Source organism: Pseudomonas sp. GW821-FHT02A11 (assembly GCF_059421985.1).
The window spans coordinates 1-196,665 of record NZ_JBWKWB010000010.1 but is presented as its reverse complement, the minus strand read 5'-3'; the positions used below and the strand labels follow the sequence as shown (position 1 = coordinate 196,665).

General features: G+C 60.6%; 168 protein-coding genes, 4 tRNA genes and 4 pseudogenes. 89 read left to right on the top strand and 87 right to left on the bottom strand.

Annotation, left to right across the window (positions count from 1 at the left end; genetic code table 11):
* Positions 1-564 precede the first annotated feature (564 nt).
* Complete coding sequence (locus AC07V9_RS16705; protein WP_495016771.1) at positions 565-2,424, top strand: ABC transporter ATP-binding protein; 1,860 nt, start codon at positions 565-567, stop codon at positions 2,422-2,424.
* A gap of 329 nt (positions 2,425-2,753) precedes the next feature.
* On the opposite strand, the gene AC07V9_RS16700 is transcribed toward AC07V9_RS16705, so the two are convergent.
* On the bottom strand, positions 2,754-3,047 hold the full coding sequence (locus tag AC07V9_RS16700) for a LysR family transcriptional regulator (RefSeq protein WP_495016770.1): 294 nt from the start codon (positions 3,045-3,047) through the stop codon (positions 2,754-2,756).
* Positions 3,047-4,522, bottom strand: a complete 1,476-nt coding sequence (locus AC07V9_RS16695; RefSeq protein WP_495016769.1) for an efflux transporter outer membrane subunit — start codon at positions 4,520-4,522, stop codon at positions 3,047-3,049. The genes AC07V9_RS16700 and AC07V9_RS16695 overlap by 1 nt, the downstream gene beginning before the upstream one ends.
* 227 nt (positions 4,523-4,749) lie before the next feature.
* Between AC07V9_RS16695 and AC07V9_RS16690 the strand changes: the two genes are divergently transcribed.
* From AC07V9_RS16690 to AC07V9_RS16670, 5 genes are all read left to right on the top strand, one after another.
* Positions 4,750-5,844, top strand: coding sequence for an efflux RND transporter periplasmic adaptor subunit (locus AC07V9_RS16690; RefSeq protein WP_495016768.1), 1,095 nt, complete (start codon positions 4,750-4,752; stop codon positions 5,842-5,844).
* A complete protein-coding gene (locus AC07V9_RS16685; protein ID WP_495016767.1) occupies positions 5,841-8,957 on the top strand; it encodes an efflux RND transporter permease subunit in 3,117 nt (1,038 codons plus the stop codon). Before AC07V9_RS16690 ends, AC07V9_RS16685 begins: the two co-directional genes overlap by 4 nt.
* A gap of 140 nt (positions 8,958-9,097) precedes the next feature.
* Positions 9,098-9,736: a TetR/AcrR family transcriptional regulator gene (locus AC07V9_RS16680; protein WP_495016766.1), complete on the top strand. Its 639-nt coding sequence runs from the start codon at positions 9,098-9,100 to the stop codon at positions 9,734-9,736.
* A 108-nt stretch (positions 9,737-9,844) separates the two neighbouring features.
* On the top strand, positions 9,845-11,221 hold the full coding sequence (locus AC07V9_RS16675) for a pyridoxal-phosphate dependent enzyme (protein ID WP_495016765.1): 1,377 nt from the start codon (positions 9,845-9,847) through the stop codon (positions 11,219-11,221).
* Positions 11,218-12,396 (top strand): cystathionine gamma-synthase, encoded by a 1,179-nt coding sequence (locus tag AC07V9_RS16670; protein ID WP_495016764.1) that lies wholly within the window; start codon positions 11,218-11,220, stop codon positions 12,394-12,396. The genes AC07V9_RS16675 and AC07V9_RS16670 overlap by 4 nt, the downstream gene beginning before the upstream one ends.
* Positions 12,397-12,818: 422 nt before the next feature.
* Here AC07V9_RS16670 and AC07V9_RS16665 read toward each other — a convergent pair whose 3' ends face one another.
* The 3 genes from AC07V9_RS16665 to AC07V9_RS16655 form a co-directional block, all read right to left on the bottom strand.
* Entirely contained in the window at positions 12,819-13,367 is a 549-nt protein-coding gene (locus AC07V9_RS16665) for a cupin domain-containing protein (protein WP_495016763.1), read from the bottom strand.
* 157 nt (positions 13,368-13,524) lie between these two features.
* Positions 13,525-14,505: a D-erythronate dehydrogenase gene (denD, locus tag AC07V9_RS16660; RefSeq protein ID WP_495016762.1), complete on the bottom strand. Its 981-nt coding sequence runs from the start codon at positions 14,503-14,505 to the stop codon at positions 13,525-13,527.
* A gap of 16 nt (positions 14,506-14,521) precedes the next feature.
* Entirely contained in the window at positions 14,522-15,832 is a 1,311-nt protein-coding gene (locus tag AC07V9_RS16655; protein WP_495016761.1) for an MFS transporter, read from the bottom strand.
* Between the two features lie 164 nt (positions 15,833-15,996).
* Between AC07V9_RS16655 and AC07V9_RS16650 the strand changes: the two genes are divergently transcribed.
* The 4 genes and pseudogenes from AC07V9_RS16650 to AC07V9_RS16635 all read left to right on the top strand — a co-directional run.
* Entirely contained in the window at positions 15,997-16,773 is a 777-nt protein-coding gene (locus tag AC07V9_RS16650) for a FadR/GntR family transcriptional regulator (RefSeq protein WP_495016760.1), read from the top strand.
* 294 nt (positions 16,774-17,067) lie between these two features.
* Positions 17,068-17,349: pseudogene (locus tag AC07V9_RS16645) on the top strand (PAS domain-containing protein); the annotation flags it as partial.
* A gap of 252 nt (positions 17,350-17,601) precedes the next feature.
* On the top strand, positions 17,602-18,633 hold the full coding sequence (locus AC07V9_RS16640) for a methyl-accepting chemotaxis protein (protein WP_495016780.1): 1,032 nt from the start codon (positions 17,602-17,604) through the stop codon (positions 18,631-18,633).
* An 18-nt stretch (positions 18,634-18,651) separates the two neighbouring features.
* A pseudogene (locus AC07V9_RS16635) lies at positions 18,652-19,158 on the top strand (DUF3313 domain-containing protein); the annotation flags it as partial.
* 4 nt (positions 19,159-19,162) lie between these two features.
* Here the strand turns inward: AC07V9_RS16635 and AC07V9_RS16630 are convergent.
* The 5 genes from AC07V9_RS16630 to AC07V9_RS16610 form a co-directional block, all read right to left on the bottom strand.
* On the bottom strand, positions 19,163-21,097 hold the full coding sequence (locus AC07V9_RS16630; protein ID WP_495016759.1) for a hybrid sensor histidine kinase/response regulator: 1,935 nt from the start codon (positions 21,095-21,097) through the stop codon (positions 19,163-19,165).
* An 81-nt stretch (positions 21,098-21,178) separates the two neighbouring features.
* Complete coding sequence (locus AC07V9_RS16625) at positions 21,179-21,547, bottom strand: response regulator (protein ID WP_495016758.1); 369 nt, start codon at positions 21,545-21,547, stop codon at positions 21,179-21,181.
* Between the two features lie 51 nt (positions 21,548-21,598).
* Positions 21,599-23,020: an ATPase domain-containing protein gene (locus tag AC07V9_RS16620; protein ID WP_495016757.1), complete on the bottom strand. Its 1,422-nt coding sequence runs from the start codon at positions 23,018-23,020 to the stop codon at positions 21,599-21,601.
* Between the two features lie 139 nt (positions 23,021-23,159).
* Positions 23,160-23,336 (bottom strand): hypothetical protein, encoded by a 177-nt coding sequence (locus AC07V9_RS16615; protein ID WP_495016756.1) that lies wholly within the window; start codon positions 23,334-23,336, stop codon positions 23,160-23,162.
* 252 nt (positions 23,337-23,588) lie between these two features.
* Entirely contained in the window at positions 23,589-24,839 is a 1,251-nt protein-coding gene (locus AC07V9_RS16610) for a 2-aminoadipate transaminase (protein WP_495016755.1), read from the bottom strand.
* A gap of 726 nt (positions 24,840-25,565) precedes the next feature.
* Here AC07V9_RS16610 and arnB point away from each other — a divergent pair.
* Genes arnB through AC07V9_RS16570 form a run of 8 tightly spaced genes read left to right on the top strand, consistent with a single transcriptional unit; the run spans position 25,566 to position 34,417 of the window.
* A complete protein-coding gene (gene arnB, locus AC07V9_RS16605; protein WP_495016754.1) occupies positions 25,566-26,726 on the top strand; it encodes a UDP-4-amino-4-deoxy-L-arabinose aminotransferase in 1,161 nt (386 codons plus the stop codon).
* Positions 26,723-27,730 carry an undecaprenyl-phosphate 4-deoxy-4-formamido-L-arabinose transferase gene (arnC, locus tag AC07V9_RS16600; RefSeq protein WP_495016753.1) on the top strand — a complete coding sequence of 336 codons (1,008 nt, stop codon included), beginning with the start codon at positions 26,723-26,725 and terminating at the stop codon, positions 27,728-27,730. Before arnB ends, arnC begins: the two co-directional genes overlap by 4 nt.
* A complete protein-coding gene (arnA, locus tag AC07V9_RS16595) occupies positions 27,727-29,718 on the top strand; it encodes a bifunctional UDP-4-amino-4-deoxy-L-arabinose formyltransferase/UDP-glucuronic acid oxidase ArnA (RefSeq protein ID WP_495016752.1) in 1,992 nt (663 codons plus the stop codon). The genes arnC and arnA overlap by 4 nt, the downstream gene beginning before the upstream one ends.
* Positions 29,718-30,602, top strand: coding sequence for a 4-deoxy-4-formamido-L-arabinose-phosphoundecaprenol deformylase (arnD, locus tag AC07V9_RS16590; protein ID WP_495016779.1), 885 nt, complete (start codon positions 29,718-29,720; stop codon positions 30,600-30,602). Before arnA ends, arnD begins: the two co-directional genes overlap by 1 nt.
* Positions 30,599-32,245 (top strand): lipid IV(A) 4-amino-4-deoxy-L-arabinosyltransferase, encoded by a 1,647-nt coding sequence (arnT, locus tag AC07V9_RS16585; RefSeq protein ID WP_495016751.1) that lies wholly within the window; start codon positions 30,599-30,601, stop codon positions 32,243-32,245. Before arnD ends, arnT begins: the two co-directional genes overlap by 4 nt.
* Entirely contained in the window at positions 32,242-32,586 is a 345-nt protein-coding gene (gene arnE, locus AC07V9_RS16580; protein WP_495016750.1) for a 4-amino-4-deoxy-L-arabinose-phosphoundecaprenol flippase subunit ArnE, read from the top strand. Before arnT ends, arnE begins: the two co-directional genes overlap by 4 nt.
* Positions 32,583-33,026 carry a 4-amino-4-deoxy-L-arabinose-phosphoundecaprenol flippase subunit ArnF gene (gene arnF / locus AC07V9_RS16575; RefSeq protein ID WP_495016749.1) on the top strand — a complete coding sequence of 148 codons (444 nt, stop codon included), beginning with the start codon at positions 32,583-32,585 and terminating at the stop codon, positions 33,024-33,026. The genes arnE and arnF overlap by 4 nt, the downstream gene beginning before the upstream one ends.
* On the top strand, positions 33,023-34,417 hold the full coding sequence (locus AC07V9_RS16570) for a UDP-glucose dehydrogenase family protein (protein ID WP_495016748.1): 1,395 nt from the start codon (positions 33,023-33,025) through the stop codon (positions 34,415-34,417). The genes arnF and AC07V9_RS16570 overlap by 4 nt, the downstream gene beginning before the upstream one ends.
* Positions 34,418-35,298: 881 nt before the next feature.
* Here the strand turns inward: AC07V9_RS16570 and AC07V9_RS16565 are convergent.
* The 3 genes from AC07V9_RS16565 to AC07V9_RS16555 form a co-directional block, all read right to left on the bottom strand.
* Complete coding sequence (locus tag AC07V9_RS16565; RefSeq protein ID WP_495016747.1) at positions 35,299-36,924, bottom strand: ArnT family glycosyltransferase; 1,626 nt, start codon at positions 36,922-36,924, stop codon at positions 35,299-35,301.
* 160 nt (positions 36,925-37,084) lie between these two features.
* A complete protein-coding gene (locus tag AC07V9_RS16560; RefSeq protein WP_495016746.1) occupies positions 37,085-38,374 on the bottom strand; it encodes a sensor histidine kinase in 1,290 nt (429 codons plus the stop codon).
* A 108-nt stretch (positions 38,375-38,482) separates the two neighbouring features.
* The gene (locus AC07V9_RS16555; RefSeq protein ID WP_495016745.1) at positions 38,483-39,718 is read right to left on the bottom strand and encodes an MFS transporter; all 1,236 of its coding nucleotides are present in this window, start codon (positions 39,716-39,718) and stop codon (positions 38,483-38,485) included.
* Between the two features lie 189 nt (positions 39,719-39,907).
* Between AC07V9_RS16555 and AC07V9_RS16550 the strand changes: the two genes are divergently transcribed.
* Together AC07V9_RS16550 and AC07V9_RS16545 are read left to right on the top strand one after the other, a co-directional pair.
* Positions 39,908-40,822: a LysR family transcriptional regulator gene (locus AC07V9_RS16550; RefSeq protein WP_495016744.1), complete on the top strand. Its 915-nt coding sequence runs from the start codon at positions 39,908-39,910 to the stop codon at positions 40,820-40,822.
* A 267-nt stretch (positions 40,823-41,089) separates the two neighbouring features.
* Complete coding sequence (locus AC07V9_RS16545) at positions 41,090-42,217, top strand: alkene reductase (protein WP_495016743.1); 1,128 nt, start codon at positions 41,090-41,092, stop codon at positions 42,215-42,217.
* Between the two features lie 207 nt (positions 42,218-42,424).
* Here AC07V9_RS16545 and AC07V9_RS16540 read toward each other — a convergent pair whose 3' ends face one another.
* Positions 42,425-43,201 (bottom strand): alpha/beta hydrolase, encoded by a 777-nt coding sequence (locus AC07V9_RS16540; RefSeq protein ID WP_495016742.1) that lies wholly within the window; start codon positions 43,199-43,201, stop codon positions 42,425-42,427.
* A gap of 333 nt (positions 43,202-43,534) precedes the next feature.
* Here AC07V9_RS16540 and AC07V9_RS16535 point away from each other — a divergent pair, with 333 nt between their 5' ends.
* From AC07V9_RS16535 to AC07V9_RS16525, 3 genes are all read left to right on the top strand, one after another.
* Complete coding sequence (locus tag AC07V9_RS16535; RefSeq protein ID WP_495016741.1) at positions 43,535-43,807, top strand: DUF2790 domain-containing protein; 273 nt, start codon at positions 43,535-43,537, stop codon at positions 43,805-43,807.
* A gap of 191 nt (positions 43,808-43,998) precedes the next feature.
* On the top strand, positions 43,999-44,271 hold the full coding sequence (locus AC07V9_RS16530; RefSeq protein ID WP_495016740.1) for a DUF2790 domain-containing protein: 273 nt from the start codon (positions 43,999-44,001) through the stop codon (positions 44,269-44,271).
* A 118-nt stretch (positions 44,272-44,389) separates the two neighbouring features.
* Complete coding sequence (locus tag AC07V9_RS16525) at positions 44,390-45,157, top strand: 2-keto-4-pentenoate hydratase (RefSeq protein WP_495016739.1); 768 nt, start codon at positions 44,390-44,392, stop codon at positions 45,155-45,157.
* Positions 45,158-45,340: 183 nt separating this feature from the next.
* Here AC07V9_RS16525 and AC07V9_RS16520 read toward each other — a convergent pair whose 3' ends face one another.
* Complete coding sequence (locus AC07V9_RS16520; protein ID WP_495016738.1) at positions 45,341-46,249, bottom strand: LysR family transcriptional regulator; 909 nt, start codon at positions 46,247-46,249, stop codon at positions 45,341-45,343.
* A gap of 129 nt (positions 46,250-46,378) precedes the next feature.
* Between AC07V9_RS16520 and gcl the strand changes: the two genes are divergently transcribed.
* The 3 genes from gcl (at position 46,379) to AC07V9_RS16505 (ending at position 50,053) form a co-directional block, all read left to right on the top strand.
* Positions 46,379-48,154, top strand: coding sequence for a glyoxylate carboligase (gene gcl / locus AC07V9_RS16515; RefSeq protein WP_495016737.1), 1,776 nt, complete (start codon positions 46,379-46,381; stop codon positions 48,152-48,154).
* Positions 48,155-48,203: 49 nt separating this feature from the next.
* The gene (gene hyi / locus AC07V9_RS16510; protein ID WP_495016736.1) at positions 48,204-48,986 is read left to right on the top strand and encodes a hydroxypyruvate isomerase; all 783 of its coding nucleotides are present in this window, start codon (positions 48,204-48,206) and stop codon (positions 48,984-48,986) included.
* A 164-nt stretch (positions 48,987-49,150) separates the two neighbouring features.
* The gene (locus tag AC07V9_RS16505) at positions 49,151-50,053 is read left to right on the top strand and encodes a 2-hydroxy-3-oxopropionate reductase (protein WP_495016735.1); all 903 of its coding nucleotides are present in this window, start codon (positions 49,151-49,153) and stop codon (positions 50,051-50,053) included.
* A gap of 74 nt (positions 50,054-50,127) precedes the next feature.
* Here the strand turns inward: AC07V9_RS16505 and AC07V9_RS16500 are convergent, their stop codons facing one another.
* Complete coding sequence (locus AC07V9_RS16500) at positions 50,128-51,450, bottom strand: OprD family porin (protein ID WP_495016734.1); 1,323 nt, start codon at positions 51,448-51,450, stop codon at positions 50,128-50,130.
* 775 nt (positions 51,451-52,225) lie between these two features.
* Here AC07V9_RS16500 and AC07V9_RS16495 point away from each other — a divergent pair.
* The 8 genes from AC07V9_RS16495 to AC07V9_RS16460 all read left to right on the top strand — a co-directional run bounded on the left by AC07V9_RS16495 (position 52,226) and on the right by AC07V9_RS16460 (position 57,718).
* Complete coding sequence (locus AC07V9_RS16495; protein ID WP_495016733.1) at positions 52,226-52,777, top strand: tetratricopeptide repeat protein; 552 nt, start codon at positions 52,226-52,228, stop codon at positions 52,775-52,777.
* A gap of 79 nt (positions 52,778-52,856) precedes the next feature.
* Entirely contained in the window at positions 52,857-53,354 is a 498-nt protein-coding gene (locus tag AC07V9_RS16490) for an RNA polymerase sigma factor (protein WP_495016778.1), read from the top strand.
* On the top strand, positions 53,351-54,136 hold the full coding sequence (locus tag AC07V9_RS16485; protein ID WP_495016732.1) for an anti-sigma factor family protein: 786 nt from the start codon (positions 53,351-53,353) through the stop codon (positions 54,134-54,136). Before AC07V9_RS16490 ends, AC07V9_RS16485 begins: the two co-directional genes overlap by 4 nt.
* Before the next feature lie 149 nt (positions 54,137-54,285).
* Positions 54,286-54,672, top strand: a complete 387-nt coding sequence (gene copC, locus AC07V9_RS16480; protein ID WP_495016731.1) for a copper homeostasis periplasmic binding protein CopC — start codon at positions 54,286-54,288, stop codon at positions 54,670-54,672.
* 4 nt (positions 54,673-54,676) lie between these two features.
* Entirely contained in the window at positions 54,677-55,546 is an 870-nt protein-coding gene (gene copD / locus AC07V9_RS16475; protein WP_495016730.1) for a copper homeostasis membrane protein CopD, read from the top strand.
* Between the two features lie 78 nt (positions 55,547-55,624).
* Positions 55,625-56,710 carry a bifunctional DNA-binding transcriptional regulator/O6-methylguanine-DNA methyltransferase Ada gene (gene ada, locus AC07V9_RS16470; RefSeq protein ID WP_495016729.1) on the top strand — a complete coding sequence of 362 codons (1,086 nt, stop codon included), beginning with the start codon at positions 55,625-55,627 and terminating at the stop codon, positions 56,708-56,710.
* Positions 56,711-56,807: 97 nt separating this feature from the next.
* Entirely contained in the window at positions 56,808-57,254 is a 447-nt protein-coding gene (locus AC07V9_RS16465) for an Xre family toxin-antitoxin system antitoxin (protein ID WP_495016728.1), read from the top strand.
* Entirely contained in the window at positions 57,254-57,718 is a 465-nt protein-coding gene (locus AC07V9_RS16460) for an RES family NAD+ phosphorylase (protein WP_495016727.1), read from the top strand. Before AC07V9_RS16465 ends, AC07V9_RS16460 begins: the two co-directional genes overlap by 1 nt.
* Here AC07V9_RS16460 and acuI read toward each other — a convergent pair.
* Positions 57,715-58,698 carry an acrylyl-CoA reductase (NADPH) gene (acuI, locus tag AC07V9_RS16455; protein ID WP_495016726.1) on the bottom strand — a complete coding sequence of 328 codons (984 nt, stop codon included), beginning with the start codon at positions 58,696-58,698 and terminating at the stop codon, positions 57,715-57,717. The two genes, AC07V9_RS16460 and acuI, sit on opposite strands and share 4 nt — an antisense overlap.
* A gap of 47 nt (positions 58,699-58,745) precedes the next feature.
* Entirely contained in the window at positions 58,746-59,384 is a 639-nt protein-coding gene (acuR, locus tag AC07V9_RS16450; protein ID WP_495016725.1) for an acrylate utilization transcriptional regulator AcuR, read from the bottom strand.
* A gap of 143 nt (positions 59,385-59,527) precedes the next feature.
* On the opposite strand from acuR, the gene AC07V9_RS16445 reads away from it, so the two are divergent.
* From AC07V9_RS16445 to AC07V9_RS16410, 8 genes are all read left to right on the top strand, one after another.
* Entirely contained in the window at positions 59,528-60,610 is a 1,083-nt protein-coding gene (locus tag AC07V9_RS16445; protein ID WP_495016724.1) for an NAD(P)H-dependent flavin oxidoreductase, read from the top strand.
* 132 nt (positions 60,611-60,742) lie between these two features.
* Entirely contained in the window at positions 60,743-61,501 is a 759-nt protein-coding gene (gene modA, locus AC07V9_RS16440) for a molybdate ABC transporter substrate-binding protein (protein ID WP_495016777.1), read from the top strand.
* The gene (gene modB / locus AC07V9_RS16435) at positions 61,502-62,182 is read left to right on the top strand and encodes a molybdate ABC transporter permease subunit (RefSeq protein ID WP_495016723.1); all 681 of its coding nucleotides are present in this window, start codon (positions 61,502-61,504) and stop codon (positions 62,180-62,182) included.
* Between the two features lie 9 nt (positions 62,183-62,191).
* Positions 62,192-63,277, top strand: a complete 1,086-nt coding sequence (gene modC / locus AC07V9_RS16430; protein WP_495016776.1) for a molybdenum ABC transporter ATP-binding protein — start codon at positions 62,192-62,194, stop codon at positions 63,275-63,277.
* An 88-nt stretch (positions 63,278-63,365) separates the two neighbouring features.
* Positions 63,366-64,424 carry a DNA topoisomerase IB gene (locus AC07V9_RS16425; RefSeq protein ID WP_495016722.1) on the top strand — a complete coding sequence of 353 codons (1,059 nt, stop codon included), beginning with the start codon at positions 63,366-63,368 and terminating at the stop codon, positions 64,422-64,424.
* The gene (locus AC07V9_RS16420) at positions 64,421-64,594 is read left to right on the top strand and encodes a hypothetical protein (RefSeq protein WP_495016721.1); all 174 of its coding nucleotides are present in this window, start codon (positions 64,421-64,423) and stop codon (positions 64,592-64,594) included. The genes AC07V9_RS16425 and AC07V9_RS16420 overlap by 4 nt, the downstream gene beginning before the upstream one ends.
* Before the next feature lie 36 nt (positions 64,595-64,630).
* Positions 64,631-67,201, top strand: coding sequence for an excinuclease ABC subunit UvrA (locus AC07V9_RS16415; protein ID WP_495016720.1), 2,571 nt, complete (start codon positions 64,631-64,633; stop codon positions 67,199-67,201).
* Between the two features lie 2 nt (positions 67,202-67,203).
* Positions 67,204-67,410, top strand: coding sequence for a DUF6434 domain-containing protein (locus tag AC07V9_RS16410; protein WP_495016719.1), 207 nt, complete (start codon positions 67,204-67,206; stop codon positions 67,408-67,410).
* Between the two features lie 182 nt (positions 67,411-67,592).
* On the opposite strand, the gene AC07V9_RS16405 is transcribed toward AC07V9_RS16410, so the two are convergent.
* The 3 genes from AC07V9_RS16405 to AC07V9_RS16395 form a co-directional block, all read right to left on the bottom strand.
* Positions 67,593-67,679, bottom strand: a tRNA-Leu gene (locus AC07V9_RS16405).
* Between the two features lie 181 nt (positions 67,680-67,860).
* A tRNA-Cys gene (locus AC07V9_RS16400) sits at positions 67,861-67,934 on the bottom strand.
* Positions 67,935-67,979: 45 nt separating this feature from the next.
* Positions 67,980-68,055, bottom strand: a tRNA-Gly gene (locus AC07V9_RS16395).
* 242 nt (positions 68,056-68,297) lie between these two features.
* Here AC07V9_RS16395 and AC07V9_RS16390 point away from each other — a divergent pair.
* A complete protein-coding gene (locus tag AC07V9_RS16390) occupies positions 68,298-71,174 on the top strand; it encodes an RHS repeat domain-containing protein (RefSeq protein ID WP_495016718.1) in 2,877 nt (958 codons plus the stop codon).
* Between the two features lie 120 nt (positions 71,175-71,294).
* Here the strand turns inward: AC07V9_RS16390 and pgsA are convergent, their stop codons facing one another.
* The 4 genes from pgsA to AC07V9_RS16370 form a co-directional block, all read right to left on the bottom strand.
* Positions 71,295-71,870 (bottom strand): CDP-diacylglycerol--glycerol-3-phosphate 3-phosphatidyltransferase, encoded by a 576-nt coding sequence (gene pgsA / locus AC07V9_RS16385; protein WP_495016717.1) that lies wholly within the window; start codon positions 71,868-71,870, stop codon positions 71,295-71,297.
* 32 nt (positions 71,871-71,902) lie between these two features.
* Positions 71,903-73,726 carry an excinuclease ABC subunit UvrC gene (uvrC, locus tag AC07V9_RS16380; protein ID WP_495016775.1) on the bottom strand — a complete coding sequence of 608 codons (1,824 nt, stop codon included), beginning with the start codon at positions 73,724-73,726 and terminating at the stop codon, positions 71,903-71,905.
* Between the two features lies 1 nt (position 73,727).
* A complete protein-coding gene (gene gacA / locus AC07V9_RS16375) occupies positions 73,728-74,372 on the bottom strand; it encodes a response regulator transcription factor GacA (RefSeq protein WP_341958204.1) in 645 nt (214 codons plus the stop codon).
* Positions 74,373-74,559: 187 nt separating this feature from the next.
* A complete protein-coding gene (locus AC07V9_RS16370) occupies positions 74,560-74,925 on the bottom strand; it encodes a helix-turn-helix domain-containing protein (RefSeq protein ID WP_495016716.1) in 366 nt (121 codons plus the stop codon).
* A gap of 82 nt (positions 74,926-75,007) precedes the next feature.
* Here AC07V9_RS16370 and AC07V9_RS16365 point away from each other — a divergent pair, with 82 nt between their 5' ends.
* Positions 75,008-75,235 (top strand): DNA-binding protein, encoded by a 228-nt coding sequence (locus AC07V9_RS16365; RefSeq protein ID WP_495016715.1) that lies wholly within the window; start codon positions 75,008-75,010, stop codon positions 75,233-75,235.
* 111 nt (positions 75,236-75,346) lie between these two features.
* Here the strand turns inward: AC07V9_RS16365 and AC07V9_RS16360 are convergent, their stop codons facing one another.
* Positions 75,347-75,793, bottom strand: a complete 447-nt coding sequence (locus tag AC07V9_RS16360) for a GNAT family N-acetyltransferase (protein ID WP_495016714.1) — start codon at positions 75,791-75,793, stop codon at positions 75,347-75,349.
* A 607-nt stretch (positions 75,794-76,400) separates the two neighbouring features.
* Between AC07V9_RS16360 and AC07V9_RS16355 the strand changes: the two genes are divergently transcribed.
* The 10 genes from AC07V9_RS16355 (at position 76,401) to AC07V9_RS16310 (ending at position 88,856) form a co-directional block, all read left to right on the top strand.
* Complete coding sequence (locus tag AC07V9_RS16355) at positions 76,401-77,486, top strand: 3-deoxy-7-phosphoheptulonate synthase (protein ID WP_495016713.1); 1,086 nt, start codon at positions 76,401-76,403, stop codon at positions 77,484-77,486.
* 289 nt (positions 77,487-77,775) lie between these two features.
* Positions 77,776-78,660 (top strand): esterase/lipase family protein, encoded by an 885-nt coding sequence (locus AC07V9_RS16350; RefSeq protein ID WP_495016712.1) that lies wholly within the window; start codon positions 77,776-77,778, stop codon positions 78,658-78,660.
* A gap of 109 nt (positions 78,661-78,769) precedes the next feature.
* Complete coding sequence (locus AC07V9_RS16345) at positions 78,770-79,051, top strand: peptidylprolyl isomerase (RefSeq protein WP_495016711.1); 282 nt, start codon at positions 78,770-78,772, stop codon at positions 79,049-79,051.
* A 339-nt stretch (positions 79,052-79,390) separates the two neighbouring features.
* Positions 79,391-81,259 (top strand): extracellular solute-binding protein, encoded by a 1,869-nt coding sequence (locus AC07V9_RS16340; RefSeq protein ID WP_495016710.1) that lies wholly within the window; start codon positions 79,391-79,393, stop codon positions 81,257-81,259.
* Positions 81,259-82,323 (top strand): microcin C ABC transporter permease YejB, encoded by a 1,065-nt coding sequence (locus AC07V9_RS16335; RefSeq protein WP_495016709.1) that lies wholly within the window; start codon positions 81,259-81,261, stop codon positions 82,321-82,323. Before AC07V9_RS16340 ends, AC07V9_RS16335 begins: the two co-directional genes overlap by 1 nt.
* Positions 82,323-83,345, top strand: a complete 1,023-nt coding sequence (locus tag AC07V9_RS16330; protein ID WP_495016708.1) for an ABC transporter permease — start codon at positions 82,323-82,325, stop codon at positions 83,343-83,345. The genes AC07V9_RS16335 and AC07V9_RS16330 overlap by 1 nt, the downstream gene beginning before the upstream one ends.
* A gap of 1 nt (position 83,346) precedes the next feature.
* A complete protein-coding gene (locus tag AC07V9_RS16325) occupies positions 83,347-84,930 on the top strand; it encodes an ABC transporter ATP-binding protein (RefSeq protein WP_495016707.1) in 1,584 nt (527 codons plus the stop codon).
* Between the two features lie 61 nt (positions 84,931-84,991).
* On the top strand, positions 84,992-86,410 hold the full coding sequence (locus tag AC07V9_RS16320; protein ID WP_495016706.1) for a sigma-54 interaction domain-containing protein: 1,419 nt from the start codon (positions 84,992-84,994) through the stop codon (positions 86,408-86,410).
* A 273-nt stretch (positions 86,411-86,683) separates the two neighbouring features.
* A complete protein-coding gene (locus AC07V9_RS16315) occupies positions 86,684-88,075 on the top strand; it encodes a GntP family permease (protein ID WP_495016705.1) in 1,392 nt (463 codons plus the stop codon).
* Between the two features lie 10 nt (positions 88,076-88,085).
* Positions 88,086-88,856 (top strand): 3-hydroxybutyrate dehydrogenase, encoded by a 771-nt coding sequence (locus AC07V9_RS16310; protein WP_495016704.1) that lies wholly within the window; start codon positions 88,086-88,088, stop codon positions 88,854-88,856.
* Positions 88,857-89,000: 144 nt separating this feature from the next.
* Here the strand turns inward: AC07V9_RS16310 and AC07V9_RS16305 are convergent, their stop codons facing one another.
* Positions 89,001-90,167 (bottom strand): PilT/PilU family type 4a pilus ATPase, encoded by a 1,167-nt coding sequence (locus AC07V9_RS16305; RefSeq protein ID WP_495016703.1) that lies wholly within the window; start codon positions 90,165-90,167, stop codon positions 89,001-89,003.
* 182 nt (positions 90,168-90,349) lie between these two features.
* On the opposite strand from AC07V9_RS16305, the gene AC07V9_RS16300 reads away from it, so the two are divergent.
* Entirely contained in the window at positions 90,350-90,625 is a 276-nt protein-coding gene (locus tag AC07V9_RS16300; RefSeq protein WP_495016702.1) for a peptidylprolyl isomerase, read from the top strand.
* A 4-nt stretch (positions 90,626-90,629) separates the two neighbouring features.
* Here the strand turns inward: AC07V9_RS16300 and kdgK are convergent, their stop codons facing one another.
* From kdgK to AC07V9_RS16260, 8 genes are all read right to left on the bottom strand, one after another.
* On the bottom strand, positions 90,630-91,571 hold the full coding sequence (gene kdgK / locus AC07V9_RS16295; protein WP_495016701.1) for a 2-dehydro-3-deoxygluconokinase: 942 nt from the start codon (positions 91,569-91,571) through the stop codon (positions 90,630-90,632).
* A 12-nt stretch (positions 91,572-91,583) separates the two neighbouring features.
* Positions 91,584-92,807 carry an amino acid deaminase gene (locus tag AC07V9_RS16290; protein WP_495016700.1) on the bottom strand — a complete coding sequence of 408 codons (1,224 nt, stop codon included), beginning with the start codon at positions 92,805-92,807 and terminating at the stop codon, positions 91,584-91,586.
* A gap of 50 nt (positions 92,808-92,857) precedes the next feature.
* Positions 92,858-93,622 carry an IclR family transcriptional regulator gene (locus tag AC07V9_RS16285; protein WP_495016699.1) on the bottom strand — a complete coding sequence of 255 codons (765 nt, stop codon included), beginning with the start codon at positions 93,620-93,622 and terminating at the stop codon, positions 92,858-92,860.
* A 232-nt stretch (positions 93,623-93,854) separates the two neighbouring features.
* Entirely contained in the window at positions 93,855-94,244 is a 390-nt protein-coding gene (locus tag AC07V9_RS16280) for a RidA family protein (protein ID WP_495016698.1), read from the bottom strand.
* A 24-nt stretch (positions 94,245-94,268) separates the two neighbouring features.
* On the bottom strand, positions 94,269-95,060 hold the full coding sequence (locus tag AC07V9_RS16275) for an amino acid ABC transporter ATP-binding protein (protein WP_495016697.1): 792 nt from the start codon (positions 95,058-95,060) through the stop codon (positions 94,269-94,271).
* The gene (locus AC07V9_RS16270; RefSeq protein WP_495016696.1) at positions 95,057-95,719 is read right to left on the bottom strand and encodes an amino acid ABC transporter permease; all 663 of its coding nucleotides are present in this window, start codon (positions 95,717-95,719) and stop codon (positions 95,057-95,059) included. Before AC07V9_RS16270 ends, AC07V9_RS16275 begins: the two co-directional genes overlap by 4 nt.
* Positions 95,720-95,728: 9 nt before the next feature.
* The gene (locus tag AC07V9_RS16265; RefSeq protein WP_495016695.1) at positions 95,729-96,391 is read right to left on the bottom strand and encodes an amino acid ABC transporter permease; all 663 of its coding nucleotides are present in this window, start codon (positions 96,389-96,391) and stop codon (positions 95,729-95,731) included.
* A 64-nt stretch (positions 96,392-96,455) separates the two neighbouring features.
* The gene (locus AC07V9_RS16260) at positions 96,456-97,304 is read right to left on the bottom strand and encodes a transporter substrate-binding protein (RefSeq protein WP_495016694.1); all 849 of its coding nucleotides are present in this window, start codon (positions 97,302-97,304) and stop codon (positions 96,456-96,458) included.
* A 353-nt stretch (positions 97,305-97,657) separates the two neighbouring features.
* On the opposite strand from AC07V9_RS16260, the gene AC07V9_RS16255 reads away from it, so the two are divergent.
* Positions 97,658-97,999 carry a hypothetical protein gene (locus AC07V9_RS16255; RefSeq protein WP_495016693.1) on the top strand — a complete coding sequence of 114 codons (342 nt, stop codon included), beginning with the start codon at positions 97,658-97,660 and terminating at the stop codon, positions 97,997-97,999.
* A 189-nt stretch (positions 98,000-98,188) separates the two neighbouring features.
* Positions 98,189-98,557: an NUDIX hydrolase gene (locus tag AC07V9_RS16250; protein ID WP_495016692.1), complete on the top strand. Its 369-nt coding sequence runs from the start codon at positions 98,189-98,191 to the stop codon at positions 98,555-98,557.
* A 46-nt stretch (positions 98,558-98,603) separates the two neighbouring features.
* Here the strand turns inward: AC07V9_RS16250 and AC07V9_RS16245 are convergent, their stop codons facing one another.
* The 4 genes from AC07V9_RS16245 to AC07V9_RS16230 all read right to left on the bottom strand — a co-directional run bounded on the left by AC07V9_RS16245 (position 98,604) and on the right by AC07V9_RS16230 (position 101,413).
* Positions 98,604-99,149, bottom strand: a complete 546-nt coding sequence (locus AC07V9_RS16245) for a 5-oxoprolinase subunit B family protein (protein ID WP_495016691.1) — start codon at positions 99,147-99,149, stop codon at positions 98,604-98,606.
* Between the two features lie 163 nt (positions 99,150-99,312).
* Positions 99,313-99,738 carry a VOC family protein gene (locus AC07V9_RS16240; protein ID WP_495016690.1) on the bottom strand — a complete coding sequence of 142 codons (426 nt, stop codon included), beginning with the start codon at positions 99,736-99,738 and terminating at the stop codon, positions 99,313-99,315.
* A gap of 194 nt (positions 99,739-99,932) precedes the next feature.
* On the bottom strand, positions 99,933-100,838 hold the full coding sequence (locus AC07V9_RS16235) for a LysR family transcriptional regulator (protein WP_495016689.1): 906 nt from the start codon (positions 100,836-100,838) through the stop codon (positions 99,933-99,935).
* Positions 100,839-100,984: 146 nt separating this feature from the next.
* Positions 100,985-101,413, bottom strand: a complete 429-nt coding sequence (locus AC07V9_RS16230; RefSeq protein ID WP_495016688.1) for a LexA family protein — start codon at positions 101,411-101,413, stop codon at positions 100,985-100,987.
* A 143-nt stretch (positions 101,414-101,556) separates the two neighbouring features.
* Between AC07V9_RS16230 and AC07V9_RS16225 the strand changes: the two are divergent.
* Both AC07V9_RS16225 and AC07V9_RS16220 read left to right on the top strand, forming a co-directional pair.
* Positions 101,557-101,728: pseudogene (locus AC07V9_RS16225) on the top strand (site-specific integrase); the annotation flags it as partial.
* Between the two features lie 65 nt (positions 101,729-101,793).
* Positions 101,794-103,380: an ABC-F family ATPase gene (locus AC07V9_RS16220; RefSeq protein ID WP_495016687.1), complete on the top strand. Its 1,587-nt coding sequence runs from the start codon at positions 101,794-101,796 to the stop codon at positions 103,378-103,380.
* 76 nt (positions 103,381-103,456) lie between these two features.
* Here the strand turns inward: AC07V9_RS16220 and AC07V9_RS16215 are convergent, their stop codons facing one another.
* From AC07V9_RS16215 to AC07V9_RS16200, 4 genes are all read right to left on the bottom strand, one after another.
* On the bottom strand, positions 103,457-103,762 hold the full coding sequence (locus tag AC07V9_RS16215; protein ID WP_495016686.1) for a DUF1883 domain-containing protein: 306 nt from the start codon (positions 103,760-103,762) through the stop codon (positions 103,457-103,459).
* A 97-nt stretch (positions 103,763-103,859) separates the two neighbouring features.
* The gene (locus AC07V9_RS16210) at positions 103,860-104,546 is read right to left on the bottom strand and encodes an RES family NAD+ phosphorylase (protein WP_495016685.1); all 687 of its coding nucleotides are present in this window, start codon (positions 104,544-104,546) and stop codon (positions 103,860-103,862) included.
* Positions 104,546-104,950: an antitoxin Xre-like helix-turn-helix domain-containing protein gene (locus AC07V9_RS16205; protein ID WP_495016684.1), complete on the bottom strand. Its 405-nt coding sequence runs from the start codon at positions 104,948-104,950 to the stop codon at positions 104,546-104,548. The genes AC07V9_RS16210 and AC07V9_RS16205 overlap by 1 nt, the downstream gene beginning before the upstream one ends.
* A gap of 72 nt (positions 104,951-105,022) precedes the next feature.
* Positions 105,023-105,748, bottom strand: a complete 726-nt coding sequence (locus tag AC07V9_RS16200) for a GntR family transcriptional regulator (protein WP_495016683.1) — start codon at positions 105,746-105,748, stop codon at positions 105,023-105,025.
* 156 nt (positions 105,749-105,904) lie between these two features.
* On the opposite strand from AC07V9_RS16200, the gene AC07V9_RS16195 reads away from it, so the two are divergent.
* Together AC07V9_RS16195 and AC07V9_RS16190 are read left to right on the top strand one after the other, a co-directional pair.
* A complete protein-coding gene (locus AC07V9_RS16195) occupies positions 105,905-107,116 on the top strand; it encodes a pyridoxal-phosphate-dependent aminotransferase family protein (protein ID WP_495016682.1) in 1,212 nt (403 codons plus the stop codon).
* A gap of 106 nt (positions 107,117-107,222) precedes the next feature.
* Complete coding sequence (locus AC07V9_RS16190; RefSeq protein WP_495016681.1) at positions 107,223-108,521, top strand: MFS transporter; 1,299 nt, start codon at positions 107,223-107,225, stop codon at positions 108,519-108,521.
* Between the two features lie 47 nt (positions 108,522-108,568).
* On the opposite strand, the gene AC07V9_RS16185 is transcribed toward AC07V9_RS16190, so the two are convergent.
* On the bottom strand, positions 108,569-109,282 hold the full coding sequence (locus AC07V9_RS16185; protein ID WP_495016680.1) for a CerR family C-terminal domain-containing protein: 714 nt from the start codon (positions 109,280-109,282) through the stop codon (positions 108,569-108,571).
* Positions 109,283-109,380: 98 nt separating this feature from the next.
* On the opposite strand from AC07V9_RS16185, the gene AC07V9_RS16180 reads away from it, so the two are divergent.
* From AC07V9_RS16180 to AC07V9_RS16170, 3 genes are read left to right on the top strand one after another with little or no spacing between them, the layout of a single operon-like run.
* A complete protein-coding gene (locus AC07V9_RS16180) occupies positions 109,381-110,514 on the top strand; it encodes an HlyD family secretion protein (RefSeq protein ID WP_495016679.1) in 1,134 nt (377 codons plus the stop codon).
* Positions 110,507-112,087, top strand: coding sequence for a DHA2 family efflux MFS transporter permease subunit (locus AC07V9_RS16175; RefSeq protein WP_495016678.1), 1,581 nt, complete (start codon positions 110,507-110,509; stop codon positions 112,085-112,087). Before AC07V9_RS16180 ends, AC07V9_RS16175 begins: the two co-directional genes overlap by 8 nt.
* The gene (locus AC07V9_RS16170) at positions 112,084-113,505 is read left to right on the top strand and encodes an efflux transporter outer membrane subunit (RefSeq protein WP_495016677.1); all 1,422 of its coding nucleotides are present in this window, start codon (positions 112,084-112,086) and stop codon (positions 113,503-113,505) included. The genes AC07V9_RS16175 and AC07V9_RS16170 overlap by 4 nt, the downstream gene beginning before the upstream one ends.
* 10 nt (positions 113,506-113,515) lie before the next feature.
* Here AC07V9_RS16170 and AC07V9_RS16165 read toward each other — a convergent pair whose 3' ends face one another.
* From AC07V9_RS16165 to AC07V9_RS16145, 5 genes are all read right to left on the bottom strand, one after another.
* A complete protein-coding gene (locus AC07V9_RS16165) occupies positions 113,516-113,842 on the bottom strand; it encodes a hypothetical protein (protein WP_495016676.1) in 327 nt (108 codons plus the stop codon).
* Positions 113,843-114,209: 367 nt separating this feature from the next.
* The gene (locus tag AC07V9_RS16160; RefSeq protein ID WP_495016675.1) at positions 114,210-114,443 is read right to left on the bottom strand and encodes a DUF2790 domain-containing protein; all 234 of its coding nucleotides are present in this window, start codon (positions 114,441-114,443) and stop codon (positions 114,210-114,212) included.
* Between the two features lie 296 nt (positions 114,444-114,739).
* The gene (locus AC07V9_RS16155; protein WP_495016674.1) at positions 114,740-115,018 is read right to left on the bottom strand and encodes a DUF2790 domain-containing protein; all 279 of its coding nucleotides are present in this window, start codon (positions 115,016-115,018) and stop codon (positions 114,740-114,742) included.
* Positions 115,019-115,199: 181 nt separating this feature from the next.
* Complete coding sequence (locus AC07V9_RS16150; protein WP_495016774.1) at positions 115,200-115,421, bottom strand: hypothetical protein; 222 nt, start codon at positions 115,419-115,421, stop codon at positions 115,200-115,202.
* A 174-nt stretch (positions 115,422-115,595) separates the two neighbouring features.
* A complete protein-coding gene (locus tag AC07V9_RS16145; RefSeq protein WP_495016673.1) occupies positions 115,596-116,417 on the bottom strand; it encodes an NADPH-dependent oxidoreductase in 822 nt (273 codons plus the stop codon).
* 244 nt (positions 116,418-116,661) lie between these two features.
* On the opposite strand from AC07V9_RS16145, the gene AC07V9_RS16140 reads away from it, so the two are divergent.
* From AC07V9_RS16140 to AC07V9_RS16130, 3 genes are all read left to right on the top strand, one after another.
* Positions 116,662-117,087: an Rrf2 family transcriptional regulator gene (locus AC07V9_RS16140; protein ID WP_495016672.1), complete on the top strand. Its 426-nt coding sequence runs from the start codon at positions 116,662-116,664 to the stop codon at positions 117,085-117,087.
* Between the two features lie 150 nt (positions 117,088-117,237).
* Positions 117,238-117,984 (top strand): glucose 1-dehydrogenase, encoded by a 747-nt coding sequence (locus tag AC07V9_RS16135; protein WP_495016671.1) that lies wholly within the window; start codon positions 117,238-117,240, stop codon positions 117,982-117,984.
* A 211-nt stretch (positions 117,985-118,195) separates the two neighbouring features.
* A complete protein-coding gene (locus AC07V9_RS16130; RefSeq protein WP_495016670.1) occupies positions 118,196-118,513 on the top strand; it encodes a hypothetical protein in 318 nt (105 codons plus the stop codon).
* A gap of 90 nt (positions 118,514-118,603) precedes the next feature.
* Here AC07V9_RS16130 and AC07V9_RS16125 read toward each other — a convergent pair.
* Both AC07V9_RS16125 and AC07V9_RS16120 read right to left on the bottom strand, forming a co-directional pair.
* Positions 118,604-118,679 (bottom strand) — tRNA-Asn (locus tag AC07V9_RS16125).
* Between the two features lie 245 nt (positions 118,680-118,924).
* On the bottom strand, positions 118,925-120,316 hold the full coding sequence (locus AC07V9_RS16120; protein WP_495016669.1) for an aldehyde dehydrogenase family protein: 1,392 nt from the start codon (positions 120,314-120,316) through the stop codon (positions 118,925-118,927).
* A 151-nt stretch (positions 120,317-120,467) separates the two neighbouring features.
* Between AC07V9_RS16120 and ptrR the strand changes: the two genes are divergently transcribed.
* Positions 120,468-121,385, top strand: a complete 918-nt coding sequence (gene ptrR / locus AC07V9_RS16115) for a putrescine utilization regulator PtrR (protein ID WP_495016668.1) — start codon at positions 120,468-120,470, stop codon at positions 121,383-121,385.
* On the opposite strand, the gene AC07V9_RS16110 is transcribed toward ptrR, so the two are convergent.
* The gene (locus AC07V9_RS16110; protein ID WP_495016667.1) at positions 121,355-122,056 is read right to left on the bottom strand and encodes a dihydrofolate reductase family protein; all 702 of its coding nucleotides are present in this window, start codon (positions 122,054-122,056) and stop codon (positions 121,355-121,357) included. The two genes, ptrR and AC07V9_RS16110, sit on opposite strands and share 31 nt — an antisense overlap.
* A 72-nt stretch (positions 122,057-122,128) precedes the next feature.
* A complete protein-coding gene (locus AC07V9_RS16105; protein ID WP_495016666.1) occupies positions 122,129-122,542 on the bottom strand; it encodes a RidA family protein in 414 nt (137 codons plus the stop codon).
* A 142-nt stretch (positions 122,543-122,684) separates the two neighbouring features.
* Between AC07V9_RS16105 and thpR the strand changes: the two genes are divergently transcribed.
* A complete protein-coding gene (thpR, locus tag AC07V9_RS16100) occupies positions 122,685-123,233 on the top strand; it encodes an RNA 2',3'-cyclic phosphodiesterase (RefSeq protein ID WP_495016665.1) in 549 nt (182 codons plus the stop codon).
* A gap of 104 nt (positions 123,234-123,337) precedes the next feature.
* Here thpR and AC07V9_RS16095 read toward each other — a convergent pair whose 3' ends face one another.
* The 10 genes and pseudogenes from AC07V9_RS16095 to AC07V9_RS16050 all read right to left on the bottom strand — a co-directional run bounded on the left by AC07V9_RS16095 (position 123,338) and on the right by AC07V9_RS16050 (position 149,591).
* On the bottom strand, positions 123,338-124,036 hold the full coding sequence (locus tag AC07V9_RS16095) for a lipoprotein (RefSeq protein ID WP_495016664.1): 699 nt from the start codon (positions 124,034-124,036) through the stop codon (positions 123,338-123,340).
* Positions 124,037-124,391: 355 nt separating this feature from the next.
* Positions 124,392-124,931 carry a hypothetical protein gene (locus AC07V9_RS16090; protein ID WP_495016663.1) on the bottom strand — a complete coding sequence of 180 codons (540 nt, stop codon included), beginning with the start codon at positions 124,929-124,931 and terminating at the stop codon, positions 124,392-124,394.
* Positions 124,932-125,648: 717 nt separating this feature from the next.
* On the bottom strand, positions 125,649-128,564 hold the full coding sequence (locus AC07V9_RS16085) for a DUF637 domain-containing protein (RefSeq protein WP_495016662.1): 2,916 nt from the start codon (positions 128,562-128,564) through the stop codon (positions 125,649-125,651).
* Between the two features lie 575 nt (positions 128,565-129,139).
* Positions 129,140-129,487 carry an immunity 8 family protein gene (locus AC07V9_RS16080; protein WP_495016661.1) on the bottom strand — a complete coding sequence of 116 codons (348 nt, stop codon included), beginning with the start codon at positions 129,485-129,487 and terminating at the stop codon, positions 129,140-129,142.
* An 8-nt stretch (positions 129,488-129,495) separates the two neighbouring features.
* Positions 129,496-132,576 (bottom strand): annotated as a pseudogene (locus AC07V9_RS16075) (DUF637 domain-containing protein); the annotation flags it as partial.
* A gap of 77 nt (positions 132,577-132,653) precedes the next feature.
* Complete coding sequence (locus AC07V9_RS16070; RefSeq protein WP_495016660.1) at positions 132,654-133,019, bottom strand: hypothetical protein; 366 nt, start codon at positions 133,017-133,019, stop codon at positions 132,654-132,656.
* A gap of 8 nt (positions 133,020-133,027) precedes the next feature.
* Entirely contained in the window at positions 133,028-135,826 is a 2,799-nt protein-coding gene (locus AC07V9_RS16065; RefSeq protein ID WP_495016659.1) for a DUF637 domain-containing protein, read from the bottom strand.
* A gap of 257 nt (positions 135,827-136,083) precedes the next feature.
* Positions 136,084-136,671, bottom strand: coding sequence for a hypothetical protein (locus AC07V9_RS16060; protein ID WP_495016658.1), 588 nt, complete (start codon positions 136,669-136,671; stop codon positions 136,084-136,086).
* The gene (locus AC07V9_RS16055; protein ID WP_495016657.1) at positions 136,668-147,869 is read right to left on the bottom strand and encodes a two-partner secretion domain-containing protein; all 11,202 of its coding nucleotides are present in this window, start codon (positions 147,867-147,869) and stop codon (positions 136,668-136,670) included. Before AC07V9_RS16055 ends, AC07V9_RS16060 begins: the two co-directional genes overlap by 4 nt.
* A 21-nt stretch (positions 147,870-147,890) precedes the next feature.
* Positions 147,891-149,591, bottom strand: coding sequence for a ShlB/FhaC/HecB family hemolysin secretion/activation protein (locus AC07V9_RS16050; protein ID WP_495016656.1), 1,701 nt, complete (start codon positions 149,589-149,591; stop codon positions 147,891-147,893).
* A gap of 264 nt (positions 149,592-149,855) precedes the next feature.
* Between AC07V9_RS16050 and AC07V9_RS16045 the strand changes: the two genes are divergently transcribed.
* Positions 149,856-150,614, top strand: coding sequence for a hypothetical protein (locus tag AC07V9_RS16045; protein ID WP_495016655.1), 759 nt, complete (start codon positions 149,856-149,858; stop codon positions 150,612-150,614).
* Positions 150,615-151,239: 625 nt separating this feature from the next.
* Here AC07V9_RS16045 and AC07V9_RS16040 read toward each other — a convergent pair.
* The 4 genes from AC07V9_RS16040 to AC07V9_RS16025 form a co-directional block, all read right to left on the bottom strand.
* Positions 151,240-152,715 (bottom strand): type III effector, encoded by a 1,476-nt coding sequence (locus AC07V9_RS16040; RefSeq protein WP_495016654.1) that lies wholly within the window; start codon positions 152,713-152,715, stop codon positions 151,240-151,242.
* 78 nt (positions 152,716-152,793) lie between these two features.
* Complete coding sequence (locus AC07V9_RS16035; RefSeq protein WP_495016653.1) at positions 152,794-153,759, bottom strand: transglycosylase SLT domain-containing protein; 966 nt, start codon at positions 153,757-153,759, stop codon at positions 152,794-152,796.
* 34 nt (positions 153,760-153,793) lie between these two features.
* Positions 153,794-156,139, bottom strand: coding sequence for a type III effector HrpK domain-containing protein (locus AC07V9_RS16030; RefSeq protein ID WP_495016652.1), 2,346 nt, complete (start codon positions 156,137-156,139; stop codon positions 153,794-153,796).
* Between the two features lie 582 nt (positions 156,140-156,721).
* Complete coding sequence (locus AC07V9_RS16025; protein ID WP_495016651.1) at positions 156,722-157,276, bottom strand: RNA polymerase sigma factor; 555 nt, start codon at positions 157,274-157,276, stop codon at positions 156,722-156,724.
* A 244-nt stretch (positions 157,277-157,520) separates the two neighbouring features.
* Between AC07V9_RS16025 and sctW the strand changes: the two genes are divergently transcribed.
* The 12 genes from sctW to sctU all read left to right on the top strand — a co-directional run bounded on the left by sctW (position 157,521) and on the right by sctU (position 168,353).
* The gene (gene sctW / locus AC07V9_RS16020; protein WP_495016650.1) at positions 157,521-158,642 is read left to right on the top strand and encodes a type III secretion system gatekeeper subunit SctW; all 1,122 of its coding nucleotides are present in this window, start codon (positions 157,521-157,523) and stop codon (positions 158,640-158,642) included.
* A complete protein-coding gene (sctV, locus tag AC07V9_RS16015) occupies positions 158,642-160,735 on the top strand; it encodes a type III secretion system export apparatus subunit SctV (RefSeq protein ID WP_495016649.1) in 2,094 nt (697 codons plus the stop codon). The genes sctW and sctV overlap by 1 nt, the downstream gene beginning before the upstream one ends.
* Before the next feature lie 18 nt (positions 160,736-160,753).
* Positions 160,754-161,725, top strand: coding sequence for a type III secretion system inner membrane ring subunit SctD (gene sctD / locus AC07V9_RS16010; RefSeq protein WP_495016648.1), 972 nt, complete (start codon positions 160,754-160,756; stop codon positions 161,723-161,725).
* Complete coding sequence (locus AC07V9_RS16005; protein ID WP_495016647.1) at positions 161,722-163,071, top strand: FliI/YscN family ATPase; 1,350 nt, start codon at positions 161,722-161,724, stop codon at positions 163,069-163,071. Before sctD ends, AC07V9_RS16005 begins: the two co-directional genes overlap by 4 nt.
* 331 nt (positions 163,072-163,402) lie before the next feature.
* Positions 163,403-163,849, top strand: a complete 447-nt coding sequence (locus AC07V9_RS16000) for a type III secretion protein (RefSeq protein ID WP_495016646.1) — start codon at positions 163,403-163,405, stop codon at positions 163,847-163,849.
* A gap of 6 nt (positions 163,850-163,855) precedes the next feature.
* Positions 163,856-164,407 (top strand): type III secretion system HrpP C-terminal domain-containing protein, encoded by a 552-nt coding sequence (locus tag AC07V9_RS15995; RefSeq protein WP_495016645.1) that lies wholly within the window; start codon positions 163,856-163,858, stop codon positions 164,405-164,407.
* The gene (locus tag AC07V9_RS15990) at positions 164,404-165,138 is read left to right on the top strand and encodes a type III secretion system protein (protein ID WP_495016644.1); all 735 of its coding nucleotides are present in this window, start codon (positions 164,404-164,406) and stop codon (positions 165,136-165,138) included. Before AC07V9_RS15995 ends, AC07V9_RS15990 begins: the two co-directional genes overlap by 4 nt.
* A complete protein-coding gene (locus AC07V9_RS15985; protein ID WP_495016643.1) occupies positions 165,128-165,541 on the top strand; it encodes a FliM/FliN family flagellar motor switch protein in 414 nt (137 codons plus the stop codon). Before AC07V9_RS15990 ends, AC07V9_RS15985 begins: the two co-directional genes overlap by 11 nt.
* A complete protein-coding gene (gene sctR, locus AC07V9_RS15980; RefSeq protein ID WP_495016642.1) occupies positions 165,538-166,191 on the top strand; it encodes a type III secretion system export apparatus subunit SctR in 654 nt (217 codons plus the stop codon). Before AC07V9_RS15985 ends, sctR begins: the two co-directional genes overlap by 4 nt.
* Positions 166,192-166,198: 7 nt before the next feature.
* Positions 166,199-166,465: a type III secretion system export apparatus subunit SctS gene (gene sctS / locus AC07V9_RS15975; RefSeq protein ID WP_495016641.1), complete on the top strand. Its 267-nt coding sequence runs from the start codon at positions 166,199-166,201 to the stop codon at positions 166,463-166,465.
* On the top strand, positions 166,466-167,260 hold the full coding sequence (gene sctT / locus AC07V9_RS15970; RefSeq protein WP_495016640.1) for a type III secretion system export apparatus subunit SctT: 795 nt from the start codon (positions 166,466-166,468) through the stop codon (positions 167,258-167,260).
* A 16-nt stretch (positions 167,261-167,276) separates the two neighbouring features.
* Complete coding sequence (gene sctU, locus AC07V9_RS15965) at positions 167,277-168,353, top strand: type III secretion system export apparatus subunit SctU (RefSeq protein ID WP_495016639.1); 1,077 nt, start codon at positions 167,277-167,279, stop codon at positions 168,351-168,353.
* 182 nt (positions 168,354-168,535) lie between these two features.
* Here the strand turns inward: sctU and AC07V9_RS15960 are convergent, their stop codons facing one another.
* Together AC07V9_RS15960 and AC07V9_RS15955 are read right to left on the bottom strand one after the other, a co-directional pair.
* Positions 168,536-169,471, bottom strand: a complete 936-nt coding sequence (locus AC07V9_RS15960) for a LysR family transcriptional regulator (protein WP_495016638.1) — start codon at positions 169,469-169,471, stop codon at positions 168,536-168,538.
* Between the two features lie 156 nt (positions 169,472-169,627).
* The gene (locus tag AC07V9_RS15955; RefSeq protein ID WP_495016637.1) at positions 169,628-170,140 is read right to left on the bottom strand and encodes a helix-turn-helix domain-containing protein; all 513 of its coding nucleotides are present in this window, start codon (positions 170,138-170,140) and stop codon (positions 169,628-169,630) included.
* Positions 170,141-170,409: 269 nt separating this feature from the next.
* Between AC07V9_RS15955 and AC07V9_RS15950 the strand changes: the two genes are divergently transcribed.
* Complete coding sequence (locus AC07V9_RS15950) at positions 170,410-171,039, top strand: phosphohydrolase (RefSeq protein WP_495016636.1); 630 nt, start codon at positions 170,410-170,412, stop codon at positions 171,037-171,039.
* Here the strand turns inward: AC07V9_RS15950 and AC07V9_RS15945 are convergent.
* The 3 genes from AC07V9_RS15945 to AC07V9_RS15935 all read right to left on the bottom strand — a co-directional run bounded on the left by AC07V9_RS15945 (position 171,017) and on the right by AC07V9_RS15935 (position 175,646).
* Entirely contained in the window at positions 171,017-173,299 is a 2,283-nt protein-coding gene (locus tag AC07V9_RS15945; protein WP_495016635.1) for an ATP-binding protein, read from the bottom strand. The genes AC07V9_RS15950 and AC07V9_RS15945 overlap by 23 nt on opposite strands.
* A gap of 211 nt (positions 173,300-173,510) precedes the next feature.
* Positions 173,511-174,128, bottom strand: coding sequence for a response regulator transcription factor (locus AC07V9_RS15940; protein WP_495016634.1), 618 nt, complete (start codon positions 174,126-174,128; stop codon positions 173,511-173,513).
* Positions 174,129-174,143: 15 nt separating this feature from the next.
* Entirely contained in the window at positions 174,144-175,646 is a 1,503-nt protein-coding gene (locus tag AC07V9_RS15935) for an ATP-binding protein (protein ID WP_495016633.1), read from the bottom strand.
* A 428-nt stretch (positions 175,647-176,074) separates the two neighbouring features.
* On the opposite strand from AC07V9_RS15935, the gene AC07V9_RS15930 reads away from it, so the two are divergent.
* Complete coding sequence (locus tag AC07V9_RS15930) at positions 176,075-177,283, top strand: MFS transporter (protein ID WP_495016632.1); 1,209 nt, start codon at positions 176,075-176,077, stop codon at positions 177,281-177,283.
* Between the two features lie 5 nt (positions 177,284-177,288).
* Here the strand turns inward: AC07V9_RS15930 and AC07V9_RS15925 are convergent, their stop codons facing one another.
* Entirely contained in the window at positions 177,289-178,161 is an 873-nt protein-coding gene (locus AC07V9_RS15925) for an AraC family transcriptional regulator (RefSeq protein ID WP_495016631.1), read from the bottom strand.
* 231 nt (positions 178,162-178,392) lie between these two features.
* Positions 178,393-179,385: an MBL fold metallo-hydrolase gene (locus AC07V9_RS15920; RefSeq protein WP_495016630.1), complete on the bottom strand. Its 993-nt coding sequence runs from the start codon at positions 179,383-179,385 to the stop codon at positions 178,393-178,395.
* A 200-nt stretch (positions 179,386-179,585) separates the two neighbouring features.
* On the opposite strand from AC07V9_RS15920, the gene AC07V9_RS15915 reads away from it, so the two are divergent.
* Positions 179,586-181,016, top strand: a complete 1,431-nt coding sequence (locus tag AC07V9_RS15915; RefSeq protein WP_495016629.1) for a mechanosensitive ion channel domain-containing protein — start codon at positions 179,586-179,588, stop codon at positions 181,014-181,016.
* A gap of 54 nt (positions 181,017-181,070) precedes the next feature.
* Here AC07V9_RS15915 and AC07V9_RS15910 read toward each other — a convergent pair whose 3' ends face one another.
* A complete protein-coding gene (locus AC07V9_RS15910) occupies positions 181,071-181,751 on the bottom strand; it encodes a GntR family transcriptional regulator (RefSeq protein WP_495016628.1) in 681 nt (226 codons plus the stop codon).
* 440 nt (positions 181,752-182,191) lie between these two features.
* Here AC07V9_RS15910 and AC07V9_RS15905 point away from each other — a divergent pair, with 440 nt between their 5' ends.
* Positions 182,192-182,974 (top strand): substrate-binding periplasmic protein, encoded by a 783-nt coding sequence (locus AC07V9_RS15905; protein WP_495016773.1) that lies wholly within the window; start codon positions 182,192-182,194, stop codon positions 182,972-182,974.
* Positions 182,975-183,157: 183 nt separating this feature from the next.
* Here AC07V9_RS15905 and AC07V9_RS15900 read toward each other — a convergent pair whose 3' ends face one another.
* The 4 genes from AC07V9_RS15900 to AC07V9_RS15885 form a co-directional block, all read right to left on the bottom strand.
* Complete coding sequence (locus AC07V9_RS15900; protein ID WP_495016627.1) at positions 183,158-183,436, bottom strand: LysR family transcriptional regulator; 279 nt, start codon at positions 183,434-183,436, stop codon at positions 183,158-183,160.
* Between the two features lies 1 nt (position 183,437).
* The gene (locus AC07V9_RS15895) at positions 183,438-183,749 is read right to left on the bottom strand and encodes an antibiotic biosynthesis monooxygenase (RefSeq protein WP_495016626.1); all 312 of its coding nucleotides are present in this window, start codon (positions 183,747-183,749) and stop codon (positions 183,438-183,440) included.
* 261 nt (positions 183,750-184,010) lie between these two features.
* Positions 184,011-184,418 (bottom strand): SRPBCC family protein, encoded by a 408-nt coding sequence (locus AC07V9_RS15890; RefSeq protein WP_495016625.1) that lies wholly within the window; start codon positions 184,416-184,418, stop codon positions 184,011-184,013.
* A 27-nt stretch (positions 184,419-184,445) separates the two neighbouring features.
* A complete protein-coding gene (locus AC07V9_RS15885; RefSeq protein ID WP_495016624.1) occupies positions 184,446-185,243 on the bottom strand; it encodes an SDR family NAD(P)-dependent oxidoreductase in 798 nt (265 codons plus the stop codon).
* Positions 185,244-185,596: 353 nt separating this feature from the next.
* Here AC07V9_RS15885 and AC07V9_RS15880 point away from each other — a divergent pair, with 353 nt between their 5' ends.
* Entirely contained in the window at positions 185,597-186,460 is an 864-nt protein-coding gene (locus AC07V9_RS15880; RefSeq protein ID WP_495016623.1) for a hypothetical protein, read from the top strand.
* Positions 186,461-186,645: 185 nt separating this feature from the next.
* Here the strand turns inward: AC07V9_RS15880 and ycaC are convergent, their stop codons facing one another.
* The 8 genes from ycaC to AC07V9_RS15840 all read right to left on the bottom strand — a co-directional run bounded on the left by ycaC (position 186,646) and on the right by AC07V9_RS15840 (position 195,087).
* Positions 186,646-187,266 carry an isochorismate family cysteine hydrolase YcaC gene (gene ycaC / locus AC07V9_RS15875; protein WP_495016622.1) on the bottom strand — a complete coding sequence of 207 codons (621 nt, stop codon included), beginning with the start codon at positions 187,264-187,266 and terminating at the stop codon, positions 186,646-186,648.
* 123 nt (positions 187,267-187,389) lie between these two features.
* A complete protein-coding gene (locus AC07V9_RS15870) occupies positions 187,390-189,228 on the bottom strand; it encodes an amidohydrolase (RefSeq protein WP_495016772.1) in 1,839 nt (612 codons plus the stop codon).
* A 148-nt stretch (positions 189,229-189,376) separates the two neighbouring features.
* Entirely contained in the window at positions 189,377-190,009 is a 633-nt protein-coding gene (locus AC07V9_RS15865; RefSeq protein ID WP_495016621.1) for an antibiotic biosynthesis monooxygenase, read from the bottom strand.
* The gene (locus tag AC07V9_RS15860; RefSeq protein WP_495016620.1) at positions 190,002-190,418 is read right to left on the bottom strand and encodes a DoxX family protein; all 417 of its coding nucleotides are present in this window, start codon (positions 190,416-190,418) and stop codon (positions 190,002-190,004) included. The genes AC07V9_RS15865 and AC07V9_RS15860 overlap by 8 nt, the downstream gene beginning before the upstream one ends.
* Before the next feature lie 203 nt (positions 190,419-190,621).
* A complete protein-coding gene (locus tag AC07V9_RS15855) occupies positions 190,622-191,275 on the bottom strand; it encodes a hypothetical protein (RefSeq protein ID WP_495016619.1) in 654 nt (217 codons plus the stop codon).
* A gap of 83 nt (positions 191,276-191,358) precedes the next feature.
* Positions 191,359-191,865 carry a GNAT family N-acetyltransferase gene (locus tag AC07V9_RS15850; RefSeq protein WP_495016618.1) on the bottom strand — a complete coding sequence of 169 codons (507 nt, stop codon included), beginning with the start codon at positions 191,863-191,865 and terminating at the stop codon, positions 191,359-191,361.
* 543 nt (positions 191,866-192,408) lie between these two features.
* Positions 192,409-193,683, bottom strand: coding sequence for a glucarate dehydratase family protein (locus tag AC07V9_RS15845; RefSeq protein WP_495016617.1), 1,275 nt, complete (start codon positions 193,681-193,683; stop codon positions 192,409-192,411).
* A gap of 18 nt (positions 193,684-193,701) precedes the next feature.
* Entirely contained in the window at positions 193,702-195,087 is a 1,386-nt protein-coding gene (locus tag AC07V9_RS15840) for an MFS transporter (RefSeq protein ID WP_495016616.1), read from the bottom strand.
* Between the two features lie 88 nt (positions 195,088-195,175).
* Between AC07V9_RS15840 and AC07V9_RS15835 the strand changes: the two genes are divergently transcribed.
* Complete coding sequence (locus tag AC07V9_RS15835; protein WP_495016615.1) at positions 195,176-196,075, top strand: LysR family transcriptional regulator; 900 nt, start codon at positions 195,176-195,178, stop codon at positions 196,073-196,075.
* A gap of 39 nt (positions 196,076-196,114) precedes the next feature.
* The gene (locus AC07V9_RS15830) at positions 196,115-196,516 is read left to right on the top strand and encodes a hypothetical protein (RefSeq protein ID WP_495016614.1); all 402 of its coding nucleotides are present in this window, start codon (positions 196,115-196,117) and stop codon (positions 196,514-196,516) included.
* The last annotated feature ends 149 nt before the right edge of the window (positions 196,517-196,665 follow it).

Below are 196,665 nucleotides of genomic sequence, written 5' to 3'. Positions count from 1 at the left end.
ATACTGCAATCGGGTTTTGAGAAAACCCTATAAACTTGGCTCAGCAATCGTTGGTTAAACCATGATTTCTCGTGGAGAAACATGCGATGCTGATAATCAGTTGACTTCAGTCTTACAGCGCAAGCACCCACACGAATTGCTTGATTCAGTTGTTAAAGAGCGGTCGGTCAAGAGCGTTTCGTCTCAACCGAGGCGCGCATTCTACAGCAGCGCCTCATCTTGTCAAGCGGTTATTTTCAGAAGTTTTCAAAATTTCTTGATCAACTTCAACCACTTGCGCTTCGTTCGATGTTTCATCTCACGTCAGCGGGAGGCGAATTCTACAGCGATTCAAATACGCGTCAAGCATTCATACCAAAAAAGTTTGAAATTTCTTTTAGCTATTCAGGCACTTGTATTGTCTTTGCTTATATAAGCGCGATTCGCCGCAAGTGATGACAGGATATCCCGATCCGAATCCCGCGCTTTCTATATAGATGAAGAAAACGCCTGGATGATCGCAACGCCCTCAAAGCGCTCGTTCGATGGCAGAATCCGCTGATATTGATTGCTTAGGTGAACCCCATGCTTCGTGCATTTGAACGATGGCTCGACCCCTTCCCTCCTGATGAAGTGCCTCCGCCGCCTGAAGGGCTGGGGCGTTTTCTGTGGGCCTGTACCCGGGGTGCCCGCGGTTACGTTCTTGCGTTGGCGCTGCTGAGCGCCGGCGTATCGATTTACGAAGCCTGGCTGTTTTCATTCCTGGGCGAAGTCGTGGACCTGCTTTCAACTTGGAAAGCAGGTGGCGAAGCCGCCGCTCAGGAAAGCCGTGTGCTGTGGGGTATCGCCATCGTGCTGCTCACCAGTGTCGGTCTGGTCGCGTTACGCACCATGGTCCAGCACCAGGTGTTGGCGATCAACCTCCCGCTGCGCCTGCGCTGGGACTTCCACCGTCTGATGCTGCGCCAGAGCCTGTCATTCTTCTCCGATGAATTCTCCGGCCGTGTCACTACCAAGGTGATGCAAACCGCGCTTGCTGTGCGCGAGGTGCTGTTCACGGTGATCGAAATCGCGCCCGGCATCGGCGTGTATTTCATCGCGATCATCGCCTTGGCCGGTGGCTTTGCCCTGAAGCTGATGCTGCCTTTCATTGCCTGGATCGCCTTGTTCGGCCTCGCGATGTGGTATTTCGTGCCGCGCCTGGGGAAAGTCGGACAGGAACAGGCCAATGCGCGGTCATCCATGACCGGGCGCATTTCCGACGCCTACACCAACATCACCACCGTGAAGCTGTTCTCTCACTCCAAACGTGAAGCACACTTCGCGCGCGCGGCGATGGAGGACTTCAAGCAAACTGGCTTTCGCCAAATGCGCCTGGTCAGTCAGTTCGAGATCGTCAATCAGGCCCTGGTGGTTGCGCTGATCATGGCCGCGGGCGGTTACGCGCTGTGGCTGTGGCATCAGGATCAGGTCGGCGCGGGCGCAGTGGCAGCGATCACCGCCATGGCGCTACGGATCAACGGCATGTCCCACTGGATCATGTGGCAGATGACTTCGCTGTTCGAGAACATCGGCACCGTGCAGGACGGCATGGAAACCCTGACCAAGGGCGCCAAGGTGCAGGATGCCCCGGACGCAAGTGTGCTGGTGACATCCGGCGGCGCGGTGACCTTCGACAACGTGAACTTCAATTACGGTGGCGAGCGTCAAGTGCTCGACAGCCTTAGCCTGTCTATCCGCGCTGGCGAGAAGATTGGCCTGGTGGGTCGCTCAGGCGCGGGAAAATCGACGCTCATCAATCTGCTGCTGCGTTTTTATGACGTCGACAGCGGCGAGATCCGCATCGATGGGCAGAACATCGCCAAGGTCACCCAGGACAGTCTGCGCAGCGCCATTGGCATGGTGACGCAAGATACCTCGCTGCTGCACCGCTCGATTCGCGACAACATCGCCTATGGTCGGCCCGACGCGACCGATGAGCAAATCCGCAGCGCCGCCGTCAACGCCCAGGCCGATGACTTCATTCGCCAACTCAGCGACAAACAAGGTCACACCGGCTACGACACCCTCGTCGGCGAGCGCGGCATCAAGCTGTCAGGCGGGCAACGGCAACGGGTCGCGATTGCGCGGGTGATGCTGAAAAACGCGCCGATCCTGCTGCTGGATGAAGCCACCAGCGCGCTGGATTCGGAAGTCGAAGTGGCGATTCAGGAAAGCCTCGATGACATGATGCAGGGCAAGACCGTTATCGCCATTGCCCACCGACTGTCCACGATCGCCGCCATGGATCGGCTGATCGTCATGGACAACGGCCGCATCATAGAACAGGGCACCCACAATGAGTTGCTGGAAAAGAACGGCACCTACGCACGACTCTGGCAACATCAGAGCGGTGGCTTCCTGGGTGAGGATCAGGGAGTGGCCGAAGCGATCGAGCAGGCCTGACCTGCGATGATCGGGCAGACTGTCCGCTTGCCCCATTCCCGTTGTGCACCAAAGCTCAGCCCTGTCCATCGACCGCCTTTTGTGGTGGTCGATGCTGTTCCCGCCGTCGATTGTGCATCCGTGAATGCAGTTCTCTACGCAGGCAAGCCGTTCAGCCAGGAGTCGGTGACGCGTTATGCCATTGCCCGATGTTCGCGCATCGCCCCTGCGTACCTGACGGCGGGAGCCGCGGCAGCTGTTCACGCGGTACGTGATCGGCATACCAAGGTTCTTGCTTTACGTGCTGCGCTACCGGGCGCCGGCCAAGGGTGAATGAGCAAAGGCGCGGATCATCGGCCGACCAGTGTCTTTTGCACCAGTGCCAGCGCCGGGAGGATATCCTCGGCGATCTGCATCGCTTTGGGCGTCGGGTGCATGGTGCGGTAGCCGCGGATGAACAGCGGGTCGTTGAAATGCCGCCGCAGCTTGGCCAGTGCGCCGCTCACCGCAGGCTGACCCACCGACAGGCAGCGGGCGGCGCGACTGACGTTGCACTCGCGCAACAGCACGGCAAAGGTCAGCAGCAGGTTCAGATCGAGCTCGCACAGCAACCCTTCTCTCAACCTGACCGCCGGACCGGTCATCAGAGCGCGGTCCTGGCCACGACGGACTGCGGCGCGTTCCAGCCCCCGCCCAGGGACTTGAAGCACGCCACTGCAGCCACTGACGCCGCAGACTGCGCCAAGAGCTTTTGCTCCTGCGCCTGCTGCAAACGGTCATCGGCGTCGAGCACTTCGATGAAGCTCACGCTGCCCTGCTGAAAGGCGGCAAACGCGGCTTGCCGGGCTTCAGTGAGTGAACGCACGCCGTCTTCCAGCACGGCGCTCTGTTGTTCGCTCTGTACCAGTTGGGTCATGGCGTTCTCGACATCGGCGGTGGCCTGCAACAGCGTCTGCTGGAAGGCGGCCAGGGCTTCAGTGTCGCGGCCCTTGGCGAATTCGACCTCAGCCCTGACCCGGCCAAAATCGAACAGGCGCCAACGCAAGCCGAGCACACCCTGCACCAGATTCGAATCGCCAGACAACAGGTTGCCGCTGACATTGGTGGCCGAGCCGAGCAAGGCCCCGAGGGAGAATTTGGGGTAGTACTCGGACACGGCTTCGCCGATACGCGCGTTGGATGCCGCCAGCGTGCGCTCGGCGGCAATCACGTCCGGACGACGGCGGAGCATGTCGGTACGCCCGCCTGCCGTGTCGATCCCCGGTGCTGAAGGGATTGGCGCGCGCGTGGCCAGTTCTTCGTGCAGGGTGCCGGGCATCACCCCGCTCAGCAGTTCCAGCGAATTCATCGCGCTTTCAATCGCGCTGCGCAGTGGCGGCAGCTGTGCCGAGACCGTCGACAGCACGCCCTCTGCCTGGTTGAGCTGCAAACGGGCGACCACGCCATTGGCGTACTGCAACTGCAGCAGCTTGACCAGATCGGCTTGGGTTTTCTCGCGCTTTTGCACCACGTCGAGCCGGGCCTGCAGGGCGCGCAGCTGGATGTAGCCGCTGGCCGTGGACGAGGTGACGATCAAGCGCACCGCCGCCTGTTGCGCGACGGCAGCCTGTTGACTGGCATCGGCGGCTTCGAGCCCCCGGCGCAGTCCGCCAAAGATATCGGCCTCCCAACTCACGCCCGCACCGAGCTGATACAGGCTGCTGGTGCGATCAAAGCCCGGCGATGCGCTGGCCAGACGTCCGCTCGGGTCCTGCAGGGACTGGCGGATGCGCGAAGCCTGAGCATTCAATTCACCCGACGGGAGCAAAGCCGAATGCGCGCCAAGCGTCAGGGCGCTGGCCTGATCGACCCGGGCCACCGCCTGTTTGAGGTCAAGGTTCTGCTCCAGCGCGCGAGTGACCAGGGTTTCGAGCTCCTTGTCACCAAACCCGGCCCACCAGGCGCTCATGTCGACAGCGGACAATGTTGTGGTGCGCTGCGCAAGCGTCGGCTGGTTACGAAAGGCAGCGGGGACGGGCAGTTGCGGGGCCTGGTAATCAGGGCCCACAGCGCATCCGGCCAGAAACAGAGCCGGGAGCAGGCGCGCATACCAGTGAATCGAGTGGGCGGAAGGTGTCATGGAAAAGTCCTGTGATCGCGTGGGGCAATTATTTCCACGGGCAGGATTATGTCAACATATTCCTAATACCGTCACACCGCCTTTTAGACTCAGCACCCGTGCAAGCCGCATTTACCCTAACAAATAGACATTAACAATGAAGGCACCGGGAAATATTATTGAGTAACGTATTTACAATACCGTAAACATATCAAAATAATGCGCGCCTGAAATTCTTGGAGCTCGTCATGTCTCTTCGCCCTGCTGCACTCATCCCCTTAACGGTCGGCGCGTTGTTACTCGCAGGCTGCGGCCACCCACCAGACGCCGACCCCAGGCTGGTCGATCCGGTGGTGGAGGTCGCCACCGTGCGCCCTGACCTCTCCACCACCCAGACCTTCAGCGGTGTGGTGGCCGCGCGGGTGCAGAGCGACTTAGGCTTTCGCGTATCAGGCAAGGTCATTCAACGCCTGGTGGACGTCGGCCAGCGGGTGCATAAAGGTCAGCCGCTGATGCGCATCGACCCGATCGACCTGAACTTGGCAATCGCCAACCAGAAAGGCGCCGTGGCGGCCGCCAAAGCGAAGTGGGTTCAGGCCCAGGCCGACGAAGCGCGGCTGCGCAATCTGGTGGCCGCCGGCGCGATTTCGGCGATGGCTTACGATCAGGCGGTGTCCGCTCTCAACAGCGCCAAGGCTCAGATGGATGCAGCACAGGCTCAGGCGGATGTCGCCAGCAATGCCAGCCAGTACGCCGAGTTGAAAGCAGACGTCGACGGCTTGGTGGTCAACACCGATGCCGAACCGGGCCAGGTCGTGGCGGCCGGGCAAACCGTGGTGCAACTGGCCAAGGACGGTGCGCGGGAGGCCGCCGTGGAGTTGCCGGAAACCCTGCGCCCTGCCCTCGATTCCGTTGCCCAGGCCAGCCTCTACGGGCGTGACGGCAAGACTGCTCCAGCGCACTTGCGTGAGCTGTCGCAAGCGGCCAACGCCCTGACCCGTACCTATTCGGCGCGCTTCGTACTGAGCGACGCCCTCAAGGACGCGCCACTGGGCGCCACGGTCAAAGTCACGCTACAGACCGGCGCCAACGATGAGAAGTCCGCGTTTACTGTTCCATTGGGGGCCCTGCGCAATGTGGGCGATCAATACAGCGTCTGGCGCATCGACACGGCATCAATGACCGTTCAGGCGCGTGCCGTCCAAGTGCGCAGCATCGGCGTGGAAACCGCTACCGTGGCGGGGGATCTGCAACCGGGTGACACCGTCGTCGCCCTCGGCGCGCACCTGCTCCACGACCACCAGAAAATCCGCCTGGGCAATGAACTGGCGGTGACGCCATGAGCGGCTTCAACCTCTCGGCGCTGGGTGTTCGCGAGCGTGCGGTGACGCTGTTTCTGATCATCGCCATCACCCTGGCGGGCCTGGTGGCCTTCATGAAACTGGGGCGCGCCGAAGACCCGGCGTTTACCGTCAAGGCCATGACCGTGACCGCCGTGTGGCCCGGCGCAACCGCTGAAGACATGCAGAATCTGGTGGCCGACCCTCTGGAAAAACGCCTGCAGGAGCTCAAGTGGTACGACCGGGTCGAGACCATCACCCGGCCGGGTCTGGCCCTTATGACCCTCACCCTGCTCGACACCACGCCGCCCAAACAGGTGCCCGACGAGTTCTACCAGGCACGCAAGAAGCTCTTCGACGAAACCCGCAAATTGCCCTCCGGCGTACTGGGCCCTTACGTCAACGACGAGTACTCGGACGTGTCGTTCGCCCTTTACGCGCTCAAGGCGCCGGGTCTGCCCCATCGCTACCTGACCCGCCAGGCCGAAGACGTTCGTCAGGACCTGCTGCAAGTGCCCGGCGTGAAGAAGGCCGACATCCTTGGCGAGCGCTCGGAGCGCATCTTCGTCGAATTTTCGTATGCGCGACTGGCCAATCTGGGGGTGAACGCTCAGGACATCTTCGCCCAGCTACATCAGCAGAACGCGATCACCCCGGCGGGCTCCATCGAGACCAAAGGCCCTTCGGTTTTTGTGCGTCTGGACGGCGCGCTGGATGATCTGGAGAAGATCCGCAACACCCCCGTCGCGGCCTCGCAGGGTCGCACGCTGAAGCTGGGCGACATCGCCCAGGTCAAGCGCGGTTATGAAGACCCGGCCACCTTTCTCATTCGTCACCACGGCGAAGAGGCGCTGGTGCTCAGCGTGGTCATGAAGGATGGCTGGAACGGCCTGGATCTGGGCAAGTCGCTGCAAGCCGAACAACAGAAAATCTCGCAGAACCTGCCCCAGGGCATCAGCTTCAGCAAGATCACCGACCAGGCCGTGAACATCACCGAGGCGGTGGACGAGTTCATGATCAAGTTCGTCGTCGCGCTGGTCGTGGTAATGGTCGTGAGCCTGATCAGCCTGGGCTGGCGCGTGGGGATCGTGGTGGCGGCCGCTGTGCCGTTGACCCTCGCCGCGGTGCTGATCGTGATGCTGGCGACGGGACGCGCGTTCGACCGGATTACTCTGGGCGCGCTGATTCTGGGCCTGGGCCTGCTGGTGGACGACGCAATCATCGCCATCGAAATCATGGTGGTCAAACTCGAGGAAGGCTACTCACGCATCAAGGCCGCCTCCTACGCCTGGAGCCACACGGCAGCGCCGATGCTGGCGGGCACGCTGGTCACGGTCATCGGTCTGATGCCGGTGGGGTTCGCGCAATCCACCGCCGGGGAATACGCCGGCAATATCTTCTGGATTGTCGGTTTTGCGCTGATCATTTCCTGGCTGGTGGCGGTGTTCTTCACGCCTTATCTGGGGGTTAAACTGCTGCCGGACATCCAGAAAATCGAGGGGGGCCACGAGGCGATCTACAACACCCCCAACTTCCAGCGCCTGCGTCGCCTGATCAGCGCAGCGATCCGGCACAAATACCTGGTGGCAGGGATTGTCTTTGGCCTGTTCGGGCTGGCGGTCGTGGGCATGGGCTCGGTGAAGCAGCAGTTCTTTCCCAGCTCCGACCGTCCGGAACTGCTGGTGGAAGTCCAGCTTCCCGAGGGCTCTTCCATCAATGCCACCAGCGAAGCCACCCGCAAGGTCGAGAACTGGATCACGGCCCAACCCGAAAGCCGCATCGTCACCAGCTACATCGGCCAGGGCGCGCCGCGATTCTTCCTGTCCTACAACCCGGAACTGCCCGATCCGTCGTTCGCCAAGGTCATCGTGCTGACCGACAACGAAGCCGCCCGGGATGCGCTCAAACAGCGTCTGCGCACGCAGGTTGAGCAACAGCTTGCCCCCGAAGCCCGCGTGCGCGTGACGCAACTGGTGTTTGGCCCGTACACGCGCTTTCCCGTGGAATTGCGCGTGATGGGCCCCGACACCGGCAAGCTGCGCGACATCGCCGGGCAAGTCGCCGACGTCATGCGCAGCAACCCCAACATGCGTCAGGTCAACAGTGACTGGAGCGAGCGCCAGCCCACGATACATTTCGTGCTGGACCAGGACCGCCTGAACGTCATCGGCCTGACTTCCGCCCAGGCGTCCGAGCAGCTGCAATTTCTGCTCACTGGCACCGCGGTAACTCAGGTACGCGAGGACATTCGCACCGTCGAGGTGGTCGCTCGCACTCAAGGCGAAGACCGCCTGGACCCTGCGCGCATCGAGAACATGACCCTGACCAGCAAGACCGGACAGCTGATTCCGATCCGTCAGATCGGCCATGTCGAGATTCGCGCCGAGGACCCGATTCTCAAGCGGCGCAATCGCATCCCGACCATCACCGTGCGTGGCGACATCAGCGAGCAGACCCAGCCGCCACAGGTGTCGATGGAAGTGTCCAATGCGCTGCAGCCGATCATCGCGGCGCTACCAGCGGGTTATCAGATCCAGATGGGCGGCAACATCGAGGAATCGCTTAAGGCCAACAACGCCTTGGCGCCGGTGTTTCCGGTGATGCTGCTGTTTACCCTGATCGTGATCATCATCCAGGTGCGCAGTTTCGCCGCCATGACCATGGTGATCCTCACCGCACCCCTAGGGTTAGTGGGCACGGTGCCGATTCTGCTGCTGTTCCATCAGCCGTTCGGCTTCAACGCCATTCTCGGCTTGATCGGTCTGTCCGGCATCCTGATGCGCAACACGCTGATCCTCATCGGGCAGATTCACACCAACGAGGCTGACGGGCTTGACCCCTATCACGCAGCAGTGGAGGCCACGGTGCAGCGGGCGCGACCGGTGATTCTGACGGCACTGGCGGCGGTACTGGCGTTCATTCCGCTGACGTTCTCGGTGTTCTGGGGTTCGATGGCCTACACCCTGATCGGCGGCACCGCTGCCGGGACCGCGCTGACGCTGCTGTTCTTGCCGGCGCTGTACGCCATCTGGTTCAAGATCAAACCACCTCAAGCCGGTGCTGATCACGCCCCGGTCAAACATCAAGCGGCGGCGGTCGAAGCCAGCGACGCGTGACCAGCCGGGCGCTGTCGGCATTGGCAGCGCTTTGCGGTCTGTCGCCAGCAGGTCAGACACGCAGGGGCGCGCCTTGATTTGGAGCGCCTTTCTTTTCGAGTAGAATGCCCGCCTCAGTCTCCACCCGACGTTCAGGTCCCATGCGCAACGAATCCGATTCCGACGCCATCTCTTTACCCACCTCAGGCCAGCGTGGCCCTGCCGAGCATGAGCGGCGCACGCAGATCGTCGAGGCGGCGGACAAACTGTTCCGCGAATTCGGCTATCGCAAGAGTTCGGTGGCGGACATCAGCAAGGCCATGGGCATTTCCACGGCGTATATCTATCGCTTCTTCACCTCCAAACAGGCCATCGGTGAAGCGCTGTGCGCGGCGACGCTGGAAAAGATGGATAAAGAACTGCAGCTCATCGTTCAGCTCGACCTGTCGCCGACCAAGCGCTTTCGCCTGTTCATGCAGGCGGCACTCAAGCGCAGCTATGAGCTGTTCGTGGTCGAGCGAGAAGTCAACGACATCGTACTGGCGGCCATGGAAGGCAACTGGTGCACCATCGGCGGCCACCGCGAGCAGCTGCAGGCCATGCTTGAGCAGCTCATCGTCGACGGCCGTCAGGCCGGTGAATTCGAAAAGAAGACGCCGCTGGACGAAGTGACGGACGGTCTTTGCGAAGTGATCCTGCCTTATACCAACGCCCACAGCATGAGCCACCGCTCCTGGGAAGAGCTGGAGAACGGCATGAACGCGGCGACCAATCTGGTCTTGCGCAGCCTGGCACCCTGATCTGGCGTTCTTTATTCATCTGACGATTTCAACTAACGCACCGTACGAGTGCACATTTGCTTCGCGCCGCTGTCCATCCGGTATGTATCGCGCGCGTGAGGCAATGACATGTCAGCTGATTCCCGTCCGGCCGTACTTGAACTGATCGGCAATACCCCGCTGGTGCGCGTCAGTCGCATCGACACCGGTCTGTGTACCCTCTTTCTCAAACTCGAATCCCAGAACCCCGGCGGCTCGATCAAGGACCGCATCGGCCTGGCCATGATCGACGCAGCCGAACGTGACGGCCGGCTTAAATCCGGCGGCACCATCGTCGAGGCCACGGCGGGCAACACTGGATTGGGCCTTGCGCTGGTGGGCCGCGCCAAGGGCTATCGCGTGGTGCTGGTGGTGCCCGACAAGATGTCCACCGAAAAAGTGCTGCACCTCAAGGCCATGGGCGCCGAGGTGCACATCACCCGCTCCGATGTCGGCAAGGGCCATCCGGAGTACTACCAGGACGTCGCCGCCCGGCTGGCGAGCGACATCCCTGATGCCTTCTTCGCCGACCAATTCAACAACCCGGCCAACCCGCTGGCCCACGAATGCAGCACCGCGCCGGAAATCTGGGCGCAGACCCAGCATGATCTCGATGCCATCGTGGTGGGCGTCGGCTCGGCGGGGACCCTCACGGGCCTTACGCGATTCTTCAAGCGCGTGCAGCCGGACCTTGAAATGGTCCTGGCCGATCCGGTGGGCTCGGTGGTCGCCGAATACAGCCGCAGCCGCACCCTGCCCACCCCCGGTTCCTGGGCCGTGGAAGGCATCGGCGAGGATTTCATTCCGTCCTTTACTGATCTTTCCACCGTGCGCCATGCCTACTCCATCAGCGACGAGGACAGCTTCGAACACGCCCGGCAATTGCTGCGCACCGAGGGTATTCTGGGTGGCTCCTCGACCGGCACGCTGCTGGCCGCCGCGCTGCGTTTTTGCCGCGAACAGACCACGCCCAAGCGGGTGGTGAGCTTCGTGTGCGACACCGGCACCCGCTATTTATCCAAGGTCTACAATGACCAGTGGATGACCGATCAGGGCCTGCTGCAACGCACCCAATACGGCGACCTGCGCGACCTGATCGCCCGCCGCTTCGAGGATGGCCGGGTGATCAGCGTCGCCCCGGATGACACCTTGCTCACCGCCTTCCAGCGTATGCGCCTGGCGGATGTGTCGCAGCTGCCGGTGCTGCTCGATGGCAAGCAGCTCGCCGGCGTGATCGACGAGTCCGACATTCTGATCGGCATGCACCAGGACCCTTCGCATTTCCGCACCACGGTGGCGAACGTAATGACCGACAAGCTTGAAACCCTGGGGCCGGACGCGAGCCTGACCCGGCTTCAGGAAGTGCTCGATCGCGGCCTGGTTGCCATTGTGGCCGACGCCTCGGGTTTTCATGGCCTGATCACCCGGGTCGATTTGCTCAACCATTTGCGGAGATCCCTTGCATGACTCAGCACGACAAACACTCCCCGGACCACGCATTCGCCACCCGCGTGATCCATGCCGGGCAGACGCCGGACCCGACCACTGGCGCACTGATGCCGCCCATTTATGCCAACTCTACCTACCTTCAAGACAGTCCCGGCGTGCACAAGGGCTTCGACTATGGCCGCTCGCACAACCCGACCCGATTTGCCCTGGAGCGTTGCGTGGCGGATCTTGAAGGCGGCAGCCAGGCGTTTGCCTTCGCGTCGGGTCTGGCGGCGATCTCCTCGGTGCTGGAATTGCTTGATGCGGGCTCGCGCATTCTTTCCGGCGATGACCTGTACGGCGGCACCTTTCGCCTGTTCGACAAGGTGCGCAAGCGCAGCGCCGGGCATCGTTTCAGTTTCGTCGACATGACCGACCTGTCGGCCTTCGAGGCGGGATTGCAGGACGACACGCGGATGATCTGGGTCGAAACCCCGAGCAATCCCCTGCTGCGCCTGACCGATCTCGCTGCCATCGCGCGCATCTGTCGTGATCGGGGCATCATCTGTGTGGCCGACAACACGTTTGCCAGTCCTTGGATTCAGCACCCGCTGGCCTTGGGTTTCGACATCGTCGTGCACTCGACCACCAAGTACCTCAATGGCCATTCGGACGTGATCGGCGGCATCGCCGTGGTCGGGCAGAACGCGGAACTGGCCGAACGGCTGGGCTTTCTGCAGAACTCGGTAGGCTCGATCGCCGGGCCCTTCGACGCCTTTCTCACCCTGCGCGGGGTGAAGACGCTGGCGCTGCGCATGGAGCGCCACTGCAGTAACGCGCTCGAACTGGCGCAATGGCTGGAGCGCCAGCCGCAAGTGGCGCGGGTCTACTACCCAGGCCTGCCGACCCACCCACAACACGCGCTGGCCTGTCGGCAAATGCGTGGGTTTGGCGGGATGATTTCTCTGGACCTGAACACGGACCTGGCCGGCACGCGACGTTTTTTGGAACAGGTCGAAATCTTCGCGCTGGCCGAAAGCCTTGGCGGCGTGGAAAGCCTGATCGAACACCCGGCGATCATGACCCACGCCAGCATTCCCGCAGTAAACCGCGCGAAACTGGGGATTGGCGACTCGCTGGTGCGGCTGTCGGTGGGGATAGAAGACGTGGAAGACCTGCGCGCCGATCTGGCCCAGGCGTTGAAGGCGATTTGAGACGGGTTTTTGCCATTACATCGGGTAGGGATATTGTTGCCGGATTGGTAACAGAGCTTTGCCAAAAGATGGATGGTTGAAACTTTGATAGCTTGCTAACGTTTACCCCATCAAATCCGCCGATTTGATGGATGTCCTTCAGGCCGCTAAACCGTCCGAGATAACGGGTTAGCGGCTTTTTTATTGCCTGTTATCAGCGCCTACATGCCTTTGATTCTGGCCGGATGCCGTAGGAGTCCAGCTTGCTGCGGACCGCGATCGGGCGATCTGTCGCGCAGCGGCAGCAAAACCGGCTTGCGCATTTTTTCAGGCATACCGCGTGCACCGGTTTCGCTGCCGCTGCGCGCCAGATCGCTGGCAAGCAGAGCGCCTCCGGCCTGCAGCCAGACTCAAAGGCGACAAGCGTTCATCTCGCCAATTAGTCAGAAATTCGCAGGCGTATTGGCGCTGATGATTTCTGCCTCGTCTTGGCCGATGTTGCGGAAGCTGTGGGGCAAGGTGGTGGGGAAATAATAGCCGTCGCCCGCATTGAGCACGCTGATCTGGCCGTCGACGGTCAGCTCGATGGTGCCGCGCGTCACCAGCCCGCACTCCTCGCCCTGGGCGTGAACAATCGGCTCGTCGCCCGACCCAGCGCCCGGCGCGTACTGCTCGCGCAGCATGCGCATCTGGCGGCTGGGCACTGACGCGCCGATCAGCAGCAGGCGCAAGCCATCACGTCCCAGATCCGGCTGTTCACCGGCCCTGAAGATGTAGCGTTTATCTTGAGGCGGTTGGTCGAAGGAGAAAAAATCGGCGAGGGTCATGGGAAACCCTTCGAGCAGTTTTTTCAGCGAGCTGACCGAGGGGCTCACGCGGTTCAATTCAATCAAGGAAATGGTGCCGTTGGCGACACCGCTGCGTCTGGCCAGCTCTCGCTGGGACATCTTGTAGCTTTCGCGCACTAACTTGAGTCGTGAACCCGTATCCATGACAGCCCTTTGTGAAAACCTGAGGGTATCGAGGACGCCTGCGCAGGTGCTTGATAAAGCACACATCGCGTTGACCGTCCCCCGTTTGAGTGGGGTGATTAGAGCACGTTTAAGCGCCCTGACCTATACGGCCACGCGACATAGGCCAGCGCCGGGATCAGACCGCCTGCGGCGGGTATTCGGCGATGAATTGGCCGATCACGTCAGCGAAGTCGTGATCGGCGGTAAAGCCCAGACTTTTCGCGTAACGGGCCGTGAACGCCCCTGGCCAGGAGCCGACGATTTTCTCGATCGCCGGGTTACGCTCCAGCCGAATCCGCCCGGCCACCTCGTCACCTGCCGTGCGGCGCAGGGCATCGATCATCTGCTCGACGCGGATTGACAGGCCCGGCATGTTGATCACCCGCCCGTCTTTCAATTGCTCGGGACTGAGCTCATGGCCGTGGATCAGATTGGCGATCGCCTGAGCCGGCGACATCAGCCAAAGACGGGTGTCCAGCGGCACCGGGCAGACGCTTTCCTGACCATTGAGCGGTTCACGGATGATGCCGCTGGCAAAGCTCGACGCGGCCATGTTCGGTTTGCCCGGACGCACCACAATGGTCGGCATGCGCAGGCTGCGGCCGTCGACGAAACCGCGACGGCTGTAGTCGGCCAGCAGCAGATCGTTCATCGCCTTCTGGGTGCCGTAGGAACTCTGCGGCGCCCACACCTGATGGTCTTCCACCTGCTCGGGCAACTGCCCGCCGAACACCGCCACCGAGCTGGTCATCACCCATTTCGGGCAGTTGCCGAGGTTGCGGATGCGCTCCAGCAAATTGTGAGTGGCTGCAAAGTTGATGCGCATGCCCAGCTCGAAATCCTGCTCGGCCTGGCTCGACACCACCGCCGCCAAATGAAAGATGCTGTCGGTATCGGCGCTGACCAGGGTTTCCAGCACCTTGGGGTCGGCGATGTCGCCGCAGACCACCTGCACACGCTGATCATCGATGCCCGACAGCGGTACGACGTCGAACGCGACGATGCGCTTGAGAGAACGCTGGCGGCCTTGCCGGTCGGTCAGCGAACCGCGCTGCAACAACGCTTCGATCAGGCGGCGGCCCAGAAAACCGGCCGCACCGGTCACGAGAATGTTCATGAATGACTCCTGATACTCAACGATTAACGAGTTTTGCGGGAATGCGGAAAATCAGCGCAGCCCCCAGAAACAGCGCACCCGCCATCACGTACATGCCGATGGTGGTGCTGTGGGTCAGGTCTTTGAGAAAGCCCATCAGATAGGGCGAGACAAAACCGGCGAGGTTGCCGCACGAGTTGATCAGCGCAATGCCCGCCGCCGCTGCCGTGCCGCCGAGAAACGCCGTCGGCAACGGCCAGAACAACGGCAAGGTGCTCAGCGCGCCCATGGCGCCGAGGGTCAGGCCGATCATCGAGACCGTAAAATTGTCGCTCCAGGTCGCCGAGATGATCAGACCGATGCCACCGACGATGGCCGTCAGCGCCAAGTGCCAGCGACGCTCACGCAAACGGTCGGCATTGCGCGACACCAGCAGCATGGTGGCTACCGCCGCGCCGTAGGGAATCGCCGTCAGCAGGCCGATCTGCAGTACATCGGTGACGCCGGCCTGACGCACCAGCGTCGGCAGCCAGAAGCCCACGGTGTAGAAGCCCGCGATCATGCAGAAATAAATGCCGGTGAGCAGCCAGACCCGCGGCTGGCGAAACACGTCGCGCACGCTGTGGGCTTCGTGGGACTGGTTCTCGGCGTCGATGCGCGATTGCAGCAAGGATTTTTCCGCGTTGCTCAGCCAGCCGGCATGGGAAATTCGATCACTCAGGCAGAAAATCACCAGAATGCCGATAGCAACGGACGGCAGCCCTTCGATGAAGAACAGCCATTTCCAGCCCGCCCAACCGTGGGCGCCGTCGAATACCGCCATGATCCAGCCCGACAGCGGCGCGCCGATCAACCCGGACAGCGGCACAGCGGTGGCGAACAACGCAAACATCTTTCCGCGCCGATGGGTCGGGAACCAGTACGACAGGTAAAGGATGACGCCCGGATAGAACCCGGCTTCGGCCAGCCCCAACAGGAAACGCATGATGTAGAACGACATCGGCGTGGTGACAAAGGCCATGCACGAGGAAATCACGCCCCAACTGATCATGATCCGCGCGATCCACAGCCGTGCGCCGACCTTGTGCAAGATCAGATTGCTGGGGATTTCCACCAGAAAGTACGCAATGAAGAAGATACCGGCACCCAGACCGTATACCGCCTCGGAGAAATGCAGATCATCGGACATTTGCAGCTTGGCAAAGCCAACGTTGACCCGATCCAGATAGGCCACCAGATAACACAGCAGCAACAGCGGCAAGATTCGCCAGGCGGCCTTGCGGTAGGCCGCGTCTTCAGACACATCGACAGGGCTGCCGATCACGTCTTGAGTCAGTGATTCACTCATCTCTTTCCCATCCCTTTGTTTTTGTAGTGGGCGATTTTGTCGGGGTAGAACAGTGTGCGACATAACAAGTAACATAATACGTCATACGAATTCAACGCTCAGTCGAAAGAGGACGCCTGACGCGAAATGCAGTAACGTTTGCTGATTTGAAACACGAGATTTCTATGCCTGCCTCAGACTCCTCCTCGCTGCCCAAAGCCTCGGCAAGCCTGAAAGATGCCTCCAAGGGCACCTTGGCCGATCAGGTGACGGCCGCGCTCAAAGCCCACATCGCCAGCGGCGAAGCCCTGCCCGGCTCGCGCCTGCCGACCGAACCGGTGCTGTGCGAGCGCTATGGCGTCAGCCGCACGGTGGTCCGCGAGGCCATTTCGCGGCTCAAATCTGCGGGGCTGGTGGAAGTGCGTCAGGGCAGCGGCACGGTGGTCAGCGAAGGCGCGCACATCAAGGCGTTCACCATTGAAATGGACGTGGGCGGCTCCATCGACGCCGTTCTGCGGGTGACCGAGTTGCGTCGAGGTATCGAAGGCGAGGCCGCAGCGCTGGCGGCCCAGCGGCACACCCCGCAACAACTGCAGAGCATCGAGCGCGCGCTGCACGCCATCGACCACGCCGAGGAGGAAGGCCTGGACGGCGTCGCGGAAGATCTGGCGTTTCACCTGTCGATTTCCCACGCCACGGGCAATGTGCTGTACCCGTCGCTGCATGAATTCATCGCCCAGTTCGTCAAGGAAGCGATCCGCATCACCCGTTCCAACGAAGAACGCCGCCAGGAGATGGCCCGTACCGTGCGCATCGAACACTTCGCGATCTACAACGCCATCGCTGCCAGCGACCCCGACGCTGCCCGCCATGCAGCCCTTACCCACATCAATAATGCAGTTGAGCGGCTCAAGAGCGCTGACCCCGCGTTCTGGCAAAATCCGGTGCACAGATCCTGTTGAATATCAGCGAGAGCGAGGGATGGCGACCGTTCGTCGCCAATCTCCAAATGAGAATCAGTTATAAACTGCTTTTCACAAACCTTTCACGTCTCAAGGTTCAGTCTGTACCTACTCCTTTTGATCCTCTTTAAGCCCGTCTTCCCCAGCGGGCTTTTTTCTGCCTGCGATTTGGCACCCGAGCCCCCCTGATCCTGAGACGTTCGTCCCATTACGCGACACACAGCCGTGGCCCCGTTCGTGTTGTGCTACACCTACTGGCACGCACTTCAGCAATGCCAAGGATGAAACGGTCATATGCGTTTGAACATGCCGGTTACACAGCAGGAACGTACTTTCGCCGCCAGCGAGCGCTTGATCTCCACCACCGACCTCAGCAGTCACATCACTTACTGCAACGACGCTTTCGTCGCCCTCAGCGGTTTCACCCGCGAGGAGTTGATCGGCCAGCCCCACAACCTCGTTCGTCATCCCGACATGCCGCCTTCGGTGTTCGCTCACATGTGGGAAACCATCAAGCAGGGCAAACCGTGGATGGGTGTGGTCAAGAACCGCAGCAAGAACGGTGATTTCTATTGGGTCAGCGCTTACGTCACGCCGATCTACGAGCAGGGCAAGATCTCAGGCTTCGAATCGGTGCGCTCCCTGCCCACCCGTGATCAGGTGCGTCGGGCCGAGGCGCTGTATGCGCGCTTGCGTGTCGGCAAGTCGGCGGTCTCCGCTTTCAGCACCCTTGGATATCACTTCACGCGGCAGTTGCCGTTGCTGATCGCCGCCGTGGTGCTGGGCGTATGCAACTATGTACTGTCCGATCACGCGGAGCTGGCGACGATGCTGCTGACCCTGGTTGCCCTCAGCGCCGTGTGGGAATGGCGGCAGAACCAGACCCTCAAAGCGCTGCTCGACGAGCATCCCAAAGCCTTCACGGACGCGCTGATTGCCCTGACCTACAGCGACAATCACGGCCCGCAGGCGCGACTGGACCTGGCGCTGCTCAGCGAAGAGGCGCGCCTGCAGACCGCCTTGACCCGACTGGTGGATGCCGGGGAAGGCGTGAAGCAGCGCGCCGGGCAGTCCGCCAGCCTGTCGCTGTTGCAAGCCCAGGCGCTGGACCAGCAACGCAACGAAACCGATCAGTCGGCCACCGCCATCCACCAGATGGCCGCGACCATTCAGCAAGTCACCCATAACGTACAAAGCACCGCCCATGCCGCCCAGGAGGCCGACACCTTGGCCCAGCAAGGGCGCGGGTTGGCCGACGACAGCCTGTTGGCGATCCGGCACATGGCCAATTCGGTGACCGAAATCGGCGAGGCCGTGAGTGAGCTGGCGGGGGCGACGCAATCAATCGGCAGCGTCGTCGATGTCATCAATGCGATTGCCCAACAGACCAACTTGCTGGCGCTCAACGCGGCCATCGAAGCGGCGCGGGCCGGCGAACAGGGTCGAGGGTTTGCCGTTGTGGCCGATGAAGTGCGCTCACTGGCGTCCCGCACCCAGACCTCTACCGAGCAGATACAGAACATCATCGGCGAGCTGCGCGAAGGCGCCAATCGCGCCGTGGCCACGGCCACCCGCGGTCAGTCGATGTCTCAGGAAAGCGTGGCCAGCGTCGAAGCCGTGCAGCAGGCGCTGAGCGGCATCAGCGAAGCCGTCACGCGCATCACCGGCATGAGCCAGCAAATGGCCTCGGCGTCTGAACAACAGACCCACGTGGCCGAAAGTATCAACCAGCAGATCAACCGTATCGCGCAATTGTGCGACCAGAGCGCAGGGCAGGCGCAGCAGGGTTCAAGCATCAGCCGCGAGCTGGAGCAGATGGCGCAATATCTGCACAGCCTGGCCGAGCGTTTCAATCGATAGGATCGCCTACACTTCGCCCCAGACGTGAAACTGCACGACTACACCCAAGTGTACATCGAGCTCAGCCAGTTCTACCCCAAGCCCCAGCCGACAGCGGTGATCTCGGCGCAGACCCTGCAATCGATCACCCGCTACTTCGACACCGCGCTCAAGCGTGAACTGGGCAAGGACCTGCCCCTCGCTCAAACGCCCGGGCCGGGCACGATCGTCGTGCGTCCGGCGATTACTGCGGTGTCGACCAGCGACCAGGGTTTCAAACCCTATGAAGTGCTGCCTATCGCGCTGGTGGCGGCAGCGGTGAACACGGCGGCAGGTGGGCGTGATCAGGATGTGGAAATCGCCACCGAAGCAGTGTTTCTCGATGGCGACACCCATAAGGTGCTCGCCCAGGTGGTGCGCAAAGGCAGTGGCACGCCGCTGGAAAACGCCAAGACGCAACTCACCGTGGAGGACGTCAAACCCGTGCTGGACAGCTGGGCCACGGATTTGCGTCTGAGTTACGAGAAACTCAAGGCCGGCAAATGATCCCTCAGGGCCTGACCTGCGCAATCGCCCGCGCCAGTTCGACCTGATTGAATGGCTTGGGCAAACGCGGCCAGCCGAGGCTGGCGTTGGCCTGGGTGTCGGTGAAGCCTGACGAGAGAATCAGCGCGAGCGCCGGGCGCAGCTGTGAGATGTGCTCGGCCAGCGCAGCGCCGGACATACCCGGCATCACGTAATCGGTGATGACCAGATCGAAGTTGTCGTGCTCACGAATCAGCGCCAAGGCTTGCTGGCCGTCAGCGGCGGTCTGCACCAGGTGGCCAAGGTCTTCAATCATCGCCCGTGTGCTGAGCAGCACGAGCGGGTCATCGTCGACGAACAACACCTTGAGCTGACGGGTTTTTTGGGCGCTATCGAGGTAAGCGGCGTCGGCCTCGCTAACGACGCCCTGGCCGCTGACGAGCAGGGAAATCGGCAACCACAGCTCGGCCGTGGTGCCCTTCCCCAGCTCACTCTTGAGCACCAGTTTGCCCCCCGACTGCTCCGCCAGACCGTGAATCATCGACAAGCCAAGGCCCGTGCCCTTGCCCACACCCTTGGTGGTAAAGAAAGGCTCCGTGGCACGCTGCAGCGTCGCTTCATCCATGCCGCTGCCGCTATCGGCCACCGAGATGCAGATGAAATTCTCCGGCGCCTGAGACGCCGTGCGGGAAAAAAGCGCTTCTCTGGCCGACACAACGATGTGGCCGCCGTCGGGCATCGCGTCCCGCGCGTTGATCATCAGGTTCATGATCGCCATTTCCAACTGCCCCGGATCGACGAACACCGACCGCAGCAACAGCGGAAAGCGGGTTTCGACGGTAATGTTGGAGCCCAGCGAGGTGCCCAGCAGCTCGGACATGCCACGGATCAGCGTGCCCACATCGACCGGCTGAGGGGCCAGCTCCTGACGCCGGGCGAACGCCAGCATGCGCTGGGTCAAGGAGGAGCCGCGATGAGCGGCGGCGATGGCGTTTTCCAGCAGCGACAGGGTCCGGGCATCGCCCTGAATGCGCTTTTTCACGATGCCCAGGCTGCCGAGAATCACCGTCAGCAGGTTGTTGAAGTCGTGGGCGATGCCGCCGGTGAGCTGGCCGATGGACTCCATTTTCTGCGACTGGTAGAGCGCCTCGCGGGCTTCTTTGAGCGCCGCTTGGGCCTGCACGGAGTCGGTCACGTCGCGCGTGATCTTGGCGAAACCGATGATGGCGCCGGCGCTGTTGCGAATCGGGTCGATGACCACGTGCACGAGAAACCGCGAACCGTCCTTGCGCACCCGCCAGCCCTGCCCCTCGAAACGCCCTTCGCGCTCGGCAGTGGCCAGGGAGCGTTGAGGCAAGCCGGCTTGCGCATCGGCCTGCTCGAAAAACAGGGAAAAATGCCGACCGATGACTTCGGCCGGTTCATAGCCCTTGATGCGCTGGGCGCCCGCATTCCAGGTGGTGATGATGCCCGTGGGGTCGAGCATGTACAGGGCGTAGTCGGTGACGCCCTGTACCAACAGGCTGAATTGCTGCTCGCTGGTGCGCAGTGCCTCCTCGGCCAGCTTGCGCTCGGTCAGATCGCGGGTGACTTTGGCGTAGCCGATCAGGCTGCCGTCGGCGGCATGGATCGGGTCGATGACCACCAGTGCCCACAGGCGCGTGCCGTCCTTGCGCACCCGCCAGCCCTCGCCCTCGAAACGGCCCGATGTCGCGGCGATCTGCAACGCCCGATCAGGCAAGCCGCCCAGACGGTCTTCTTCGGTGTAGAACAGCGAAAATGGCCGGCCGATGATTTCCGCCTCTTCGTATTGCTTGATCTTGCGCGCACCGGAGTTCCAGCTGCGCACAATGCCAGCGGTGTCGATCATGTAAATGGCATAGTCGACCACGGCGTCGACCAGCAACCGGTACCGGTCTTCCTGAGCAAGCAAGGCGGAGGGCGGTTTGGGTGGCTGCATGGTTGCCTCTGATCAGGGATTGTGGCTTTTGGACATTATGAAACATTGGAGAGGCAAAAGCCTGCTCGTGACTGGCAAGCGTCAGCCCACAGCAGGCCCCAATAGCGCTCTGACCCGATTGAGCACCGCCTCGATATCGAAGGGTTTGTCGAACACTTCGACAAACAGGTCAGGCCGCGCAATGCCCAGGTGGGCCTGGGCACCGCTCATCAATATCATCGGCAGATGACCCAGGGTCTTGTGCGTGCGAACCACTTCGGCCAGCTCGATGCCATTCATCCCCGGCATCATGTAATCGGTAATGATCAGCTGCGGACGCTCGCGCTCCAGAATGCTCAACGCCCGCTGACCGCTGCCTGCGGTCACGGTGAGATAGCCTTCATCCTCAAGGGCAAAGCTCAGTATGTCGGCGATCAGGTACTCGTCGTCGACGATCAGAATCGTGGTCATAGCGCCCCCAGTCGGCTTGACCCGCCATGAGCGAGGCCGCGACCGCGACCCTTACACGTGGTGGGTATCGCCAAGGGCATGGAAATGAACCTTCTTTACGTCCAGACCCTGACTGGCGATGATGACTTCCAGCAATGCGGGGTCGTAGGGATTGTCCCTGATTTTAAGAATGGACAAATGGCGTTTAAGTTCAGCCGGTTCCTGAACGAAACGCAGCACCAACAGGTTATCGACGATGCCTGAGAGATCCGGCGCTGGCGCATCGATCTCACCGCCCAAAAGACTTCTGACCTCCCAGGAGGCCACGACAGTGACATTGCGCGCACGCAACTCACCCATCAGAGCGGTGAACAGGTCAACGATCCGGGTTTTGTCGGCACCCGCGCGGGCCATCCCCCCCAGGCTGTCAATGAAGATGCGCTTGATCGCCTTCTCTTCGACAGTGCGCAGCAGCTCCAGCGCCAGTTTGTCGATCAGCTCGGTGGTGGCCGACTTCCACAGGATGGTCAGGGCGCCGGACTGCTCCATCGCCGCAAAGTCCAGTCCCAGGGCCGCAGCCTTCATTCGCAGACGCTGCGGCGATTCATAAAAACCGAAATGCAGTCCCGGCGCTTCGGGCGTCGATTGCCCGAGGAAGCTCACGCCGAACGAGGTTTTACCCGAGCCTGAAGGACCGACGAGTAAGCTCACCGAAGAGTCGACCAACCCGCCGCCGATCAGCGGATCGAGGCTCGGCAGACCGCTGGGGATCAGACAGAGACAGTCGCTGTCGCGCATCGCCGAATGGGTCACGGTGCTTTCCAGACGCGGGTAGACCACCAACCCGTCATCGGTGATTTCACACTCGTGGGCACCGGCGATGGCGCCGCTGCCACGGGTCTTGCGCATCTTGATGCGACGAATCGAGCGATTGCCAACCTGCTCTTCACCCAGTTCCAGTACGCCATCGACCATGGTGTGCTCAGGGCTGCCGTCATCGAGTTGCGAGCTGGTGAGAAAAAACACCGTGCAACCGGCAAAAGCCGCATGGCCCTGCAGTTCGGAGATAAAGCGTTTGGTGTTGATCGGCGAGTCGGCCTTGGAGCGCGCATTGAGCAAGCCGTCGAGAATCATGACCGTGGACTTCTGCCGCACGATCTCGCGACGCAACAGCTTGACCACCTCTTCCAGACCGTCGTTTTCCATGGTGTCGAAGGCGCTGACGAACTGGATCTGATCGCCGATCCTGTCCTTGTCGAAAAAGCTCAACGTCGACAGAAACTGGAACAGTCGCTCATGGGGCTCGGCCAGCAACGTAGCGAACAGCACGCGGCCGCCGTTTCGCGTGTGGTTGAAACCGATCTGGTTGGCCAGAATGGTCTTGCCCGACCCCGGCCGCCCTTGAATGATGTAAGAAGATCCGGCGACGAAGCCGCCCTTCAGCAGCTCATCCAGTCCCTGAATTCCGCTCTGAAGGCGTTTTAGCTGGTTCAAATGTGCTTCCTCCGCCAGTAGTCGTCAGCGGTGCGAACGATGCGCACGGCGAAAGCCGCATTCTTTCGCGTTTGGCGCGCCATTCCAAGAACAATCATCATTCCCGACGCAGGCTTACGACACACTTCGCGGGTCGGCCTCACCGCTGTCGAGGGACTTGGGAAGGCGCTTGCTCTTCCACGCAGCCCTCGGTTTCAGCGATGGATTGCGGGCTGCGGCGTTCAGGGTCATCAGGTTTGATAGGCGCCGACAACGGGAATTCGGGGGTGTCGTCCGGCAGATCCGCGCCAGCGTGATCAGGGGTGCGGGTGCTCATGGCTCCTGCCTCTTATTGATGGATGCAGAGGTTGGAGTGCGCAGTAAGGAGGACGTGCGTTTTTTGTGGATCAAAAGGACGTACTTGCTCGCGTTGCTTGAATCCCCCTCAATTCCTGTAGGCGCTACTGGCGCTGTGCGACAGTGGCGAATGCGGTGTGTCAGGCAAGACGCTTTCGCGGCCGTCGTAACCTCCGACTGCTCCTACAGAGAATCGGCTCAGGGTTAAAAATCTGTGTTCACTGTTGATCGTTCAGCGCAGTTGCGCCAGACAGACTTGCAAGATATCCAGCCCTTCATTGAGCACCTGGGCCTCAATCGTCAACGGCGCCAGCAACCGCACGATGTGCCGCGACTTGCCGCTGGGCATCAACAACAGCCCCCGCTCACGCGCTGCCTCCAGCAGTTGTCCCATCTGCGCAGTCGCAGGCTTGCCTTCCGGAGTCAACAGCTCAATGCCCCGCATCGCCCCCACCCCCGTCAATCGCCCCAGAAACGGCGACAGCTTCTGCGCCTGCCACTGCTCGAAACGCGCCAGAACTGTCGATGAATACTGCTCTCTCCACGCCGAGAGATTCGCATCAGTCATTACATCCAGGGTGGCCAACCCTGCGGCGCAGGCCAGTGGATTGCCCGAATAGGTCCCCCCCAGCCCGCCTTTGGGAAGGGTGTCCATCAACGCCTGGCGCCCCACTACCGCACCCAGCGGCACGCCGCCGGCGATGCTTTTGCCGAGCAACAGCAGGTCCGGCTCGATCCCCAGACGACTGAATGCAAAGCGCTCCCCGGTACGCCCGAAACCCGACTGGATCTCATCGACGATGAGCACAATGCCTTGGTCATCACACAGCTGGCGCAGAATGCGCGCGAACTCAGGGTCCAGCGCCAGAAACCCGCCCTCGCCCTGCACCGGTTCGATGATGAAACAGGCAACTTCGTCGATGTCGATCTCTACGCTGAACAAGCGATCCATCGCCTTGAGCGTCTCGGCCACCGTCACCCCGTTGTCGACACTCGGATACGGCAAATGAAACACCGGCCCCGGCAACACGCCGACCTTCTGCTTGTACGGCGCCACTTTGCCATTGAGGTTAAGCGTAGCGAGGGTGCGGCCATGGAACGCGCCATCGAAGGCGATCACCGCCGACTTGCCGGTGTGGCCGCGCACTACCTTCAAGGCGTTTTCGGCCGCTTCGGCGCCGCTGTTGGTGAGCATGCCGCTGACCGGGTAACTCACCGGGATGAACACCGCCAGACGCTCGATGAACTGTTGATAAGGCACATGGGGTGCGGCATTGAACGCGTAATGGGTCATGCGCTGGGCCTGCTCGCAGATCGCCGCGACGATCGCCGGATGACAATGCCCCAGGTTCAGCACGCCGATGCCGCCGACAAAATCGATATAACGCTTGCCGTCAACGTCCCAGACCTCGGCGTTTTTTCCGTGGGTGAGACTGACGGGGTGCACGAAGGAAATGGAATTGCTGACGGAAGGAAAAGCCATGCGCGGACGTCCTTGGGGACAGTGGGAATGGCGCCTATCTAAGCGGTGAAGCGCAGCCGCCCACAAGCGAAATAAAGGCAAGGGTTCATTCCGCCAAGGACTGATGTCGGTGATCAGGCATTTATCGACGGTATTTAAGTTGCGCTGTACGACTCAATGCTCGCCCGATGGAGATCTTGCAACCTCCCTTGCCCGTGAGCAACTTCTGTCACTTAGTTGAAAGGGAGGCTGTATCGTTTTTTTATGATTTCGAAGCTTTTCAGTTTCCGTTCAGCTTCGTGAGCGTAGGCTCGGATTCAGAAATGAAAAGCGATGTTTCGGGCAGCGTGGACACGCTCGTCCTTTATGAATAACTCGCTTACAGCCCTTTAAAAACGGACCAGAACAAAGGGTGATAAGAATAACCCTTTTCTATGACTTCTATATTTCAATTCGAAAAGACTGAGAATGCTCTTTATAAATTCGCACTCTCTCGATGAAAATCCAACGCGTCGTAAACGGATTTTTCATAAATAATCTTCTATTGTCTGAATCACCGAAGTTATAGAAGCCGTTTCGCTATAGGGATTACATGCATCAACCCACGGATGGGTAACCGGCTTCAGTTCCACTCTCTGCGCGTCAGTTGCAACGGTTTGTATATATGAACAATGAGCACTCTGTTTTTCAGAGTGAGCACGTGCGTGTCCCTGCGCCTCGATATTGCTGAACGACCGGAGGATGTACATGAGTCTGGATTTTCTTCCTTTTTCCCGCCCCAGCATGGGCGATGAAGAAGTCGCCGCGGCCACCCGCGTGCTGCGCTCGGGGTGGATCACCACAGGGCCCGAGGCCCAGCGCCTGGAGCAACAGTTCGCCGAGCGCTGCGACGCGCAACAGGCCGTCGCGCTGTCGTCGGCCACTGGCGCCCTGCACATCACCCTGCTGGCCTTGGGCATCGGCCCCGGCGATGAAGTCATCACCCCGTCGCAGACCTGGGTCTCTACTGCCAACATGATCTGCCTGCTCGGCGCCACGCCGGTGTTCGTCGACATCGACCGCGACACCCTGATGACTGACGCTGCGCGAATCGAGCGCGCCATCACGCCGCGCACCAAGGCCATCATTGCGGTGCATTACGCTGGCGCCGCTTTCGACCTCGACCCGCTCTACGCCCTGGCTGAGCGCCATGGCATCCCAGTGATCGAAGACGCAGCCCACGCCGCCGGTACCCGCTACAAGGGCCGTGCGATTGGCGCGAGAGGCACGGCGATTTTCTCGTTCCATGCGATCAAGAACATGACCTGCGCCGAGGGCGCGATGTTCGTCAGCGACGACGCACGACTGGCAGATCGCGTACGCCGGTTGAAATTCCACGGGCTGGGCGTCGACGCCTATGACCGCCTGACCCATGGCCGCAAGCCCCAGGCCGAAGTGATCGAACCGGGCTTCAAGTACAACCTGGCGGACATCAACGCCGCCATTGCCCTGGTGCAGCTCGAGCGCCTGGACGCCATCAATGCCCGTCGCACTGAACTGGCCCACCATTACCTGGAACGCCTGGCCGGCAGCCCGGTGTTGCCCTTGGCGCAGCCGCAATACGACCAGCAGCACGCCTGGCACCTGTTCATCCTGCGCATCGATGCCGAACGCTGCGGCCTTGACCGCGACGCCTTCATGAAAGCCCTGCAAGCGCAGAACATCGGCAGCGGCATTCATTTCATCGCCACTCACCTGCACAGCTATTACCGCCAGCGGTTCCCCGATGTAAGCCTGCTCAACACCGAGTGGAACTCCTCGCGCCTGTGTTCCATCCCGCTGTTTCCTGACATGACCGTGGCCGATGTCGACCGCGTGGTCAGTGCCATTGAATCGGCCACCGAAACCGGGGGGCCGGCCCGCTCATGAAACCGTACCCAATCCATCGCGTGTCGATTGTCATCCCGGTCTACAACGAAGAACAAAGCCTGCCTGAGCTTTTGCGTCGCACTCAAGCGGCCTGCGCGCAACTGAGCCTCCCGGCGGAGATCATTCTGGTGGACGACGGCAGTCGTGACGACTCCGCCGAGATCCTGCTGGAGGCCAGTCAGCGCGAGGGCAGCGCTGTGGTGGCCGTCATCCTCAACCGCAACTACGGCCAGCACGCCGCGATCATGGCCGGTTTTGGCCAGTGCAAGGGCGATCTGGTGATCACCCTCGACGCCGACCTGCAAAACCCGCCTGAGGAAATCCCCCGGCTCGTCACCCTCGCCCAGCAGGGTTACGACGTGATCGGCACCGTGCGCGGCGATCGTCAGGACTCGGCCCTGCGCCGCTGGCCGTCGAAGCTCATCAACCTGGCCGTGCAACGCTCCACCGGCGTGGCCATGACCGACTACGGCTGCATGCTGCGCGCTTACCGGCGCAGCGTCGTCGACGCCATGCTCGCCTGTACCGAACGCAGCACCTTCATCCCGATTCTGGCCAACAGTTTTGCCCGTCACACCACTGAAGTAGTGGTCGAGCATGCTGAGCGTGAGCATGGCGAATCGAAATACAGCGCGATGAAGCTGATCAACCTGATGTTTGACCTCATTACCTGCATGACCACAACGCCTTTGCGGTTGCTGAGCATCATCGGCTTGAGCATGGCGTTTCTGGGCATGGCCTTCGCCACCCTGCTGATCGTGTTGCGCTTGATCTTCGGGGCGCCCTGGGCGGGTCACGGCACCTTTGTCCTGTTCGCCGTGCTGTTCGTGTTCACCGGCGGGCAGTTCATCGGCATGGGCCTGTTGGGCGAATACCTGGGCCGCATGTACAACGACGTTCGCGCGCGTCCACGTTACTTCATCGAAAAAATCGTGCGCAGCACGCCGCCCGCGCCCCTCAGCAAAGCCGATTCCCCAGCTCTCTTGAACAAGGTTGCCCCATGAGTCTGAAAGCCGTTGTTTTTGCCTACCACGATATCGGTTGCGTCGGTATCGAAGCCTTGCTCAACGCGGGCTACGAGATCTCGGCGGTATTCACCCACGCCGATGATCCCGGGGAAAAAACCTTTTTTGGCTCAGTGGCGCAGCTCTGCGCCCGGCACGGCATCCCGGTGCATGCGCCGCAAGACGCCAACCACCCGCTGTGGATCGAGCGCATCGGCAAGCTGGCTCCGGATTTCATCTTCTCGTTCTATTACCGCCACCTGCTCAGCGAACACCTGCTGGCCTGCGCCAAGAATGGCGGTTTCAACCTGCATGGCTCGCTGCTGCCGAGCTATCGCGGTCGTGCGCCTGCCAACTGGGTACTGGTCAACGGCGAGAGCGAGACCGGCGTGACCCTGCACCGCATGGTCAAGCGTGCTGACGCTGGCGCCATCGTTGCCCAGCAACGCATCGCCATCAGCGCCACCGACACCGCCCTGACCCTGCATGGCAAACTGCGCACCGGCGCCGCCGACCTGCTCTCGGAAACCCTGCCGCTCCTGGGCAAAGGGCAATTGCCGGGTGTGGAGCAGGATGAATCGAAAGCCACTTATTTCGGCCGCCGCACCGCTGCCGATGGCCTGATCGACTGGCAGCGCCCAGCCTCGCAGTTGCACAACCTGGTGCGCGCCGTGACTCAACCCTACCCTGGCGCGTTCTGCCCGGTGGGCGAGCACAAGCTGGTCGTCTGGGCCTCGAACGTGCAGGCTGGCAACGACGGCCAACTGCCGGGCACCGTGATCAGCTGTGAACCGCTGCGCATTGCCTGCGGCGAGGATTCCCTGGTGATCACCGCCGGTCAACGCGGCGATGAAGGCCTGTATCTGAGCGGTCCGCAACTGGCGCGCGAGTTCGGCCTGGTGGAAGGTTCGCGTCTGCTGGGCGGCGACAAGCGCCGTCAGATGCGCCGTACGCGGGTGCTGATCCTCGGCGTCAACGGCTTCATCGGCAACCACCTGTCCGAGCGCCTGCTGCAGGATGACCGCTATGAAATCTTCGGCATGGACATCGGCTCCGACGCCATTGAGCGCATGCGCAGCCACCCCAATTTCAATTTCATCGAAGGCGACATCAGCATCCACACCGAGTGGATCGAATTCCACATCAAGAAATGCGACATGGTGCTGCCGCTGGTGGCCATCGCAACGCCCATCGAATACACCCGCAACCCACTGCGCGTGTTCGAGCTGGATTTCGAAGAAAACCTGAAAATCGTCCGCTACTGCGTCAAGTACAACAAGCGTGTGATTTTCCCCTCGACCTCGGAAGTCTATGGCATGTGCCAGGACCCGAGCTTCAACGAGGACACCTCGAACCTGGTGGTCGGCCCGATCAACAAGCAGCGCTGGATCTACTCGGTTTCCAAGCAGCTGCTCGATCGGGTGATCTGGGCCTATGGCCAGAACGGCCTGCAATTCACCCTGTTCCGTCCGTTCAACTGGATGGGCCCGCGCCTGGACCGGCTGGACTCGGCGCGCATCGGCAGCTCCCGGGCTATCACCCAGTTGATCCTGCACCTGGTGGAAGGTACGCCGATTCGCCTGGTCGACGGCGGCGCGCAAAAACGCTGTTTCACCGACGTGGCCGACGGCATCGAAGCCCTGGCGCGGATCATCGAAAACCGCGACGACCGCTGCAACGGTCAGATCATCAACATCGGCAACCCGGACAACGAAGCCAGCATCCGTCAACTGGGCGAAGAGCTGCTGCGTCAATTCGAAGCTCACCCGCTGCGCCACAACTTCCCGCCGTTCGCCGGTTTCCGTGAGGTCGAGAGCCAGTCGTTCTACGGCAAGGGCTATCAGGACGTCAGCCATCGTAAGCCGAGCATCGACAACGCCCGTCGCCTGATCGACTGGCAGCCGACCATTGAGTTGCGCGAAACCATCGGCAAGACGCTGGATTTCTTTCTGCGCGAAGCCATGACCGAGAAGGCGCAAGCACATTGATCCAGGCCGGCTTGCGTATTGACGTCGACACCTATCGCGGCACCCGTGACGGCGTGCCGCGTCTGCTGGACGCACTCGACGAGGCTCAGATCAAGGCCACGTTCTTTTTCAGTGTCGGGCCGGACAACATGGGGCGCCACCTGTGGCGCCTGGTGCGGCCGCAGTTCTTCTGGAAGATGCTGCGCTCCAGGGCCGCGAGCCTGTACGGCTGGGACATCCTGCTGGCCGGCACCGCCTGGCCCGGCAAGCCCATCGGTCGCGATCTGGGGCCGTTGATGCGTCGGGCGCAGGAGGCTGGCCATGAGGTCGGCCTGCACGCCTGGGATCACCACGGCTGGCAGGCCAACGCCGGGCGTTGGACACCGGCTCAGTTGACCGAGCAGATCCGCCGTGGCGTCGACACCCTCACCGATATTCTCGGCAAACCCGTCACCTGTTCCGCCGCTGCGGGCTGGCGTGCCGACGAGCAGGTGGTGCAGGCCAAGCAGGCCTTCGGCTTTCGCTACAACAGCGACTGCCGGGGCCACAGCCTGTTCCGCCCGCTGCTCGCCGACGGCCAACCCGGCACGCCGCAGATTCCCGTGGACCTGCCGACTTTTGATGAGGTGGTCGGCCCGCAACTGGACGCCAGTGCGTTCAACAATTACCTGCTGCGCCAGTTCAAGCCGACGAGGCTGAACGTCTATACCGTGCATGCCGAGGTCGAAGGCATTGTCATGGCCGAGCCGTTCCGGCAGTTGCTGCGTCAGGCGAAAACCGCTGGCGTGCAGTTCCGGCCGCTGGGCGATCTTCTGCCAGCGTTCGCGCAGACCTTGCCCCAAGGGCATCTGGTGCGCGGCGCTTTGCCTGGGCGTGAAGGCTGGCTGGGGGTGCAGCAGCCATGAGCCGCCAACAACCGATGCTGTGGCTGCTGGCGGCCTTTGTGCTGGCCTACCTGCTGCCCTTGGGTTTTCACGGTTTGTGGATTCCCGACGAAACCCGATACGCGCAGATCAGCCAGGAAATGCTGCACAGCGGCAACTGGGCCGCGCCGCATTTCATGGGTCTGCGTTATTTCGAAAAACCTGTCGGCGGTTATTGGCTGATCGCCCTGGCCCAGGCCGTGTTCGGTGAGAACCTGTTCGGCGTGCGCTTCGCCTCGGCCCTGAGCACCGGGCTGACGGTGCTGCTCACCTATCATCTGGCGGGCAAGCTGTGGCGGGACCCGCGCAAGTGCTTTGCCAGCGCCCTGCTGCTGATGAGCTTCATGTTCGTGGCAGGCCAGGCCGGTTACGCCAACCTTGATCCGCAGTTCACGTTTTGGGTGAGCCTGTCGCTGACAGCCTTCTGGTACGCCGTGCACAGCGTCGGCATAGCGCGCGTGCTGTATTGGGCGCTGTTGGGTGTAGCGTGCGCCATGGGTTTCATGACCAAGGGTTTTCTGGCGCTGGCATGGCCGGTGATCGTCGCCCTGCCCTTTATGGTCTGGCAGCGGCGCCTGCGCGAACTGATGACCTTCGGGCCCATCGCGATCATCGTCGCGGCGGTAGTCTGTCTGCCGTGGGTGCTCACCGTGCACCTGCGCGAACCGGACTTCTGGCGCTTCTTCTTCTGGCACGAGCACGTCCGTCGTTTCGCGGGCAGCAATGCCCAGCACGACGAAGCGTGGTGGTTCTATTTGCCGTTGCTGGTGGTCGCGTGCGTGCCCTGGTCGATCCTGCTGCCGGTCACGTTCAAGCAGGCCTGGCAACAGCGTCGCCTGAGTGAGAGCGGCTTTCTGCTGCTGTGGTTGCTGGTGCCGCTGGCGTTTCTCAGCATCAGCAACGGCAAGCTGCCGACCTACATCCTGCCGTGCCTGATACCCCTTGCCCTGCTGATGGGCAATGCGCTGGCCGATCGCCTGAGCAGCAGTAACGGCCTTGCCCTGCGCCTCAACGGCTGGCTCAACGCGGGGTTCGGCGTCGCGGCACTGGCGGCGCTGGTCGTCATGCAGATCAAGAATTCGGTCTACGACCAGGAACCGCAACACCTGACGCTGGCGATCGTGGTGCTGCTGGCCTGGGTGATCGTCAACGCCTTGCAGGGCTTCAAGCCCCTGCGGTTCTGGGCCACGCCGGCATTGGGCGCCTGGCTGACGATCGCCCTGACTCCAATGGCGCTGCCCAACAGCGTGGTGTTCAACAAGACCCCGGATCAGTTCGTCGCGCGCCATGAGGCAGAACTGGCCGCCACGACCCATCTGCTGAGCAATGACCTCGGTGTGGCGGCGGCGTTGTCCTGGCGCCTGAACCGCAATGACGTGGTGTTTTACGACACCCGTGGCGAGCTGGAATATGGCCTGGCTTACCCGCAGACCATCCCTCGCGAAGTGGACTGGCATCAGGTGCAAGGCTGGATGACCGAGGCCCGCCGCCAGGGTTCGGTAGGCGTGGTGATGCGCGGCGACGGCAAGGATCAGCAATACGAATTGAGCCTGTTGCCCATCGACGGCAAGCGCTATCAGGAAGGCAATCTGCTGATCCTGATCTTCGACAGGACGCCGTCATGACCGTCGTTCTCCTGCTCAGCGCCTGCCTGCTGACCTGTTTGGGGCAAATCGCACAAAAGCTCACCGTCGAGCAATGGGGCGGAGTTTTCCCAGGCCTCGGCCAGGCGCTGACCCGTGTCTGGCTGTGGGTGGCACTGGCGTGCATGGGTGGCGGCATGCTGCTGTGGCTGCTGGTGTTGCAGCGGCTGGAGGTCGGCATCGCCTACCCCATGCTGGCGCTGAATTTCGTGCTGATCACCCTGACCGGTCGTTACGTGTTCAACGAGTTGGTGGACCGTCGTCACTGGCTGGGCCTGGCGATGATCCTGATCGGCGTGATGCTGCTGGGGCGTCAGGCATGAACGTCTCGTCCTTGAGTTTTTCGACCGCCAGGCGTCGTGGCCTGACCCTCGCCCTGTGCAGCGTGGCACTGGTCAGTGCCGCACAACTGGGTATGCGCTGGAGCATGGTGCGCCTGCCGCAACCGGCGCAGTGGCTCACATCGCTGCAGGCCGGCAGCGTCGATGTCCCGGCCCTCGGCGTGGTGCTGGCCGCCATCGCCGCCTATGCCCTGTCGATGCTGTGCTGGCTGGGCGCGCTGCGTGACTTGCCGCTCAGCCGTGCCTACTCGCTGCTGAGCATCAGCTACTTGCTGGTCTATCTGCTGGCAGCGTGGCTTCCCGTGTTCAACGAAACCCTCACCGTTCCCCGAACGGTGGGCGTCACCCTGATCGTGCTCGGTGTGGTAACGATCAATTTCCGACGTGACAGCGATCACGGCGCCAAGGAGTTATCCCGATGAAAATCAGCGTCTTCGGCAGCGGTTATGTGGGCCTGGTGCAGGCCACTGTTCTGGCGGAAGTGGGCCACGATGTGGTGTGCATGGACATCGACCCGGCCAAGGTCGAGCTACTGAGCAAAGGCCATGTGACCCTTTACGAGCCAGGCCTGGAAAGCTTGGTGCGGGAGAATCTGGAGACCGGCCGCCTGCATTTCACCGGGGATGAACAGCGCGCGGTCGAACACGGCGAGGTGCTGTTCATTGCCGTGGGCACGCCCTCGCGAGGGGACGGCTCGGCGGACCTGAGCGGGTTCTTCGCCGTAGGCGAAGCCATCGCCCGCCATCGTCTGGAGCCAGTGATCATCGTCGAGAAGTCGACCGTGCCGGTGGGCAGCGGTGACGCCCTGCGCAGCCACATCGAGCATCACCTGCGTCAGTCGGCACGGCTGCTCAGATTCGATATCGTCTCCAACCCTGAATTTCTCAAGGAAGGCTCGGCGATCAAGGACTGCCGTCGCCCGGACCGCATCGTCATCGGCTGCGGCAACCCGGACGTCTTCCCGGTGATGCGCGAGCTGTACGCGCCGTTCAACCGCAACCACGACCGCATTATGTTCATGGACCTGCGTAGCGCCGAGCTGACCAAATACGCTGCCAACTGCATGCTGGCGACCAAGATCAGCTTCATCAACCAGATCGCCGAACTGGCCGAGCATCTGGGCGCGGACGTTGAATCGGTGCGTCTGGGCATCGGTGCCGATTCGCGCATCGGCTACGACTTCATCTACCCCGGCTGCGGCTATGGCGGCTCCTGCTTCGGCAAGGACATTCGCGCGCTGATCCACAGCGCGCGGGAGGCCGGGTGCTCCAACGACCTGCTCAACGTGGTCGAGGACATCAATGAGCGGCAGAAACACAAGCTGTTCGATCGGGTAAACGCGTTCTACAAGGGCGAGCTCAAGGGCAAGACTTTCGCGCTCTGGGGCCTGGCGTTCAAACCCAATACCGACGACATGCGCGATGCACCCAGCCGCGTGCTGATGGAGGCCTTGTGGGCCGCAGGCGCCACCGTGCGTGCGTTCGACCCGGAAGCGATGCAGGAAACACAGCGCTTGTACGCCGAGCAGCCGAACCTGATGCTGATGGGCACGCCAGAATCGGTGCTGCTCGGCGCCGATGCGTTGATCGTCTGTACCGAATGGCAGCAGTTCAAGGCCCCGGATTTCGACCTGATCCAGCAGCGGTTGAAAGCGCCGGTGATCTTCGACGGGCGCAACCTGTACGACACCGAGCGCATGGCCAAACGCGGCTTCCAGTACTACCCGATCGGCCGCGGCGACTCCTGCACCCTACCCATCCCCCAGCAACAATGGGCGCCGTATGAATTGTTGGCCAATCACCACGCGGTCTGACACCACGCCCGCCCTGAGCGCCATGCAATGACTTGCTGTGGGAGCGAATTCACTCGCGAGAGGCCAAGACAGCCGACAGAGATTCATCGCCTAACCCGCCGCCTCGCGAATGAATTCGCTCCCACAGGCCAACGCCAGCATCGACGGATCGAATCAGTGCCAGCAGCAATGATGGGCTAACCAACCCTCCCACAGGTCAACGCCGCCATCGGCGGACCGAATGTCAGTGCCAGCAGCAATAGTGGGTTAACCAACCCTTTCAGCGACACGCCAAGACCATTGTGGGAGCGAATTCATTCGCGAGGGGCCAGGACAGCCGATAGAGATTCGTCGCCTAACCCGCCGCCTCGTGAATGAATTCGCTCCCACAGGTCAACGCCGCCATCGGCAGATCGAATGTCAGTGCCAGCAGCAATAAAGGGCTAACCAACCCTCCCACAGGTCAACGCCGCCATCGGCGGACCGAATGTCAGTGCCAGCAGCAATAGTGGGCTAACCAACCCTTTCAGCGACACGCCAAGACCACTGTGGGAGCGAATTCATTCGCGAGAGGCCAGGACAGCCGACAGAGATTCATCGCCTAACGCCGCCTCGCGAATGAATGCGCTCCCACAGGTCAACGCCAGCATCGACGGATCGAATCAGTGCCAGCAGCAATAATGGGCTAACCAATCCTCCCACAGGTCAACGCCGCCATCGGCGGACCGAATGTCAGTGCCAGCAGCAATAGTGGGTTAACCAACCCTCTCACCGACACGCCAAGACCATTGTGGGAGCGAATTCATTCGCGAGAGGCCAGGACAGCCGAAAGAGATTCGTCGCCTAACCCGTCGCTTCGCGAATGAATGCGCTCCCATAGGTTTGTCTACACTCGTCCTTGCTCACTGCGCGGGCAAACGCAGCAGAATATAATCCTCTTTATCGAACCTGCCGCTGAGCAGCACTGGCAATTGCCACAGGCGCGTGCCTTGCAGCTTCTGAAAGTCGTTGTTGCTCATCACCACGTTGGCCGGCCCTTGAACGGCGCTGAGCTGTTCGGGGGTTTCGGTGAACAGCGGTTGCAGGTCTTCATCGACATTGACCATGAACTTGATGCCCTTGGCGTCCCTGCCCATCGAATGCAGCACCAGGGGGGCGCTGTCCGATCGGGTGACGTCGCGCACCGCTTGGGTGAAGTGCCGGGTGTCATAGAGAATCCGCTCGGTTTTTTCAAACACGCCAATGTAGCCGACCCACACCGCCAATACCGCGCACGCCGGCAGCCCATACAGGCGCAAGCGCGGGCGCATCAGCAATGGCAGAGAAACAAGCTGCAGCATGCCCAGCACCGCCAGTATCGGCCCGATGTCGCTCAGCGCTTCGGGAAACCGTGGGCGTACCGCCAGTAACCCGGCCATCAACGCTCCGGGAATCACGCAGCACAGCACCAGGATCACCCCACGCAGCCACCAGAAGCAGCGCCCGGCGCGCACCTGAAATGGGTACGCGGCGATGATCGCTGCCATGGGCAGCATGGGCAGGATGTAGCGAGCCTTCTTGGCCTGGGGAATCGACAGACCGACCATCACCGTCAGCCCCGCAAAGGCGCACAGGTACAGTAAATCCAGCGCCTGACCCTGTTGTTTGCGCGCCGCCACCGCGACCACCGCCAGCACGATCAACGCCAGCGGATAGGCCAGCGCGTAGTTGCCGAACGAGGCACTGAAATACCAGAACAACGGGTTGCCGCCTTCGCTGCCGTCCATGCGCGAGGTGACCTGCATGCGCACCACCTCGGTCAACAGCGCCTGACCGCCGCTGAGCCAGGCCAGCAGCAACAGAACCAGCACACAGATCACCAGCAACCCCAGCGCTGCCAACCCGAAGCGCCACAAGCGCGACCATTGCCGGCTCAGCAGGTAATAACTGCAAGCGATGCCGGTGGGCACCAACAGCCCGATTGGCCCGCGAATCGCGAAGCCCAGCACCAATAACGCCAACACAACCCCGAAACGCCGCGTAGAGCCGAAATGATCCGCGGCATAGACCAGATAGAACACCGCAAAACACACGGTGGCGAGCATCTGGTCCAGTGACACGGCGCGGGTCTCGACGATGAAGGTGTTGCTCATCAGCAGCAAGGCGATGCTCAGCCAGGCCCAGCGCCGGGAGTACGGTGCCAACAGGCGATACATCAGCCCAACCATCACCGCCGATGAAATGCAGGTCGGCAGCCATGCGCTGAAACTGGTCACTTCACCGAAGGGCAATGAACAGAGATAGATAAGCCAAGTGGTGAACGCCGAGTAATCCGCATAAGGCTGGCCATAGGTGGTGGGGAAAAAGCCCGGCCCATGGCGCAACATCTCCTTGGCGAACAGCACGAAGCGCGAATCGAACCCGATGATCGACAGCTGCCAACTGGCCGCCACAAACAGCAAAAAGGCCAGCCCTCCTGCGCTCCAGGCCTGCCGTCGGGCCCGTGCGGGGGTGACACCTGAGAGAAACTCGGAAGCGATCGCTGTCAATGGGGACTCCTGTTGTCTTGCTCGGCCTGATCGTTCAGCGGCTGACGAAAGCGTAGACGCGATCCCAGGCCTTGACCTGATCGACGATCACAGGCGCAAGAGACGCCACAGCGCCTTGTTCCCATTCCGGCCGTCGAGCTCAAGCCACAGGCGACAGCCTTCAAACCGGTGCTGGTGTTTGCTCGCCCAGTGCAACGCTAAAGCAGCAACCGGCCGCCTCGCGGCTGGTGAGGGTCACGGTCCAGCGCTGATTCGCACAGATTCGCTGGACCAGTGACAAGCCCAGCCCCAAACCTTCGCCACGTTGTTCATCCCCGCGCACGAACGGCTGAAACATCGCCTGCTGCTTCTCCACCGCAATGCCGATGCCGCTGTCCTGAACGCTGAACCCTTGAGCACTCAAGGTGAGTCTGATGAAGCCATTGTCGGTGTAGTGCCAGGCATTGCGCAGCAGATTACCCATCACCGAACGCAGCAGCGGGGCGTTGTACCGCCCACCGGTGTCCTCGCAGGGCTCATAAATGAAGCGCAGGCCCTTCTCCTCGATGGGCCGGCGCCACGCCTCGATCAACTCTTCGGCAATGTGCACCAGCGTGGTGGTCTGGCCCGCCGGGGCATTTCGGCCTTCGGTGCGCGCCAGTAACAGAAAGGTTTCGACCAACTGGTTCATACCCGCCGTGGCCTTGCTGATGCGCTGCACCTGAATGCGCGAACGTTCATCGAGCCGCGGGTATTCCATGAGCAGTTCGCAGGACGTGGCCAACACCATCAAGGGCGTGCGCAACTCGTGGCTGACATCGCTGGTGAAAAGTTTTTCACGGCCCAGCGCAGCGCGCAGGCGACCCAGGGTTTCATCGAAGGACTTGGCCAGTGCGCCGACCTCATCCCGTGCGTAGTCGTTGGCCAGCACCGGCGCCAGTTCAAGCAATTGATCGCGATGCCGCACCTGCCCTGCCAGACGCGATACAGGCGCCATGACCCTTGACGCCAACAGACGGCCCAGCAGAATCGCCAGCAGCACACTGAGGATGAAGCCCACCAGAACGACGCCGAACAGGATGCGCTCGCGTTTTTCAAACCCACGCTGGTCGCGCAACAGCACATAGCGCCGCCCGCCGACGGATTCGACCATCGCATAGTAGGCGCGCTGGCCTCGGAAAAACTCTTGAAAGCCCGGCTTCAGCCCTTTCAGGTCGTCGACCATGGCGACATCGGCGACGCCATCATCGGCGTAGAACAACTCGTCCTTCTCTGGCCGATGACGCCAGTCCTCAATGCGATCCTGAGTCAGCAGCCGATGCAAGTTGCCGCCCAGGCTCATGATGGTCAGTCGCTTTTCCACCACGTGCACGGTCGCAATCACGCCCACGGCAAAAACGCCGGCCACCACCGCACTCATCAGCGCGAAGACGATGACAATCCGTTGTTTCAGGCTGTGTTTGATGTCCATGGGATTCCGTGCATAGCGATTCTCAAGTCCGGGGCGATGCGCCAACCGGGCTGATTATCCGGATGCCATGTCATGGTTTTGTCAAAGAGCGGCGTCGCGAGCGAAGTTTCAGCCCCGTGCATGCCCACCCTGCGTGTTCAACGGCCGCATCACCAGCATCACCAGGGCGCACCCGGCCATCAGCACGCAGGTGACGATGAACACGATAGGCATGCCGAAATGCCCGCCCAGATAGCCCCCGGTCAGCGGCCCCAACACTTGGCCTACGTACTGGCTGGAGGTGGAATACCCCAGCATGCGCCCGGCGACCATGTCGGGTACCGAGTGGCGGATGATTGCCGCGATGCACGGCAACAGCCCGCCCAGGGCGATGCCCATCAGAAAGCGCAGCACCACCAGTTGCCATTCGTTGCTGACAAACGCCTGGGGAATCAGCAGGATCGCAGCGGCGCTGAGGCAACCCATCACCACTTTCCAGTGGCCGATACGATCGGCCAGCTTGCCGATGCGCGAGGCCGACAACACGCTGGCCAGGGCCGTTGCTGACATCACCAGCCCGGCCATCAGCGTGACGTTTTTCGTGTGCAGCTGGGTCAGGTACACGGTGATGATCGGCTCGATGGACATGACCGAGAACATCACCAGACACGCCACCACGAACAGGGTGATCACCGGTTTCTTGTCCGGGATGACGTCCCAGGGACGCACCTTCACAGGCTTGGCTTGGCCCGCGGCACGCTTGGGCCGCGGCGCCTCTTTCATGAGGAACAGCGTGGCGAGAAAGGTCAGGAATATCACCCCGCCCGCCAGAAAGAACGTGTTACGGATGCCGATCAGTGGGGGCAGCATGCCGCCGATCAACGGGCCCGTAAGGTTACCCGCCATGATCCCCGACGAGAGCATGCCCAGCGCCCAGCCGGATCGCTCCTTGGGCGTCTGGGTTGCGACCAGGATCGTCGCGCCCGAAGCGTAGCCGCCGAGCAAACCGGCCAACAGGCGCAGACCCACCAACTGGTAGATGTTTTCCGCCAGACCGATCAACGACATGGCAATGGCCATGCCCAGGCTTGCTCGAATCAGCATCAGCTTGCGACCGTAGCGGTCGCCCAATCGGCCCCACAACGGCGCAGTGAATGCGGCAGACAGAAACGTCGCGCCAAAGGCCACACCCGACCACTGCACGATGGCGGCCTGATCCGTGACGCCCAGATGCTCGACGTACAGCGGCAGAAACGGCAGCAATAACGTCATGGCAACGATGGTGCTGAAGGCGCCGAACACGCAAACCACCAGGTTGCGCTGCCAGTGCTCTTCCACGATACCTGCGGGGGCTTGGGCACTCATTTCGACTCCGTACGCTGGGAATATCCCCACACGGTAGAGGGTTGACCAACATAAATAAAATTCATGTTTTTTATGCGGTGGATTCCCGAGCGGAATAGCTCGGGGCCGATACGATCCGTGCAGCCAATTGGCGCGTCCACCGTGGCCGCCTACACTGCGCCCCACGCACTGCAAGGGTACGGAAGGTCGATGGACAAGCTGCTCGCTTTGAAGATGTTCGTGGAAACCGTCGACGCCAAGGGCTTCTCGGCAGCGGCACGCAAACTGGGGATGGCCACCTCCAGCGTGACGCGGATGATCGACTCACTGGAAGCGGAATTGGGCACCGTGCTGTTCAACCGCTCGACCCGGCAAGTGACCGTGTCCGATGCAGGCGCGGCCTACTATGTACGGGCGCGCAAGATCCTCGACGACGTCGCGGACGCCGATGCCACGGTCATGGACAGCGACGACGAACCCTCAGGCCCCCTGCGCATCTCGGTGCCCACCGCGTTCGGTCGACGCATCATCGCGCCCCGGCTGGGCCTGTTGATGCACCGCCACCCGCGCCTGGAACTGGACATCACCCTGACTGACAACATCGTCGACCTGTTCGCCGAACGGATCGACCTGTCGATCCGTCTTGGCATGCCAGCGCCCATGGACGGCGTGGTGTGCAAGACCGTCGGACAGTTTCGCCGCCGGGTCATCGCCAGCGCCCAGTACCTCAGCGAACACGGCCAGCCCGCGACACCTGCCGCACTGTCGGGCCACGACTGCCTGCGTTTTAACTTCGGCAACCCGCAACAGGCCTGGACGTTTCTGTCCATCGAAGGCGAAACCCGCGTGCCGGTGAGCGGGCGGTTCAAGAGCAACAACGCCGAGGTGCTCCGAGAACTGGCGCTGGCGGGCTGCGGCATTGCCCTGCTGCCGGACTGGTTGATCGACGATGACCTGGCCCAGGGGCGTTTGCGCGAACTGTTTGAACACAGCCCTGCGTACCCGGACAACGCCAAAGGCGAGATTTCGGCGCTGTACCTGCCCAATCACCGGGGGTCCAAACGCGTGAAGGCGTTTATCGGGTTCATGCAGGAAATGCTCGACGGCGCCCCATCGTTGGGGTGACAACCTGCAATCATTCTGTGGGAACGAATTCATTCGCGAGACTGTGCCGCAGGCGATGAAGATGGGTTGCCCTTGCCAACCTCTCGCGAATAAATTCGCTCCCGCAGGAACAGGCTTCCAGTCGCCTCCGCCATTGTTGCCTTCATTGATGGACCCGCCCCGCTGTTGCACAAAACGCGACTCAGCGTTGCGCGGCCAACCGATTCTCTGTCCCCGCCCCAAGCCCTACCGTGAAGGCCCTACACACCTTCGCGACGAGGCCCCACCATGAAACTGTTCACGCCCATCACCCTTGGCAACCTGACACTGAACCACCGCGTGGCCATGGCGCCCCTCACCCGCTCCCGCGCCGGACAACCAGGCAACGTGCCGACGGCGATGAATGTCGAGTACTACCGCCAGCGTGCCAGCGCCGCATTGATCGTCACCGAGGCCACGCAGATTTCCCAACAGGGTCAGGGCTACGCCTGGACGCCGGGCATCCACAGCGCCGAGCAGATTGCCGGCTGGAAAAAAGTCAGCGACGCCGTGCATGGCGAAGGCGGGCGGATTTTTTTGCAGCTGTGGCATGTGGGCCGCGTGTCCCACCCGGTGTTTCAACCCGGTGGCGCCCTGCCCGTCGCCCCGAGTGCACTGCCGGTGCCGGGCAAGACCTTCATCCTCGACGAACACGGCAACGGTGTCTGGGGCGATGTGCCGGTGCCTCAAGCGCTGACGCTTGAAGGGATCAAGGCGATCATCGACGACTACCGCCAGGCCGCCCGCAACGCGATACTGGCCGGAATGGACGGTGTGGAAATTCATGCGGGCAATGGCTATTTGCTGGATCAGTTCATCAACTCGGCGAGCAATCAGCGCGACGACGAATACGGCGCCTCGCTGGAAAACCGTGCCCGGCTGGTGCTGCAAGTGACCCGCGCCATCGTCGAGGAAATCGGCGCTGATCGGGTCGCCGTACGCCTGACGCCCATGGGTCGCTTCATGGGCATGGGGGACGAAACCCCTGAAGAAACCTTCAGCTACATCGTGCGCCAGCTCGACACGCTGGGCCTGGCCTACCTGCATCTGGTGGAACCGGCCATGGTCGGCACCGTGCGCGACGAGCAGTTCGACCCGCGTTGGGACGCCATCATCGAGCGCCTTCGCGGCGACTTCAAAGGGGTGCTCATGCTCGCGGGCGGCTACGACCAGCAGAGTGCCGAACTGGCCTTGCAACAGCGACGCGCCGACCTGATCGCCTTTGGTCGCCCCTTCATTGCCAACCCCGACCTGCCCGAGCGTTTGCGTGGAGGCCATACGTTGAATGCAGCCGATGGCGACCACTTTTTCGGCGGGGATGAGCGCGGGTATATCGATTACCCGGCGCTGTGCAGTGCGGCCAAGGCTTGGGTGTAAGGGTTAATCGCAGTCTCTGCGAATACCGCGGAGCCTGCAGGAGACGTCGGAGGTTACGACGGCAGCGAACGCGGTATATCAGACACAAGTGCAGTGTCAGGTACACCGCTTTCGCCACTGTCGCACAGTTCCAGAAGCTCCGCAGGTGCCGCGGTGGCTCGGTCAACTATCAGTTGATCCACCGCATCCGTCCCCTGCTCTCACCACTTACTTCCCATCCAGCGCATGGTGCGCTGCCTGCTCAATCAACGCCGCCACCTCTCTGGGATGGGACTCGTATACCGCATGACTCGCCCCGTCGATTTCGATGGTGTGGGCGTTGGCGCGCTGGGCGTACATGCGTTCCAGATCAGGGTTGATGATGCGATCGGACTTGGCCACTGCGTACCAGCTTGGCTTGGTTTTCCAGGCCGCGACGGTCGCCGGAGTGGTGAACACCGACGCCGAGGTCAACGCCTGCGCATTGGCTTCGAACTCAGCCTGGGCCTTCGGCAGATCGGCGGCGAAATCTGCGGGGTAGTACGCCGGGTCCAGGTACAGGAAGCCATCGTCGGTCTTCTTCACGGCTTTGGTCGCATTGGGGTAGCGCTTGCCGTTGGCTGCCTCGGTTTCGCCCACATCCAGCGCATGGGCGGCGATGTAGACAAGCCCGGCCACGTGGGCATCTTCACCGGCGTTGGAAATCACCGCCCCGCCGTAGCTGTGGCCCACCAGAATGGTCGGGCCGTCCTGCATCGCCAGGATGCGTTTGACTGCGGTGACGTCATCGTTGAACGAGGTCAACGGATGCGCCGCCACCGACACGTGATAGCCATCCTTGACCAGAATGTCATATACCGGCTTCCAGCCTGCGCCATTCACGAACGCACCGTGGACCAGAACGATGTTGTGGATGGGCGCTGCGGGCGCGGCCTGAGCGATGCCAGCAGTGGCCAAGGCGACTGCAGCGGCGGCGAAGACAGAGCGAAGGGTGCGGGTTTTCATGGGCAACGATCTCGAACCGAATGTAAGTACGAACGCCAGGCGCGGTCAGTGAGTGTCACCAGCCAGACGCATGCTCCACAGGTTTATTCCGATCATCGCTCAACGTATTTTTTAAGTGCTTCATGGAATAAATCCGCTTTGTCCAGTTTCAATAAAACCGGCAACAGTCTTTTACCGAAACACGATCAATCAACTTGACCCTGCATCATCGCCAATGATGACGCCTATCGACAGACAGTATTTCTTTCTCGTCCATCCATCTTCCTAGAATGACCCCATCAGCAAGCCCCGTCTCCTGATCCTCTTGTGTTACCCGATTAATTGGAGCCCATCATGAAATATGTACTGTTTGCCGCCGTGTCGATGTTCAGCCTGTTTGCCTCGGCCAACGATAGCGCCGTCAGCGCCAACACGACTTCGGCCCAGGACGCACAGTACGATTACACCCATGACCTGGACATTGCCAAGATCGTGCGCATCAGCAATGCCAACGCTGCAAGCGGCGAATGCTGCCCCCTCAAGGCTCAGATGGAATACGTCGACAGCAAGGGCATCAGCCATAAACTCGAATACACCCGTCTGGGTGATGATTGTGAGAAAGGCTGAACGTGGCATTTATCGACCGTTAACCGCGGCGTAACAATTAAACTGGCTTAACGCGTTTATCAACTATCACTTTCAACGATAAGCCGTATTTAAACCGACCATTTTCAATCAGCCAATGTCACAACTTAAAGTGTGTTCAACCTGCACGCCTGAATGCATTTTTTAATTACCGAAGTTGTTGGAGCTCTCTCATGAAATACGCACTGTTCACCGCGCTGTCTCTCTGCAGCGCCTTTGCCGCGGCCAATGACGCCGCCAACGCTGCACCCGAGTCGGTGCCGCCAGCGATGGAATACAACTACTCGCAACACTTGGACATCGCCAAGGTGATCAGCCTCACCAGCGACAGCAACCTCTCTACGGCATGCGGCCCGGTTGAATCGCACATGGTCTACGTCGACAGCAAAGGCGTGACCCATAACCTGGCGTACACCCGCCTGGGTGAAGGCTGTCAGAACGGCTGATTCGCTGCGCAGGGTTCTGCACGGTCGGCAAATGGGGTTAGAGTAGACGCGCTGGCTCCACGCCTGCGCGATCGGGTTGTGGGGCGCTTTCCATTCAATTGACTGAAGGAAGTTCCGCGTGAATCAACCGTCCCACCCAGCGAAGATTGCCCAATTGATCGTCGATGCCATGCGCACCGGTCAGAAAATCACCGAAATCCACCCTGATTACATCCCCGCCGATGCCGCCGGAGCCTACGCGCTGCAACGGGAAATCCTGCGTCTGCGTGATACCGCTGTCGGCGGCTGGAAGGTCGGTTCGAAATCCACCAGCGGCGGGCCCATCAATGGCGCCTTGCTCCCCGAAGACGGCCTGTTTGCCAGCGGCAGCCAGGTGGAAATCGTCGACTACCCGCAGCCGATGCTGGAACTGGAAATCGCCTTTCGCCTGAACCGCGATTTCGTGCCACGCGCCCAAGCCTATTCTGATGAAGAAGTGCTTGGCAGCATCGGCTTCATGGGCGCGACCATCGAGGTGGTTTCCAGCCGTTTCATGGCCTGGCCGAAGATCGACCCGTTGCTGGCTCTGGGCGACTTGCTCAACCACGGCGCGCTGATCATCGGCGATTTCGTACCCTATGACGCCAGCTTCCCATTCCTGGAACCTGCGCTGACCTTCACCTATGCCGACGAAGACATCGTGCCCGGCGACGGCGCCAATCCGGCGGGCGATCCGCGTCGGCTGCTGCCGTGGCTGGTCAATCAGCACACCCAGAACGGCCAGAGCGTGACGCCGGAACTGGTCATCACCACGGGCTCCTACACCGGTATGTACCTGACCAAGGGCCCGGGTCAGTCCTTGGGTGAGATTCGCGGGTTGCCGCCGGTTTCGGTGGAGTTGATTTGATCACTGCGTATGGTCGCTGGCCTTGGACTGTCGGTGACGCACGCTGAATGTGGGAGTGAGCGTGCTCACGAAGATGGATGATTCAACGACATAGACTTGTTGAATCTGCCGACGCTTTCGTGAGCAAGCCCACTCCCACAGATCAATTTCAAAACTCGCAATCTCCAGCGACCACAAGCCCTTTCACCCCTGCTTCCAATACCCCGGCCGGTTGTACACCTCTTTCAGGAAGGCAATGAAAAAACGCACCTTCGCCGGCAGGTAATGCTGCTGCGGATAGACGCCCTGAATGTCGTAACTGGGCAGCGCGAACTCGTCGAGCACGGTGATCAGCGCCCCGCTTTCCACCTCGTTCTGAATCTCCCAGGTCGAGCGCCAGCACAGGCCCAATCCGCGCTTGGCCCAGTCATACAAAAGCTCGCCATCGTTGCAGTAGAGGTTACCGGCAACCTTGATCGCCACTTGCCTGCCGTCGCGCTGAAAGGTCCAGCCGCGATGCTGCCCGCCCTGCAGGTTGAACGACAGGCAGTTGTGCTCGGCTAGTTCCTCAAGTGTCTGCGGCAAGCCGTGTTCGGCGAAGTACGCCGGGGAGCCGCAGACCACGCGTTTGTTGGCGTAGAGCTTGATCGCCACGTAGTTGGGGTCGAGCACCTCGCCGATGCGGATGCTCATGTCATAGCCCTCGCGCACCAGATCGACCACGTTGTCGGTGAGGTTGAACGACAGCTGCAAATCGGGAAATCGCGCCTGAAACTCCGGCGCATGGGGAGCCACGTGTTGACGCCCGAAGCCTGCCGGCGCCGAGACCACCAGGTGGCCGCGCACGCTGCTTTCGTTCTCGCTGATGCTGGCGTCCAGTTCCTCGAACGACTGCAACACCTGCTTGGCGTTTTCAAGATACGAGTCGCCTGCATCGGTCAGGGTCAGGCCACGGGTCGAGCGGTGAATCAGCTTCACCCCCAGTCGCTCCTCCAGCGCGCTCAGGCGCCGGCCCATAATCACCGGCGTCACCCCTTCGACCAGCGCCGCCGCGGCAAAACTGCCGTGGGTGGCGACCAAGACGTAGCTGCGCACCTCTGTGTAACGGTCCATCCGATACTCCTGATACCGACAGAACTGCCAAAAGCAGCCATTCACAAACACTTCAATTCAAATCACGCTGTTTACGTACAAAAAATATCGAACACGCATAAAAACCAAAAGCGTTCAGGAGACTAACAAATGACCATCATGAGAGCCATCGAAGCCGCCGTTCTGGTGATGCGTCGCGAAGGGGTTGATACCGCATTCGGTATCCCCGGCGCTGCCATCAACCCGCTGTACGCAGCGTTCAAGAAACTCGGCGGCATCGATCACGTGCTGGCCCGCCACGTCGAAGGCGCCTCACACATGGCCGAGGGCTACACCCGTGCCATCGCTGGCAACATCGGCGTGTGCATCGGCACCTCCGGCCCTGCCGGCACCGACATGATCACCGGCCTGTACTCGGCGTCCGCCGACTCGATCCCGATTCTCTGCATCACCGGGCAAGCGCCACGCGCCCGCATGCACAAGGAAGATTTCCAGGCCGTCGATATCGCCAGCATTGCCGCGCCGGTCGCCAAATGGGCCACCACGGTCATGGAACCAGGCCAGGTGCCATACGTGTTCCAGAAGGCCTTCCAGCTGATGCGCAGCGGCCGTCCGGGCCCGGTGCTGATCGACCTGCCGTTCGACGTGCAGATGGCCGAGATCGAATTCGACATCGACGCCTACGAGCCGCTGCCGGTCATCAAGCCACAGGCCAGCCGCAACCAGATCGAAAAAGCCCTGACGATGCTCAATGCGTCTGAGCGTCCGCTGATCGTCGCCGGTGGAGGCATCATCAATGCCGATGCGTCGCAGGCGCTGGTCGAGTTCGCTGAGCTGACCGGTATCCCGGTGATTCCGACCCTGATGGGCTGGGGTGCAATTCCGGACGATCACCCGCAAATGGCCGGCATGGTCGGCCTGCAGACCTCTCACCGTTACGGCAACGCGACCATGCTGGAATCGGACATGGTACTGGGCATCGGCAACCGCTGGGCCAACCGCCACACCGGCACCGTTTCGGTGTACAGCGAGGGGCGCAAGTTCATCCACGTCGACATCGAGCCGACCCAGATCGGTCGCGTTTTGACGCCGGACCTGGGCATCGTTTCCGACGCAGGCGCCGCTTTGGCGATGTTCCTGGAAGTCGCTCGCGAATGGCACACAGCCGGCAAGCTGAAAAACCGCAGCCAGTGGCTGGCCAGCTGCCAGGAACGCAAGCGCACGATGCAGCGCAAGACGCACTACGACAACGTGCCGGTCAAGCCGCAGCGTGTGTACGAAGAAATGAACCAGTACTTCGGCAAGGACACCTGCTACATCAGCACCATCGGCCTGTCGCAGATCGCCGGCGCGCAGTTTTTGCACGTGTACAAGCCGCGTCACTGGATCAACTGCGGTCAGGCAGGCCCACTGGGCTGGACCATTCCGGCCGCGCTGGGGGTGGCCAAGGCCGACCCGAGCCGTAAGGTGGTCGCGCTGTCGGGCGACTATGACTTCCAGTTCATGATCGAAGAGCTGGCCGTGGGCGCGCAGTTCAAGCTGCCGTACATCCACGTCGTGGTGAACAACTCGTACCTGGGGCTGATCCGTCAGGCGCAGCGCAACTTCGACATCGATTACTGCGTGCAGCTGGCGTTCGACAACATCAACGCCCCTGAACTGGAAGGCTACGGCGTGGACCACATCGCGGTGGCCGAGGGCCTGGGCTGCAAGGCCATTCGTGTGAGCGACCCGGCGCACATCCAGGCCGCTTTCGCCGAAGCCACCAGCCTGATGCAGCAGTACAGCGTGCCGGTCGTGGTCGAGGTCATCCTGGAGCGTGTCACCAACATCGCCATGGGCACCGAGATCAACGCGATCAACGAATTCGAATCGCTGGCCGACACCCGTGCCGACGCGCCGACCGCCATCAGCCTGCTGGACTAAATAACGGCACTGATCGACGCCACCGAATAAAGAGAAGAAGGAGCGAACCATGCCACGTCTGTGCGCCAACCTGTCCATGCTGTTCACCGAGCTGGACTTCCTGCAACGCTTCGAAGCTGCGGCCAACGCCGGGTTCAGCGGGGTCGAGTACCTGTTTCCGTACGACTTCAGCTCGGCGCAAATCAAGGCCGAACTGGATGCCAACGGCCTGACCCAGGTGCTGTTCAACCTGCCGGCCGGCGACTGGGCCAAGGGTGAGCGCGGGATTGCCTGCCACCCTGACCGGGTCGAGGAATTCTACGCCGGGGTCGACCTGGCCATTGCCTACGCCAAGGTATTGGGCAACACCCAGGTCAACTGCCTGGCAGGGATCAAGCCACAGGGTTTCGATGACGCGCTGATCGAAAAGACCTTTGTCGACAACCTCAAGTACGCGGCCGACAAGCTGCAGGCCCAGGGCATCGATCTGGTCATGGAAATGATCAACACCCTCGACATTCCGGGCTTCTACCTCAACACCACGGCCCAGGCCCTGTCGATCCGCGAGAAGGTCGGCAGCCGCAACCTGTCGCTGCAGTACGACATCTATCACATGCAGATCATGGAGGGCGACCTGGCCCGGACTCTGGAAAAGAACCTGCCGGTGATTCGCCACGTGCAACTGGCCGACAACCCCGGGCGGCATGAGCCGGGGACTGGCGAGATCAACTACGGCTTCCTGTTCGGGCACCTGGACAAGCTGGGTTATCGCGGGTGGATCGGCTGTGAGTACAAGCCGTTGACCACGACCGAAGCGGGTTTGGGCTGGCTCAAGACCCACAATTTGATCTGATGCAAAACCTGTAGGAGCGCGCTTGCCCGCGATTGCGGTGTGTCAACCGACACAGTGGTCACGGCTAAATCGAATCGCGGGTAAGCGCGCTCCTACACAAATCATTCTGCGTTGAAGCCACCATCATCGCTTGGCGCGCGTTACTGAAAGAGAGGTCACATCTCATGGCTAACATCGGTTTCATCGGTACCGGCATCATGGGCCTGCCCATGGCAGAAAACCTGCAGAAAGCAGGTCACCAACTGTTTCTGTCCAAGCACTTCGTCGCCCCGCCTGCCTCGCTGGTCGAAGGTGGCGCGACAGTTTTGAGCAACCCGCGTGAAGTGGCGCAGGAAGCTGAATTCATCATCGTCATGCTGCCCGACACCCCTCAAGTCAATGACGTGCTGTTCGGCGAAAACGGCCTGAGTGAAGGCACCGGCGCAGGCAAAGTGGTGATCGACATGAGCTCGATCTCTCCTTCAGCCACCAAGGCGTTTGCCGAGAAAATCAACGCCACCGGCGCGCAATACCTTGACGCGCCGGTGTCGGGCGGTGAAGTCGGCGCCAAGGCGGCGACGTTGAGCATCATGGTCGGCGGCAATCAGGGCACCTTTGACCGCGCCCTGCCGCTGTTCCAGACCATGGGCAAGAACATCACCCTGGTCGGCGGCAATGGCGATGGCCAGACCGCCAAGGTCGCCAACCAAATCATCGTCGCCCTGAACATTCAGGCGGTGGCCGAGGCCCTGCTGTTCGCCTCGAAAAATGGTGCGGACCCCGCCAAAGTGCGCGAAGCGTTGATGGGCGGCTTCGCCTCCTCGAAGATCCTCGAAGTGCACGGCGAGCGCATGATCAAAGGCACCTTCAACCCGGGCTTCCGCATCGCCCTGCATCAGAAGGATTTGAACCTGGCCCTGGAAGGCGCCCGGGAACTGAGCCTGAACCTGCCCAACACCGCCAACGCCCAGCAAGTGTTCAGCACCTGCGCGGCACTGGGCGGCAGCGGCTGGGACCACTCGGGCCTGATCAAAGGGCTTGAGCACATGTCCAACTTCTCGATTCGTGGCGATCACAAGCCGGACTGATCCGCGCCGAACGTTCACAAAAAAGCCCCGATTTCGTGAGAAACCGGGGCTTTTTCATGCCGAACCCTGCGTGATCAGAACACGTTGATCGGGTAATCGGCGATCAGGCGAAATTCCTTGGCGTCGCCATCCGGCTGGTCGCCATTGGCGGTGTGCCAGGCCTGACGCATGCGCAGCGACAGGTCCTTGGCCGGCCCCGACTGCACGACATACTTGGCTTCCAGGTTGGTTTCGTGATGTTTGCCGTCATCACCATAACCGCTGTAACGGGTGTTGGACGGCAGATGCGAACCGTCAATGTCGTCGCCATTGACATAACGAACCATGAAACTCAAACCCGGCACGCCATAACTTGCCATGTTCAAGTCATAACGGGCCTGCCAGGATTTTTCACCCGGACCGTTGAAGTCGGAATATTGAATCGAGTTGGCGAGGAAGATCGAGTCGCCGGTATCACCAGCCCCGTTATTGCCAAAAGCCACATAGTCGAAGGGGGTATCGCCGTGAACTTTCTGGTAGGCCAGGGTAATGGTGTGGGCGGTCAGGAAAGAATAAGCCGCCGCCAGCGACCAAGTGGTGTTATTGATGTCACCGGCCTTGGCCGCACCCGCGTCCGTGGTGCGATAGATGTTGAAGTCGAAGTTCAATGACTGAGTATCGGCCAGTGGCAAAGTATAGTTGGCATTACCGTAGTACTGGTGCCAGACATCCTTGAGGTCCGATCCATACACGCTGAACGTCAGGTTGTCGTTGACCGTGTATTTGCCACCGGCATAGTCGATGCTGCTCGCTTCGACGTTGGCATAGGCCGCCCAGATACCGTGATCGTTGTTGGTGGTGACCGGGCCGTTGCTGCCGGTGAAGTGGCCGCCATCGAGTTCCAGATTGGCGATATCGCTGCTCAGGATATTAAAGCCTGTTGCGGTCTGTGGGAACAGACGCGAGCCACCGGCGGCGAAGACCGGCGCCTGAGGCTGAAGGTTGCCGTAGCGCAGTTCGGTCTTGGAAATGCGCATCTTGATCGCGCCGCCCGCGGTACCGTACTCGTCTTGCGGGTTGCCGTGGCTGTCCACGGGCAGGTTGCCGGTGCCGGTGGTGCCGCCACCGCCGTCGAGCTTGATGCCCCAGTAGCCGTAGGCGTCGACGCCGAAACCGACCGTGCCCTGGGTGAAGCCGGAACTGAAATTACCCAGCACGCCCTGGGTCCAGTCCTTGCTGTCATCCTTGGTGTTCTTGTTGTCGCGATTGAAATAGTAGTTCTTCAGATGCACCGTCAGGCTGCTGTCTTCGACAAAGCCTTTGGCGTCGGACTGATCACTGACAACCCCTGCCGATGCCAGTTGACTCACACCCAGCGAAACCGCGAGCGTTACGAGGTTCCATTTCACAAACGTCATTATTATCCCCTGTCTCAATTAAGGCCCAACGTTCCGCAAACCCCGACATACGGGGCATCCTCCTGAGTTCAGGCGAAGTATGAAACGGTGGAATTTGCGCTATGGCAGATGGGCTAAAAACTTCAACACCGTAATAGAGAGTCACGGCAACACTACAGGCTTTCAGCCCATTTCCTTATTGTTCCAGCGAAGCGCACGGCGCCCCGCGTCGTCTGGGGTGTGCTCCCTACGACGAAAAAACTTGTAACATCTTTCCCCCGAGCAATTCATGAATGGGTCGTGATAGTCACTATCGATCTTCGTAATAGTTGAAAGGTTCCCGACGGTGTTACCTTTGTTGGCGATGAAGCACACGAATCTATGGCCTGGTGAATCCGCAGCATCAGGCGATCGAATCTTGCTCCACTTCATCATTCCTTTGGTAAGACTTTTTAGCCACCTCACGTCAGTGCGGTGGCTTTTTTTATTAAATAATTATTTATGTACGCATCATTACCCAGTTAATCAACACATTGCGGCATTTTAATATCACCGATTCAATCCGGTTATGCCGTAGCATCAGGCAAGTTCAATGCGCTCAAACTGCCTGCCCACACGCGCTCCATCGCTCCGTAAAAAACTTCACTCTCTACCGAATAATACTTGCTGCTGAGGTGTTCATGACTCGACGCACGGTTTCCGTCGCTGAGCGCCCGGGCATATAGCGGCGGGAATAAACCGGCCTCACGTGTTTTCGGACCTGTCCCCCTTTTCGTCGTAACGGAGCCTGATGACCATGAACAAATCCCATGAACCTGCCGTTGCACTGCGTAAACCCCTGCTGCTCGGCACCTGCATGGCGCTGGCCCTGCTCGCCGGTCAAGCGCGCGCGTCCGGCGATGAATCGGCGCCGCCTAAACCCAACTGTCCCAAAGGCCAGGTCTGGGACAGCAAGACGCGCAAATGCACGATGCAGACCAGCAAGGCGACGTCCGATGAAGACCGCACCGACTACGCCTATCGCCTGGCCAAGGACGGTCGTTATGAAGAGGCGCTGTCGCTGCTTGACACGCTGAACAATCCCGACACAGCCAAAGCGCTGAACTATCGTGGGTATGCAACGCGCAAACTGGGCCGCACGGACGAAGGCATCGGTTATTACCTCAAATCAGTGGCGCTGGACCCCAACTACGCGCAAGTGCGCGAGTACCTGGGTGAGGCCTATGTAATCAAAGGCCGTCTGGACCTGGCCCAGGAGCAACTGGTGAAGATCAAGTCGATGTGCAGCACGACGTGCGAAGAATACGAGGATCTGGCCGACGCGATTGCCGCAGCTCCCCAGACCTGAGCGCAATGCGGCGGGTGATGAGCGATGAGCGAGAGACCGGGAGGCGGTTATAGCCAGACACGCTGAGTTACGACGCGAACTGGGCCAATTGTTGCCACGTCTGTGGCGCTACGGGCTGGTGTTGTCCAGGCAAAAGCACCTGGCGGACGATCTGGTTCAGACCACATGCGTGCGCGCGCTCGAACGCGCCGATCAGTTCATCCCCGGCACTCGGCTCGATCGCTGGTTGTTGTCGATCATGCATTCGATCTGGCTCAACGAAATCCGCGCGCAGCGAGTGCGTCAGGGACAGGGCTTCGTCGATGCCGAGCAAACGTTGTCGTTCGACGGCGAGACCCTCGCGCAGGATCAAGTTTTGGCCGCTCAGGTCATCAAGCGGGTCAATGCGCTGCCTGAGGCCCAGCGCGAAACAGTCTTTCTGGCCTACGTCGAAGGCCTTTCATACAAGGAAACCGCCGAGGTCCTGCATATACCGGTTGGGACGGTAATGAGCCGGCTGGCGGCTGCACGCGTGAAGCTGGCCGAAACCGCGCCACCACACACCGTGTCAAGTCAATCGAGAGGAGAACGGCGATGACTGACAGCAACGCGCAATCGCCACCCTCAGACGAACTGCTGGTGGCCTATCTGGACGACGAACTGAACCGCGAACAGTGCCAGCAGATCGACTATCTGCTGCGCACCGAAGCGCCAGTAGCAGCACGTCTGGACCAGCTCAAGCGCGGCGACCTGCCGTTCAGAGCAGCCTTCAATTCGGTGTTGGACGAAGCGCCGACGCAGCGCCTGCAGGCCATGCTCGACGCGTTGCCACCGGCCGCTGCGCCTCCCCGGACGACCATGAGCCGCCGCGGCTTTCTCGCCACGGCGGCCAGCTTCGTGATTGCAGGCATCGCTGCCGACCGGTTGTTCATGAACTGGCAAAATGCCGAAAACGCAGGTGGCTGGCGCAGTTCGGTGGCCGAATATATGGCTTTGTATACGCCGCAGACCCTGGACAACCTTGCCGACGACGTCGCCTCCCACACCGCGCAATTGAGCTCGGTGGGCAAACAACTGGGCCTGCCGCTGTCGCCAGCGACCGTGACCCTGCAGGGTGCCGAGTTCCGCCGCGCGCAGATCCTCGACTACGAAGGCGTGCTCATCGGTCAACTGACGTATCTGGACGCGCGACATGGCCCTCTGGCGCTGTGCATCACCGCCGCGCGCGGGGGTGCTGGGAAACTCGCCAGCGAACAGCGCCTGGGCCTGAACGTGGTGTATTGGGCCAATCCGACCCACGCGTTCATGCTGATTGGCAAAAAACCCTTCGAGGACCTCGAAATCATGGCCCGTCGCGCGCAGAAAGGCTTGCCCGCGTAGTGCGGCAGTGCGGTTATTGACTGGAGTCGCGGCTGACTTTCTGGTCTAGTAGCGCTCGAATTTATCGAAATCGACACGGATCGGTTTCTGTCTCGAACGCTGCTGCAACGCTGCCGCGCAACCGTTGCCGTAAAACCAAGGTGCCCTTGATGTCTGCCCATCGCCTGAAGCTCGCCCTCTCCTGCCTGCCGCTGCTGGCCTGCCTGACCACCTCCTCTGCCTTCGCCCATGCCCATCTGGAGAGCCAGCTGCCGGCCGCCGACAGCGAAGTGACCAGCCCCAAGGAGCTGCGCCTGAATTTTTCCGAAGGCGTTGAAGAGAAGTTCACCAAGGTCGCCATCAGCCTCGACGGGCCCGGCGAAAGCACTGAGGTCATCCAGACCCAGAGCGTCACCACCGACCCTGCCGACAAAAAGGTCCTGACCGTCGTGCCTGCCGTGCCGCTGATGCCGGGCAAGTACAAGGTCGAATGGCACGCCGTGTCGGTCGACACCCACAAGAGCGAAGGCGTCTACCGCTTCAAGGTCACGCAATAACGCCATGCAGGATGGTTTGATCCTGTGCCGATTCGTGCATTTCGGCGCCGTTCTGCTGCTGTTCGGCGCAGGGCTGTTCCGTCACGTGCTGTTCACGGCTGCACTGCCCGGCTTTGAGACGACATCGACCCGCCTGCGCCTCGATCGGGCGCTGCAGTGGCTGACCGCCGTCGCCCTGTTCAGCGCCGTGGGGTGGCTCATGACGACCGCCGCCAACATGGCCGATGACTGGCGCCAGGGTTTCGACCTCTCGACCAACGCGCTGGTGCTGGGCCACACGTTTTTCGGCCATGTCTGGATCCTTCATCTGCTGCTGAACCTGTTGGCGCTCGTGTGTGCGCCGCGTCTTCCTCCGCGCTGGTTACTATTGCTCAATACCCTGTTGCTATTGACCCTGGCGCCGGCGGGTCACGGCGCGATGTTCGACGGCACTCAGGGAGCGCTGCTGATTCTGAACCAGATGCTGCACCTGACGGGCGTCGGTCTCTGGCTGGGTGGGCTGCTGGTGCTCGCGGTGCTCTTGCTGAGTACGCACACGGTTGACCTGCGCGCCGTGCTGCTGCGTTTCAGCGGCATCGGCTATGGGCTGGTGGCATTGATCATCGTCACCGGCATGATCAACGTGCGCGCGCTGAGCGGCGGCATCTGGCCTGAACCGGCGTTGGCGGGCTTCGGCCAGGTGCTTGCGGTCAAGGTCGTGATGGTGCTGTGCATGCTGGCGCTGGCCGGTGTGAATCGCAGCCTGGCCCGTGCGCCGACGTTGAATCTGGCGGTGTTGCGCTTCAGCGTTCTGCTCGAATGCCTGTTCGGCGCCGCGGCATTGGCCGCGGTTTCCCTGCTGGGTACGCTGCCGCCGATGCTGGCCGGAATTTGAACGCAAGACTCGGGGTTTCAGCCTCGGGCGCACCGATTAGTCTGTGGCCCATCACGGTATTTGCAGAGAGATCCGATCATGGCCCCGCGTAAACCTCAGCAGGTTGCACGCCGCACCGAAGACGACCCGCGCTGGTCCGCCGTGCTGGCTCGCGACCCTTCGGCAGACAGCCAGTTCGTCTACGCGGTGCGCACCACCGGCATCTACTGCCGCCCGAGCAGCGTTTCGCGCCTGCCCCGTCCGGAAAACGTGGTGTTTTTCGACACCGCCGAACAAGCCGAAGCCGCCGGTTATCGCGCCAGCAAACGCGCTTCTGCTGATCAGACGCAGCTCACCGAGCACTACACACGCGTGGTCGAGCGCGCCTGCCGCCACATCGCCGAGGCCGAACAGCCGTTGGCGCTCAACGAACTGGCTTCGCGGGCAGGCATGAGCCCCTGGCATTTCCATCGGGTGTTCAAGACCGTGACCGGCCTGACCCCCAAAGCCTGGGCCGACGAGCAGCGCGCCAGCCGCATGCGTACCCGTCTGGGTGACGCCTGCACCATCACTGAAGCGATGTACGACGCGGGTTTCAACTCCAACAGCCGATTCTATGAGTCCAGCGGCAGACTGCTGGGCATGACCCCCTCGGACTATCGCAAGGGCGGGGCCAACAGCGACATTCGATTTGCCGTTGGCGAATGCTTTCTCGGCTCGATTCTGGTCGCGCAGAGCCAGCGCGGGATCTGCGCGATCCTGCTAGGGGACGATCCCAATCAGCTGGTGCAGGACCTGCAGGACCAGTTTCACACCGCCACGCTGATCGGCGGTGACGCGCAATTCGAGCAGTTGATCGCTCAGGTGGTGGGGTTCATCGAAGCGCCGGGGCTGGGGCTGGACTTGCCGCTGGACTTGCAGGGCACGGCCTTTCAGCAACGGGTCTGGCAGGCGCTGCGCAGAATCCCGCCGGGCACCACAGTCAGCTACACCGAGATCGCCCAGCGCATTGGCGCGCCGACATCGTTTCGCGCCGTTGCCCAGGCCTGCGGCGCCAACTCGCTGGCCGTGGCCATACCTTGCCATCGGGTGGTGCGCAGCGACGGCGGCCTTTCAGGCTATCGATGGGGCGTCGAACGCAAGCGTCAGTTGCTGGCACACGAGGCGCAGGCTAAACGCTGCTGATCTCAAGCGGCAGCAAACCGGTGTAACAGCTTGGCCCTTGAGAAACCCGAACAGTGGCGTAGTTTTCGTCCCGGACACCTGACCAAGGAGCATGGACGTGCCTGCCATTTTTCAACCGTCGAGCACCACCGACCCCGCCTTCTGGCTGATCGCCGATCAACTCAACAGCCGCAGCGAAAGTGAACGTCTGACCTATATCCGCACAGGCTTCCCCCCCGGGTGGGTAAAAGCTGTGCGCAGCGCATTTCACCTTAACAACAGCCAGCTGGAATCCCTGCTCAACGCCTCGATCTCAACCCTGGAGCGACGCCTCAAGCAGCGCCGCCCGCTGGATGTGGTCGGCTCGGAAAGGCTGGACCGGGTCGCCTCACTGGCCATTCGTGCGGCTGAAGTCTTCGACGATCAGGACACCGCCCGCCATTGGATGATGACCGCCAACCGTGCATTGAACGATCAGACGCCGCTGACCCTTTGCGAAACCGAAATCGGCGCCAGCCAAGTGCGGCGCGTGCTGGCGGCGCTGCAATACGGCGGGGTGATCTGATGCTGGCCTTCAGAATCGCCAGCCCTGACGAGGTTTCGGACTTTTCCGGGCGCAGTTCAGCGCTCCACGGCGGGCGCTGGAACCTTCCTGACCAGCCTGCGCTGTATCTGGGCCTGAGCCCGGCAGGTTGCGCACTGGAGGCTATGGTCATCGCCGGGCAACTGCCGCGCCTGCGGCTCAAACTCATGCACCTTCAGCTGCCCGCCGACCCCAGCCTCTATCTTCAACCACCACTGTCAGCGCTGCCCGAAGGCTGGAACGCGCTTCCTGCCGACCGACCCAGCATGGCGTTCGGCAGCGACTGGCTGATGCGCGGCGAACAGCTGGGGCTGATCCTGCCGTCGCTGGCCATCGACCAGACCCGCTGCCTGATGATCAACCCACAACACCCGGCCAGCTGCCAGATCCAAGTGCTGCACATCACGGATTTCGCCTTCGGCCGCCCTGCCAGTTCTTTGCCTTAGCGTTGGGTATCGACCACCACGCGCCCGCGAACCTGCCCGTCCATCAAGCGGTGGGCCGTTTCAATGACCTCGCTCAGGCCGATTTCATGGGTGATCAACGCCAGTGCTGCGGGGTCGAGATCGGTCGCCAGCCGCGCCCAGGCGTCGATGCGGTCCTGGCGCGGGCGCATCACGCTGTCGATGCCCGCCAATGTCACTCCACGCAGAATGAACGGCGCCACCGAGGCCGGGAAATCCATGCCTTGGGCCAGCCCGCAGGCCGCGACGGTGCCCCAATAGCGGGTGCTGGCGCAGATGTTTGCCAGCGTGTGGCTGCCCACAGAGTCGATGGCCCCGGCCCAGCGCTCTTTGGCCAGCGGACGGCCGGGCTCGGACAGCGTGGCGCGATCGATGACGTCTGCCGCGCCCAATTGTTTGAGGTAATCGCTTTCCGAGACCCGTCCCGTGGACGCCACCACCCGGTAGCCGAGTTTGCCCAGAATCGCAATGGCAAAACTGCCGACGCCGCCATTGGCCCCAGTGACCAGCACCTCGCCTTTGTCAGGGGTGACGCCATTCTTTTCCAGCGCCATGACGGCCAGCATTGCCGTGTAACCTGCTGTGCCAATGGCCATGGCCTGCGCGGGCGTGAACGCCTTTGGCAGCGGGATCAGCCACTTGCCTTGCAACCGCGCCATCTGCGCCAGCCCGCCCCAATGGCCTTCGCCCACGCCCCAGCCGTTGAGTAGCACCGAGTCTCCGGGTTTGAAGTCCGGATCGCTGCTCTCCTGCACCGTGCCTGCGAGGTCCACGCCCGGCACCATGGGAAAGCTGCGCACGATCGGGCCCTTGTTGGTGATCGCCAGTGCGTCCTTGTAGTTGAGCGTACTATGGGAAACCCGCACCGTAACGTCGCCCGCGGGCAATTGCGCCTCGTCGATGGCCGTAAGATTGACGTGATAACCGCTGTCGTCTTTGTCGATCAAAATGCCGTTGAACATGCCTTGCCTCCGATATAGACCGATCGTCTATAAATAAAGCCGGGAAATCACTGTGGCAAGCCACGCAGAAATCCGGCGATGAATGTATTGAGGGGTGCGTCGCTTTGTACGAGTCGGGCGCGCAACACTGCGCCTTCCCAGCCGATCCAGAAATACGCCGCCAGCTCCGCGCTGTCCGTGTGAACAGGCAGTTCACCCGCGCATTTGGCGGCATCGAAACATACCCGCAGACGGCGTTGCCAGTCGAGAAAGATGGCCTCAATCGCGTCGCGAAAGCCTTCCGGAAGCACGCTGACTTCCTGGCCCATATTGCCGACCATGCAGCCACGGCGGTAACCGTAGCGGGCCATGCTGGCCTTGGAGTGCTGAACGAAACCGGCAAGGCGCTCCAGTGGCGTCAACGACTCATCGAGCAGCCAACGGTCAAGTCGACGGGCGAAGTAGCCGGCGTAGCTGGCCAGGACGTCGAGGCCGAACGCCTCTTTGCTGGCGAAATAGTGATAGAAAGAGCCCTTGGGCACGCCGACGCGCTTGAGAATGCCGTCGATGCCGGTGGCCATGAAGCCCTGCTCGGTCAGCACCTCGACGCCACAGCGAATCAGCGCCTCACGGGTGTCGAAGTCATCGGGACGGGCGATTTTCGGAGGACGCCCGGGGCGCCTCGGTTTTGCAGTGATCTCAGTCATGGGGTTGCATATTAGACTGATCGTCTATTAAATCAACCGCACTCTTGAACTTTCGCATACCTATTCGAACAAGACGGCGACGACAGCATCGAACGTCTCGCGCCCTCATCACACTGCGACTTTTGCCTCTGGAGAATCTGCCCATGATCGCCTGGCCCGACACCCGCATCCTCAAGCTGTTTGGCATCGAAGTCCCGATCCTTCTCGCGCCGATGGCTGGCGCAGCCGGCTCTGCCTTGGCCATCGCTGTGGGCAAAGCTGGCGGCTTGCCTTCCCTGCCCTGCGCCATGCTCAGCCACGAGCAGATTCGCGAAGAGGTCGCGCTGATCCGTGCCGGCACCCACGCGCCACTGAACCTGAACTTCTTCAGCCACCAGAATCCCGACGCCGATCCCGTCGCCGACAAGGCCTGGAAAGCGCTGCTCAAGCCTTATTACGAGGAACTGGGCGCGGACTTCGATGCGCCGACACCCACTTCCAACCGCGCCCCTTTTGATGAAGCCAGCTGCGCGCTGGTAGAGGAACTGAAACCCGAAGTGGTCAGCTTCCATTTCGGCCTGCCTGACGCTGATTTCGTGCAGCGAGTCAAAGCGGCGGGCGCCAAGGTCATCTCATCGGCCACCACCGTTGAAGAAGCCGTCTGGCTGGAGCAGCATGGCTGCGACGCGATCATTGCCATGGGTTATGAGGCGGGCGGTCATCGCGGCATGTTTCTCAGCGACCAGCTCTATACTCAGGTTGGCACCATGGCCCTTGTGCCGCAGATCGTCGACGCAGTGACCATTCCGGTGATCGCCGCCGGGGGCATCGCCGACAGCCGGGGCATCGCTGCGGCCTTCATGCTCGGCGCCTGCGCCGTGCAACTGGGCACTACCTACCTGTTCAGCCCTCAAGCCAAGGTGTCAAAACTGCATCAAGCCGCGCTGGCCAACGCAAAAGACAGTCAAACGGCGTTGACCAACCTGTTCACCGGCCGCCCGGCACGGGGCATCGTCAATCGCATCATGCGCGAGATCGGCCCGATCAGCGCGGCCGCCCCGGCATTTCCTACTGCCGGCGGCGCCTTAATACCACTGCGCAGCAAAGCCGAACCGCAAGGCAACGACGGCTTCATGAACCTCTGGGCCGGTCAGGCCGTGGGCATCAAACACGCACTGCCGGCTGAAGAACTGACCCGCCAGTTGGCGATTCAGACGCTGGAAAGATTAAGTGGTTACAGAAACTGACTGGCGAGGCAAAAAACAGGCTTCCTTGAGGGGATGACTCGCTATATATTTCGGTGTATAGCGTTTGGCCGCTATCTGGCCGATGTCCTTCATCACCTCATAAAAACCACACGGAGCTGTTTCATGCGCGCAATGTCCCTTCGCGTCACTTTCAAATCCCTGGCCATCGCGGTCGCCGCCCTGTCGGCCAACAGCGCATTTGCCGATGAAGTCCAGGTCGCCGTCGCGGCCAACTTCACCGCGCCGATTCAGGCCATCGCCAAGGATTTCGAGAAGGACACCGGCCACAAGCTGGTCGCCTCCTTCGGCGCCACGGGCCAGTTCTACACTCAGATCAAGAACGGCGCGCCATTCGAAGTGTTCCTAGCCGCGGACGACACCACCCCCGCCAAGCTGGAAAGCGAAGACGAGATCGTCAAAGGCTCACGCTTCACCTACGCCGTCGGCACGCTGGCCCTGTGGTCGGCCAAGGAAGGTTACGTCGATGACAAAGGCGCCGTGCTGAAGAAAAACGAATACCAGCACCTGTCCATCGCCAACCCGAAAGCCGCGCCTTACGGCCTGGCCGCCACTCAGGTGCTGGAAAAAGAAGGCCTGACCGAAGCCACCAAAGCCAAGATCGTCGAAGGCCAGAGCATCGCCCAGGCCTATCAGTTCGTGCAGACCGGCAACGCCGAGCTGGGTTTTGTCGCGCTGTCGCAAGTCTATAAAGATGGCAAGCTCACCAGCGGTTCCGCGTGGATCGTCCCGGCCAACCTGCATGAGCCGATCAAGCAAGACGCAGTGATTCTCAACAAAGGCAAGGACAACGCGGCCGCCAAGGCACTGATGGAATACCTCAAAGGGCCGAAAGCGGCTGCCGTGATCAAGTCCTACGGGTATCAGCTGTAAATGCCGCTGGGCAGTGCCGATCTTGCGGCCATCTGGCTGACGCTCAAACTGGCGTCGCTGACCACGGTGATCCTGCTGATCGTCGGCACCCCCATCGCGCTGTGGCTGGCTCGCACCCGTTCCTGGCTCAAGGGCCCGGTGGGCGCGGTGGTGGCGCTGCCGCTGGTGCTGCCGCCAACGGTGATCGGGTTTTACCTGCTGCTGTTGCTGGGGCCTAACGGCGCTGTGGGGCAGCTGACCCACAGCCTCGGGCTGGGCACGCTGACGTTCAGCTTTAGCGGGCTTGTGATCGGCTCGGTGCTGTATTCGATGCCGTTCGTGGTGCAGCCGCTGCAGAATGCCTTCGAGGCCATCGGCCCGCGGCCCCTTGAAGTCGCCGCAACGTTGCGTGCAAACCCGTGGGACACCTTCTTCTCGGTGGTGCTGCCCCTTGCCCGTCCCGGTTTCGTCACCGGTGCGATCCTGGGGTTTGCCCACACCGTGGGTGAGTTTGGCGTGGTGCTGATGATCGGCGGCAACATCCCTGAAAAAACCCGCGTGGTGTCGACGCAGATCTACAACCACGTCGAGTCCATGGAGTACGTACAAGCCCACTGGCTGGCCGGTGCCATGCTGGTGTTCTCCTTCCTGGTTCTGTTGGCGCTCTACTCCAGCGGCAAGACCAAATCGGCCTGGAGCTGACGCGTGACGATCTCAACCCTCGAAGTCCGCCTGAACGTGGACTTCCCTGAATTTGCCGTGAACGTCGACCTGTCCCTGCCGGGGCGTGGCGTCACGGCGCTGTATGGGCATTCCGGGTCCGGCAAGACCACCTGCCTGCGCTGCATCGCCGGGCTGGAAAAAGCCAGCCGCGGATTCATCTCGATCAACGGCGATGTCTGGCAGGACAGCGACAAGGGCATTTTCGTCGCGCCGCACAAGCGCTCGCTGGGCTACGTGTTTCAGGAAGCCAGCCTGTTCCCGCACCTCACCGTGCAGGGCAATCTGGAATTTGGCCTCAAGCGCATCGCCGCCAACGCGAGACAGGTCGATCTGAAACAGGCGACGACCCTGCTCGGCATCGATCATCTGCTGACTCGTCAGCCCGACAAATTATCCGGCGGCGAACGTCAGCGGGTCGGTATCGCGCGCGCCCTGCTCACGAGCCCGCGCCTGTTATTGCTCGACGAGCCGCTGGCGGCGCTGGACGCCCACCGCAAGGGCGAAATCCTGCCGTACCTGGAACGTCTGCACGACGAACTCGATATCCCCATGCTCTACGTCAGCCACTCCCAGGATGAAGTGGCGCGACTGGCCGATCACCTAGTGTTGCTCAGCGACGGCAAGGCCTCGGCCAGCGGCCCGATTGGCGAAACCCTGGCGCGGCTCGACCTGCCACTGGCCATGGGCGATGACGCGGGGGTGGTCATCGAAGGTGCGGTCATCGCTTATGACGCGGCGTACCATCTGGTCACCGTGCGCATCCCCAGGAGTGATCTGACCCTTCGCGTCGCCCATGGCGCGCTGGAAATGAGCAAGCCCCTGCGCTTCAAGGTGCCGGCGCGCGATGTCAGCCTGTCGCTGCGAGCCGACGATCAGAGCAGCATCCTCAATCGCCTTCCGGTGACGGTGGTCAGCGAAATCCCCGCCGACAACGCCGCCCACGTGCTCGTTCGCCTGGACGCCGCCGGCACGCCGTTGCTGGCGCGCATCACGCGGTACTCGCGAGATCACCTGCAATTGCATCCCGGCCAGTCACTGTGGGCGCAGATCAAATCGGTGGCGTTGCTGGTTTGAGCCGCGCCCCGCCGTTCCAATCAAATAATCGGCACCACCGTGCACCTGAACGGTCAATGCAAAGACCAGTACTCAGGATTGCCCTTTTATGTCGGACGCCCTCTCCCCCGAAGCCCTGCCCAAGGACCTGCACTACGTCGACGACAGTCAGCCGGGCTTCACGCGCAAGATCCTGCGCGGCAAGTTCGCCTATTTCGACACCGACGGCGAACGCATTCGCGACGAGGCCGAGATCAAGCGCATCAACGCGCTGGTCATCCCGCCCGCTTATAAAGATGTGTGGATCTGCGCCGATCCCAGAGGCCACCTGCAGGCCACAGGCCGCGATGCGCGCGGGCGCAAGCAGTACCGTTATCACCCGCGCTGGCGGGAGGTGCGCGATGAAAACAAGTACTCGCGCATGATCGCCTTCGGCCTGGTTTTGCCCAAAGTGCGCAAACAACTGGAAGCGCAATTGGCGGCGCCGGGCATGGGGCGGGAAAAGGTGATGGCAGCGGTGGTGTCGTTGCTCGACCAGACGCTGATCCGCATCGGCAACAGCCAGTACGCCCGGGACAATCGCTCCTACGGCCTGACCACCCTGCGCAACAAACACGTCGACGTGCATGGCAGCAAGATCCTCTTCCAGTTTCGTGGCAAAAGCGGCGTCGAGCACCAGCTAAGCGTCACCGATCGGCGCTTGGCCAACATCATCAAACGCTGCATGGAGCTGCCTGGGCAGAACCTGTTTCAGTACCTGGATGAAGACGGCCAGCGCCACACGGTCAGCTCCTCTGACATCAATCGATACCTGCACGAGCTGACCGGCGCCGACTTCACCGCCAAGGATTACCGCACCTGGGCGGGCAGCGCGATGGCCCTGGCGACCCTGCGCAAGCTGGATTGGGAGCCTGAGGCCGATGCGAAGAAACATATCGTCGCGATGGTAAAAGAAGTGGCCCGCCTGCTGGGCAACACCCCGGCGGTGTGTCGCAAATGCTATATCCACCCGGCGGTTCTGGAGGCCTTCGTCATTGGCGAACTGGCCAAACTGCCTCGCTCGCGGCAGCGCAAGGGCCTGCGTCTCGAAGAAGCAGCCCTGGCGGGATTTCTACAAGGTCTGCAGGCGGCCCAAGCCCTGCAAGCACCCACAGGAGAATCATCATGACAGCCGATCACGCTCACATTCCCGGTGAAAAGATCAACGACCCCGATGCCAGTCCAGCCGATGTCGCCGACGACCGCGAACGCACTCAGGAAACGCGCACGGAACAACCTTTGACTGGCGGCGATCACGACGACGCCGGACACACCCCGAAAGTCCCCGATGCCCAGTAAGCTCTGCTTACTGACATCGCACACCAAGGCCCGCTCATGACCTCAGCGCCACACCTGTCCGACAACGCCTACGCCCAGTCGCCCCTCTCGCTTACCGTTGCTCCGGAGCGACCGGGTTTCGTGCGCGTGCGGGGTGCTCGCGAGCACAACCTCAAGGACGTCGATGTCGACATCCCCCGCGATGCCCTGGTGGTATTTACCGGTGTATCGGGGTCGGGGAAATCGTCACTGGCGTTTTCCACGCTCTATGCCGAGGCGCAGCGCCGTTATTTCGAATCCGTGGCGCCTTATGCGCGACGCCTGATCGATCAGGTTGGCGTGCCCAATGTCGACTCCATCGAAGGTCTGCCGCCTGCGGTGGCCCTACAGCAGCAGCGCGGCACGCCCAGCACGCGCTCGTCAGTGGGCAGCGTAACGACGCTGTCGAGCCTGATTCGCATGCTCTACTCCCGCGCCGGCCACTACCCGGCCGGCCAGCCGATGCTCTACGCCGAAGACTTCTCGCCCAACCTGCCTCAGGGCGCCTGCCCCGAATGCCACGGCTTGGGCCGCGTGTATGAAGTGCCGCAGGAGCTGATGGTGCCCGACGATTCGCTGACCATCCGCCAGCGCGCCGTCGCTTCCTGGCCCTTGGCGTGGCAGGGCCAGAACCAGCGCGACATTCTGGTCACCCTGGGCTACGACGTCGACATCCCGTGGCGCGATTTGCCGAAAAAGCAGCGCGACTGGATTCTGTTCACCGAAGAACAACCCACCGTACCGGTTTACGCAGGCTTGACGCCGGAAGAAACCCGCGTCGCCCTCAAGCGCAAACTCGAACCCAGCTATCAGGGCACCTTTATCGGGGCGCGCCGGTATGTGCTGCATACCTTCACTCATTCCCAAAGCGCCCTCATGAAAAAGCGCGTCGCTCAGTTCATGCGCGGCAGCCCTTGTCCGCTGTGCGACGGCAAACGCCTCAAGCGCGAGGCGCTGTCGGTGACCTTCGCCGGGCTGGACATCGGCGAGCTGTCACAGATGCCGCTGTTGCGTCTGGCGCACGTATTGCGCCCTGTGGCTGAAGGTCATCGCGACGCAGACACTTCCATCGAGAAAACCCTCGCCGCGCAGCGCATCGCACAGGACCTGCTCGCGCGGGTCAGCACCCTGACTGACCTGGGCCTGGGCTATCTGGCCCTGGATCGGAGCACGCCTACGCTGTCCTCCGGCGAGCTGCAACGTTTGCGCCTGGCCACGCAACTGGGCTCACAGCTGTTCGGCGTGATTTACGTGCTGGACGAGCCCTCTGCTGGCCTGCACCCCGCTGACAGCGAAGCGCTGTTCGCCGCCCTGCAGCAACTCAAGGCTTCGGGCAATTCGTTGTTCGTGGTCGAGCACGACCTGGAAACCATGCGTCGCGCCGATTGGCTGGTGGACGTCGGGCCTGCTGCGGGCGAACATGGCGGCCGCGTGCTGTACAGCGGCCCGCCCCAAGGCCTGGCACAGGTAGAAGCCTCAAAAACCCGCGAGCACCTGTTCGCCGAGCACAACGAACTGCGCACTGAACGCCGTACGCTGAAAGACTGGCTGCGTCTGGAAGGCGTCACCCGCAACAACCTCGATAACCTGTCCGCAGCTTTTCCGCTGGCGTGCTTTACCTCAGTCACCGGCATTTCCGGCTCAGGCAAGTCAAGCCTTGTCAGCCAGGCGCTGCTGGAACTGGTGGGCACCGAACTGGGTAAGCCTGCACCGGCCAGTGATCAGGAAGAGCCGAGCCTGGAAGACGACGCCCCGCAGTTCACCTCAGGCCGCATCGCTGCTGGGCTGGAGTCGATCAGACGCCTGGTGCAGGTCGACCAGAAACCCATCGGCCGCACACCCCGCTCAAATCTTGCGACCTACACCGGCCTGTTCGACAACGTGCGCAAACTCTTCGCCGCCACCGAACAGGCGCAAACCGCAGGCTTTGATGCTGGTCAGTTCTCCTTCAACGTCGCCAAAGGTCGCTGCGAAAAATGTGAAGGCGAAGGCTTCGTCAGCGTCGAACTGCTGTTCATGCCCAGCATCTACGCCCCCTGCCCGACCTGCCACGGCGCCCGCTATAACCCGCAGACCCTGGCCATCCAGTGGCAAGGCCTGAACATCGCCCAAGTGCTGCAACTCACGGTCGATCAGGCCGTCGACGTGTTCGCCGAGCAGCCTGCCGTGCTGCGCTCACTGACTGTGCTGCGCGACATCGGCCTGGGATACCTGCGCCTCGGCCAACCCGCCACCGAACTGTCGGGCGGCGAAGCCCAACGCATCAAACTGGCCACCGAACTGCAACGCAACGCCCGCGGCGCGACCCTCTACGTCCTCGACGAACCCACTACCGGCCTGCACCCCAGCGACGTTGATCGTTTGCTCAAACAACTCAACACGCTCGTCGACAGCGGCCACACCGTCATCGTGGTCGAACATGAAATGCGCGTTGTGGCGCAGAGTGACTGGGTCATTGATATCGGGCCAGGGGCCGGTGATCAGGGCGGGAAAATCGTGGCCAATGGCACGCCAGAGAAAGTGGTCAACGTAAAGACGAGTCGAACTGGGCCGTTTTTGGCTAAGGTATTGGCAGACATCAAGGAATGACCATGGCCTTCGATTGGCACTCAGACCCCATCACCCGGACTACACCGCTGGACAAGCACTACCGCAACACGCAGAACGTGCGCCGGTTTCTCGTTTCGCAATGCGGCGACGCGTTCAAGTTCGACCGGCCGCTCATGGCGTGGATCAAGGGTCAGAATGCGTTGACCATGGGCGACGTTGCGGATGAGTGGCTGCGCCTGAATCGGTGAGTGACGCGATGGCTGGACCTGGGCTGCTTGTGATGACAATTGAACGACGCAGGTTGCCCACTCCATCGGAAGACGGAGGCAAGAAAATCAATAAAAAAAGTGAGCTGCGGAAGGATTTCTGGAAGCGGAAAGCCAGAAACGACTCAGGCGCTCCGGATTTCTCCGTGAGCGCCTGATCTGGATGGTGCCCCGAGCCGGAGTCGAACCGGCACATCCTTTCGGACGACGGATTTTAAGTCCGGTGTGTCTACCAATTTCACCATCAGGGCGATGTTGCGTGTCGCTCGTTTGGGCCTTCAGATAACCGGCTTACAACGTCGACAAGAGCTGGGAATATATACATCCCTACCCGGTGTAGCAAGCTTGAAACGCGTCGAAATGCAACTAAAACGGGATCAAGCACAAATAAAAAAGCTCTGTAAATCATCGATCTACAGAGCTCATTCATAGTGGAGGCCGAGGTCGGAATCGAACCGGCGTAAACGGATTTGCAATCCGCGGCATAACCATTTTGCTACTCGGCCCCAAACACCTAACGCTCCAACAACTAACGCTAAATGCATACAAACTGGAGCGGGAAACGAGACTCGAACTCGCGACCCCGACCTTGGCAAGGTCGTGCTCTACCAACTGAGCTATTCCCGCTTGGTGTGGGCGCCATTCTATAGATTCAAATGACCCCGTCAACCCCTTGATTTAAAAATACTTATTTTTCCTCGTCCGCAATCGCTGACATGACCGTGATCGCTCAAGGCGTGGGCACATCCCGCGCACGCGAAGCCCGCTAGCATGGTCCCACTGTCACTTCTGACAGTAGACGACTCAGGGGCCTGCGCGCAGGATCGCCCAAGCGCGTCACGTCGTCTCTACAGGATCTTGGCGAAGGTATGGATACTTTCAGTCACACACCCCTGCTCACGGTATTGGACAGCCGCGCGCTGGCGGTTCGAAACGTTGCTTTTCATCGCCTGCCAGATGACGACGCCACGCGAGAGGATGTTTCGGCAGTGGAGTTCGATCTTGCGGGACGCGTCATCAAGCTATGGGACGCTCGGTTGTGGGCTCGGGCTCAGGAAGACTCGCAAACCCAGCCCAACCGTACGCACCACTACAATTTGTCAGGCGTTCCACTGTTGAGTATCAGCGTCGACGAAGGCTGGGATTTATCCCTGCTGCGCGAGTCAGGGGTGGTCGAGCGAAGCTGGGAAACCAAAGGTGCCTCCTGGTCCAACGAGTATGACGCCATCCTGCGACCGATCAGCAGAGGCGAAACGGCGCCCGATAACGTCACGCGAACCATGGCTCGCTTTATTTACGCAGACAGCAGTGAGGACAGCGCCAAGCACAACCAATGCGGACAGATGATTACGCTTCATGACGGCGCGGGCCTCACCACGTCCTCGGAGTTCAGCGTATTAGGGCAATGTCTGACCGAGAGCAGGCAATTCCTGCAGGAGACTGAACTGCCGGACTGGTCCGGATCGCCTCCTACCACCCCGGAAAAAATCACCCGATCAACCTTTAACGCACTCACCCAGTTGATCACGCAGACGGATGCTTCAGGAAACCGGCAGCGTTTCGGCCATAACGTCGAAGGCTCGACCCGGCAGGCCTGGCTGACACTCAAGGAGGAAGCCGAAACGCTGATCCTCGGCGGGGTTGACTGCAACGCAATGGGCCAGACAGAACGCGAGACCCTCGGCAACGGTGTCGTCAGGACCTGGGTTTACGATCCGGTCACCCAGCGACTCGAAACGACTCGTACCTTTGCGCACGATACGCTTGCGCAGGAACTCGCATACCGCTACGACGCTGTCGGTAACGTCACCCAGATCAATGAAACCACCCAGACAACCCGTTTCTTTCGCAATCAGGAAGTCGCCCCGACCAATCTCTATCGGTACGACAGCCTGTACCAGCTGGTAGAAGCGACAGGTCGAGAATCGGTGGACAGCAGCGACAGTCACCGTCCACCCGATGCAGCAGCCCCCAATCCCGGCGACACCAGCCAGTTACTCAACTACCGGGAGACCTATCGCTACGATCAGGGCGGCAACATGCTGGAGTTGCGTCATGTGCGCGATGGCAACACATACACTCGAAGCTTCGACGTTGCCCCGAACTCAAATCGCAGCCTGCTGAAAACCGATGCAACGCCGGGATTCGACACCGCGTTCGATGGCGCGGGCAACCTGCTCGCACTTCAACCGGGCCAGGGGCTGCAATGGGGGCTGCGCAATCAACTGCAAAAGGTCGTGACCATCCCCCGCGCCAATGGCGCGGACGATGAAGAAGTCTATGTATATGACGGCAGCGACCAGCGACTGCGTAAACAGCGAACCTTTCGAACGCAAGGCACAACTCGCATTGAAAACGTTTATTACCTGCCGGGACTCGAACTTAGAACATGCGGGACAGCGGCAAAGAAGGATGAACACCTCGAAGTCATCGTCTTGCAAGCCGGTAGCAGCAACGTGCGTTGCTTGCACTGGGTCAATGGAAAACCGGAGGGTACTTCACAGAATCAGCTGCGTTACAGCCTCACCGATCATCTTGGCTCCTGCACCATGGAGTGGGACGACGATGCCAGACTGCTGAGCCATGAGGGTTACTTACCCTTCGGGGGAACGGCGTGGTGGGCGGCGCAATCTTCACTTGAAGGCTACTACAAAACGATTCGTTATTCCGGAAAAGAGCGGGATGCTTCGGGGCTTTATTATTATGGTTATCGGTATTATGCGCCGTGGTTGCAACGCTGGATTAATCCCGATCCTGGTGGCAAGACAGACGGCCTGAACCTATATCAGTTCGTCCAAAACAACCCTCTATCATTTTTCGATTTAGATGGTCGGGAAACCGTCGATGAGATCATGAACGAATTAAATGAGATCAGCCATTTGACTAATCAATCGACCCACCCCCCGTCAAATGCGAGCAGAATGGCAGCCAGAAATCTAAGAAAGCAACTGCGCCCGTTACTCGAAGAAGAAGTAGAAGTTCACCTAACTGTCATAGGAGAACTTGATCTAAGTCTGGGAAGAATGGCGCGGCAACATGACAACATTTACAGCCACTCGGCTCGTAACAAGAGCCTGGGCAAGCGCGTGGGATTAATGTCATTCTCGGCGGGAACTGGCGCAGCGGTTGGTGCTACTGTGGGTTCCTTGGCAGGGCCGGCTGGGGGATTGGCAGGTGCGGCTTTAGGGAGCGCAGCCGGTCTCGTCGTGAAATCCGCGATTATTGAGCCTATAAAGGACAAGTTCGGCATGGCGCCTCCGATCCATCTAAAAACCACCCCTTTGAATGCCGAGAACGTATGGAATAACGCAAGAAGAAAACTACTGTCCCTGGAAAAAGCCAAGGACACGGTAGACAGATACAACCCGCAAACGCCCAAGGGCATCATGAACTTAACCGCTGCCGCAGCGCGAAAAACTTTTTCGACGGTTGTAGGAAAAATTGGAGAACATGCAGTCGACTTTGTAGATATCACAGATGATTATTCCTCATCAATGGCAGGAAAAAGTCCTTACAAGATAGACCTAATGATCACGGAACTGGAAAAACATCAACAACTGCTGAAGGACAATATTACAAAGCTCAAGCCGGCGATGCTCGAGTATGAAAAATCATTCCCGAAAGGCATCGAACAGTCTCCATACGTCGTGGCCGGGCGTTTTTTCAACCATGAAAAATTGGCCTCAAAGACTACGAAGGCGATCAACCGTCTTAGCCTTCACATCACACGTCTCAAGCACTTCTAAGGTGGCCAGAACAAAAGCCAAGCCCTCAACATGGTGCTAATTGAGGGCTTATCATTGCGCGGGGCCACGTGAGCTTTTCGCCGATAGCGCTTTGGGGTCACTCAACAATCCCGCATATTCCTACGCAGATGGCTTCTGCTTCTCATCAGTGGTCGTGCGCAAATGCGGCCATGCTGCCCTGAGGTATTGCAGCATCGACCACAGGGTCAGGCCCGCCGCGATCATCAGCAACACGTAGCCCAACACAACCCAGAAGGTGAACGCGGGTGGATTGGCCAGCAGGATCACCAGCGCGAGCATCTGCGCTGCGGTCTTCCATTTGCCCAGATTGGACACCGCCACTTGAGCGCGAGCGCCCAGTTCGGCCATCCATTCGCGCAAGGCGGAAATCACGATTTCGCGACCGATGATCACCGCCGCCGGCAGCGTCAGCCAGAAATTGGCGTGGACCTGCACCAGCAATACCAGTGCCACAGCCACCATCAGTTTGTCCGCGACCGGGTCGAGAAACGCGCCAAAGGGCGTGCTCTGCTCCAGGCGGCGAGCCAGATAGCCGTCCAGCCAGTCGGTGGCGGCTGCGATGGCGAATACCGAACTGGCCGCCATGTAGCTCCAGTAATACGGCAAATAGAACAACAGAATGAAGATCGGAATCAGCAGGACACGTAATACGGTGATCAGATTAGGGATATTCATCGGCACAACTGGCTACGAGGTGAGCGGGCATTCTACTCGCTGTGCAGGCTCGCATAAATCGACTCTGCGAGCTTTTTGCTGATTCCGGGTGCCTTGGCGATTTCCTCGATGCTGGCGCGGGACAATTCTTGCAGCCCACCGAAGTGTTTCAACAGGTCACGGCGCCGTGTCGGCCCCACGCCGGCAACGCCCTCAAGGGTCGAGGTGCGGCGGGTTTTGCCGCGCCGAGCTCGGTGTCCGGTAATTGCAAAACGGTGGGCTTCGTCGCGAATTTGCTGAATCAAATGCAGTGCGGGGGAATCTCCCTTGAGCGTGAATTCGTGGGCGACATCATTCAGGTACAGGGTTTCAAAACCGGCCTTGCGGGTCGTGCCCTTGGCGACGCCCAACAGGATCAGGTCCGGCACAGCGAGTTCGTTGAGTACATCGCGAGCCATGTTCAACTGGCCTTTGCCGCCGTCCACCAGCAGGATGTCCGGGAGCTTGCCGGCGCCGTCGTTGATCTTGCCGAAACGTCGGGTCAGCGCCTGGTGCATGGCTGCGTAGTCGTCACCGGCGGTCACACCTTCGATGTTGTAGCGACGGTAATCGGACTTGATCGGCCCTTCCGGTCCGAACACCACACAAGACGCTACGGTCGCTTCGCCGCTGGAGTGGCTGATGTCGTAGCATTCAAGACGCTGCGGCGGCTCATCGAGCTTGAGCACTTCGGCCAGCGCTTCGAAGCGGGCGGCGACGTGTTGACGATTCGCCAATCGCGCCGACAGTGCCTGCTCGGCGTTGGTGACGGCCAGTTGTTGCCAGCGCGCGCGAGTGCCACGTACCCGATGGCTGATCGTGATTTCCCGCCCACGAGAGGCGTCGATGGCCTCGATCAATGCCGGGAAATCCTCGTTGACCACATTGACGATCACCTCGCCGGGCAATTCGCGCTCGCCGCCGCCCAGAAAGTATTGAGCGAGGAAGGCCGACATCACTTCGCCGACCTCCTCTTCAATCCCGACCTGCGGGAAGAAATTCTTGCTGCCCAGCACTCGCCCGCCGCGCACGCTGATCAAATGCACGCACGCACCGCCCGGGTTGACGAACGCCGCAACCACATCGACATCGCCCGTACCACCCTCCATGCTCTGCTGATCCTGCACACGCCGCAGCAGCGCGATCTGGTCACGTAACTCGGCGGCATGTTCGAAGTCCAGCGCCATCGCGGCCTTTTCCATCAGCGCATTCAACTCGTCGCTGAGGGCGTTGCTACGCCCTTCAAGGAACATCACCGAGTGACGCACGTCTTCGGCGTAGACCTCAGGCTCGACCAGGTTGACGCAGGGTGCCTTGCAACGCTTGATTTGATATTGCAGGCACGGCCGCGTGCGGTTCTTGTAGAAGCTGTCCTCGCACTGACGCACGTGAAAGGCCTTCTGCAGGATGCTCAGGCTCTCGCGAATCGCCCCGGCGCTTGGGTAGGGCCCGAAGTACCGCCCCTTGGCCTTTTTCGCGCCGCGATGAATGCTCAGGCGCGGAAACTCGCCGTCGGACAAATGCACGTAGGGGTAGGATTTGTCGTCACGCAGGAGAATGTTGTAGGGCGGGCGCGACTCCTTGATCAGGGTCTGCTCCAGCAACAACGCCTCGGTTTCGTTGGCGGTGATGGTGGTTTCGACCTGGGAGATACGCGCCACCAGCGCGCCGGTCTTGGGCGCGTGACCGGTTTTTCGGAAATAGCTGGCGAGGCGCTTCTTCAGGTTCTTGGCTTTACCCACATAAAGAAGCCGCCCCTCGGTATCGAACATGCGATACACACCGGGACGGCCACTGCAGGTGGCAAGAAAGGCGCTGGGATCAAACGGCTGGGTCATTTCAGGCGCTGGCATCGACCATGCCGTGACGCACAGCCAGCAAGGCCAGCTCGACGTCACTGCCGATCGACAGTTTCTCGAAGATACGGTAGCGGTAAGTGTTCACGGTCTTGGGTGACAGACAAAGCTTGTCGGAAATGGTCTGCACCTTCTGGCAACCGACAATCATCAGGGCAATCTGGATTTCCCGCTCGGACAAGAGATCGAACGGCGAATTGCTGGTTTGCGGCTGGAACGATTTGAGCGCCAGTTGCTGGGCAATTTGCGGGCTGATGTAACGCTGGCCGGCAAACACCAGGCGAATGGCCTGAACCATTTCCGTCAACCCTGCGCCCTTGGTCATGTAGCCCGCCGCACCGGCTTGCAGCAGGCGGGTGGGAAACGGGTCTTCTTCACACACCGTGACGGCGACGACCTTGATATCAGGATGACTGCGCAGCATTTTGCGCGTGGCTTCGAGACCGCCGATGCCTGGCATTTTAACGTCCATCAGGACCACGTCAGGCTTGAGCTCGCGGGCTTTCTTCAACGACTCCTCGCCGGAATCAGCCTGCCCTACCACCTGCAGACCGTCGATGTCAGCGAGCATGCGCGTGATACCTGTCCGAACCAGATCATGGTCATCGACAACCAGCACCCTAATCAAGCAGACACCCCACAAAAACGATTTATGACGATTGCTCGTCACCTTAGCAAAAAAGAAAGTGCAGGACCTAGCGCGAAACACTGCCTCGGCGGGCCATACCAGAGAATCCGTAAAGATGATGACAAGCTATCATTACTGACGAGGAAACTTGCAAAAAATCTTCCAACGCACGCTTGCCTAAAAGAACTCAATCTTCGTCCGTAGGATATTTCTTGTCCGCTGCGTAGGTCGCCTTGTACTCGGCGAGCGTGGTGGTCAAGCGCAGAATGGCGTCCTGATCCTCTTTAACCAGCGTGCGGTAGCTGCCCAGCACCCACTCCTCGACTTCGCTGAGGTTTTCGATCGGTGCGGGCGTGTGAGAACCGGTCAGTACGTACAGCACATCCACGCCCCTGCCCGCGACGGCGGCCAGGTAGTCCGCTTTAGGCGTGCGGTCTCCATTTTCGTATTTGCCCTGTGCGTTGGGCTCGACGCCACCGATTTCTCCAAACGCTCGTTGCGACAAACCCAAGCGCTCGCGTTCTTCCCTAAGCCGGGCTCCAATTCCACTCATTTGAATGCATAACCTTGTTGACCCCATCCTTACGAATGGTAGAATCCAGATAAATTTAAACAGACTTGAACGGTTTTGAACTATGCCCGGAATACGCACCGCAGCACAAGCCAAGGCCTGGCTGGAACAACAGGGTAAATCTGTTCAAGAGTTTGCTCGGGAAAACAGCGTCGACCCGGCCACGACTTATCAGATTCTGTCCGGTCGAAAAAAGGGCCGTCGCGGGGAGTCCCACAAGGTCGCCGTGCTGTTGGGAATGAAAATAGGCGTGATACCGCCGCAGTCGCCGAGTGATCACGACACAGAATGACTGAGTTCGGCGCAGTGCCGCACAGGATATTTCGCGAAGTTACTTACTTACACTGGCAGATCCGACCGCAGTGGCGTTAAGCGCACCATCAAATATTACGAGAACCGTCAATCAGCGCTTATCTACCGCACGTTCCATCCAGAACAATGCAGCCTCTTCCCCCACTTGGGTGTAACCGAGCCTGAGATACAACCCGACTGCCGGGTTGCTCTTGAATACCTTGAGCCTTGAGCTCGCGCATTGCCGGTCCCAGGCCATTTGCGCGACGCATGCCATGACCCAAGCACCGACACCCTCGCCCCGATACGCCTCGATCAACTGAACATCGCGAACATACAGGTAGCCCGTTTCGATGGTCAGCCCGAGAAAACCGATCACCTGCCCGCCCTTTTCAATCAGATAACTCTCCCGAGTCGGCCATTCGGCATCGAAGGCTTCGGGTTGCCACACCAGGCCGTAGCGCACGTAATAGTCGCGCATGTTGACCCGCGTCAGCTCGCGGGCGAAGTGCAGATGCTCATCCGCCGCAGGCACCAGACGCAGGGCGCGACTTCCCATGATTGATCCTCCTGATCCCTTCTCACGACACTTTATAGACACAGCCCGTTGCGGCTCAATCAAGCTGATGGAATTTTCCAATTGAATCATTGCCCACGCCTGAAGTAAGCTCGCCTTCATTCTTTGGAGACACACCATGTTGCATTCTTCCCACTCACAGCTTCAGCACCCTGCCGACGCAACGCGTCAGGTGGCGGATCTGGCTGCGTGGGAAGCAACCGCCGCAGGCTCTGTCGCTTCTTATTTTTATGGGTATTGGTTTAGCCGCTGGCGCGCCTGATACCCAAACGGCGCCCACGAATAACGGGACGCCAACCAGAGATAACTCTACCCCCGGTCGGCCTCCCGACCGGGGGTTTCGTTTTTTTGGCCTTTGTAAAACTGACTAACGCTTCGAATCGAGGACACCGCACATGAACTACAGCACCTATTACCGCAACGACATCGACTTCGCCTGGCGATTTAGCAACCTCCGTTCGGGACAGCCAGCCGCCTCCGATCGGTCACTGACAGGTGGCGAATCAACACAGCCGGCTCATACAGCCAATTGTCGAACACCCCAGTAGGTCCGCGCGGGACAACGCCCGCCGACCAGGAAGCCTTAACCATGAATTCGTCCGTCGCTGCTCAAAACCTGTCTGACCTGCCGTCCAGCCCTGTGACCTTGATCGACAGCCGCCCTGCCCCACAACGTCTGCCCAGCACGTTGGCGCTGAAAAACCAGCTGCCGCTCAATGCTGCACTGACCGCCCAGATCGCCGTCCACCGCCAGTCGGTCCGGGCCATTCTCAACGGTGAAGACTCGCGTCTGCTGGTGATCGTCGGTCCCTGCTCAATCCACGACCCCAAGTCTGCTCTCGAATACGCCGAACGCCTGGCCAGCCTGGCCACCGAGGTCAGCGATCAGATGCTGCTGGTGATGCGCGCCTACGTCGAAAAACCCCGCACCACCGTGGGCTGGAAAGGCCTCGCTTACGATCCTCACCTGGACGGCACGGACGACATGGCCGCAGGTCTGACGCTGTCCCGTCATTTGATGCGCGAGATGATCAGCCTCGGTTTACCGATCGCCACCGAGCTGCTGCAGCCCATGGCCGCGGGCTACTTCGACGACCTGCTGAGCTGGGTTGCCATCGGTGCGCGCACCACCGAATCGCAGATCCACCGAGAGATGGCCAGCGGCCTGCAAATGCCAGTGGGTTTCAAGAACGGCACCGACGGCGGGGTGTCCGTCGCCTGCGATGCGATTCGCTCGGCCGCCCATGCCCATCGCCACTTTGGCATCGATCGTCAAGGTCACCCCGCGATTATCGAAACCCAAGGCAACCCGGACACCCACATCGTGCTGCGCGGCGGTCACAGCGGGCCGAACTACGATGCGCAGAGCGTCGGCAAGGTCAACGCCAGTCTGGACAAAAACCGCATTGCCGCACGCATTATGGTCGACTGCAGCCACGCCAACAGTGGCAAGGATCCGCTGCGTCAGCCGCAGGTGTTCAACGATGTGTTGCAGCAGCGCCTGGCCGGTGATCGCACCCTGATTGGCATGATGCTGGAAAGCCACTTGTTCGAAGGCTGCCAGCCCCTGAGCGAGTCCCTGCGCTACGGGGTTTCGGTGACCGACGGCTGCCTGGGCTGGGACGGCACCGAGCGCTTGCTGCGCGAGGCGGTGGATAAACTCCGCTACCGGTAACGTCTGGACACAGGAAGCGGGCTCAGCCCATGACGCCCGCTTCCTGGACGCCTGTCACCGCAAGCAGCAGGCAGGCTTCACATTCTGGATTGAAGCTGTAGGACGCGCTGTCAGCTACCATCGGACGCATCAAATTCTCCAGACGGACCAAGGCTCAACCCCTTCTAAAACAAGCCTCATACCTCGCTCCTTCCTTTTATAACGTTCTGCTGAAAGCCCCTCCCCACCGGCAACCACGCCTGCTCGATGTGGTTAATCTCGCTCGCCTCAGTCACGGGAGAGCACCACCATGGATGACCCTCGCATCACCACCAAATACCCGATTCTGCTGGTTCATGGCCTGTTCGGGTTCGATCGCATCGCCACCTTTCCGATGTTTTACGGCATCAGCGAAGCGCTGGAGAAAGCGGGATGTCGTGTACACATCCCCACCCTGTCGGGCATCCACGACAACGAGACGCGCGGCGAGCAGTTGCTTGAGCAGATCGAACGTTTTCTCAAGCGCACGGGTTACCTAAAGGTCAATCTCATCGGCCATAGCCAGGGTGCTTTGACCTGTCGGTATGCTGCCGCCGTTCGGCCGGAGTGCGTCGCATCCGTGACGTCCGTCAGCGGCCCGAATCACGGCTCGGAAGTCGCAGACAAGGTGCGGCGCGCGTTCACGCCCGGCCAGGTGCCTGAACGCCAGGCAGCACGAATCGTGGCCGGCTTCGGCTATTTTCTGTCCCTGCTGAGTGGACATCCGGGGTTACCTCAGGATCCGCTTCGTGCGCTTGATGCCTTAACCATCGAAGGCGTTGCGCAATTCAACCGCGCCTACCCCCAAGGCCTGCCACGGGAAAGCGGTGGCGAAGGCGATGAGCGCGTCGACGGTGTGCACTACTACTCATGGAGTGGCTGCATCAAGGACTCTCTGACGAGCGAAGGGCGCAACGCCCTGGACCCGCTGCACCTGGCCTTGCGCAGCTACGCGTTGCTGTTCGAACACGAAACGGCTGAAAACGACGGCCTTGTCGGGCGTAACAGCTCGCACCTGGGCAGGGTCATCCGCTCCGACTACCCAATGGATCACGCCGACACGATCAATCAGACAGCAGGACTGGTGCGCGACGGCATAGACCCGGTCCAGCTGTACGTGGATCACGCCGCCTTGCTCGTAAGCAAGGGTCTATAGCCGATGCCACAGCAATCGCACCGCTGAGGGGGTGAACTGGAACTTTCTCGGGAAAACCCTCCCTTAATCCGGTAGGCTCTTTCCTTTTTTTTCACAGGAGTACCTTCCCATGGCTAAAGCCACTGCCCGTCACATCCTTGTTTCCAGCGAAGAAAAGTGCAACGAACTCAAAGCCCAGATCGAAGGCGGTGCTGATTTCGGCGAAATCGCCAAAGCCAACTCCAGCTGCCCGTCGAGCCGTCAGGGCGGCGACCTGGGTTCCTTTGGCCCAGGCCAGATGGTCAAGGAATTCGACACCGTAGTGTTCAGCGCGCCGATCAACGTGGTGCAAGGCCCGGTGAAAACCCAGTTCGGTTATCACCTGCTGGAAGTGACCAGCCGCCAGGACTGATCCTGCGTAGCGATGTCAGCAACGGCCCGCCCTGAAAAGCGGGCCGTTTCTGTTTAGTGCGCAGGAAACCGGTGCTGTATCGATTCCGGCAGAGAAATTGCTTCGTTTTGGCGCGCCACCCAAATCTGCCGTGGGCAGTGCCCTACAGACCTTGCCGACAACGGCGGCAAGTTAACGACCACAGACATTGTGCGGTTACAAAGATCCCGGTAATCCGGTACCTTGCCACCGGAGGTAACGAACAAGAACAACCGGATAAATCCACAGGGCGGGCGGCAATCGTCGGCTCATGACCTTCAACCCTGATGTTGCGCATCAACGTCAGTCAGGATTCGTGTAATGCGTTTTGTTTTTTCATCGTTGATGGCTGCAACACTCATCCTGGTTACGGGTTTTCAATCCCTGTCCGCTGCTCCGCAACATGCACTGACCGTCTACGGCGAAGCACCGCGCTACCCGGCGGACTTCAAGCATTTCGACTATGTCAATCCGCATGCCCCAAAAGGCGGCAGCATGCGCCGCTCGGCGCAGGAAATCGGTCAGTTCGACCACATCATGCCGTACATCGATAAAGGCACTGGCGTGTCCCAAGTCAACGGCCTGCTCTACTCGCCGCTGGCGTTCAAGTCCCTGGACGAGCCGTACACGGTGTACGGCCTGATCGCCGAGAAAATGGAGCGCGCCCCTGACGGCATGTCGCTGCGGTTCTATCTCAACCCCAAGGCGAAATTTTCCGACGGCACTCCCATCACCGCTGATGACGTGCGCTTCACCTATAACCTGCTGATGACCCAGGGCAGCCTGTCGTATCGCACCGAATTCGGCGACGTTCAGGGCGTTGAAGTCGAATCGCCCACCACCGTGCGCTTTGACTTCAAGAGCAATGAGAGCCGCACCCTGCCGCTGGATCTGGCCTCCTTGCCGGTTTTCCCCGAGCACTACTGGAAAGACAAGGACTTCGCCAACGGCGGCGGTTTCGACGTTCCGCCCGGTAGCGGGCCGTACCGTATCGGCAAGGTCGACCCCGGTCGCAGCATTACCTTCGAACGCGACCCGAACTGGTGGGCCAGAGATCTGCCGGTCAATCGCGGCCTGTACAACTTCGATCATTTCAGCGTCGAGTACTTCGGTGATACCGACGTGGCCCGCCAGGTGCTGCTCGGCGGCGGTTACGACTACAACCGCGAATACTCAGCCACCGGCTACGCCGTTCGCTATGACAGCCCGGCCCTGAGCGAAGGCCGGCTGCAACGGGCCCACCTGGCGCCGGGGGCCGTGCAAAGCTCTCAGGGCTTCGTGTTCAACCTCGACCGGCCGAAATTCCAGGACCGCCGCGTACGCCAGGCGCTGGCCATGCTCTGGGACTTCGAATGGACCAACAAGCAGATGATGCGCAATGTGTATGTGCGTCAGAACAGCTATTTCTCCAACAGTGACTTGGCAGCAACCCAGCTGCCGACTGAGTCAGAGCTGAAGATTCTCGACCCGCTGCGCGGCCAGATCCCGCCTGAAGTCTTCACTACGGTGTTCCAGACGCCCAAGACCGACGGCACCGGCTTCATCCGCGACAAGCAGCTGCAAGCCCTGGCTCTGCTTGAAGAAGCCGGCTGGATGCCCAAGGGTGACAAGCTGGTCAATGCCGCAGGCGAGGCCTTGAGCTTTACCTTCCTCAACGGCCAGAGTGGCTTCGAGAAGATTCTGTTGCCGTACAAACGCAACCTTGCGCAGATTGGCATCGACTTCGAAATCCGCCGGATCGACTCGGCGCAGTACCTGAACCGGGTCATGGCGCGGGATTACGACATGATCGTGACCGGCTACGGCGTGTCGACCTCGCCCGGCATGGAGCTGTACAACAACTTCGGCTCCAAGGTCGCCAAGGACTCCGGATCCAGCAACTACATGGTGTTGCGCGATCCGGCCGTTGATACGCTGATCAACGGGCTGGCCAAGGCCGACAGCAAACCGGCCATGATCGACTACGCCCACGCCTTGGACCGCGTGCTGCAGTGGGGCTTCTACTGGATACCCAACTACTACCCACCAGGCTCCTCCACGGTGTGGTGGAACCGTTTCGGCATTCCCAAGGTGCAGGCCAGCAACAGCGAAGCCATCGATACCTGGTGGGAGTTGAGCCCGCAAGCGTTGACCACCGATCAGTTCGCCCAACAACGGGGCAGCTCCGCCCTTCCCTGGGAGGTCAAGTAATGTTCGGCTATCTGATGCGGCGCCTGCTGCTGATCATCCCGACGTTGTTCGCCATTCTGCTGGTGAACTTCTTCATCGTGCAGGCAGCCCCCGGCGGCCCGGTCGAGCAGGCCATCGCCAAGCTGCAGGGCGTGGCCGGCGGCGCCATCGGCGCTGGCCATACCGAGACCATGAATGCCGGCCAGTCCCGCGCCAGTCGCGGCCTGGACCCCAAGCTGATCAAGGAAATCGAACATCAGTACGGCTTCGACAAGCCGCTGCATGAACGGCTGTGGCTGATGCTGAAAAACTACGCCCGGCTGGACTTCGGCAACAGTTTCTTCCGCGGCGCCAAGGTCACCGACCTGATCCTGCAGAAGATGCCGGTGTCGATCTCATTGGGCCTCTGGGCCACGCTGATTACCTACCTGGTGTCCATCCCGCTGGGTATCCGCAAGGCGGTCAAGCACGGCAGCCATTTCGACATCTGGAGCAGCACCGCGATCATCATCGGCTACGCGATGCCGGCCTTCCTGTTTGCCATGCTGCTGGTGGTGCTGTTTGCCGGTGGCACCTCGCTGAGCTGGTTCCCGGTGCGCGGGCTGGTTTCGGAAAACTTCGATCAGATGACCACCCTGGGCAAGATTGCCGACTATTTCTGGCACCTTGTGCTGCCTGTCGCATCGCTGGTGATTGGCGGTTTTGCGACGCTGACCATTCTCACCAAGAACTCCTTTCTCAACGAAGTGACCCGCCAATACGTGGTGACCGCCAGGGCAAAGGGCCTGAGTGAACGGCGTGTGCTCTACGGGCATGTGTTTCGCAACGCCATGCTGCTGGTGGTTGCCGGGATCCCGCAGGCGTTTATCAGCGTGTTCTTCGCAGGTTCGTTGCTGATCGAGGTGATTTTCTCCCTCGACGGCCTGGGCCGCATGAGTTACGAGGCCGCCGTGTCGCGGGATTACCCGGTGGTGTTCGGCTCGCTGTTCATCTTCACCCTCTTCGGGCTCTTGATAAAACTGGTCGGGGATATCTGCTACACCCTGGTCGACCCGCGAATCGACTTCAGCGCGAGGAATGCCTGATGCGCAGACTTTCTCCCGTGGCGCGCCGTCGCTTCGAACGCTTTCGTAACAACCGCCGGGGCTGGTGGTCGCTGTGGCTGTTCTGCGGCCTGTTCGTCATCAGCCTGTGCGGCGAGCTGATTGCCAACGACAAGCCCTTGGTGCTCAGTTATCAACATGAGTTGTACTTTCCTGCGTTCAAACGCCACACCGAGCAGGAGTTTGGCGGGCAACTGCCCTTCCAGCCGGACTACCGCAGCGACTACGTGCGTCAGCTGATCAGCAAGGGCGACGGCTGGATGCTGTTCCCGCCGATTCCCTTCAGCGACGACACCCCCAACTACGACCTGAACAAACCCGCCCCAAGCCCGCCTTCGACCATCAACTGGCTGGGCACCGACGATCAGGCCCGCGACGTGTTGGCGCGGGTGATTTTCGGTTCGCGCGTGTCGATCCTGTTCGCCCTGGCGCTGACCGTGATCAGTGCGCTGATCGGCATTGCCGCCGGCGCCCTGCAAGGCTACTACGGGGGTTGGGTGGACCTGATCGGCCAGCGCTTGCTGGAGGTCTGGTCGGGGCTGCCGGTGCTTTATCTGCTGATCATTCTGTCGGGCTTCGTCGAGCCGAACTTTTGGTGGCTGTTGGGCATCATGGCGCTGTTCTCCTGGCTGGCGCTGGTGGACGTGGTGCGCGCCGAGTTCCTGCGCGGGCGGAACCTGGAATACGTCAAAGCCGCTCGCGCCCTGGGCCTGGATGACCGCAAGGTGATCATGCGGCACATTCTGCCCAACGCCATGAACGCGACCCTGAGCTACCTGCCGTTCATTCTCACCGGGGCGATTTCGACCCTGACGGCCTTGGATTTCCTCGGCTTCGGCATGCCCGCAGGCAGCGCTTCACTGGGCGAGTTGATCGGTCAGGGCAAGCAAAACCTGCAAGCCCCGTGGCTGGGCTTCACGGCGTTCTTCACACTTGCGCTGATCTTGTCGTTGCTGGTGTTCATTGGCGAGGCGCTGCGTGACGCCTTCGACCCGAGGTCCTGACATGTCTGAAAATCTGATCGAAATCCGCGACTTGTCGGTGGCTTTCAATGGCAATACGGTCGTCAAGCACCTGAGCCTGGACATCCCCGCGGGGGAGTGTCTAGCGCTGGTGGGCGAGTCTGGCTCCGGCAAATCGGTGACGGCGCACTCGATCCTCCAGCTGCTGCCCCAGGCAGGCACGATCAGCACTGGCAGCATCCGCTATCGAGGTCAGGAGTTGCTGGGGGCCGACGTCAAGAAGATGCGGCAGATCCGCGGCAACCAGATCGGCATGATCTTCCAGGAACCCATGACCTCGCTGAACCCCTTGCACACCGTGGCCAAGCAGATCGGCGAAACCTTGCTGCTGCACAAGGGCCTGAGCGGCAAAGCGGCGCAGGCACGCATCATCGAATTGCTGGAACTGGTGGGCATTCAGAACCCCAAGAAGCGCTTGAAAGCCTACCCTCATGAGCTGTCAGGCGGCCAGCGTCAGCGGGTGATGATCGCCATGGCCCTGGCCTGCGAGCCGGAACTGCTGATCGCCGACGAGCCGACCACTGCGCTGGACGTCACGGTTCAGCGCAAGATTCTGTTGTTGCTCAAAGAGTTGCAACAACGTCTTAACATGTCGCTTTTACTCATCAGCCATGACCTCAATCTGGTGCACAGCATCGCTCAGAAGGTCTGTGTGATGCGCGCTGGCGAGATCGTCGAGCAGTCCAACTGCCACACGCTGTTCAAGCACCCGCAACATCCTTACAGCCGGTTGTTGCTGGACGCGGAGCCTGCGGGCGAACCCCTGCCCCGGGACACCCGTGAGAAAGTCCTTGAAGTCGAAAACCTGCGGGTGTGGTTCTCGTTGGGCGGCGGTATCTTCAATCGCCATCATGAATACCTCAAGGCCGTCGACGACATCAGTTTGAGCATCGAGCGGGGCAAGACGCTGGGTATCGTTGGCGAATCCGGCTCCGGAAAGTCGACACTTGGTCAGGCCATCCTGCGCTTGCTGGAATCGCGTGGCAGTATCCGCTTCAAGGGGCACGCGCTGGACAGCCTGAACCAGAAGCAGATGCGTCCATGGCGCAAGCAGATGCAGGTGGTGTTCCAGGACCCCTATGGCAGCCTCAGCCCACGCATGTCGGTGGCGCAGATCATCAGCGAGGGCCTGGAAGTTCACAGTGAGCTGGACAAGGTGTGCTGTGAGGCCGAAGTGGTTCGCGTGCTGGAGGAAGTCGGTATCGACCCGATGAGTCGGCATCGTTACCCCCATGAATTTTCCGGTGGTCAGCGCCAACGCATCGCGATCGCCCGCGCCCTTGTGCTCAAACCTGCCTTGATTTTGCTCGACGAACCCACCTCTGCCCTGGATCGTACGGTGCAGAAACAGGTGGTGGCGCTGTTGCGCCAATTGCAGGAGAAACATGGCCTGACGTACCTGTTCATCAGCCACGATCTGGCGGTGGTGCGGGCACTGGCTCACGACCTGATCGTGGTCAAGGACGGCAAGGTGGTCGAGCGTGGCGCCAGTCACGACGTTTTCGACGCACCGCAACACCCGTACACCAAGGAATTGCTGGCAGCAGCACATCCGGGTTTCAACTGAAATGACGCATAACCAGCAGTCTGTGCGGCCAGATGCCGGGACAGGAACTACGGAACAGTGCATGAAAGACAGTGACAGCCTCAAGGATTACCGACGCGTACGGCGGCTAGCGATCCGTTCGTTGTTTGAAATCATCGAGCAGTCCAGTGAAGGTACTGTGATCGTCGACAAGGAAGCGCGAATCGTCTGGATCAACGAGCGCTACGCCCGGCGTTTTGGTCTGGATGACGCCAGTCGGGCTATTGGCCAGCCCTGCGAAAAGGTGATTCCGGGCAGCCTGCTGCGTCAGGTGGCCAGCAATGGCCAGCCGATCCTTCTGGACATGATGGACACCGCCAAGGACCCGTTGGTGGTCATGCGCCTGCCCATTCACGACGACATGGGCGGCGTGATCGGCGCCATCGGTTTTGCCCTGTTCGATGAACTGCACGCGCTCTCGCCCCTGCTCAAGCGTTACCTGAGCATGCAGCAGGAGCTGGCGTCGACCCGTTCGTTGTTGCGCGCGCGGCAGGCCAAATACAGCTTCGCCCACTTCATCGGCACCAGCGCGGCGAGCCTTGAAGTCAAGCGCCGCGCTCGACGCAGCGCCAGCACCGAATCCCCTGTCCTGCTGCTGGGTGAAACCGGCACCGGCAAGGAGCTGCTCGCCCACGCCATCCACAACACCTCGCCCAGGGCCCACAAGCCATTCGTCAGCATCAACAGCGCGGCCATTCCGGAAACGCTGCTGGAGGCCGAATTCTTCGGCACCGCGCCCGGCGCCTTCACGGGTGCTGACCGTCGCGGTCGCCAAGGCAAGCTGTACCTGGCCGAAGGCGGCACGCTGTTTCTCGATGAAATCGGCGACATGCCCCTGCCCCTGCAAAGCAAGTTGCTGCGTGTGTTGCAGGAAAAAGAGTACGAGCCTGTGGGCTCCAACGATATGATCAAGAGCGATGTGCGCCTGATCGCAGCGACTTCCACTGACCTTGAAGCGGCGATCAAACGTGGCGACTTCCGCGCCGACCTGTATTACCGCCTGAGCGTGCTGCCCATTGAGGTGCCGCCATTGCGTGAACGTCTGGACGATCTCCCGGCACTCAGCGAAGCGATTCTCGAAGAGTTGCGTAGCCAGCACGAGCTTGAGCCAGACGCCATGGCCATGCTCGAACAGCACACCTGGCCGGGCAATATCCGTGAATTGCGCAACGTGCTGGAACGGGCGGCCTTGCTCAGCGACGACTTGCACCTGAACGCCAATGACATGCGCACCGCCATCGGTACGCTGGTGCCTCGCGAAGGTGCTGCGGTTGTGAAGCCGCCAGTCAATGACTCGCTGGAGACCTACAGCGAGGCGCGAGAGCGGTTTGACCGGGCGTTGATTCAGGCCAGCCTCGCGAAATGTCGCGGCAATGTGGTGCTGGCGGCACGTCAGTTGGGGCTGGGGCGATCGACGCTGTATAAAAAAATGGCAGCGCTAGGAATTGCCGAGTCTCATTAACGAGACGGGTTGTCTCTCTTTCTGGACGAAACCTAATTTTCTTTTCCGGCCTCGTTTACAAGCGGTTGCGTCTGTAAAATCGCTGCCATCGACGAGTCCGCCGTCATAAAGGGCCTCAGATGTCTCTAAATCGAGACGATTCCGAGTACCGGCCATCACCAAAAACAAATTAACCCATAGAAATCAATCGGTTAGCGAACTGGCATAAAACTGGCTATACCTCCTGTCTAGCGGCTCGACCGCATTCATAACAAAAACAACAGGAGACACTCGATGAGTGTGATCATCGCCTTGGCAGCCCTCGCGCTGTTGATGCTGGCTGCATACCGTGGTTACAGCGTTATCCTCTTTGCCCCCATTGCCGCGCTGGGCGCGGTGTTGCTGACCGATCCGTCCGCCGTGGCCCCAGCCTTTACCGGCGTGTTCATGGACAAGATGGTCGGCTTCGTCAAACTCTACTTCCCGGTTTTCCTGCTTGGCGCGGTGTTCGGCAAGCTGATCGAGCTGTCCGGTTTCTCGCGCTCCATCGTCGCTGCGGCCATCAAGCTGCTGGGCACCCGCCAGGCAATGCTGGTGATCGTACTGGTCTGCGCCCTGCTGACCTACGGCGGTGTATCGCTGTTCGTGGTGGTGTTCGCGGTCTACCCGTTCGCGGCGGAGATGTTCCGCCAGAGCAACATCCCCAAACGGCTGATCCCGGCCACCATCGCCCTGGGTGCGTTCTCCTTCACCATGGACGCCCTGCCTGGCACGCCGCAGATCCAGAACATCATCCCCTCGACGTTTTTCAACACCACCGCCTGGGCCGCGCCCTGGCTGGGCCTGATCGGCACGGCGTTCGTGTTCTGCGCCGGCATGCTGTTTCTGCAGCGCCAGCGCAACAAGGCGCAACGGGCCGGAGAAGGCTATGGCACCCAGCTGCGCAACGAACCGGAAACCCCTGAAAACATTAGCCTGCCCAACCCGTGGATCGCCTTGGCGCCGCTGTTGCTGGTCGGCGTGATGAACCTGCTGTTCACCCAGTGGATTCCGCAATGGTACGGCAAGACCCACAGCCTGGCCCTGCCTGGCATGGCGGCCCCGGTGCAGACCGACATCGCCAAGATCACTGCCATCTGGGCAGTGGAAGCGGCCTTGCTGGTAGGGATTATCTTCGTGCTGGTGTTTGCCTTTCGCACCGTCAAATCCAAGCTCGCCGAAGGCAGCAAGGGCGCGGTCAGTGGCGCATTACTGGCGGCCATGAACACGGCTTCGGAATATGGTTTTGGCGCGGTCATCGCCTCGCTGCCCGGCTTTCTGGTGCTGGCCGACTGGCTCAAATCGATCCCTAACCCGCTGGTCAACGAAGCCATCACCGTGACCTTGCTGGCCGGGATCACCGGCTCCGCGTCGGGGGGCATGAGCATTGCGCTGGCGGCGATGTCCGACAGCTTCATCTCCGCCGCTCACGCCGCCAACATTCCACTGGAAGTGCTGCACCGGGTCGCGGCCATGGCCAGCGGCGGCATGGACACCCTGCCCCACAACGGCGCCGTCATCACCCTGCTCGCGGTCACCGGCCTGACCCACCGCGAGGCCTACAAAGACATCTTCGGTATCACCCTCATCAAGACCCTGGCGGTCTTCGTGGTGATCGCTACTTTTTATGCAACCGGCATCGTATGAGGAATTGAACATGAGCCTGCAAGGCAAAACCGCACTGGTCACCGGCTCCACCAGCGGCATCGGTCTGGGCATAGCCCTGACCCTGGCCAAGGCAGGCGCCAATCTGGTGTTGAACGGCTTTGGCGACGCGTCGGCGGTGATCGCAGAGGTCAAGCAGTACGGCGGCAAGGTCGGTCATCACCCGGCGGACGTCAGTGACGTGGCGCAGATCGCCGACATGATCGCCTACGCCGAGCGCGAGTTCGGTGGCGTCGACATTCTGGTCAACAACGCCGGCATTCAGCATGTGGATGCGGTGGAAGACTTTCCGGTCGAAAGCTGGGACAAGATCATCGCCATCAACCTGTCCTCGGTGTTCCATAGCACCCGCCTGTGCCTGCCGGCCATGCGCGCCAAGGGCTGGGGGCGGATCGTCAACATCGCTTCGGTACACGGTCTGGTGGGCTCGACCGGCAAGGCAGCTTACGTCGCGGCCAAACACGGGGTGATCGGGCTGACCAAAGTGGTGGGCCTGGAAACGGCAACCAGCAACGTCACCTGCAACGCCATTTGCCCGGGCTGGGTGTTGACTCCGCTGGTGCAGAAGCAGATTGATGACCGCGGCGCTGAAACCGGTGATCTGGAGCAGGCCAAGCATGACTTGCTGGCGGAAAAGCAGCCCTCACTGGAATTCGTGACGCCGTCGCAACTGGGTGAGCTGGCGTTGTTCCTGTGCAGTGAAGCCGGGGCACAGGTGCGCGGCGCGGCGTGGAATATTGATGGGGGGTGGTTGGCGCGTTAACCACGGGCCAACGGGTCACCCTGTGAGAGCGAATTCATTCGCGAACAATAGGTCGGGCGACACGGATGCACCGACTGTGAAGGCCTCTCGCGAATGAATTCGCTCCCACAGGTTCAACGTCTCCTAAAATGCCAAAGGGGGACTTCAGCTCCCCGGCTCGTCCCGCTCATCCACCAACCCCCAATCCTTGACATCCACCTGCGCCGCAGGCTGGGGCGCCGGGGGTGGCGTGGTGTGGGTGGTCACGCCGTTTTCGGCGTGCAACTTCAGGCGCAGGCGCACGTTGTTGGCGGAGTCGGCGTTTTTCAGCGCTTCATCCTCGGTAATCGCGCCCTCAACGGCCAGGTCATACAGCGCGTTGTCGAACGTCTGCATACCCAGGTTGGTGGATTTCTCCATGATGCCCTTGAGTTCAGTCAGCTCGTTGCGATGAATCAGGTCGCGAATGGTGGGCGTGCCCAGCATCACCTCTACGGCCGCGCGGCGCTTGCCGTCACGGGTCTTCACCAGTCGCTGGGACACGAACGCCTTGAGGTTATTGCCCAGGTCGTGCAGCAGCTGCGGGCGACGCTCTTCGGGGAAGAAGTTGATGATGCGATCCAGCGCCTGGTTGGCGTTGTTGGCGTGCAGGGTCGAGATCGCCAGGTGCCCGGTGTCGGCAAAGGCCAAGGCATGTTCCATGGTTTCGCGGTCGCGAATTTCGCCGATCAGAATCACGTCCGGCGCCTGACGCAGGGTGTTTTTCAGCGCGGCATGGAAACTGCGCGTATCGACCCCCACTTCGCGCTGGTTGATGATCGATTTCTTGTGCCGATGAATGAACTCCACCGGGTCTTCGATGGTGATGATGTGCCCGCTGGCGTGGCGATTGCGGTGATCGATCAGGGCGGCGAGCGAGGTCGATTTACCCGACCCGGTGGCGCCGACGAACAGCACCAGGCCGTGTTTTTCCATGACCACATCGAGCAGCACCGGCGGCAGGTGCAGGTCTTCGAACTTGGGGATGTCGAGCTTGATGTTACGCGCGACGATGGACACTTCGTTACGCTGCTTGAAGATGTTGATCCGGAAACGTCCGACGCCCGACAAGGAAAACGCCAGGTTCATTTCCAGCTCGCGCTCGAAGTCCAGACGCTGCTCGGCGTCCATGATGCCATCGGCGATCAGCGCCACATCGCCAGGCTTCAGGGCTTCTGTGCTGAGGGGCTTGAGCACGCCGTTGAACTTGGCGCAGGGGGGGGCGCCGGTGGAGAGGTAGAGATCCGACCCGTCTTGGGTGGCAAGAACCTTCAACAACGCCGGGAAATCCATAATTCACACCGCACATAAAGGTTTTAAGAAGACTGCAGGTCGACATTAGCTGCGACCATCGACCCGTACCAACGTTCGCTCGAGGTTCGCGCAACGCTCGTCCGACTCAGGTGAAGGAAATTACCTGAAATCGTGCGACAAAGGCATAATGCGCGGCTTTTTCATCAAGGGGTTCATTCAGCATGAAGGCTCAAGCCCGCCACATTCTGGTCAAGACGGCCGAAGAAGCCGAGCAGCTCAAGCAGCGCATCGCCAAAGGTGAAGCCTTCGACGTGCTGGCGAAAAAATATTCCACCTGCCCGTCCGGCAAGCGCGGCGGCGACCTGGGCGAGGTACGCCCGGGTCAGATGGTCGGGTCCATCGATCAGATCATCTTCAAAAAGCCACTGCGTACTGTGCACGGGCCCGTGAAAAGCAAGTTCGGTTATCACCTGGTGCAAGTGTTTTACCGGGATTGACTTGTCAGGCGGGCATCGCGCTACGGGGGATCAACGCGCCGGCGTGCTGAATCACCAGACTCGCCAACCCATGCCCCGCTTCGGCCGCTTCCTGCGGGCTACCGCCGCGCAACCGTTTGGCCAGGTACGCGGCGCTGAACGAATCCCCTGCTGCCGTGGTGTCGATGACCTTCTGTACCGGATGTGCAGGCACGTCGTAGCGACGATTGTCGGCGCACACCAGACAGCTTTGCGCGCCGCGCTTGATCACCACTTCCGCCAGGCCCATGTCGCGATACGCCGACATGATCTGCTCGCTGTCGGTGTAACCGAACAGCGCCTGCTCGTCTTCTTCCGTCAGCAGCGCAACGTCCACTTCATGCATGACCGTGCGATAGGCCTGCCGGGCCTGGTCGACACTGCGCCACAGCCGTGGCCGGTAATTGTTGTCAAACACCACCCGCGCGCCGCGATCCCGGGCATCGCCCAGGGTCGACAGCAGCCGCGCACGCCCCACCTCCCCCAGCACCGCCAGGGTGATGCCGCTGAAATACAGCACATCGTACTCAGGCAGCGCCGCCAGGATCGGGTCGGCGCCCGGCGTGGTGAAGCATTCACGCACGGCCGCCTCGTTGCGCCAGTACAAAAAGCGTCGCTCGCCGTTGGCGTCGGTCTGGATGCAATAGAGGCCCGGCAAGCGCCCTGGCAGACGCTGTACGCGACTCAGGCCGATGCCTTCCTCGGTCCAGATCGCACACATCGCGTCGCTGAAGCTGTCATCGCCCAACGCCGTGACGTAATCCACCTGCGCCGCTGAACCCAGCAGGCGCGACAGGTAAACCGCCGTGTTCAGCGTGTCGCCGCCGAAGCTCTGCTTGAGTGTGCCGTTGGCGTGCTGCTGCAGTTCGATCATGCATTCGCCGATCAGGGCAACGCGGGGATGACTGTGGCTGACCAGTTCGCTCATCACAGGCTCCCGTCAGAAGTAGGTTGCAAAGGTTTCGATCACGCCCAGATCGTCGCCGACCAGGCAGCCCGTGCGCCATTTGTCGAAGGTCAGGCAAGGATGCGAGGTGCCGAAGGAGATGATGTCGCCGATCTTCAGCTCCACACCCGGCGCGACGGTCATGAACGCGTGCTGGTCCATCACGGCAGTGACCTTGCAGTCGCTGACGTCATCGCCTTGCGCGGGAACAACGCCCGGCTTGTACCGTTTGATCGGGTTCGGCATACCGGCGTCGAAGGCCACGTCGCGCTTGCCCAGTGCGATCACGGCAAAGCCCGGCTCCGGCATCGATTGCACGTGGGCCCAGACTTCCAGGGCCGGTTGCAGGCCTTCGCTCAGGTCATGACGGCGGTCCAGCACGCAGCATTGGGCTTCTTTATAGATGCCGTGGTCGTGCACCACATAGCTGCCAGGGCGCAACACCGCGAGGAAGCGGTCGCGGACCTGCTGTTTGTCGAACTCTTCGGCGATCAGGTCGTACCAGGCCGAACCCGATGCCGTGACGATCGGACGATCCAGCGCAAACGCGCCCTTGTCTTGCAGGGCCACGGCCAGGCTGACCAGGGATGATGCGAACGCACGGATACCGGCGATGGCCTTATCGCCATGAATCACGCCTTCGTAGCCTTCGATGCCGGTCAGCCTGAGCGCCGGTTGCGCAGCGATGGCGTCGGCCAGGGCCATGACTTCTGCCTCGCTGCGGCAACCACAGCGCCCGCCGACCACGCCGTATTCGATCATCACGTTGAGTTGCACACCCTTGCTTGCGAAGAACTCGCCCAAGGCTTTGACGTTGTCCGGGTGATCGACCATGCAGTGGAAGTCGAACATCGAGTCACTGAGCATGTCAGCGATGATCGCCATGTTCGGCGTGCCGACCAGTTGGTTGGCCATCAGCACGCGACGCACGCCGTGGGCGTAGGCTGCGCGAGTCTGGGTGGCGGTGGCCAGGGTCATGCCCCAGGCGCCGTGCTGCAGCTGACGCTGGAACAGCGCCGGGACCATGCTGGTCTTGCCGTGGGGCGCCAGTTCGGCGCCGCTGTCCGTGACGAATTTCTGCATCCAGCGCAGGTTGTGTTCCAGCGCTTTGTCGTGGATGACCAGCGCAGGCAGGCTGACATCGCGAACCAGTTGGTCGCCCGGGTGGGCGGCGCCTTTCTCGACGACGGCGTCCTTGTTTACGGTGGCAGTGGTCATGTCTGTTCTCCGGAATGCTTGTTCGTGTGCAAATGACGGCTGACGAACCGTCAATCGTTGACCCGGCGCGCCAGGCCGTTCGCGCTGTCGATCAGCACGCGCCGGTAATGTTCGTAATGGGTCTTGGCGTCGGCCCGAGGCGCGACGATGCACAGGGTGGCAATGCAAATGCCCTGTTTGTCCTTGACCGGTGCAGCGAAACAATGGGTAAAGGTGTCGGCGATGCTGTTGAAGGAAAAGAAGCCTTCGGCATGGGCCGTGCGGATTTCACTGAGGAAGGTTTCCAGCGGCAGGCGTTGGCCGTCCGGCAGGATGAAGTCCTCGGGGTCAATCAAGTCGACAATCGCCTGATCGCTCAAATGACCCAGCAGCAGACGGCCGGAAGCGGTCCACGGGATGGGTGCGTCTTCGCCGATGTCCGAGGAAATCCGGAAGTGCCGGGCGCCCTCTTTCATCAGCGCGACGGTGTATTTGCGACCGTTGAGCAGGCACATCTGCGCGGTTTCGCGGGTCTGCTCGACGATCTCACCCAGGCTCACTTCGGCTTCACGAGTGAAGTCGAAATGGCGCAAATGCGCTTGCCCGAGAAAATACAGCTGACGCCCCAGATAGACGTGGCCTTCCTTGCCCACGCTTTCCAGAATGCGCCGCTCAAGCAAAGACGCGACCAGCTCATAGACCGTCGATTTCGGGCTGCCGATACCGCTGGCGATTTCGTTCGGGCGCAGGGGCGTGCCCGTTTCCTTCAGGAAATCGAGAATATCGAACGCCCGGTCCAAACCACGGGCCCGGCGCTTGATGGTGTCTTCGGTCATGGTCGTGCTTTCCATTGAGCTGGGGGTCTCTTTAAAGAAGGCAGGCAGTTTACAGCGAGTGACGGTTGAGCGGTTGTACACCGCCCACACGCCTGCCCCGGACCTGTGGGAGCGAATTCATTCGCGAGAGGCCGGGACAGGCGATACATATCTATCGTCTGTCAAATCCCTTCGCGAATGAATTCGCTCCCACAGAATCGGTCACCGGTTCGATAGAAACCGGTGCTCTGTCTCAGGCCTTCTTCTTGTACGCAATGCAGTCGATCTCGACCTTGCAGTCGACCATCATGTTCGCCTGCACGCAGGCGCGGGCCGGGGCGTGTTCGGGTTTGAAGTACTCGCCGAACACCTTGTTGAAGCTCCAGAAATCCCGTGGGTCTTCCAGCCACACGCCGACGCGCACCACGTCTTCCAGGCCGTAACCGGCCTCTTCGAGAATCGCCACCAGGTTCTGCATGGTCTTGTGGGTCTGCTCGACGATACCGCCAACAATGATTTCGCCATTCTCGGCGGGCACCTGGCCAGACACGTGCAGCCAGCCATCGGCCTCTACCGCGCGCGCGAAAGGACGTGGCTGGCCGCCACCTGCGGTGCTGCCTGCGCCGTAACGAGTAATGCTCATGAAATATCTCCTTTGATTGAGCGTTTAAAAACGAATGTTCTTGAGGAATTCTGCGAGGCGCGCCGACTTCGGCTGCTCGAACAGGGTTTTGGGTGGGCCTTGCTCCTCGATGCGGCCCTGGTTCATGAAGACGATCTGGTCGGACACTTCGTAGGCGAAGCGCATCTCGTGGGTCACCAGCAGCATGGTCATGCCCTCTTCGGCCAGGCCCTTGATCACGCTGAGCACCTCGCCGACCAACTCTGGGTCAAGCGCCGAGGTCACTTCGTCGAACAGCATCAGGCTGGGGTTCATGGCAATGGCGCGAGCGATGGCCACACGCTGCTGCTGACCGCCGGACAATTGCCCCGGATAGTGATTGCGACGCTCCAGCAACCCCACGCGCTCCAGCCATTTTTCAGCCAGGGCAACGGCCTGATCCTTGGGCAGCTTTTTCACTTTCAGAAGGCCCAGGGTGACGTTCTGCAAGGCAGTCAGGTGCGGGAACAGGTTGAACTGCTGGAACGCCATGCCGGTCATGGCGCGGTGCTGGGCGATGACTTTTTCGGGATGGCGCACGCGCTTGCCGTTCACATCGCTGTAGCCGATGTCCTGACCTTCGAGGCGAATGTGGCCGCCCTGGAACTCTTCCAGCAGGTTGACGCAGCGCAGCAGCGTGGTCTTGCCCGAGCCACTGGAGCCGATCAGGGTGACCACGTTGCCCTTGTTCATTTTCAGGTCCACGCCCTTGAGCACTTCGACGGGGCCATAGGATTTGTGCAGCCCTTCGATGCTCAACAGAGCCTGTGCGGCGGTCGCGCTTTGAGTCTGAGTCATGGCAGTGCCACCCGTTTTTCGATTTGCCGCCCGAGAAGCTCGATGGCGTAGTTGATGACAAAGAAGAGAAAGCCGGCGAACAGGTAAAACTCAAGGGTCATGAAGTTGCGCGCGATCACCTGTTGCGTGCTGAGCAAGAGCTCCGCTACGCCGATCACCGAGAGCAGGGTCGAGGCCTTGACGATTTCGGTGGACGAGTTGACCCAGGTCGGCAGGATCTGGCGCAAGGCCTGAGGCAGCAGCACGTAGCTCAGCGACTGGCTGAATGTCAGGCCAATGGCCTTGCCGGCTTCCAGTTGCCCGCGAGGAATCGCCTGCAATGCGCCGCGCACGATTTCGGCGACGTGGGAGCCGCAGAACAACGTCAGCCCCAGCGCACCGGCGTTGAAGGCCGAGATCTGCCAGCCCAGCGCCGGAGCCATGTAGAAGCAGGCCAGCACCAGCACAAACACTGGCGTGCCGCGAATCAGGTCGACGTAGGCGCGAAACGGCAGGCGCGCCCACCATTTGCCATAGGTCAGGATCAGACCGGCAAACACGCCGATCACGGTGCCGCAGATGATCGCCAGGCCCGCGCACTGCACGCTGGTCAGAAAGCCGTTCCACAGGGCTTCGCGGGCGATCCACAATTCATGCAGCCAGGTCGGTTGTTCGTACATGTCGGCCTCCTAGCGGCGAATCGCCAAGCGCTGTTCGAGGTAGCGCAAGAGCATGGCGATGAGGTAACAGGCCGCGACATACAACGCCGTCGTCACCAGCCAGGTTTCGATGACCCGGTAGCTCTCGACGTTGATCTTGCGCGCGTAATAGGTCAGTTCCGGCACGGCGATGGCGGCTGCCAGCGAGGTGTCCTTGAACAGCGAAATGAAGTTGTTCGACAGCGCCGGCAGCACATTGCGCAGCATCACCGGGACGATGATGTAGGCGCGCACCTGCCACTCGCTTAGGCCGATCGCCAGCCCCGCTTCACGCTGCCCCTTGTGAATGCTCAACAGGCCCGCGCGGAACACTTCGGTCAGGTACGCCCCGGCGTACAGCGACAGGGTAATGATGAACGAAGGGATCTTGTCCAGACGAATCCCCAGGCTCGGCAGCGCGAAGTAGATCAGCAGGATCAACACCAGAATCGGCGTATTACGGATCACCGTGACGTACACCGACGACACCACCCGCAGCGCGCGGTATCTGGACAGCATCGCAAACGCCGCCATCAGGCCGATCACGCAGCCAATGGCGATGGAGATCAGGGCCAGCTCAAGGCCCAGACCCAGTCCCGCCAGCAGACTGGGGAAATCCCGCCAGACTGCTGCAAAGTTCAACTGATAATTCATGGTCAGGAGTACCTGGGACGGGAAGACGCCACGGTCTTCCCTGCCCCGTCAGTTGCAGGTCACGTTACTTGTACTCAACCGGGAAGCCGATCGCCGGGCTTGGCAGTTCGACGCCGAACCATTTTTTGAAGGATTCTGCGTAAGCCGGGAATTCCACGCCGGTCATGGCTTCATGCAGGGCGGTGTTGACGAAGTTCAGCCAGTCCTGATCGCCACGTTTCACGGCACAGGCGTAGGTCTGCGGGCTCCAGGCGAAGGCTGGCGAGCGATAGCGACCCGGGTTCTGCACCATCAGGTATTTGACCGAGGACTGATCGGTGGCAGCGGTGTCGGCACGGCCGGAGTTGATGGCCTGGTACATCAGGTCGACGCTGTCGTACTGATCGACCTTGGCCTTGGGCAGCGCCTGATGCACGAGTTCTTCGGCGTAGACGTTCTGCAGCACGGCAACGGTAACGCCATCACCCGCGGCTTTAAGGTCGTCGATTTCCTTGTACTTGCTGTTGGCTGGCAACAGCAGCGCCACGCCTTCGCGGTAGTACGGCAGGGTGAACGCCACCTGTTGCGCGCGACTGGCGGTGACGGTGATGAACTGGCAGCTCATGTCCACTTTGTCGGTGAGCAGGTTGGGGATCCGCGCATCGGATGACTGCACCACGAACTCGACCTTGCTCGGGTCATTGAACAGACCCTTGGCGACGATACGCGCGATGTCGATATCAAAACCCTGCAATTTGCCGTCTGCGCCCTGGAAGTGCCATGGGGCGTTGGTGCTGCCGGTGCCGACCACCAGATGGCCGCGCTGCAGCACGCTGTCGAGCTTGCTGTCCGCCGCTTGAGCGGTTGAAGCCAGCGTCGCTGTGGCTGCCAGAACGAACGCACAAGCTTTCAAAAAAGAAGGTCCGCGATGCATGTGATGAACTCCGCCGAGAAAGTGTTAATTCCGCTATACCGGAATTGAGTATGTAACAACGGAATGAACAGCAGAAAGTGTGCCACAGAACGCCCATGAAAAAACAGCGAATGAAAATCTCGCTATATCAACGGGCTAGGAAAAAAGAATGGCGCTTGCGCAGGAAATCCGGGGGATCGTGCCCCGCTACCGTTGAACACAGGTCTGTGTACCGAGGCCCCACGGTTGTGCGCGATGCGCCACAACTGGGCGATAGGCCAGACAAGGTGACCGTTCGTCATGCTGAGGGCACATTGGCATCGCCTTGGTTGCCTAACATCACACAACAAAACCTGTATGAAGGGAGGCACACCATGCGCATTCACACGCTGTCCCGCTTGCTGTTCACCGGTCTTTTAATGGCTGGCGCGGCGATGCCACTGGCAAGCAACGTGGCCTTCGCTGCCTCGGAGCTGGAAGGATCTGCCCTGCCCCCCGGCATCAACCCGACCTCCCCGGCGGGCGGCAACGGCGGCGATGCCCAAGGCTATGACAAAAAACCTGTCGCGCCCCCTGCTCCCGGGACTGACAAGGCCAGGACACAAAACAAGGCCTCGCAACCTGCCCCCGCAACCCGACAGACCACGCCCCCGACGTCCGAGCGTAAGCACCCCGCGCCGCGCACGAAGAGCACCGTCAAAAAACCGCAACCGTAATGTCGCCTGCGCAGCCTTCGCCTTAGCTAAGCTGCGGCTACCAGGGAAGATTGACCCTTGCCGAGGACACGGTTCAGGGAACATTGGCACCGTTAGTGCTTCCAAGCCTTATGTGAAGCTTTTGTGACAACCGAGTGACGGTTCGCCCATCTTGCGCATCTCACCGGTTGTACGGTGGAGGAACATCCAATGAAAGAACGAGCGACAGTCATTTGCCGACGGGACAACCACATCCTGTACGTGCGCAAGGCCAAATCCCGCTGGACCCTGCCGGGCGGCAAGGTCGAGGCCAACGAGTCACCCGCTCAGGCCGCTGCACGTGAATTGCGCGAAGAAACCGGACTGATTCTTGAAGAGCTCGACTTCATTACTCGTTTCGAGGGCGGGGAGGTGCTGCACCACGTCTTCGAGGTGTCGGTCACGCTCATGGTTACCCCCGCGCCGAAAAACGAAATCGCCGCTTGCAAGTGGTTCACCGTCAAGGACCTGAACGACTTGAAGGTCAACCCATCCGCCAAATCCATCGTTAAAGCCTTCCTGAACGACACCACTCGCTGATTCGGGCGCTTGCGTTTATTACCGGCGAAGATCGCCTTTTGACATTTCACGCAGTGTCGTCAAAGCAATCAGCGCCAGTACTGCCGCACCGCCCATCGCCGTGTAACGCATCGCCCCCCTTGAGCAGGCAAGGCAGCTCGTCAAAGGGTGAAAACAGATCCAGCGGCGTGCGCCCCACCAGATTCCAGCCGCCTGGCAGGTCCGCCGGATAAATCACACTCTGGCCGTTGGCGATGTCGACACTGCCCTTTTTCACAAGCTTGCGCGGCACCGAGCGGCGCGGCAGCTGCAACGCCTCGGGATGCATGCCGATATACGGATGGCCCGGGGCGAAACCCACCATCAGCACGTCCAGCCATTGGGCTGTGTGGACCTCGATGACCTCGGCGACCGACAGCGAACAGGCCTGTGCGACCCGCTCAAGGTCCGGCGCATAGTCAGGCTCGTAACAGACGGGAATCTCGATGCGATCGGCCGATGAAGCCTCAGTGCCAGTGGACTGGCGAAGCGCTTCGCTCAACCGTTCACACACTGCATCGTAGGGAGATATGTCGGGGGACAGCGACGCAAACGTCAGCGGCGAATAATGCACGCCTACTCCTTATGCAGCAGGCAGGTGATCAGCCAGGCATGCACACGACCGGACGCCGCCGCATTTGAGGCGGTATCCACAGATCATCAGGGCGCTGCAAGGCTAAACGGCTAAGGGCGCCGTCGCTCTGACGGCGACGGTCGCGATGACTCGGAAACGCTTATCACTTGGCGAACAGCTGGCTCATGTCCTTGAACGCCTTGAATTCCAGCGCGTTGCCGCACGGGTCGAACAGGAACATGGTCGCCTGCTCGCCCACCTGGCCCTTGAAGCGCACATAGGGTTCGATGACGAATTGGGTTTCACGGGCACGCAGGCGATCAGCCAGGGCTTCCCACTCTTCCCAGTGCAGGATGATGCCGAAGTGCGGGACCGGCACATCGTGGCCGTCGACCAGATTGGAGTGCACCGATTCCTGGGACGCGGTTTTCGGGTGCTCGTGGATCACCAACTGATGGCCGTAGAAATCGAAGTCCACCCATTGATTGCTCGAACGCCCTTCGGCAAGGCCGAAAACGTCGCCGTAGAAGTGACGCGCGGCGGCCAGGTCAAAAACAGGGATAGCGAGATGGAAAGGAGAAAGGCTCACGGGGTTTATTCCTGCAGTTTGTTATGCGTGAGCTGATTCTCGACCGAGAAGACGCCGGGTTAAAAGCGGATATTTTGACACCTGAGCAACAATATTTTTGATGAGTCAGCCGTTTTTATGCGCCTTTGCCCCAAATCCAGTCATGACGCCCAAAAGCCGTGCGTCGCCTATCGCGCAGCCCTATGCCTCCACCTTCAGGAAGAGGTTCTGGCCTCCCGGCTCTGGGCGCTGCGCCTGGCCATGGCGTCCATCACGCAGGTGCGAAAAAGGTTGAACAGCGGCGCATGGCGCTGCTGATAACGGGTCAGCAACACGATCTCACGATGGAACGTCAGGTCATGAAGCGGGATGACCCGCACGTCCGAGGCGTTCTCCAGCCACAAGCCTGCCAGCGGCACCAATGCCACCCCCAGACCGCTGCGCACCATCTTCACGATGGCGTCGAGCTCATCGAGCTCCAGCGCCTGACGCACCTGCAGCTTGTGCTCGCGCAGGAACTGCGTCACCGAGCGGCCACCGAACGAGTTTCGGTCGTAGCGAATGAAAGGATGGTCGCGCAGCAGCTGGAGCGGTTCGGCGCCGCGCACGTTCTTTGGCGTGATCAGCACGAACGGTTCGCGGGCGATGACTTCGGCGCGCAGGTCCTTGGGCAGGGCGAACGGCGGGTTGATCATGATCGCCAAGTCCAGATCCCCGGAATCCACCAGGCTCAACAGATTGAGCGACACCCCCGGAATGAGGCTGACCTCGATAAACGGCGCCTTGGCCTTCAGTGCAACCAGCACTTGGGGAAGAATGCCGGTCTGCACGGTGCCAATGGCGCCGATGCGCAAGGCGCCGTGAAAGTCGTTGCCGGTGTCCGGCGCGCCCATGCGCGAGAAGATCTGCAGGATCTCCTCAGCCAGCGGAACCGCCCGCTGCCCCGCCGAATTGAGCGTCGCCGCCCGACCTGAACGATCAAAAAGCCTCACCCCGAGGCTGTCCTCCAGGTTGCGGATCTGCGCACTCACCGCCGACTGGGTCAACCCCACTTCCTGCCCCGCCGCCGCGAAGGTGCCGCGTCGGGCCACGCAGATGAAGGTCTTGAGTTCTCTGATCACGCTGGGTCCTCGGTCGTCGATGGCCAGGGGAAAACAGCGAGTTTATCGTGAAGCGCGAGGGCGCGACGTGGCGATGTGCATAACGGTGAGGCTAGTGACAGCGCACAAGCCACTGACTGCTCAGCCTGGGAGTGCGCAAAACCAGCTCAGGCTTTGTCATGAACCCGAATACTGTGCTTGACCACTCCCCAGATTACCAAGTCATCACTTTCCAATACGGGACGCGGCGCGAATTCCGGGTTTTCAGACTTCAAAATCACATCTGGCCCCTGCATGTGCAACCGTTTGCAAACCGGTTCGGCGTTAAGTAGCGCTACCACAATATCCCCGTGTTCGGCATAGCGGCTGCGGTCAACAACGACCAGATCGCCATCCATAATGTCCACACCTCGCATGCTGTCATCTTCGACTTTGACCAACTGTAAATCAGGCTCCTGGATGTCGAGCAGTTCCCCAAGAGAGGTGCTTTTATCCGCGTCACCGCCAGCGGACAGCGAAGAGACAGCAGAAAGGGAGGAATAAAAAGGCAGCTTCAGGCCTTCAGCCATTAGAGAACCAAGAATAGTAACGCTCATGGGAATCACCTTGCGCAGATAGCTGTACGGATATACAGTTAACGTCGAGAACCGCACGAGGTCAACGTCGGATGTAAAAATTGCGACGAATCATCTTTCAGCCACATTCGCTGGACAGCTCTGGGCTCTGGCGTGAGGTATGACGTTGGCCACCGTACAACTGCCGTCATACTTATGCGACAATATGTGAAATGTCTGGAATAAATCCCTCCTTTATTGCCCAGCAGCTCGGACACCCATGTCCCGATGCTGCTCTTGACTCATGCGCGCTGGCTCAGCTCGATGGGCCACCAAGGCAAGACGGAACACAACTGAACAATGCCTCGGAATTGGTCCAACGCCAAGCCCAGCGCCCTGTAACTCCTTGATAGGTAAAGCAATTGATTTCCACAGCTAACATCACGATGCAGTTCGGCCCAAAACCGCTGTTCGAGAACGTTTCGGTCAAATTCAACAACGGCAACCGCTACGGCCTGATCGGTGCCAACGGCTGTGGCAAGTCGACGTTCATGAAGATTCTGGGCGGTGATCTGGAGCCGTCGGGTGGTCAGGTCATGCTTGAGCCGAATGTGCGTCTGGGTAAATTGCGTCAGGATCAGTTCGCCTACGAGCAGTTCACCGTGATCGACACCGTGATCATGGGCCATGAGGAGCTGTGGAAGGTCAAGGCCGAGCGCGATCGCATCTACTCGCTGCCGGAAATGACCGAAGAAGACGGCATGGCCGTGGCCGAGCTGGAAACCGAGTTCGCCGAAATGGACGGCTACACCGCCGAATCCCGCGCCGGTGAGCTGCTGCTGGGTCTGGGCATTCCGCTGGAACAGCATTTCGGGCCGATGTCCGAAGTCGCACCGGGCTGGAAACTGCGGGTGTTGCTGGCGCAGTCGCTGTTCTCGGATCCAGAAGTGTTGCTGCTCGACGAGCCGACCAACCACTTGGACATCAACACCATTCGTTGGCTGGAATCGATTCTCACGGCGCGTAACAGCACCATGATCATCATTTCCCACGACCGTCACTTCCTCAACAGCGTCTGCACCCACATGGCCGACCTGGACTACGGCGAGCTGCGCCTGTTCCCGGGCAACTACGACGAGTACATGACCGCAGCGACCCAGTCGCGCGAGCAGTTGCTGTCGGACAACGCCAAGAAGAAAGCCCAGATCGCCGAGCTGCAGACCTTCGTCAGCCGCTTCTCGGCCAACGCCTCGAAAGCCAAGCAGGCCACTTCTCGCGCCAAGCAGATCGATAAAATCCAGCTGGCCGAGGTCAAGCCATCGAGCCGCGTCAGCCCGTTCATCCGCTTCGAGCAGACCAAAAAGCTGCACCGCCAGGCCGTGACCATCGAGCGTATGTCCAAGGGCTTTGACGGCAAGGTTTTGTTCAAGAACTTCAGCTTCACCGTTGAAGCGGGCGAGCGCGTTGCGATCATCGGCCCGAACGGTATCGGCAAGACCACCCTGCTGCGCACCCTGATGAACGAGCTGACCCCGGACGCCGGCTCGGTCAAATGGACGGAAAGCGCGGAGCTGGGCTACTACGCTCAGGACCACGCCCACGACTTCGAAGACGACGTCACCCTGTTCGACTGGATGGGTCAGTGGACTCAGGGCGAGCAGATGATTCGTGGCACCCTGGGGCGCATGCTGTTCTCCAACGACGAGATCCAGAAATCGGTCAAGGTCATCTCCGGTGGCGAGCAAGGCCGCATGCTGTTCGGCAAGCTGATCCTGCAAAAGCCGAACGTGCTGGTGATGGACGAACCGACCAACCACCTGGACATGGAATCGATCGAGGCGCTGAACCTGGCGCTCGAGAACTACCCTGGTACGCTGATCTTCGTCAGCCACGACCGCGAGTTCGTGTCGTCCCTGGCCACGCGCATCATCGAGCTGAGCCCCAATGGCGTAACCGACTTCAGCGGCACCTACGACGACTACCTGCGCAGCCAGGGGGTCGTGTTCTAAGCAGCCTTGCTACAACAAAAAAGCCCGCAGCGATGCGGGCTTTTTCGTGGGCGCTTTTTACGATGCAGGGGGCTGCTCAGCGAGGCAACCCGGCATTGGAGCGGCGGACGATCTTGATCGAGTGCTTGATGTTCGGCTTGCGCGTCACGCTGATCGCCCGGGTGGTGACGGTGTCGAGCGTGATGTTCCAGAAACCGCTGCTGGGCACCACGATCCTGGCCGGGAAGCGATCGAACGCCCCGCCGTGATAGGTGTGGCGGCCACCGTTCTTGAAGCTGCGGAAGTTGGCATCGCTCATGAGACGAATGTTGCAGACACCGGAAGACTCGATGACGACGACGTCGCCTTCATTGAGGTGTTCGCGCTGATGGATGAATTTCACGGGGATTCCACGGGGAGAACAAACAGGCGACAAGAATACCACGAGGGCTTATTGCGCTCAGTGACGAGCGATGTCCTGTAGGGCGGCGGGATCGCGCTCAAGCACCGGAAAGACGATTGACGCTAGTGATCTGGCCATTCCAGATCATCTCGTAATGGGCACTCTGATGAATCGAGAGAACGTGGCGTGGGGTCAACAATGCCCAGCATTGGTTACCGGGCGAGCGCACCGAGTTATAGCGCAGGCCTGCTGCGCCTTTGCCTTTCAACGCGCCACCCAGCTGATGGGAGGCCGTGTAATCGTCAGGCGCATAAATGGCGTCGGACAGCGTTATTCCCGTGGCGTCCACACTGCCGACCTCACTAAAACGGCAAGACAAACTGCGAAAGACGAACCGCTCATAGTTCAGCGCCTCGACCCCAGCCCAATAGCGCTGCTGATGATGCCGGACTTCGGCAATGGCGGTTTCCATCGTGTCCGCCAGATACAGCACACCGAACGTGCCATTACTGAAGCGCGAGCCTGCCGGGTTCAGATGGGTAAAGGGGGCGGTTGCGTAGGAGCAACCGGGAATGCCAAACGGAATCTCTTGCCGTGGGATCAGCTCCAGCCTGCCTATCTCGTTGAGCAAACGGGGATTGGTCAGGGCCTGGATCTGGTACAGCGTTTCGAACTCGTCGGCATCGGCGACATCGTTGAAAAGGCTGATAGGCGGGAACTTGGAATTGACCAGCCGATAGGTCTGCTGCAGCTGATCCGTTAACTCGGGCAGAGAATCGGGCATCACCATTGAGCGCCCCGCAACGCATCGATTCGGCGAAACGTCTCGTAAAGGGAGGTCATGTCACCTTGCGCCATTACATCGAGCGGCGAACGACCGTTGAAGAACTCATTGTGATTGGCCATCGACGGGAATCCATAGACGTTGTCCGGATTGTCGAACAACGTACGCAGCGCCGCGTGGATGTTGAGCACAAAGCTGATGCGTTGCAGCTGATCAAGGTCCAGGGCAACGGACCAATCGGCGCCGTCCTGTCGGGCGCGCGTGTAGGTGCTGCGGGAAATGCGCAGAATTTTACAGGCCTGCTCGCTCGAGGCTTTCCACTTGTCGAGCACGCGCAACGCAGCACGCAGGCCGATGACGCCCTGCGTGCGGGAAAGCGGTTGAGTGGCAATAGCGACGGTCATAGCGGGCTCCTGTTTGAATCTACAGATCCAAATATAGAGCTTATGACCCTAAGGACGCAAACTTATTCAGGTTTAACGCCGAATTGATCCCGGATGCTCTGCGTCGTCACGCGCCATCAGCATGATCGCGTCACGTTTTTCCAGCAGGTGATGACGCAAAATGCTGCTCAGGCGCTTGCCATCGCGGGTTTCGAGGGCCTCGATCATCGCTTCGTGGTCGTGCAGCGCCCGCTCCCATTTCGGTGCCTGCTGGTTGGAAAGAAAACGTAATGCATGAATGCGCCGGTTCAGCGACAGGTAGACCTGACGCAGCGCGCCGTTGCGTGCGGCCTGGTTGATCAGGTCATGGATGGCGCGGTTGCGCTGGTAGTAGCCGGGCAAGTCGTTCTGGTTCTTGCTGACTACCATGGCGTAATGCAGCGCCTTGATCTCGTCGAGTTCTTCAGCTGTGATGCGGTCGCACGCCAGCTCGCCGGCGAAGGCTTCGATACCGCTCATCAGTTCGAAGGTCTCGCGAATTTCCAGCTCCGACATGCGTGCAACCGACGCCCCACGATTGGGGTTGATCTCGATCAAGCCCTCTACGGCAAGCACCTTGAGTGCTTCGCGTAGCGGCGTGCGGGAGATCCCGAGGGTCTCGCAGAGTTCGCGCTCGTTGAGCTTCTTGCCTGGAGCCAGTACGCCCTCGGTAATGAAGGTCCGCAGGTGTTCGACGACGACATCGTGCAGCCGCTGACGCTCGACCTTGAGCATCGGACGGGCGTTTTCCTGTTCGGTTAACGCTTGGATATTTTGCATACAAAATCCTCTACAGCGACGTTTCTACCAACGCCTTATGCTGAAAACACTCATCAGACCCCGAATATTAGCGCAATTGTGACGTTTGACACAGGTCGAGCCGGTGCTAATGTATTTTGCATTCAAAATACAAAAAACAATAAAAGGAGTCACCGAATGCTGAAGCTCAACTACCACCCGGCCGGCCGTCACTTCCTGCAGATTCCAGGCCCGAGCCCTGTCCCCGACCGCATCCTGCGCGCCATGAGCTACCCCACCATCGACCACCGCGGGCCCGAATTCGGCGAGCTGGGGCTCAAGGTGCTGTCGGGTATCAAGCAGATTTTCAAAACGCAGAACCCCGTGATCATCTACCCCGCCTCAGGCACCGGCGCCTGGGAAGCCGCGCTGTGCAACACCCTGAGTGCAGGGGATGAAGTGCTGATGTTCGAGACCGGTCACTTCGCCACGCTCTGGCAGAAAATGGCCCTGAGCCTGGGCCTCAAACCCCAGTTTATCGGCAAGCCAGGTATCGAAGGCTGGCGCGGCGGTGTCGACGCCCAAATGATCGAATCGCACCTGCGCGCAGACACCGGCCAGCGCATCAAGGCCGTGTGCGTGGTGCACAACGAAACCAGCACCGGCGTGACTTCCGACATTGCCTCTGTGCGCAAGGCCATCGACGCCGCCGGCCACCCGGCGCTGCTGCTGGTCGACACCATTTCCGGCCTTGCCTCGGCGGACTATCGCCACGACGAATGGGGCGTGGACGTCACGGTGTCCGGCTCGCAGAAAGGCCTGATGCTGCCGCCGGGCATCAGCTTCAATTCCCTGTCGCCCAAAGCAATCGCCGCCAGCAAGCGTGCAAAACTGCCCCGCAGCTTCTGGGCGTGGGATGAAATCATCGAGATGAACAAGACCGGCTACTGGCCGTACACGCCGAACACCAACCTACTCTACGGGCTGGCCGAAGCGCTGGACATGATCCTCGGCGAAGGCCTGGACAACGTGTTCGCTCGCCACAATCGCCTGGCCCAGGCCTGCCGCACGGCCGTCAACGCCTGGGGTCTGCCGATCCAGTGTGCCGACCCTGCGGTCTACAGCCCGGTGCTGACCGGGGTGATAACGCCTGAGGGCGTCGACGCCGATCAGGTGCGCAAGATCATCTACGAGCGTTTTGACATGTCGTTGGGCACCGGCCTTGGCAAGGTCAAGGGGCGCATGTTTCGCATCGGCCACCTGGGCGATTGTAATGATCTGACGCTGATGGCGACGCTGACCGGCTGCGAGATGGGCCTGCAACTGGCAGGCGTGAAGCTACAGTCCAGTGGCGTACTTGCCGCGATGGACTACCTGGGAGGGCAATCCGTACCGCTTCGACGCGACTGATCCATCAGGCACTGCGGCGCCCGTCGCAGTGCCTGAGCGCCACACACGCACTATCCCGACTCAATCGCCATCCCTGGTGATAACAATAAGAAACTGGAGATAGAACATGAAGCTGTTACGTCTACGCCCCACCACGGTGGTGCTCTTCATGCTGTGCGCCATGTATTTCATTACCTACCTGGATCGCGTCAACGTCAGTACCGCCGCGGTCGGATTCGGTGCCGAATTCAACCTCACCAAGACCCAGATCGGACTGGTCTTTTCCGCCTTTGCCTACCCCTATCTGGTATTTCAGATCATCGGCGGCTGGGTCAGCGACCGCTTCGGTGCCAAGCGCACGTTGGTGGTGTGCGGCCTGATCTGGGCCGGCGCCACAGTGCTGACGGGGCTGGCCGGTGGCTTCGTTTCCCTGCTCATTGCCCGGGTGCTGCTGGGCCTGGGTGAAGGCGCGACCTTCCCTGCGGCCACAGCCGCGATGTCACGCTGGGTGGCCAAGGATCAGCGTGGCTTCGCCCAAGGCATCACCCACGCCTTCGCCCGCTTGGGCAATGCCCTGGCGCCGGCCGCGATGATTGCGGTGATGGCAGCCTACGGGTGGCGAGAATCGTTCTACGTCTGCGCAGGCATCAGTTTCGTCTGGGTGATGTTGTGGATGCTGGTCTTCACTGAACACCCGAAAGACCACCCGCGCATCTCGCAACAAGAACTGGAAGTGCTGCCGCCACCCAAACCCAAAAGCAAGATCGCCCTGCCCTGGGGTCGCCTGTTCAAGCGCATGGCACCGGTGACCGTCGTTTATTTCTGCTACGGCTGGACCCTCTGGCTGCTGCTCAGCTGGGTGCCGATGTACTTCATGAACATGGGCCTGGACTTGAAAAACACAGCGATCTTTTCCTCAACGGTGTTTTTCGGCGGTGTGGTCGGCGACACCTTGGGCGGCATCGTCAGCGACCGCATCTACAAACGCACGGGCGATCTGAACAAGGCCCGCAGCCGCATGGTCGCGATCTGCCTGTCATTGACCCTGCTGGCGCTGTTACCCCTGATGTTCACCCACGACATGTACGTGTCCCTGGCGTGCCTGGCGGTCGCATTCTTCTTCTCGGAAATGACCATCGGCCCGATGTGGGCCATCCCCATGGACATCGCCCCGGACCATTGCGGCACGGCCAGCGGCATGATGAACACCGGCTCCGCCATGGCGGCGATTGTCAGCCCGGTGGCAGCGGGGCTGCTGATCGATCAGTTCGGCAACTGGCAGCTGCCGTTTCTGGTCAGCATTGTGTTGCTCGCGATCGGCGTGATGCTGTCGTTTCGCATGCGGCCGCAGAACCGGTTCGAGTATGGCGGCCCTGCCACCGCGAACATGCCGCAAGCGCCTGCCGCGGCGGTGGCCCAGAAATGACCGGGGACTGAGCTGCGTGAAACCTCTGTTGCAGCCCGGCCGGGCTGCTACAGACTCAAATTCGACTCTCGCTGCCGGACAAGCCCTTCCAACGTGAACCGCGCCTGGGTCAGCACCACATCGCGCACCAGCTCCATCTCCTTGGCCCCCACCTGCGTCCACTTCAGCGACTCAAGCAACTTGGGCTTTTGCACCCGAAACGCCAGCCCCTGAGAAAACAGCGCGATCGAGTGAATGATCGTGCGCTCGTCCTCGACATCCAGCCCCGCCAGCCGTGCGATCAACTGGCGAATCACTACCCCGATGCGCTTCTTGAAGCGATCTTCGAACGCCGTCGTCGCACTCTCCGGACACAACCCCGCCTGATGACGATCCAGAAAAGCCCGCCAGGCCGTGGTCTGCGGGCTGTCCTGAATCGTCGACACCACCGCCCCCAGAATGCCCAGCGAGGTCTCGATCAGAGCCTGATCGCCGGCCGCCAGATCGGCCAGCGCGCGTTCGGCGGCCTCCACCGGCTCGCCCATCCTGCGCCACAGCAAGGTGATCAGGTGCTCGACGCAGGCCAGATACACCCCTTCCTTGCCGTCGAAGTAATACTGCAACGCCGGGGAGTTCACCCCCGCCGCGTTGGCGATGTCCCGAGTCGAAGCGCCGTCGTAACCGCGTTCGCCAAACACCGAAACAGCGGCCTCGATGAGGCGTGCGCGGGTTTCTTCGCCGCGCTGATAACCACCTTCGGCGGCCGGTTTGTGTCGTGCCATGTGCAGCTCCCGTTCGATACCAGGGCAAAATATACCAGTTGACAAAAATTCGCGAAAAAAGGAATTTATTCCGACTGATATAAATCCGGAGTGACCTGATGTCCGCTGCACAACCCTCGCCTCAGGTCGCCCCTGAAGACACCGCCAACGGCCAACGCGGCAAGGCCCGACGGATTTTGCTGACGCTGGTCGGCGTCGCGTTGCTGGTCGCGCTGGTCTGGGGCGCCTGGTGGTGGATCACCGGGCGCTTCATCGAAAGCACCGACGACGCCTACCTGCAGGCTGACAGCATCAGCGTCGCGCCTAAAATAAGCGGCTACGTCGGCGAGGTCCTTGTCGCCGATAACCAGACGGTCAAGCGCGGCGATGTGCTGGTGCGCCTCGATGCGCGCAAATACCAGGCGGTCAGCGATGAAGCGTCGGCGACCATTGCAGCGCGCAATGCCGACCTGGCCAAGGCCCAAGCGGATCTGGTGCAGCAGGACTCGACGATTGCCGAGGCTCGCGCGCAGCTTCAAGGCGCTGAAGCCGATGCTCGTCACGCCCAGACCGAAGTGGCCCGGTATGCACCGCTGGCACGCTCAGGCGCCGAACCTGAAGAGCGTCTGGCGCAGCTCAATAACCAACTGGCCCAGGCCCGCAGTACCGTAGCGGCCAAGCAGGCGGCGTTGCGTTCCAGCCAGACCCGCTATGGCACGTTGCAAGCCCAGCTCAAGCAAGCCCAGGCGCAACTGGGCGTGGCCAGGGCCAGCGAGGCCCAAAGTCAGCTGGATGTGAACGATGCCGAAATCCGCAGCCCCATCGACGGCCGTGTCGCGGATCGTGGCGTGCGCATTGGCCAGTACGTGCAACCTGGCACACGGCTGTTGACCGTGGTGCCGGTCAGCGCGATTTACCTCACCGCCAATTACAAGGAAACCCAGATCGGCGACATGCGCCCCGGCCAATCGGTGACCGTGCACGTCGACGCCCTGCCAGGCCATCCGTTGCAAGGCCACATCGACAGCCTGGCGCCGGGCACAGGCGCGCAGTTCGCCTTGCTGCCGCCGTCCAATGCGACCGGCAACTTCACCAAGATTGTCCAGCGCGTGCCGGTGCGCATCGCCCTGGACATCCGCGATGACGTGCGCCCGGCGCTGGTACCCGGTCTGTCGGCAACGGTCGATGTCGACACCCGCACCGGCCCTCGCGCATCGACCGACAACGCCGCATCGGACGCCCACCATGGCTGAGGCCACCGTGACCCCGGCATCCGCCGACACACCGCGCAACGCCTCGCTGACCGACTGGATCGCCGTCGCAGCGGGCTCGCTGGGCGCCTTGCTGGCGACACTGGACATCTCGATCACCAACTCGGCGCTGCCGCAGATTCAGGGGCAGATCGGCGCCACTGGTACGGAAGGCACCTGGATCGCCACCGGCTACCTGATGTCGGAAATCGTCATGATCCCCCTCGCCGCCTGGCTGACCCAAGTGTTTGGCTTGCGCCGGTTTCTCATCGGCACCACGCTGATGTTCACCTTCTTTTCGATGTTCTGCGGCCTGTCGTCCAGCCTGGGCGCGATGATCGCCGGGCGCATCGGTCAGGGTTTTGCTGGCGGCGCGATGATCCCGACTGCGCAGACCATCGTGCGCACCCGCCTGCCCGCGCATCAGCTCCCCATTGGCACGACCCTGTTCGGCATGACGGTGATCCTCGGTCCACTCCTGGGGCCGGTGGTCGGCGGCTGGCTGACGGAAAACATCAACTGGCGCTGGTGCTTCTTTCTCAATCTGCCCATTACCATCGCGCTCATCACCCTGCTGGTGACCGGGCTCACGTCCGACCGGATGAACCTGGAGCGCTTCATCAAGGCTGATTGGGCGGGAATCGTCGGCCTGGCGATGGGTTTGAGCTCGCTGACCGTGGTGCTCGAAGAAGGTCAGCGCGAGCATTGGTTCGACTCGCGGCTGATTATTTGGCTGAGCATTGCCACAGTGGTCGGCTTCTTTCTGATCGCGGTCGGTCAGCTGCGCTCACGCACGCCGATTCTACGCCTGCAACTGGTGCTCAACGGCAGCTTTGGCAGCGTGCTGCTCATCGCCACGGCGGTGGGCGCGGGCCTGTATGGCACGGCGTATCTGGTGCCGCAGTTTCTCGGCATTCTGTCGGGCTACAACGCCGAACAGTCGGGCTCGATCATGCTGCTGTCGGGTATTCCGGCGTTTCTGCTGATGCCGATCCTGCCCAAGATGCTCGGTCGCTACGACCTGCGTTGGATGGTCGGCGCAGGCCTGCTGCTGTACTGGGCCAGTTGCTTCGTCGACACCCAGCTCACCGCCCAGAGCGTGGGCCATGACTTCGTGCTGTCGCAACTCTTGCGCGGGTTCGGCCAGATTCTGGTGATGATGCCCCTCAGTCAGCTGTCGATGCGCTCGGTCGACGCGCGGGACGCGGGCGATGCTGCGGGCCTCTATAACATGTCGCGCAACCTGGGCGGCACCATCGGCCTGGCGCTGCTCGGTGTGCTGATGGACCGGCGCAGCCACTACCACGACGACGCGCTGCGCGAAGGCATTCTGGCCAACAGCCAACTGGCGCAGGACCACATGGCCAGCAACACCGCCAGCTACTTGGCGCAGACTGGCGACCCGACCACGGCGCAGCTGCAAGCCTTCGCGCAACTGGCCAATGACATCGGGCAACAGGCCTCGGTCATGGCCTACAACGATGCATTTTATGTGTTGGGGCTGGCCATGCTGGCGTGCCTTCCTTTGATCTTCATCCTGAAAAAGCGCGCCGCGCAGGCAGGCCCACGAAAATGATTGCTCGTACATTTCCTCTGCTGCTGACCGTCGGCCTACTGTCCGCCTGCACCGTAGGGCCGGACTACCACGGCGCCCCGGATGTCGCACCGAAAACCCTCGCCGCCGGGCGCTTGCCTCATGCCGACAGCGCCAGCCCGAAAGCACCTGGCGTTGCGCAATGGTGGCAGTCCCTGGGCGATTCGCAGCTTAATGGTTTGGTCAATCAGGCCATGCAAAACAGTCCGGACATCGCCACCGCGCAAGCGCGATTCAAGCAGTCACGCGCCAGTCTGAGCGGGGCCAACGCTGACCTGATGCCGAAACTCAGCGGCGATGCCGCGATGCTCAAACTGCGCTCCCCCGACACCTCTGCACTGGGCGGCAGCAGTGGCGGCGGACGTGGGCCGCTGACCTTGTATCTGGCGGGCTTCGATGCCAGCTGGGAGGCCGACCTGTTCGGTGGCACCCGTCGTGCGATCGAGGCGGCGCAGGCCGAAGCCGAATCGTCCCAGGCGCGGCTGGCCGATGCGCAGGTGCAACTGGCCGCCGAAGTGGTGCAGACCTACGCCGATCTGCGTGATCAGCAAGCGCGCCTGGCGCTGGTGGACGCCAGCGTCGAGATCGAAGAGCAGGCCGTCGACCTCACGCAACAGCGCCGCGCCCAGGGCGTGGCCTCACAACTGCAGCTCGAACAGGTGCTGACTCAGGCTGAGAACACGCGCGCCCAGCGTCTGCCGCTGCAGGCGTCGATTGTCGAATCGGTGGATCAACTGGGGTTGCTGTGCGGCCTGGAACCAGGAGAGCTGGATGCTCAGCTGAACACCCCGCGTCCGCTGCCGGCCATTCCGAGCCAGGTGCCGTTTGCCGACCCGGCGGCGATTCTCAAGGCACGACCGGACATCCGCGTGGCCGAACGTGCCCTCGCTTCGAGCAACGCACAGATCGGCGAGAAGAAGGCCGACTGGTTTCCCAAACTCAGCCTGATGGGTGATTTGTCGTTCTCTGCCGCCGACCCCGGCCACCTCGCACGCAAGGAAAACGGCACTTGGTTGCTGTTGCCACGATTGACCTGGAATGCCCTGGATTTCGGTCGCGTAGCCGCCAGTGTCAAAGGCGCAGAAGCCGGGCACAACGAGGCCTTGGCGCAGTATAAAAGTGTGGTGTTGAGTGCCCTGCGCGATGCCGACGTGGCGTTGGCGCGCTACGGCCATCAGCGGGAAAACGTGGTGATGTTGCGCAGCGTTGAAGCCTCGGCTGTGCGCGCCGCCGACCTGACCCGTCAACGCTATCGCGCAGGCACCGCGAGCACGCTGGACTGGCTGGACGCCGAGCGCACCCGCTATCAGGCGCAGGAAAGCCGGATTTCCGGCGACGCCGCGCTGCTCAAGGATTTTGCCTCGCTGCACAAATCCCTGGGCCTGGGGTGGACGCTGTGAGGCAACGGGATCACACGCAGTCTTTGGCCGCCTGACCCAAGCCCGAGGTCAACAGGCTGCGCTCATAGATGAAGACTTTGCCGCCGCCGTTGGCCTTGTACGCCTCGATCACGTTATCGGCGGCCACCGAACTGGGCACGACGATGCGGTAATGCCGCTGAGTCTGGGACAGGACCGGGTTCATCGAATGCCCCTGCAACTTGGGCACGACGCAGGCCGTGAACTGTTCCGGGGATTTGCTGGTTTGCAGCGTGAGGGTCGGCTCGTTGGGGGCGCAGGCGCAACCGGTCAGCAGGGCAAACGCAGTCAAGGCGGTGGAGATCAGCAATGTACGCATGGGCGGGTCCTGTCAAAAAATTCTGCTCGGGAGGCAGGTCTTCAATGCAGGCTATTGTCCGGATCGATGCGCCATAACTGAACGTGTAATGGCTGATGCTCACTATCATCACCAGCGATAGCAGTGAGCACCCTAAGGGATCGCAGAGGCGTCAGATCAATGTTCAACCATCGCGGCCCACCCTGGCGCACCCCGGCCGGAAAACCGCTGGCGCGGGCGCGCATCGCGATGGCCAGGCTCACTAAAATCGGCGCCAGCAGCTCATCGGGAGGGTAGGATGTGTCTGCAACCGTGCGGGCATAAAAAACGCTGCATTTTCATGCAGCGTTTTTATTCGTCGATTTCAAACATGGGTCTACCCGGTGGATTAGCCGTTCTGGCGACCGTAACCCCGAGTGGTGTATTCCAGGTTGTGCGAGACACCGGCGCTGTCAACGTAGGTCATTTGAGTCTTGACCAGACCGTCGACTTTCTCTGGATCCTGGGCAGTCTTGACGCTGACGACCTTGGCAACGTCCAGGCCTTTGTGGTTGGCAGGCAGCTCATTGGCCGAGGCAAATACGCTGAACAACGAGAGCGCGGCGAAGGCGATATGTTTCATTTTGGTTCTCCAGATGTCGGTTGGAATCTTCATTGAGCAAAGCGTCTATTCGTTTGCTTCTGGAATCCATTCTTATCGATTTTCGGAGTAGTGATAAACCGTTGCTGTCGATAGCAAAGATCATCGGCGTCAATACTAAAGATTATGTTAGTTTCAGCAACGCTGCCTTTGTTAACTTCCACTTAATGCGCTTGTGGACCCTGCAAAAGGATTGAAAAGGGATAAACAAAAAACGCTGCATCACCATGCAGCATTTTCTATTCATCGTTTCCAATCATATGGATAAAGCCAGTCAATTAACCGTTCTGACGACCGTAGCCCTGAGTGGTATATTCCAGGTCGTGCTTGACGCCAACGCTGTCTACGTAAGTCATTTGAGTCTTGACCAGGCCATCGAATTTCTCCGGGTCCTGGGCGGTCTTGACGCTGATGACCTTGGCCACGTCGATGCCTTTGTGACGGTTGTACTGCTCAACCTGAGTCAGCGGCTGAGCATTGGCGGACGTGACAGCCAGCTCGCTGGCCGAGGCGAATACGCTGAAAAACGAGAGAGCGGCAAAAGCGACATATTTCATTTTGATTCTCCAGAAGTGGGTTCAAAGCGTCATTGAGCAAAGCGGCTATTCGTTTGCTTCTGGAATCCATTGTTATGTATTTTTCAGCGACCGATAAATACTTGCTGTTGATAGGAAACATCAGCCCGGTCAATAACAGCGATTGTAGTATTTCTCGCAACACTCTCTTGTTAACTAAAGTTTAATCCAGCAATGCCTGAACTTCCGCTTGCTCACGCCGTTCGTGGCGACGCTGCTCGCGCATGGCCTCAAGCTCAGCAGGCGACCGGGCGAGAAAGCGCAAGGCAAAATCATAGGGGTTGGTGCCTTGGGCCTCGACCGCTTCGAGGTAGGCGCTTTGCGCGTGACGAACGCGATGCGCCTCAACATAGAGCCCGCCGGGATGCTGGCTCAGGTTGGCCAGCTCGCGCTTGAGTTTGTCGTTACGGTTGATGAAGATTTCGAGCGCTTGGCTACGCGCTGATCGTTGAACGGCATGGACGTCCCTCCTTGATTGCTGCCCGCGATCCTTATCGTCAGCCTCCGACGAACATTGCGTGCATTTCGGCGGAGGCTGATCAGCGATGCCGACGGTCCCTCAGCGCAAACCAAAGCCCAGGCGCTTGAGCTCCTCAACCAGATGCTCACGACCGTGCAGATTGGTGACGCTGCGCAAACGGGCGATGACCTGCTCGGACCAGCCAGCGGCCTTGAGCCCCTCCTGCTTATAGAACGCGCCCAGTCGCTCATCGTACTGCTTGATCGCAGGATGCTCGGTTTCAAGGCCGTAGGTTTCGTGATGCAGCACAGCCGCCTGGGGCAACCTCGGCTTGACCTGCGCTGGGCGATCAGGGGATGGGTGGCCCACGCACAGGCCAAACACCGGGTACACCTGAGGCGGCAGTTCGAGCTCTTTGGCGACCGCTTCGATGTCATTACGGATCGCGCCGATGTACACGCTGCCAAGGCCCAGAGACTCCAGCGCCACCACCGCATTTTGCGCAGCCAGGGCGGCGTCGATGGTGCCCAAGAGCAGGCTTTCCAGATACGGCACAGCTTCCAGCGCCACACCTTCGCGCTCGGCCAGTCGCGATACCCGCGACAGATCCGCCAGCCACACCAGCAACATCGGGGCTTGATGAATGTGCGCCTGATTGCCAGCAAAACCGGCAAGCCGCGCCTTGCGCTCGGGGTTCTGCACCGCGACAACGCTCCACACCTGCAGGTTGGAGGAACTGGCGGCGGACTGCGCGGCGGCGATCAGCGCTTCCAGGGTGCCTTCGGGCAGCGGCGCGTAGGTGAAAGAGCGCACGCTACGATGATCGAGCAGCTCATCGAGGACCGGGCTCCAGGTGCCGGGCAGTTTGATGTCTGCCTGGCCGTAGCGGGACGCGAGTCGTTTTTGCGAAGCATCAGTCATGGGTCATGTCCGAGATATGAATAAAAGAGGCACCCAGTCGAAGTCGTCTCATCTAGCGAAAAGTCTGAGCTTAGGCTGAATGGTTATTAATAAATTGAATGTCACACGAAAATATAATAAAGAGTTTTTTACGCTCGGATCCAGCCACCAGGGCTTTTAAATGCAACACGCGCCAGCGTCGCGCCTAACGCGTCGCTTGCGCACAGCGGTTGACAAAGCTAATTGTGCCGATTAGTTTCACAAAATGTCACAAACCAACGTTCAGTTCTCCGTCGCTTCTCACGTCATGGCCGCGCTGGCTATTCATCCCGGCCAGCCTTTGCGCTCCTCGGATCTGGCGAGCAGCGTAAACGCCGATCCGAGCTTTGTGCGTCGGGTCATTTCCAAGCTGGCCAAGGCAGGCCTGATCAGCACGACCCGAGGCAAAACCGGTTCGTGCATCCTCGCGCGCCCGGCGTCGGCCATCACCCTGCTGGACATCTACAATGCCAGCGAAGCGCCCAAGGCCTATGTGGTGCACGGCTACGCGGTGAGTGAGACCTGCCACGTGAGCCGCAACATCAAGGGTTGCCTTGAGAGCGTGTTGCGAAACGCACAGGAGTCATTCGAGCAGGGGCTGGCCCAGCAGAACCTCGCACAGATCGTCGCAGCCATCGAATCGGGGCCGTGATTTTTTTTGACCTTAATTGTTGTTTTTAAAAGCACAAATAGATCCCAGCCTGGAATTCACACACCGATTCACCCGGCACTCCAAGGCCATGCCAGTGAGGCCAACCGCAGCACTCAACTCCCGAAACACTCACCTGAAAGAGAGATCATCATGGCTAAGTTAGAAGGAAAAGTTGCACTCGTGACCGGCGCTTCCAAAGGCATCGGTGCGGCCATTGCCAAGGCGCTGGCTGCCGAAGGTGCCGCAGTGGTCGTCACCTATGCGAGCGCAAGGCCGGCTGCCGAAGCGGTCGCGGCGGCAATCGTCGAAGCCGGCGGACGCGCGGCGGTGGTGGGCGGCGACGTGACCCAGGCCGCCGATGCACAGAAGCTTGTGCAAACGGCCATCGATCAGTTCGGTCGTCTGGACATTCTGGTCAACAACTCGGGGGTCTATGCCTTCGCGCCGCTGGAGGAAATCACCGAGCAGGAATTTCATCGGCAGTTCAACACCAACGTACTCGGCTTGCTGCTGGTCACCCAGGCGGCGGTCAAACATCTGGGCGAAGGCGCGAGCATCATCAACATCAGCTCCAGCATCACCTCGCTGACCCCTCCCGCTACCGCCATCTACAGCGGCACCAAAGGCGCCGTGGATTCGATCACGGGCGTTCTGGCCAAGGAACTGGGCCCACGCAAGATCCGCGTCAACGCGATCAACCCCGGTTACACCGAGACCGAAGGCACCCATGCGGGCGGGATCACCGGCTCCGACATGGAAAAAGGCCTCATTGCCCAGACGCCACTGGGCCGCGCCGGGTTGCCGGATGACATCGCCGATGTGGCGACCTTCCTGGCCTCCGACGCGTCGCGTTGGCTGACCGGTGAGCATCTGGTGGCGTCAGGCGGCTTGCGCTGATACTGAAGCACCGGCGCCCGATGTCAGGGCGTTGGTGCTTGCCGCCCCGCCCAATACAGTGAGCGGCAAGTACGCAGCCACACGACCGTTCATCGCCGAATGCACACTTTTTCAGACTTTTCCGGCGCTGCCACGCATCAGAAGCTTACAGCGAGCGGATAACGCCCAGCGTCATCCCACTCTGTTCATTCCGACAAAGAGGCCTCACCACATGAATAAGAAAGTGAGTTATGCATTGGCCATCGCTGGCCTGACCTGTCTGCTCTCCGGCCCCACCCTGGCGGCCACCGCCACCACCCCGAGCAGCCCCTCGAACGGCAGCACCATGAGCGGCCCGTCGTCTTCCGGGACCAGCTCATCGACCTCCGAGGATTCGTCCAGACCTAAAGGTACCAACGGCGCCGCCACCAAAGGCACGGCTCTTCCCGGCTCGGGCGGCGAAGCGGGCAGCGGTGGGAATTCGGGCTTCGGCAACGACACCTCGTCAGGCGCAGGTTCGAGCGACAGCAAAAGCACTGGCACCAAATAGCCTGTTGTTCTGCCAACGGCATGCGCCCGATGCTTTTCGAGCGCGCACAAAAAAGGCCAGCTTTTCAGCTGGCCTTTTCATTGTTTCGTTTGGCTCCACGACCTGGACTCGAACCAGGGACCCAGTGATTAACAGTCACTTGCTCTACCAACTGAGCTATCGCGGAATGCGAGCTATCTTACTGATTGAAAAAGAGAAGTCAAGCAATCGGACGAAAAATTTACGCTAATGGCTTGCGCGCTGCCCGACAGCTGACCTCACCACCCTCCCTTACTCAATCCCAATGCGCGCATCTCGTCTTTGCCCAACCGGGCATCCGCCTCGCCTCGCCGTCAAACATCCCCTCGCAACGAAAAATGCCCCGCGTGGAGGTGACCACGCGAGGCATTGCGTTTGGCGACTCACTGCGTCTTAACGACGATCCAGCCACACCGTCTGCGCGTTGCAGAACTCGCGGATGCCGAAGTGCGACAGCTCGCGACCGAAACCGCTCTTCTTCACGCCGCCGATGGGCACGCGGGCGTCGGAGGCGGTGTAGCCGTTGATGAACACGCCGCCGGTTTCCAGACGCGCGGCGATGTCGCGAGCCTTGGCAACGTCAGCGGTCCAGACGCTGCCGGCCAGACCGAATTCGCTGTCGTTGGCCAGCTCCACGGCGTGCTCGGCGTCACGGGCGACGATAATGGAGGCCACCGGGCCGAACAATTCTTCCTTGAAGGAGGTCATGCCCGGACGCACGTTGGACAGGATGGTCGGTGCGTAGTAATTGCCCTCGCCTTCGGCTTTCTCGCCACCGAGCAGTAGAGTCGCGCCTTCACTGATGGTCTTGAGCACTTGCTCGTGCAGCTCGTCACGCAGGTCGTAGCGGGCCATCGGGCCGATGTAGTTCTCTTCGTTCAGCGGGTCGCCGATTTTCAACGCCTTGACCGTCGCCACGAATTTCTCGGTGAAGGCCGGCAGCACGCTTTCTTCCACAATGATGCGCTTGGCAGCGACGCAGATCTGACCGCTGTTCTGGTAACGGCCAATGGTCGCGGCTTTGACGGCCTCGTCCAGGTCAGCATCGGCCAGAACGATAAACGGGTCGGAACCACCCAGCTCCAGTACGCATTTTTTCAGCGCAGCACCTGCCTGGGCGGCAATGGCCGAGCCTGCTCGCACGCTGCCTGTGACGGCGACGGCGGCGATGCGTGGGTCGGCGATGGCTTTGGAAACGCCTTCGTTGCCGACGTTGATCACTTCGAACACACCTTCCGGCAGACCGGCTTCGATCCAGGCGTCACGCAGCAGGTAGGCGCTGCCCATGACGTTTGGCGCGTGTTTAAGGACGTAGGTGTTGCCCGCCAGAATCATCGGAATCGCGCCGCGCATCACTTGCCAGATCGGGAAGTTCCACGGCATCACCGCCAGGATCGAGCCCAGTGGCAGGTAATCGATATAGGCCTTGTCGTTTTCCACCGGGGTCTTTTCCGGGACGAGCATGGCCGGGCCGTTCTCGGCGTACCATTCGCAGGTCACGGCGGTCTTTTCGACTTCGCCACGGGACTGAGCGATCGGCTTGCCCATTTCTGCGGTCATCATCTGCGCGATGGCTTCGGCGTTCTTGCGCAGTACTTTGGCGATGGTGCGCAGTTGCTCGGCGCGAGCGCTGATCGGTTGCTTGCGCCAGGCTTTGAAACCGGCGGCGGCGCGGCTCAGCGATTGCTCAAGCTCAGCAGCCTGCTCAAAGGGATACTCGGCGAACACCTTGCCGGTGGCGGGATTCAGGGAGATGGCGTGGGTCGTGGATGCGTGTGACGACATGACAAAAAGCCTCCTGTAGGGGTTGATCTTCACCGCTGGGCCGAGACCCGTTGCTGAAGTCTTGAGGCCACGATAGGCTCTCTGGAAAATTTCCGATAATGAATAATTATCAAAAATACATTCTCTCAAAGAGAAAGATAGCGAGACCTCCATGGACCTGACCCAACTCGAGCTGTTCAAGGCCATCGCCGAAGAAGGCAGCATCACCGCCGCCGCCCAACGCCTGCACCGCGTGCCGTCCAACCTGACCACGCGCATCAAGCAATTGGAGCAGGAACTGGGTGTCGACCTGTTCATCCGCGAGAAGCTTCGCCTGCGCCTGTCGGCTACCGGCCACACCTTTCTGGATTACACCCGGCGCATTCTGGAGCTGGTCGAAGAAGCCAAACAGGCCACCTCCGGCTCCGAGCCCCAGGGTGTGTTCTCTTTGGGTTCGATGGAAAGCACGGCGGCGGTGCGCATCCCTTCCCTGCTTGCCGAGTTTCACCAGCGTTACCCCAAGGTCGAGCTGGACCTGTCCACCGGGCCTTCCGGCGACATGATCGACGGCGTGCTGTCGGGCCGGTTGAGCGCTGCTTTCGTCGACGGGCCGCTGCGTCATCAGGACCTGGAAGGCATCGAACTGTTCGAAGAAGAAATGCTGCTGATCACCGCCGCCAGCTACGAGCCGGTCACCCGCGCGCAGGATGTGAGCAGCAAAACGGTGTATGCCTTCCGCCAGAACTGCTCGTACCGCCGCCACTTCGAAGCCTGGTTCAAGGCTGACATGGCGACGCCGGGCAAGATCTTCGAAATGGAGTCTTACCACGGCATGCTCGCCTGCGTGACGGCTGGCGCGGGGGTTGCGATGGTGCCACGCAGCATGCTCGAGAGCATGCCGGGCAGCCGCAACGTCAATGCCTATCCGCTGAGCGAAGAGTTTCGCTACCTGAACATCTGGCTGACCTGGCGCCGGGGTGTGCGCTCACCAGCGCTCAACGCCTTCATCGATCTGGTGCAGACCGCCGTGGGGCGAGGCGATGCGTCAGCGTCTCAGGTTCAGGCATTGCTGTCCGACGCAACGGTATAACGCAGCCACACCGCCCCGCCTTCCTGCACCTCGGCCGAGGACAGCGTCAGGTGGGCGGGCTGCGTCCAGGCACTGGCCGACACCTCAAACGACGCCGGATGCTCGCCTCGCCCGTCCACCAACGGCAGGATCAGCACGCTGACTTCGTCCACCAACCCGGCGTTGACGAACGAGCCACTGACATGGGGCCCGCCCTCGACGATCAGGCGTTTGCAGCCCAGTTCCTCGCCAAGAATGCTCACCACCTGCTTGAGGTCGATCTCGGTTTTGCCGGCGAACAGGTACGACACGCCCACCGATTGCAGGTACGCCAGGTAGTCGTCCGACACGCTTTCGGTGAGCACCTCGACCACGTGGGAACCCAAGGCCTCGTTCTCCTTCCAGCCCACCTTGCCGCGAGGGTCGATGGAGATCGCGTAGCTCTTGGCATTGCGCTCGACAAAGCGATGCGTACGCGCAATCGGCGAGCTGGCCAGCCCCTTCGGATAGCCTTCGTCGTGGGCGATCTCCTGCATCGTCACCCGACCGCAGATCCACGCATCGAATTCGAACGTCTGCGCGAGTTTTTCGTACAGATCGCCTGCGGCTTTCTTGAAGCTGCGATCCCAGCCGTCGGTCAGGGCGTGGCCGTCCAGCGACGACATCATGTGGCAAATGACATAAGGCTGCATGACAGAACTCCAGGGTGAATGGGCACTGTAAGACCGACCCGGACGGCCGACCGATAGTTCAGCGGCGTGCGATCAACGCCCTGCCGCTGACGTTTGGCACCGCACCGCCACGCACTTGAGCTCCACCAGAATGCCCGGATGCGCCAGCTCACTCACGCCGATGCAGGTCCAGGCGCACAGCCCACGGGGAAACACGCGGTTCTTCACCTCACGAAACACCGCCATGTGCCGCGACATGTCGACGTGATACGTGGTCATGTCGACGATGTCCTCGAAGGTACAGCCCCCTGCCTCCAGCACCTGACCCAGGTTCGCCCAGGCGGCGAGAAACTGCTGCTCAGGATCTTCGATCACCTGCAAATCAGCGGTGCGGCCTACTTGGCCTGCGCAGTACAACGTATCGCCGACCTTGACCGCAGGGGCGTATCCGGCGCGTTCGACGAGGGTTTGCATGGCGGGCGGGATGATGATTTCGCGATGGGGCATTGGCAGGGCTCCGCAGAAAAGCGCTGAATGTAGCACCCGCCCATGAACCATGAAATCCACAAGCGTTCTGACCATTACCCATGCTTATATGGCCAGGACGCTGTAAGTCAGCCCCCCCTGGCCTGTGACCCGAGGAGCGCTCATGCCCCTGAGCACCGAACCACAATCGCGCCTGTTTTTCGCCCTTGGCTGCCCGCCCACGCTGAGCAAGGCGATTTCGCAATGGCGCACGTCCCTTGCCCTACGCACCGGTCGCCCGGTACCTACCGCCAATTTCCATCTCACGCTGCTATTTCTGGGGGCGGTCGACAAGGCCCAGATCGCAGAAGTCTGCGCCGCCGCCTCGAAGGTCAAGGTGCCCGGAAACCCCCTGACGGTCGTCCTTGACCGCCTGGACGTCTGGCGCAAATCAAAGGCTCTGGTGCTGACCCCAGACGATGCACCACCCGAGCTGATGCGGCTGTCCTACGCGCTGGAACAGGCCATGTTGAGGTTTGGACAGGATCAGGAGCACAAAGAGTCTCGGCCCCACTTGACCCTGGCTCGTGACTATCCAAATCAGGTGCCGGAGGCTGATAGCGCGCCTGAGTTCTTTTTGCGGGCTGATCGTTTTGGGCTTTATGAGTCTCGCAAGGGGGAGTATCGGGTGGTGGGGGAATGGCCGTTTGTTCAGGTTTTGGAGAGAGGGTGATTTCGATGCTTTAGAGGGAGCCAGCTGAAAACCGCCCTCGAGTCGAGCGGTTTTCCTTTAGACGGTGGCATCACAACGGCTGCCGCCGACCGAAGCCTGGGATTCTACAAACTCAAATCCTTCACCAGATACTGATCGACGATCTGCGAAATGCCACCCAGCGCCGTGCGCAGCAATTCTGGCTCGGTGCGATAGCGCAATGGCGTGTAGCCGTATGTGTTGGCGCCGTTGAAAGCGGTGATGTTCTCGGTGAGCTGCCACACCCGCTCATCCCCACGCTTGAGCACACCGGTGACATTGATCGTGGGGTATACCACGCTGCTGAACCCTTGGGTCAGGGCAAAACCCCAGTTGTTCACGGTCAACTGCACCTCGGCATCCGCAGGGTCGTGTTCACCGACCACCTTGAAGCGCCCGGTCGCCGCCAGTTGATCTTCGAAGCTTTTCTTGACCATGCCGCCGAGGTCGATGTTCGCTGCGTTGACTTGATAAACGATGGCCTGAACGGTCGACATCGACGCCAGATCCCCTGCCTTCATCCCCGCTGCGAAGCCTGCGCCAGACAGCGCTGCAGTGCCGATGTGAGAAGCCTTGACCGCCGCACCCGCTGCAACACCCACACCCGCGCCAAGCGCCGCACCCCAGGCTTGCTCCTGGCCCATGTAGGTGATGTTGTCGGTCGACCAAACAACGGGAAGTACTTTTACTGTCTGAATCTGCGAGCGGTATTCCGGTTTGAATTTCTGATTGCTGCAGCCGGTCAGGACCAGCGCCAGTACCAGCAATGCAAATATCTTTTTCACATGTTCATCCATTGGACATCCCTACCCTTTCTTTCAACGTCCGCAGCCATCGGCTGCTGTGTTCACGACCGAGTCACCATTGCGCTTGCCGGAAACAGCGGTCCAACGCTGCGCAATATCATTGCGCCACTATGCAGCGGTGGCGATATTAACGAGCCATCCATTTGACGTCAATTACCGGGCATCGATTGTGTGTCAGATGTGTTACAGAAAACGGCGACAGGATGGACGTGCGGACGCCTGTGGCAATGGGCAGAAAAACGCCCTCCCTTTGTTGAGGGGGGCGCGATTGGACGGCTGAGCTTGTATTGTCAGTGGGTCGTATCCACCCCTGCCCCATAAACGCATCGATCCTTTAACGAATCGCAATCCGAAGCATCCGGACTTGCTGAGTGTTGATGTCCAGACATGCCACTCCAGCGACAAGCGTATCACTCTGTAACGCGCGCAATATCGCGGCACCCGCCGCTTTAGTCGAAGAGTCATGGTTTAGCTGTTGCGCCAGATGCTCTAGCCAGGGTTTGGAATATTGAACATATCCTTCTGGGGACGTGCTCAGTTGCAGCCCACCTGTCGCGTCAAGCACCTTCAACCCAAGCACTAAAGTAACTGCCTTCTCTGATTGCGCAATAGCGTGCTGATCGGAGTTCCCGTCTCCTCCATAGTGACCTGGCAGCAAAGTCGCACCCTGGCGGGTGACGATCGACTCAAACAGCTGTTTGCGAGCACTCGTTGAACGCTCTTCGTTTTTGATGAACGCCGCGGCAGGCTTACGCGCCACATGATCTGCGCTGGCAACCGGACTATTGTTGCTGGCAGATTTGGTGCACCCAGCAATGCCCGCTAGAGCAACGATGCTAAACAACATAGATAAACTTACCGCCTGACGCGCCATATTTTTAGCAACCTTTTGAAGTACTCACAAAACACGCCTTAGTATCAGAGACGAAACTCGCACAAACTGAAAACACCCCCAGCAAGTATCGATCTTGACGAGTTTACTTAAGACTTACGCCGATTTATCACCATGCCTATCATAGCTTGGACTTAGAAGAACAAAGAATATACCCGCGTAAAAACGCCAAGTCAAAAAATATACTATCACGCATAAATTCACAGTCACTCAGCGCTATATCTTAATGACCAACATCAACCTTACGCGGGCTAGATTCCGGCATTAAACGGCTTGTAACTTAACCGTGAGCCTCCTCTAAAAAGATTTTTATAGCTTGCGGGTCACGTTCAATGAGCCCCAAGTAATGCTGATAGTCATTAACTAACGAAGGGTAACCTACTATGCACCCTATCTTAAATTGCCGCTCCAATACAGAGTAGTCAGAACTTAAACTAGTTACACAAACCCCCCACCCTGCAGGCAGACTGCTATCAACCAAGTCAAACAGATCAGACGGAACCCAAAAAGGAAGTTGCGCAGGAGGCGCAACCAGAAAATCCACCCGGTCGCAGACGAGCATAAATCCGTAAATCTCGTACTTCTCCGCTACCTGTAGAGGGGAATAATCTGTTGCACCAGTCTCCCCTAGATATCTCCTGGTTAATGAGATCTCGGCACCAGTGACAGCTCTACAAATACCAATCATTCCTACCTTCCTCATTTGAACTTAAAATCGTCAACCGCGCCAGATATAGAGTTTCTTACATAATGGACCTCAACTCCGTTGATATTCTGCGCATTTTTTACCCATCCTTCAGCAGCTGGCCAGCGGGGATCCGTCATTGGCACCGGCAAAGGTCGACCAGCACCCGGATCAGACATTGCTTGTTCCATGGCAAGCTTTTCCGCAAGGCTATTGGGTGAAGTTCGGCCTGTAGAGCCTAGACCTAGTGGCTTATTAAGAACAGCTGAACTTCCCTTTCCACCGCTAGATGGAGGAATCGCACCGATCCCAGAGGAGGCAATAATCCGAAGTCCATCGCGGATCCCAACCATCTGCGCGTCGCTTAATCCCCACTTATCCTGAAATGCTTGCGCGACGGCATCGATTGATTCGCCGGCGGTCACGCTTGCCAACGTATTCTGAAACTCGAAGTTTTCTGCCAACAATTGCCCATAAGCGCTTTGGGCCTGTTGAGACGCGCCCCCTACCAAGTCCTTGAGATGCTCCGTATCGGCTTGGGCCTGTGCCACCAGGCTTGACGATACCTTGCAATTTGTCGGATCGGCTGCACACGCGCTGATGGCTGCTATTTCTCTCTCGCGACTCAGATCCCTGAACACTTTCTGAGTTTTTTGCACACAGACGGTATCGCCCTCTGCACATTCATTTAGCTCATTGGCAGCCCTCTCAAGATCGCTGTGTGTCAGGTAGTTATATTGAGTTGCATTCGCTGCAATGTTGGCAGCAATTCCTGGATCGCCTCCTGTAACCACTGTCGTTAACACGGCTACCAACTGTGTCATCGCAAGCAGATTGGCCTGCGCTTGGGCCATACCTGGATTATTCGGGTTATACCCCTCAGGCAAGACGAGTTTGGCCAAGTACTGCACCAACGCTTCGTTGGCACCGCCGGCAATGGCGCCTGTCTGGAAGTCGCCCCCCATGGCCATCGACTTCAGCCCGCCCAACAACGCATGCGCCGCTATCTTCGTGGGGCTGCCATCGGCAAGCGTTGTGCCGCCAAGCTCCTTAGCGCCGATCGCACCAGCGATATCGATCACCGCGCTCAGCATCCCGTCAGTCAAGGTTTTGCCTAAGTTGCCGCCGTTGATAACCGTTTTGACGAATGACTGGGCAACGACATTGATCGCGACTTTCTGAGCGCTAGCAAGATCAAAGCTTAGTTTGGTCGGGTCATATCCCAACTGGGAGGCGACGCCAGCAGTGGCGGCTGAGGTCAAATAGCCCTTTATCGCATCGGAGGATGTGACATCTTTGAATACCGCGCCGAGATTGCCACGATTGTTAACTGCGCTAATCGTGGCATTTGTAGCCGCACCAGCAGCGACAGTTCCAACCATCGCAGCGCCCGCTCCCGTCCCGGCTCCAACCATCCCTGCAGCAGCGGGCCCAACAATTGCTGCCATCAAAATAGCGATAGCCAACTGCGCCGCAACACCCAAACCTGAGTTGCTGTACTTGAAGGACTGGTGAATTTCCTGCACCAGTCGCCAGTCAACATCTCCGCGTTTCTCCGCATCTTTGAGCCACGTGAGATTCGGATCCGCCTTGACCATCGCATCAATGGCTTCGCCGACGGTCTGCTGATTAACCTGCTTCACATCAATGTGCAGGCCGTCCACGGCGTTGATTACCAAATTACCCTTGGCCAGCAATTCACTCTGGCGCAGTGTTTCGTCGGTACTGCCCTTGCCGGACATCGAGTTCCAGGCAGCGTTGCTATTGTTCTTCTCGTGACTCTCCTGATGTAGATCCTTCACGCCCTCGAACAACATCCCGCCACCGCTGTTCAAGGTCAGGTCTTTACCACTCTCCAGCTTGGCCACCTGATAGTGCTGATCGCCTCCGCTCACCAGCATCATGTTGCCGCCGGAGGTGATCTCGCTGCCGATGTTGGTGACCTGAGTCACCTCATCGCGTTTGGTTTTCTTCGCGCCGAAGGAGCCCTTTTTCTTCTTGTCGTAGAGCGAGTAGTCGCTGTCTTGTGCGGCGAGGATGTCGAGCTTGTCGCCGGCTACCAGGTAGGCTTCGTCGCCTGCGGTGATGCGGCTTGAGATGACCGCGAGGTTCTGCCCGGCGCTGACGGCGACGCTGCCGCCTGCGTTGATCTCGGTCGAGACCTGGCTGACGTGGTCTTCCTGGATCGTCAGCTTCTTGCTCTTGGACAGGAAATGATCTTCGTCAGCTGCCGAGGCGATGGTGACGTTCTCGGTCGCGGCAATGGCGATGTCACGCTTGGCATCGATCTGCGTGGCGATGGCGTTGACGTCGCGTCCCGCCTGCACCGACAGATCTCGGCCTGCACTGAGGGTGGAAGTGGTCTGGGTGATGTCGCTGCTGGTGTGCTTGCTGTCCAGCACCAGGCTGTTGACCACCTGGCTGGAGACCGTGTTGACGTCACGTCCGGCATTCAGCGTGAGATCACGCCCGCTCTGCAGCGCACTGCCGATGTTGTTGATGTCCCGACCTGCGGAAACGCTCAGGTCATTGGCCGCTTCAATGCGTGCAGCGTTGTCTGCATAGTCCTTGTGCAGTTGGCCGCGTGTACTGCTGTCGAGCGAGGTGATGGTGCGTTCGTTGATGACGTCACCGCCGATGGCGGTCACCGTCACGTCGCGACCGGCGATGATGCCGCCCGCTTTATTGATAATGTCGTTGCCCGCCAATGCATCCAGACGGTTGCCCGCCTGCATCAGGCCGCTGTTGACTAGATCCTTGCCAGCGGTGGCCGACAGATTGTTGGTAGCTTTGAGGGTGCCGACGTTGTCGAGGTTTTCGCCTGCGATGAGGGTGACGTCGTTGCCGGCGATCAGTGCGCCATTGGGTGCCAGGCGGTTGTCGGCCTGGGCCAGGTACAGCACGGGCACCAGCACTTTTTCGCCATTCACTTCGTGCTCTTCGAGCCAGACGATGTCGTGGGGTCAGCGCAGCGACCTGCTGATATGTCAGGCTCACGCCAACGGGCAGGTTGAGTGCGTCCTTGCTGGCGATGGCGTTGTTCATCAGGTATTTGAACTGATCCTCATTGGAGGTCTGTCCATTAATCAGCGACGCCCGTTCTCCGGCAGCCATCCCTCGTTAACTCGCTATGCCAAAAGTGTGTTACTCCGGGACGTCGCAGATCACCTGTCTGCAACTCAAAGCGAGCAGATCCCCGTGGCCCTAAGCACGTCAAAGGACATGCTGGACTCGGGGTTAGATTCGTCAAATCAGAATCGGGATTCGATAGAAGCGTTACCTGGTGAGTTGATCTCGCCTTGAGTCGTTAGCTCCCCTATGTGGCTTTTTTGCAGCAACTGGAAGCCGTTGATCATCGGTCTAATAACCAGCAGAAATTCGTTGCACAGATGTTTTATGCTGCGGGCACTCAGACCAACTATGGCAAACATCGGAGGTAGGGAGTTTTGCAATAAGCAGACAAAGAAACACTGGCACATGGCCAGTGTTAGATAATCAATCCTATTTAGGATCGATAATCGTCAAACTCCCAAGAAAATACTTTCCCCAGTTTCATCACGATAGCTTCCCAGCTATCCCCCTCACAGCGGCTCACATACTCATGAATCAATCCATTAACAGTTGCAAAGTTGTATCCTCGAACAATTAATATACCGTTCCCCCAACTAGGCTCCCAAAGTGTTTCCTCTAGCCACTTTGGAGTGCAGATGAGAAGCCCAAAATCATCTGCCCCTTGCGTAGAATCAAGCCCAATTCGAACACGAAGGCTTAAAGAATAGTTGTCTACGTTCTCAGGAACGTAGGTCTCGACATCAAAAATATCATTAGAAATACCTTTTACAACGGCACGCATTATTCCTCCTAGTCAGCCACATTCAGATGGCCGTTACTTATTTTTATGCGCTGACCCGTTACAGGGTTTATGCTATACGTTTCAAAATTGGTCTGCACGCCTGTCGTAGCAAAAGATGAATCTTTGGGTGTTGGCGGCCTATATACACGAGTGCCGTCTGCGCTAATAAAACCAAGCCCATCACTTGTTTTTTTCGCGCCGTCCCCAACCCAAATATTGCCTAACTGATTAGCTTCGGAAGATGTACCTTGCCCCATAGAGAAGTTCGGATTATTCGTACCACTGCCGTTCACAGCAGCAGCTAACCTTGAATCCTGAGCCGCAATATTGCTCAGATTTTCTTGTCTCAGTTGATCCTTCAGCTTGGGATACAAAGCCGCATTTTCAGCGCCAGAGCTAGTAGCTGCACCTTTTGCACCTGATGCGAGTATATCTTCAGTTCCCTCGCCCACCAACACTGCGGCACGCCGCTCAGCCATATAGGCCATAAAACCTTTGGCCGCCGAGCCTCCTAGGCCAGTCGCTGCCATCAGCAAAATATCCTTTTCACTCAACAGCGGCACAATCCCGCCACCAAGGATCGTGGTAATCTGCTGATAAGCGTTCTGATTCTGCCAGTTAGACGTACTGATAGAGCCGATTTCACTTTGATGCTGAAGTGCGGTCGCCGGGCCAAACTGGTTTGCCCACTCAACCGGGATACCCCCAAAGTCATCCCCAGAGGTCGCGTTCCCCAGATTGCTGTTGAATAACGTCGAATCCTTGTACTGCGCAGCAGTCGCCGAAAACGCGTAAACCGCATCTCCTTTCGCAACGATCGGCGTTCCGTCCGACCAAGTCAGCTGGATCTTTTGGTTCTTGAGTTGGGTGACTACTCCCTCAGCAACGGCCATATCCTCCAGCAAACGCTGTTTTTCAGGGTTAACATCTGCTCCGGTGTCTAGGATCGCCCTGAGCTGTGCGGCAGCGGTTGCATCAATGTCCGCTCCTGCTTCGAGATTGAGCAGAGCTTCCCACGAAATGCCAGAGTTACTCTTGCCCTGCTCATCCAGTTTGGCGGCTTCCGCAGCCAACATTTTCTTTTCAAAGGTATGAAGCTGGCGATTGTACGATTGGGCGTTGCCAGCAATCTCCGAGCCCTTCGATATGTCTCCACCTACAGCGGCAGCGGCGAACAGGCCTACCAACTTAGACGCAGCGTTCACCATACGGTCATGATCGGTCGCATCGGCGCCTTTAAGAAACTCGCTTTTGTCTAGGTATTCAATTAACGCCTCGTTTGCACCCGCAGCGGCAGCGCCGGTTTTGAAATCTCCGCCCATTACCTCGGAGAGAAGTCCGCCGACGACAGCGTGTAGGGCAATTTTGTAGGCACCACTCTCTGGCAGGTCAAACTTCTTGCCGATGTCACCTACGCCATTAAATGCAGTGGCTTGCAGTACAGTGAACACACTCCCCATCATCGAATCTTTGAAAGTGCCAGTGCCCAACGCCTCGCTGAGCGCACCGTTTACTGCGCCGCCTGCCAGCTGAATCGCGCTAAACCTGGCCAATGCCGCCGGATCCATAAGGCTGGGTACGACACTAGGCCCTGTTATTTTGCCGGTCGCGGAGTCCATGCTGGCGCCAAACCAGTTCGAACTCGCGTAATTGATGAAGCCGGCTGTAAGTCCGGATACCGCCGCGCTTTGCAAGCTTCCTTTGCTGAAAGTGTCCTTGACGACCGCGCCAAGGTTGCCCTTGTTACTGATTGCACTGTTAGCTGCAGTAACCTCCAGACTCACTACCACAGCGTTCGCCAAGCCAGCACTGAACGTACCTGCGGTGGCGCCAATCAACCCGGCGCCCGCGCCCCCAGTTAAAGCAGCGAGCAAAATGGCCAGCACCAACTGAGCTCCAGCACCCAGTCCTGAATGCGAGTATTTGAAAGACTGGTGAATCTCTTGCACCATCCTCCAGTCGACATCCCCCCTCTTCTCGGCGTCCTTCAGCCAAGCCAAATCAGGGCTTGCAGTAACCATCGCATCAATGGCTTCGCTGACGGTCTGCTGATTAACCTGCTTCACATCGATATGCAGACCGTCGACCGCGTGAATCGCCAAGTTACCTTTGGCGACCAATTCACTCTGACGCAAGGTCTCATCGGTCGTGCCTTTCCCGGACATGGATGTCCACGCGAGGCTCGTGTTGCTCTTCTCATGACTTTCCTGATGAAGATCTTTCACACCTTCAAAAGTGATTGCACCACCACTATCGAGAGTCAGGTCTTTACCACTCTCCAGCTTGGCCACCTGATAGTGCTGGTCGCCCCCGCTGACCAACATCATGTTGCCGCCGGAGGTGATTTCGCTGCCGATGTTGGTGACCTGAGTCACCTCATCGCGCTTGGTTTTCTTGGCACCGAAAGAGCCCTTTTTCTTCTTGTCGTAGAGCGAGTAGTCGCTGTCTTGTGCGGCGAGGATGTCGAGCTTGTCGCCTGCGACCAGGTAGGCTTCGTCGCCTGCGGTGATGCGGCTTGAGATGACCGCGAGGTTCTGCCCGGCGCTGACGGCGACGCTGCCGCCTGCGTTGATCTCAGTCGATACCTGGCTGACGTGATCTTCCTGGATCGTCAGCTTCTTGCTCTTGGACAGGAAATGATCTTCGTCAGCTGCCGAGGCGATGGTGACGTTCTCGGTCGCAGCAATAGCGATGTCACGCTTGGCGTCGATCTGCGTGGCGATGGCGTTGACATCGCGTCCCGCCTGCACCGACAGATCTCGGCCTGCGCTGAGGGTTGAGGTGGTCTGGGTGATATCGCTGCTGGTGTGTTTACTATCCAACACCAGGCTGTTGACCACCTGGCTGGAGACCGTGTTGACGTCACGTCCGGCATTCAGCGTGAGATCACGCCCGCTCTGCAGCGCACTGCCGATGTTGTTGATGTCCCGACCTGCGGAAACGCTCAGGTCATTGGCCGCTTCAATGCGTGCAGCGTTGTCTGCATAGTCCTTGTGCAGTTGGCCGCGTGTACTGCTGTCGAGCGAGGTGATGGTGCGTTCGTTGATGACGTCACCGCCGATGGCGATTACGGTCACGTCGTGACCTGCCTAGTATTTATCTCGAAACGAGATTAACCACTACCCGCTGTGATCAATAAATATTGGCCAATCACACCTGTCAGAGGTTACACGATCAATACTGATATTTCCCCCCCAAAAAGAACTACCCTCCCCCACTCCCCAACCATTATCACTCGATCGACTTCTAATAAAAGCTTATCAATATTGCCATAATCCACTGATCCTGAAGCATCTCTAAATTCTCTAAATTCTTTCTTTTCCCATTTCAAATAGTCGAAGCTTGAAAAACATAGTTTAACTTTCTTGAAGCAATACAACTCATTTTCGAGGGGAGCTCTATATTCTGGATGCTGCTCACACAGCACCGCCTCCAAGTCAAACACCAGCGAACTTTCACTCTCTTTTACTGACAACACGTAACTATCTTCTAAAAAGTAACGCGCTAGAATCGGGACTTCATAATAGTTCATTTTTCTTGTCACAAATCAAAGTTTATAGGTGTGTGATTGCCAGGGCTTTTTCTAGTTACTGAATTGCCAAAAGGGTCTGTTCTGTCTCCTGCTGAATTCTTAAATTCAACATGTGGATCCTCACTTCCTGGGGCTCGTGAACTACCTTGCTTAATTGTCACGCGCGCAATCCCATTCTGATCGATGTATTTGAGTGGCCCCCCATCGCTCTGTGAAGCCTTCCAACCTTGGGCTTCTGCAAATTGTTTAACTTCACTCGCCAGTGGAGTTCGACCAGACCCGAATAACGCGTCGATTGCCTTTGATGCTCTGATATTAGACCAAAATGCATACGCTTTCTCCATCCCTTGAGCTTCTGCGGTTGTGAATCCTCCAGTCGCTATGTTGCTAGCAGCGGTCACTGGTGCTATCAACACGCCCTCGATCACGCCCTGCCCGGCGGAAAACGTGCGCTGAAGTTCTGCCCTGGCCGTCTGAGCCCTGTCGATTAAGATGAATTTATATTCGTCACAAACAGCCGTGGGACATTGGAGCTCACCGAGCGCGGCCAAGCCGCCGTCGACTTGATTCATCAAATCTTTCGCTCGAGCGGGCCCCACAGCCGACAGAGCGTCCGATAAATTGTCTTTACTCCGTTGATCGTACGTAGTCTTGCCATATTGAGCTACCCACGTGTTGCGGTAGCAGTCATCTGTGGTACAGGCTTTCATATCGCCAACGAAATCTTCCATCTCGTAGTGATTAAGAAAGTTGTACTGCGTCGCATTCTTAGCGATCCAGGATCCAGCCTCTATCGCCTTCGCGTCACCACCTGCCAAGGCAGCCGATAGCAAACCTACCATTTGCGAAGCTGATGTCAGGAGCATATCCCGCTGTTCAGGCGCAAGCTGAGTGATACTTCTGCGCAGAGCTGTGGCAAGGACTTCGTTTGCCCCAGCAGCGATCGCCCCAGCGTAGAAGTCGCTCCCAGACGCCTCAGCGAGAACACCACCAATCAAAGCGTGCAACGCAATCTTACCTGCGCTTCCATCTGGAAGGCGAAGGCCGCCAGCAGCGTCGAAACTCACCGCAGCCGCTGTATTCAGCAGTGAGGTTGTCAGCGCGCCACTGAAGCTTGCATTCAAACCCAAGGCTTTACTGAGGACTGTTGAAGTGCCGTTTTGCAAAACTTGATTTGCAGCAAACTTTCCAATGCCGTTCAAGCTCGTTAAATCAACTTTGACTTTTCCTGTTAGTGGATCAGTCTGGGTGCCTGTCATGCCATCAAACAGACCGGCGGTGAGGCCTGCGGTAATTCCGCTAACAGCGTATCCCTTCAGGGCGGTACTGGAAGTGGTGTCCTTGAGTACAGCTCCTAGGTCTCCTCGGTTATTAATCAGACTGGTGGTGGCTGTAGTAGCAGCACTCGTCGCGATCGCGGCGCCTCCGGCAGCAAGCGCCGTACCAGCACCTGCAGCGCTGAGAGCGCTCATAGCAGCCGGGCCTACAAACGCCGCTAGTAAAATCGCGATAGCCAACTGCGCCGCAACACCCAAACCTGAGTTGCTGTACTTGAAGGACTGGTGAATTTCCTGCACCAGTCGCCAGTCAACATCTCCGCGTTTCTCCGCATCTTTGAGCCACGTGAGATTCGGATCCGCCTTGACCATCGCATCAATGGCTTCGCTGACGGTCTGCTGATTAACCTGCTTCACATCAATGTGCAGGCCGTCCACGGCGTTGATTACCAAATTACCCTTGGCCAGCAATTCACTCTGGCGCAGTGTTTCGTCGGTACTGCCCTTGCCGGACATCGAGTTCCAGGCAGCATTGCTATTGTTCTTCTCGTGACTCTCCTGATGCAGATCCTTCACGCCCTCGAACAAAATCCCGCCACCGCTGTTCAAGGTCAGGTCTTTACCACTCTCCAGCTTGGCCACCTGATAGTGCTGATCGCCTCCGCTCACCAGCATCATGTTGCCGCCGGAGGTGATTTCGCTGCCGATGTTGGTGACCTGAGTCACCTCATCGCGCTTGGTTTTCTTGGCGCCGAAAGAGCCCTTTTTCTTCTTGTCGTAGAGCGAGTAGTTGCTGTCCTGTGCGGCGAGGATGTCGAGCTTGTCGCCGGCTACCAGGTAGGCTTCGTCGCCTGCAGTGATGCGGCTTGAGATGACAGCAAGATTCTGCCCGGCGCTGACGGCGACGCTGCCGCCTGCGTTGATCTCGGTCGAGACCTGGCTGACGTGGTCTTCCTGGATCGTCAGCTTCTTGCTCTTGGAGAGGAAGTGATCTTCGTCAGCTGCCGAGCCGATGGTGACGTTCTCGGTCGCGGCAATGGCGATGTCACGCTTGGCATCGATCTGCGTGGCGATGGCGTTGACGTCGCGTCCCGCCTGCACCGACAGATCTCGGCCTGCGCTGAGGGTTGAGGTGGTCTGGGTGATGTCGCTGCTGGTGTGCTTGCTGTCCAGCACCAGGCTGTTGACCACCTGGCTGGAAACCGTGTTGACGTCACGTCCGGCATTCAGCGTGAGATCACGCCCGCTCTGCAGCGCACTGCCGATGTTGTTGATGTCCCGACCTGCGGAAACGCTCAGGTCATTGGCCGCTTCAATGCGTGCAGCGTTGTCTGCATAGTCCTTGTGCAGTTGGCCGCGTGTACTGCTGTCGAGCGAGGTGATGGTGCGTTCGTTGGTGACGTCACCTCCAATGGCGGTCACGGTCACGCCGCGACCAGCGATGATGCCGCCCGCCTTGTTGGTGATGTCGTTGCCCGCCAGTGTATCCAGACGGTTGCCCGCCTGCATCAGACCGCTTATTTTCGCCACTCAGTTCGTGCTCAGCGAGCTAAGCATCGTCGCGGGTCAGGGGTGGCGGTCTACAATACCCAGATCGCAGATATCTGCGCAGCCTCATCGAAAGTCAACTAAATTTATAGCGGTGATGTCGTCTGCACTTAAGCTGACCTTAAAACCACAAAAAACTGTTTCACTTGAGTGGGTTTGAGGATGCACTTAAGCCGCGAATAGCAAGATCATCTATGTTTTCGGCATCGTTACCATTTGTTTTGTATCAACGCAAAAGATTAATTAGGAATCTCTATATAAAATGAATTAGCATGAATCTCCCAAGACATCCAGCCAGGAAAAGGCGGGGCATTGAGAGCACCCTCCAAGTGGTATTTTTCACAAGACATGCTCAAAAAACATGGCGAATTAAGTTCTTGAATTACTTTGAGCCCTGTGGAGTTTTTTCTGTCCTCTGCGTATTCAACAACTGTACTTTTTGAAAAAGAAACACCTGAAAAGACAAACCAACACCCACCAACAAACTCATTCATAGCATATATACTTTCAGATTTACTTATATACTGCACCCATTCCCCACCTTGACTACGAGCCCTCAAAAGCCCGTCTACAGATTCCCATTCATCATATTCAGCCTGCCTTGCAGCATCGTAAATATAATGCACGGGAAATATATTTTCAGCACGAGCACTTTCACTTTTCTCGCATTTAGTAAGCGCGACACCATCAAAATCATTTTCAAGCCTACAATATGGCAGGACTAGACCCTTTTCAACAAATACCCGAAGCGAATCCCCTGCAACGCTCCACCCTCCGTAGATGCAATCAAATGTAACCAGGGCTTCAAAATCTATTGAAACTCTCATTTTATTTTCTCCAAAACGATCGTTTTCATACTGTCCAGATTTGTAATAACGCTTCCATCTGTACGAAGGAAGGTCTGCCCTGAAAACCGAGAGTCCAGTGGGCCGTCCTGTATAACTCTCACTCCCAAAAACTCAAGATCAGACGCACTGGGAAGCTTTCCGTAAGGGTTTGCGGCGTTCGCGTTGATGAAAATCTTCCCACCTGGCTCAACCACCCGAGTTGCTTCCGGCAAATAATCCATCATAGAGAAGGTGCCTCCCGCTTCTTTTGGAATGAATGGGTTGCTAGCAACAATCTCTCCCACTGAGCCGTCTTTAAAAGGTAGCTGCCTTGCATCCGCACGAATACCAGACTGAATATCCGCACTTATATCAACGTTTAAGGCTCCCGGTGTCTGCGAATTTTTCCCACCAAACAAATCGATTGTAGGTTTCAAAGCTGAATCAGCTGCTTTTCCTACGTCTTTTGCTCCTGTTGCGAGTATATCCTCAGCACCCTCCCCCACCAATCCCGCAGCGCGCCGCTCGGCCATATAGGCCATAAAACCTTTGGCCGCCGAGCCTCCTAGGCCAGTCGCTGCCATCAGCAGAATATCCTTCTCACTCAACAGCGGCACAATCCCGCCACCAAGGATCGTGGTAATCTGCTGATAGGCGTTCTGATTCTGCCAGTTAGACGTACTGATAGAGCCGATTTCACTTTGATGCTGAAGTGCAGCCGCCGGGCCAAATTGGTTTGCCCACTCAACCGGGATAGCACCAAAGTCATCCCCAGAGGTCGCGTTCCCGAGATTGCTGTTGAATAACGTTGAATCCTTGTACTGCGCAGCGGTCGCCGAAAACGCGTAAACTGCATCTCCTTTCGCAACGATCGGCGTTCCGTCCGACCAAGTCAGTTGGATCTTTTGGTTTTTGAGCTGGGTGACTACTTCCTCAGCAACGGCCATATCGTCCAGCAAACGCTGCTTTTCAGGGTTTACATCTGCTCCAGTGTCCAGGATCGCCTTGAGCTGAGCGGCAGCGGTTGCATCAATGTCCGCTCCTGCTTCGAGGTTGAGCAGGGCTTCCCACGAAATACCAGAGTTACTCTTGCCCTGTTCATCCAGTTTGGCGGCTTGCGCAGCCAACATTTTCTTTTCAAAGGTATGAAGCTGGCGATTGTACGATTGGGCGTTGCCAGCAATCTCCGAGCCCTTCGATATGTCTCCACCTACAGCGGCAGCGGCGAACAGGCCTACCAACTTAGACGCAGCGTTCACCATACGGTCATGATCGGTCGCATCGGCGCCCTTAAGAAACTCGCTTTTGTCTAGGTATTCAATTAACGCCTCGTTTGCACCCGCAGCGGCAGCGCCGGTTTTGAAATCTCCCCCCATTACCTCGGAGAGAAGTCCGCCGACGACAGCGTGTAGGGCAATTTTGTAGGCACCACTCTCTGGCAGGTCAAACTTCTTGCCGATGTCACCTACGCCATTAAATGCAGTGGCTTGCAGTACAGTGAACACACTCCCCATCATCGAATCTTTGAAAGTGCCAGTGCCCAACGCCTCGTTGAGCGCACCGTTTACTGCGCCGCCTGCCAGCTGAATTGCGCTAAACCTGGCCAATGCCGCCGGATCCATAAGGCTAGGTACCACACTAGGCCCTGTTATTTTGCCGGTCGCGGAGTCCATGCTGGCGCCAAACCAGTTCGAACTCGCGTAATTGATGAAGCCGGCTGTAAGTCCGGATACCGCCGCGCTTTGCAAGCTTCCTTTGCTGAAAGTGTCCTTGACGACCGCGCCAAGGTTGCCTTTGTTACTGATTGCACTGTTAGCTGCGGTAACCTCCAGACTCACTACCACAGCGTTCGCCAAGCCAGCACTGAACGTACCTGCGGTGGCCCCAATCAACCCGGCGCCCGCACCACCCGTTAAAGCAGCGAGCAAAATGGCCAGCACCAACTGAGCTCCAGCCCCCAGTCCTGAATGCGAGTATTTGAAAGACTGGTGAATCTCTTGCACCATCCTCCAGTCGACATCCCCCCTCTTCTCGGCGTCCTTCAGCCAAGCCAAATCAGGGCTTGCAGTAACCATCGCATCAATGGCTTCGCTGACGGTCTGCTGATTAACCTGCTTCACATCGATATGCAGACCGTCCACCGCGTGAATCGCCAAGTTACCTTTGGCGACCAATTCACTCTGACGCAAGGTCTCATCGGTCGTGCCTTTCCCGGACATGGATGTCCACGCGAGGCTCGTGTTGCTCTTCTCATGACTTTCCTGATGAAGATCTTTCACACCTTCAAAAGTGATTGCACCACCACTATCGAGAGTCAGGTCTTTACCACTCTCCAGCTTGGCCACCTGGTAGTGCTGATCGCCTCCGCTGACCAGCATCATGTTGCCGCCCGAGGTGATCTCGCTGCCGATGTTGGTGACCTGAGTCACCTCATCGCGTTTGGTTTTCTTGGCGCCGAATGAGCCCTTTTTCTTCTTGTCGTAAAGCGAGTAGTCGCTGTCCTGTGCGGCGAGGATGTCGAGCTTGTCGCCCGCTACCAGGTAGGCCTCGTCGCCTGCGGTGATGCGGCTTGAGATGACGGCAAGATTCTGCCCGGCGCTGACGGCGACGCTGCCGCCTGCGCTGATCTCGGTCGAGACTTGGCTGACGTGGTCTTCCTGGATCGTTAGCTTCTTGCTCTTGGACAGGAAGTGATCTTCATCGGCCGCCGAGGCGATGGTGACGTTCTCGGTCGCGGCAATGGCGATGTCACGCTTGGCGTCGATCTGCGTGGCGATGGCGTTGACGTCGCGTCCCGCCTGCACCGATAGATCTCGGCCTGCGCTGAGGGTTGAGGTGGTCTGGGTGACGTCGCTGCTGGTGTGCTTGCTGTCCAGCACCAGGCTGTTGACCACCTGGCTGGAGACCGTGTTGACGTCACGTCCAGCATTCAGGGTCAAGTCACGTCCGCTCTGCAGCGCACTGCCGATGTTGTTGATGTCTCGACCTGCGGAAACGCTCAGGTCATTTGCTGCCTCAATGCGTGCAGCGTTGTCTGCATAGTCCTTGTGCAGTTGGCCGCGTGTACTGCTGTCGAGCGAGGTGATGGTGCGTTCGTTGGTGACGTCACCTCCAATGGCGGTCACGGTGACGTCGCGACCGGCGATGACGCCGCCCGTCTTGTTGGTGATGTCGTTGCCTGCCAGTGCATCCAGACGGTTGCCCGCCTGCATCAGGCCGCTGTTGACCAAATCCTTGCCTGCGGTGGCCGACAGATTGTTGGTGGCTTTGAGGGTGCCAACGTTGTCGAGATTTTCGCCTGCGATGAGGGTGACGTCGTTGCCGGCGATCAGTGCGCCATTGGGTGCCAGGCGGTTGTCGGCCTGGGCGAGATACAACACGGGCACCAGCACTTTTTCGCCATTCACTTCGTGCTCTTCGAGCCAGACGATGTCGTGGGTCAGCGCAGCGACTTGCTGAGAGGTTAGCGAGACGCCAACGGACAGGTTCAGCGCGTCCTTGCTGGCGATGGCGTTGTTCATCAGGTACTTGAACTGATCCTCGTTGGAGGTCTGTCCATCGATGAAGGCCTGGCCGGTGCGTGCGGTGATGGCCTGTTGTACTAGACGTTGCTCGTAAAGGCCGTCGCCGAGGCGCTTCTGCGCCAAGTCAGGGTCGTAGCCCAACGCCGAGAGCATGTAGTCCGAGCTCATGAACTGCTTGAGGTCGGTGAGCACGGGGTTGGTTTCGATGAGGTATTTGCCGGTGCTTGGATTGGCAGCAGAGCTTGGCAAGCCTTGAACGCGCGTCAGTCCTTGCGGATTGTTATCGACGTTGACAGCGCTGACGCTGGCGCTCACACCCGCATTCTGACGATCTGCAACGGTCAGCGATTGCCCCGTCGCGGTCGGTGCACTGGCATCGGCTACCAGTACGTCTCGGGATGAGATGCCGGGCAAGACTTGGTCGCGCTGCGTCGCGGTGACACTAGCGTTGCCAAGGCTCCAATTCTGAGGGGAAGCGCTGGCTTGGGTACCGCCCTCTGCGCTAAGACGAAACAGTCCGTTCTGCCCAGCCGGAAGACTAAAGCCTGGAAGGCTTGTTGGGTCGACCTGCTGTTGAGCCAGATCAGGTGGCAGCTGTGCGTTCAGTCGAACCACAACCGTGCTGCCTGTTCCGCTTGCGCGTGTGTCGGCGACCTTATTGGTACCCGCTGCAGACGCGTAGTCTTCGTGGATGACGCTGTTTTGCAGATCTTTGGTAGCGGTGATGGACACATTGCCGGCCGCCTGAATCACTGCACTGCGGCCTGCGCTGCCGGTGCCGTCTTTGGCGACTTCTACATCGCTGATCAGTGCCAGCCCTGCAAGCTCCGATGGCAGCTGTGCAAGGTTTGAAGCGTTGTATTGTGATGCTGGAAAACCGCCCCAAGCATAACCAACAAGGGTCGCCGGATAACGGTAGCTTCCGACGACTTCGCCGGTTGCAGCGTCCTTCACGCCGATGTATTGGTGGTCTTCACGCTCACCTTTACCGCCGCGCTCGGTATAGATTGCGGAATAAGGGACACCCAATGCCAGGTCGCCGTTGGCATTGACGTAGTAGACATTGGGGAAATCTGGGTTGTTACGTTGGTTGTAGGCGTCAATAGTCGGCATGAATCGCTTGACCGTGCCGTCAGTAACGTCCTGCCCCGTGATGGCTCCGCCCTGGTAGTACGTTCGCGTACGCTCGACCGTGCCGCTCACCGCACCGATGTTTTTGACCGTGTCGGCCTGGATCGAAATATTGCCGCCTGCGCTGACGATGCTTTTGCTGTTGAGAAAGGTGCTGCCGGTGAAGGTGAAATTGCTCCCGGCAGTCAACAGCGCAGAAGAAGTGGTATCGCTGTCCTGCCCGGCGTCGAAGGTCTCCCGGGCGATGTAATTGACCTCGTAGTGATCGCCGCTGCAATCGAGGCACTGCACGGCGATGAAACCTTTGACGAGTGTGCGCCCGACTGCAAAATTTTGTGTCCCGTCCGAGCCCTCGGTACGGTTTTCGAACGCTGTTGCGTTGATTGTGAATGCGCCGCCGCTCTCCATCGAACCGGAGATATTCGAGACCTGATTGGCGCGCGCCGTGCCATACCCGCCCACGGTGAGGTTGCGCAGGCTGTAGAAGTCGCCCTTGAGGTTGGTCAGCGTGGCAGTGTTCAGCTGCATGTCCGTGCCGCTGAAGATAAGCCCCTGGTTGCTCAGCGCAGGTGTGGTCACAGTGAGAGCCTGAGCCGCGCCCAACGTGCCGTAGTTCGCGAGACCACCCGCGTTCACGATCAGGTCGGTGCCTGAGGTGATGTGCCCATAGCTGGTCGCCGAACCTGAAATGTTGAGGTCGGTGCGTGCACCACCGGCAATGCTGGCAGCGCTGCCCATGGCCAGCTGACTGGCTGTGAGGGCCAGGGTGCCAAGGCTGCTGGCTCGTCCGTTGCCGCTGTAGCCGCCACCCAGGGTCAGGGTCAGCGTTCCGTCACTGGCGATGACACCATCGTTGATCCAGTTCCCGCCCGTGCCGACAAAGGCGCTCGATGCGAGCAATTGCCCGGTCGCTGTCTGCGTGAAGTTAGTAACGTTGACCTTGAGCGTGCTGGCCTGAATGACGCCATTGTTTGTCCAGCTGTCAGCGTTAAGGGTCAGTGCACCCCGGCTGATGAAGCTACCCCCGGCGCTCATGATGTTGGCCGTGGAAACACCGAAGTTGCCATTACCCACGTGCAATACAGTGCCGCCGCTGTTAAGCAGACTGCCTACACCGAGGTTCAGGTCAGTGTTCGCGGTTTCCAGGGTGCCGTTGCGGTTATCAAACAGGCCGCCAATCTGGAAGTTCGTCGTGCCGTTGGTGCCCAGAGCCCTCAGTTTGCCGGTCTGGTTGTCGAGGCTGGCAGCGCTGATGTTGAGGGTGCTGTCGCTTTCGATGATGCCCAGACGGTTGTTCAGCGCGCCGCTCAAATTCAGGTCGATTTGCTCCCCGGCGATCTGGCCGTCGTTGTCGCCGCTGTTATCGAAACTGTTGCCGGTGACGTTGATTTTTTGCTTGGCGTACAGGCCGCCGTTGCGGTTGTCAAAGTTGCCGCTACCGGTGTTGATCAGCGCGTCACCGGTCTGCGCGGAGAGGCGACCGCCGTAGTTGTCGATGCCCGCCAGGGCGCGAATGTCGAGGCGTTGCGCCTGGGTGATGCCGCCCTGGTGATTAACGTCGTAGCCGTTTTTCAGCACGCCGGTGATGCGCGCGGTGAAGGCGTTTTGCAGACTGGAGAGCACGCCGCCACGGTTGTCGACGTTGTTGGCGGTGAGGTTGAGATCGCCGCCCTGAGCGATGATCTTGCCGGTCTGGCTGTCGATGTCGCCGCTGATGGTCAGGTTCAGTGCGCCTTGGCTTTGCAGCGTGCCCCGGCTGTTGGCGAGGCTCGCGGCCTGCACTGTGAGGCCGGCATTTTTGCTGTAGATCAGGCCGTCGTTGGCGTTCTGGATCGCGCCGCTGGCGGTCAGCAGCAGTGGGGCATTGGCGGCGACAGTGCCTGCGTTACTGTTGTCCAGGCCGCCAGTGAACAGGGTCATGGCCTGCTGGCTGGCGAGTTGACCGCCCTGGTTGTTGATCTGCGTAGCACGACTGATCAGCAGATCACCCGCACTGGCGAGCTTGCCGTGTGTGTTGGTCAGGTTGCCGAGCAGGTCAAGGGTGACACCGGCGTTGCTGGCGATGCTGCCAGCGCTGTTGTCCAGATCGGCGCCGGTGAAACTCAGGGCCTGTTGCGCGTTGATCGTGCCAGCCGCGTTACCCAGTTGCGCGGCGGTGACCGTCAAGGCGGCGCCACTGTCGATCAGGCCGTTCTGGTCGTTGTCCAGCAAGCCGCTGACGGTGTAGGTCTGCCCTGCTCCGCTGGACAAAATCCCGCCCCGGTTATCGACGCTGGATGCGTTAACGGTCAGTGCCTTCTGGCTGACCACCGCGCCGTTGCCCGCATTGAGCAAGGCGCCCGTGAGTTCAACACCGACGTTGCCATTACGGCTCGACAGCGTGCCGCCATTGCGGTTGTCGAGGCTGCCGCCGCTGACGTCGAGCCCTTCCCAGCCGGAGATCAGGCCGAGTTGGTTGAGCAGCGAATCGGCATTGAGGGTGAGCTGCTGATTGCTGATCAGCTTGCCGTTGCTGTTGTCCAGCGTGCGGCCTGTGAGGCTGATGCTCTGGCTGCTGGAGATTTCACCACCAGCGTTTTTCAGGTCGCGCAGGTGGCTGATCGTCAGGGGATTCTGGGTGGTGATCAGACCGTCTCTGTTGTCGAGGTCTGCGCCGTTCAGGTCGAGGTTCAGCGCAGTGGCGCCCAACAGCGTGCCAGCGACGTTATTGATGCCGGACGCTTTCAGACTGAGGGTTTGCGCGGCATTGATCAGGCCGTCATTGCTGTTGCTCAACAGGCCGTCGACGTTGAGGGTCAAGTCGCCACGACTGGTCAGGGTGCCTGCGCTGTTGTCCAGGGTGCCGCTGCGTGCATCGAGGCTGGCGGCGGCAATCATGCCTTTCACGTTGGTCAGGGCCTGAGCGACGCGCACGATCAGCGCCTGATTGCTGAGCAGTTTGCCGTTGCTGTTGTCGAGGCTGTCGGCGTTGAAATCGAAACCCAGGCTGCTGGAGATTTCGCCGTTCTGGTTGTTCACGCCTGCGAGGTTTTTCAGCAGCAAGGCGCCGGGGGCGTTGATCAGGCCGTTCTGGTTGTTGAGCTGGCCATGGTTCAAATCCAGGGTCAGGCTGGCGTTGCTGAACAGTGTGCCGCCTTGCTGATCGAGCCCGCTGACGCTGGCGATCAGCGCCTTGTTGCTGCCGATGCTGCCACCGGTGCTGTTGCTGAGGTGTGCGGCGCTCAGCTCAAGGCTGTCGGCACTGGTCACGCGCCCGTTGTGGCTGTTGTCGAAATCGCCGGTGTGAATCGCCACCGCGCCTTTGCCGCTGATGCTGCCGTTTTGCGAGTTGTCCAGGCTGGCACTGTTGAGGGTCAGGCCGCCATCAGTGATCAGCTTGCCGCCTCTGCTGCTGACGGCGCCGGTGCTGTCGATGCTTAACGCCCCGGCACTGGACAGACTCCCGCCGTCGTTGGTCAGCGAGGCGCTGCGAACACTGAGCGTGCCTTCGCTGCTGAGCAGGCCAAGGTTGTTCAGCACGTCGCCGCTCAGGCCTAGATCGACGTTTTGCAGGCTGAGCAGGTTGCCGCCGCTGTTATCCAGGCGTGTGCCGGCCAGGCTCAGGCCGGTTTTGCCTGACAGCACGCCGTTGTTGCGGTTGGTGAGTTGATCGACCGCCAGGGTCAGGTTTTTCTGGCTGATCACGCGCCCCGCATCGCTGTTATCGAGCTGCTGCGCCGTCACGCTGATCGCGTCCTGGCTGGATACCTCGCCACCTCGGTTGTCGATGTTGGCGACGTTCAACGTCAGCAGGCCATTGGCGCTGAGCAAACCGTTTTGGCTGTTGTCGAGCCGGGTGCCGGTCAGGCTGAGGCTTCCCAGCGCTATGAACTGGCCGCCCTGTTGCTGCAGGCCACCGATGTTGGCGATGAGGTCTTGCTTGCTGGCGATTTGTCCGAGGCTGTTATCGATGCTAGCGGCGCTGAGCACCAACTTGCCGTCGGCGATCAGCGCGGCGTTGCGGTTGATCAGAACGTCGTCGACGTCGAGGGTCATCGCGCCACGGCTGCTCAGCAGGCCGTCGGTGTTGTCGAGACTTCCCGCGCCAGCATCGATGGCCGCTGCGGAAATTGCGCCGTTGACGTTGGCCAACGCGTGGGCGACGCGCACTATCAAGCTCTGATCGCTCAGCAGTTTGCCGTTGCTGTTATCGAGACTGTCGGCGTTGAACGCAAAACCCAGTGCGCTGGAAATTTCGCCGTTCTGGTTGTTCACGCCAGCAAGGTTTTTCAACAGCAAGGCGCCCGGCGCGTTGATCAGGCCATTCTGATTGTTGAGCTGGCCGTGGTTGAGGTCGAGGGTCAGCGTGCCGTTACTGAAGAGCTCGCCATTTTGTTGGTCGAGGCCGGTGACGCTGGCTGTCACAGCCTTGGCAGCGGCGATGCGCCCCCCGTCCTGGCTGGTGACCTGCGCTGCGTTGAGGCTCAGGCTGTCGGCGCTGGAGAGCTGGCCGTTGTGGCTATTGTCGAACGCGCCGGTGCTGACAACCGTCGCGCCCTTGCCGGAAATTGCGCCCTGATTACGGTTGTCCAGGCTGGCACTGGTCAGCGCCAATGTGCCGTCGGTGCCGATCGAACCCTGCTGGTTAAACACCGCACCGTGGGTGGCGACCGACAAGGCACCGGCACTGGACACCTTGCCAGCGGTGTTGGTCAGCGTTTCGGCGGCGACGTTAAGCGTGCCTTCGCTGCTGAGCAGGCCGCTGGCGTTGTTAAGGTCACCGCTGAGGTTAAGGCTCACATCGGTCTGGCCAGACAACGTACCGCTGCTGTTATTCAGCATCCCGCCGTCGAGGCGCAACGCGCTGCCTGCGTAGATCAGACCGTTGTCCTGGTTGAAGACATTGGCAATGTTGAGGTTCATGGCGCCGCCGGACAGCAGCCTGCCAACGCTGCTGTTGTTCAGCTGGCTGGCCTTGATGCGCACATCGGCGCTGCTGGAGAGCTCGCCGCTGCGGTTGTCGATGTCCGAAACATCGAGGCTCAGCGCTTTTGTCGAACCCACCAGGCCGCCCGCGCGGTTGTCGAGCTGGCTACCCTTGAGGTTCAGAGTGCCTTGGGCGACCACTTCGCCTTTCTGGTTGTTCAACGTGGTGAGGGTGGCGTTGAGGTCGCGCTTGCTGGAGATGCGCCCGTTGCTGTTGAGCACCACATCGGCGTTGACCAGCCCTGCCCCGCCTGCGCTGATCAGGCCGTTCTGGTTGTTCAGCGTGGCTTGGACGTTCAGGGCCAGATTGCCCCCGGCAGTGATCTGCCTGCCGCTGTTGTCGAGGCTCTGGCTCGTGGTGGCGCTCAGGTCGCGGCTGGCAATCACCGTTCCGTTGTTGCGCAGGTTCTGCGCATTCAGCGCCACATCACCCGCTGCGTTGCGGCTGTTGCCGGCGTTCACCCCCGCTTCCACGATCGCGTTGTTGGTCAGCTGGCCGTTGCTGCTCAGGCTGATGCGATCACGTGCGGCGATGTTCTGCTGGATGTTTAGCGCGTCGCGGGTCTGCATGTCGACGCTGTTGCCGTACACCGCACCCTGCACATCGGCACTGGCCGCCTTGACGTTGACCGCGCCGTTGGCCGCGACCTGGGCCATGACCAGTTGGCCGTTGGCGTCGATCTGGATGTCGCCTGCGCTGGCGGCCAGGTTGGCGAGCTTCACGCCGACACCGGCTTCGGTGCCCACCAGGCGAATCGCGCCAGCGTACATGCCGCCCAGTGCCGAGCTGTCGATGGCCAGTTGCGGTTTTTCGCTGCCGCCGTCGGCCAGCGCCGTGGCGTTGAGGGTCTGGACGTCGACGTCGTTGCGACCGGTGACGATATTGAGTTTTTTGGCGTGCAGCTCGGCGTTGATTTTCGCGCTGCGGGTGATGATGTCGAACTGGTCGACGTTGTCGGCGCTCAGCCCTGCGCCGTCGATGGAGACGCTGCCGCCGTCGACGTGAAAGTGATCGAGCCGGCCGTTGTCGAGCACCGGTTTGCCAGTGGTCAAGGTCACTTGCGGCGTGTTGATGAAGCCGCAGCCGTTGCAGCTGATGCCGTAGGGGTTGGCGACGATGACATGGGCCGACTGCCCGGCCACTTCGGTATAGCCCTTGAGTTGCGTGGCGTTGGCGCCGGTCACTTCGTTGAGGATGGTACTGGCGGCGCGGCCGTTGAGGTTCTGGTTGCCGAGGATGATGCCGCCCAGCTGCGTGCTCTGGGTGCGGTCGGTGGCGTTGTTGAGGATCACGCCCTGAGTGCCGACGTTGTACTGCTGATACTGGTTGTGGGAAAGCCCACTGGCATTGGGCGCGGCGATGTTGACGATGGGCACGCCGTTGCCCGCCTGGCCCAGCGTGGTGTTGGTGGTGCCGCTCACGGCAATGCCATCGGCCTGGGCCAGCAGCGGTTGCCAGAACATCGCCTGCACCAGAATCAGCGCGATGCCACGCTTGGGCAGGCCGCAGAACGACGGTCGCTCGATCAGTGTCGCGCAGGGTTGGCGGGCAAGAAAGTTGAAGAAACGAACGTCCATGTCAGGCATCCCGGCGAAACGTTAGAGGAAAAAGTCCAGGCGGAAATAGATCGGCGATTCACGCTCGATCAGGCCGGCCGGACGCTCCAGAGAGTGGGCAAAGGTGGCGGTCGCCGCGACGTGCTGGCCACGGGCGAAAAATTCGAATGAGTTGCTGGACAAGCGCCCATGCTGGTCGCCGTTGTAGCGATCGTTGCGGATCACGCCCTGGTCGTAACCGACGGCAGTGCCATAATCGCCGAACACCGGGCGCAGCCATTCCAGGGTCACCGGGCGGGTCAGGCGCAGTTCGTTGCGCCAGTAGCCGCCGCTGTCGCCGGACAAGAACTGATCCTTGTAACCGCGCACCGACGCCGAGCCGCCCAGGCTCATGCGCTGGGGGCTGAACAGCACGTCTTCGCTGCGCTGCCCGGTGGCCAGGCTGGTGAAGGTCAGGCTCTCGCCCAACAGCTTGAACGGCTGCAGGTAGCTGACCGTGCCGGTGTACTTGCGGTACCGCGCATCGGCCTCGCCAAGGCCGGGGTGGTTATTGTCCTGGGCACCGAAGGCGCTGATGCCCTGCTGCATGCCCAGGTCGACGTTGAGAAACGCCCCGCCGATACGACGCCCGTGGTTGATGCCGTACTGCACTTCGCTGATGCGGTTGCTGCTCAGCGCCAGGCGGCTGTCTTCGATGTAGTTGTTGGTGCGCAGGTTGGACAGACCGACGTTGAGCGAGGTCTTGCTCAACGCGTCGCGATAGATGACCCGCTCGGCGCGCACCTGGTGGGTCTGGCTGTCGCCGCTCTGCTTGAAGTTGAAACCGTTGGCCTGCACCTGAGAGCGAAAATCGCTTTCGCTGTAGCTGTAACTGAAGTTCCACCAGCCCCACGGCAGGGTGTAGGCCAGCGAAGCGTTGTGCGAGGTGTGCGCCGAATCGGTCATTGCATCGTGGCCGCCGCGCAGGCTCAGCTGATCGGCCAAACCCAGCGGGCTGTCCCACTCAAGGCCGGTATTCCACTGCTGTTCGCCGGTGCTGCGCTGGCCATCGTTGTTGCGCGACAGGCTCGCGCGCCAGGGTTTCTGCGGGGTGTTCTTGACCAGCACGTCACTGCCGCCAACGGCTTGGCCGGGGGTCAGCTCCATTTGCGCCTGATTGGATGGCAACCGGTTGAGCTGATCAACCATCTGCTCGATCTCGCGCAGGTTGACCAACTGCCCTTCCCGCCCCGGAAACGCCATGGCCAGCTCGCGATCACTCAGGCCGCTGTTGGCATCGCTTTTGAGCTTCTCAAGGCGACCTTCGATGACCAGCACCTGCAGCTGCCCCTTCGACAGATCCTGTTGCGGCAGGTAAGCGCGGCTGGTGACCAAGCCCTTCTCGATGTACAGATCGGTGATGACTTTCAACAGTTCGTTGAGCTGCGAGACGCCCAGGCATTGGCCCTGATACGGCTGGGTCAAACGTTTGCGCTCAGACTCGAAAAGTGAGTCGGCGCCTTTGAGTTCAATGGTGGTGATGGTGAAGCAGCGGCTGTCGGCGGGTGCGCTGGGTTGCACCGGCGAGCCTTGCTTGCCGGGCAAATCCTTGAGTTCTTCGAGGCGGCGTTGTTGCTCTTGCAGCAGGCGGTCCTGGCGGTCGCGGATCAGGTCTTGATCGCCGGGGGTGGGCGCGGCGTTGACTGAACAAGCGATGAGGGTCAGCAGACACAGCAGCCCGACCTTCGAAACAGAAGAATCCACGAAGCGTCCTTGCAATAGCACAGTGATATCAATGAGCGGTGGCGATACTAAAGAGCCACTACTTTGACGTCAATTACCGGACGACGACCGCTTGTCGGATTTGTTACATCTTGAAACATTGGCAACAATCATGAATTGCAGCACAGAAGTGAGGGGAATGATCGGGCATGCCTGTCTGGCATGGGTCGACTAGGGGTGTAACAACAAAAAAGCGATCATCCGGGTAAGGGGTGATCGCTTGGGATGTGACTTGCGTGAGCGCTAGTGAGTGAGGCGCTCGTAGTCCATTTCGCCGGCCACTTCGCGGAAGTTCATGTGGTCCAGCTGTTTGCTCTGTTCAGCCAGACGCCCAGCGCCAGCCTTGTCAGCGCCATCGGAGGCCAAGCCGCGTTCAGGCTGGCCGTTGGCGGCGACAGCGTTTGCGCCGACATGATCAGCGCCATCGGACGCTACGCGGTTGGCACCTACTCGATCCGCGCCATCGGCTGCTACTGCGTTGGCACCCACGTGGTCTGCGCCATCGGCTGCGACACGATTGGCACCTACTCGATCCGCGCCATCCGCCGCTACGCGATTGGCACCGACGCGATCTGCGCCATCAGCCGCTACGCGATTAGCACCGACGCGATCCGCGCCATCAGCTGCGACACGATTGGCACCCACGCGATCCGCGCCATCAGCCGCTACGCGATTGGCACCGACGCGATCCGCGCCATCAGCAGCAACACGATTGGCACCGACGCGATCTGCGCCATCAGCCGCTACGCGATTAGCTCCGACGCGATCTGCGCCATCAGCCGCAACGCGATTGGCGCCTACACGATCTGCGCCATCAGCCGCTACGCGATTGACACCGACGCGATCAGAACCATCAGAGGCCGTGGCATTCGCGCCTACATGATCAGTGCCATCGGATGCCGTAGCGTTGGCCCCCACATGATCGGCTCCATCGGAAGCCGTCTTGTTCGGCCCTACCTTTTCGGAGCCATATTCTGCAACTGTCTTGCCTTGATCCACATCTGAAGCCGCATAAGCAGCGGACACACCCAGCGCCAACACGGAAACCGTGAGGCCCATCATCAGTTGTCTCTTCATAACCAATTGCTCCACGTGTCATGTCGGTCGATGCGAGCAAGATGCCCGGCGAGTTGCCTTCCTCGACAATGAAAACATCGCACTTCGCAATGAGCGCGAGCGTACTTTCCTGATAACTACAGAGGGCCAGAACAGCCAGCAGGCGAAGATGAACCAGATAGTGCATTGCAAAAGCAACTGCCCGCACTTGCTCAGGATAGACCGTTTTCTCCGGCATCGCCCGATGGCATAGGACTACCCGCCCAATGGCAGGCTCATACGCTACCGAAAGTTTCGAGTGAGCGCGCGCCGGTTAGTTCGGAAGGTGCAAATAAAAGCACAATTGTGCAAGTGACAACATGTGCGAACTTACAAACATTGATCGCGTTTCCGCAACAATACTGCGTTTAGCACTGCGGCTTATAAGTGCATGCCTTACTCAACTAAGCCCTGCGGCATATAAACAGCGTGTAAGTAATTGATTTAACGACACGGGAAGGCATTACAGGAATGAGCCAGCGTCCCCGTCTGCAACGGGAGACGCCAGATTGGGTAGAAATTGCGCAACAGATCCTTACGCCAGGTTCATGGCGTCGTCGTCAGCATTGCGCTCGCGACGTCGCACGTGGGTGTCGTACTGGGCGCGTAACGCCGCGCCGGTGGTGACTGCGGCGTCGATGCCGTCGGCAGCTGTTTGCGCAACCGCCCGAGCGCCTTGTGCTGTTTTGGTGCCGACGAACGACGCCGTTGCAGAGGCCGCGCCTTTGACGCCGTTCTGCAGCAGGTCTTCCGCAGCTCGTGTGGCAGGGTCGGTGACCACGCCTGCAGTCGTCCAGCCAGCGAATACGGCCGATGAGGCGACCGCGTTGGTGAGCTGGCTGACGGCGGTCTTGGCGTAGGGGTTGCTGAGGTGTTTTGTCGCCAGTTCCTGCAACTTGCCAACCCCCGCAAAACCGCCCGCCAGGGCCAGGCCGTTCTGAGTCAGGCTGCTGGCCGACACCAGGCTGCGCACGGCCTTGCTGCCGTCGGTGAGGATGTCGATAGGCATCCCGGCCAGGCGTTTGCCAGCGTTGAGTGCCGCGCCGCTGTAACTGGCGTTCTTTATTCCCCGATAGGCCTCAAGCCATTCGGTTTCCTCGTCCAGTGGCTTGGCGTCGGCGTCCTTGCGGCCGAACACGTAGGCGCCACCGCGCTGATGATCGCGGCGCTCGGTGTTCTGCATGCGGCTGGCGAATGCCGCGTTGGCCGCCAGGCCACCCAAGGCGGCGATGCCCGTGTCGACCGCCGCCTGGGCCTTGGGATGCCCCGCCAACGGGGTCGCCACCACGGCACGCAGCACGTTGCGCGCCGTGTAGCTCTGAATCGCGCCACCCATGTCCAGGCTCTGTTGCGTCAGCCCCGGCGCCTGGCGTTTAAGGGATTCGGCCATGGCGTCGTGAAGCTTTTCCGGCGCGGCCTTGAGGTATTGCGTGTCGGCGGTCACGCGGTTCATCACCCCGGTGCCGACCTGATCCATCGCCCCGGACAAGGCGCCGGAAATCAGCGGCGTCAGCGGTTTCAACGGCGCTGGCAACCAGTCGCCCTTGTTGATCGCAGGCTCCATGTACTGCAACACCGTGGCGGCGGCAAACGGGGTGGCGCGAAGCGCGCTGGAGGTACGGGCGGCCAGGCGATCGAATTTCTCGGCCTTGGCCAGAGTCTCGGCGATGTCACCGTGGGTTTCGCCCTCGCGCTGCAAGACCCGCGCTCGGCTGTCGGCGATGGCATCGAGCTGGCGATTGTTCCGGGTCGCACGGTCGTTGTGCTGATCGATTTCTGCGCGCTGCGCCGGGCTGGCATCGCGGGGGATGGCCTTGAGTGCCTGTCGGTGGTCGGCAAACACATGTTGTTTGAGGTAGTCGGCAATCAGGGTGACGTCGTTCTGCACCGCAGCCGGGGTCAGCGCGCCGACCGCTTCGGCGCCGTGGCCAGCGTCGGTCTCATGAATCGAGATGGCGGGCGACAGGTCCGCCGGTGTTGCGCCTTGTGGCGTTCTTTGAATTCCATTCACAGTTGAAACCTCTTGAAGACGTGGGACAGCCCGGACCGACATCGCCTGTCAGCCGGGCACTCTGAAGATGGACACAGGTCAGGCCGGCAGTTGCCCCTGCCCGCTCTCAATGATTTTGGCGAAGTTCATCACGTTGTTGACGTAGTTCGGATCGCCCACGCCGCCAGCGTTGGACAGGTCACCCTTGCTCACCTTGTCGGGGCCGGAATTGTAGGCGCGCAAGGCTGAGCCCCAATCGCCGAAGGCTTGATGCTGATCGCGCATGTACAGGGCCCCGGCCATGATGTTGTCATGGACGTTGTTCACGTCGGCGTTGCCCAGCAGGTCTGGGTTTTCCTTCTTCAGACCGGCGAAGGTGTCGGCGTTGACCTGCATCAGGCCTGCGTCGGTCTTGCCATTGACGTTGGTGGTGTCCTGGCCCAGCTGGCCGCGGGACTCGGCCCAGATCTGTCCGGCGAGGATGTTGGCCGGCACGCCGGTGGCCTGGGAGGCGTCCATGATGTCGTTGCGGTAAGGCTCAAGCTGCCTGGGCAGGTGCAGATCGCCCGAGCCGCTCAACGAGGTGTCATCGCTCACGCCGCTGGCTGCATGGCTGGTGGGCGCGCCGGCATTTGACGTCGCGCCAGGGCTGCCACCGCCCTCGCCTCCACCGCCTGCGCCCTCGACGCCGCCACCGCCACCGCCGCCATTACCGTTCTGTGCCGCCAGGTTCTGGGCGTTGGGCTGGTTGGGGTTGTTCTGCATGAGCATCTGCATCAGCTCCATCAGCAGGCTCATGATCTGCTGGACCATGCTGGTCTGGTTATCGCCGGACAGCACATTGCTGGCGTTGACCTGCGGGTCCTGGCTGTTGGGGGGCGCGAAGTTGACTTGGGACTGCTGTGCCGGGTTGGCGAACAGCAAGGTGCTCGGGTCAATGGCCTGATTGCCACTGCCGTGACCGCCTAACGCATTGTGTTGCCCGGATTTGCCGCTCAGGGACGAGAAGTCCGCGGGCGTGCTGAGGTCCTGCAACGGACGAAGCGACGAAACACCGATACTCATGATCGTTTACCTCTTTGGGCTCAGGGGGGATGAATCAGTGGGCCTTGGGAATGCCGAACTGGTCCAGGACCGGGTCGACGTTGTGGTCGAAGGCTTTCTGCGCCTTGTGTTTTTTCACTGCCTCGATGATGGCCGAGATGCCAAAACCCAGGCTCATGGCGGCGTCGGCGATCCAGCCGACCACCGGAATCGATGCACCGATCGCAGCCCCTGCGGCCATGCCCGCGGCTTCACCGACCACCATGCCTGCCACGCGCCCACCGACCTTGGCCGCCACTTCGCCCAGCCCTGCACGGCCAGCGGATTTGGCCACCGCGTCATAGCCCTGCTTGGCGGCCGAAAGCCCGGATTTGGTGCTGTCGTAGATGGTTTTTGCCGCGTCGGTCTTGTCACCACGGGCGAGCATGTCGGAGACCGAAGCGAAGCCCATCACCGACTGCAACGCCGCCGGTCCCATGTTCGAGGCGATCTGAGCGGCCACGGACGGCGCATGGTCCTTGTCGCCCTTGGCGTTTTCCAGCAGCTTTCGCCCGGTCTTCGAGTCCTGCAGCTGAGCGAAGGTGGACTGCACGTAGTTCGACTGCTGCCCCTGGACAAAGTCTTCGGGCAGCACGCTGTCGTAGGCGGCCTTCTGTGCATCGGCGCTGTTGAGGGCCTGTTCGCCATCGGCTTTCTTCTGGTTGAGCAGCTGCTTGACCGCGCCGCCTTCGCTGAAGTTGCGCACGTAAGAGTCCCGGACCTTGCCCTGCAAGTCCGGCCGCTGCCCCAGCACCTGCTGCGCGGTCGGCACGTTGGCATCCGGGCCGAGCAAGTCTTTCTGCATCTGCAGTTGCGCCGACAACCCGCCGATGGCGCTGCTGTAATCAGCGTTGGGTTTGTCCTTGCTGGTGGCCTTATCGGCGCTGTTGAGGTCAGCCTGCAACGCCTGGCCGCTGTTGACCTTTTGCATCTGCTGGTTGACGGCTTTTTGCAGCGACGGCGTGCTGCCCACCAACGCCCTGGACTGCTGCGGGATCTGCTTGTCGAGAAACGCCTGCACGTCCGGGTCGGCTTGCAGTTGAGCGATTTTCTCGTTCAACGCGTCTTCGGTTTTCTCGGTCTTGCGCAGGTCATGCCCGGCGACGACGCTCTGCTGGGTCTGCTGCAGCTTGACCATCACCGCAGCCTTTTGCTCGCCGCTGTAGGCCGCCGGGTTGTCGAACACGTCCTTGCCCAGCTTGCTGATGTCGGTATTGGCCACCGAATTGAGGGTCGCTGCATCACTCAGCACGCTGGCGAATTCACCGCCGTTGGTGGGGGCCTGTTTCTTGATCCAGTCGCTGATATTGCTGGCGCTGAACAGCTTGTCCGGGCTGTGAGCAGCCAATGATCGGCCCTCCAGCCCGCCCTGATCGATCTGCGTGAGAAAGCCCGGTTGCGACCAGGTTTTCGCGGCTTGCTTGAGTGGCCCGGCGAGGCCCGGGTTGTCGTCCTGGATGGCCTTGAGGCCATCGGCGCTGGTCAGGCCATCGACCTTGGTCTTGCCGCCGGCGCCCACGGCGTGCTTGGGGTCGGCCGCCTTGGTCAGGGGTTCGTTGGCGCGCATGAGGGCGGCGCTGCGCACCAGTTCCAGCGATTGCGGGTCGGCGTCCGGGTGGTCTTTCTGGTAGTTGGAAATGTCTTTGTCGGCGCTGTCGGCGGCCTTCTGCATGTTCTTGGCGAAGGCTTTCAGGTCGCCATCGGTGATCTTGCCGTCGGCTTTGCCACCGTGCTTTCCAGTGTCCACGGCGGTTTTCAGCGCCGGGTTGGCGTTGATGTAATCCATGGCCTTGGCCGCATCGGGGCCCTTCTCGGCGGCCATACGTGCGGCAGCGATAGGCCGGTTCAGCTCCTTGGCGGCCTGTTCACGCTGATCGGGCGGCAGGTTGGCGACCATCGGCGCCCAGCGTTCCAGCTCCTTGGGCGAGGAGTAAGTCGAGTCGTCGAGAAAGCTCGCTTCGCTGGCCTTGGGTGGCTCGGCGGCTTTGCTGGCGTCGGTCGGCGTGGGGGTGCTGACGTCGTTCACGGCCGTGGGTTTGGCGGTTGAGACTGGGGCCTGCGTCGGCGTATTGCCAGGTGGAGTCGGCGTTTGCGTTGCATTGGCCAGCGTCTGCGCGTTGCCCTTGAACAGCTGGGTGAGTTGCGTCAGCAAAGACAGCAGCTGCTTTTCAGTGGCCTCGGTATTGGCCGAAGGCTGCGCTGCCGTGGCACCAAACTGCACGTTGAAATGGGCCACACCGCCTTGGCCCGGCGGCATTTTGGGGGTATTCGAGGCTGCGTTGCTCAAAGGCGATTGCGCGACCGAATCGCCGCTGTCGGGTTGAGGTGCGATACCGCTGAACGGGCTGTTCGAAATACGCATGGGAGTCGCCATCCGGGAGTTGAAGGATGGCAACTGTGTGGTTCGAGGGGCGAGTCGGTTCCGGGAAATGTTTCAGGTTGTTTCAAATGCGCAGAATGAATAATCGCATTGCTTGATCTGCATGCACCCGGCCTCAGCGGCGCCACTTACCTGTGGGAGCGAATTTATTCGCGAAAAAGGCCGCAGACGATACACATGTGTCGGCTGTACCGGCCTCTCGCGAATGAATTCGCTCCCACGGCAGATCAACTACGACGCTGAAACCCCCATCCCAGAGCCCGCGCTTGCCTCCATCATTCCCGTTGATGACCACCATGAAGGCGATTGTCTTCAGGTTTTTCGGGCCTCGCGTAACATCGCCCCATCACCTGCTCCCCATCGCTGACTCGCACAGGACTACCGACATGACCATCCATCTGATCAACGCCGTTGCCCTCACCGCCGTGACCGTTTTCCTGGTCAACCGCGCTTTCGCCCTGTACGACCTGGTCAACGCAGCCACCGTCTCCGAGCACATCTGAAACGGTCCTGCCGTTTCGGCTGCGCTCGGCCAACCCCGAGCCTGCCTGAGCTGAATCGGCCTCAAGCGAACGGGTCCATCTGACGTTTCAATTGCTCCCTTGCCCGGGACAGACGCGAACGCACCGTGCCGATCGGCACTCCCAGCGACATCGCCGTCTCCTGATAATTACCGTCCATCTCCAGAGACACCTCGATCACCCGCTGCATGTTCGATGGCAGCGTGCCGATGGCTTTCACGACCCTGACCAATTGCCGATGGCCGTCCACCTGATGGCCGATGTCGCCGTGGCTGTCGGGTTCGGAATGGGTGTGGTCTTCCCAGCTTTCCTGATAGGGCTGGCGATACATTTTGCGAAAGTGATTGCGGATCAGATTCAGCGCGATCCCGCACAGCCACGTCTGCGGTTTGCTGGCGTTCTGGAACTTGTGCTCACTGCGTAGCGCCTCCAGAAACGTGCATTGCAAGATGTCGTCGACATCGTCCGGGTTCATCACCCGCTTCTGGATAAAGGCACGAATCATCTTCACCTGATCGCTGGACATCTGCCGGATCCCCTGGATCGGCTGGCGGCGGTTTGCAGGTTCAATGTCGAGGATCGCAAGGCTTGGAAACATCAGGGCTCTTCCTTGTTTGAAGTGTGTTAGCCCTATAGCGATATGCATGCCAGCAAAAATAATCTCCTATCTATATGATTTGTAACGTTATTTAATTTTATCGAGCGAGCCCTTGTGCAAAATCTTGCGCGAGGACACTGATTCGCAAACGGTTTTTGGCACAGATCTTCGGGTGCAGGACACGCATGGAACCGTTTGAACGGTGCGGCCACTCAGAGCCCATGACCCCGCTCAGAACCGTCCTATGAAGATCGCCGCCCCCGCTCCCCAGGCGTTGCCCACTGCATCCAGCAATGCGGCGCTGTCGCCTGCGAAAAACACGGCCGTACCGATCACACCGCCGCGCACCAACGCGCCGAATCTGAACGGCACGTCGCCGCAGCAGGTGTCGCGTTTTGCCGCAGCCCTGGTGCAGCAGAGCCGCAGCCTGGGGCAGCGCGAACTCATTGCCAGCGGCAATGCCTTGCAGTCGCGGGCGGTGAAGCTCGGTGAGCTGTATCAGCAACTGATGGGCTCGGAAGACACCGGCCTGGACGATGCCGCGCGCAACCTGCGCAAGCTTTTGCTCAAACAGCGCGCCGCCAGCCTGGCGCAGATCATGAGCTACAGCGACGGCGACCCGGCCAAGGCCCATGTGGTGTTGCAGGCGGCCAGAAAACAGGCCCAGAGCGATGGCGCCACCGGCGAGCATGTGGTGCTGACCCAGCAACTGAAACTGCTGCGACGCAAGTACGGTCAACGGGCCCGTGCGGGCATCAACAGCGCGAAGGCCTTCTCCAAATCCGGAATCGACAGCAAACGCCGCGGCGCCCTGCGTAACCTGTATGGCGTGGCCGTGGCGGGTCAGCAGAACATCATCGGGCTGATCGACGCATTGCTCAGCGAGCGCGAAGAAACCGGCGAATTCGAGCTCAACCTGCGCGACATGCGCAGCGCGATCGCCGACGACCTCTCGGCCCTCACCCCTTCGACGTCACCCCAGCAATTGCGCACCCTGATGCATGGCCTCAACACCGCGCGCCATGTGGCCACGCTGCTGCAAAGCTGCGAGCACTTGCTGGGGCGCATGCGCAGCAAGAACCCCGGCCTGCAGGTCGATCCGGCGTCCTTTCTCAAACACCTGCTGGCCCTTTCGGGCAAAGGCATGAGCCTCAACGAAACCCTGCAACTGACCCAGCACATCGGCGGCAAACAGCTCAAGCATCAACTGGCTTTTCTCAACGGTCTGCGGCCGATGCTGCAGCAACTGCCGATCCTGCTCTGGCGCGACATGAAGAGCCGCCAGAACGCGCTGGGCAACCTGCTCATCCTCATGGCCGAGCTGACTCGGCTGGAACAGAACCCGTCCCAGGGGGGCATCGCCTGATGGATCGTGTCATCAACCTGCTCAACCAGCTCGCGCTGGCGGCCATGCGTCGCTCGGAAATCGTCGGCGCCTTCGTGGTCATCGCCATCGTGTTCATGATGATCACGCCCCTGCCCACCGGCTTGGTGGACGTGTTGATCGCCATCAACATCTGTATTTCCTGCCTGCTGATCATGCTCGCCATGCACCTGCCACGGCCGCTGGCGTTCTCGACCTTTCCGGCGGTGTTGTTGCTGACCACGATGTTTCGCCTGGCGCTGTCGATCTCGACCACGCGGCTGATCCTGCTCAATCAGGACGCCGGGCACATCGTCGAAGCCTTCGGCCAGTTCGTGGTGGGCGGCAATCTGGCGGTGGGCATGGTGATTTTCCTGATCCTCACCGTGGTCAACTTTCTGGTGATTACCAAGGGCTCGGAGCGGGTTGCGGAAGTGGGCGCGCGCTTCACCCTCGATGCCATGCCCGGCAAGCAGATGTCCATCGACAGCGACTTGCGCGCCAACCTGATCAGCGTGCATGAAGCCCGGCGCCGCCGCGCCGAGCTGGGCAAGGAAAGCCAGCTGTTCGGCGCCATGGACGGGGCGATGAAGTTCGTCAACGGCGACGCCATCGCCAGCCTGATCATCGTCGCCATCAACATGATCGGTGGCATCGCCATAGGCGTCGTGCAGCACAACATGAGCGCCGGCGACGCCTTGCAGGTCTACACCGTGCTGACCATCGGCGACGGCCTGATCGCGCAGATTCCCGCGCTGCTGATCTCGGTCACCTGCGGCATGATCATCACCCGGGTGCCGGATGAAGAACGCGCCGAAGCCAACATCGGCCGGCAGATCGCCGAGCAGATCACCAGCCAGCCCAAGGCGTGGATCATCGCGGCGGTGGCGATGCTCGGGTTCGCCGCGCTGCCCGGCATGCCGACGGCGGTGTTCATCGTCATCTCGATCATCTGCGGCACCGGTGGGCTGTTGCAGTTGCAGCGGGCCAAACCCCGGGCCGAACAGGTGCAGGCCGTGGCCGTGGCGCCCGAAATGAATGGCCGCGAAGACCTGCGCACGTTCTCTCCCAGCCGCCAGTTCGTGCTGCAGTTTCACCCCAGCCAGAACCCGGCGCAGATCGAATCGCTGGTCAGTGAAATCCGCCAGCGGCGCAACCGTCTGGTGGTGCAGTACGGCCTGACCCTGCCTTCGTTCATCATCGAACAGGCCGAACACCTGCAACCGGACGAGTTTCGTTTTTCGGTCTACGAAGTGCCGCTGCTCAAGGCCACCTTCACTCAAAGCCACGTCGCGGTCGATGCGCGCCTGATCGAGGCGTCCCCGGACAGCGCGGTGTTCGGCAGCCTCGAGCGCCAGGAAGGCCAGTGGCTGTGGCTGCCCGTGGACGATCCGCAGTTGCAGGACCATGAAGTCGAACGGGTCGATGCCATGACCCTGATCATCGAGCGCATGGAGCGCGCCCTGCAGTCCTGCGGGCCGCAGTTCATCGGCTTGCAGGAGACCAAGGCGATTCTCGGCTGGCTCGAAAGCGAACAACCGGAGCTCGCTCAGGAGATGCAACGGGTGCTGCCGCTGGCGCGTTTCTCGGCGGTGTTGCAGCGTCTGGCCTCCGAGTGCGTGCCCCTGCGGGCGATACGCCTGATTGCCGAGACCCTCATCGAACACGGCCAGCACGAACGCGAAGTGACAGTGCTCGCCGACTACGTGCGCATCGCCCTGAAGTCGCAGATCTATCACCAGTATTGCGGCGCCGAGGGCCTGTTGGTCTGGGTGCTGACCCCGGAAAGCGAGGGCATTTTGCGCGACGGCCTGCGCCAGACCCAGACCGAAACCTTCTTCGCCCTGGACAACGAAACCAGCCAGTTGCTGGTGCAGCAGCTGCATATCGCGTTCCCCGTGCGCACCAGCGAACGTGCGGTTCTGCTGGTGGCTCAGGATTTGCGCAGCCCCTTGCGCACCCTGTTGCAGGAAGAGTTCTACCACGTGCCGGTGCTGTCCTTCGCCGAAATCAATAACGCCGCGCAGGTCAAGGTGCTCGGTCGTTTCGATCTGGAAGAAGACCTCGATGCGCTGGATAACGAGTACGCCGCTTGAGTCGCTGGAGAGCCTCGCATGTTTGAATTACGGGTATTGACCGGCCTGCATCAGGGCGCTGCGTTGCCTCTGGTGGGCGATCAATGGGTGATCGGTTCGGACGCCGAACAGGACCTGGCCCTGCACGATCCGGGGGTCGAGCAACTGCACTGCCGCCTGCAACGTGAGGGCGAGCGTTGGGTGATGAGCGCCGCGCAAGGCGAGATCGGCGATCAGGAAGGTCATCGCCACGCCAGCGCGGAACTCACGCCCAACAGCGCATTCGTGCTCGGTTCGGTGTGGCTGTGCGTGTCAGCGGCTGACGATGCCTGGCCTTCGCTGCCGGCGATCATCCCGCCGCCTGCTGCTACGCCGGAACCCGAACCGCAGCCGCAACCTGCGCCCGCTGCGCCGCCACTTGAAAAAGTCGAATCGCGTTCGCGCCTGCTCAATCGCACCACCGGCATTGTCATCGGCGTGTTGTTAGGGATTGCCGGCAGCGCCTGGAGCCTGACCCGCAGCAGCGCACCTGAACCGCTTGTGGCGGCCGCAGCGACTCAACCGATCTCGGCGCCTGCGACCCAGGCCAAAACGGCCGCCGCGCCTGCACACAAACGCATTCACCTGGCCAACGCCGAAGACACCCGGCGCCAGCTCAACACCATGCTCAGTGAACGCTTGCTCAGCGAAGTCGACGTGCAGGCGACGCCGGAAGGTCTGACCCTGAGCGGCAACCTCAAGGCCGAATCGCAGCTGGTCTATCAGCGCATGCTGCAGCGCTTCAAGGATCGCTACGACTCGCCCGTGGCGCTGATCGACAACGTCACAGCGTCGAGCAACGGCCTGCCCTTCACCATCGTGCAGATCATGTCCGGCCCCCATGCGCATCTGGTCACCGCCGACGGTCATCGTCTGTACGTGGGCGATGAGCTGAGCGGCCTGCGCCTGACCCGTATCGACGACAACCGTATTCAGTTCGATGGCGAACGCCACTACGAGGTGAGCTGGTGAACGCCGCCCTCGATCAATGGAAGTCCGCCCACGCCCGGCGTCTGGGCAGTTTCTCTGCCGTGCAGGTCAGCGGCCGGGTGAGCGCGGTCAGCGGCATTTTGCTGGAGTGCCAGATTCCGGCGGCCAAGGTCGGTGACCTGTGCGAAGTGAGCAAGGCTGATGGCAGCACCATGCTCGCCGAAATCGTCGGTTTCACCCGCGACTGCACCTTGCTCAGCGCCCTGGGCACGCCGGACGGGATTCAGGTCGGCGCACCTATTCGGCCTCTGGGCATGGCCCATCGCATTGGCGTCGATGACGGGTTGCTGGGCAGCGTACTCGACGGTTTTGGCCGGCCGTTGCTGGGGGATTCCCAAGGTGCGTTTGCCGGCCCCGGTGATCGTCGCGTGACCCTGCCGGTCATCGCCGACGCCCTGCCGCCGACTCAACGTCCACGCATCACCAATGCCCTGCCCACCGGCGTGCGCGCCATCGACAGCGCGATTCTGTTGGGCGAAGGCCAGCGGGTCGGACTGTTCGCCGGCGCCGGTTGCGGCAAGACAACACTGATGGCGGAGCTGGCGCGCAACATGGATTGCGACGTGATTGTTTTCGGGCTGATCGGCGAACGGGGTCGCGAGCTGCGCGAGTTTCTCGATCACGAACTGGACGCCACCTTGCGCAGCCGCTCGGTGCTGGTCTGCGCCACCTCAGACCGCTCCAGCATGGAACGCGCCCGCGCGGCGTTTACCGCCACCGCCATTGCCGAGGCCTATCGCGAACGGGGCCTGAAGGTGCTGTTGCTGCTCGATTCCCTGACCCGTTTTGCCCGCGCTCAGCGCGAGATCGGCATCGCCGCAGGCGAGCCCTTGGGACGAGGGGGCCTGCCGCCTTCGGTGTACACCCTGCTGCCGCGTCTGGTGGAGCGCGCCGGGATGAGCGAAACCGGCTCGATCACCGCGCTCTACACCGTGCTGATCGAACAGGACTCGATGAACGACCCCGTCGCCGACGAAGTGCGCTCGCTGCTCGACGGCCACATCGTGCTGTCGCGCAAACTGGCCGAACGCGGGCACTACCCGGCCATCGACGTGCAGGCCAGCATCAGCCGGATTCTCAGCAACGTCACCGGCCGCGAACACCAGCAGGCCAACAACCGCTTGCGCCGATTGATGGCCGCTTACAAACAGGTGGAGATGCTACTGCGCCTGGGCGAATACCAGCCCGGCGGGGATCCGGTAACCGACTGCGCAGTGCAGCTGAACGAGCCGATCAATGCGTTTCTGCGCCAGGACCTGCGCGAGCCGGTGCCGCTGCAGACAACGCTAGAGGCGTTGATGCAATTGACGTCGCAGCTGCCGGAGTGAGAGTGGCCGCGGCGTTGCCGGACGTGCACAAAATCTGTGGGAGCGAATTCATTCGCCAGGGGCAGGTCCAGGCGACACAGATTCATGGCCTGAAACACCGCATCGCGAATGAATTCGCTCCCACAGGTAGTGGGTGTGTCAGTCACCTCATGGGGGAGCCCATCGCTGCCGTCGTAACCTCCGACGTCTCCCACAGGTTTGGGTTGAGCGAAACCCGGCGGCGAACGCGGGCTCTGTAGGAGCTGCCGGAGCCGTGCGACAGCCGCGAATGCGAAGGGTCTGACACCCCATTTGAACGGGTACGGCATTGAATCGAACGAGAGGTTTGGCAATGGAAGAACAATTGGAAACCGACCCGCAACGCCTGGCCATGGAACAGGTGATCGGCGTGCTCACACCCCTGCGTCAGCACCGTCAGGCCAGTACCGAACGGGCGCAGCGCAAGGCGCAGCAGGCGCTGGAGGACATGCAGGTTCATCTGCAGCAAACCCGCGATGCGTTGAGCCAGGAGCGGGTCAATCAGCGTGAGCGGCGGCAGGTGCTCAGCCAGGCCAACCTCAATAAAAGCATGCCGCTGAACGACCTTGACCGCTGGCATGAAAAGGAAAACCGCATGCTCGACCGGCTCGCCTATATCCGTCAGGACGTCGAGCAGCAGCGGCTCGGCATCGATGCACAGCAGCAACGCCTGGAGCAAGCCCGCGACGCCGCCAAAGCCGCCCAGCGCGCCGTGGAAAAACTGGCCTGCCTGGCCGAAGCCCTCAATGAACAAGGTTGATTGCCCATGAACACGCCGATCAAAACCCCGCTCCGTCCACAACCGCAACCTGCCTCGCGCCCTACTCCACAAGAAGCCTCAGCCCCCAATGACAACCGCCCAGGCCTCGGCACCCCGCGCAAACTGGATCTGGACCGCCTGCGCGCCTCCTGGAATCAACCCACGCAAACCGAGGCCATGAACGCCGACGGCCTGTTTTTCTCGCAACTGTTGGTGCCGCCGGTGAGCGAAGAACCCGATCACTCAGGTTTCAGCGGCAGCGGTTTGAACTTGGCGCCACCCAGTGAAGACGTGCCTACGCAGTTGATCGACGAGCTGGCCGAGCGCCTGCCCGTGCAACCGGATGGCCCCTTCAGCGTCACCCTGCTGATGCCCAATCTGGGCAAGGTACAGGTCAGCGCCAACAAGCGTGACAACCAGTGGAACATCGAACTGGCCTTCGCCCGCCGAGGCGTGCTCAAGCGCCTGCAACCTCACAAGCGGGCCTGCGAAAGCGCCTTGGCAGACGCGCTGGGGCATGACGTCGACCTGACCTTTCATGAGGCGCTGCCAGCATGAGCGCGCTGAACCTGCGCAAGGTCGGCGCAGCAGCGGCGCAGTTCAGTCGGCGTCTTGGCGCGGGGGCGAGCCTGGCCTTCATTGCTCAAGGCTTGCAAGGCGAACTGACCCTGCGCCCGCAGCTCGACAGCCACGCCATTGCTCCTGTTGTTTATCGGTTCAGCAGCGCCATCGGTGTGTTCGGCCTGAGCGATGCCGAAGCCTTGCTCAGCCTGCTCGGCGATCTGCCCGTCACCCTCGCCGGCGAGCACCAGCCCTGGTACTGGCAGGTGCTCAATCAGCGATTCAGCCCGGCGATTGCGGAACTGCTTTCGCCCCTGGAGCCACTCAGCGATATCACTGCATTGTCGGCTGTCGACGATGGGGCTGCGTTGAGCTGCCGGCTGACGCTGCGTCTGGGTGATCAGGTGCTGCACGGCGTGATCTGCGCCGAGGCCGAGGTGTTGCTGAGGTTGCTGGACGGCCCGGGCTGGGTCGCCCATCGCCTGGGCCTCGATGAGCAATGGCCGATCGACACGCCGCTGGAACTGGGCGAGCTGACGTTGAGCCTCGCGCAACTGGCCTCGCTGCAACCGGGCGACGTGCTGCTGCCGACGCTTTGTCATTTCGACAGCCACGGCAACGGCCGCTTGCAACTGGGCGCGCGGCAATGGGCCGTGCAGACCGACAGCCACGACCGACAGCTGTACGTACGGCTCAGCCACGAGGAAGCACGGGAACATGACCAATGAAGCGCTCTACGACGAAGAGCTGGAGACTTCGGCCGACGATGAGTTCGAGCCGTCGCAAGGCTATGAAGAGGACTACGAACAACCGCTGAACCACGAGGAAGATGACTCCGAGTGGCCCTCGCAAAACGATGCATCGGCGGAATTTGAGCAGGCCGAAGTCGAACCCCAGACACTGGACCCGCTGGATCAACTGCCCGTGGCCCTGACCCTGCGCTGCGGCAGCCTCAACCTGACCCTGGGCGACCTGCGTCGGGTCGCAGCGGGCACGGTGTTGGAAGTCAGCGGCGTCACCCCCGGCTTCGCCACCTTGTGTCACGGCGAGCGGGTGGTGGCGGAAGGTGAACTGGTCGATGTCGATGGCCGCCTGGGCCTGCAGATCACCCGCATGGCGTCGCCCGCATGATCATGGACGGGATGAACCCGGTGCTGTTGGCGCTGTTTCTCGGCGCCCTGTCGTTGATTCCGTTTCTGCTGATCGTCTGCACGGCGTTCCTGAAAATCGCCATGACCCTGCTGATCACCCGCAACGCCATCGGCGTGCAGCAGGTGCCACCGAACATGGCCATGTACGGCATCGCCCTGGCGGCGACGATGTTTGTCATGGCCCCGGTGGCTCATGAAATCCAGCAGCGGGTCCACGAACACCCGCTGGAAATGGGCAGCACCGACAAACTGCAGGCCAGCGCCAACACCATCATCGAGCCGTTGCAGCGCTTCATGACCCGCAATACCGACCCCGATGTCAGCGCCCACCTGCTGGAAAACACCCAGCGCATGTGGCCCAAGGACATGGCCGATCAGGCCACCAAGGACGACCTGCTGCTGGCGGTGCCGGCGTTCGTGCTGTCGGAGCTGCAGGCCGGGTTTCAGATCGGCTTTCTGATCTACATCCCGTTCATCGTCATCGACCTGATCGTCTCCAACCTGCTGCTGGCGCTGGGCATGCAAATGGTCTCGCCGATGACCATTTCCTTGCCGCTCAAACTGTTGCTGTTCGTCCTGGTGCAAGGCTGGACGCGCCTGCTCGACAGCCTCTTCTATTCGTATATGTGAGGCGGTCATGGAAGCGTTGGCGTTGTTCAAACAAGGCATGTTTCTGGTGGTGATCCTCACCGCGCCGCCGCTGGGCGTGGCGGTATTGGTGGGCGTGATCACCTCGCTGGTGCAGGCCCTGATGCAGGTTCAGGACCAGACCTTGCCTTTCGGCATCAAGCTGGCCGCGGTCGGCCTGACTTTGGCCATGACCGGGCGCTGGATCGGCGTGGAGCTGATCCAGTTCATCAACATGTCGTTCGATCTCATCGCCCGCTCCGGGGGCATGCACTAGATGCCCTTCGACGCGCAGAGCCTGTTCGAACTGATGCTGGGCATGGGGCTGGCCGCAGCGCGACTGCTGCCGTGCATGATTCTGGTCCCGGCCTTCTGCTTCAAATACCTCAAGGGCCCGCTGCGTTATGCGGTGGTGCTGGTGGTGTCGATGGTTCCGGCACCGGCCATCAGCCGCGCACTGTCGTCGTTCGAAAACGACTGGTTTTCCATCGGCGCGCTGCTGCTCAAGGAGGCCGTGCTCGGCACGTTGCTGGGGCTGTTGCTGTACGCGCCGTTCTGGATGTTCGCTTCGGTGGGCGCCCTGCTCGACAGTCAGCGCGGCGCGTTGAGCGGCGGGCAACTCAACCCGGCGCTGGGCCCCGATGCGACGCCATTGGGCGAGCTGTTCCAGGAGACGCTGATCATGCTGGTGATCCTCTCTGGCGGCCTGTCGCTGATCACCCAGGTGATCTGGGACAGTTACCAGATCTGGCCGCCGACCGCCTGGGTGCCGGGCATGACCGTCGATGGCCTGAACGTCTTTCTCGAACAGCTCAACCAGACCCTGCAGCACATGATGCTTTACGCCGCGCCGTTCATTGGCCTGCTGCTGTTGATCGAGGCAGCGCTGGCGATCATCGGGCTGTACGCCCAGCAACTGAACGTGTCGATTCTGGCGATGCCGGCCAAGAGCATGGCAGGCATTGCCTTTCTGTTGATTTACCTGCCGACCCTGCTGGAGCTGGGTAACGGGCAGATCCTGCAACTGGCCGACCTCAAGCACCTGCTGACGCAACTGATGTCGCAGCCATGAGCGAAGAACAAGCCCCATGAGTGAAAAAACAGAAAAGGCCACGCCCAAGCAGCTGCGCGACGCCCGAGAAAAAGGCCAGGTCGGCCAGAGTCAGGATTTGAGCAAACTGCTGGTGCTGCTGGTGGTCAGCGAAATCACCCTGGGTTTGGCCGATGAAAGCGTCGCGCGCCTGCTGCACCTGTTGTCGCTGTCGTTCAGCGGCATCGGCAAGCCCTACCTGCACACCCTTGAGCAGGTCGCCAGCGAGGGCATGAGCGTGCTGGTCGGTTTCATCCTCTGCAGCGTCGGCATGGCCATGCTCATGCGTCTGGTGGGCAGCTGGGTGCAGATCGGTTTTCTGTTCGCGCCCAAGGCAATGAAAATCGACATCAACAAGCTCAACCCCTTTGCCCATGCCAAGCAGATGTTCTCGGCCCAGAGTCTGACCACCCTGCTGCTCAGCGTGCTCAAGGCCGTGGCGATCGCCGCGACCTTGTACGTCGTGGTCAAGCCGTCATTGGGGGCGTTGATTCTGCTGTCCAACACCGACCTGACCACCTACTGGCATTCGCTGTTGCAGCTGTTTCGTCACATCCTGCGCGCTACCCTTGGCCTGTTGCTGGTAATCGGGATGGTGGATTTCGCCCTGCAGAAATACTTCCACGCCAAGAAACTGCGCATGAGCCATGAGGACATCAAGAAGGAATACAAGCAGTCCGAGGGCGACCCTCACGTCAAAGGCCATCGTCGGCAACTGGCACACGAACTGTTGAATCAGGCCCCCACCGCGCCGCCCAAACCGGTGGAAGACGCCGACATGCTGGTGGTCAACCCGACCCACTACGCCGTGGCGCTGTACTACCGGCCGGGGCAGACGCCACTGCCGCAGATCCACTGCAAAGGCGAAGACGACGACGCGCTGGCGCTGATTGCCCGGGCGAAGAAAGCCGGCATCCCGGTGGTGCAAAGCATCTGGCTGGCGCGCACGTTGTACAAGGTCAAACCCGGCAAATACATCCCCCGCCCGACCTTGCTGGCGGTGGCGCATATCTATCAGGTGGTGCGGCAGTTGGAAGAGGTGACCGATGAGGTGATTCGGATTGAGGAGCAGTAGTCTGCTATGAACACTGAGATCAACTTTGGGAGCCGGCTTGCTGGCGAAAGCGGTGGGTCAGTGTCTGCTAAGTTGTCTGACACACCGCGTTCGCTGCCGTCGTAACCTGCGACGTCTCCTACGCGTACTGCGGGGTTCGCAGAATAGAGGCTCGACCCAATACCTGGGAGAGCTTCCGGAAGTTACGACAATGGCGAATGCGGCATCGGCCGTGTCTCTTGAGACATGAATTCGGTAATCCGCGAACGCAGCCAACGCTCGGCCGGGTCGTTATCGTGGACGCCGCTCCAGACCATCGACAGCTCGGCCGGCTGGATCGGGAATGGCGGGTCTTCGGCGCGCAGGGCGCAGCCTTCGACCAAAGCGCACGCAGCGTAATCCGGAACGGTCGCGATCAATTCGGTGCCTGCCAGCAGCGCCCGCAAGCCACTGAACTGCGGCACCGCCACCACCACCCTTCTCGCCCGGCCGACCTTGGCCAGGTCCAGGTCGATGTTGCCGCTCAGGTCACCCGAGAACGACACCATGGTGTGTGGCCGCTCGCAGTAATCATCCAGCGTCAGCTCGCCCGGACGTTTGTCGCCACGCAGCACTTTCACCGTGATGTCGCGCAGTTTCTTGCGCTTGGCGTTGGCGGGCAATTCGGTGGTGTAGCTGATGCCGACGGAGATTTCCCCTGACGCGAGCAACGATGGCATCAACAGGTAATTGGCGCGGCGCACCACGACGATGATGCCCGGCGCCTCTTCACGCAGGCGGCTGAGCAACGGCGGGAACAGGCCGAACTCGGCATCGTCGGACAGGCCGATGCGAAACACGTCGCAACTGGTGGCCGGATCGAATTCCTTGGCCCGGCTCACCGCCCCGGAGATGGTGTCCAGCGCCGGCTGCAGCTCCCGCAGAATGTCCAGCGCGCGGGCGGTGGGCTCCATGGCGCGGCCGTTGCGCAGCAGCAACGGGTCATCGAACAGGTCACGCAGACGCGCCAGCGCCGCGCTGATCGCCGGCTGGCCCATGAACAGCTTCTCGGCAACTCGTGTCAGATTCCGTTCGAACATCAACGCTTCAAAAATCACCAAAAGGTTCATGTCGACGCGGCGCAGGTCATTGCGATTCATGGATCGGTTCCGGATGGGCGAGAGGAAATTCGGTGTGCGGTCCAGGCACGGGCAGGACGGCCTGAGTCAATATACCTGCGCAGGTATACACCACAAGTCCCTCTGAGCATTGAACCCTTGTGCTGCGCTATGGGCGTCAATGCACGCCCGGCAGGCTCACCCTGCGCAACGGGCCAACGCAGGCACCATGGAGCGGCGCCAGTTGAACGGCGTGACGCCGACCACGCGGGTGAATACCCGGGTGAAATGCGATTGATCGGCAAAACCGCAATCCAGGCTGATCTGGGAAATGGTCAGCGCCGACTCGCTGAGCAAGCCCTTGGCCTTGTCCAGACGCATCTGCAGGTACCAGTCCCGAGGCGACAGGCCGGTGTTCTTCTTGAAGGCCCGGGAAAAGTGGCTGCGCGACAAAGAACACTCACTCGCCACCTGGGCAATCGACAAGCCCTTGTCCATCTGGCTGGACATCAGCTCCTTGGCGCGCCGCTCCTGCCAGGGCGACAGCGCGACCTTTTCAGTCGGGGTCTGGATCTGCTCGGGCTCGTTGTCCGAAGACAGGCGTGACGACAGCTCGCGCACCATCTGTTCGAGCACGATCTGTTCGCTGCCAGGCAACGCACGAATGGACGCCAGCAGCGAGCGAAAAAGTGACGGGTCGATTGCGTTCATTCCGGACTCTCCAGATCACAGGGGACGGTCTGTGGAGTCTGCTGGGACCCTGCCTTAAAGTCCTTTTCACAGTCTTAAATGTTCTGAATGGTTAATAAGCCCGCGACGCCAAAAAGCCCGAGCCAGAGGCTTTAAGAACATTTAAGGCGCCCCGCAAGGACGTCACGCCGGAACAGGCCTAACATCATCAGCCTGTGAAACCCGGTTCGCTGCGAGGGATGCCAGTGACCACCCGATACGTTGCTGGAATCTCGATTCCGGAAAGCGCGATGGCACGCGCGGCGACCGAGTTGATGCGCGAGACCCAATCGGGGCTGATGTTCGATTCAGCCCAGCGCACTTTTGTCTTCGCCTGCCTTGTGGGGCAAAGCCGCGACCTGCGCTACGACCCTGAGCTTCTGTACATCGGCGCGCTGTTTCTGCGCATTGGCGTGACCACCCTTTATCGCGATTCGCAGCAGCGCTTCGAGGTCGACAGCGCCGATGCGGCAGCGCAGTTTCTGCGGGGCTACGGTCGCTCGCGGGCGGACATCGCCGAAGTCTGGGACGCCGTCGCCCTGCACACCACGCCCGGCATTCCCCACTGCAAACCGGCACTCACCGCCCTGCTCGCCGCCGCCGTGGAAACCGACTTGCTCGGCACCCACTGCCAGGCGTTCTGCCCCGGCGTCCTGGCACGGGTGCTCAGCGCATTTCCTCGGGAGCCCGGCTTCAAGATCAAGTTTTTGCACACCCTGGCGTCCGGGCAATTGCATCGGCCACAGAGCACGTTGGGCACCATCAATGCCGACGTGCTGTCGTTCCATGCGCACCACATGAACGCCGGCGGGTTCTGCGAGCAGCTGTTGATCTCGACCTGGCCTTACTCGTCGACGCCTACACCACCGCCGGCAGCGTGAACACGAAGGTGGCGCCGCCGTAACGCGCGGGTATCGCGTACAAACGGCCGCCATGGGCATGGATGATCGTACGGCAGATCGCCAGCCCCATGCCCATGCCTTTGTCCTTGGTGGTGAAAAAGGCATTGAACACTTTGTCCAGATCTTCAGGATCAATGCCTGGGCCGGTGTCTTCGACGCTCACCACCAGGTAGTCGTTGCCCACCGCTTCGCTGGTGATCGACAGCCTGCGCAGCACCTGATCGCCGGGGCTCATGGCGTCCAGCGCATTGAGGATCAGATTGAGCACCACCTGCTGCAGTTGCACGCTCGACCCGCTGACCTGCAGCGGCGAGCGGGTCAGGTGCGTGGTCATCAGCACCCGCTGCTGCTCGACCTCGACCAGGGTCAGCGCCACCACGTGACGAATCACGTCGTTGATCAGCAAGCGTCTACGCTGTTGCGCGCCCTGCCTGGCCAGCGATTGCAGCGCGTTGACGATGTCCCCGGCGCGCTTGCCGTCCTGAACGATGTCGCGAAGCCCAGACAAGGCTTCGTCGATGCGCGGCGTTTCGCGACTGAGCCAGCGCAGACTGGCGGCGGCATTAGAGACCATGGATGCCAGTGGCTGGTTGATTTCATGGGCGATGGACGCCGCCAGCTCGCCCATCACCGTGACCTGCGACACCTGCGCCAGTTTGGCCCGGGCCGTGCGCAGGGCCGTCTCGATGTCCTGCCGACGGGCGTTTTCTTCCATCAGCTCATGGCGCAAACGGGCGGTCTCCAGCGATATCGCCGCCTGCCCGGCCAACAGCTCCAGCACCCCGGAACGACTGGCCGTGAACACCCCCGGCGCCAGATTGTTTTCCAGGTACAAGACGCCGATCACCTGACGCTGCTTGAGCAACGGCAGGCACAGCGCCGAGCGTACCGGCTGTTGGTGAATGTACTCGTCGTCACCGAAATAAGGGTCGGCGCTGACGTCGTCAATGATCAGCCGCTGCTGGGTGCGCATGACCCGGTACAGGATCGACACCGGCAACAGCTGCACGCCGGGGACCTGATCGGTCAGTTCAATGCGCAGGCCCTCATCGCAGACACGGCCGATGGCGCAGACCAGCGGCGCGTCGTTCTTGACCAGCATCAGCAAGGCGCGCTCGGCCCCGGCGTGCATCATCGTGGTGTCCAGCAGCAGCTCGATCAAACGGTCCTGATCGGTCTCCTCGTTCAGAGCCTGGGCAGCTTTCATCACCGACGACATGTCCAGCGTGTCCTGACCGCCGGGGATGGTGATTGACGTGCGCGAGGCCAGAATCGTTTCCCGCGAACGCGCCTGAGCCATTAGCGCGTAACGATAGGCCGTGTCGCGCAGGTCCGAACGATCCATCGCCAGCTCGGGGATGTCTCGCAGGTGCCGCCATTGGCAATGACAGGAACGCAGATCGGCCAGCAGGCTGCCGGCGCTTTGGTAGCGATCGTCGGGGTTCTTGGCGATGAGCTTGTGCACCAGCTGCGACAGTGCTGGTGGAATGTCCCCGCGCGTCAGGCTCAGTGCAGGCGGCTGGCGCGCCACGTGGCAGTAGACCCACTCCACCGGATCACGGGCTTCGAACGGCAAATGGCCAGCCAGCCACTCGTAAAAGGTCATGCCCAGGGAATACAGGTCACTGCGCTGATCGGCGCGACGCTCGACCCTGCGTGCCTGCTCGGGCGACATGTAGGCCAGCGTGCCGCAGATTGAGTCCGACACCGACATATGCCCGCATGGGTGCGCCTCGACGCTCAGGCCAAAGCCACTCAGGCGCACCCCGCCGTCGCTGCCTTCGACCAGATTGCACGGTTTGATGTCGCGGTGCAGCAGGCCGTGGGCATGGGCTTCGGTCAGGGCAGCAGCGGCGCCAGTGGCCAAGTGCAGAAAGCGTTCGATGGAATACGGCTGGTCGTCCAGCTCATGCAGCGACTGGCCACCAGGGTCGGTCAGCACCAATAGCGAGTCGTCGTCGCAAAACAATAGCGCCAGCGGCTGCAGCGCCCATTGCGGCGCAAGGCGATCAGCCAGCGAGAACTCGTGTTCGAGGCGCCGGGTGACATGCTCCCCTGCCCGGCGTGCGGCCCTGACCACGCGCCAGTGTCGATCGATGTGCTGCTTTGAAGTCACCCGGTGATGGGTCAGCTCCCCATCAACCAGCAGCGGCGCCCAGACGAGTTGCTGTAACCACTCGGGGCCATAGGGCTCGTTGGCAAACGCGGGTTCGTCTGGAGGATTGGAGAAGCTGCTCATGAATGCCCTTGCCGACGCTCACAGTGAATGCCGTCGCATCGCGATGCCGCCGCAGTGCGCCAAACGCAAAATGCCCCCAGAAAGGAGGGCCGCCAGCAACAGCGGCGGCACGAATCATAAGCTGAACTTTGTTGCCTTCCTAGTTGGCCCTAATGGCATGTGGCATGACATATGAAGTTTAATTCTGCGCACATGGATATTTGTGCGGTATTCATTCAAAGCCTTCGCCAAGGCGCTCGTGCATCTTCAATAGTTCGATGACATTGCACGCATTCATCTTTGTCATGACGTGCTTTTTATGAACTTTTGCGGTGACTTCGCTGGTGCCCAGTTCCGAGGCAATTTGCTTGTTCATCTTGCCGGTGATCAATAGCGCCATGACTTGTTTCTCGCGCGGCGTCAGTTGGTTGAAGCGCTCACGGGCGTCGCACACCAGGCCACGTTCGCAGAGATTGCGGGCATCGGCGGCCAGCGCCTGGCGCACCTGATCCAGCAGATGTTCAGGCTCGAAGGGCTTGGTCAGGAACTCATGGGCGCCGGCCTTGATGGCCTTGACCGACATGGCGATGGTGCCGTAACCGGTCATGAAGATGATCGGGAAACGCTGGCCGCGAGACTGCAGTTCATCTTGCAGGTCGAAGCCGGTGCCTTGGGCCAGATTGACGTCGAGCAGCAGGCAGGTCGGTGCGGGGTCCAGTGTTTGCGCGAGAAACGCCTCGGCGCTTTCAAACACGTTGCAGGCAATGTCTTCCGAGCTCAGCAGACGCTGCAGCGCGGTCCGGATGGCGGCGTCGTCATCAACCACATACACCCTGGGGGTCACTCTCATACACACTTCCGTCGTTTAGCGGCTGACCGCCAGTACTCTCTGATGCCGGGCATGATACCCGCCGGGGCTGACGGGCACAGCCCCGAAGTCGGGCGCCGTAGCCAGCATAGACGCCGCATAGTTGTAACGCGGGTCGAACTTGAGGGTTGCGCCGGTAATCTCTTGCGACTGCACCACCCGCAGGCAGGCGCGGGTCGCGGCCGACATGCGGTAAAACCGGAAGGGCCCCTGGGCCGACACCATCAGCAGCGACTTGGTGGCCAGACGAACCATGCAATCCATGATGCACGAACGGGCCAACGTCGCGCATTGCAGCGCGTGACAGGCCTGTTCCAGGGTGAACTGGCCGTCCAGATCGGCCAGCAGCCGCAGCACCGCGCGTTCGTCCTGACTCAGCAGGCGATAACTCCAGGCCAGTGAGGCGTGCAACGTCTGCTGACGCGCCGGGGCCGTACGCAGGCTGGCGGCCAGCAGGTGCAGGCTTTCATCGAGACTTTCGAGCAACTGATACAGACCCAGCGCACACGCCCGTGCCGCAGCCATTTCCAATGCCAGAGGCATGCCGTCCAGACGCCGACAGACCTCGCCCACCAGCTCAATGCTGTAGTCGTCCAGCTCAGGGTCACTGATGTTGACCATTTGGCAATCCAGCGCCCGCCAGTGCCGCAAAAACAACTGCGCCGAGCCGGTTTCGAGAATGCTCTGGCGCGACGCGTCGGCGCCTGTCACGGTCAGTGGCGGGACTTGCAGGCTGCGCTCACCGGCGATGCGCAAGGGCTCGCGGCTGGTGGCCAGAATGCGGATGCCTGCCACGCCTTGCAGCAGCTGCTCGACGACGCCTGCCACCTGATCGATCAGGTGTTCGCAGTTGTCGAGAATGATCAGGCCGGGATGTTCGATCAGGTGGTGAATCAGCGCCTCAAGCCCGCCCGCCTCCACGCCCAGCGCAACCGCCAGGGCTTCGGGCAGGCGCTCGGTGCTGGCGACCTGAGCCAAGGGCACGAAGTACACTGGGATTTCGCCCCGCTCCAGACGCTGCTGCCCCAGGGCCACGGCAAGGCTGGTCTTGCCCACGCCGCCGGGGCCGATCAGGGTGATGAGCGCATGAACATCGGCCAGGGCGGCATTGACCTCATCGAGCAAGGCGCAGCGTCCCACCAGATCGATGGCCGCTGCCAGGCGATTGCCGCCCACGGTGCGCAAACGTTGCGCGGTGGCGGCTTCATCGTGAAGGCCTGCGCCGTGCGCTGCGACCTCTCCGCCCAGCAGCATGTAGCCGCGTCCGGGAATGGTGCGGATCAAGCCGCGATCACTGCCTAGCGCCTTGCGCAACCCGGAGATGTGCACCTGCAAGTTGTTTTCTTCGACGACCGTGTCTGGCCAAACACACTGAAGGATCTGCTCTTTGCTCACCAGGTGGCCCTGATGGCGAATAAGCAGCTCGAGAATATCGAATGCACGAGTGCCAATGCGCAGGGCAACGCCGTCTTTGAAAACATCCCTGAGTTCCAGGGACACGGTAGCCTGACCTAGACTTATCATCGTATTCACGCAGTCCTTAGAGTGGATTCGCACGCCCTGGTGACATCGAATGTGTTCACCGGTAAACCGTGCGAACGCACTCAATGCAGCTGACCCATTTTTAATCAGCGTTCATCTAATCAGTAAAAAGGATTAACCGATATTACCTGTAGGGGTAGTTGCAGTCGGGTAGTTGCAGTCGGGTACTTGAGTCGGAGGATGGCATTGGGTATTCCTCCGAATAGCGCCATCAACTTCATGACCATGGCCGAGTTAATGACAGATAAAGCGCTTGGGCCATTGCGCTGTACGCAACGGCCTTTTGCGTCGCGCTCCTCTACTGCGCAGGCCTGGGCTGCCTTAACGTCGTCGCCATGAACGGGTCGCCTCGACCTGCCTCGTTTCACTGACATGAGCGAACTGACATGAACACTCCCTTGACTTCCACGCTGCAGGCATCGGCACCGGGGCTGACCCGCGCCATGGTGCTGCTGTTTGCGTTTTGCTGCGGCGCCATCGTCGCCAACCTTTACTACGCCCAACCTATCGTCGAACTCATCGCGCCGGACCTTGGCCTGGCCAGCGGCAGTGCCAGCCTGATCGTGTCCCTGACCCAGATCGGCTACGCGTTGGGCCTGTTGTTTCTGGTGCCGCTGTCGGACTTGATCGAGAACCGTCGGCTGATGATCGCCACCGCCGTGGTCGCCGCCGGCAGCCTGTTTGCAGCGGCCACCCTGCACCACGCCCAAGGCTTTCTGCTGGTGTCGCTGCTGATCGGCTTCAGTTCGGTGGCCGTGCAGATGCTCATCCCGCTGGCGGCGCATCTGGCGCCTGAGCATTCGCGTGGTCAGGTGGTGGGCAGCATCATGAGCGGGCTGCTGTTGGGCATTTTGCTGGCCCGGCCGCTGTCGAGCCTGATCGCCGACCATTTCGGCTGGCGCGCGGTGTTCATCTACGCCGCGTTACTGATGCTGGCGATCATTACTGTGCTGGCGCTGACCATCCCGCGTCGGGTCCCGGATCACAAAGCGACCTACGGGCAACTGCTCAAATCCCTGCTGACACTGCTGCGCAAGCATCCGGTGCTGCGCCAGCGAGCGTTGTATCAAGGGCTGCTGTTCGCTGCGTTCAGCCTGTTCTGGACGGCTGCACCGGTGGAGCTGGCGCGTCATCACGGCTTGTCCCAGAGCCAGATCGCGATCTTTGCACTGGTCGGCGCCATCGGGGCCATTGCAGCGCCGATGGCCGGGCGTCTGGCCGATGCCGGGCATACCCGTCGCGCCTCGTGGGTGGCGATGATCCTGGCACCCGTCGCCTTCCTGTTGGGGCTGACTGAACCGGGTTACAGCGTGATCGGCCTGGCGCTCACCGGTGTGCTGCTGGACTTTGCCGTGCAGATGAACATGGTGCTGGGCCAGCGGGCGATCTACGCGCTTGACCCTGCCAGCCGCGGGCGCTTGAACGCGCTGTACATGACCAGCATTTTCGTCGGCGGCGCCATTGGCTCGGCCCTGGCCAGCAGCGTGTATGAACAGGCCGGCTGGAGCGGCGTGGTGATGCTGGGTGCAGGTTTGCCTGCCCTGGCGCTGCTGGCATTCGTGCTGGTGAGTGTGACCCGCGGGCGCAACGCCTGATCGGTCTATTGGGGCAAGAAGACGGTCCCGCGCTGCCGACTGCGCCAGGCGCTGGGGGTTTCTCCGGTCAAACGGGTGAAGACCCGCGTCAGGTGCGGTTGGTCGGCAAACCCGCACTCCTGGGCAATTTGCGCCATGGCAATGGTCGGCACCGCTCGCAGCAATTGCTGAGCCCGCTCCACGCGCATGCGCAGCAGCCAGGCGTGGGGCGCCATGCCGGTAGCCTGTTTGAAGGCCCGCGAAAAGTGGCTGCGGGTCAGCGAGCATTCCTGAGCGATGCGCTCCACCGACAGCTCGCCATCGAGGTGATGAGCGATCATTTCCTTGGCAATCGCCAGTTGCGCAGCCGTCAGCGCTGCATGGGTTTTGCCGGAAGCCGGCACCACGCGCCCGTAGCGTTCGACGGCATGGCTGGCCATCGCCAGCAGCAGGTGATCAAGGAACAACCGATTGGCCATGTCCGGTCGCTGCAACGCCGGCAGCATCGCCTGAGCCAAGTGATACAGCACCGGGTCTTCAACCCCGCCCTGCTCATAACGAAACACGCCGATCTTCTTGCCGCCCTGCTCGGCCTGCAAATCGTCAAGCAGCTGCCGCGGGAGGATCAGGCGCAGGTTGTCGTAACCGGAACGGTGCTGGCAGCGCAGTTGATCGCCCATGAACGGCAGCGACACACTGCCCTGCCGATAGCCCCCGGAGTAGCTCAGGCGGCGTCCGCGCCACAGGCGATGGGCCGAGAAATCCTGCAGCTGGACGATGATCGAGAAGGCGTCCACGCAGGGAATCTCGATGATCGTCTCCGGATCGGGCATGGGCTGACGGACGCGAAAGGCAGAAAAAGCCTCGCCGCTCAACTGGGTGATCTGGGGTGCGCTCAAGGTCCGGTCCTGTCTGAGTAGTGATGTGGCCGCCATCGCTCCAGAGTGTGTAAAAACTGCTGCGCTCGATGATGCTGCGTTAAAAACAGGCGAAAAATGCTCATTTAGAACACCTGGAGTCGGTCGCGACCCCGGCCGTTTTTCGCCTGTTTTTGCCTTGCCTCACCTTCGCTCGCGACGTTTTTACACACCCTGGCTCACTCTCCCTGAACTCAGGCGACCCCCGCAATGCTAGTCGATCAACGGCACGTGCGCCGCGCGCTGGTACGGGCCATATTCCACCGGCACCCACTGGAAGCGCTTGCCGATGCTTTCGATGTGCCCGGTACCGGGAAACGGCAAGTGCGCGGCGGCGACCCAGACCTTGGTTTTCGCAGCCTCGGTGAACACTGCATCACGACTGGCAATGGCGTTCTTGCTGTTTTCATCGAAGCTGATGCTGACCTCCGGATGATCGAACTGCACGGCCAGGTTGTGCACCAGATCGCCAATGAAGACGATGCTCTGGCCTTTGGACGTGAACTGGTAGGTGGTGCTGCCCGGGGTGTGGCCAGCTTCAAGGGTGGTGCGCACCTCGGCAATCGGCGACTGGCCGGGGATGAAGGTCTTGAGACGCCCCGCCGCGACATACGGCGCAGTGGAATCCTGGGCGATCCTGAAATAGCCCTTGGCCTGTTCGGGCGCGCGGGCCAGGGCCGCCGGGTCGAGCCAGAAATCGGCTTCAGGCTTGGCGGCGTACACCGTGGCGTTGGCGAACACCGGCTGTTTGTTGGCGTCCACCAGGCCGCACACGTGATCCAGGTGCAAGTGGGTCAGGAAGATCGTGTCGATCTGCTCCGGCTGATACCCCGCCGCCTTGATGTTCTGCGAGAGCATGCCAGCGGTTTCACCGATGCACTGGCCAGCGCCGGTGTCGACCAGAATCAGGTTCTTGCCGGTGTTGATCAGAAAAGCGTTGAACGCGGTCTGCACGCCCGGAGTTTCGATGGCGTGGCGGGCCAGTTGCGCGCGGATCTGCTCAGGCTTGAGGCCCTTGAGCAGCTTGGGTGAGAGGTCGTTGTAGCCATCGAACAGCGCCGTGACTTCGTAATCCCCCACCGCCAGCCGGAAATAACCGGGCACCTGGGTTTTCTGTTGCGCAGGGGGCGCTGCGAAAGTCAGCGTCGAACACAGGGCCACGCCCAGGCCGACGGCGCGAGCGAGGGGAAGCAGGGATGAGCGCATAGAGGGCCTCGATACGGACAATGATGGAATGAGGGCTCGATGGTGCAGCCCGCAAGGGGCGCGGGATTGAAGCAATGTGCTCGTTTTCGCGACCCGGCTTGCGAGCCCACGGCGCACGCGATCGGTTATAGACAGCCCGCCCCCTCGATCCCTAACATCCGCGTGCCACAGCGCCCGCCTTTTTTCAGTGGAAGCCCACCATGCCTTCAGACGTCCCTCACTATTCCTTCGCCTGGAGCCTGCTGTTACTGCTGGCCGACGTGCTCGCCTGGCACCTGCTCGCCGACCGCAATACCATGGCCCGCATCGTCATTCGTCTGCTCGGCTTCGTCGTCTACAGCCTGGTGATCATCAACGCCGGAGTCAGCCCGTTGGAAGCCCCGGCCTGGCCGGACAACAGCGCCATGCAATTTGGCGCCACGGCGCTGGCCATTGTCTGGTGGATGTACGCCGCGCGAACCCTGACCGTATTGCTGGGGTTGCTGCTGACCGGCCGCGTCGGCCACAGCGGACGCCTGTTGCAGGAGGTCATCGGTGCGGTGATCTTCCTGATCGCCATCGTCGCGGCGGCGGGATACGTGCTGCAGTTGCCAGTCAAGGGCTTGCTCGCCACCTCGGGCGCGATGGCGATCATCGTCGGCCTGGCCTTGCAGAGCACCCTGAGCGACGTGTTTTCCGGGATCATCCTCAACACCACCAAGCCGTATCAGGTCGACGACTCGATTTCCATCGACGGCATGGAAGGCAAGGTCATGGACATCGACTGGCGTGCCACGCACCTGCTGACCGGGGTCGGCACCATGGTGGTCATTCCCAACTCGGTGGCGGCCAAGGCCAAGATCGTCAACTTGAGCCGACCGGTCCATATTCACGGCGTGTCGATCAACATCATGATGTCGCCGCACATTCGCCCCCGCCGGGTGCTCGATGCCCTGGAACGCGCCCTGCAGGGTTGCAGCGCCCTGTTGCAGACGCCCAAAGCCCGCGCGGTGGTCAAGGACACCAGCCCCACCACGATTGAATATTCCATGACCGGTTTCATCAGCGATCTGGGCACCAAGAGCGATGTGCGCAATTTGCTGTTCGACCTGGCCTACCGTCATCTGGAAGCGGCCGGCATCGCCTGGCAATCGGAAACCACGGCCGAGGAGGTCTCACGCCCCCGGGCGCTGCTGGATGAGGTGAAGGTGTTTCGCACCAGCACCGCCGAAGAGAAGAATCAGCTGGCGCAGACCATGGTGTCCCGCGAGTACACCGCCGGGCAGACGATCATCGAGGTGGGTGAGGTGACTGACGGTCTGTTCGTCATCGCCACGGGGGTGGTCTCGGCCAACGTTCCGGACGGCAATAACATGGTCGAAGCCGGGCGCATGGGTCCCGGTGAGGTCATGGGCGAGCAGAGTGTGCTGTCGGACACGCCGTCGGAGGGGCGCTTTATCGCCCTGACCTCTTGTGTGATTTACCGGATCGACAAGGCGGCTACGCGCAAGGCGATGGAACAGCGGGTCGAGATCACCACGGCGCTGAATAAGCTTCAGGCGATCCGTCAGCAGACCAGCCAGCATGTGTTGTTGCGCAAGCCGGTGGCGGTCAAGAAGAGCAATTTTTTGGGGTGGTTGCAGAAGCGCTAGCGGGTTTGCGGTGCCTGACGGCAAAGGCCAGCTCAGGCACGGGTCGACACGCGGTCACTGGACCGTATGCCCGCCATTGTCGGCCAACAACTCCAGCACGTTCCTGGAAGCATTTTCCACGTGAAGCAAAGCCGCCGCACACGCCCCGTCCTCATCACGCAGCTGGATATTGCGCACGATTTCCTTCAGCTCGGCCAAGGTATGCGGCATCCGCCCCTCACGCCCAAGCGACAACGCCCGCAGCAGACTCACGCGATTGTTGAGCTGCTCAAGCATCCCCCCGACCACCCGGCTCTGCTCGATATCGAGGAGCACGTGATAAAAGCGCCGTTTGATGTCCAGCAATGCCGTGCCGTCGACACTGGTCGTGCGTGATTGCTCGGCGAACTCATCGAACACCTCGGCCAGTTCGCCGACGTCTTCATCCGTGGCATAACGCACGAAATTCCGCACGGCCAAGACCTCCAGAGCGCCACGCACGTCATAGATCTGCACGGCGTCCTTGGCGTCGACCGAGGCCACGTAGGCCCCGCGATGGGGCACTTGTTCCACCAGACCTTCGGCCTCCAGTTGACGCAACGCCTCGCGTAACGAGGTGCGGCTGACGTCCAAAGCGGTGTACAGCTGCTGCTCCACCAGTCGATCGCCGGGCTTGAAGCGGCCGGAGATGATTTCATTGCGCAGTGCATCCTGCACTTGATGTCGCAAAGACGACGCCTGGCGTAATACTTTCATGCTGTATTCCTGAAGACCTTTGAATGTCATGGCTGCGGCCCCCGCAAAGCGAGTGGCCGCCGAATCGAATCCGGGGGCCGATCCTCATGATCCGGCCCGCCGAGAGCAATCGTATTGTATTACAGGTCATTTCGGAAAAATAAATCAGCACTTCGTCTGCGTCACCACCTGCGCTGACCTTACAGTGGCAGGTCTACCCGGCGCGCATGGGTGGCCGTTGGCGTGCAAAACAGAACTCGTTGAGGCGATAAGTAATTGGCTGCAGGATAAAAATTGTACTAAAAGAAAATCAACCCATCGCTAACAGGAGCGCGTTTATGCCGCAACGCTCGTCATTAAAAGTATTCCCACTGGTCTTCCAGGAGGCGACGAGATACTTTGGTGGCTGCGCTGCGCAGAAGGGTCATTCCAGCACGTACTTGGCGCGGATACAGGTGAAAATGATTTCCCGATTTTTGAGACTGTCGTGCGCTGTCCTGTTACTCGCTGTCTCAGGGCTCTGCTGCACCGCAGATACAGCCGCAGCCCAGATCCGAGTGGTGACTGAAGAATTGCCGCCATACAACATGGCAGAAAACGGCAAAGTCACCGGCCTGAGTACGGAAATCGTGCAGGCAGTCATGGCCGGTGTGGGGCTCGACGCCAAGATCGAAATCCTGCCGTGGGCGCGCGCCTATGACCTGGCGCAACATGCCGACAACGTCCTGATCTATTCAATGGCGCGAACCCCAGAGCGCGAACATCTCTTCAAATGGGTCGGCGCCATCGCACCCACCACCTGGTTTTTATACAGCCTTTCCGAAAGACCTATCTGGCTTAAAACACTCGACGATGCACGTCAGTATCACATTGCGACCGTTAACAAGGACGTCGGTGAGCAGTACTTGATCGCCCACGGGTTCCAGGTCGGCAAAGAGCTCCAATCCAGTAGCATGTACGAGAACAACTACCGCAAGCTAAAGGTCGATCACGTTGAGCTGTGGATCTCCAACGAGCTCAACGCTATTAACCTGATGCGCAAAAATGGCGATGATCCCGAAACGACGATGGTGCGCTCCCTGCCGTTACCCGAGCTATCCAGCGAAGAAGGGCTGTACATGGCGTTCAGTCCAGGGACGCCAGAAGCAACCGTCGAACGATTCAGGACAGAACTGGATCGGATCAAGCGAGACGGTACCTATCAAGCTATCGTCAAAAAATGGCTCGAAAGCCCTTCACCTTGATCACGTCGGATAGAGACCCTACGCCCTGTTCTCCATGCAATGAACAACCCTACGAAGTGCAACTTCAACAAGGCGAGTTCCACAATCCGCTGAGTGGTATCGAGCGCCAAGGTAGACGCGATCGCGCCAGAGGCGAACCGTAAACCTGAGACTTTCGAAAGCCGCTGGCCGATGAAGAAGCGGTCAGGCGTGGCGCATGACCGCTTCGATCTGCTGCATGGCTGGCAGCAGGGTTTCGGCGATTTCCTCGGCCTTGGGCGTAGGCTGCATCTTGCGGTTGCGACGCAGGAACAGTGGATCATCGAAGCACTGACGCAGACGCACCAGCGAACCGCTCACGGCGGGCTGGCTCACGCGCAGATGGCGCGCGGCCTCGCTGACGTTGCGCTCGCGGAAAATCACCAGAAAGGTCAGCAAGAGGTTGAGGTCGATGCCCAAGAGGATGTCTTCGTTGAGGGACATGTCAGGCCGCCTTTTCGCTCGCTTCGACGACGAAGCTGTTGAAGTGCAGGTGGCTGATGGCGCCGCTCTGCAGCAGTTCCATGAAGCCATTGAGTTCGGGATGGGAGAAATGCGCGTGCATCTGGGTCTCGGACTGCCAGTAGCCGCTGACGATCCAGGACGTTTCGTCGAGGTTGCTGGGCACGAAGGTATAGGCGACACACGGGGTGGTGTTTCTCAGCACGTCGAGCATATGCGGTACGCGCGCGCCGATCTCACTGCAACGACCCTGGGTGGCGTGTATCTCTACGGTGTTGATGGCCGAAACAAGCATCATCCTCTCCTGCGACAAATGATCGGGTAAGTTTGACGTCCGGGCACGCGTGGATAAATCGCGTGTTCGGAGTTTCAGCATTGCGGATTAAGCGACAATTAAAGCGCACTTGAACGGTGGAATGTCATCTGTGGGAGCGCATTCATTCGCGAGAGGCCCCTACATCCGATGAATCTCTTTTGGATGTACCAGAGTCTCGCGACTGAATTCGCTCCCACAGGTTTTGAAGCAACCGGGCAATCCCGCCGCCCGGTTGATGCGTCAGAAATTACCTTTCAACGCGTCCAGCCCGCCCTGATAGATGCCCAGAAACAGCGCCTCAGCCTCGGCATCGGAAATGCCGTTCGGCGTAAACGAGCCCGACCACTCGACCAGCGCGGCCTGATCGCCCTCAGCTGTCACCTTCAGAGTCGCCATGTAATCCGTCACCGGGAACGGGCCCTTTGTGATCGAGTAGCTGTAGGTGCGGCCCTTCTCGTCAAAGGATTGCAGACGCTCGCTGATTTCAGCGCCGTCCTGGGTCGCCAGGTGACGCACGCGGCCACCGGCGTCGGACGCGCTCTTGGCAATGAACGGCAGCCAGTCCGGCAGGGAATGAAAACCGCCCACCAATTGCCAGACCGTGTCCGCCGAAACCGGGATACGCAGGGTTGCAGATGCTTTTGCCATGGTGCTGCTCCAATAAAAAATGTTCGATTAAATAGCCAGGCTGTCGACCACGCCGCCATCGACCCGCAAGGCCGCCCCGGTGGTAGCCGATGACAAGGGAGAGGCCAGATAGGCGACCAGATTGGCCACCTCATCGACCTCCGCTGCGCGCTGGATGATAGACGAAGGCCGGGCGCGACGGACAAAGTGATCGGCTTCATCGCGGGCGCTGCGACCGGACTCGGCAATCGCGTCTTTGAGCATTTCTTCGACGCCGTCGGTGAAGGTCGGCCCCGGCAGGATCGCGTTGACGGTCACACCAGTGCCCGCCAAGCGCTTGGCCAGGCCGTGGGACACGGCGAGATTGGCCGCCTTGGTGGTGCCGTAGTTGATCATGTTGGCCGGAATCGCCACGCCGGACTCGGACGAAACGAAGATCACCCGCCCCCACTTATTTGCCACCATGTCGCCGACGTAATGTCGCGCCAGGCGCACACCGGAGATAACGTTCGTCTCGTAGAAGCGGCTCCACTCCCCATCGGGGGTGTCGAAGAAATCCACTTCGTTGAAGATGCCCAGGTTGTTCACCAGGATGTCCGCACGAGGCTCGGCGGCAAACAGATGCCGGGCGCCTTCGGCAGTGCCGAGATCCGCCACCACGCCGCGCAATTGCGCTTCGGGCACGTCACGCTTGATGGCGGCGATAGCCTCCTCCACTTTCGCCGCAGCGCGGCCGATGATCACCACCGTCGCCCCCGACAGCGCCAACGCCTTGCCAATGCCCAGACCGATGCCGGCGGTCGAGCCGCTGACGATGGCCAGTTTTCCAGTCAAATCGATTTTCATCTTTGCACCTTGATATATGAGTTGGCCGGGATGACTGAGCAGCTCCCGTGACCTGTCACCAGAGGTGACCTTGAGGCAAAGCGTAAAGCCGTTAACAAAGACCGTCCAAGACGTAATTTGGAATAGTTGATACCTGCCAGGTCTAACACCCTTCAAAACGCCGTATCAGAGCCTGGTTCGCCCTTCAGTTGTGTGGGAAACGGCCGACTAACTTGTCAGACCCGATACAAATCCCGTGTATTGTGTCGCCCACGAAAAACAACACTGACGCCCGACGCCACACGACGACGGGTCAAACCGCAAGCTGATTCAGGCGCGCCCCCTTTGGCGCCGCCACTGCAAAGGAAGCCAGGATGATCGTCAACAACTCCTCGAATGCAGCGTTGGCGGCGTACGCCAGTTCCGCCCCGCGCAAGACTGTCGCCGACAGCAGCAGCGTCAATCGCTCGACCGATCAGAGCGACGACCACAGCCAGACCGGCAACACCGACTCGGTCAGCCTGTCCAGCACCTCCACCCAGTACAGCCATTCCATCGCCAACTACTCGCCCTTCTTCCCGGTGCGCTCGGGGATGGCCGCCGACGCCTTGGTGCTGGGCGTTTCCCAGCCCGGCGCGGTGTCCAGTTCCAAGGATTTGAGCTTCGCCGATGCCGCCACCGACGCGCGCAAACGCATGGATGACAAATACGCGCTGATGAACAATAGCGGCAAGCCGTACGATGGCACTGACACCGACCGCAATTCGTTGCTGGGCGATCTGGACCGTCGCTCGCTGTACGCCGTGGCGACTAACGAAGGCGGCAAGTTCAGCGACGATGAGCAGGCCGCAGCCAAGGGCCTGATGCGTCAGCAGGAGCGTCTGGCCAGCGGTTATTACAGCGGGCCAGCTGATCAGCAGAAGTATTTCACCGACCCCTACGCCAACGACCCGGTCGGCCGCGCCAAGGCGGCACTGGCGTTTCTGGACAACATGAGTCCCGAAGAAAAAGCCGCGCCTGAGTGGTTGTCCCAGCACCAGACGTTGAGTGATGCGCTGGCACAAAGCGGCAGCGATGACTCGACCACGACGAAAAAAGACAAGGGGCACTTCCACAACCTGTCGGAGATCCTCGCGGGGATCGACACCGATGGTTCGCAGAGCAAGGCGGCAGGTGACAAGGATTCGGGCGGGACGGTGTTCGAGCAGGTGAAGGCCGGGTTGCGGGCTGCGCAGTAATCCAACACACCCTGAATGATTGATCACCGCCTGAATAAACCTGTGGGAGCGAATTCATTCGCGAGAGGCCGGTACATCCGATAAACCTGTTTTGGATGTACTGCCATCTCGCGAATGAATTCGCTCCCACAGGGGATCATCGGCGTCAGTTGTATCGGGGCGCCCTCCCTGGCATTAACCCCGTCTTACTTGCTGAACGTGGTGTAACTGTTGATCAGGTTGCGGTAGTTCGGGATGCGCTGGGACAGCAGGTTGGCCAGGCCTTCCATGTCGTTGCGCCAGTCGCGTTGCAGCTCACAGGCCACGGCGAACCAGTTCAGCAGTTGCGCGCCGGCGGCAGACATACGCGCCCACGCCGCTTGCTGAACCACTTCGTTGAACGTGCCAGAAGCATCGGTGACCACGAACACGTCAAAACCTTCTTCCAGCGCGCACAGGGTCGGGAACGCCACGCAGACGTCTGTCACCACACCGGCGATGATCAGCTGTTTGCGGCCGGTGGCCTTGATCGCCTTGACGAAATCTTCGTTGTCCCAGGCGTTGATCTGGCCAGGGCGTGCGATGTACGGGGCGTCCGGGAACATCTCTTTAAGTTCAGGTACCAGCGGGCCGTTCGGGCCGGATTCGAAGCTGGTGGTCAGGATGGTCGGCAGTTTGAAGAACTTGGCGCAGTCGGCCAGAGCCAGCACGTTGTTCTTGAACTCGTTCGGCGTGAAGTCCTGCACCAGCGAGATCAGACCGGTTTGGTGGTCGACCAGCAGAACGACGGCATCGTTGATATCCAGACGCTTGTAGGGAACGGTCATGATTGACTCCATTGAGTGAGTGACATGTGTGTTTCTTCATTGCCCAAGGGTCTGCGAACCACGCCGCCCCAAGGCCTCGCCGGTGTGCACCGACGAGGGTTTCATGCGCGTTTCAACGGTGGATCAGAACGCGAAGCACGAGCAGCCGAACGCACCCCAGAAACCCTGGAAGTCGCTGACCGGGGCCTTGGACAAGCGCGCCTTGTCATGGCTGTGGGCATGCACACCGCACGGCCCGCTGCACTGGTGCACGGCAGCGGCCATCGGTGCGCCCTGCCGCCAGTGACCCGGCACTTTCGCCACCGGCGACCAGTCCGGCAGGACTGGCACGGTCGGCGGCGCTAGGTCTTCGAACTCGTGGGTGGCGTAGACCACCTTGCCGTCGACGACGGTCAGCACTGACTCGATCCACTTGATCGACTCTTCCGGCACGCTGAAGAAGTCCTGAGACAGGGCCACCACGTCCGCCAGCTGGCCGACCTTGATCTGGCCTTTCTTGCCCTGCTCGGAGGAGAACCAGGCGCTGCCACGGGTGAACAGCTCAAGCGCGGTTTCGCGAGACAGCCCTTCCGGATACAACTCAAGGCCGCCGACGGTGCGACCGCTGACCATCCAGTACAGCGAAGTCCACGGGTTGTAGCTCGACACGCGCGTGGCGTCGGTGCCAGCGCCCACCGGCACGCCTTCGGCCAGCATGCGCTTGATCGGGGGCGTGGCCTCGGCGGCACGCTTGCCGTAACGGTCGACGAAGTACTCACCCTGGAACGCCATGCGGTCCTGGATGGCGATGCCGCCGCCCAGTGCTTTCACTCGCTCGATGTTCTTCGGCGAAATGGTTTCGCAGTGGTCGAAGAACCACGGGATGCCGCCGAACGGGATGTCACTGTTGACCTTCTCGAACACGTCGAGCATGCGCGAGATCGATTCGTCATAGGTGGCGTGCAGGCGAAACGGCCAGCGGTGCTCGACCAGATGACGCACGACAGGCTCAAGGTCCTGCTCCATGCCTTGCGGCAGGTCCGGGCGGGGTTCGAGGAAGTCTTCGAAGTCGGCTGCCGAGAAGGTCAGCATTTCGCCGGCGCCGTTGTGACGCAGGAAATCGTCGCCCTGATGCAGCTTGACGGTGCTGGTCCAGTGCTTGAAGTCAGCCAGTTCTTCTTTCGGTTTCTGGGTGAACAGGTTGTAGGCGATGCGCACCGTCAGCTGCTTGGCCTCGGCCAGCTGGGTGATCACCTGGTAGTCATCCGGGTAGTTCTGGAAGCCGCCACCGGCGTCGATGGCGCTGGTCAGGCCCAGACGGTTCAGCTCGCGCATGAACTGACGGGTCGAGTTGACCTGGTATTCCAGCGGCAGCTTCGGCCCCTTGGCCAGCGTGGAGTATAGAATCATCGCGTTGGGACGGGCGACCAGCATGCCGGTCGGATCGCCATTGCTGTCACGCACAATCTCACCGCCCGGCGGGTTCGGCGTGTCGCGGGTGTAACCGGCCACGCGCAGGGCGGCGCGGTTGAGCAGCGCACGATCGTACAAATGCAGCACGAATACCGGGGTGTCCGGCGCGGCCTGGTTCAGCTCTTCGATGGTCGGCAGGCGTTTTTCAGCGAACTGGAATTCGTTCCAGCCACCGACCACGCGCACCCATTGCGGCGTCGGTGTGCGGTCTGCCTGTTCCTTGAGCAGGCGCAAGCCGTCGGCCAGGGACGGCACGCCTTCCCAGCGCAGTTCCAGGTTGTAGTTCAGGCCGCCACGGATCAGGTGCAGGTGCGAGTCGTTGAGGCCGGGGATCATCGTGCGCTTGTGCAGATCGATGACCTGCGTGGCGTTGCTGCGCAGGGCCATGATCTCGGCATCGCTGCCCACGGCAACGAACTTGCCCCCGCTGATGGCCACGGCACTGGCCCTGGGTTTTTCCTGATCGACCGTGTGAAAGTTACCGTTGAAGAGAATCAGATCGACGTTCATCGCGCCTCCGGGGGCAGAAGATTTGGACGCACCGACCGCAAAGCCGGTGACAGGGAGTGAAGAAAGGATCGCGGCGGCGGCGCTGAGCAGTGAGCCCTTGGCGACGAAATCGCGACGCTCGGTGCTGGCAGGCAGATCCTCGTTGGCGTCATCCTTCATGATCGGCGCCTGCAGCCGGCTCAGGTCTGGCGTTCAGCCAGGGCGCGGCCAGTCGGGTGGCCTGAGGCATCAGCAGATACACCACCAGCAGCACGATGGTCACGGTGACCAGCGCGGTGCTGATCACGTAGTTGCCCAGTGGCGGGAAGGCGCGAAACACCGGCCCCCACAGCAGCGGGATCAGCAGGGTCAGCGGGCAGATCACGAAAAAGGTCACCACGGCCTGCTTCCAGCGCGGCGGCGGTGGCGTGTCGCTGGCGGGCACGAACCAGAATTCGTTGTGACGATTGACCTCGGTGAAGTCGCCATCGGCCAGCATCGGTGCGGCCTCGGCGACCAGTTCGCGGCGCTGGGAGGAGTCGAGCCAGCTCTGCATCACATCGGTCGAACAGAAGCGCAGCACGCAGGTAAACATGTGCAAACCGTCCGCCTTGCCGCGAATGACATCGACCCCCAGATGCCCGGGATAGGTGCTGGCAATCGCCACGGTGCGGCGTAACCAGGCTTCGTATTGCGCCTCAAGGCCCGCCTTGACGCGGTGCTTGACCACCAGCGTGACGATCTCGTCGGATGAGAGTTTCGACGTCGGGGTGACATCGGCGGAGATGGCGGAATCAGGCATAGCGAAGCGCTCCCGGGAGACGGACTTTGAGCGCCAGACGGCCAGGTCCGGCGATCAGCACACTGGCAAAGATGATGATGAGCAACCAGCCGAACTGCCCCTGCTCCACGCTCCACTCGCTGTGCACCACGACCAGCGCCACCAGCAGTAGAAACAGAATAGGCAAGCACGCCAGACGCGCCAGCACGCCGGTCAGAATCAGCAGCGGGCACAGCACTTCGGCAAAGATCGCCATGCTCAGGGTCAGCGCCGCGCCCATGTGAAACGGGTCTTCGATCAGCACCATTTGCGCCTTGAAGTCCAGCAGCTTGGGCAGCCCGTGAACGAACAGCAGAAACGACGCACCGCTGGTCCGCAGAAACAGCAGGCCCAGGTCTTGCGAGCGGTCATTGAAAGTCGAATAGCTCATTGCCCACCAACACCTTCATCGGAAATCGCCACGGCGTGAAGACGGCCAGGGGCGAGGAATGAAGACATAGTGTCGCGCTGGGACTTCAGGGTCTTGAACAGACGTGCTGCGGATGGATGCTTTGTGCGGGTGGGAATTGTTACCCGTTTTTGAGGGGGGAGCCGGTCAACTCCGGGCTCCCATCGGGCATGGGGTCCAATGCCTCAATTGGCGTCCTGCACTTGCCCCTTGCGCTCCATGATCATCCGCTCCCCGCTCTGCTGACGTTGCTGTTGCAGGGGATCGCTGGAAACAGCGGGCTGCGTGGCCGTGCCACCGGTGCCTTGGCGCAATGCAGGGTTGGTGGTCTGAGTGTTGCTGCCATTCGTACTGTTGGCGTTCGTGCCATTGGCGTTTGTGCCATTGGTGCCGCTTGCGTTCGTGCCGTTGGCATTGGTGCCGTTGGTGCCCGTGGCGTTGGTGTTGCTGCTGTTACTGCCGTTGGTGTGGGCAGCGTCGGTACCGTTAGCGTTCGTCCCGTTGGTGCCATTGGCGTTGGTATTGCTGCTGTTGCTGCCATTGGTGTGGGCTGCATTGGTGCCGTTGGCGTTGGTGCCATTGGTTCCGGTGGCATTGGTGTTGCTGCTATTGGTGCCATTGGTGCCGGCAGCGCCGGTAGCCGATGAGCCACTGCCCGCGGCCCCAGCCCCGGCCGCTCCCCCACCCGCGGCACCCGCGCCACCGCCCCCGCCACCAATGCCTGACGCGGCAATCATCAGCGGGGTAGCCTCGAAAGACTGCGCCATGGCGCCCATGGAGGCCGTCGCCGCAGTCATCAACACCAGGTGCATCAATACCTTGCGTGAACCGATCATCATCGCGTCTCCAGAATGACTGCAGAGGGTCTGTTGGTTCGAAACCGGACAAGCGACAGCGTTCGATTTATTACGCGAGCGGCCGCTCAGAGCGGGCATTGCATGTGGGTGGTCTGCCACAGCGGGTCATCTTCGACGTCGATGATCGCGAACCCCTGACGCTGCCAGAACGCGATGGCACCGGGCAGAAACGGATGGGTGTGCAGGTAAAGCACCTCAACGCCTTGCCCGATGGCGGACGCTTTCAAAGCCGTGAACAGCCGTGCGGCAAGGCCCAGGCGTCGTACAGCGGGGTCGATGAACAGCCGCACGACCTCCACCACCCGAAGGCGCTGGTAATCGAGCTGGGAAAAGCGCCCGTCGTAAGGCAGATAACCGATGGCGCCTAGCAGCCGGTCACCCTGACGAGCGATCAGAAATCGCCCGCCGCCGGCGTTGAGGTAAGTGCTTGCGAAATGCTGCAGGTCGTCCGGCATCACGGCGTCCAACATCGGGAACATCGCGGATCGAGCCCGCATAACGAAATCCACGACTTCGGGGATTTCGTCGGGGCGGATTTCATTGATCTGGATGGGGTGCGATTGCAGAGACATCGGTGAGGGCTTCGAGCGAAATACCGATCATATCAGCCTCACGGCCCAGCCCGTACTTAAGCTGGCATCGAACCTGTAGGAGACGTCGGAGGTTACGACGGCAGCGACAGCGGTTAGATCTGACACATCGCGTTCGCGGCTGTCGCACAGCTCCGGCAGCTCCTACAAGGTTATTGCTCGTCACAATACTGTGGCTGCCACAGACCCTGTAGGAGACGTCGGAGGTTACGACGGCAGCGACAGCGGTTAGGTCTGACACATCGCTTTCGCGGCTGTCGCACAGCTCCGGCAGCGCCTACAGGGTTCGTGCTCGTCACTATGCTGTGGCTGCCACAGACCCTGTAGGAGACGTCGGAGGTTACGACGGCAGCGACAGCGGTAGGTCTGACACATCGCTTTCGCGGCTGTCGCACAGCTCCGGCAGCTCCTACAAGGTTATTGCTCGTCACAATACTGTGGCTGCCACAGACCCTGTAGGAGACGTCGGAGATTACGACGGCAGCGAATGCGGTCTGTCAGATCCTCATCGGAGACCATCCTGCCCTAATAACGAGGCTTTACCGCCTTCCAGTCCGGTTTGTATTTTTGCATCTGCTTCACGTCATCCCTGGAGCGAATGCCGCACGTCAGGTACTGATCGTTGAGCTTGCCCAACTGGTCGTAATCCAGCTCCAGGCCCAGCCCAGGATCACGGGTGATCTTCACGCAGCCATCGACGATCGGCAGTTTGCCGCCCTTGATCACCTCTTCATCCGGCTCTTGCCACGGGTAGTGGGTGTCGCAGGCGAAATCCAGATTCGGCACCGCTGCCGCCACATGGGCCATGGCCATCAGGCTGATGCCCAAGTGCGAGTTGGAATGCATCGACACACCCAGCCCGAAGGTTTCGCACATTTTCGCCAGTGCCTGGGTGTCGCGCAGGCCGCCCCAGTAATGGTGATCGGCCAGAACGATCTGCACGCTGTTCTGCGCCACGCTACGGCGGAACTCGTCGAAATCGGTGACCACCATGTTGGTCGCCAGCGGCAGCCCGGTGCGCCGGTGCAGCTCGGCCATGCCATCGAGGCCTGGGGTCGGGTCTTCATAATATTGCAGGTCATCGCCGAGTAATTCGGCCATGCGAATGGAGGTATCCAGCGACCAATTGCCATTCGGATCGATACGCAGCGGGTAGCCGGGAAACGCCTTTTTCAGCGCCTTGATGCATGACACTTCGTGCTCCGGGGCCAGTGCGCCGGCCTTGAGCTTGATGCTCTTGAAGCCATACGCCTCGATCATCCGCCGCGCCTGAGCGACGATCTGCGTTTCGCTCAGGGCCTCCCCCCAACTGTCCGGCGCATAGGGCGAATCGGCGTGCTGCGCATACTTGAAAAACAGATACGCACTGAATGGCACCTGATCGCGCACCGCGCCCCCGAGCAAGTCCACCAGCGGCAGGTTCATCGAACGCGCCTGCAGGTCGAGAAACGCCACTTCGAACGCCGAATAGGCGTTGCTCACCGCCTTGCTCGCATGAGAGCCCGGCGCCAGCTCGGCCCCGGCGATGCTTGCCGGTTTGTGCGCGGCGACTGTGGCCTTGACCACGGCCTTGAGCTGCGCGAGGTTGAACGGGTCCATGCCAATCAACTGGCTCTGCACCTGCTGCTGGATCGCCAGCGCCGGAGCATCGCCGTAGCTTTCGCCCAAGCCGATGTAGCCGTTGTCGCTTTCTATTTCGATGATCGAACGCAGGGCGAAGGGTTCGTGGATGCCGCTGGCGTTGAGCAGCGGTGGGTCGCGAAATGCGATCGGGGTGACAGTGACGCGCGTGATTTTCAAAAGACTTCTCCCGGTCAATCAGGGTTTGAGGCTTGGGTTGGAGCTCAGGGAACTGGCGGCGCGCAACGAAGCGGCCGGTTCAAGCGGGAGGCGATGCGGGTCGCCTTTGGGCGTGGTGCGGGCGAAGAAGATCACCACCGCAGCCACCAGCGAGGTAATCGCCAGGCCATACAGACCGCCCTGAATGGAGCCGGTGGTCTGCTCCAGAAAACCGAAAGCCGTGGGCGCGACGAACCCGCCCAGGTTGCCGATGGAGTTGATCAGGGCAATCACTGCTGCGGCGATGCGCGCATCCAGATAGCCCTGGGGAATGGGCCAAAACAACGCCGACGCGGCCTTGAACCCTATCGCAGCAAAGCAGATGGCGACGAAGGCAAATACCGGCCCGCCGACGGTGGACATGAACATCCCGCACGCCGCGATCACCAGGGTCACCGCGACCCACGCCTGCTGATGCTTGAAGCGCGCGGCCAGGGCGGCGAAGCCGTACATGGCGACGATGGAAATGATCCACGGAATCGAGTTGAACAGGCCGACTTCGAAGTCGCTCATGCTGCCCATTTTCTTGATCATGCTGGGCAGCCAGAACGTCGCGCCGTAGATCGTCAAGGCCACCGAGAAATAGATGAAACAGAACAGCAGAATCTGCCGATCCGCCAGCAGCTTGAAGATCGACGGTTTGACCACCTGCGCCGCCTCACGGGCCCGTTGTTCCGCTGCCACCGCACTGATCAGTGCGCTCTTCTCTTCTTCGGTCAGCCATTTCGCTTCGCGAGGGTGAGACTGCAGCCAGAACCAGACGAAACCGCACAAGGCAATCGAGGCAAACCCTTCGATCAGAAACATCCACTGCCAACCGTGCAGGCTCAGGCCGTTAATGCCCAAGAGCGCTCCGGACACGGGCCCGGAAATCACCGACGCCACTGCCGAGCCGCTGAGGAAGATGGCCATGGCCTTGCCGCGCTCAGTCGAAGGCAACCACTGGGTGAAGTAATAAATGATGCCGGGGAAGAAGCCTGCCTCCGCGGCGCCGAGGATGAAACGCAGCACATAGAAGCTGGTTTCGCCGCGCACGAAAGCCATCGCCATCGCCGCCGCGCCCCAGGTGAGCATGATCCGCGTCAGCCAGGCGCGGGCGCCGAAGCGCTGCAGCAGCATGTTGGAGGGCACTTCAAACAACGCGTAACCGACGAAGAACAGACCAGCGCCCAGCCCGTAAGCGGCTGCGCCGATGCCCAGATCGGTTTCCATGTGGCTGCGCACGAAGCCGATGTTCACCCGGTCGATGTAGTTGACGATGAACATGATGACGAACAGCGGCAACACATGCCGTTTGACCTTGACGGCCGCACGGGCAAGGACCGCAGGCGAGGATGGGGTATTCAAGTGGCAACTCCCGTTCATTGTTTTTTTGGGGATGTGCCGATGATGGACTGGGGTATTGTTCCCGTCTAATCTAGATTGACTGTCGATTGATACCCGGAATATATCAATGTTCGAACTGGCCCAACTGCGCTGCTTCACCACGGTGGCGACCGAGCTCAACTTTCGCCGCGCCGCTGAGCGCCTGAACATGACCCAGCCGCCTCTGAGTCGGCAGATCCAGTTGCTGGAGCATCATCTGGGCGTCGACCTGTTTACCCGCAGCACCCGCAGCGTCGCCCTCACCGCCGCCGGGCGCGCGTTTTTCATCGAAGCCCAGCACTTGCTGGAACGCGCTCAACAAGCGGCCATCGCCGCCCGGCGCTTTGCCGAAGGCGACATCGGCTCGGTGACGATCAGCTTCGTCGGCAGCGCGGTGTACGAGTTTCTGCCCCGGGTCATCGCCGAAGCGCGGCTGAAGCAGCCCCACGTGAAAATCTCCCTGACCGAGATGAATACCTACTCCCAACACGAAGCCCTGCGCGCGCGACGCATCGATCTGGGCATCGTGCGGGCGCCGCTGCTGCAATCGGGCTACGAGACCGAATGCCTAGTGCGCGAACCTTTCGTGCTGGCAGTACCGAGCAGCCACCCGTTGGCCAGCGCCCAAACCGTGAGCGTGCAGGACCTCGATGCCCAGCCGTTTCTGATGTATTCGCACTCGGCCTACCCGCCATTCAACGAACTGCTGACCGGCACCCTGCGCTCGGCTCAGGTTGCGCCCGAATACGTGCAATGGCTGGGTTCGTCGCTGACCATTCTGGCGCTGGTCAACGCCGGTATGGGCCTGGCGCTGGTGCCCCGCTGCGCGACCAATGTGGTGTTCAAGAACGTGGTGTTTCGCGACATCGATCTGGGCGAAGGGGTGCAGAGCGAGCTGCATCTGGTGTGGCGCTCGGACAACGACAACCCGGCGTGCATGATGTTGCTGGAGGCGATTCGCGCGGCGGTCAGGGCGCAGATCGAATGATCTGTAATTCCCGGATGGCCCTCGTTATGATCGGAGCCCATGACCCCCACACTGCCGATCCGCTCCCCCTGCCCGCCCGGCGCCTGCATCTGCGACCGTGAACGTCTGCTGGAAACCACCGGCACGGATCTGCGCATCCTCAACCTGACCCGTCAGGAAGAAAAACGCCTGCTCGATCGACTGGAAAACATCGCCAGCCTCGATGACCTGGAACACATGCAGCGGCGCATGTTCCAGCTGCTGGGCATCCGCCTTGAGATCGGCCCCGGCTTCAACGAAGTGCGCACCATGCGTGGCATCGCCATCGACATCGCCGACCTGCCGGGCATGTGCCGCAAGACCCGCGCAGCGATTCCCGCCGCCATCCGCCGAGGCCTGGAAAAACGCCCCGAGATCGCCTGGCGGTTGCTGGATGCGCATGACCTGTTGCGGGATGCGTGAGATAGCGACACGTTTTCTGTGGGTTCAAACCAGACTCAGCCGCCACGCGGTTTAACCCGTGGGAGCGAATTCATTGGCTATGTCTGCGTTAATTGTTGCGCAGGTTCATAGCCAAGCGCTTCCTTCAGCAAAATCAATGGGTTGAGCTG

Excerpts from the sequence above, each read along its gene's own strand:
- AC07V9_RS16705 (WP_495016771.1), top strand. The coding sequence starts at position 565 with ATGCTTCGTGCATTTGAACGATGGCTCGACCCCTTCCCTCCTGATGAA.
- AC07V9_RS16700 (WP_495016770.1), bottom strand. The coding sequence starts at position 3,047 with ATGACCGGTCCGGCGGTCAGGTTGAGAGAAGGGTTGCTGTGCGAGCTC.
- AC07V9_RS16695 (WP_495016769.1), bottom strand. The coding sequence starts at position 4,522 with ATGACACCTTCCGCCCACTCGATTCACTGGTATGCGCGCCTGCTCCCG.
- AC07V9_RS16690 (WP_495016768.1), top strand. The coding sequence starts at position 4,750 with ATGTCTCTTCGCCCTGCTGCACTCATCCCCTTAACGGTCGGCGCGTTG.
- AC07V9_RS16685 (WP_495016767.1), top strand. The coding sequence starts at position 5,841 with ATGAGCGGCTTCAACCTCTCGGCGCTGGGTGTTCGCGAGCGTGCGGTG.
- AC07V9_RS16680 (WP_495016766.1), top strand. The coding sequence starts at position 9,098 with ATGCGCAACGAATCCGATTCCGACGCCATCTCTTTACCCACCTCAGGC.
- AC07V9_RS16675 (WP_495016765.1), top strand. The coding sequence starts at position 9,845 with ATGTCAGCTGATTCCCGTCCGGCCGTACTTGAACTGATCGGCAATACC.
- AC07V9_RS16670 (WP_495016764.1), top strand. The coding sequence starts at position 11,218 with ATGACTCAGCACGACAAACACTCCCCGGACCACGCATTCGCCACCCGC.
- AC07V9_RS16665 (WP_495016763.1), bottom strand. The coding sequence starts at position 13,367 with ATGGATACGGGTTCACGACTCAAGTTAGTGCGCGAAAGCTACAAGATG.
- denD (WP_495016762.1), bottom strand. The coding sequence starts at position 14,505 with ATGAACATTCTCGTGACCGGTGCGGCCGGTTTTCTGGGCCGCCGCCTG.
- AC07V9_RS16655 (WP_495016761.1), bottom strand. The coding sequence starts at position 15,832 with ATGAGTGAATCACTGACTCAAGACGTGATCGGCAGCCCTGTCGATGTG.
- AC07V9_RS16650 (WP_495016760.1), top strand. The coding sequence starts at position 15,997 with ATGCCTGCCTCAGACTCCTCCTCGCTGCCCAAAGCCTCGGCAAGCCTG.
- AC07V9_RS16640 (WP_495016780.1), top strand. The coding sequence starts at position 17,602 with ATGCTGCTGACCCTGGTTGCCCTCAGCGCCGTGTGGGAATGGCGGCAG.
- AC07V9_RS16630 (WP_495016759.1), bottom strand. The coding sequence starts at position 21,097 with ATGCAGCCACCCAAACCGCCCTCCGCCTTGCTTGCTCAGGAAGACCGG.
- AC07V9_RS16625 (WP_495016758.1), bottom strand. The coding sequence starts at position 21,547 with ATGACCACGATTCTGATCGTCGACGACGAGTACCTGATCGCCGACATA.
- AC07V9_RS16615 (WP_495016756.1), bottom strand. The coding sequence starts at position 23,336 with ATGAGCACCCGCACCCCTGATCACGCTGGCGCGGATCTGCCGGACGAC.
- AC07V9_RS16610 (WP_495016755.1), bottom strand. The coding sequence starts at position 24,839 with ATGGCTTTTCCTTCCGTCAGCAATTCCATTTCCTTCGTGCACCCCGTC.
- arnB (WP_495016754.1), top strand. The coding sequence starts at position 25,566 with ATGAGTCTGGATTTTCTTCCTTTTTCCCGCCCCAGCATGGGCGATGAA.
- arnC (WP_495016753.1), top strand. The coding sequence starts at position 26,723 with ATGAAACCGTACCCAATCCATCGCGTGTCGATTGTCATCCCGGTCTAC.
- arnA (WP_495016752.1), top strand. The coding sequence starts at position 27,727 with ATGAGTCTGAAAGCCGTTGTTTTTGCCTACCACGATATCGGTTGCGTC.
- arnT (WP_495016751.1), top strand. The coding sequence starts at position 30,599 with ATGAGCCGCCAACAACCGATGCTGTGGCTGCTGGCGGCCTTTGTGCTG.
- arnE (WP_495016750.1), top strand. The coding sequence starts at position 32,242 with ATGACCGTCGTTCTCCTGCTCAGCGCCTGCCTGCTGACCTGTTTGGGG.
- arnF (WP_495016749.1), top strand. The coding sequence starts at position 32,583 with ATGAACGTCTCGTCCTTGAGTTTTTCGACCGCCAGGCGTCGTGGCCTG.
- AC07V9_RS16570 (WP_495016748.1), top strand. The coding sequence starts at position 33,023 with ATGAAAATCAGCGTCTTCGGCAGCGGTTATGTGGGCCTGGTGCAGGCC.
- AC07V9_RS16560 (WP_495016746.1), bottom strand. The coding sequence starts at position 38,374 with ATGGACATCAAACACAGCCTGAAACAACGGATTGTCATCGTCTTCGCG.
- AC07V9_RS16555 (WP_495016745.1), bottom strand. The coding sequence starts at position 39,718 with ATGAGTGCCCAAGCCCCCGCAGGTATCGTGGAAGAGCACTGGCAGCGC.
- AC07V9_RS16550 (WP_495016744.1), top strand. The coding sequence starts at position 39,908 with ATGGACAAGCTGCTCGCTTTGAAGATGTTCGTGGAAACCGTCGACGCC.
- AC07V9_RS16545 (WP_495016743.1), top strand. The coding sequence starts at position 41,090 with ATGAAACTGTTCACGCCCATCACCCTTGGCAACCTGACACTGAACCAC.
- AC07V9_RS16540 (WP_495016742.1), bottom strand. The coding sequence starts at position 43,201 with ATGAAAACCCGCACCCTTCGCTCTGTCTTCGCCGCCGCTGCAGTCGCC.
- AC07V9_RS16535 (WP_495016741.1), top strand. The coding sequence starts at position 43,535 with ATGAAATATGTACTGTTTGCCGCCGTGTCGATGTTCAGCCTGTTTGCC.
- AC07V9_RS16530 (WP_495016740.1), top strand. The coding sequence starts at position 43,999 with ATGAAATACGCACTGTTCACCGCGCTGTCTCTCTGCAGCGCCTTTGCC.
- AC07V9_RS16520 (WP_495016738.1), bottom strand. The coding sequence starts at position 46,249 with ATGGACCGTTACACAGAGGTGCGCAGCTACGTCTTGGTCGCCACCCAC.
- gcl (WP_495016737.1), top strand. The coding sequence starts at position 46,379 with ATGACCATCATGAGAGCCATCGAAGCCGCCGTTCTGGTGATGCGTCGC.
- hyi (WP_495016736.1), top strand. The coding sequence starts at position 48,204 with ATGCCACGTCTGTGCGCCAACCTGTCCATGCTGTTCACCGAGCTGGAC.
- AC07V9_RS16505 (WP_495016735.1), top strand. The coding sequence starts at position 49,151 with ATGGCTAACATCGGTTTCATCGGTACCGGCATCATGGGCCTGCCCATG.
- AC07V9_RS16500 (WP_495016734.1), bottom strand. The coding sequence starts at position 51,450 with ATGACGTTTGTGAAATGGAACCTCGTAACGCTCGCGGTTTCGCTGGGT.
- AC07V9_RS16495 (WP_495016733.1), top strand. The coding sequence starts at position 52,226 with ATGAACAAATCCCATGAACCTGCCGTTGCACTGCGTAAACCCCTGCTG.
- AC07V9_RS16485 (WP_495016732.1), top strand. The coding sequence starts at position 53,351 with ATGACTGACAGCAACGCGCAATCGCCACCCTCAGACGAACTGCTGGTG.
- copC (WP_495016731.1), top strand. The coding sequence starts at position 54,286 with ATGTCTGCCCATCGCCTGAAGCTCGCCCTCTCCTGCCTGCCGCTGCTG.
- copD (WP_495016730.1), top strand. The coding sequence starts at position 54,677 with ATGCAGGATGGTTTGATCCTGTGCCGATTCGTGCATTTCGGCGCCGTT.
- ada (WP_495016729.1), top strand. The coding sequence starts at position 55,625 with ATGGCCCCGCGTAAACCTCAGCAGGTTGCACGCCGCACCGAAGACGAC.
- AC07V9_RS16460 (WP_495016727.1), top strand. The coding sequence starts at position 57,254 with ATGCTGGCCTTCAGAATCGCCAGCCCTGACGAGGTTTCGGACTTTTCC.
- acuI (WP_495016726.1), bottom strand. The coding sequence starts at position 58,698 with ATGTTCAACGGCATTTTGATCGACAAAGACGACAGCGGTTATCACGTC.
- acuR (WP_495016725.1), bottom strand. The coding sequence starts at position 59,384 with ATGACTGAGATCACTGCAAAACCGAGGCGCCCCGGGCGTCCTCCGAAA.
- AC07V9_RS16445 (WP_495016724.1), top strand. The coding sequence starts at position 59,528 with ATGATCGCCTGGCCCGACACCCGCATCCTCAAGCTGTTTGGCATCGAA.
- modA (WP_495016777.1), top strand. The coding sequence starts at position 60,743 with ATGTCCCTTCGCGTCACTTTCAAATCCCTGGCCATCGCGGTCGCCGCC.
- modB (WP_495016723.1), top strand. The coding sequence starts at position 61,502 with ATGCCGCTGGGCAGTGCCGATCTTGCGGCCATCTGGCTGACGCTCAAA.
- AC07V9_RS16425 (WP_495016722.1), top strand. The coding sequence starts at position 63,366 with ATGTCGGACGCCCTCTCCCCCGAAGCCCTGCCCAAGGACCTGCACTAC.
- AC07V9_RS16420 (WP_495016721.1), top strand. The coding sequence starts at position 64,421 with ATGACAGCCGATCACGCTCACATTCCCGGTGAAAAGATCAACGACCCC.
- AC07V9_RS16415 (WP_495016720.1), top strand. The coding sequence starts at position 64,631 with ATGACCTCAGCGCCACACCTGTCCGACAACGCCTACGCCCAGTCGCCC.
- AC07V9_RS16410 (WP_495016719.1), top strand. The coding sequence starts at position 67,204 with ATGGCCTTCGATTGGCACTCAGACCCCATCACCCGGACTACACCGCTG.
- AC07V9_RS16390 (WP_495016718.1), top strand. The coding sequence starts at position 68,298 with ATGGATACTTTCAGTCACACACCCCTGCTCACGGTATTGGACAGCCGC.
- pgsA (WP_495016717.1), bottom strand. The coding sequence starts at position 71,870 with ATGAATATCCCTAATCTGATCACCGTATTACGTGTCCTGCTGATTCCG.
- uvrC (WP_495016775.1), bottom strand. The coding sequence starts at position 73,726 with ATGACCCAGCCGTTTGATCCCAGCGCCTTTCTTGCCACCTGCAGTGGC.
- AC07V9_RS16370 (WP_495016716.1), bottom strand. The coding sequence starts at position 74,925 with ATGAGTGGAATTGGAGCCCGGCTTAGGGAAGAACGCGAGCGCTTGGGT.
- AC07V9_RS16365 (WP_495016715.1), top strand. The coding sequence starts at position 75,008 with ATGCCCGGAATACGCACCGCAGCACAAGCCAAGGCCTGGCTGGAACAA.
- AC07V9_RS16360 (WP_495016714.1), bottom strand. The coding sequence starts at position 75,793 with ATGGGAAGTCGCGCCCTGCGTCTGGTGCCTGCGGCGGATGAGCATCTG.
- AC07V9_RS16355 (WP_495016713.1), top strand. The coding sequence starts at position 76,401 with ATGAATTCGTCCGTCGCTGCTCAAAACCTGTCTGACCTGCCGTCCAGC.
- AC07V9_RS16350 (WP_495016712.1), top strand. The coding sequence starts at position 77,776 with ATGGATGACCCTCGCATCACCACCAAATACCCGATTCTGCTGGTTCAT.
- AC07V9_RS16345 (WP_495016711.1), top strand. The coding sequence starts at position 78,770 with ATGGCTAAAGCCACTGCCCGTCACATCCTTGTTTCCAGCGAAGAAAAG.
- AC07V9_RS16340 (WP_495016710.1), top strand. The coding sequence starts at position 79,391 with ATGCGTTTTGTTTTTTCATCGTTGATGGCTGCAACACTCATCCTGGTT.
- AC07V9_RS16335 (WP_495016709.1), top strand. The coding sequence starts at position 81,259 with ATGTTCGGCTATCTGATGCGGCGCCTGCTGCTGATCATCCCGACGTTG.
- AC07V9_RS16330 (WP_495016708.1), top strand. The coding sequence starts at position 82,323 with ATGCGCAGACTTTCTCCCGTGGCGCGCCGTCGCTTCGAACGCTTTCGT.
- AC07V9_RS16325 (WP_495016707.1), top strand. The coding sequence starts at position 83,347 with ATGTCTGAAAATCTGATCGAAATCCGCGACTTGTCGGTGGCTTTCAAT.
- AC07V9_RS16320 (WP_495016706.1), top strand. The coding sequence starts at position 84,992 with ATGAAAGACAGTGACAGCCTCAAGGATTACCGACGCGTACGGCGGCTA.
- AC07V9_RS16315 (WP_495016705.1), top strand. The coding sequence starts at position 86,684 with ATGAGTGTGATCATCGCCTTGGCAGCCCTCGCGCTGTTGATGCTGGCT.
- AC07V9_RS16310 (WP_495016704.1), top strand. The coding sequence starts at position 88,086 with ATGAGCCTGCAAGGCAAAACCGCACTGGTCACCGGCTCCACCAGCGGC.
- AC07V9_RS16305 (WP_495016703.1), bottom strand. The coding sequence starts at position 90,167 with ATGGATTTCCCGGCGTTGTTGAAGGTTCTTGCCACCCAAGACGGGTCG.
- AC07V9_RS16300 (WP_495016702.1), top strand. The coding sequence starts at position 90,350 with ATGAAGGCTCAAGCCCGCCACATTCTGGTCAAGACGGCCGAAGAAGCC.
- kdgK (WP_495016701.1), bottom strand. The coding sequence starts at position 91,571 with ATGAGCGAACTGGTCAGCCACAGTCATCCCCGCGTTGCCCTGATCGGC.
- AC07V9_RS16290 (WP_495016700.1), bottom strand. The coding sequence starts at position 92,807 with ATGACCACTGCCACCGTAAACAAGGACGCCGTCGTCGAGAAAGGCGCC.
- AC07V9_RS16285 (WP_495016699.1), bottom strand. The coding sequence starts at position 93,622 with ATGACCGAAGACACCATCAAGCGCCGGGCCCGTGGTTTGGACCGGGCG.
- AC07V9_RS16280 (WP_495016698.1), bottom strand. The coding sequence starts at position 94,244 with ATGAGCATTACTCGTTACGGCGCAGGCAGCACCGCAGGTGGCGGCCAG.
- AC07V9_RS16275 (WP_495016697.1), bottom strand. The coding sequence starts at position 95,060 with ATGACTCAGACTCAAAGCGCGACCGCCGCACAGGCTCTGTTGAGCATC.
- AC07V9_RS16270 (WP_495016696.1), bottom strand. The coding sequence starts at position 95,719 with ATGTACGAACAACCGACCTGGCTGCATGAATTGTGGATCGCCCGCGAA.
- AC07V9_RS16265 (WP_495016695.1), bottom strand. The coding sequence starts at position 96,391 with ATGAATTATCAGTTGAACTTTGCAGCAGTCTGGCGGGATTTCCCCAGT.
- AC07V9_RS16260 (WP_495016694.1), bottom strand. The coding sequence starts at position 97,304 with ATGCATCGCGGACCTTCTTTTTTGAAAGCTTGTGCGTTCGTTCTGGCA.
- AC07V9_RS16255 (WP_495016693.1), top strand. The coding sequence starts at position 97,658 with ATGCGCATTCACACGCTGTCCCGCTTGCTGTTCACCGGTCTTTTAATG.
- AC07V9_RS16250 (WP_495016692.1), top strand. The coding sequence starts at position 98,189 with ATGAAAGAACGAGCGACAGTCATTTGCCGACGGGACAACCACATCCTG.
- AC07V9_RS16230 (WP_495016688.1), bottom strand. The coding sequence starts at position 101,413 with ATGAGCGTTACTATTCTTGGTTCTCTAATGGCTGAAGGCCTGAAGCTG.
- AC07V9_RS16210 (WP_495016685.1), bottom strand. The coding sequence starts at position 104,546 with ATGCCCGATTCTCTGCCCGAGTTAACGGATCAGCTGCAGCAGACCTAT.
- AC07V9_RS16205 (WP_495016684.1), bottom strand. The coding sequence starts at position 104,950 with ATGACCGTCGCTATTGCCACTCAACCGCTTTCCCGCACGCAGGGCGTC.
- AC07V9_RS16200 (WP_495016683.1), bottom strand. The coding sequence starts at position 105,748 with ATGCAAAATATCCAAGCGTTAACCGAACAGGAAAACGCCCGTCCGATG.
- AC07V9_RS16195 (WP_495016682.1), top strand. The coding sequence starts at position 105,905 with ATGCTGAAGCTCAACTACCACCCGGCCGGCCGTCACTTCCTGCAGATT.
- AC07V9_RS16190 (WP_495016681.1), top strand. The coding sequence starts at position 107,223 with ATGAAGCTGTTACGTCTACGCCCCACCACGGTGGTGCTCTTCATGCTG.
- AC07V9_RS16185 (WP_495016680.1), bottom strand. The coding sequence starts at position 109,282 with ATGGCACGACACAAACCGGCCGCCGAAGGTGGTTATCAGCGCGGCGAA.
- AC07V9_RS16180 (WP_495016679.1), top strand. The coding sequence starts at position 109,381 with ATGTCCGCTGCACAACCCTCGCCTCAGGTCGCCCCTGAAGACACCGCC.
- AC07V9_RS16175 (WP_495016678.1), top strand. The coding sequence starts at position 110,507 with ATGGCTGAGGCCACCGTGACCCCGGCATCCGCCGACACACCGCGCAAC.
- AC07V9_RS16170 (WP_495016677.1), top strand. The coding sequence starts at position 112,084 with ATGATTGCTCGTACATTTCCTCTGCTGCTGACCGTCGGCCTACTGTCC.
- AC07V9_RS16165 (WP_495016676.1), bottom strand. The coding sequence starts at position 113,842 with ATGCGTACATTGCTGATCTCCACCGCCTTGACTGCGTTTGCCCTGCTG.
- AC07V9_RS16160 (WP_495016675.1), bottom strand. The coding sequence starts at position 114,443 with ATGAAACATATCGCCTTCGCCGCGCTCTCGTTGTTCAGCGTATTTGCC.
- AC07V9_RS16155 (WP_495016674.1), bottom strand. The coding sequence starts at position 115,018 with ATGAAATATGTCGCTTTTGCCGCTCTCTCGTTTTTCAGCGTATTCGCC.
- AC07V9_RS16145 (WP_495016673.1), bottom strand. The coding sequence starts at position 116,417 with ATGACTGATGCTTCGCAAAAACGACTCGCGTCCCGCTACGGCCAGGCA.
- AC07V9_RS16140 (WP_495016672.1), top strand. The coding sequence starts at position 116,662 with ATGTCACAAACCAACGTTCAGTTCTCCGTCGCTTCTCACGTCATGGCC.
- AC07V9_RS16135 (WP_495016671.1), top strand. The coding sequence starts at position 117,238 with ATGGCTAAGTTAGAAGGAAAAGTTGCACTCGTGACCGGCGCTTCCAAA.
- AC07V9_RS16130 (WP_495016670.1), top strand. The coding sequence starts at position 118,196 with ATGAATAAGAAAGTGAGTTATGCATTGGCCATCGCTGGCCTGACCTGT.
- AC07V9_RS16120 (WP_495016669.1), bottom strand. The coding sequence starts at position 120,316 with ATGTCGTCACACGCATCCACGACCCACGCCATCTCCCTGAATCCCGCC.
- ptrR (WP_495016668.1), top strand. The coding sequence starts at position 120,468 with ATGGACCTGACCCAACTCGAGCTGTTCAAGGCCATCGCCGAAGAAGGC.
- AC07V9_RS16110 (WP_495016667.1), bottom strand. The coding sequence starts at position 122,056 with ATGCAGCCTTATGTCATTTGCCACATGATGTCGTCGCTGGACGGCCAC.
- AC07V9_RS16105 (WP_495016666.1), bottom strand. The coding sequence starts at position 122,542 with ATGCCCCATCGCGAAATCATCATCCCGCCCGCCATGCAAACCCTCGTC.
- thpR (WP_495016665.1), top strand. The coding sequence starts at position 122,685 with ATGCCCCTGAGCACCGAACCACAATCGCGCCTGTTTTTCGCCCTTGGC.
- AC07V9_RS16090 (WP_495016663.1), bottom strand. The coding sequence starts at position 124,931 with ATGGCGCGTCAGGCGGTAAGTTTATCTATGTTGTTTAGCATCGTTGCT.
- AC07V9_RS16080 (WP_495016661.1), bottom strand. The coding sequence starts at position 129,487 with ATGCGTGCCGTTGTAAAAGGTATTTCTAATGATATTTTTGATGTCGAG.
- AC07V9_RS16070 (WP_495016660.1), bottom strand. The coding sequence starts at position 133,019 with ATGAACTATTATGAAGTCCCGATTCTAGCGCGTTACTTTTTAGAAGAT.
- AC07V9_RS16060 (WP_495016658.1), bottom strand. The coding sequence starts at position 136,671 with ATGAGAGTTTCAATAGATTTTGAAGCCCTGGTTACATTTGATTGCATC.
- AC07V9_RS16055 (WP_495016657.1), bottom strand. The coding sequence starts at position 147,869 with ATGGACGTTCGTTTCTTCAACTTTCTTGCCCGCCAACCCTGCGCGACA.
- AC07V9_RS16035 (WP_495016653.1), bottom strand. The coding sequence starts at position 153,759 with ATGAGTATCGGTGTTTCGTCGCTTCGTCCGTTGCAGGACCTCAGCACG.
- AC07V9_RS16030 (WP_495016652.1), bottom strand. The coding sequence starts at position 156,139 with ATGCGTATTTCGAACAGCCCGTTCAGCGGTATCGCACCTCAACCCGAC.
- AC07V9_RS16025 (WP_495016651.1), bottom strand. The coding sequence starts at position 157,276 with ATGTTTCCAAGCCTTGCGATCCTCGACATTGAACCTGCAAACCGCCGC.
- sctW (WP_495016650.1), top strand. The coding sequence starts at position 157,521 with ATGAAGATCGCCGCCCCCGCTCCCCAGGCGTTGCCCACTGCATCCAGC.
- sctV (WP_495016649.1), top strand. The coding sequence starts at position 158,642 with ATGGATCGTGTCATCAACCTGCTCAACCAGCTCGCGCTGGCGGCCATG.
- sctD (WP_495016648.1), top strand. The coding sequence starts at position 160,754 with ATGTTTGAATTACGGGTATTGACCGGCCTGCATCAGGGCGCTGCGTTG.
- AC07V9_RS16000 (WP_495016646.1), top strand. The coding sequence starts at position 163,403 with ATGGAAGAACAATTGGAAACCGACCCGCAACGCCTGGCCATGGAACAG.
- AC07V9_RS15995 (WP_495016645.1), top strand. The coding sequence starts at position 163,856 with ATGAACACGCCGATCAAAACCCCGCTCCGTCCACAACCGCAACCTGCC.
- AC07V9_RS15990 (WP_495016644.1), top strand. The coding sequence starts at position 164,404 with ATGAGCGCGCTGAACCTGCGCAAGGTCGGCGCAGCAGCGGCGCAGTTC.
- AC07V9_RS15985 (WP_495016643.1), top strand. The coding sequence starts at position 165,128 with ATGACCAATGAAGCGCTCTACGACGAAGAGCTGGAGACTTCGGCCGAC.
- sctR (WP_495016642.1), top strand. The coding sequence starts at position 165,538 with ATGATCATGGACGGGATGAACCCGGTGCTGTTGGCGCTGTTTCTCGGC.
- sctS (WP_495016641.1), top strand. The coding sequence starts at position 166,199 with ATGGAAGCGTTGGCGTTGTTCAAACAAGGCATGTTTCTGGTGGTGATC.
- sctT (WP_495016640.1), top strand. The coding sequence starts at position 166,466 with ATGCCCTTCGACGCGCAGAGCCTGTTCGAACTGATGCTGGGCATGGGG.
- sctU (WP_495016639.1), top strand. The coding sequence starts at position 167,277 with ATGAGTGAAAAAACAGAAAAGGCCACGCCCAAGCAGCTGCGCGACGCC.
- AC07V9_RS15960 (WP_495016638.1), bottom strand. The coding sequence starts at position 169,471 with ATGAATCGCAATGACCTGCGCCGCGTCGACATGAACCTTTTGGTGATT.
- AC07V9_RS15955 (WP_495016637.1), bottom strand. The coding sequence starts at position 170,140 with ATGAACGCAATCGACCCGTCACTTTTTCGCTCGCTGCTGGCGTCCATT.
- AC07V9_RS15950 (WP_495016636.1), top strand. The coding sequence starts at position 170,410 with ATGGCACGCGCGGCGACCGAGTTGATGCGCGAGACCCAATCGGGGCTG.
- AC07V9_RS15945 (WP_495016635.1), bottom strand. The coding sequence starts at position 173,299 with ATGAGCAGCTTCTCCAATCCTCCAGACGAACCCGCGTTTGCCAACGAG.
- AC07V9_RS15940 (WP_495016634.1), bottom strand. The coding sequence starts at position 174,128 with ATGAGAGTGACCCCCAGGGTGTATGTGGTTGATGACGACGCCGCCATC.
- AC07V9_RS15930 (WP_495016632.1), top strand. The coding sequence starts at position 176,075 with ATGAACACTCCCTTGACTTCCACGCTGCAGGCATCGGCACCGGGGCTG.
- AC07V9_RS15920 (WP_495016630.1), bottom strand. The coding sequence starts at position 179,385 with ATGCGCTCATCCCTGCTTCCCCTCGCTCGCGCCGTCGGCCTGGGCGTG.
- AC07V9_RS15915 (WP_495016629.1), top strand. The coding sequence starts at position 179,586 with ATGCCTTCAGACGTCCCTCACTATTCCTTCGCCTGGAGCCTGCTGTTA.
- AC07V9_RS15910 (WP_495016628.1), bottom strand. The coding sequence starts at position 181,751 with ATGAAAGTATTACGCCAGGCGTCGTCTTTGCGACATCAAGTGCAGGAT.
- AC07V9_RS15905 (WP_495016773.1), top strand. The coding sequence starts at position 182,192 with ATGATTTCCCGATTTTTGAGACTGTCGTGCGCTGTCCTGTTACTCGCT.
- AC07V9_RS15900 (WP_495016627.1), bottom strand. The coding sequence starts at position 183,436 with ATGTCCCTCAACGAAGACATCCTCTTGGGCATCGACCTCAACCTCTTG.
- AC07V9_RS15895 (WP_495016626.1), bottom strand. The coding sequence starts at position 183,749 with ATGCTTGTTTCGGCCATCAACACCGTAGAGATACACGCCACCCAGGGT.
- AC07V9_RS15890 (WP_495016625.1), bottom strand. The coding sequence starts at position 184,418 with ATGGCAAAAGCATCTGCAACCCTGCGTATCCCGGTTTCGGCGGACACG.
- AC07V9_RS15885 (WP_495016624.1), bottom strand. The coding sequence starts at position 185,243 with ATGAAAATCGATTTGACTGGAAAACTGGCCATCGTCAGCGGCTCGACC.
- AC07V9_RS15880 (WP_495016623.1), top strand. The coding sequence starts at position 185,597 with ATGATCGTCAACAACTCCTCGAATGCAGCGTTGGCGGCGTACGCCAGT.
- ycaC (WP_495016622.1), bottom strand. The coding sequence starts at position 187,266 with ATGACCGTTCCCTACAAGCGTCTGGATATCAACGATGCCGTCGTTCTG.
- AC07V9_RS15870 (WP_495016772.1), bottom strand. The coding sequence starts at position 189,228 with ATGAACGTCGATCTGATTCTCTTCAACGGTAACTTTCACACGGTCGAT.
- AC07V9_RS15865 (WP_495016621.1), bottom strand. The coding sequence starts at position 190,009 with ATGCCTGATTCCGCCATCTCCGCCGATGTCACCCCGACGTCGAAACTC.
- AC07V9_RS15860 (WP_495016620.1), bottom strand. The coding sequence starts at position 190,418 with ATGAGCTATTCGACTTTCAATGACCGCTCGCAAGACCTGGGCCTGCTG.
- AC07V9_RS15855 (WP_495016619.1), bottom strand. The coding sequence starts at position 191,275 with ATGATGATCGGTTCACGCAAGGTATTGATGCACCTGGTGTTGATGACT.
- AC07V9_RS15850 (WP_495016618.1), bottom strand. The coding sequence starts at position 191,865 with ATGTCTCTGCAATCGCACCCCATCCAGATCAATGAAATCCGCCCCGAC.
- AC07V9_RS15840 (WP_495016616.1), bottom strand. The coding sequence starts at position 195,087 with ATGAACGGGAGTTGCCACTTGAATACCCCATCCTCGCCTGCGGTCCTT.
- AC07V9_RS15835 (WP_495016615.1), top strand. The coding sequence starts at position 195,176 with ATGTTCGAACTGGCCCAACTGCGCTGCTTCACCACGGTGGCGACCGAG.
- AC07V9_RS15830 (WP_495016614.1), top strand. The coding sequence starts at position 196,115 with ATGACCCCCACACTGCCGATCCGCTCCCCCTGCCCGCCCGGCGCCTGC.